Source organism: Idiomarina loihiensis L2TR, from assembly GCF_000008465.1.
GTDB classification, from domain to species: Bacteria; Pseudomonadota; Gammaproteobacteria; order Enterobacterales; family Alteromonadaceae; genus Idiomarina; species Idiomarina loihiensis.
In genome coordinates, this window is sequence record NC_006512.1 from 57,672 (window position 1) to 288,357 (window position 230,686).

At 47.9% G+C, this 230,686-nt stretch carries 223 protein-coding genes (2 of these 223 only partly in view); 124 read left to right on the plus strand and 99 right to left on the minus strand.

Annotated elements, in window-relative coordinates; all coding sequences use genetic code 11:
• A protein-coding gene (locus IL_RS00285; protein WP_011233319.1) for a LolA family protein crosses the window boundary here: on the plus strand, window positions 1–643 show its 3' portion. The gene continues 212 nt to the left of window position 1, outside the view; 643 of the gene's 855 nt are visible here — the last part of the coding sequence; the start codon falls outside the window, past its left edge; it ends in the stop codon at window positions 641–643.
• 394 nt (window positions 644–1,037) lie between these two features.
• Here IL_RS00285 and IL_RS00290 read toward each other — a convergent pair whose 3' ends face one another.
• Window positions 1,038–1,448: a helix-turn-helix domain-containing protein gene (locus tag IL_RS00290; protein ID WP_011233320.1), complete on the minus strand. Its 411-nt coding sequence runs from the start codon at window positions 1,446–1,448 to the stop codon at window positions 1,038–1,040.
• Window positions 1,449–1,616: 168 nt separating this feature from the next.
• Here IL_RS00290 and IL_RS00295 point away from each other — a divergent pair, with 168 nt between their 5' ends.
• From IL_RS00295 to IL_RS00305, 3 genes are all read left to right on the plus strand, one after another.
• Window positions 1,617–1,931, plus strand: a complete 315-nt coding sequence (locus IL_RS00295) for a type IV toxin-antitoxin system AbiEi family antitoxin domain-containing protein (protein ID WP_272940786.1) — start codon at window positions 1,617–1,619, stop codon at window positions 1,929–1,931.
• A gap of 389 nt (window positions 1,932–2,320) precedes the next feature.
• Window positions 2,321–2,593 carry a helix-turn-helix domain-containing protein gene (locus tag IL_RS00300; protein ID WP_011233321.1) on the plus strand — a complete coding sequence of 91 codons (273 nt, stop codon included), beginning with the start codon at window positions 2,321–2,323 and terminating at the stop codon, window positions 2,591–2,593.
• Window positions 2,593–3,906 carry a type II toxin-antitoxin system HipA family toxin gene (locus tag IL_RS00305; RefSeq protein WP_011233322.1) on the plus strand — a complete coding sequence of 438 codons (1,314 nt, stop codon included), beginning with the start codon at window positions 2,593–2,595 and terminating at the stop codon, window positions 3,904–3,906. Before IL_RS00300 ends, IL_RS00305 begins: the two co-directional genes overlap by 1 nt.
• Window positions 3,907–4,124: 218 nt before the next feature.
• Here IL_RS00305 and IL_RS00310 read toward each other — a convergent pair whose 3' ends face one another.
• Entirely contained in the window at window positions 4,125–4,634 is a 510-nt protein-coding gene (locus IL_RS00310) for a helix-turn-helix transcriptional regulator (protein ID WP_011233323.1), read from the minus strand.
• A gap of 98 nt (window positions 4,635–4,732) precedes the next feature.
• On the opposite strand from IL_RS00310, the gene IL_RS00315 reads away from it, so the two are divergent.
• Genes IL_RS00315 through IL_RS00330 form a run of 4 tightly spaced genes read left to right on the plus strand, consistent with a single transcriptional unit; the run spans window position 4,733 to window position 10,332 of the window.
• Entirely contained in the window at window positions 4,733–5,929 is a 1,197-nt protein-coding gene (locus IL_RS00315; protein WP_011233324.1) for a TolC family protein, read from the plus strand.
• On the plus strand, window positions 5,926–6,966 hold the full coding sequence (locus tag IL_RS00320; RefSeq protein ID WP_011233325.1) for a membrane fusion-like protein: 1,041 nt from the start codon (window positions 5,926–5,928) through the stop codon (window positions 6,964–6,966). The genes IL_RS00315 and IL_RS00320 overlap by 4 nt, the downstream gene beginning before the upstream one ends.
• Complete coding sequence (locus IL_RS00325; RefSeq protein ID WP_011233326.1) at window positions 6,966–10,034, plus strand: efflux RND transporter permease subunit; 3,069 nt, start codon at window positions 6,966–6,968, stop codon at window positions 10,032–10,034. Before IL_RS00320 ends, IL_RS00325 begins: the two co-directional genes overlap by 1 nt.
• Window positions 10,024–10,332: a DUF3240 family protein gene (locus IL_RS00330; protein ID WP_011233327.1), complete on the plus strand. Its 309-nt coding sequence runs from the start codon at window positions 10,024–10,026 to the stop codon at window positions 10,330–10,332. The genes IL_RS00325 and IL_RS00330 overlap by 11 nt, the downstream gene beginning before the upstream one ends.
• Window positions 10,333–10,463: 131 nt before the next feature.
• Here IL_RS00330 and IL_RS00335 read toward each other — a convergent pair whose 3' ends face one another.
• On the minus strand, window positions 10,464–11,111 hold the full coding sequence (locus IL_RS00335) for a cupin domain-containing protein (RefSeq protein WP_011233328.1): 648 nt from the start codon (window positions 11,109–11,111) through the stop codon (window positions 10,464–10,466).
• Window positions 11,112–11,208: 97 nt separating this feature from the next.
• Here IL_RS00335 and trxC point away from each other — a divergent pair, with 97 nt between their 5' ends.
• A complete protein-coding gene (gene trxC, locus IL_RS00340; RefSeq protein ID WP_011233329.1) occupies window positions 11,209–11,637 on the plus strand; it encodes a thioredoxin TrxC in 429 nt (142 codons plus the stop codon).
• A gap of 67 nt (window positions 11,638–11,704) precedes the next feature.
• Here the strand turns inward: trxC and IL_RS00345 are convergent, their stop codons facing one another.
• Window positions 11,705–12,121 (minus strand): YqaA family protein, encoded by a 417-nt coding sequence (locus tag IL_RS00345; protein WP_011233330.1) that lies wholly within the window; start codon window positions 12,119–12,121, stop codon window positions 11,705–11,707.
• Window positions 12,122–12,243: 122 nt separating this feature from the next.
• Between IL_RS00345 and IL_RS00350 the strand changes: the two genes are divergently transcribed.
• Complete coding sequence (locus tag IL_RS00350; protein WP_011233331.1) at window positions 12,244–12,579, plus strand: zinc ribbon domain-containing protein; 336 nt, start codon at window positions 12,244–12,246, stop codon at window positions 12,577–12,579.
• A 120-nt stretch (window positions 12,580–12,699) separates the two neighbouring features.
• On the opposite strand, the gene IL_RS00355 is transcribed toward IL_RS00350, so the two are convergent.
• Window positions 12,700–14,751, minus strand: coding sequence for a TonB-dependent receptor (locus IL_RS00355; RefSeq protein ID WP_011233332.1), 2,052 nt, complete (start codon window positions 14,749–14,751; stop codon window positions 12,700–12,702).
• Window positions 14,752–15,028: 277 nt separating this feature from the next.
• Between IL_RS00355 and IL_RS13810 the strand changes: the two genes are divergently transcribed.
• Window positions 15,029–15,151, plus strand: a complete 123-nt coding sequence (locus IL_RS13810) for a hypothetical protein (RefSeq protein ID WP_255801540.1) — start codon at window positions 15,029–15,031, stop codon at window positions 15,149–15,151.
• 72 nt (window positions 15,152–15,223) lie between these two features.
• Here IL_RS13810 and IL_RS00360 read toward each other — a convergent pair whose 3' ends face one another.
• Window positions 15,224–16,066 carry a bifunctional transcriptional activator/DNA repair enzyme AdaA gene (locus IL_RS00360; protein ID WP_011233333.1) on the minus strand — a complete coding sequence of 281 codons (843 nt, stop codon included), beginning with the start codon at window positions 16,064–16,066 and terminating at the stop codon, window positions 15,224–15,226.
• A 283-nt stretch (window positions 16,067–16,349) separates the two neighbouring features.
• Between IL_RS00360 and IL_RS00365 the strand changes: the two genes are divergently transcribed.
• Both IL_RS00365 and IL_RS00370 read left to right on the plus strand, forming a co-directional pair.
• The gene (locus IL_RS00365) at window positions 16,350–16,961 is read left to right on the plus strand and encodes a TetR/AcrR family transcriptional regulator (protein ID WP_011233334.1); all 612 of its coding nucleotides are present in this window, start codon (window positions 16,350–16,352) and stop codon (window positions 16,959–16,961) included.
• Between the two features lie 194 nt (window positions 16,962–17,155).
• Window positions 17,156–18,538 carry an NAD-dependent succinate-semialdehyde dehydrogenase gene (locus IL_RS00370; RefSeq protein ID WP_011233335.1) on the plus strand — a complete coding sequence of 461 codons (1,383 nt, stop codon included), beginning with the start codon at window positions 17,156–17,158 and terminating at the stop codon, window positions 18,536–18,538.
• Window positions 18,539–18,628: 90 nt separating this feature from the next.
• On the opposite strand, the gene IL_RS00375 is transcribed toward IL_RS00370, so the two are convergent.
• From IL_RS00375 to IL_RS00395, 5 genes are all read right to left on the minus strand, one after another.
• A complete protein-coding gene (locus tag IL_RS00375; RefSeq protein ID WP_011233336.1) occupies window positions 18,629–19,714 on the minus strand; it encodes a DUF2891 domain-containing protein in 1,086 nt (361 codons plus the stop codon).
• A 37-nt stretch (window positions 19,715–19,751) separates the two neighbouring features.
• Window positions 19,752–21,914 (minus strand): S9 family peptidase, encoded by a 2,163-nt coding sequence (locus IL_RS00380; RefSeq protein ID WP_011233337.1) that lies wholly within the window; start codon window positions 21,912–21,914, stop codon window positions 19,752–19,754.
• A gap of 188 nt (window positions 21,915–22,102) precedes the next feature.
• On the minus strand, window positions 22,103–22,618 hold the full coding sequence (gene dps / locus IL_RS00385; protein ID WP_011233338.1) for a DNA starvation/stationary phase protection protein Dps: 516 nt from the start codon (window positions 22,616–22,618) through the stop codon (window positions 22,103–22,105).
• Window positions 22,619–22,749: 131 nt separating this feature from the next.
• A complete protein-coding gene (locus IL_RS00390; protein WP_011233339.1) occupies window positions 22,750–23,838 on the minus strand; it encodes an NADH:flavin oxidoreductase/NADH oxidase in 1,089 nt (362 codons plus the stop codon).
• Window positions 23,839–23,978: 140 nt separating this feature from the next.
• A complete protein-coding gene (locus tag IL_RS00395) occupies window positions 23,979–25,907 on the minus strand; it encodes a hypothetical protein (RefSeq protein ID WP_016341246.1) in 1,929 nt (642 codons plus the stop codon).
• A gap of 232 nt (window positions 25,908–26,139) precedes the next feature.
• Between IL_RS00395 and IL_RS00400 the strand changes: the two genes are divergently transcribed.
• Together IL_RS00400 and IL_RS00405 are read left to right on the plus strand one after the other, a co-directional pair.
• Window positions 26,140–26,988, plus strand: coding sequence for a TraB/GumN family protein (locus IL_RS00400; protein ID WP_011233341.1), 849 nt, complete (start codon window positions 26,140–26,142; stop codon window positions 26,986–26,988).
• A 126-nt stretch (window positions 26,989–27,114) separates the two neighbouring features.
• A complete protein-coding gene (locus tag IL_RS00405) occupies window positions 27,115–29,112 on the plus strand; it encodes a PhoX family protein (RefSeq protein WP_011233342.1) in 1,998 nt (665 codons plus the stop codon).
• A gap of 64 nt (window positions 29,113–29,176) precedes the next feature.
• On the opposite strand, the gene IL_RS00410 is transcribed toward IL_RS00405, so the two are convergent.
• Together IL_RS00410 and IL_RS00415 are read right to left on the minus strand one after the other, a co-directional pair.
• Window positions 29,177–29,596 carry an organic hydroperoxide resistance protein gene (locus tag IL_RS00410; protein WP_011233343.1) on the minus strand — a complete coding sequence of 140 codons (420 nt, stop codon included), beginning with the start codon at window positions 29,594–29,596 and terminating at the stop codon, window positions 29,177–29,179.
• 123 nt (window positions 29,597–29,719) lie between these two features.
• Window positions 29,720–30,175: a MarR family winged helix-turn-helix transcriptional regulator gene (locus IL_RS00415; RefSeq protein ID WP_011233344.1), complete on the minus strand. Its 456-nt coding sequence runs from the start codon at window positions 30,173–30,175 to the stop codon at window positions 29,720–29,722.
• 178 nt (window positions 30,176–30,353) lie between these two features.
• Here IL_RS00415 and IL_RS00420 point away from each other — a divergent pair, with 178 nt between their 5' ends.
• Both IL_RS00420 and IL_RS00425 read left to right on the plus strand, forming a co-directional pair.
• Window positions 30,354–31,739 (plus strand): family 43 glycosylhydrolase, encoded by a 1,386-nt coding sequence (locus IL_RS00420; protein WP_011233345.1) that lies wholly within the window; start codon window positions 30,354–30,356, stop codon window positions 31,737–31,739.
• A gap of 92 nt (window positions 31,740–31,831) precedes the next feature.
• Complete coding sequence (locus tag IL_RS00425; protein ID WP_011233346.1) at window positions 31,832–32,626, plus strand: SDR family NAD(P)-dependent oxidoreductase; 795 nt, start codon at window positions 31,832–31,834, stop codon at window positions 32,624–32,626.
• A 3-nt stretch (window positions 32,627–32,629) separates the two neighbouring features.
• Here IL_RS00425 and IL_RS00430 read toward each other — a convergent pair whose 3' ends face one another.
• Window positions 32,630–33,439, minus strand: a complete 810-nt coding sequence (locus IL_RS00430) for a UDP-2,3-diacylglucosamine diphosphatase (RefSeq protein ID WP_011233347.1) — start codon at window positions 33,437–33,439, stop codon at window positions 32,630–32,632.
• A 408-nt stretch (window positions 33,440–33,847) separates the two neighbouring features.
• On the opposite strand from IL_RS00430, the gene IL_RS00435 reads away from it, so the two are divergent.
• A complete protein-coding gene (locus IL_RS00435; RefSeq protein WP_011233348.1) occupies window positions 33,848–34,138 on the plus strand; it encodes a hypothetical protein in 291 nt (96 codons plus the stop codon).
• Between the two features lie 15 nt (window positions 34,139–34,153).
• Here the strand turns inward: IL_RS00435 and IL_RS00440 are convergent, their stop codons facing one another.
• On the minus strand, window positions 34,154–34,393 hold the full coding sequence (locus tag IL_RS00440; RefSeq protein ID WP_011233349.1) for a hypothetical protein: 240 nt from the start codon (window positions 34,391–34,393) through the stop codon (window positions 34,154–34,156).
• Window positions 34,394–34,507: 114 nt separating this feature from the next.
• Here IL_RS00440 and IL_RS00445 point away from each other — a divergent pair, with 114 nt between their 5' ends.
• Entirely contained in the window at window positions 34,508–34,756 is a 249-nt protein-coding gene (locus IL_RS00445; protein WP_011233350.1) for a hypothetical protein, read from the plus strand.
• A 1-nt stretch (window position 34,757) separates the two neighbouring features.
• Here the strand turns inward: IL_RS00445 and IL_RS00450 are convergent, their stop codons facing one another.
• Complete coding sequence (locus IL_RS00450; protein WP_231378604.1) at window positions 34,758–36,770, minus strand: LTA synthase family protein; 2,013 nt, start codon at window positions 36,768–36,770, stop codon at window positions 34,758–34,760.
• Window positions 36,771–36,851: 81 nt separating this feature from the next.
• On the opposite strand from IL_RS00450, the gene IL_RS00455 reads away from it, so the two are divergent.
• From IL_RS00455 to IL_RS00495, 9 genes are all read left to right on the plus strand, one after another.
• The gene (locus tag IL_RS00455) at window positions 36,852–37,211 is read left to right on the plus strand and encodes a diacylglycerol kinase (protein ID WP_011233352.1); all 360 of its coding nucleotides are present in this window, start codon (window positions 36,852–36,854) and stop codon (window positions 37,209–37,211) included.
• A 144-nt stretch (window positions 37,212–37,355) separates the two neighbouring features.
• Window positions 37,356–37,958 carry a thermostable hemolysin gene (locus IL_RS00460; RefSeq protein ID WP_011233353.1) on the plus strand — a complete coding sequence of 201 codons (603 nt, stop codon included), beginning with the start codon at window positions 37,356–37,358 and terminating at the stop codon, window positions 37,956–37,958.
• The gene (locus tag IL_RS00465; protein ID WP_011233354.1) at window positions 37,949–39,298 is read left to right on the plus strand and encodes an AMP-binding protein; all 1,350 of its coding nucleotides are present in this window, start codon (window positions 37,949–37,951) and stop codon (window positions 39,296–39,298) included. Before IL_RS00460 ends, IL_RS00465 begins: the two co-directional genes overlap by 10 nt.
• A gap of 9 nt (window positions 39,299–39,307) precedes the next feature.
• Window positions 39,308–39,985 (plus strand): TenA family transcriptional regulator, encoded by a 678-nt coding sequence (locus tag IL_RS00470; RefSeq protein ID WP_011233355.1) that lies wholly within the window; start codon window positions 39,308–39,310, stop codon window positions 39,983–39,985.
• Entirely contained in the window at window positions 39,982–40,779 is a 798-nt protein-coding gene (locus IL_RS00475; RefSeq protein WP_011233356.1) for an SDR family oxidoreductase, read from the plus strand. Before IL_RS00470 ends, IL_RS00475 begins: the two co-directional genes overlap by 4 nt.
• Entirely contained in the window at window positions 40,776–41,429 is a 654-nt protein-coding gene (locus IL_RS00480; RefSeq protein ID WP_011233357.1) for a tetratricopeptide repeat protein, read from the plus strand. The genes IL_RS00475 and IL_RS00480 overlap by 4 nt, the downstream gene beginning before the upstream one ends.
• Before the next feature lie 8 nt (window positions 41,430–41,437).
• The gene (locus tag IL_RS00485; protein WP_011233358.1) at window positions 41,438–42,100 is read left to right on the plus strand and encodes a response regulator; all 663 of its coding nucleotides are present in this window, start codon (window positions 41,438–41,440) and stop codon (window positions 42,098–42,100) included.
• Window positions 42,091–43,434, plus strand: coding sequence for a histidine kinase dimerization/phospho-acceptor domain-containing protein (locus tag IL_RS00490; protein WP_231378605.1), 1,344 nt, complete (start codon window positions 42,091–42,093; stop codon window positions 43,432–43,434). The genes IL_RS00485 and IL_RS00490 overlap by 10 nt, the downstream gene beginning before the upstream one ends.
• Before the next feature lie 93 nt (window positions 43,435–43,527).
• Window positions 43,528–44,037 carry a cytochrome b gene (locus IL_RS00495; protein ID WP_011233360.1) on the plus strand — a complete coding sequence of 170 codons (510 nt, stop codon included), beginning with the start codon at window positions 43,528–43,530 and terminating at the stop codon, window positions 44,035–44,037.
• Here IL_RS00495 and IL_RS00500 read toward each other — a convergent pair.
• Genes IL_RS00500 through IL_RS00510 form a run of 3 tightly spaced genes read right to left on the minus strand, consistent with a single transcriptional unit; the run spans window position 44,032 to window position 45,965 of the window.
• Entirely contained in the window at window positions 44,032–44,664 is a 633-nt protein-coding gene (locus IL_RS00500) for a helix-turn-helix transcriptional regulator (protein WP_016341247.1), read from the minus strand. The genes IL_RS00495 and IL_RS00500 overlap by 6 nt on opposite strands.
• Window positions 44,665–44,680: 16 nt before the next feature.
• Window positions 44,681–45,079 (minus strand): AraC family transcriptional regulator ligand-binding domain-containing protein, encoded by a 399-nt coding sequence (locus tag IL_RS00505; protein WP_011233362.1) that lies wholly within the window; start codon window positions 45,077–45,079, stop codon window positions 44,681–44,683.
• Window positions 45,060–45,965, minus strand: a complete 906-nt coding sequence (locus IL_RS00510; protein ID WP_011233363.1) for a GGDEF domain-containing protein — start codon at window positions 45,963–45,965, stop codon at window positions 45,060–45,062. The genes IL_RS00505 and IL_RS00510 overlap by 20 nt, the downstream gene beginning before the upstream one ends.
• Window positions 45,966–46,167: 202 nt before the next feature.
• Between IL_RS00510 and IL_RS00515 the strand changes: the two genes are divergently transcribed.
• The 4 genes from IL_RS00515 to IL_RS00530 all read left to right on the plus strand — a co-directional run bounded on the left by IL_RS00515 (window position 46,168) and on the right by IL_RS00530 (window position 52,631).
• A complete protein-coding gene (locus tag IL_RS00515; RefSeq protein WP_231378606.1) occupies window positions 46,168–48,708 on the plus strand; it encodes a TonB-dependent receptor in 2,541 nt (846 codons plus the stop codon).
• Window positions 48,709–48,737: 29 nt separating this feature from the next.
• The gene (locus tag IL_RS00520) at window positions 48,738–50,546 is read left to right on the plus strand and encodes a phytase (RefSeq protein ID WP_016341248.1); all 1,809 of its coding nucleotides are present in this window, start codon (window positions 48,738–48,740) and stop codon (window positions 50,544–50,546) included.
• Window positions 50,547–50,701: 155 nt separating this feature from the next.
• The gene (locus IL_RS00525; RefSeq protein WP_011233366.1) at window positions 50,702–52,048 is read left to right on the plus strand and encodes a nicotinate phosphoribosyltransferase; all 1,347 of its coding nucleotides are present in this window, start codon (window positions 50,702–50,704) and stop codon (window positions 52,046–52,048) included.
• Between the two features lie 25 nt (window positions 52,049–52,073).
• Entirely contained in the window at window positions 52,074–52,631 is a 558-nt protein-coding gene (locus tag IL_RS00530) for a nicotinamidase (protein ID WP_011233367.1), read from the plus strand.
• 11 nt (window positions 52,632–52,642) lie between these two features.
• On the opposite strand, the gene IL_RS00535 is transcribed toward IL_RS00530, so the two are convergent.
• Both IL_RS00535 and IL_RS00540 read right to left on the minus strand, forming a co-directional pair.
• Complete coding sequence (locus tag IL_RS00535; protein WP_231378607.1) at window positions 52,643–53,149, minus strand: macro domain-containing protein; 507 nt, start codon at window positions 53,147–53,149, stop codon at window positions 52,643–52,645.
• 41 nt (window positions 53,150–53,190) lie between these two features.
• A complete protein-coding gene (locus IL_RS00540) occupies window positions 53,191–53,838 on the minus strand; it encodes a class I SAM-dependent methyltransferase (RefSeq protein ID WP_011233369.1) in 648 nt (215 codons plus the stop codon).
• Between the two features lie 67 nt (window positions 53,839–53,905).
• On the opposite strand from IL_RS00540, the gene IL_RS00545 reads away from it, so the two are divergent.
• Both IL_RS00545 and katG read left to right on the plus strand, forming a co-directional pair.
• A complete protein-coding gene (locus tag IL_RS00545; protein ID WP_011233370.1) occupies window positions 53,906–54,187 on the plus strand; it encodes a hypothetical protein in 282 nt (93 codons plus the stop codon).
• 240 nt (window positions 54,188–54,427) lie between these two features.
• The gene (gene katG, locus IL_RS00550) at window positions 54,428–56,605 is read left to right on the plus strand and encodes a catalase/peroxidase HPI (RefSeq protein WP_011233371.1); all 2,178 of its coding nucleotides are present in this window, start codon (window positions 54,428–54,430) and stop codon (window positions 56,603–56,605) included.
• Between the two features lie 84 nt (window positions 56,606–56,689).
• Here the strand turns inward: katG and IL_RS00555 are convergent, their stop codons facing one another.
• A complete protein-coding gene (locus IL_RS00555; RefSeq protein ID WP_011233372.1) occupies window positions 56,690–58,885 on the minus strand; it encodes a TonB-dependent receptor in 2,196 nt (731 codons plus the stop codon).
• 294 nt (window positions 58,886–59,179) lie between these two features.
• Here IL_RS00555 and IL_RS00560 point away from each other — a divergent pair, with 294 nt between their 5' ends.
• Together IL_RS00560 and IL_RS00565 are read left to right on the plus strand one after the other, a co-directional pair.
• Window positions 59,180–59,854 (plus strand): SDR family oxidoreductase, encoded by a 675-nt coding sequence (locus tag IL_RS00560; protein ID WP_011233373.1) that lies wholly within the window; start codon window positions 59,180–59,182, stop codon window positions 59,852–59,854.
• Window positions 59,855–59,968: 114 nt separating this feature from the next.
• Window positions 59,969–61,870: a cytochrome c/FTR1 family iron permease gene (locus IL_RS00565; RefSeq protein WP_011233374.1), complete on the plus strand. Its 1,902-nt coding sequence runs from the start codon at window positions 59,969–59,971 to the stop codon at window positions 61,868–61,870.
• Window positions 61,871–61,984: 114 nt separating this feature from the next.
• Here the strand turns inward: IL_RS00565 and IL_RS00570 are convergent, their stop codons facing one another.
• Window positions 61,985–64,102: a TonB-dependent hemoglobin/transferrin/lactoferrin family receptor gene (locus IL_RS00570; protein ID WP_011233375.1), complete on the minus strand. Its 2,118-nt coding sequence runs from the start codon at window positions 64,100–64,102 to the stop codon at window positions 61,985–61,987.
• Window positions 64,103–64,241: 139 nt separating this feature from the next.
• Between IL_RS00570 and IL_RS00575 the strand changes: the two genes are divergently transcribed.
• The 8 genes from IL_RS00575 (at window position 64,242) to IL_RS00610 (ending at window position 75,964) form a co-directional block, all read left to right on the plus strand.
• Complete coding sequence (locus IL_RS00575; RefSeq protein ID WP_011233376.1) at window positions 64,242–65,108, plus strand: heme/hemin ABC transporter substrate-binding protein; 867 nt, start codon at window positions 64,242–64,244, stop codon at window positions 65,106–65,108.
• A gap of 4 nt (window positions 65,109–65,112) precedes the next feature.
• Window positions 65,113–66,129 carry a FecCD family ABC transporter permease gene (locus IL_RS00580; protein WP_011233377.1) on the plus strand — a complete coding sequence of 339 codons (1,017 nt, stop codon included), beginning with the start codon at window positions 65,113–65,115 and terminating at the stop codon, window positions 66,127–66,129.
• Entirely contained in the window at window positions 66,122–66,898 is a 777-nt protein-coding gene (locus tag IL_RS00585) for a heme ABC transporter ATP-binding protein (protein ID WP_011233378.1), read from the plus strand. The genes IL_RS00580 and IL_RS00585 overlap by 8 nt, the downstream gene beginning before the upstream one ends.
• A gap of 13 nt (window positions 66,899–66,911) precedes the next feature.
• On the plus strand, window positions 66,912–67,646 hold the full coding sequence (locus IL_RS00590; protein WP_011233379.1) for a HugZ family protein: 735 nt from the start codon (window positions 66,912–66,914) through the stop codon (window positions 67,644–67,646).
• 143 nt (window positions 67,647–67,789) lie between these two features.
• A complete protein-coding gene (locus IL_RS00595) occupies window positions 67,790–70,612 on the plus strand; it encodes a TonB-dependent receptor (RefSeq protein WP_011233380.1) in 2,823 nt (940 codons plus the stop codon).
• A gap of 3 nt (window positions 70,613–70,615) precedes the next feature.
• Window positions 70,616–72,598 carry a metallophosphoesterase gene (locus IL_RS00600; protein ID WP_231378608.1) on the plus strand — a complete coding sequence of 661 codons (1,983 nt, stop codon included), beginning with the start codon at window positions 70,616–70,618 and terminating at the stop codon, window positions 72,596–72,598.
• Window positions 72,599–72,683: 85 nt separating this feature from the next.
• Window positions 72,684–73,748, plus strand: coding sequence for a lysylphosphatidylglycerol synthase transmembrane domain-containing protein (locus tag IL_RS00605; RefSeq protein WP_011233382.1), 1,065 nt, complete (start codon window positions 72,684–72,686; stop codon window positions 73,746–73,748).
• Window positions 73,745–75,964: a glycosyltransferase gene (locus tag IL_RS00610; RefSeq protein ID WP_011233383.1), complete on the plus strand. Its 2,220-nt coding sequence runs from the start codon at window positions 73,745–73,747 to the stop codon at window positions 75,962–75,964. Before IL_RS00605 ends, IL_RS00610 begins: the two co-directional genes overlap by 4 nt.
• Before the next feature lie 14 nt (window positions 75,965–75,978).
• On the opposite strand, the gene IL_RS00615 is transcribed toward IL_RS00610, so the two are convergent.
• Entirely contained in the window at window positions 75,979–76,434 is a 456-nt protein-coding gene (locus IL_RS00615; protein ID WP_011233384.1) for a DUF3429 domain-containing protein, read from the minus strand.
• Between the two features lie 87 nt (window positions 76,435–76,521).
• On the opposite strand from IL_RS00615, the gene IL_RS00620 reads away from it, so the two are divergent.
• Complete coding sequence (locus IL_RS00620) at window positions 76,522–77,871, plus strand: DASH family cryptochrome (protein WP_011233385.1); 1,350 nt, start codon at window positions 76,522–76,524, stop codon at window positions 77,869–77,871.
• A 118-nt stretch (window positions 77,872–77,989) separates the two neighbouring features.
• Entirely contained in the window at window positions 77,990–78,997 is a 1,008-nt protein-coding gene (gene galE, locus IL_RS00625) for a UDP-glucose 4-epimerase GalE (protein WP_011233386.1), read from the plus strand.
• Here the strand turns inward: galE and IL_RS00630 are convergent.
• A complete protein-coding gene (locus tag IL_RS00630; RefSeq protein WP_167518464.1) occupies window positions 78,967–79,713 on the minus strand; it encodes a 4'-phosphopantetheinyl transferase family protein in 747 nt (248 codons plus the stop codon). The genes galE and IL_RS00630 overlap by 31 nt on opposite strands.
• On the opposite strand from IL_RS00630, the gene IL_RS00635 reads away from it, so the two are divergent.
• From IL_RS00635 to IL_RS00745, 23 genes are all read left to right on the plus strand, one after another.
• On the plus strand, window positions 79,604–80,272 hold the full coding sequence (locus IL_RS00635; protein ID WP_011233388.1) for a beta-ketoacyl synthase chain length factor: 669 nt from the start codon (window positions 79,604–79,606) through the stop codon (window positions 80,270–80,272). The two genes, IL_RS00630 and IL_RS00635, sit on opposite strands and share 110 nt — an antisense overlap.
• Window positions 80,262–81,098, plus strand: coding sequence for a lysophospholipid acyltransferase family protein (locus IL_RS00640; protein ID WP_011233389.1), 837 nt, complete (start codon window positions 80,262–80,264; stop codon window positions 81,096–81,098). Before IL_RS00635 ends, IL_RS00640 begins: the two co-directional genes overlap by 11 nt.
• Window positions 81,040–81,312 carry a phosphopantetheine-binding protein gene (locus tag IL_RS00645; RefSeq protein ID WP_011233390.1) on the plus strand — a complete coding sequence of 91 codons (273 nt, stop codon included), beginning with the start codon at window positions 81,040–81,042 and terminating at the stop codon, window positions 81,310–81,312. Before IL_RS00640 ends, IL_RS00645 begins: the two co-directional genes overlap by 59 nt.
• Window positions 81,313–81,323: 11 nt before the next feature.
• Window positions 81,324–81,575, plus strand: coding sequence for an acyl carrier protein (locus tag IL_RS00650; RefSeq protein WP_011233391.1), 252 nt, complete (start codon window positions 81,324–81,326; stop codon window positions 81,573–81,575).
• Complete coding sequence (locus IL_RS00655) at window positions 81,575–82,123, plus strand: hypothetical protein (protein WP_011233392.1); 549 nt, start codon at window positions 81,575–81,577, stop codon at window positions 82,121–82,123. Before IL_RS00650 ends, IL_RS00655 begins: the two co-directional genes overlap by 1 nt.
• A complete protein-coding gene (locus IL_RS00660) occupies window positions 82,101–83,450 on the plus strand; it encodes an AMP-binding protein (protein WP_011233393.1) in 1,350 nt (449 codons plus the stop codon). Before IL_RS00655 ends, IL_RS00660 begins: the two co-directional genes overlap by 23 nt.
• 7 nt (window positions 83,451–83,457) lie before the next feature.
• The gene (locus IL_RS00665) at window positions 83,458–83,814 is read left to right on the plus strand and encodes a (3R)-hydroxymyristoyl-ACP dehydratase (RefSeq protein WP_011233394.1); all 357 of its coding nucleotides are present in this window, start codon (window positions 83,458–83,460) and stop codon (window positions 83,812–83,814) included.
• Window position 83,815: 1 nt separating this feature from the next.
• On the plus strand, window positions 83,816–84,556 hold the full coding sequence (locus IL_RS00670; protein WP_011233395.1) for a glycosyltransferase family 2 protein: 741 nt from the start codon (window positions 83,816–83,818) through the stop codon (window positions 84,554–84,556).
• A gap of 2 nt (window positions 84,557–84,558) precedes the next feature.
• Entirely contained in the window at window positions 84,559–85,503 is a 945-nt protein-coding gene (locus IL_RS00675; protein ID WP_011233396.1) for an acetyltransferase, read from the plus strand.
• 1 nt (window position 85,504) lies between these two features.
• Complete coding sequence (locus tag IL_RS00680) at window positions 85,505–87,052, plus strand: HAL/PAL/TAL family ammonia-lyase (RefSeq protein ID WP_011233397.1); 1,548 nt, start codon at window positions 85,505–85,507, stop codon at window positions 87,050–87,052.
• On the plus strand, window positions 87,049–87,459 hold the full coding sequence (locus IL_RS00685; protein ID WP_011233398.1) for an acyl-CoA thioesterase: 411 nt from the start codon (window positions 87,049–87,051) through the stop codon (window positions 87,457–87,459). Before IL_RS00680 ends, IL_RS00685 begins: the two co-directional genes overlap by 4 nt.
• Entirely contained in the window at window positions 87,456–87,986 is a 531-nt protein-coding gene (locus IL_RS00690) for a LolA family protein (protein WP_011233399.1), read from the plus strand. The genes IL_RS00685 and IL_RS00690 overlap by 4 nt, the downstream gene beginning before the upstream one ends.
• Before the next feature lie 6 nt (window positions 87,987–87,992).
• Window positions 87,993–90,221 carry an MMPL family transporter gene (locus IL_RS00695; protein ID WP_011233400.1) on the plus strand — a complete coding sequence of 743 codons (2,229 nt, stop codon included), beginning with the start codon at window positions 87,993–87,995 and terminating at the stop codon, window positions 90,219–90,221.
• Window positions 90,222–90,232: 11 nt separating this feature from the next.
• Complete coding sequence (locus IL_RS00700) at window positions 90,233–91,468, plus strand: NAD(P)/FAD-dependent oxidoreductase (RefSeq protein ID WP_011233401.1); 1,236 nt, start codon at window positions 90,233–90,235, stop codon at window positions 91,466–91,468.
• On the plus strand, window positions 91,459–92,052 hold the full coding sequence (locus IL_RS00705; RefSeq protein WP_231378609.1) for a DUF3261 domain-containing protein: 594 nt from the start codon (window positions 91,459–91,461) through the stop codon (window positions 92,050–92,052). Before IL_RS00700 ends, IL_RS00705 begins: the two co-directional genes overlap by 10 nt.
• Complete coding sequence (locus IL_RS00710) at window positions 92,033–93,226, plus strand: beta-ketoacyl-[acyl-carrier-protein] synthase family protein (protein WP_011233403.1); 1,194 nt, start codon at window positions 92,033–92,035, stop codon at window positions 93,224–93,226. The genes IL_RS00705 and IL_RS00710 overlap by 20 nt, the downstream gene beginning before the upstream one ends.
• Window positions 93,195–93,683 carry a hotdog family protein gene (locus IL_RS00715; RefSeq protein WP_231378610.1) on the plus strand — a complete coding sequence of 163 codons (489 nt, stop codon included), beginning with the start codon at window positions 93,195–93,197 and terminating at the stop codon, window positions 93,681–93,683. Before IL_RS00710 ends, IL_RS00715 begins: the two co-directional genes overlap by 32 nt.
• A 4-nt stretch (window positions 93,684–93,687) precedes the next feature.
• Window positions 93,688–94,416 (plus strand): 3-oxoacyl-ACP reductase FabG, encoded by a 729-nt coding sequence (fabG, locus tag IL_RS00720; RefSeq protein WP_011233405.1) that lies wholly within the window; start codon window positions 93,688–93,690, stop codon window positions 94,414–94,416.
• Window positions 94,416–95,654 (plus strand): beta-ketoacyl-ACP synthase, encoded by a 1,239-nt coding sequence (locus IL_RS00725; RefSeq protein WP_011233406.1) that lies wholly within the window; start codon window positions 94,416–94,418, stop codon window positions 95,652–95,654. Before fabG ends, IL_RS00725 begins: the two co-directional genes overlap by 1 nt.
• A 16-nt stretch (window positions 95,655–95,670) precedes the next feature.
• Entirely contained in the window at window positions 95,671–96,108 is a 438-nt protein-coding gene (locus IL_RS00730) for a hypothetical protein (RefSeq protein WP_011233407.1), read from the plus strand.
• Window positions 96,109–96,119: 11 nt separating this feature from the next.
• Window positions 96,120–98,258, plus strand: a complete 2,139-nt coding sequence (locus IL_RS00735) for a prolyl oligopeptidase family serine peptidase (RefSeq protein ID WP_011233408.1) — start codon at window positions 96,120–96,122, stop codon at window positions 98,256–98,258.
• Window positions 98,259–98,379: 121 nt separating this feature from the next.
• Complete coding sequence (locus IL_RS00740) at window positions 98,380–99,294, plus strand: SPFH domain-containing protein (RefSeq protein ID WP_011233409.1); 915 nt, start codon at window positions 98,380–98,382, stop codon at window positions 99,292–99,294.
• Entirely contained in the window at window positions 99,287–100,489 is a 1,203-nt protein-coding gene (locus IL_RS00745; protein ID WP_011233410.1) for an EAL and HDOD domain-containing protein, read from the plus strand. The genes IL_RS00740 and IL_RS00745 overlap by 8 nt, the downstream gene beginning before the upstream one ends.
• Here the strand turns inward: IL_RS00745 and IL_RS00750 are convergent.
• The 7 genes from IL_RS00750 to sufB are packed head-to-tail and all read right to left on the minus strand — an operon-like array spanning window position 100,486 to window position 106,527.
• Window positions 100,486–100,902, minus strand: coding sequence for a SufE family protein (locus IL_RS00750; RefSeq protein ID WP_011233411.1), 417 nt, complete (start codon window positions 100,900–100,902; stop codon window positions 100,486–100,488). The two genes, IL_RS00745 and IL_RS00750, sit on opposite strands and share 4 nt — an antisense overlap.
• A 44-nt stretch (window positions 100,903–100,946) precedes the next feature.
• On the minus strand, window positions 100,947–101,480 hold the full coding sequence (gene sufT, locus IL_RS00755) for a putative Fe-S cluster assembly protein SufT (protein WP_011233412.1): 534 nt from the start codon (window positions 101,478–101,480) through the stop codon (window positions 100,947–100,949).
• Window positions 101,481–101,494: 14 nt separating this feature from the next.
• Complete coding sequence (locus tag IL_RS00760; RefSeq protein WP_011233413.1) at window positions 101,495–101,851, minus strand: HesB/IscA family protein; 357 nt, start codon at window positions 101,849–101,851, stop codon at window positions 101,495–101,497.
• A 16-nt stretch (window positions 101,852–101,867) separates the two neighbouring features.
• Entirely contained in the window at window positions 101,868–103,085 is a 1,218-nt protein-coding gene (locus IL_RS00765) for an aminotransferase class V-fold PLP-dependent enzyme (protein WP_011233414.1), read from the minus strand.
• Window positions 103,082–104,332, minus strand: coding sequence for a Fe-S cluster assembly protein SufD (sufD, locus tag IL_RS00770; protein WP_011233415.1), 1,251 nt, complete (start codon window positions 104,330–104,332; stop codon window positions 103,082–103,084). The genes IL_RS00765 and sufD overlap by 4 nt, the downstream gene beginning before the upstream one ends.
• Window positions 104,329–105,087, minus strand: a complete 759-nt coding sequence (gene sufC / locus IL_RS00775) for a Fe-S cluster assembly ATPase SufC (RefSeq protein WP_011233416.1) — start codon at window positions 105,085–105,087, stop codon at window positions 104,329–104,331. The genes sufD and sufC overlap by 4 nt, the downstream gene beginning before the upstream one ends.
• Before the next feature lie 3 nt (window positions 105,088–105,090).
• Complete coding sequence (sufB, locus tag IL_RS00780) at window positions 105,091–106,527, minus strand: Fe-S cluster assembly protein SufB (protein ID WP_011233417.1); 1,437 nt, start codon at window positions 106,525–106,527, stop codon at window positions 105,091–105,093.
• Window positions 106,528–106,886: 359 nt separating this feature from the next.
• Here sufB and IL_RS00785 point away from each other — a divergent pair, with 359 nt between their 5' ends.
• Complete coding sequence (locus IL_RS00785; protein WP_011233418.1) at window positions 106,887–107,531, plus strand: response regulator transcription factor; 645 nt, start codon at window positions 106,887–106,889, stop codon at window positions 107,529–107,531.
• 6 nt (window positions 107,532–107,537) lie between these two features.
• On the opposite strand, the gene IL_RS00790 is transcribed toward IL_RS00785, so the two are convergent.
• The 5 genes from IL_RS00790 to IL_RS00810 are packed head-to-tail and all read right to left on the minus strand — an operon-like array spanning window position 107,538 to window position 111,053.
• A complete protein-coding gene (locus tag IL_RS00790) occupies window positions 107,538–108,296 on the minus strand; it encodes a CsgG/HfaB family protein (RefSeq protein WP_196803386.1) in 759 nt (252 codons plus the stop codon).
• 12 nt (window positions 108,297–108,308) lie between these two features.
• The gene (locus IL_RS00795; RefSeq protein WP_011233420.1) at window positions 108,309–108,692 is read right to left on the minus strand and encodes a curli assembly protein CsgF; all 384 of its coding nucleotides are present in this window, start codon (window positions 108,690–108,692) and stop codon (window positions 108,309–108,311) included.
• A gap of 11 nt (window positions 108,693–108,703) precedes the next feature.
• The gene (locus tag IL_RS00800; RefSeq protein ID WP_011233421.1) at window positions 108,704–109,081 is read right to left on the minus strand and encodes a curli production assembly/transport protein CsgE; all 378 of its coding nucleotides are present in this window, start codon (window positions 109,079–109,081) and stop codon (window positions 108,704–108,706) included.
• A 52-nt stretch (window positions 109,082–109,133) separates the two neighbouring features.
• Window positions 109,134–110,621, minus strand: coding sequence for a hypothetical protein (locus tag IL_RS00805; RefSeq protein WP_011233422.1), 1,488 nt, complete (start codon window positions 110,619–110,621; stop codon window positions 109,134–109,136).
• 24 nt (window positions 110,622–110,645) lie between these two features.
• A complete protein-coding gene (locus IL_RS00810; protein ID WP_011233423.1) occupies window positions 110,646–111,053 on the minus strand; it encodes a minor curlin subunit CsgB, nucleation component of curlin monomers in 408 nt (135 codons plus the stop codon).
• A 317-nt stretch (window positions 111,054–111,370) separates the two neighbouring features.
• On the opposite strand from IL_RS00810, the gene IL_RS00815 reads away from it, so the two are divergent.
• Window positions 111,371–113,905 (plus strand): S8 family serine peptidase, encoded by a 2,535-nt coding sequence (locus IL_RS00815; protein WP_011233424.1) that lies wholly within the window; start codon window positions 111,371–111,373, stop codon window positions 113,903–113,905.
• Between the two features lie 87 nt (window positions 113,906–113,992).
• Here the strand turns inward: IL_RS00815 and IL_RS00820 are convergent, their stop codons facing one another.
• Window positions 113,993–115,843, minus strand: a complete 1,851-nt coding sequence (locus IL_RS00820) for a S8 family peptidase (protein WP_011233425.1) — start codon at window positions 115,841–115,843, stop codon at window positions 113,993–113,995.
• A 286-nt stretch (window positions 115,844–116,129) separates the two neighbouring features.
• Window positions 116,130–117,140 carry an isopenicillin N synthase family dioxygenase gene (locus IL_RS00825; protein ID WP_011233426.1) on the minus strand — a complete coding sequence of 337 codons (1,011 nt, stop codon included), beginning with the start codon at window positions 117,138–117,140 and terminating at the stop codon, window positions 116,130–116,132.
• Window positions 117,141–117,342: 202 nt separating this feature from the next.
• Between IL_RS00825 and IL_RS00830 the strand changes: the two genes are divergently transcribed.
• Together IL_RS00830 and IL_RS00835 are read left to right on the plus strand one after the other, a co-directional pair.
• Window positions 117,343–118,059, plus strand: a complete 717-nt coding sequence (locus IL_RS00830; RefSeq protein WP_011233427.1) for a YebC/PmpR family DNA-binding transcriptional regulator — start codon at window positions 117,343–117,345, stop codon at window positions 118,057–118,059.
• Window positions 118,060–118,132: 73 nt separating this feature from the next.
• Window positions 118,133–118,831: an OmpW/AlkL family protein gene (locus IL_RS00835; protein WP_011233428.1), complete on the plus strand. Its 699-nt coding sequence runs from the start codon at window positions 118,133–118,135 to the stop codon at window positions 118,829–118,831.
• A gap of 35 nt (window positions 118,832–118,866) precedes the next feature.
• Here IL_RS00835 and IL_RS00840 read toward each other — a convergent pair whose 3' ends face one another.
• The 8 genes from IL_RS00840 to IL_RS00875 form a co-directional block, all read right to left on the minus strand.
• The gene (locus IL_RS00840) at window positions 118,867–119,388 is read right to left on the minus strand and encodes a response regulator transcription factor (RefSeq protein WP_011233429.1); all 522 of its coding nucleotides are present in this window, start codon (window positions 119,386–119,388) and stop codon (window positions 118,867–118,869) included.
• A complete protein-coding gene (locus tag IL_RS00845; protein ID WP_237699332.1) occupies window positions 119,381–120,478 on the minus strand; it encodes a sensor histidine kinase in 1,098 nt (365 codons plus the stop codon). Before IL_RS00845 ends, IL_RS00840 begins: the two co-directional genes overlap by 8 nt.
• A gap of 5 nt (window positions 120,479–120,483) precedes the next feature.
• A complete protein-coding gene (locus IL_RS00850) occupies window positions 120,484–122,502 on the minus strand; it encodes a TonB-dependent copper receptor (protein ID WP_011233431.1) in 2,019 nt (672 codons plus the stop codon).
• Window positions 122,503–122,598: 96 nt separating this feature from the next.
• Window positions 122,599–122,910, minus strand: a complete 312-nt coding sequence (locus tag IL_RS00855; protein ID WP_011233432.1) for an ArsR/SmtB family transcription factor — start codon at window positions 122,908–122,910, stop codon at window positions 122,599–122,601.
• 7 nt (window positions 122,911–122,917) lie between these two features.
• The gene (locus IL_RS00860) at window positions 122,918–123,136 is read right to left on the minus strand and encodes a YgaP family membrane protein (RefSeq protein ID WP_011233433.1); all 219 of its coding nucleotides are present in this window, start codon (window positions 123,134–123,136) and stop codon (window positions 122,918–122,920) included.
• Between the two features lie 23 nt (window positions 123,137–123,159).
• Window positions 123,160–124,365, minus strand: a complete 1,206-nt coding sequence (locus IL_RS00865; RefSeq protein ID WP_011233434.1) for a hypothetical protein — start codon at window positions 124,363–124,365, stop codon at window positions 123,160–123,162.
• Between the two features lie 2 nt (window positions 124,366–124,367).
• A complete protein-coding gene (locus IL_RS00870; protein WP_011233435.1) occupies window positions 124,368–125,168 on the minus strand; it encodes an outer membrane lipoprotein-sorting protein in 801 nt (266 codons plus the stop codon).
• Window positions 125,165–127,681, minus strand: coding sequence for an efflux RND transporter permease subunit (locus tag IL_RS00875; protein WP_011233436.1), 2,517 nt, complete (start codon window positions 127,679–127,681; stop codon window positions 125,165–125,167). Before IL_RS00875 ends, IL_RS00870 begins: the two co-directional genes overlap by 4 nt.
• Window positions 127,682–127,778: 97 nt before the next feature.
• Between IL_RS00875 and deoD the strand changes: the two genes are divergently transcribed.
• Complete coding sequence (deoD, locus tag IL_RS00880; protein WP_011233437.1) at window positions 127,779–128,489, plus strand: purine-nucleoside phosphorylase; 711 nt, start codon at window positions 127,779–127,781, stop codon at window positions 128,487–128,489.
• A gap of 118 nt (window positions 128,490–128,607) precedes the next feature.
• Complete coding sequence (locus IL_RS00885; protein ID WP_231378612.1) at window positions 128,608–131,043, plus strand: bacteriohemerythrin; 2,436 nt, start codon at window positions 128,608–128,610, stop codon at window positions 131,041–131,043.
• A gap of 5 nt (window positions 131,044–131,048) precedes the next feature.
• On the opposite strand, the gene IL_RS00890 is transcribed toward IL_RS00885, so the two are convergent.
• The 7 genes from IL_RS00890 to narL all read right to left on the minus strand — a co-directional run bounded on the left by IL_RS00890 (window position 131,049) and on the right by narL (window position 138,505).
• Window positions 131,049–132,050: a malonyl CoA-ACP transacylase gene (locus IL_RS00890; RefSeq protein ID WP_011233439.1), complete on the minus strand. Its 1,002-nt coding sequence runs from the start codon at window positions 132,048–132,050 to the stop codon at window positions 131,049–131,051.
• Window positions 132,047–134,233 (minus strand): thiamine pyrophosphate-dependent enzyme, encoded by a 2,187-nt coding sequence (locus IL_RS00895; protein ID WP_011233440.1) that lies wholly within the window; start codon window positions 134,231–134,233, stop codon window positions 132,047–132,049. The genes IL_RS00890 and IL_RS00895 overlap by 4 nt, the downstream gene beginning before the upstream one ends.
• A 14-nt stretch (window positions 134,234–134,247) precedes the next feature.
• On the minus strand, window positions 134,248–135,420 hold the full coding sequence (locus IL_RS00900; protein WP_011233441.1) for an acyl-CoA dehydrogenase: 1,173 nt from the start codon (window positions 135,418–135,420) through the stop codon (window positions 134,248–134,250).
• Window positions 135,421–135,440: 20 nt separating this feature from the next.
• Window positions 135,441–136,097 carry a helix-turn-helix domain-containing protein gene (locus IL_RS00905; RefSeq protein WP_016341254.1) on the minus strand — a complete coding sequence of 219 codons (657 nt, stop codon included), beginning with the start codon at window positions 136,095–136,097 and terminating at the stop codon, window positions 135,441–135,443.
• Between the two features lie 118 nt (window positions 136,098–136,215).
• The gene (locus tag IL_RS00910) at window positions 136,216–136,413 is read right to left on the minus strand and encodes a YfhL family 4Fe-4S dicluster ferredoxin (protein WP_011233443.1); all 198 of its coding nucleotides are present in this window, start codon (window positions 136,411–136,413) and stop codon (window positions 136,216–136,218) included.
• Window positions 136,410–137,708 (minus strand): tRNA 5-hydroxyuridine modification protein YegQ, encoded by a 1,299-nt coding sequence (yegQ, locus tag IL_RS00915; RefSeq protein WP_011233444.1) that lies wholly within the window; start codon window positions 137,706–137,708, stop codon window positions 136,410–136,412. Before yegQ ends, IL_RS00910 begins: the two co-directional genes overlap by 4 nt.
• Window positions 137,709–137,845: 137 nt before the next feature.
• Complete coding sequence (gene narL, locus IL_RS00920; protein ID WP_011233445.1) at window positions 137,846–138,505, minus strand: two-component system response regulator NarL; 660 nt, start codon at window positions 138,503–138,505, stop codon at window positions 137,846–137,848.
• Between the two features lie 248 nt (window positions 138,506–138,753).
• Here narL and IL_RS00925 point away from each other — a divergent pair, with 248 nt between their 5' ends.
• On the plus strand, window positions 138,754–140,058 hold the full coding sequence (locus IL_RS00925) for an MFS transporter (protein ID WP_231378613.1): 1,305 nt from the start codon (window positions 138,754–138,756) through the stop codon (window positions 140,056–140,058).
• 21 nt (window positions 140,059–140,079) lie between these two features.
• Here the strand turns inward: IL_RS00925 and IL_RS00930 are convergent, their stop codons facing one another.
• The 3 genes from IL_RS00930 to IL_RS00940 form a co-directional block, all read right to left on the minus strand.
• Complete coding sequence (locus tag IL_RS00930) at window positions 140,080–141,876, minus strand: ATP-binding protein (protein ID WP_011233447.1); 1,797 nt, start codon at window positions 141,874–141,876, stop codon at window positions 140,080–140,082.
• Between the two features lie 74 nt (window positions 141,877–141,950).
• Complete coding sequence (locus IL_RS00935; RefSeq protein ID WP_011233448.1) at window positions 141,951–142,226, minus strand: hypothetical protein; 276 nt, start codon at window positions 142,224–142,226, stop codon at window positions 141,951–141,953.
• 74 nt (window positions 142,227–142,300) lie between these two features.
• Window positions 142,301–144,541 (minus strand): nitric-oxide reductase large subunit, encoded by a 2,241-nt coding sequence (locus IL_RS00940; protein WP_011233449.1) that lies wholly within the window; start codon window positions 144,539–144,541, stop codon window positions 142,301–142,303.
• A gap of 371 nt (window positions 144,542–144,912) precedes the next feature.
• Between IL_RS00940 and nrdG the strand changes: the two genes are divergently transcribed.
• The 3 genes from nrdG to nhaD all read left to right on the plus strand — a co-directional run bounded on the left by nrdG (window position 144,913) and on the right by nhaD (window position 148,852).
• A complete protein-coding gene (gene nrdG / locus IL_RS00945; RefSeq protein ID WP_011233450.1) occupies window positions 144,913–145,386 on the plus strand; it encodes an anaerobic ribonucleoside-triphosphate reductase activating protein in 474 nt (157 codons plus the stop codon).
• A gap of 2 nt (window positions 145,387–145,388) precedes the next feature.
• The gene (gene nrdD, locus IL_RS00950) at window positions 145,389–147,227 is read left to right on the plus strand and encodes an anaerobic ribonucleoside-triphosphate reductase (RefSeq protein WP_011233451.1); all 1,839 of its coding nucleotides are present in this window, start codon (window positions 145,389–145,391) and stop codon (window positions 147,225–147,227) included.
• A gap of 191 nt (window positions 147,228–147,418) precedes the next feature.
• A complete protein-coding gene (gene nhaD / locus IL_RS00955; protein WP_011233452.1) occupies window positions 147,419–148,852 on the plus strand; it encodes a sodium:proton antiporter NhaD in 1,434 nt (477 codons plus the stop codon).
• Window positions 148,853–149,249: 397 nt separating this feature from the next.
• Here the strand turns inward: nhaD and hemN are convergent, their stop codons facing one another.
• Window positions 149,250–150,611, minus strand: coding sequence for an oxygen-independent coproporphyrinogen III oxidase (hemN, locus tag IL_RS00960; protein WP_011233453.1), 1,362 nt, complete (start codon window positions 150,609–150,611; stop codon window positions 149,250–149,252).
• A 34-nt stretch (window positions 150,612–150,645) separates the two neighbouring features.
• On the minus strand, window positions 150,646–151,143 hold the full coding sequence (gene ubiT, locus IL_RS00965; protein ID WP_011233454.1) for a ubiquinone anaerobic biosynthesis accessory factor UbiT: 498 nt from the start codon (window positions 151,141–151,143) through the stop codon (window positions 150,646–150,648).
• 93 nt (window positions 151,144–151,236) lie between these two features.
• On the opposite strand from ubiT, the gene ubiU reads away from it, so the two are divergent.
• From ubiU to IL_RS00980, 3 genes are all read left to right on the plus strand, one after another.
• On the plus strand, window positions 151,237–152,229 hold the full coding sequence (gene ubiU / locus IL_RS00970; RefSeq protein WP_011233455.1) for a ubiquinone anaerobic biosynthesis protein UbiU: 993 nt from the start codon (window positions 151,237–151,239) through the stop codon (window positions 152,227–152,229).
• A gap of 5 nt (window positions 152,230–152,234) precedes the next feature.
• Entirely contained in the window at window positions 152,235–153,107 is an 873-nt protein-coding gene (locus tag IL_RS00975; protein WP_011233456.1) for a U32 family peptidase, read from the plus strand.
• A gap of 105 nt (window positions 153,108–153,212) precedes the next feature.
• Window positions 153,213–154,415, plus strand: a complete 1,203-nt coding sequence (locus IL_RS00980) for an NnrS family protein (RefSeq protein ID WP_011233457.1) — start codon at window positions 153,213–153,215, stop codon at window positions 154,413–154,415.
• Here IL_RS00980 and IL_RS00985 read toward each other — a convergent pair.
• Window positions 154,412–154,804 carry a YbaN family protein gene (locus IL_RS00985; protein WP_011233458.1) on the minus strand — a complete coding sequence of 131 codons (393 nt, stop codon included), beginning with the start codon at window positions 154,802–154,804 and terminating at the stop codon, window positions 154,412–154,414. The genes IL_RS00980 and IL_RS00985 overlap by 4 nt on opposite strands.
• Complete coding sequence (gene norR, locus IL_RS00990; RefSeq protein ID WP_011233459.1) at window positions 154,801–156,345, minus strand: nitric oxide reductase transcriptional regulator NorR; 1,545 nt, start codon at window positions 156,343–156,345, stop codon at window positions 154,801–154,803. Before norR ends, IL_RS00985 begins: the two co-directional genes overlap by 4 nt.
• 158 nt (window positions 156,346–156,503) lie before the next feature.
• Here norR and IL_RS00995 point away from each other — a divergent pair, with 158 nt between their 5' ends.
• Window positions 156,504–157,043, plus strand: a complete 540-nt coding sequence (locus IL_RS00995) for a hemerythrin domain-containing protein (protein WP_011233460.1) — start codon at window positions 156,504–156,506, stop codon at window positions 157,041–157,043.
• On the opposite strand, the gene IL_RS01000 is transcribed toward IL_RS00995, so the two are convergent.
• On the minus strand, window positions 157,037–158,227 hold the full coding sequence (locus IL_RS01000; RefSeq protein ID WP_011233461.1) for a murein transglycosylase domain-containing protein: 1,191 nt from the start codon (window positions 158,225–158,227) through the stop codon (window positions 157,037–157,039). The two genes, IL_RS00995 and IL_RS01000, sit on opposite strands and share 7 nt — an antisense overlap.
• 107 nt (window positions 158,228–158,334) lie before the next feature.
• On the opposite strand from IL_RS01000, the gene IL_RS01005 reads away from it, so the two are divergent.
• From IL_RS01005 to IL_RS01025, 5 genes are read left to right on the plus strand one after another with little or no spacing between them, the layout of a single operon-like run.
• A complete protein-coding gene (locus tag IL_RS01005) occupies window positions 158,335–160,998 on the plus strand; it encodes a M14 family zinc carboxypeptidase (RefSeq protein WP_011233462.1) in 2,664 nt (887 codons plus the stop codon).
• A 9-nt stretch (window positions 160,999–161,007) separates the two neighbouring features.
• Window positions 161,008–161,670 carry a potassium channel family protein gene (locus IL_RS01010; protein ID WP_011233463.1) on the plus strand — a complete coding sequence of 221 codons (663 nt, stop codon included), beginning with the start codon at window positions 161,008–161,010 and terminating at the stop codon, window positions 161,668–161,670.
• Complete coding sequence (locus IL_RS01015) at window positions 161,667–163,037, plus strand: TrkH family potassium uptake protein (protein WP_011233464.1); 1,371 nt, start codon at window positions 161,667–161,669, stop codon at window positions 163,035–163,037. The genes IL_RS01010 and IL_RS01015 overlap by 4 nt, the downstream gene beginning before the upstream one ends.
• A 53-nt stretch (window positions 163,038–163,090) precedes the next feature.
• Window positions 163,091–164,983, plus strand: a complete 1,893-nt coding sequence (locus tag IL_RS01020; RefSeq protein ID WP_011233465.1) for a methyl-accepting chemotaxis protein — start codon at window positions 163,091–163,093, stop codon at window positions 164,981–164,983.
• Between the two features lie 26 nt (window positions 164,984–165,009).
• Entirely contained in the window at window positions 165,010–165,438 is a 429-nt protein-coding gene (locus IL_RS01025) for a DUF4399 domain-containing protein (protein WP_011233466.1), read from the plus strand.
• A gap of 2 nt (window positions 165,439–165,440) precedes the next feature.
• Here the strand turns inward: IL_RS01025 and dinB are convergent, their stop codons facing one another.
• Entirely contained in the window at window positions 165,441–166,511 is a 1,071-nt protein-coding gene (gene dinB / locus IL_RS01030; protein WP_011233467.1) for a DNA polymerase IV, read from the minus strand.
• Between the two features lie 84 nt (window positions 166,512–166,595).
• On the opposite strand from dinB, the gene IL_RS01035 reads away from it, so the two are divergent.
• Together IL_RS01035 and IL_RS01040 are read left to right on the plus strand one after the other, a co-directional pair.
• Window positions 166,596–167,021 (plus strand): c-type cytochrome, encoded by a 426-nt coding sequence (locus IL_RS01035; RefSeq protein WP_011233468.1) that lies wholly within the window; start codon window positions 166,596–166,598, stop codon window positions 167,019–167,021.
• Between the two features lie 221 nt (window positions 167,022–167,242).
• Entirely contained in the window at window positions 167,243–169,843 is a 2,601-nt protein-coding gene (locus tag IL_RS01040; RefSeq protein ID WP_011233469.1) for a sensor domain-containing phosphodiesterase, read from the plus strand.
• Between the two features lie 7 nt (window positions 169,844–169,850).
• On the opposite strand, the gene rep is transcribed toward IL_RS01040, so the two are convergent.
• On the minus strand, window positions 169,851–171,860 hold the full coding sequence (gene rep, locus IL_RS01045; protein WP_011233470.1) for a DNA helicase Rep: 2,010 nt from the start codon (window positions 171,858–171,860) through the stop codon (window positions 169,851–169,853).
• A gap of 110 nt (window positions 171,861–171,970) precedes the next feature.
• Here rep and IL_RS01050 point away from each other — a divergent pair, with 110 nt between their 5' ends.
• From IL_RS01050 to IL_RS01060, 3 genes are all read left to right on the plus strand, one after another.
• On the plus strand, window positions 171,971–172,216 hold the full coding sequence (locus tag IL_RS01050; RefSeq protein WP_011233471.1) for an accessory factor UbiK family protein: 246 nt from the start codon (window positions 171,971–171,973) through the stop codon (window positions 172,214–172,216).
• 9 nt (window positions 172,217–172,225) lie between these two features.
• Window positions 172,226–172,966: a ferredoxin--NADP reductase gene (locus IL_RS01055; RefSeq protein ID WP_011233472.1), complete on the plus strand. Its 741-nt coding sequence runs from the start codon at window positions 172,226–172,228 to the stop codon at window positions 172,964–172,966.
• Window positions 172,967–173,033: 67 nt separating this feature from the next.
• The gene (locus IL_RS01060) at window positions 173,034–173,600 is read left to right on the plus strand and encodes a hypothetical protein (RefSeq protein ID WP_011233473.1); all 567 of its coding nucleotides are present in this window, start codon (window positions 173,034–173,036) and stop codon (window positions 173,598–173,600) included.
• A 350-nt stretch (window positions 173,601–173,950) separates the two neighbouring features.
• Here IL_RS01060 and IL_RS01065 read toward each other — a convergent pair whose 3' ends face one another.
• From IL_RS01065 to IL_RS01080, 4 genes are read right to left on the minus strand one after another with little or no spacing between them, the layout of a single operon-like run.
• On the minus strand, window positions 173,951–174,682 hold the full coding sequence (locus IL_RS01065) for a DsbA family protein (RefSeq protein ID WP_011233474.1): 732 nt from the start codon (window positions 174,680–174,682) through the stop codon (window positions 173,951–173,953).
• A 29-nt stretch (window positions 174,683–174,711) separates the two neighbouring features.
• Complete coding sequence (locus IL_RS01070) at window positions 174,712–175,236, minus strand: protein disulfide oxidoreductase (protein WP_011233475.1); 525 nt, start codon at window positions 175,234–175,236, stop codon at window positions 174,712–174,714.
• The gene (locus IL_RS01075) at window positions 175,226–177,310 is read right to left on the minus strand and encodes a protein-disulfide reductase DsbD family protein (RefSeq protein WP_011233476.1); all 2,085 of its coding nucleotides are present in this window, start codon (window positions 177,308–177,310) and stop codon (window positions 175,226–175,228) included. The genes IL_RS01070 and IL_RS01075 overlap by 11 nt, the downstream gene beginning before the upstream one ends.
• Before the next feature lie 49 nt (window positions 177,311–177,359).
• On the minus strand, window positions 177,360–177,689 hold the full coding sequence (locus IL_RS01080; protein ID WP_237699333.1) for a hypothetical protein: 330 nt from the start codon (window positions 177,687–177,689) through the stop codon (window positions 177,360–177,362).
• Window positions 177,690–177,920: 231 nt separating this feature from the next.
• Between IL_RS01080 and IL_RS01085 the strand changes: the two genes are divergently transcribed.
• From IL_RS01085 to IL_RS01095, 3 genes are all read left to right on the plus strand, one after another.
• Complete coding sequence (locus tag IL_RS01085; RefSeq protein ID WP_011233478.1) at window positions 177,921–179,468, plus strand: YifB family Mg chelatase-like AAA ATPase; 1,548 nt, start codon at window positions 177,921–177,923, stop codon at window positions 179,466–179,468.
• Between the two features lie 85 nt (window positions 179,469–179,553).
• Window positions 179,554–179,835, plus strand: a complete 282-nt coding sequence (locus IL_RS01090) for a hypothetical protein (RefSeq protein WP_016341255.1) — start codon at window positions 179,554–179,556, stop codon at window positions 179,833–179,835.
• 29 nt (window positions 179,836–179,864) lie between these two features.
• The gene (locus IL_RS01095) at window positions 179,865–180,203 is read left to right on the plus strand and encodes a hypothetical protein (protein ID WP_011233479.1); all 339 of its coding nucleotides are present in this window, start codon (window positions 179,865–179,867) and stop codon (window positions 180,201–180,203) included.
• A gap of 116 nt (window positions 180,204–180,319) precedes the next feature.
• Here the strand turns inward: IL_RS01095 and ltaE are convergent, their stop codons facing one another.
• Window positions 180,320–181,342, minus strand: a complete 1,023-nt coding sequence (gene ltaE, locus IL_RS01100; RefSeq protein ID WP_011233480.1) for a low-specificity L-threonine aldolase — start codon at window positions 181,340–181,342, stop codon at window positions 180,320–180,322.
• A 128-nt stretch (window positions 181,343–181,470) separates the two neighbouring features.
• Here ltaE and IL_RS01105 point away from each other — a divergent pair, with 128 nt between their 5' ends.
• The 4 genes from IL_RS01105 (at window position 181,471) to IL_RS01120 (ending at window position 184,543) form a co-directional block, all read left to right on the plus strand.
• A complete protein-coding gene (locus IL_RS01105; protein ID WP_011233481.1) occupies window positions 181,471–182,436 on the plus strand; it encodes a PLP-dependent cysteine synthase family protein in 966 nt (321 codons plus the stop codon).
• A gap of 28 nt (window positions 182,437–182,464) precedes the next feature.
• Window positions 182,465–183,637: a cystathionine gamma-synthase gene (locus IL_RS01110; RefSeq protein ID WP_011233482.1), complete on the plus strand. Its 1,173-nt coding sequence runs from the start codon at window positions 182,465–182,467 to the stop codon at window positions 183,635–183,637.
• Window positions 183,638–183,851: 214 nt separating this feature from the next.
• Window positions 183,852–184,082: a hypothetical protein gene (locus IL_RS01115; RefSeq protein ID WP_050731324.1), complete on the plus strand. Its 231-nt coding sequence runs from the start codon at window positions 183,852–183,854 to the stop codon at window positions 184,080–184,082.
• A 29-nt stretch (window positions 184,083–184,111) separates the two neighbouring features.
• On the plus strand, window positions 184,112–184,543 hold the full coding sequence (locus IL_RS01120) for a VOC family protein (protein ID WP_011233484.1): 432 nt from the start codon (window positions 184,112–184,114) through the stop codon (window positions 184,541–184,543).
• Window positions 184,544–184,561: 18 nt separating this feature from the next.
• Here IL_RS01120 and IL_RS01125 read toward each other — a convergent pair whose 3' ends face one another.
• On the minus strand, window positions 184,562–185,521 hold the full coding sequence (locus IL_RS01125; protein ID WP_011233485.1) for a threonine ammonia-lyase: 960 nt from the start codon (window positions 185,519–185,521) through the stop codon (window positions 184,562–184,564).
• Window positions 185,522–185,583: 62 nt separating this feature from the next.
• On the opposite strand from IL_RS01125, the gene IL_RS01130 reads away from it, so the two are divergent.
• The gene (locus IL_RS01130; protein ID WP_011233486.1) at window positions 185,584–186,192 is read left to right on the plus strand and encodes a YjaG family protein; all 609 of its coding nucleotides are present in this window, start codon (window positions 185,584–185,586) and stop codon (window positions 186,190–186,192) included.
• On the opposite strand, the gene IL_RS01135 is transcribed toward IL_RS01130, so the two are convergent.
• Both IL_RS01135 and rsmD read right to left on the minus strand, forming a co-directional pair.
• Entirely contained in the window at window positions 186,140–186,442 is a 303-nt protein-coding gene (locus IL_RS01135; RefSeq protein WP_011233487.1) for a membrane protein, read from the minus strand. The genes IL_RS01130 and IL_RS01135 overlap by 53 nt on opposite strands.
• On the minus strand, window positions 186,439–187,020 hold the full coding sequence (gene rsmD / locus IL_RS01140) for a 16S rRNA (guanine(966)-N(2))-methyltransferase RsmD (RefSeq protein ID WP_011233488.1): 582 nt from the start codon (window positions 187,018–187,020) through the stop codon (window positions 186,439–186,441). Before rsmD ends, IL_RS01135 begins: the two co-directional genes overlap by 4 nt.
• A 103-nt stretch (window positions 187,021–187,123) precedes the next feature.
• On the opposite strand from rsmD, the gene ftsY reads away from it, so the two are divergent.
• From ftsY to IL_RS13585, 5 genes are all read left to right on the plus strand, one after another.
• On the plus strand, window positions 187,124–188,473 hold the full coding sequence (gene ftsY / locus IL_RS01145; RefSeq protein ID WP_011233489.1) for a signal recognition particle-docking protein FtsY: 1,350 nt from the start codon (window positions 187,124–187,126) through the stop codon (window positions 188,471–188,473).
• A gap of 2 nt (window positions 188,474–188,475) precedes the next feature.
• Window positions 188,476–189,153, plus strand: a complete 678-nt coding sequence (gene ftsE, locus IL_RS01150; RefSeq protein WP_011233490.1) for a cell division ATP-binding protein FtsE — start codon at window positions 188,476–188,478, stop codon at window positions 189,151–189,153.
• Window positions 189,150–190,139, plus strand: a complete 990-nt coding sequence (gene ftsX / locus IL_RS01155; RefSeq protein WP_011233491.1) for a permease-like cell division protein FtsX — start codon at window positions 189,150–189,152, stop codon at window positions 190,137–190,139. Before ftsE ends, ftsX begins: the two co-directional genes overlap by 4 nt.
• Window positions 190,140–190,284: 145 nt before the next feature.
• Window positions 190,285–191,145: an RNA polymerase sigma factor RpoH gene (gene rpoH, locus IL_RS01160; protein ID WP_011233492.1), complete on the plus strand. Its 861-nt coding sequence runs from the start codon at window positions 190,285–190,287 to the stop codon at window positions 191,143–191,145.
• Entirely contained in the window at window positions 191,146–191,403 is a 258-nt protein-coding gene (locus tag IL_RS13585) for a YkgJ family cysteine cluster protein (protein WP_011233493.1), read from the plus strand.
• On the opposite strand, the gene IL_RS01165 is transcribed toward IL_RS13585, so the two are convergent.
• Genes IL_RS01165 through gpmI form a run of 3 tightly spaced genes read right to left on the minus strand, consistent with a single transcriptional unit; the run spans window position 191,360 to window position 194,799 of the window.
• Window positions 191,360–192,115, minus strand: coding sequence for a divergent polysaccharide deacetylase family protein (locus IL_RS01165; protein WP_011233494.1), 756 nt, complete (start codon window positions 192,113–192,115; stop codon window positions 191,360–191,362). The genes IL_RS13585 and IL_RS01165 overlap by 44 nt on opposite strands.
• A complete protein-coding gene (locus IL_RS01170; RefSeq protein ID WP_011233495.1) occupies window positions 192,115–193,260 on the minus strand; it encodes a murein hydrolase activator EnvC family protein in 1,146 nt (381 codons plus the stop codon). Before IL_RS01170 ends, IL_RS01165 begins: the two co-directional genes overlap by 1 nt.
• A 3-nt stretch (window positions 193,261–193,263) precedes the next feature.
• Complete coding sequence (gene gpmI / locus IL_RS01175; protein WP_011233496.1) at window positions 193,264–194,799, minus strand: 2,3-bisphosphoglycerate-independent phosphoglycerate mutase; 1,536 nt, start codon at window positions 194,797–194,799, stop codon at window positions 193,264–193,266.
• A 165-nt stretch (window positions 194,800–194,964) separates the two neighbouring features.
• Between gpmI and IL_RS01180 the strand changes: the two genes are divergently transcribed.
• Genes IL_RS01180 through gpsA form a run of 3 tightly spaced genes read left to right on the plus strand, consistent with a single transcriptional unit; the run spans window position 194,965 to window position 196,956 of the window.
• Window positions 194,965–195,396 (plus strand): rhodanese-like domain-containing protein, encoded by a 432-nt coding sequence (locus IL_RS01180; RefSeq protein WP_011233497.1) that lies wholly within the window; start codon window positions 194,965–194,967, stop codon window positions 195,394–195,396.
• 42 nt (window positions 195,397–195,438) lie between these two features.
• Window positions 195,439–195,942: a protein-export chaperone SecB gene (gene secB, locus IL_RS01185; RefSeq protein ID WP_011233498.1), complete on the plus strand. Its 504-nt coding sequence runs from the start codon at window positions 195,439–195,441 to the stop codon at window positions 195,940–195,942.
• Between the two features lie 12 nt (window positions 195,943–195,954).
• Complete coding sequence (gpsA, locus tag IL_RS01190) at window positions 195,955–196,956, plus strand: NAD(P)H-dependent glycerol-3-phosphate dehydrogenase (protein WP_011233499.1); 1,002 nt, start codon at window positions 195,955–195,957, stop codon at window positions 196,954–196,956.
• Window positions 196,957–196,974: 18 nt separating this feature from the next.
• Here the strand turns inward: gpsA and slmA are convergent, their stop codons facing one another.
• Genes slmA through coaBC form a run of 3 tightly spaced genes read right to left on the minus strand, consistent with a single transcriptional unit; the run spans window position 196,975 to window position 199,308 of the window.
• Complete coding sequence (gene slmA, locus IL_RS01195; RefSeq protein WP_011233500.1) at window positions 196,975–197,565, minus strand: nucleoid occlusion factor SlmA; 591 nt, start codon at window positions 197,563–197,565, stop codon at window positions 196,975–196,977.
• A gap of 48 nt (window positions 197,566–197,613) precedes the next feature.
• Window positions 197,614–198,069 (minus strand): dUTP diphosphatase, encoded by a 456-nt coding sequence (dut, locus tag IL_RS01200; protein ID WP_011233501.1) that lies wholly within the window; start codon window positions 198,067–198,069, stop codon window positions 197,614–197,616.
• A gap of 18 nt (window positions 198,070–198,087) precedes the next feature.
• Window positions 198,088–199,308: a bifunctional phosphopantothenoylcysteine decarboxylase/phosphopantothenate--cysteine ligase CoaBC gene (gene coaBC / locus IL_RS01205; RefSeq protein ID WP_011233502.1), complete on the minus strand. Its 1,221-nt coding sequence runs from the start codon at window positions 199,306–199,308 to the stop codon at window positions 198,088–198,090.
• Between the two features lie 110 nt (window positions 199,309–199,418).
• On the opposite strand from coaBC, the gene radC reads away from it, so the two are divergent.
• The 3 genes from radC (at window position 199,419) to rpmG (ending at window position 200,679) form a co-directional block, all read left to right on the plus strand.
• On the plus strand, window positions 199,419–200,093 hold the full coding sequence (gene radC, locus IL_RS01210; RefSeq protein ID WP_011233503.1) for a RadC family protein: 675 nt from the start codon (window positions 199,419–199,421) through the stop codon (window positions 200,091–200,093).
• Window positions 200,094–200,275: 182 nt separating this feature from the next.
• Window positions 200,276–200,512, plus strand: a complete 237-nt coding sequence (gene rpmB, locus IL_RS01215) for a 50S ribosomal protein L28 (RefSeq protein WP_011233504.1) — start codon at window positions 200,276–200,278, stop codon at window positions 200,510–200,512.
• Between the two features lie 11 nt (window positions 200,513–200,523).
• The gene (rpmG, locus tag IL_RS01220; RefSeq protein ID WP_006953863.1) at window positions 200,524–200,679 is read left to right on the plus strand and encodes a 50S ribosomal protein L33; all 156 of its coding nucleotides are present in this window, start codon (window positions 200,524–200,526) and stop codon (window positions 200,677–200,679) included.
• Between the two features lie 63 nt (window positions 200,680–200,742).
• Here the strand turns inward: rpmG and IL_RS01225 are convergent, their stop codons facing one another.
• Window positions 200,743–201,360 (minus strand): 2OG-Fe(II) oxygenase, encoded by a 618-nt coding sequence (locus tag IL_RS01225; RefSeq protein WP_011233505.1) that lies wholly within the window; start codon window positions 201,358–201,360, stop codon window positions 200,743–200,745.
• Window positions 201,361–201,517: 157 nt separating this feature from the next.
• Here IL_RS01225 and IL_RS01230 point away from each other — a divergent pair, with 157 nt between their 5' ends.
• Both IL_RS01230 and mutM read left to right on the plus strand, forming a co-directional pair.
• The gene (locus IL_RS01230; RefSeq protein WP_231378614.1) at window positions 201,518–201,985 is read left to right on the plus strand and encodes a hypothetical protein; all 468 of its coding nucleotides are present in this window, start codon (window positions 201,518–201,520) and stop codon (window positions 201,983–201,985) included.
• A 15-nt stretch (window positions 201,986–202,000) separates the two neighbouring features.
• Window positions 202,001–202,813: a bifunctional DNA-formamidopyrimidine glycosylase/DNA-(apurinic or apyrimidinic site) lyase gene (gene mutM / locus IL_RS01235; protein ID WP_011233507.1), complete on the plus strand. Its 813-nt coding sequence runs from the start codon at window positions 202,001–202,003 to the stop codon at window positions 202,811–202,813.
• A 15-nt stretch (window positions 202,814–202,828) separates the two neighbouring features.
• On the opposite strand, the gene bioH is transcribed toward mutM, so the two are convergent.
• On the minus strand, window positions 202,829–203,596 hold the full coding sequence (bioH, locus tag IL_RS01240) for a pimeloyl-ACP methyl ester esterase BioH (protein ID WP_011233508.1): 768 nt from the start codon (window positions 203,594–203,596) through the stop codon (window positions 202,829–202,831).
• A gap of 36 nt (window positions 203,597–203,632) precedes the next feature.
• On the opposite strand from bioH, the gene IL_RS01245 reads away from it, so the two are divergent.
• The 3 genes from IL_RS01245 to IL_RS01255 all read left to right on the plus strand — a co-directional run bounded on the left by IL_RS01245 (window position 203,633) and on the right by IL_RS01255 (window position 206,472).
• Complete coding sequence (locus IL_RS01245) at window positions 203,633–204,322, plus strand: ComF family protein (protein WP_011233509.1); 690 nt, start codon at window positions 203,633–203,635, stop codon at window positions 204,320–204,322.
• A 71-nt stretch (window positions 204,323–204,393) separates the two neighbouring features.
• Window positions 204,394–204,972, plus strand: coding sequence for a Fe-S biogenesis protein NfuA (nfuA, locus tag IL_RS01250; protein WP_011233510.1), 579 nt, complete (start codon window positions 204,394–204,396; stop codon window positions 204,970–204,972).
• 114 nt (window positions 204,973–205,086) lie between these two features.
• The gene (locus IL_RS01255; RefSeq protein WP_011233511.1) at window positions 205,087–206,472 is read left to right on the plus strand and encodes a DUF4397 domain-containing protein; all 1,386 of its coding nucleotides are present in this window, start codon (window positions 205,087–205,089) and stop codon (window positions 206,470–206,472) included.
• Here the strand turns inward: IL_RS01255 and IL_RS01260 are convergent.
• The gene (locus IL_RS01260) at window positions 206,444–207,766 is read right to left on the minus strand and encodes an MATE family efflux transporter (RefSeq protein WP_011233512.1); all 1,323 of its coding nucleotides are present in this window, start codon (window positions 207,764–207,766) and stop codon (window positions 206,444–206,446) included. The genes IL_RS01255 and IL_RS01260 overlap by 29 nt on opposite strands.
• A 57-nt stretch (window positions 207,767–207,823) precedes the next feature.
• Between IL_RS01260 and IL_RS01265 the strand changes: the two genes are divergently transcribed.
• Window positions 207,824–208,909: a polysaccharide deacetylase family protein gene (locus IL_RS01265; RefSeq protein WP_011233513.1), complete on the plus strand. Its 1,086-nt coding sequence runs from the start codon at window positions 207,824–207,826 to the stop codon at window positions 208,907–208,909.
• Here the strand turns inward: IL_RS01265 and IL_RS01270 are convergent.
• The 5 genes from IL_RS01270 to IL_RS01290 are packed head-to-tail and all read right to left on the minus strand — an operon-like array spanning window position 208,906 to window position 212,739.
• The gene (locus tag IL_RS01270; RefSeq protein WP_011233514.1) at window positions 208,906–209,520 is read right to left on the minus strand and encodes an SCO family protein; all 615 of its coding nucleotides are present in this window, start codon (window positions 209,518–209,520) and stop codon (window positions 208,906–208,908) included. The two genes, IL_RS01265 and IL_RS01270, sit on opposite strands and share 4 nt — an antisense overlap.
• A 12-nt stretch (window positions 209,521–209,532) precedes the next feature.
• Window positions 209,533–210,429, minus strand: coding sequence for a heme o synthase (cyoE, locus tag IL_RS01275; RefSeq protein WP_011233515.1), 897 nt, complete (start codon window positions 210,427–210,429; stop codon window positions 209,533–209,535).
• Window positions 210,430–210,442: 13 nt separating this feature from the next.
• Window positions 210,443–211,432, minus strand: a complete 990-nt coding sequence (locus IL_RS01280) for a COX15/CtaA family protein (RefSeq protein ID WP_011233516.1) — start codon at window positions 211,430–211,432, stop codon at window positions 210,443–210,445.
• A 9-nt stretch (window positions 211,433–211,441) separates the two neighbouring features.
• Entirely contained in the window at window positions 211,442–211,987 is a 546-nt protein-coding gene (locus IL_RS01285; protein WP_011233517.1) for a hypothetical protein, read from the minus strand.
• Window positions 211,984–212,739: an SURF1 family protein gene (locus tag IL_RS01290; protein ID WP_011233518.1), complete on the minus strand. Its 756-nt coding sequence runs from the start codon at window positions 212,737–212,739 to the stop codon at window positions 211,984–211,986. Before IL_RS01290 ends, IL_RS01285 begins: the two co-directional genes overlap by 4 nt.
• Here IL_RS01290 and IL_RS01295 point away from each other — a divergent pair.
• Window positions 212,717–212,932: a DUF2909 domain-containing protein gene (locus IL_RS01295; RefSeq protein ID WP_016341259.1), complete on the plus strand. Its 216-nt coding sequence runs from the start codon at window positions 212,717–212,719 to the stop codon at window positions 212,930–212,932. The genes IL_RS01290 and IL_RS01295 overlap by 23 nt on opposite strands.
• Window positions 212,933–212,945: 13 nt before the next feature.
• On the opposite strand, the gene IL_RS01300 is transcribed toward IL_RS01295, so the two are convergent.
• The 6 genes from IL_RS01300 to lexA all read right to left on the minus strand — a co-directional run bounded on the left by IL_RS01300 (window position 212,946) and on the right by lexA (window position 218,485).
• Window positions 212,946–213,821, minus strand: coding sequence for a cytochrome c oxidase subunit 3 (locus IL_RS01300; protein WP_011233519.1), 876 nt, complete (start codon window positions 213,819–213,821; stop codon window positions 212,946–212,948).
• Window positions 213,822–213,833: 12 nt separating this feature from the next.
• The gene (locus tag IL_RS01305) at window positions 213,834–214,403 is read right to left on the minus strand and encodes a cytochrome c oxidase assembly protein (protein ID WP_011233520.1); all 570 of its coding nucleotides are present in this window, start codon (window positions 214,401–214,403) and stop codon (window positions 213,834–213,836) included.
• 6 nt (window positions 214,404–214,409) lie between these two features.
• Window positions 214,410–215,996 (minus strand): cytochrome c oxidase subunit I, encoded by a 1,587-nt coding sequence (gene ctaD / locus IL_RS01310; protein WP_011233521.1) that lies wholly within the window; start codon window positions 215,994–215,996, stop codon window positions 214,410–214,412.
• Window positions 215,997–216,006: 10 nt separating this feature from the next.
• Window positions 216,007–217,128, minus strand: coding sequence for a cytochrome c oxidase subunit II (gene coxB, locus IL_RS01315; RefSeq protein WP_011233522.1), 1,122 nt, complete (start codon window positions 217,126–217,128; stop codon window positions 216,007–216,009).
• 305 nt (window positions 217,129–217,433) lie between these two features.
• Entirely contained in the window at window positions 217,434–217,871 is a 438-nt protein-coding gene (locus tag IL_RS01320) for a hypothetical protein (protein ID WP_011233523.1), read from the minus strand.
• Entirely contained in the window at window positions 217,868–218,485 is a 618-nt protein-coding gene (gene lexA, locus IL_RS01325) for a transcriptional repressor LexA (RefSeq protein WP_011233524.1), read from the minus strand. Before lexA ends, IL_RS01320 begins: the two co-directional genes overlap by 4 nt.
• Before the next feature lie 131 nt (window positions 218,486–218,616).
• On the opposite strand from lexA, the gene plsB reads away from it, so the two are divergent.
• Window positions 218,617–221,139 carry a glycerol-3-phosphate 1-O-acyltransferase PlsB gene (plsB, locus tag IL_RS01330; protein WP_011233525.1) on the plus strand — a complete coding sequence of 841 codons (2,523 nt, stop codon included), beginning with the start codon at window positions 218,617–218,619 and terminating at the stop codon, window positions 221,137–221,139.
• Here the strand turns inward: plsB and ubiA are convergent.
• Both ubiA and IL_RS01340 read right to left on the minus strand, forming a co-directional pair.
• Window positions 221,127–221,978, minus strand: coding sequence for a 4-hydroxybenzoate octaprenyltransferase (ubiA, locus tag IL_RS01335; RefSeq protein WP_011233526.1), 852 nt, complete (start codon window positions 221,976–221,978; stop codon window positions 221,127–221,129). The genes plsB and ubiA overlap by 13 nt on opposite strands.
• 1 nt (window position 221,979) lies before the next feature.
• Window positions 221,980–222,561, minus strand: coding sequence for a chorismate--pyruvate lyase family protein (locus IL_RS01340; RefSeq protein WP_011233527.1), 582 nt, complete (start codon window positions 222,559–222,561; stop codon window positions 221,980–221,982).
• A gap of 78 nt (window positions 222,562–222,639) precedes the next feature.
• Between IL_RS01340 and IL_RS01345 the strand changes: the two genes are divergently transcribed.
• Window positions 222,640–223,038 carry a flagellar basal body-associated protein FliL gene (locus IL_RS01345; protein ID WP_011233528.1) on the plus strand — a complete coding sequence of 133 codons (399 nt, stop codon included), beginning with the start codon at window positions 222,640–222,642 and terminating at the stop codon, window positions 223,036–223,038.
• On the opposite strand, the gene IL_RS01350 is transcribed toward IL_RS01345, so the two are convergent.
• The 4 genes from IL_RS01350 to IL_RS01365 are packed head-to-tail and all read right to left on the minus strand — an operon-like array spanning window position 223,032 to window position 226,417.
• Window positions 223,032–223,856: a rhomboid family intramembrane serine protease gene (locus IL_RS01350; RefSeq protein WP_011233529.1), complete on the minus strand. Its 825-nt coding sequence runs from the start codon at window positions 223,854–223,856 to the stop codon at window positions 223,032–223,034. The two genes, IL_RS01345 and IL_RS01350, sit on opposite strands and share 7 nt — an antisense overlap.
• A 3-nt stretch (window positions 223,857–223,859) precedes the next feature.
• Entirely contained in the window at window positions 223,860–224,183 is a 324-nt protein-coding gene (gene glpE / locus IL_RS01355; protein ID WP_016341261.1) for a thiosulfate sulfurtransferase GlpE, read from the minus strand.
• Window positions 224,184–224,190: 7 nt separating this feature from the next.
• The gene (gene tdh / locus IL_RS01360) at window positions 224,191–225,216 is read right to left on the minus strand and encodes an L-threonine 3-dehydrogenase (RefSeq protein ID WP_011233531.1); all 1,026 of its coding nucleotides are present in this window, start codon (window positions 225,214–225,216) and stop codon (window positions 224,191–224,193) included.
• 10 nt (window positions 225,217–225,226) lie between these two features.
• Complete coding sequence (locus IL_RS01365; RefSeq protein WP_011233532.1) at window positions 225,227–226,417, minus strand: glycine C-acetyltransferase; 1,191 nt, start codon at window positions 226,415–226,417, stop codon at window positions 225,227–225,229.
• Window positions 226,418–226,594: 177 nt separating this feature from the next.
• On the opposite strand from IL_RS01365, the gene coaD reads away from it, so the two are divergent.
• Window positions 226,595–227,095: a pantetheine-phosphate adenylyltransferase gene (coaD, locus tag IL_RS01370; RefSeq protein ID WP_011233533.1), complete on the plus strand. Its 501-nt coding sequence runs from the start codon at window positions 226,595–226,597 to the stop codon at window positions 227,093–227,095.
• A 6-nt stretch (window positions 227,096–227,101) separates the two neighbouring features.
• Here coaD and IL_RS01375 read toward each other — a convergent pair whose 3' ends face one another.
• On the minus strand, window positions 227,102–228,421 hold the full coding sequence (locus IL_RS01375; RefSeq protein WP_011233534.1) for a sodium-dependent transporter: 1,320 nt from the start codon (window positions 228,419–228,421) through the stop codon (window positions 227,102–227,104).
• A 207-nt stretch (window positions 228,422–228,628) separates the two neighbouring features.
• Here IL_RS01375 and pckA point away from each other — a divergent pair, with 207 nt between their 5' ends.
• Together pckA and IL_RS01385 are read left to right on the plus strand one after the other, a co-directional pair.
• Entirely contained in the window at window positions 228,629–230,230 is a 1,602-nt protein-coding gene (gene pckA, locus IL_RS01380) for a phosphoenolpyruvate carboxykinase (ATP) (RefSeq protein ID WP_011233535.1), read from the plus strand.
• 99 nt (window positions 230,231–230,329) lie between these two features.
• Window positions 230,330–230,686, plus strand: the start of a protein-coding gene (locus IL_RS01385) for an ABC transporter ATP-binding protein (protein WP_011233536.1). The gene runs 588 nt beyond the window's last position; only the first 357 of its 945 coding nucleotides appear in the window; it begins with the start codon at window positions 230,330–230,332; its stop codon lies off the right edge, out of view.

Below are 230,686 nucleotides of genomic sequence, written 5' to 3' on the forward strand. Positions count from 1 at the left end.
TGGAACGGCTGCCGCTTTGGTGCTAACCGCTGTGTTGATTATCACCACGTCGGTGAGCAAACCTGCATTTGCATCGGTGGTCAAGAAGTTAAGCGAAATCACCAGTATGGTGTACACAGGACAAATGCAGTCGGATGACCAAGTTATTATGACAGTAGAGGTTTTTTACCAATCGCCCAGTAAAATTAGGGTGGTCAACACACCGCTTCCAGACATTGAAGGTGCACCTTCAGTAGTGAACGTGATGGATACTAAACTTGGTAAGGGGTTAATACTCTTCCCTGAACGCAAAGTTGCCATGCCTATTAATTTTACGCCTGGTCAAAACGCGAAAGAGGCGCTGGAAAATGAGTTACTTGATTGGCACACGAAAATTTTAAATTACGACGGTGAAGTGAAGAGTGAACCAGGTGTAGTTATCGATGGAATAGAAACGACTGTCTTTACAGTGGAGCCTGAAAACATGAGATTGACTTTATGGGTCGATCCTAAGACTGAATTACCTATTCGTATAAGAGTAGAGACAATGGATGGACCGTATTTTGTTTTTGAGGCAGATGTGGCATTTAATGAAGCGATAGACCCTGAAATGTTCGACTTAGCGCCATCTGGCTATGAAATTATGGGAGCGGATTCGGAGTAAGCCAGGCTGTTGCCGAGCTCGGGCACTTGCGAATCGGCCGTGGCGCTACGGGGTTATAAACCATCAGTAATGCCCGAGTCGGCAAAAGACGTTTAAAATGCATAAAAGTACACTGCAAAAAGTAACGGTAAATATAAAAGACAGCTTAAACCAGCGAGCAATCGCACTTTATTCTTACCCAATACATCCTAGCGCCAGGAACAGTGTATTAGCCATTTCTTCGACTTTTACAATGAGAGGGCTTTTGTCTCTTCCAGATATATATCCGAGCACTTTAAACGGAAAAGGCAGAGCGACTATTGCTACTAAAATCCAGAAAGATACTTGCCAAAACATGCTTAACTCCCTTTACGCACCACGACACTTTTCTAACCTGCCTTTGCCTATTATTCTTCTACCAAACTTTCCGGCTATCGGCCCTGTTTACTAATTTACTTATTAAGTAAGCCGCTAAGAAAAAAGCAGACGTCGCAAAAATGTCTGGATGTATAATCCAGGTTGCCAGTCCCAGCAACACGCTTAAGTACTCGACCCAAACGAGCTTATTTCTTCTATTGACGCCAAACAAACTTAATTTGAACCAAACCGGTTGTTGCTTCCAGTATTTAGATTCTTTATCAATCACAGTAATTTCCTCTGTTAGCTTCGACACATCGACTTCGAACACAGAGGCCAGTGATTTAAGAGACTCCATACTTGCTTTATTACCGCTTTCTATACGTTGAATTGTTCTTACACTCAAGCCTGACATTATCGCTAATTGTTCTTGAGACCAATTCTTACGCTCTCGCAATTTTTTAATCATTTAAATTCCCCTGGTATCTGTATTCAGGCTCAATGATGAAGCAACGACGTCGGTGTCGGTCACGAAATATACACGACAGGCGGACGACACTAACTGTAGTGGCCAAGAGAAGCAAACCACAGGTTTACGGTCTTCCTGTTCCTCTAGTTTGACTAATGTCTGCCAGAAATAACGTATTCGTGTGTTGAAAAATCCTATCTGGAAGTACTCAAAGAGGTGCCTAAGCACGTCAGTTTCGAGCATGCTGACGCGCTGCTTCAGGGGTTACATAACCTGTCTCCCCGTAAGTTGGATGCGCTTTTGAAGGGCTGTTTTAATGTAAAAGTGAAACGGTTATTTTTTTGGTTAGCGGAGCGTAATCAACAGCCTTGGTTTAAATACTTGAGGCCAGAGGAATACGACTTAGGGGCAGGTAAGAGAGTCGTAGCGGTAGATGGGCGCCTGGAAAGCAAATGGCAGATCACGGTACCCAAGGAGATGTAAATTATCATGGATACTGGAGCAAATAGGTAAAAAGCTCACAGCCGAAATTCAGAATGTGACTGTCATACGCTCATTTGAAGTTAAAGAGGAGAGGGCGTTTCTTTTGACGTTTAAATCACGCCAACCGGATTGGTCATTACTCGGGCTTGATGGTATTGATCGGCTACCGGCGGTTAGCTGAAAAAACTTGGAAAACTTTCGTTGACCTTAGATCCGATTTTGGACAGCTAAGTACGGGGAAGTTTTCATGTGTAAGATGAATAGAGTATCTATTTTATACGTGAGTGCGTATAGATATAAAGTTATACGCATTCGCGTGTATATCTTGACTTATACGGATTTGCGTATAATACTGGTTTCATACGAATTTGCGTATAAGAGAGGATGTAATGAAAATTACTGATCCCAAAGCATTATCGATCTACCTACGGGATGAACGAAGACGTCGCGGCCTGAGTCAAGCTAAGGTTGGTGATTTAGTCGGACTTAGGCAGGGGACGGTCTCTAAGTTTGAATCAATGCCAGAGAAAATGCAGCTCGATACGTTGTTTCGCTTGCTGTCCGCTTTAGAGCTCGAGCTGGAAGTGAAACCTAAAGGCACCGTTCTGAAGAAGAACGTTGATTCGTCAACGCCTGGTGATGAATGGACTGAGGAGTGGTAATGAATACGCTCGACGTCTATATGAACGGCTACCGCGTAGGTCACCTGAGTCGAAATGATTCCGGCGCTCACACATTTCGTTATGATGAGATGTGGATTGATAAAGAGGGTGCACGGCCAATCTCTTTGTCTATGCCCTTACGCCATGACGCTTATTCAGGGCGCGAGGTTATTAACTTTTTTGATAACCTGCTGCCTGACAATGAGGAAGTTAGAGACCGGATTGTTGCCCGTTATCAAGCCGACTCCGATCAAGCATTTGATCTACTGGCGGCTATTGGGAAAGATAGTGTTGGTGCATTGCAGTTCGTCCCGGCAGGAGAAAAACCAGGGAATATTCGTGAACTGCGTTATGAAAAACTCACCGAAGAGAAGTTAGAACGTGTTTTAAAAGGCTACCAGTCCAAGGCACCTTTGGGCATGCTTCGGGAGTTGGATGATTTTAGAATATCAATTGCTGGGGCTCAGGAAAAAACAGCCCTGTTAAAAATAGATGGTGCATGGTGTATTCCAAATGGAAACACGCCGACTACTCATATCATTAAACTTCCGATTGGTAAGATTCAAAGCCACGATCACACAATCGATTTAAGTGACAGCGTTGAAAATGAAATGCTCTGCTTAAAAATTGCACGAGCATTCGGTTTTGAAGCACCGGATTGTGAGGTAATTATCACACCAAATGTTAAAGCCCTCGCCATTGAGCGTTTTGATCGTACATATTCAAGTGATCATTCTTGGTTAATGCGGCTTCCTCAAGAAGATTATTGTCAGGTGCTTGGACTGCCATCTGCGCGAAAGTACGAATCGGATAACGGTCCGTCGATTGCCAGTATTATGAAGCATCTTCAAGGGTCTGCTGATTCCACAGGTGATCGTGAGGCTTTCATGGGCGCACAGGTGCTTTTCTTTCTATTAGGCGCCACTGATGGGCACGGAAAGAATTTCTCTGTGCATATTGAGCCTTATGGGGCTTTCCGTTTAACGCCTTTGTACGACATTATTTCTGCTTATACTGCTGTGGGTGGAACAGGCATCAATATTCGCGACTTGAGACTTGCGATGAGCTTGCGAGGGGCGGGGGGTAAAAAGCGGAACATCTATCAAATTTTTAAACGTCATTTTTTAAACGCAGCGAAAGAAGCTGAATTCAGTCCGACCAGAATGAGTGAAATTATCAACGCCCTGTGTGATCAGGTTGACGATGTTATTGAACGAGTAAAAGGCGATTTACCCAATGATTTCCCGACAAGGGTTTCGACACCAATCTTTGATGGTATGCAAGAGCGGAAACGCCGACTACTTATCGAATGAGCACTTCCTACTGACTAATGACCCATTTTGACTTAGTAATAACTTGTGGCAACTTTTGCAGTGGCTTGTTTTGTTCCGTTCTAATGTGCGGCTAAACGTCTTAGCCGCGCAACTCATTAAGTTATTGATATAACGATTAAACTCAGTTTCGCACGGTTAACGCGATACTACCCAGTTTCGTAGGTTTTTGCTCCGGAGGCGGGGGGGTAGAAACACTCTTAATATAGTAGCGCATCAATCAACCAAGCCGATAGTTGGTTGCGACCACTTAAACCAGACTTAGCATAGACTGACGATGCCTGCTGGCGGACAGTCTTTTCTTTGGTACTACGGACTTCGGCTATTTCGTTAAAGCTTAACCCTTTGATTAATAACACTGCAACCTCTTGCTCACTGGGAGACAGCTTCCATTGTTTGAACCAAGATTGTACAGCGGTGTAAGAATCCGGCGATTTATCACGTTCTTTTCCCGGCTCATGGTTCGCTGTACTTTCCTTTTCACGCTGCTGGTGTCGCGATAGCGCAACTTTTACCTGCTTCAGCTCTTGATTGCGCCGCAATACCCGCCACCACAGTACAATAAATGCCGCAATCGAAATGACCACGGTAATTCCCTCAATGGCCAAGTGCCAGGTTGCCACTTGCATATGGTAATCGGCTACCACGTCAGAGACGTTAGCAAACGCAATTAATAAAAATATCACCATTAATAGTCGGTCAATTGTCATAAATCCCCCATAAACTACTACGCTTAGGACATCCGCCCGATGCATTAACGCCTTAAAAACCTTAATGTCTACAACGATATTAACCGATGGAGGCTTTGATGTCTTTGCTCCGCGCTACCTCTGGTAAATTATTTTTCAGCCTATTGGCAAGTACATTTTTTTTGCTAAGCCCTTTGGCTAAGGGCGATAACCTATCGCAGCAAACATTGCTGGAATCCGTTGTTGAACGGCTCAAAACAGATGGTCTTCTTATCGATACCGATTTTAGCCAGCGCCAATGGTTGTCTGCGACGCCACGGTTATCCCTCATGCATTGGCAGACTAACGATGATGCTATTGGCTCAAACGAAACAGAGCTGGTATTAGAGCTGGAATTTTTATCCCCCGAGCAGCGCAAATTAATTAACAACTCTGAAAAACTAGTTGAACGCTACCAACAGCTTCAACAACGTCAGCTAGAGTTAACCGCCAGCGGCGTCATACGAGAGCTTTTCTGGCAAGCTAAGCGCCTGCAGGCTGAACTGGCTTATGCCGAAAAAGTTACCAATCAATTAAATCAGCTCCAGCGCCAGACTCAGTCGTTAGTGGCAGCCGGTGAACGCCCAGTTTATGCCGGTATTATAGTGAAGCAACAACACCAACGTTCGCTTAGCCAGGTTGCAGAAAAGCAAATAGCCTTGCAGCAGCTCGAGCGTGTATGGCAGCAACTGACCGGCGTTAATAACGTGCCACAGTCGCTACAGGAATCTGTTCGTCCACACGCCTCAACGGCAGCGCATCCAGCATTACAAACCCTTCAGTTGCAATGGCAATTAGCGCTAAATGCTACGCAACAGACCGTTGCTGTGCAAAAAAGCTGGGGCATTAACGCGGGCTATAAATACATTGACGCGCCCAACCAAAGTGAAAACCAATGGGGACTAGGCTTTAGTCTTCCGCTCGATTTTTCACAATCACTGAATGCTAGTGAACTTGTTGCGTTGCAACAGCAACAAAGCGAGCTTAACCAGTCACTCCGGCAGACTCAAATCCGCCTTGAACTCGACATGGCTAACGCGCAAAGCCAGTTAGAGCAATTGAAACAAAAGCACCAAACTGACCGTCAAAACGCCGAGTTAAGCCACAACGCCATCGAGCAGCTCGACAACCTATATGAACAAGGTCAAATTGACACTCGCTTGTATATCGAGAGATTACTTGAGCAGTTGTCCTATCAGCAAGCGGCGCAGCTAAGCCAGATAGAGCTACAGCTGGCAAATGCCTTATTAAACCAAGCACAGGGAATGACTTTATGAAACGCTGTAACCTATCTCGTCTAGCCGCTACTCTTAGTCCCATAGTTAGTGTCATCGCACTTGCTTTGTCAGGGCTTGCGACAACAACGACTGTGTTAGCGGCGCAATCAATTTCTGTCGAGCAGGTAAGTAACTACGATTTACGTCCGCAAGCGGCAGTGAATGTAGATAACGTAGCTTTTGCACCGGTCACAGGAAGTTACCAGACGACCCCAGGCAGTGTTTTAACTCTGCCCAACCCGTTTGAAAACGCAGCAGTAGACTATCAAGTTGTTGATGGGCAGGCAGTGGAATCCGGTACCCTTATTGCGCAACTACATGGCCCCTCGGTAGAACACTTTTTTCACCGTGTTGAAACACTACAAGAGCAGTACGATGTTGCCGCTAAGCAGTATCAGAGCAAAAAGAAGTTATACCAAAACAATGCCATTGCCGCCGATGAGTGGCAGCAGTTTCTAACGCAATACATTAGCCTGAATGACACCTTGCACGAAATTAACGTGGTCCTGCGGCGGGTAAAACAAACCGCTGAGCAGTCTGCACAACTCATCGCAACAGAGCCAGGAGTGTGGCGGACCAGCAGTAATGGGCAACAGCTGGGTACGCTAATCGCTCATGCGCGTTTAGCCATCGTTGCCGAGGTACCGATAGAACAGGCAAAACGTATCTCGAGTCTAAACATTAACGGCCAAAAGCTGCGGGTGAGCCAACGCGAACAAACCGTGCGTAATGGCTTTGTACGAATTTGGAGTGAGCCACCACAGGACATCAACTGGACCATCGGTCAACGCGTTAACGTTGTACCCCAGGCAGCAATAGAAAATGCTTATCTTCTGCCGGCCAGTGCCATTGCCACACTGCAGGATCAACCCATTATCTTTAGCATAGAAAATGCGACAATTAACGCTGTGCCTATCGAACTATTAAGCTTAAGCGGCGAGCATTACTTTGTGCAATCAACTACACCTCTGAACATCATTGCAACGCATTCTGTCGCAGCACTCAAGGTTATCGCAGAAGACGAGGAGGCGCAGTAATGATTAGCCGCATACTGAGCTTTTCGTTAAAAAATCGTCTGTTTGTTTTTATTACTTTTCTGCTGTTAATAGCGGCCGGTATCCAGTCGCTTCGCCAACTACCGGTGGATGCTTTCCCGGAGATTTCACCGACTCAGGTTAACGTCATCTTACGCGCCCCCGGTATGGCTGCCGAACGGGTAGAAAACCAGGTAACTCACCCGTTAGAAACCGAATTGTTGGGTATACCGAATCAAACCATTCTGCGCTCAACCACCAAGTACGGTATTACCTCGATAACCCTCGACTTTGACGAAGGCACCGATATTTATTGGGCGCGCCAACAAGTTGCGGAAAAACTCGCCGCCGTCAGTAAAGACCTGCCGGACGGTATTCAAGGCGGTATGGCACCGATGAGCACGCCATTAAGCGAAATGTTTATGTTTACGATAGAAAATCCCGGCATGAACCTGGAGCAAAAGCGTCACCTGCTAGATTGGGTGATTCGGCCGACACTACGCACGGTTGAAGGGGTAGCAGATGTCACTAATTTAGGCGGTAAAGTCAGAACCTTTCAGTTTACTCCGTCGGCGTCAAAATTAAGTGATGCTGGCATTTCGCTACAAACTATTAAGGATGCATTGGCTGATGCCAACCAAGTCGGTAATTTAGGTCGCATCACCCAAGGTACCGAAACTTTTAGCGCACGGGTTACCGGACGTATTGTCGCGCTTGACGACCTGGCGGCCATTAGCGTGACGAATCAATACCAGCAAGTGTATCGACTAGACCAACTGGGTGATGTTGCGCTCAGTTACCTGCCGCGCTTTGGCGCGATTACCAAGGATGGTGAAGAAGCCGTAGAAGGCCTGGTGGTTGGATTAAAAGGAGCTAATGCCGCTGCGGTGGTTGAAGCGGTAGAGCAAAAACTGGCACAAATAAAGCCTAGCCTGCCAAAAGACACTGACATTAACGTGTTCTATAATCGTAAAGGCCTTATTGACACGGCTATAGCTGGAATCTCTGATGCGCTGATGCAGTCCATCGTGTTAGTTATAGCGGTACTGGTTTTCTTTTTACGTAATGTTCGTGCGTCAATTTTGGTCTCGTTATCGATCCCCGTGGCGGCGCTGATCACCTTTATTTGCCTGCAATTACTCGGTTTATCGGCGAACTTGATGAGTTTAGGCGGGTTAGTTATTGCTATCGGTATGATTGTTGACTCGTCGGTAGTGATCACCGAAAAAATCGAGACCGAGTTAAACTCACAAAAACAGTTACCCTTGCTGCACAAAATTTACCGTGCCAGCCTGTCCGTGGCGCCCTCTGTAGTTAGCGGCACTGTGATCATTATTTTGGTGTTTTTACCTCTACTCACGCTGACTGGCCTGGAAGGTAAGTTATTTTCACCGGTCGCCTTGACCATTGTTATAGCAATCACCGCCGCTTTAGTGACTTCGCTGACGCTAATCCCTGCTTTAGGCTCTTTACTAATGCGACCCAAAGCTCGCCGCAATAAATCGCTTGAGCGTATGCAAGCGTGCTATCAGCGTATATTATCCGGCGCAATTAAACGTCGCAGTGCCACACTGATGGGCTTTGCGGGAGTGCTCGCCTTAAGCGTAGTCAGCTTTATCATGGTCGGTAAAATCTTTATGCCTACCATGGATGAAGGCGACATTATCGTGCAACTGGAAAAGTCACCGACCATTTCTTTACAAGAATCGATAGAACTGGATACACAGGTTGAGCGTGAACTACTCGCTAAGATCCCGGAGATCAAGCAAATCGTTGCCCGTACCGGCTCAGATGAACTCGGTTTAGACCCCATGGGTTTAAACGAAACCGATGTGTTCATGGAGCTTAACCCTAAAGACAGCTGGCGTTTTGATAGCAAACAAGAACTGATTGATGCCATTCGCGAAGTGGTTTCAGGCTATCCTGGCATGAACGTTAACGTTACCCAACCTATTCAAATGCGCATTTCTGAAATGCTAACCGGCAGTAGTGGCGACGTCTCGATTAAAGTGTTTGGTGATGACATGAATACCCTTGCCAATGTCACCGATAGGGTAGTTGAGCAAGCCAAACAAGTGCAAGGCGCGGTCGACGTTCAGGCAAGTGTTATTACTGGCGCACGCTTTTTAAGTATTGTCCCGAATATGCAGCAACTGCGCTTTTATGGCGTCACGAAACAAAACTTTAGTGAATTTATTCTTTCACAACTCAGCGGCTTTCCGGTCAGCGAAGCCGTGAATGGACGTATTCGCACACCGATTGTCATGGGTTCGCAAAAACCTGCGGGCAATTATCACTCTGTCAGCAACATCGAGTCCTTGCCAATTGTCACCGACAACGGCGAAACCGTCGCACTGCAGCAACTTGCCGAGATCACCTTCGAGCACGGTCCGGCGATTATCGAGCGTGAAAATTCTAACCGTTACGCGTTAATCACCAGCAATGTTGAAAACCGCGATGTCGTTGGTTTTGTTAATGAACTACAGCAACGTGTCAGCGCCAACGTAAACCTTGATCCGGGCTATTTTATTGAGTACGGAGGTGAGTTCGAAAACCAGGCGCGGGCCAGTGCTAATTTGTTAATGGTTATCCCTGTCGCTTTGCTGTTAATCGTTATCTTACTGTTTAGCTCGATGGGCTCGATTGGCCTGACAACGATTGTGCTGACGAATATTCCGTTTGCCCTGAGTGGCGGGGCAATTTCGCTCTGGCTAAGCGGTGAGTACATGTCTGTTCCGGCATCGGTCGGTTTTATTGCTTTGATGGGCGTTGCCATACTTAACGGTATCGTCATGGTAAGCCACTTCGAGCAGACTCGAGTTCATTTCTCCGACTTTAAAACCTTAGTAATTGAAGGAGCTAAAGACCGTCTGCGGCCGGTCTTAATTACAGCCATTACCGCTATTTTTGGCCTGATTCCGCTGTTAATGTCCAGTGGTCCCGGCTCAGAAGTGCAAAAGCCTCTGGCGGTTGTGGTTATAGGTGGGCTGATAACGGCAACGCTGGCCACCCTGCTGTTGCTGCCTATTTTATACTTACTCGTAAACAGGAAAGCTCGTGATGTCCAATAAGTTGTTAAAACTCTATTTTAGCCGCGAACAAAAAGCCGATTTGGTCGACTGCCTGATTCAACTCGACTATTTAAGCGGCTTTAGCCTTTATGACATTGACGGTTTTAGTCGCAATCACGAACGTTTTGATATCGGCGAGCAAATTCGTGGCGCACGCCGGATGATGATGGCTGAAGTAATTTGTGCTGCTGATGATGTAACCCGTATTCGTGAGGCTTTATCGCAGCTAAACTTCAAAGAGCCAGTCCGCTACGTGATGCAGTCAGTAGAGGATGTTGGACATAGTGATTATATCTAACCTATTTTGTTGGAACAGGGGGGGAGATCTCTCCCCTGATGTTTCTGCGATGCCTTTCAAATTAAGGGTAAGTTATCGCGCGATTTATGTTGGGCTTGTTAAGCCGCTACTAAAACTCATGAGTATCTTATTTACCCCAAATGTCCTGTCTTAACCCAAATTATGGTTTCTCTATCAACAAAGGGATGGTGCACGCTCGTGTGTGGACTGCGCATCCAGGTGCCTTCGGGATAGCGTCCGTGTTCATCACAGAACTCGCCGGATAACACCAGTATTTCTTCGCCGCCCAGGTGGCGGTGTGGTTTGAACACTTCATTTGCTGGCCACTTTACCAGTGCAACGTGCTCAGTGCCATGACTATGTAACGGCATAACTTCTAGCCCGCCTTGGCCGGGTAACCACTCAGCTTCATGGGTGTTAATGCGCACAACTTGAGTGTCGGTTGGTTGGAATTGATGCAGCTTAACCAGTAATTTGCAGCCATCTTTACTAAAGGGGGCATGTGAGCTTCCTGGTGGGTTACGAATATAAGTACCAGCTGGATAGTCACCGTTTTCATCAGAAAAAACACCTTCGAGAACTAATATTTCCTCACCCAGTGGATGCTCATGAGTGCTAAATGATGCACCTGGCTTATACTCAACGATGCTGGTCGCACGACCGCGCTCAGCCTCTTCACGCTCCAATAATTTACGACGCACACCAGAAGCCGGGCTGTCGACCCACTCCTGTTTCGCCGTTTCAATAATGACTCGTTTAGCAAAATCTAAATTTAACATTACCTAAGTCTTACATCCGTCAAAAACCGTATTACACTTACGTAAATTAACACCTTAATAGTTCACGCTGAGCGAAAGACAAAAGGAAAACAGCAGAATGGCTGAAAAAATGATTGTTGCATGTCCTTCATGCCACAAGAAAAACCGCATTGTGGTCGATAAGAGAAACGAGAACGCTGTTTGCGGTCATTGTCGGTCATTACTTTTTAGCGGGAAAATTATTGTCATAAATAGTGATGAATTTCGAGCTCATCAGAGTGCTGATATGCCTCTCATTGTAGACTTTTGGGCGAGTTGGTGTGGGCCTTGCCAGCAGTATGGTCCTCATTTCGAACAGGCGGCTACAAATATGCGATATGACGCTCAATTTTTAAAGATAAGTACGGAAAAAGAGCCCCATTTAGCGCAACAATATGCTGTGCGAAGTATTCCGACAACTCTGTTTGTTAAAAATGGTCAGGAAGTGGCTCGACAAGCTGGTGTCATGTCGGCGTCACAGATTCAGCAGTGGGTAGCTCGGTATTAATACGCTCAATTATCCTCTGGTACGGGGTTTGCTCACCTGAGCATCTGGCTTCTCCGGAAACTTATGTTTAAAACAACTGCGTAATACCCAGCAAAATAGCGTAGCGGCCAGCTTTACTAATGAAAACCAGAATCAAAAATTGCCAGAAGGTTAATCGCAGCATACCGGCTATAAACGTAAGAGGGTCACCAATGAAGGGAGCCCAGGCCATCAGCAGCGACCACTTACCAAAGCGTTCAAACCAGCGATGACCACGGGCAAGAGATTTAGGTTTGAACGGGAACCAGCGGCGATCCTGATACCGTACCAAAAAACGGCCCAGAACATAGTTGACTACTGACCCCAGCGTATTACCGATTGAGGCTAGCCACCAGATTATCCAGACATCGTAATCCATGCGCTGGGCTGCCACGACCACAAACTCAGACTGAGCAGGCAGTATTGTGGCGGCCAGAAAGGCTGTCAGAAATATACTTAAATACATAAAACCCTATTACGTGGCACAGCTTATAACGGATGTCATCAGTGTACTGGAAATGACAAACACAAAAGTTTTTGACTACACTCAACAATGAACACTCATCAATAAAGCAGAGAGGTACCTCAATGGCATTTGAAAAATGTCCAAAGTGTGAAGATCAGGTACTGGATAATAACTATAGCTGTCCTGCCTGTGGTTTTGTGAAGAGTGAAAAATCGGAACAAGAGAACCAACCGGGCGAAAACAGCGCTATTACGTCTGAGAACACATCGAAAAGTTTGCAGATACAAGGTGTGTTATCGCTCGTTATTCTTATCGTGGGTGTGCTTTGGTTCTTTTTAACCTCAGAAGAATCTCAACAAAGTAACGAAATCAATGTGATACCTCTGGTTATGTTTATCGGCGGTCTTATCTGGTACATAGTGACGCGCTTTCGAATCTGGCGTTCGCACTCTTCTTAAATGGACTTACGTAAAAGCACAAAAGCCCAACAACACCGTTGCTGGGCTTACGAGTCTTTTGTTCATCAGTCTTTTATACGCATCAACCGATGAATGGCTCTTTACGACGCACGCAATGCTTTAAAAATCATAGGTGGCAGAAAGGCGAATGTCACGACCGGCCTCATAAGGCCCCACCACGGTTGGGAACACTTCGCTGTAGTCACCGACACTTGAATGGTTTATGTATTGCTCGTCCAGCAGGTTAGTTACCGCTATGTTCACCGAAAAGTTGTTAGTAATATCCCACGCGCTATAGAGATCAACAACGGTATAACTTGGCTTGTTCAAAGTATACAGCGAGTCGGTCCAGCCATTCTCCAGCGCCTGATGCAGGGTTTTAATATGAATGTCATCTACTCGAGTCACATTAAAGCCAAAGCTCAGGTCGTTTGTAACAAAGTAGTCTGCACCCAAAACAATAGTGTTACCACGGCTGTTACCCAAACCATTAAACTCATAGGCGTTCAAATCGATTGAATCATAACTCTCAGTGTACAAGCCGTCGCGCGGAGAAAGCTCAGAGTCTGCGCTGGAAAAGCCGAAGTACATGTCCAGAGAGTTCCAACGATACGCAAGGTTAAATTCAACACCTGTCGACTCAACGTCACCAATGTTGTTGTAGACAGAGTTCCCTGCAAAACCACTGAAAATGACGTCATATATGGTTGACTGATAAACACTGAATTTTGCATTCAGATTATTAGCACTGTACTCAATCGAGGTTTCGATGTTCTCAACCGTTTCCGGTACGACATCACCGGCGACAACGGGAATATCGTTTCCGTCGTAAAGGTATTCGTCCAGAGTAAAGCCATCGCCAATTTCTTTACCTCTGGCGGCCTCGGCGTAACTTAATCCAAACTTCCATGCCTGCGACAACTGATACGACAAACCGGCGTTAAAGCTAAGCTCACTGTCATCGAGGCTCGCCGGCGTATCCGTTACAGGCTCGCCAGAATACTCATCAAGCAGAATTTGTTGCTGAAATTCATAGTCGTCATAGCGCACGCCGTAGCTAAACAAAAGATCGGCTGTAATATGACTATGCGCTTGCGCGTAAACGCCTAATACACTGCTTTCTTCTGAGTTTTCTTTCGGGCCGGCAGCAGGGCCACTTTCTACCTCATCACTGCGGTAATCGACGCCGTAAGTAAAGCTGTGGTTGAGAGTTTCGCTGGTATTGCGAATATCAAAACCCTGAGTGTCAATTTCAGCTAACCAATCAAAACGGCCACCGCGAAACGATGAGCTTGTCTGGTAAGCGGTTGCTTTAAGGTACACCGCGTCACTGTGGTCAAACCGGTAATTGGCGACATAGGTGTCACGTTTAGCCGCGCTTGGATAAAGCGGCGAACCTTCGGGTACAACCCAGTTCGGGCGAGCAGAGAATTCACCTTCTTCATCGCGCTGCTCAAAACTGAATGACACATAATGATTATTGGCAATGTCACCACTTGCTTTTAAAAAGGTGAGGTCCTGGTCTGCTGCTGTACCGTATATTTTATTATCGTCACCGTCTTCCATGGTGTTGCGGTCAACGGTACTGAAATAGCCTAAAAGACCAAATGAGTCATTAAGCTTCCCGTATAACGTGCCGCTGTAACGCGTGCCATCATTAGAGAAGTAGTTCGCTTTTAAACGACCGCCAAACTGCTCGTCATTGTGCAGTAAGTCCTGAGCATCTTTTGTCTTGAAGCGTATTGAGCCGCCAATAGCTCCAGGGCCACTGGTCGCCTCGCCAGCGCCGGCCTGTACGTCTATTTGTTTGAGTAAATCTGGGTCCAGGGTTACGCGACCAATATGGTGAAACAGGGTGGAAGTTTGCTGCGCACCATCTACCGTCACATTAAGGTATGCATCTTCAAGGCCGCGAATATAAATCTTTTGGGCTACACCAACAGAACCACCTACGCTTACCGAGGGAGATTCCCGGAAAATGTCAGCAAGGTCATTCGCCTGAAACTGCTCTATGTCGTCTGCAGTTACACTAAAGTTTGTGGCGGCGCCAACGACAGAAATTCGCTCTATTTGTTTCTCTTCTTTATCGCTATTTTCAACATCCGCTGTCTGCGCAAACAGGACTGGGCTAAATAGCGAAAACACCGCTCCAGTAAAGATAAACTTATTCAAAACAGTTCCCCCTTTAGATTTTATTAAATCTAAATGAGAATGATTATATTGTTCATTTGAAATAAAACAAGGCCTTCGGGATTGCCACAGAATAAGTTATTCAGAGGATTGCATGCGTGGGGCTGCTATCCGTCGAGATATCGTTAGATGCTTGCGAGGAAAAAGCAGAAATACGAAGTTATTTTCAGTAATGGACATACATATCTCTAAGAGCCGTCTATACTTTTAAATAGCGTCATAATTGAATGATGCTGACAAACTCTTTAAGGAGTTGACAATGGATACGCAAAAAAATAAAGGTTCACAAACGCCAAACAAACCAGGCGAACAGAAGCAGGCAGCACCCGGTCAGCAAAAAGACCAAAAGCAATCTGAGCATGCACCTGCTAAAAAAGCGTAATTAATTACGCAATCCCGAGCCCAGTGTAATTTGCTGGGCTTTTTTGTAGGGGCTAATAAAGTTTTTCAGCAACTATACTTCTATTGGCTTTTCGCACAGCAGCTCCCACGCCTGAAGCATCTCTTTCTTCGCAGAACCCCAGCGATACCGGCCTAAAGCGCCGCTTTTCTGAATAACACGGTGACACGGAATTAGCATTGCAACAGGATTAGCTCCAACAGCATTACCAACTGCACGAGATGCCCCTGGGCAATCGAGTACATTGGCAATTTGCGAATAGCTCGCCAGCTTTCCCGGTGGTATCCTCAATAACGCTCGCCATACGGCCACTTGGAAATTAGTACCCATAACGTGCAATGACAAGGGGTTAGACTGCCCGTCTTTTAACCGACTAAACAGTACGTTAGCCACATAGTTCGTCGCGTTTTCGTTGCTTACGAGCGCGGCTTTGGGCCAGTCTTTGCATAAATCAGTAAGTATCTCGTCAACAGCTCTGGAGCCCAAAAACTCAATGCGGCATACGCCCCGTGGAGTAATTGCGACAAATATCTTACCAAAAGGAGTTTCATTTACGCCGTATTGGATAGTAACTCCCTGGCCTTCGTTCTTGTATTCACCTGGCGTTACGGCTTCTAGCTTTACAAAGTGGTCATACAGTCGGGAGCCTCCGCTTAAACCCATGCTGAGGGAAACATCCATAAGAGAGCTTTCTCCCTTCAGCATTCGTTTGCTTCGCTCCAGCGTAAGGGCCTGCAGGAAGCGTTTCGGTGTGGTGCCTGCCCATTTACAAAACACCCGATGGAAGTGGAACGGACTGAGATGAACATGAGCAGCAACGTCTTCCAGGGTCGGCTGGCTCGATACATGCCCTGACATATAGGTCATGGCTTTTTCAATGCGAGTGTAGTCAGACATAATCAATACCTTTAAACGTAACGAATTGATACACCACCATCCACTAATAAGGTGGAACTGCAGGTAAGATTAGAAGTATCACACGCTTACTATAATGCCGACCCGAAGCTTGCTATCTGGAGACAAGTGACCTCGAATTCAGACTGAATCGATTTTTTCATAAACGGGTGTCACTTGTTACACCCTATTGCTAATAAGCACTTCTATTTTAAGTTATATTGTAGCGCTTAAAACCATTTAGAAAATTAGGAACGTTCAGGCGACGTAATTAGAGGTTCTATTAATGCAACGAACAAAAAAAGCGGCAACCAAACGCCAGCATATTCTTGAGACGGGGTACCGGTTGGTACTTAAAAAAGGCTTTGCTGCGGTGGGGTTGCAGGAAATTCTTAAGAGTTGTGGTATCCCAAAAGGTTCCTTCTATCATTATTTTCCATCGAAGGAAGCCTTTGGTTGCGAGTTGTTGAAAGAGTACACCAATGATTACGGATGTAAGTTTGAGCAGCTGCTTACGGCATCGGGTAGTGGCCGAGACAATTTAATGCGTTACTGGGATGCCTGGATAGCTGACCCTGATGACCCGACACGTGGTTGGGCGGAAGAGTGTCTGGTGGTGAAGCTTGCGGCTGAGGTTGCAGACATGTCTGAGACTATGCGGCAGATCCTGGATGATGGCGTGCAGCAGCTCATAGTAAAGATTGCGACTTTGATTGAGAATGGTCGTAGTGATGGCTCGCTAGCTGATGGAGCTCCTCCCCTTCAATTGGCTCGGATGCTTTACCAGATGTGGATGGGTGCGGCATTGCTCGCTAAATTAAGCCAGGACAAGGAACCTCTACATGAAGCGCGGAATTCAACTCTTCTAATGCTGGATTGCAGCGATACTAAGGCTTAAAAGGCCGTTATCCGCTATACCCGAGTTCACCGGCTCATCACTCTGAGTCGATTTGACAGAATTGCTCATTGTCCGCTACAGTTAAGAATAGACCGGTCGTCTATAGCGCAAGGCGTTAAAACACGTCGATCTAAAACCTGATTGGTTTAGAGAATTTACCAATGTTTACTTATAGACAATGAACGGGAGATAGAATGAGTAACCAAATTACTACGATCAATCCCTCTAACGGCGAACAGCTGAAAAGCTATACGAAAATGGATCTTGCCGAGGTCACTCAGATAATCGAGGAGAGCCACGCTGCATTTTTACAATGGCGTCTTGAGTCGCTGGAGCAGCGTGCTAAGAGCGTGAAAGCTATCGGTAAGGCGCTGCAAGAACACAAGGAAGAGTTTGCCGACCTCATGGTTAAAGAAATGGGGAAACTGCCCGAACAGGCTCGTCAGGAAATCGACTTATGCGTGGGTATATGCGACTACACCGCTGAGCATGGCCCGGAAGAGTTGGCTGATGAAGAACGCAAGCCAGGCAACGGTCAGCGAGGTATTGTCACTTACTCGCCAATTGGTATCGTCTACGGTATCCAGCCATGGAACTTTCCCGCTTATCAAGTCGTACGCTATTCGATAGCTAACATCATGGCCGGCAACACTGTGCTGCTGAAACATGCTGAGAACGTTACCGGTAGCGGCTTGTTGCTGGAAAAAATTTATCGCGAAGCAGGACTGCCTGAAAACGTGTTCCGCACCTTGGTTATTTCCCACGAGACTTCGGATGAAGTCATTGCTCACTCACTGGTACGTGGTGTGACTCTCACCGGGAGCGACGGCGCAGGACGTAAAGTGGCGACTCAGGCTGCTAAGCATCTCAAAAAGACGGTGCTGGAACTTGGCTCTAACGACGCGTACCTGGTGCTCGACGATGCCGACCTCGATGTTGCGGTGGATACCTGCGTTATGGGACGGGTATTCAACACCGGACAGACTTGTGTGGCTGCCAAGCGGTTCGTGGTGACCGAGGCTAACTACGAGGCATTCAAAGAGCGCTATGTTGAGAAGATGAAAGCTCTGAAAGTTGGTGACCCTACGCAAAGCGATACGGATGTAGGCCCTATGGCCCGTGTTGATCTGCGAGACCAATTGCATAAACAGGTTGAAGAAAGCGTGAGTAAAGGCGCCCGCATACTTTGTGGCGGGGAGAAACCTGAGGGCAAAGGTGCCTTTTATCCGGTAACCGTGCTGGAAAATGTCGAACCGGGTCAGCCGGCTTACGATGACGAGCTGTTCGGCCCAGTTGCCGCATTGATTCGTGCTAAGGATGACGAAGACGCTATGCGCATAGCTAACGACAGCCGCTACGGCCTTGGTGGTGGTATTATCTCAAAAGATGTGCAGCGTGCCACGGAGTTGGCGAGCAAATACTTCGATACCGGTATGGTTTTCATCAACGGCTTCGGCGTTGCAACACCAGAGATGCCCTTTGGTGGTGTTAAGGACTCAGGCTACGGCCGCGAACATGGCGGTTTTGGCATGCATGAGTTTGTTAATGTTAAGGCAATCAACGTGGTTAAGGAGTAATTCCTCGCAGGGTTAGCTTTTAACTTACCGGCCACTCCTCAATGAGTGGCCGTTTATAAACTCTTTTGTCCCCGTCTTTTCTGTCAGCAACTACTGCTGGGTCTGATTTAACGCCTGAATAGCAAAGCTGCCAAGCCAGTGACCACCTTCGTAGCTATCGCCGATTAGATTAGGGTATGAGTGCGCCATATGCTTATCGGCTATTTTGCGTAAATGCCTGTACTGCGGGTATTGGTTAGCCAGCGCATAGAGGTTCCAGGCGCGGCTGAAATTTAAACCGTCCAGATGAACCAGTTTGCCATCGGTTCTGTCGCCAACTTCACCTACCGCCAGACTGAATTCTGGGTCAGCGAGTTGTGGCATAAAATCATCCAGCCAGGTTAAAAACTGCTGCTTCGGTAGAACGCGCTGCATTAAGCCAATTTCTTCCAGGCAGGGCGAAAGAAAGTCGTAGCCGCTGGGCTCCCAGCCTATGGGGCAGTTTTTATCTTCCAGAAAATAGTCTTTCGCGCGTTTGGCAATTAACTGCTGTAGTCCGGTGTGCTGCTGGTTAACGGCATAGTCGTAGGCGAAACTTAAGCCAAAGGCTGTGTTGGTATGCTCGCCCACACGCACTGGGTAAACTAATCGAGGTAAGAAGTTGATATAGCGCTCAACAATTAAATCGGCTAATGGTTGTAAGTTAGCGGCTAGGTCTTTGGCCATAGGGTCTTCCCATGAATGGAGCTCGTCAGACAGCTTTAACAGCCAGGCCCAGCCGTAAGTGCGCTCAAACGAGTCATTAATATCTTTACTGAAAAAGTCGACTTCGCGCGCCACTTTCTCGGCGGTTAAATTACGTTTAAGTATGGCTTTGACTTCGTCGGCCTGTTCTAAGTCCGGAAACTGACGCAGCAACGTCACCATTGACCAATAACCATGAGCGGCGCTGTGCCAGTCAAAACAGCCGTAAAAAACCGGGTGCAGAACCGACGGTTCCTTTAAATCATCGGCACTGCCTAATATTATTCCTGTTTTGTATGGATAAGGTGTCTCGACACAATGCAGTGGTAGCTCCACCAGCTTATTGGCTTCCGAGAGGCTGAGCTCGTGTGACGATGCGTTATTATCGGCCGCCTGAGTGAACAGGCTAACCGACATGAGTAGGGCACTGCTTATAATGCCGCGAATATTCATAATGTTGCCTTATATGCTGGAGACTGTGTTAACTGGCTCATTGGTTTTTCAGTAAATCGAGAAAGAAAGCGTATTCCAGCGCCGTGTTTTGCAAGCGCTTAAAGCGCCCGGAAACACCACCGTGACCCGCTTCCATTTCGGTTTTAAACAGCAGCAGATTATCATCGGTTTTATAATCCCTGAGCTTAGCGACCCACTTGGCTGGTTCGAAATACTGCACTTGTGAGTCAAAGAGTCCGGTGGTTACCAGCAGGTTAGGGTAGTCCTGTGCGCTGATTTGATCATAAGGTGAATACGACAACATATAGTCGTAATAGACTTTCTCTTTCGGGTTACCCCACTCGTCAAACTCGTTGGTAGTGAGAGGAATACTCTCATCCAGCATGGTCGTCACAACATCGACAAAAGGTACATGTGCCGCTACGCCAAGGTAAAGCTCCGGTGCCTGATTGATCACTGCGCCCATTAACAGGCCACCAGCACTACCACCCATGGCAAAGACTTTATCCTCTGCGCCATAGCCTTGCTCAACCAATGACTTAGTCACATCAACAAAGTCATTAAAGGTATTTTTCTTGCTCAGTTTTTTGCCGTCTTCGTACCAGGTGCGACCGAGCATTTGTGAGCCGCGAATATGGGCGATAGCAAAAACAAAGCCGCGATCCAGTAAGCTTAGACGGTTGCTGCTAAAGCTGGGTTCTGAAGTAGAACCGTAAGAGCCATAACCGTATTGATAAAGTGGGTTGGCGCCATCTTTTTTAAATTTGTCCTTACGGTAAACCAGTGTTACCGGTACCTCAGCACCGTCCCGGGCGGTGACAAATAACCGTTCGGAAGCGTAGTTTTCAGGTTTAAAATCGCCAAGTACAGGCTGTTGCTTTAACAGCGTTTTATCCAGACTGTTCAGGTCTACATTATAATGGCTACCCGGAGTGGTCATACTGGTGTAGTAAAGGCGCAGCTCAGGGTTATCGGCTTCTTTGTTACCGTAAAAATACAGCGTGTAAGCTTTGTCGCGGAATGAAAGCTCTTGTTCATCACCGGTATTTAGGTTTCGTACGAACACCTCTGTTAGTCCGCGCTGGCGCTGTTTATAAACCAAATGCTGGTCAAACAGCTCAATGTCTTCCAGTCGAGTGTCTTCTTTATGTGGAATAACTTCCTGCCAGTGCTGCTTGTCGCCAAGCTTATCTGCGCTTACCCGCATCAGGCGAAAGTTCACGGCATCCAGATTGGTCAACACATAATAATCATCACCGTGTTTAGCTATGCTGTATTCCAGGCCGTCTTCCCGTGGCACAAACTCAACCGGCTTGGCGTTGGGGTCATTGGCATCAATTAGCGAGACGCCTTTAGATTCGGTCGCATCATGGATAATATAAATTTTTGAGTCGTCTTTGCTTTTGCGAATGCCGGTGTAAAAGGTTGTGTCCTGCTCTTCATAGACCAGTTCATCTTGTTGCTGTTCGGTACCCACTTTATGACGATATACTTGATAACCCAGCAGGGTTTCCGGGTCTTTCTTTATGTAGTAAAAATGCTGTCCGTCGTTACCCCAGACAATATCGCCAGACGTATTTTTGATTTGATCCGGGAGTAACTCACCGGTTTTCATATTCTTAAGTTTAATTTCATACATACGGCGGCTAACGGTATCTTCACTATAGGCAAGAATCGCATCGTCCGGGCTAACTTCAAGACTGCCTACGGAGTAATAATCTTTACCTTCAGCAAGCTCATTAACATTTAACAAAATTTGCTTGTTGGTACCGGAAAAATCTGTACTGCGAACGTAAATCGGGTATTCGTTATCGCCGCGCATTTCTGTTGAGTAATAGTAGTCGCCGTCACGTACTGGTACGGAGTTATCATCTTTGGCAATGCGGCTTTTCATTTCTTCAAACAGCTTTTGCTGCAAATCTTCCGTGTGAGCCAGCATCTCATCCGTATAAGCGTTCTCTGCCTCAAGATAAGCCAGTACTTTAGGGTCTTTACGTTCATCGTCCCGCATCCAGTAATAATTATCGATGCGGGTATCACCATGAATGGTCATTTCATGAGGGACTTTTTCTGCTACCGGAGCTTCAACGCCTTGTTTAGAGGTCGATGAGCTGGTATCGGTGTTTTGATTCGCGGGAGAGCAGGCCTGCAATAATGCAGCACTTAATAGAGCAATATAAAGGGGGCGAAGTTTTTGCATGTGGAGATCTCGTTATGATTATTATTTTAATTCAAATGATATTAACAAAGTTATAATTTGTTAGCTATATCGGGGGAAGCCAGGTATTTATAGGCTTTTCTTAATTTCAGTAGTCTGGTCTTAAAAGCAAAAAGCCCAGCAACATCCTTGCTGGGCTTCCGGATTGGTTTACTAATTGTACAAATTAATTAGCTTTTGAGTTCACCCGATGCTGACTCGATATGAGCACGGACAAACCACTGGAATTGCTCAAGCTCAGCGAGTTGGCCAGTGAGCATGTCTTCCGAAACAGGGTCTAGTTCAGCGAGTTTATTGAGCGCGTCTCTGTGGTCTTTATTAACACCGTTGTACACTTTATCAAGCGCAACCAGATGTTCAGTGACCAGACCCCTGCCTATCGAATAGTCTTTCCATGAACGGCGGTCCACAATTGACTGCGGGGTACCGGCGGGAACGCCGCCCATAGTGGCGATGCGCTCTGCGATGGTATCGGTCATTTCACGAATGCTATCAACCTGCGGGTCCAGCATTTCGTGTACGCCAATAAAGTTTGGACCAACCACGTTCCAGTGAACATGTTTAAGCGTCAGTTGAAGGTCAAGCAGTGCAACCAGACGGTCGTCGAGCAGCGCTATAGCGTCTTGGGCAGATTCGTTTTTAATCCCAGGGGCGGTGAATTCAGCTGTTTTATCACTTGTATTCATTATTCCTCCTGTTATTTGTTCATCACTCCTTTATACGCGTAAATCGATGCAATGGATCTTTACGCTTAGCAAGCAACGACGGCCACCCTATATGGTGGCCGTCGTTGCCGAAAGCGCGAAAAACTTATTGCCTAGTAGCGTTCAAGCCAGTGTGCATAAGGTGCAGGTAATACCCAGGAAGGCTTCTCGACACGCAGTACTTTGGCGGCGTCGTAAGGCCAGTGAGGATTCTCCAGATGAGCACGACCAACCATGACCAAATCCAGTTGCCCTTGTGCAATGGTGTGTTCTGCCAGTTGAGGTAAATCAATGCCCCAGGCGGAAGCCACTGGAATATCTACTTCTTTACGAATGCGCTCCGCAATAGGTGCCATAAAGCCTGGGCCCCAGGGAATGTTGGCGTTTGGTGTTGAGAAACTGATACTGACATTTAAAAAGTCCAGTCCCTCTGCTTTTAGCAACTGAGTCAGCTTAACGGATTCCTGCATTTGCTGTTCGTCATTGCCATCAAATTCAATCACGCCGAAGCGCGCGGTTAGCGGGAAGTTATCTGGCCATACTTGTTTTACCGCACGAACTGTCTCTACCAGGAACCGGGCACGGTTCTCAAACGAACCACCATATTCGTCAGTACGCTGGTTAGCATGAGCTGAAAAGAAGCTCTGGCCTAAGTAGCCGTGAGCAAAGTGCAGTTCAAGCCATTCAAATCCTAAGTCACGAGCTCGTTCGGCAGCGGCGACAAAGTCGATTTGCACGCGTTTTATGTCATCCAGCGACATTTCTTCAGGTTCGCGAGGCAGGTTTGCACCAAAAGCGATAGGAGAAGGCGATATTGGCTGCCAGCCTCTAGTATCATTTTCAGCTATGTGGTCGTCACCGTCCCAAGGGCGGTTTGCGCTGGCTTTGCGGCCGGCGTGGCCAATTTGAATGCCGGCAACGGCGCCTGCTTTTTTTATATTCTCCACAACAGGCGCAAAAGCTTGTGCCTGTTCGTCGTTCCAGAGGCCTGTGCAGTTAGGGGTAATGCGCCCTTCAGGGGAAACTGCGGTGGCTTCGACAATGACTAAGCCAGCACCGCCACGCGCCAGGCTGGTGTAATGGCTTAAATGCCAGTCGTTAACGACACCGTCTTCAGCCATATATTGGCACATTGGGGGAACGGCAATGCGGTTACGCAAACGGACGTCTTTTAACTCGAACGGTTGAAATAGTGCGGACACCTTAAGTACTCCTGTTAATTACTGCGCTTGCTGTAAAAGCAATTTTGAAGCACCTATACTAGCTCGGGCACTGGTTTGAGATAATTAGAAATAATCTATCTCAACCATCGAAAAAATGAATCAAACGAACGCCGCCCTGACTAACCTTTCTGCTCCCGCGTCTCGACATCCAGTTTGAAGTCGACGACTTTCGTTTCGCCGCGATACCAGAGCTCAATACTTTCAGGCTGCCCGTAATAATAGAACACATGCACCGGTTCGCCGTCTTCGCGCTCAAGTAGAATAACGTTGTCAAAGGGCTGCAGGTATTTTTGCTCTGCGTTCTTCGCGAAAATTCGGTTGCGAAGCTTTGTGTTTAACCGCGTGCCGTCAAGGGTTTCTTCGGGAGTAAACACGCTGTAGTCAACAACAAGTCGGTTGTCGTCTAAGCGCATACCGTCGGGTAAATTGTCGGCGCTGTAGCTTTTTTTGACAATATCCGGTGCCGTTAATAGCGGAATGCGGACTTCGATACGAGCTGGCGACTCCGGCATATACTCAGGGGTATACGCAAAGCCATATGTGGTGAAACTGAATACCTCATCTTTGTCGCGTGTTAACTCAATGGTTTCGTCTGCGTCATCGAAAAATTTCACCATTTCGGTCAGTATCACTCGCTTAAATTTTGGCTCTAAGTTGAAGTGGTAGCGGTCTGAACTGCTGATAAAAAGCTGGCTTTGTACCGGCGGGTATTTCAGATAGATCCGTTCTGTGTGTTGATATTCCGGAAGGTGCCGACTTTTTTCATAGCGAATATCAATAAGCTGTTTCATTTCTTCTTCGGTTAAATCGACTCGTCGTTTTGGCCTTTCATCATAAACCGGGCCTGCCAGGTCGATATCAGGCAAAGTGCTTAAATCAATCTCATCACTATTGTCTTGTTGGCCAAGGAAGTGAATTGGAATTTCAATTTTGTGAGTTACTTTATCGCGGGTTTTCTTGCGGGGCAGCAAAGTCACTCGTGCGGTAGCTACAGGCCCCATAAAGGCAAAGGCTTTATGCAGAACGCGGCCTTCGCCTACGGAAAGTTTGTCATGTAAGTTATTGCCTTCGGTGCGTACGGTTTCTGCATCAACTTCACCCCGCATGGCTCGTTCTATGATTTCGTCAAGCCATTCACTCATTCGTTCGTGATAATCAGACTGCAGTGTCGTATCCATTCGCAGTTGAAGTTCCCGCTCGGTTGGCGAGAGGGCTTCACCAATAATGTCTTCGTCTCGCAGCGGCATTGCCTGGTCATCCGGTACTTCAATTTTTATGTCGTAGTTAAAATCACCGGCCTTAACCAGAGTGACAGAATATCCGCGCTGCTCTTGAGTTTTGCCCACATCGCTTGCTTTAAACTCGAACTGAAGCACATCTTTGGGTAACTCAGTTTCAACGTCGCCGAGCAGTTTAACGGGTTGTAGGTCGTCTTCGGTACGCGGCTCTTTGAAATAAAAGCGTTCTGGGTCGTAACGAATTTCATCGGTTTGGGCAACCCAGTCTAATAGGTCAGGTAGGGCTTTGACGTCGCCGTTATCCATCACTACCTGGGTAAACTGCAGCTGACTTTTAAAGGGAAAAGCAAAAGGTTCACGAACCTGAAACCACTGACCCTCGCGTGAAGCGGTGGAAGCCACAAAGTTGTTACGGTAAATATCCAGAAGCTTTTGTGGGCTTTCGTAGTCTTTTAGTCGTTTAAATCGGTCGGCGGTGTAGGGGCGACCTAAGGGGCCTATGTAAGAAGCCTTGAAAGGCTCAACATAAAAGTACTGCGCAGGTTTTTCATCGAATTTTATCGTTCTGTAAATGTTCCGGTGGGCTATAAACTCCTCGCCCTCCAGAGCTTCAAACAAAGCTTTATCTTCAATGGTTTGGATTTTTTTCTTACGCTCTTTTCTCTTTTGCTGTAATTCAGCTAAAGCCGCTTCTTTTTGCTCCACACTCAGTACCTCTCTTGCTGAATAACTGTCGTTACTGTTGCAACCCAGCGTAATAGCGCCCGCTGAAAGTGCGCCAATAAGCAACAAAATTCCTTTTTTATTCATGACAGTACCTAATCTGTTTTACTGATAGCTGTACCAGCTAGCGCTAAAAATTCTGTTCGTTTAAAGCATGACCGCTAAGAGTACCTGTTAAAGCGCACAATTTTAAGTTAAGGCTTTGTAAAAACACAGGCTAGCGGCGGGTTTTACTCGCTAGCCGGCTGATGAGCGCTATAGAGTTGTCGTATACTGGCAAATATGAGACTACTGCTACAAAAATAGACCGGAAATAACCATGTTGAAGCTGAAAACCTTAATTGCCGGCTTAGTGTTGTGCTTATTGAGTGCCTCCGCGCAGGCCGAAATTCTCTACAAGGTGACAAAAGAAGACCAGACTATTTGGGTATACGGCACGCTGCACGCCGCCAAAAAAGACTTAATTAAGCTGTCTGAAACGGCAGAAAATGCATTGAAAAACAGTGAAACCGTGTGGTTTGAGGTACATCCGGAGAAAATTCAAAGTGCTCAAGCGTTGTTTATGCAGCATGCCCGGCGCTCCGAGGGTAAGTTATCTGACACGGTCGATAGTGAAACCTGGCAGCAGCTCACTACGCAGGTTGAAAAGTATGGTATGAACGCCAGTGCGCTGGAACAGCTCAATGCCTGGTTCGCACAAATTGTCATTGTTTCGCAAGCCATTGCGCAATCCGGTTACACCGCCGAAGGTGGCTCTGAAGGAAAGCTATTTGAATTGGCAAGAAACTCGGACATACCAGTTAAAGGGCTAGAAACCGTCGAGCGACAAATAGATGCATTACGGGCGGCTCAAAGCGAATCTGGTGAGGGTGAATTGCTGGAGCAGACGCTTGCGGAAGTAGAAAAAATTGAAGAAGTTTTTGCCGATATCCAGAAGACCTGGCTAGAGGGCGATCTTGATAAACTCACCCACTACTTAAACCAGAACCTACCTCCTAAGGCGTTAGACGAGCTGATCACGAAACGCAACAATGAATGGATAACAAAACTCGCTAAGGTAAATGAAGCTGATACTGTATTCGTGGCCGTTGGGGCGGGGCACCTTGGTGGTCAGCAAGGCGTGCTTGAGCAATTTGAAAAGCAGGGCGCCGATATTCAAAAAATGTAGGAGATAGTCGCCATTACAGCTGGTTAACGACGTAATCAAACTGTCATTTAAAGTCAGTACTATTGCCTGTTCGAAAATATAACGCTGAGCTTGTTAAGCCAGAGGTTTCAGAACGGGGAAGACGGCATGACCATGAAAGAGAAAAAGCTGAAGATTGATATTTCAGGCGTTGATCCAATTTGTAATAAGTCAAAAGGTGATGACTTTTACGATGTGGTGAATCGTCAGTTAAGCCGCCGCTCTTTCCTTAAAGGTGGTCTTGGCGTTGCTGTCAGCTCCTTTATGTTATCGCCTTTAATGGCGGGTTGTACGTCCTCTAAAGGCACTGCCCGTTCATCTGCGGGGCTTGGTTTTCAGGCCATTGCCGGCAACCGAACCGATGTTGTTGATGTACCCGTTGGGTATCGTGCTCAGCCTTTTCTGCCCTGGGGTACGCCACTTGTGCCTGGTGCCGGTGAGTTTAAAACTGACGCAAGCAATTCGGCATTAGATCAGGCGCGGCAGGTTGGCTCGCATCACGACGGTATGCATTTCTTTCCCATAGACGTGAAAGAAGGTGGCGCTTCCTCGAAAGAAGGGCTGCTGGTGATGAACCATGAATACGTCGATCCGCAAATTCTGCACGCCAGTTTTTCTCCTAATGCACCACGCCCGCAGCAGGAAGTGCTGAAAGAGATGATGGCACATGGTGTATCGGTAGCTCATATTATTCGTAAACCCGATGGCGAATGGCAGCTTGTTGAGGGCAGCCCATACAACCGTCGAATTACCGCAAGTACCCCAATGCAAATGAGCGGGCCTGTTGCCGGTCATGACAAGCTGGTAACCCGCTTTAGCCCTGACGGCACCAAGACTCGCGGAACCATTAATAACTGTTCGCATGGCCATACGCCCTGGGGCACTTATTTAACCTGCGAAGAAAACTGGGCGGGCTGTTTCATGAACGATGACGATACTCATCCTCGTGAGCATGAACGGTACGGTGTGAACCGCGAGAACAGTCGTTATTACTGGGAAACAGCAACGCCGGGTCTTGACGAAACCCTGCGCTTTAATGCCTCTTCTACCGGTTCTACGGCCGCGGATGATTACCGGAATGAACCGAACCACTTTGGCTGGATTGTTGAAATAGACCCTTTCAATGCTAAAAGTACACCGGTTAAACGAAGCATGCTGGGTCGCTTTGCTCATGAAGGTATTGTGTTTGCTCCGGCAGTGGAAGGAGAGCCGCTGGTGGCTTATTCCGGCGATGATTCGCGCTTTGAGTATATTTATAAGTTTGTTTCGGCGAAGCCTTATTATAAAGCGACTGCCTCAGGCGAGCTGTTGAATGAAGGTACGCTGTACGTTGCGCAATTTAATGATGACGGAACGGGTCGCTGGCTGCCGTTAGATATTGAAAACTCAGAGTTCCAGGCAAAGGCCAGCGAAGCGGGCGTCGGGTTCCATTCTCAGGCCGATGTGCTGTTAAATACCCGGCTTGCGGCCGATGTTATGGGGGCGACGAAAATGGACCGTCCGGAATGGGGCGCTGTTCACCCAACGACCAAAGAAGTCTACTTCAGTTTAACCAATAACACCCGGCGTACTGAAGTGCAGACTAATGCTGTGAACCCGCGTGCAGAGAACGCTTACGGTCATATTGTGCGCTGGAGCGAAGACAACCAGCAAAGCGCTGAATCCTTTCACTGGGATATTTTCTTAATGGGCGGAGAAGCGGGTACCCGCACTCCAAATGCCGAAGGGAAAGACCTGACTCTAACGTCTAACAACCAGTTCGCCTGCCCGGATGGCTTGTGGTTTGATCATAGAGGCACGCTCTGGATCCAAACGGACATGAGTGGTGAGCTGTTAAGTGAGGGCAGTTTTGGTAATAACGGTATGTACGCTGCGAACCCTGAGTCTGGCGAGTTGAAGCGCTTTTTGGTGGGGCCTGTGGATTGCGAAATTACCGGGGTGGTTACAACGCCCGACGGGAAAACCATGTTCGTGAATGTTCAGCACCCTGGTGACCGACTGGCGCCTGGTAAGTTTAGCAGTAGCTGGCCTGCCGGTAACGGTGCGCGTCCGCGTTCAGCAACGGTTATTATTACTCGTGAAGACGGCGGAGTCGTTGGAGCCTGAAATAGCCAGCCGATCAGTTAATCTGATCGGCTGAAACTCTGAATACCACGGGTGTTAGTCGCAGCTACACCGTAACGTTCAGGCGTACGTCGATGTTATTACGAGTCGCGTTTGAGTACGGACAAACCTGGTGTGCTTTTTCAGCAAGAGATTCCGCTTCGTCCTGGCTCATGCCCGGTAAATGAATGTTCAGCGTGGCATCAATACCAAACCCGCCTTCAATCTGACCAATACCTATTTCGGCTTTAACTTCAGTGTCTTTGGGCAGTTTAACTTTTTCCTGACCCGCAGCGAACTTCAGTGCGCCGATAAAACAGGCTGAATAACCCGCCGCAAATAATTGCTCAGGGTTTGTACCATCACCGCCTGCGCCACCGAGTTCTTTAGGTGTTGTCAGTTTTACTTTCAGTTTGCCGTCGTCAGACTCTGACTGACCATCGCGTCCGCCGGTTGATGTTGCTACAGCTTTGTACAGAATATCCATAACGATTACCTCACTATTTGGTGTGTTGGGAACTAATACGCATAATGTTAGTGCAATAACAGTTATCGCGATAACAGTATTTTCCGAACGAAGTTATCGATATTTTCGATACATCGGACTTGGCTAGTGGTCGGGCTTGTCTTGTAACTGCGCCCGCAGTGATTCAAGGGTGTGTTTTAAGGCAAGGGCCTCATCAGGCTCCAGTTGAGTGGCGCAGAAAACCTGCTCCGGAACATCGCAGGCAGACTGTTCCAGTTGCCGACCTTGTTCGGTGAGGTATAAATGCAGTTGTCGCTCATCGTCGATATTGCGCTTTCGGGTTATTAGCCCGCGCTGCTCCAGCCGCTTAATAACCGGACTTAACGCGCCTTTTTCCTGAAACAACTTGCGGCTTATTTCCGTAATGGTCACGCCATCGCGCTCCCATAAAAGCAATAAAATAAGGTATTGCGGATAGGTCAAATCAAGCTTCGAGAGCAGCGGCTTGTAGAGCTTATTCATTGCTAGTGAGGTTGAGTACAACGCAAAGCAAAGCTGGTTATCCAGCCTGAGCGCTTTATTACTGTTATTGTCTGCCATGCGTTGCTCCTGTGTCGTTTGTCTCAATGATACGCAAAGTCAGCTTACAAACAAAGTTTAGGGTTTATAGTTAAATAAGTTAATGTCTTATAGTAATACAAATTAACTTTGTGCGAATTAGGTTCGGGGTAGTCTCTAAAACTATTTCCCGGATACCTTAAACCAGGAATCATGTTATATGCCGAATAAATTAATGACTATGCTCGGGGGCTTTGTGCTGGCGGCTTCAGCTATTGGCTCTGCTGTGGCCGGAAATCCTATTATTAAAGAACGCTTTACCGCCGACCCGGCAACCTTAGTGCATGACGGTGTGGTCTATCTGTATGTAGGCCATGACGAAGCTAAAGAAGACGGCGACTTTTTTGTCCTTCGCGAGTGGTCTATCTATTCGTCAGAAAACTTAAAGGACTGGACGCTGGAAGGCGCTTTTCCCCGCACGGAATTTGAGTGGGCAAAAGGCGATACCGCCTGGGCTGCCCAGGCGACTGAACGAGACGGTAAGTTTTACTGGTATGTAACCGTACTAAACGACGACCCCGCTCCGGAAAAACAAGGTTTTGCGATAGGAGTGGCGGTGTCGGATGACCCGGTTAATGGTTGGAAAGACGCAATAGGCGGGCCATTGATAACCGCTGATATGACAGAATCGCCTGAATTTATGAAGGATGAGCCGTGGGACAATATCGACCCAACTGTATTTATTGATGATGACGGACAAGCGTATTTGTATTGGGGGAACACGCACCTCTACTACGCACGTCTGAAAGACAATATGACCGAACTGGACAGCGAAATTCATAAAGTTGATATCAATAACATGCCAGGTACCTTCACTGAGGCGCCGTGGCTGCATAAATACCAGGATAAATATTACCTGACATTTGCGATGAATTATCCTGAAGAGCTGGCGTATGCGGTAAGTGACTCGCCTGAAGGGCCGTGGGAATATCAGGGGCTGATAATGGATGTGTTACCTGATAGCGGAACTAGCCATCAGGCTGTTCTTGAGTTCGAAGAGCAGTGGTATTTGGTTTATCACACCGCCGCGCTGCCAACGGGTGGGAATTATCGTCGTTCGGTTTCGATAGAACATCTTGAGTACAATGAGGACGGCAGCATCCAGAAAATTACCCCAACGGCGTCGGGTATTCACTACAATGCGAAACAGTTGCAGGCCTTTTCAAATAAAGAGTTTCTGACTTATCAGGGTGACGGTGCCGCTGTTGCTGCAGGTGAGAAAGAAAACTATAGCCAGCTGTGGCATCTGCAGTCGTTACGCGGTGAGAAGAATACGGTTTCGTTTCAGCCTGAAGCATCACCTGGTTTCTACCTTGTTTCGGAAAACGGTAAGTTAACCGTAAGCAAGCATGATGGCTCAGACAGTTTTATCGCCAACGCGACCTTTAAGCAAGTTGAAGGCCTGTCCAATAGTGAGTGGTCTTCTTATCATTTGGCAGATAAGCCAGAGGTCTATCTGGTATTACATGAAGGCAGTCTGAAGCTGAGTAAACCTTCGTCTAATGAAGAGAAAGAGGCGGCGACTTTCCGGCCTTCTGCACCTTGAATATAATAAAAAGAGTCCCATGTTTTCCTTAACAAGCCGTGCGTTCATCGTTTTTCTATGTAGCACGGGTATTCAGAAAAAAGGAGCAGCTTATGCACATTGATCTGAACGGAAAACACGCCATTATTACTGGCTCTACAGCCGGTATTGGCTTTGCAATTGCCGAAGGGCTCGCCAAGGCTGGTGCTAATGTTGTGATCACCGGGCGTACTCAACAGCGGGTTGATGAAGCCATCGCCAAGATTAAAAAAGCGGCTCCTGATGCTGGCATTGAAGGTGTCGCAGCCGATCTTGGAACCGCGGAAGGTTGTAAAACTCTGACTGAACAGCAACCAGACACTGATATTTTGGTTAATAATGTCGGTATTTTCGGACCTGAGGACTTCTTTGAGGTGGATGATGATACCTGGCAGCAATTTTTCGATGTGAACGTGATGAGTGCGGTGAGACTCTCGCGCCATTATGCGAAAGGCATGAAGGAGCGTGACTGGGGGCGTATTCAGTTTATATCCAGTGAATCGGGCATTAATATTCCTAGTGAAATGGTGCATTACGGCATGACAAAATCAGCGCTGTTGTCCATTTCCCGGGGGTTGGCGAAAGTACTTAGCGGCACTCAAGTGACAGTTAACGCCATACTGCCCGGACCCACACGCTCAGAAGGCGTGCTTAATATGCTTAAAGACATGGCTGAGGAAGAGGGCGTTTCACAGGAAACAATAGAGTCCCGCTTTGTTCAGGAGAACCGGCCTTCGTCCATTATTCAGCGCTTAGCAACGCCTGAAGAGGTTGCTAATATGAGTGTTTACGTGGCATCGCCGCAGGCCAGCGCCACTACCGGCGCAGCGCTGCGAGTCGAAGGCGGTATTGTCGATACCTTAACTTAGCCTTTAGGCCGCGTTGTTATAGGCGCGACGGCGCCGACGAAAGCGACTTAAGCGAGCTGGCTGAGCATCCGAGAATGTGTATTTCATCAGCGACAGCTCGCCGTCATGGTTTTCAAACAGAGCCGTGCAATTTTCCACCCAGTCACCGGTATTGGCGTACAGTAAGCCGTCAGACTCAACCAATTCTGGGTGATGAATGTGTCCGCATACAATACCGTCTAAACCACGCTTTTTAGTTTCGCGGAATGAGGCCGCCCGATAGCGGCCAATGACTTCTTCGGCTTTACCAATTTGGCTTTTCACGTAGGCCGACAATGACCAGTAATTGTGGCCAAACAGGTTGCGAATGCGGTTTGTTGTTCGGTTAAGCCACAGTAAGAAGTCATAAAGATGGTCGCCAACAAACGACAGCCAGCGGCTATGGCAGGTTTCGGCATCAAACGCGTCGCCGTGCATTACCAGCAAACGTTTGTTGTCAGCGGTAGTATGAATAGCCTGACGTTGAATGCGAATACTGGCCACATCTGGATGGCGATATTTACGCATAACTTCGTCATGGTTGCCGGGAATGTAGATAACCTCGACACCGTTACGTGCCATTGCCAGTATTTGCTGAAGTACCTTATGATGCTGATCCGGCCAAAATATCTGCCGTTTCATTGCCCAAAAGTCGACAATGTCGCCAACCAGATACAACCGCTCAATATCAACGCGTTTGAGCAGGTGAAGCAGAAATTCGGCTTTGCAATCTTTAGAGCCAAGGTGTACGTCGGAAATAAACAAAGTTCGGGCGTTCAAGCGAGCCTGAGGCATAACGATCTCCCACTGTGGGTTTCGTCCATACTCCTCTGCTTAAATGAACCGCCGTTGACAGTTCATTTAAGCTTTTGTGACATCGGCAGACTATTTGCGACAAGATCAGCTTTATTATGAATGGCATAAAGTCAGGAAGCATTGTGCACCGGCTCAGGCATTAACCAGGCATAATCTTTAAAACGCTCATAGAGCCTGATACTCCGATCTAGCGTGCTTGTTCTACTTTTTGCCATGACGTCCCTGTCTATTGGGTAATGCGAATATGAAACCCGAAAACCATAAACCGGACAAGCATCTTTACAGTAATCATACATGAGAACCAAGGGGCGCTTGATTCCCCGACGACTTTTGACCATGCTTATTTTAATTAAGTTACTGAGTAACGGTAAAAACTTGGAGGTTTAAATGGATAACAAAGACGCATTTGAGAAAAAGCACGAAGCAAAAATAGAAGAAATGAAAGCTGAGATTGACCGCTTAAAAGCGAAAGCAAAGCAGTCGGAAGCGGAGTCTGAAATTAAGTATGAAGAAAAAATTAGTGAACTTGAAGCGTTAAGAAATGATGCAGAAACTAAGCTGGAAGAAGTTAAGAAATCCAGCAAAGACGCATGGTCTGACGTTAGTAAGGGACTTGAGTCGGCAACAGAGTCTTTATCAACGGCGCTGAAATCGGCCAGTCAGCAATTTAAAAAATAAAGGGTTTAGGGGTGGCTACTTGCTGGCTGTTAGCCACCCTGCAAAAAATGCTGCGGCAAGTGCCCCGGCAATAATAGCGATAAACCATGCAGCTCCAGCCCGCTTTCCTAAATTAATTGTCCAGCCAAGCATTGGATAAAATTTCGGCACCCAGCTGCGCGTATCTTTCTTGCTAAAGTATATGCCGAGCCACAAAGGCCGTGACCAGTTGCTTTCGTCATGCCATTCCTGAGAATTGATTTCTTCTTGAGTCATAAAGGCCTCCTAAGAACAAATAGTAGTCGATTTTTCCGGGAAATCACGGGGTGAGTTGATATCTCCCGCAACTCAATGTAATTTTCAGTCCATTCTCACTAATCTGAAGCCATTATGTCCTCTTTGTTAAACTGGATGAAAACTCTGGGCACGATACCTCTAGCCCTTTGCGTTCTTTTCGTTGTATTTCTGCCTTCAATTTTATTCGCGGCATTTATTGTCTGGATTTTCGACTTGCTGTTTTTAGACCTGGCATGGATGTCCTGGTCAACTTTTTGGTGGATACTGGGCGTTTGGGTTGTGACCATGATCATTGCGTTAGCTGGTCAAGCCGACAAGATTCTGTTTGGTACGCCGAAGTAGTCTAATCTTTAGGAACATAATATTCTCGCGATTGATACAAAATAGACGGCAACATAGCGAATGCTCTTATTTTTTTTAACTGCTCGGGGCTTAGCGGATCCTCTATCGGCTCTTGCTTATCGACTTCCGGGATATAGCGATAATGCTCAGTTGGCTTATTTACCCTAAGAACGGTTAAAGTCTCACCTTCCAACCATCCGTAGTTGTCGCCAAACTGCATCATTGCCCGGTTTCCGGGAGCTTTATCTGTGCGGCTTAAATCCTGCCCTACTGTTGGCAAATAGGCGGAAACACCTGCTAAAGAGAGTAATGTGGGAGCTAAATCAATTTGGCTTGCTGTCGACTTAATGGTTCGGGGTTCAAGATCTGCACCTAAAATCAGTCCTGGTATGTGGAATTTATTGACAGGGATTAAGTCGTCACCGTAAACCCGGGTATCATGATCGGCCACGACCAAAAATAAGGTGTTATCCCAGTAGTTACTTTGTCTGGCTTTTCTAAAGAACTCTCCGAGTGCGTAATCCGCATATTTAACCGCATTATTCACGGTATTTTTAGGCTCCTCATGAAGCTTTATAGTGTTATCGGGGAACTTAAACGGTTCGTGATTAGAGGAGCTAAAAGCCAGGGTGAAGGTGGGGTGTTTAGCTGTGTTGACTACTAATCGCTGATGTAGTTTATTAAATAAATCTTCATCGCTAACACCCCAGCTCCCAGTAAAATTCGGTGTTTTGTAATCATCTTGATCGATAATCGATTGAAAGCCATTACCGACAAAAAAGTTGGCCATATTGTCAAAGTGAGCCTGGCCGCCGTAGATAAACTCGGTGAAATAACCCTGCCGGGATAAAACATCGGCAAGTGTAAAAAACTGACGCTGTGAGTTTGAAAGTTTCACGGTGCTTCGTGCTCTAGTCGGTAAAAAACCTGAAACAACAGCCTCTATACCGCGTACTGAACGGGTTCCTGTTGCGTAAAGCCGCTCAAACCACCAGCCATCTGATTTCAGTCGCTCCAGATTAGGTGTTACCGGTACGCCACCAAGTGATTCGACAAATGTCGCACCCAGGCTTTCTTCTAAAATAATGACAATATTAAGAGGTTTTTCTCTTTTCCGTGTCGCAGGCTGAAAGTGTACTGTGGGGTAATCTTTGTAAGGAAACTCATATTCTTTAAGGTGAGTGTTCTGCTTAACTGTTGTTAAAACTTCATCGGTTTTCATATCACCGTATATAAGATTTGCTTTTGATTCGTGTTTTAAATTGTAAAGTGCATACTCTAAGGTATAAGTGGAATTCAGAATCAATGAATTGACCATGGCATCAGAGGTAACCGCGAAAAATGCTGGGTTAGCCGGGCGATGCGCTAGTGTTGAACGGATGCCGAGTACTACCATCACTAGAAGAAGAGGGTAAACACCCAACAAATACCGACGGCGCATTGGTTCTGGTTGAAATCGTTGAGCAATAATACGGGCTATGCGCTTTAAAATGTATATGGTTAGTAAAGTAGAAGCCGCACCTATCATTAACCAAGTTTTGAATCCGTTCCATAGTGTGGAAAATACTTCGGCGGGATACTCTAGGTATTCAAAGAATAAGCGGTTGGGTCTAGTGTCGTACTGAGCCAAAAAAGCCGGTGTTGAAATCTCCATGAACCATAAAATGATGAAGCATAATGTAAACCACAGTAAAGCAGCACGATACCAGAGACTCTGGACTCGATATCGGTTCATAAAAGGAATAAAAAGTGGGAACGCAAGAAATGGGATGATAATAAAATAGCTTACTTGCATAAGATCGGCTCGTAAGCCCAGAATGAAAAACTCTCCTAACCCTATAGCTTCGCTGACACGGTTGCTGTACAGAGAGAAGTGAAGAAAGCGGAATCCACTAAGCAGAGCGAGCGCAGAAACAAAGAAAAGAAATATTGGCCGCAATAATTCTGCAATTGGTAAAATTGGTTTGATCATAAATATTGTACTAGTTCTTTGTTGCTGCTTAATAAAAGGCAAACTAGCAGCGCATTCTTAAGTAAGCCTTAAGAAACATTTAATAAGTTATTTAAAGATGTTGATGGCTAAGAGGGCGATAGAATGAAACCGGGAAAGAAAGGCTTAGAACGAATTTGGTACGCAACTTTCAATTCGCTGCGAGGCCTGAAAAGTGCGTGGCAGTACGAGGCGGCCTTTCGACAGGAAGCACTAATGTGTTTGATTTTGGTACCTGTCGCTTTTTACGTTGAAGCATCGTTGGCTGAGCGGCTGCTATTGCTTGCAAGTCTTTTTATTCTGCTCATTACTGAGCTTCTTAATTCGGCGGTAGAAGCCGTTGTTGACCGTGTTGGGGCAGAGTTCCACGAGCTTAGTGGAAGGTCGAAAGACTTAGCCTCTGCAGCGGTATTTTTTGCCCTACTGTTTATGCTCGTGGTCTGGGTTAGCATTCTGTTTTTTTGATTTATTGGGTATGTTCAGGAACTTTCTACAAACTAACGCTCCACTATTCCTTAATAGCCCTTAAGGTTCTCTTAAGTAAACGCTCATACAGTAGCAGCATGAATGATTCTGTCAGCGATGTCCGCTGGAAAAGGAGTAATCGTCATGCGCTACCAATGGGTTACAACAACACAGGCTAACCGGTCGTCGGTTGAGGCTTTTATCTGTGAACGCTACTGGCTCAATTTTAATGCCTGCCTTAGTCAACTGCCCGAGGTGCTGCTAGCCCTGTACGAAAACGACACTCTGGTTGCGGCATGTGGTATTCAGTTTGCCGAACAAAAGCCGTTGTTTTCAGAGTTCTATCTCGATAAGCCATTGCAACAATACTCTGTTGGCAACAAGCCGATGCCAGCGCTTGAAAATATAGCTGAAGTCGGTTCAATGGCCGCTCTGGCACCGCCTTATTTACCTTTGCTGTTTCAGGCGGTTATCGATTCTCTCTTGTCGAGAGGAATAACCGCTGTTGTCTTCACTGCAACCCGGGCTCTGCAAAAGTATTTCGCGAGACAAGGCATAGAATTAACCCTTCTAGCCGAAGCTAAGAAAAACGCTTTGCCCGAGTCTGTCCGCGATATATGGGGCAATTACTATGAGCACACACCGCTTGTGCTGGGTGGTTGGCTGAGCCAGGGGCATGCGTTATTCACTAAGCAACGCCCTGCGTCTGTTTTCAGGTCGACAGTAGGGGCTGCGTCATGCCTGTAACTGAGTTTTTTGACCAACTGCAAGCGCACGCAAAAAGTAATCCAAATCAGCTCTCTGTAAGTGACGAGCAAACGGCTATTACTTACCACACGTTACTTAGTCGGGTGGCCGCCCGACGCGACTATTACCTGCAACAGCCAGACCCTGTTGTTCTTATCGACAAACCCAACTCCATTGATTGGGTTATAGATGACCTGGCGCTGCTGTGGGCGGGCAAAGTCAGTGTCCCGGTACCACCATTTTTTACTGAACAGCAGAAGCAGCATTTGGTTCAGCAAACCTTGTCGTCGCCGCAATTGCCGTCGATGACAGCTAAAATCACCTATACTTCAGGAACAACCGGTGAACCTAAAGGAGTTTGTCTTGCTGCCGCGTCTCAGATGGAAACAGTGAAAGCACTGGCGGAGCGTCTGGGAGCGGTGAAGGTTAAGCGGCATATGGTACTGATGCCGCTTGCTGTATTGCTGGAAAATATTGCCGGGGTGTATCTATCGCTTTGGCTAGGTAATGAAGTGGTTCTGGTTGGTTCAGAAACTCTGGGGCTGAAAGGATCATCATCACTCTGTGCAGAGTCTTTTTTTGCTGCGCTACGGCTCTACCAACCGGATAGCCTAATTCTAACGCCTGCACTGTTGGCGGCTATTGTATCGGGTGTTGAGCAAGGTTTGTTAGATAGTCAGCAGTTCAAGTTGTTAGCGATAGGAGGCGCAAAATTACCCCTGCCGTTGGAGTCAAAAGCATTGGCATTAGGCCTGCCGCTGGTTCACGGCTATGGATTGTCAGAGTTTTGTTCTGTTGTCGCATTGAACTCACCCGACCGTCCGGTTGTCGCTTCGGTTGGCAAACCGCTACCTCATGCACAGGTGACTATTGATGAGGGCGAAGTTGTGGTCTCCGGCAACTGCATGCTGGGTTACCTGGGTGAGCCAGACTCCTGGTATCCGAAAAGGATAAGAACTGGCGACCTTGGCTCATGGGATGCTGAGGGCAACCTGCGCATTGGCGGGCGTATTAAGAATATTATTATTACGGCGTTTGGGCGCAATGTTGACCCTGAGTGGCCAGAAGCCCTGTTGAGCCTGCAGCCCAACATCCGACAAGCGGCCATTTGGGGCTCGGAAGAGTTACCCATTACCGCGCTGCTATATTCTCCTGAAAACATCGACTCTGTTGCCGCTCGTGTTAAAGCGGTTAATCAGCAGCTTCCTGACTACGCGCAAATCGAGCGGTATTTTCTTATCACTGAACCTTTTTCTCAGGCCAACCAACAGTTGACCGGAACCGGACGTCTTCGTCGTCAGCAAATTGCTAACGACTATTCCGAGCTATTAACGCTATAGAGGTATTTTATGTCCTTTTTTAACACTTTATGTGAGCAGACCCAGACAGAACAGCAGTATTTGCTGAGCGCAAGACCTATTCAACAGGCATTGCAGGGCGATATTTCATTGCCTCGTTATCAGGCTTTTTTAAGTCAGGCTTACCATCATGTAAAGCATACGGTTCCATTGCTGATGCGCTGTGGCAGCCGCCTGTCGCTAAACGATGAGTGGTTACGCAAAGCGGTTATTGAATACATTGGCGAAGAATATGGTCATGAGCGCTGGATACTCAACGACCTCGATGCCGCTGGCGGCGATGTGGATATGGTGCAGAACTCAGAGCCACATACACCGACACAGGCCATGGTGTCTTTGGTTTATAACGCGATAGACAATGTGCATCCTACGGCGTTCTTTGGCATGGCACACGTACTGGAAGGAACCAGCGTGAAGCTGGCAACGGCCGCCGCACATAAAATCCAGAGCACACTTGGCTTGCCGGAGTCAGCTTTTAGTTATTTGCTGTCCCACGGAGACCTGGATCAGGATCACGTTCAGTTTTTTGAGCAACTGATGAACCGAGTTGAAGACGCCGACGCGCAGCGCGCCATTATTCAAACCGCTAAACACGTTTATCGCTTGTATGGTGATATGTTCAGAGCTTTGCCGGAGCTTGCGGGTGAACAACCGGAAGCGAGTGTATGAGCAAAATAAACTGGAAATCACAAAGCATAGTACTGACGGGCGCATGCGGAGGGCTAGGTATTCAACTTGCCGAGCTGCTTAGTGCTAAAGGAGCAAAACTTTTATTATTAGGACGCTCAGAGCCCGAGCTAACTGCACTTGCCGCGCATTTGCAGCAGGACTGTTTTGTGTTGGATCTCTGTGCGTCCGATGCAATAAGCCATTTGCACCAGTTTATTGAGCAGAAAAACCTGCGCATTACCGGTCTTATCAATAATGCAGCAACCACACATGAAGGACTGCTTGAAGACGCAACCTCTGAGGACATTCAGCGTGTTATCGACACCAACCTAACCGTGCCCGTGGCTCTTATTCATAGGCTACTGCCTCGACTAAGAGCAAATCATGGCTGGGTCATGAATATTGGCTCTGTATTTGGCGCCATTGGTTTTCCGGGGCAGGCACTTTATTGCGCCAGCAAGTTTGGCCTACGAGGGTTTAGTGAGGCGCTGCAGCGAGAGTTGCAACCAGAGGACGTACGAGTGCTTTACTGCGCCCCCAGAGCAATACAGACGCAACTCAATAACGGCGTTATCAGTCGTTTAAACCAGCAGTTGAAAACCTCGGCTGATGCGCCGGAATGGGTTGCGCAACAAATCGTTCATCAAATTGAGCAACAACAACCACTGAAAACCCTGGGCTGGCCGGAAAAGTTATTTGCCCGGCTTAACGGGCTGTTACCGGAACTGGTTAACCGCAGTATGAAAAAGCCACGAATTTTATTACACCAATTGATCAAGGAAAAATCGCTATGAAACCAATAACTGTATTAGTTACCTCAATGGCGTTAGCTGTAACGCTTTACCTGTCGCCGGTTGCTGCAGAAGAAGTCAGCCAGTTGCTGAGCGTTCAGCAACGCTGGGCTGAAGTGAATTATAAGATCGAGGGCGACGAGCAGCTAAAAGCGTTTGAAGAACTGTCGGCGCAAGCTGAAAAATGGGTTGAGCAAGAGCCCGATAACGCCGAAGCGCATATTTGGCTGGGTATTATTAAAAGTACTCAGGCAGGTGCTGAAGGTGGATTGAGTGCGCTGGGTTTGGCAAAAGACGCGAGAAAATCTCTGCAAAGAGCATTGCAGCTTGACCCTCAAGCTTTGCAGGGTTCTGCTTATGCAAGTCTCGGTACGCTATATTACAAAGTTCCCGGCTGGCCGTTTGGTTTTGGTGACGACGACAAAGCCAGTGAATTATTGCAACGCGCATTGGAAATAAACCCCAACGGTATTGACCCTAACTACTTTTACGCCGACTATCTGTATGAACAGGGCAAGTACTCAGATGCAAGAAAATACGCAGAGCACGCGCTGAGCGCTGAAGTGCGGGAACAAAGACCATTAGCTGATGCGGAGCGACGCAAAGAGGTTCAGGCGTTACTGAAAAAGATTCATCACGAGCTGAAGAGGTAATTGGCCGCATGGAGTTGTTACTGGTTGAAGATGATGCGATGTTAGGACAGGCTGTGGAACTCGGCTTGTCCGAGCGTCAGTTCCTGGTTCAGCGGGTACGCACGGGAGCGGCGGCTATTAGCGAGTTAAACCGAACTCACTACGATGCTGTTGTTCTGGATTTGGGGTTGCCGGATTTAGACGGAACCCGCGTTTTGGCCAGCCTCAGAAAAAAGGGTATGACGTTGCCTGTATTGGTTCTGACAGCGCGAGATCAATCCAGTGAAATTGTAAAGCAGCTGGATAACGGCGCTGACGACTATATGATCAAACCGTTCGATATGAACGAACTGGCTGCCCGTCTGCGCGCGCTGGTTCGTCGCCAGCGCGGCTATGCTTCCCCGGAGTTAAAAGTGGGTGATATTGTTTTGGACGACGCTAACCATAGCGTTGTTGTTGAAGGGCTGGCTGTTAACCTCTCCCGACGCGAATTTGAGCTACTGAAAGCATTAATGTCCGCACCGGAACGTGTGCACAGCCGTGACAAGCTCGAGCAGGTTGTGTTTCAGAATGAAGCTCAGGTAGAGAGTAACGCGCTGGAGGTTCATGTGCATAATTTACGTAAAAAGCTGGGCCATAAAGAGTGGATTCAGACTATTCGCGGTATTGGTTACCGACTGCAATGCAATTAGTTAAGCGTGTAAGGCACAAGCTAAACTCTATTCGTAGGCGTATTCTTGTCGCTGTATCTCTTTTGTACCTTGTCAGTTCAACCTTGTCAGCAGTATGGATTTACTTTGAAGTGAGCCATGAGGTTGATGAACTCTTTGATGCGGAAATGCTGCAGCAGGCAAAAACCTTATCTGCATTTATGTCCGTGAATTCCGAGCGCTTGCCTGAAGCCGGGGTGATCATTGAATCAATCGGTGCGCACAACTATGAAGATAAGCTGTCTTATAGGATAGAAAACACTGAAGAGCTGCTTCTTATGCAAACTGAAGGCGCCCCGGATGCCAGTGCTTTTGAGTTTATCCCGGGTTTTTCAGTTAAGAGAGTGAAAGACGAACTTTGGCATGCATTTGGCTTAGAGAACGCAACTGGACAGCGAATACTAATGTTGCAGGAAGACGGCTTTCGTTCTGAACTTAGAATGGATTTAACCGTCGATACAGTTATTCCGATATTACTGATTTTACCTTTTATGCTTTGGTTGGGATGGTGGACCATCAACCGGAACTTCTCCAGCTTTAATCGCTTGGCTGGTGAGTTAAGGCGTAAACGTGCTGACGACTACACCAACTTTGTTGAAGATAACGACAGAGAGGAAGTTGCATTAGTAAAACGTTCTTTAAATCACTACATAAATCGTATAGAGCAAACGTTTTTACGTGAGAAGCGTTTTTCCGCAGATGCAGCTCATGAGCTTAGAACTCCTTTGGCCAGTTTGAAGGCTCAGATTCAGAGTCGACTTGGGAGCGCTACCTCAGAGCAGCAGAATGAGCTTCAGCCTCTGCTAGACAGTACCGAACGGTTGGTTAAATTGGTTGAAAGCTTATTGCAGTTGTCTAAAGCTGAGCTGCCACCTGAACAGCTAAAGCAAGTGAATGTTGCCAGTGTTCTCAGGCAGGTACTTGCCGACCAGTACGTCGCTGCGGAATCGAAGGGGCTGAGCTACCATGCACAACTTCCTACTGTGTTTCAGCAAACAAGTGATGAAAGTTACCTCTATCTTTTGTTTGCTAACGCACTGGATAACGCAATTAAGTATGCGGTTCCGGGCTCTCATATCGGAATCGAAGTCACCGAAAACCAGATATTTGTTTGTAACCGCGTCGCTGCAGACCATGTTATTGATATTGACCGAATTACCGAGCGGTTTTATCGCGGAAAACAGCTAGATGTTGAGGGCTCCGGACTGGGTCTGAGTATTGTGAGGAATTTGGCCGAGCAACTCGGCGTTCAGATTAACTTTCGACATATCGATGATGAGTTCTGTTTTATTGTAACTTTTGATACGGATCAATAAGCGGCTGTATTCCCGGCGTTGAGCGCATAAGCTTAATATTTCCTTAAGGTAGTGTGCCTATACTCAAGTCATTAAACACCTTTTGGAGTTGTTATGGATATTCGATATTCGGGTTTGTCGCGAATAAACCACTGGTTCAGCGTGATCTTTGTGGTTGTCATGCTGACTCTGGGTTATATGATGTTTTTTGCAAATGACAGAGCCTCTGGCTCATACGCCGAAGCCGCCCATATTGGCGTTGGATTTTTTGCCTTCTGGTTTTTGCTCTGGCGCACAATCTACCGTTTAAAAATGGGTTTCCCTGCGCACAAAAAACAAGATAGGCGCCACGAATTTGCCCGAGTTGTTCACTATTTGATTCTACTCGGGCTGACACTATTGATTATTACCGGTCCCTTGTATTTGTTTACCGAAAATGAAGGACTGGCGGTGTTTGACTGGTTTACCGTTAATCTTGATCTCACTGCTCTCAGTATTGTTCACGAACCGGCGGAAGAAGTGCATAAAATTACCGGCCTTTACGTACTGCCGGTTTTGCTTGTTGTGCATATTGCGGGTGCTGTTGTTACCTACTTGTCAGATGAGGGAGCAGCCCGATCATAAAGCTGAATTGGAAATAAATAGCGCAGATTGCTGCTGGCGCAGCTCTTCCGGGACAATACCCAGCCAGCGTTTGCAGGCGCGTCGAAAGTTGTTGGGGTTACTGTACCCCAGCTTCTGCGCAAGCTCGACATTGCTGTAGGGGTGTTTTTGCAGCAGGTTCAGCAGTTTGTGTAGACGCACCAGGTCATATATTTGCTGAAAGCTGTAGCCATGACTGGCCAGCAGACGTTTGCACGAGGAAAGGCTAATGCCAATTTCAGCCGCCAACTCGGTTAGCGAGGCGTCATGGCCCGTTTCGAGCTGATAATCCAGCCACTTAAAAACGCTTAGCATGACAGAAGCTCGCGCCTGTGTCTGATGCTGCATCTGACAAAAGCTAAGTGCCTGATGATATTGGGCTAAGTTGCGCTCAGGCGAATGTTCCTGAAGCTGTTCCGCCGGAATAGAGAGTCCACAAATAGGGCGTGAACTCACCTTTTTTACCCATTTTTTCCAGGTGGGTAAGGGCGAAATATCATCAGGCAGAGCAACATGCCACTGGTTAATAGCTAAGCCTCGAGCTCTGCCCAGCATTAAAAGTATTGCTACACCAATTTTGCAATTGGCAGAATAGCAGAGTTGATTCATTTTCCCTGACAGCCCCTCAACCGGAATAAAGTCCAGTTGTAAGTCGTTGGGTAGGGGTAAATAAAAAGGGCTGTAGCAGGCTTTGAAAGCGCGACAAATGAATAAGCGCCTGCTTTAGTGTTTTTGCGTGAACGGTCAGGTCAATCAGTGGGTTAAGTCTGTCACTGAACAGTGTTTCTACAACCAATTGCCATAAGTGCGGGTCGTTAATTTTTTCTTCAGCAGACGCCAGTAACAACAGCATTTCATGATCGGTGAGCCGAAAGTTGTTTATCTGCAGTTTTTGTTCAGATAATGAGGTGCCCCTGAAAAGCTCCGAAGAGGAAATGCCGCGCCTCTCGGCAAGCGGCAGCAGCGCTCGTATAAAGGGTTTACCAAGCAAACGGCGTTGGTCGTTAGTTGGCCAGAGGCGCATAGTGAGTCATCTCCTCAACTTGCGTGTGTAATGCGGTGATTGCATCAACAGCCGAGAGTTCTTCAACGCGGTGAGTATGCACTTCCACACTCATGTAATTGGGTAACTCAAGTTCGGAGTTTAGGTTCTGAGCTATAACCTTCATTAACCTGTCCGCCTGAGACAAGCGAGTTTGCGGAAGCAGTATTAAGAAATGGTCACTGTGTTCCCGACACAGACAGTCCTGAGGCCTTAGCAGTAACACCATTAACTCGCTGGCCTGATGCAGGAGTTCGTCTCCGGCTTTTGTACCCATTTCATGATTATACTGGGCGAAGTTTTTGAAATTAACGCTAACCAATACAGTCGACTCTGCATCAGTACTGTTTTGTAACGCTATTTCCCGTTCAACCAGCTTGATAAAATAAGGGGTGGTGTATAGCGAGGTTAAAGGGTCGACCCACTGGTGAGACCGAAGGTTCTTTTCGCGTACCATAAGTTGTCGCGACAGCATTTTGTTTTCACGCCGCCATTCAGCTGCGGCAAAACTAATGATAATAAGCCCCACCGGAAGCGGAAAGGACTCCAGCCAGCTTAATAACCGCAGGGCATCGGGATAGCGAAAAAATTCATCTAGTACGTCCAGCGTCATGGAAAAAATAAGTAATAGACCACCGCTGTAAAAGAGGTTGGTTACATTACCCCGAGGCCGGTCAGTAACCATAAATATGACAATTAAAATGGTCAGGAACAGGGTCGAGCCCTCACCAAGAATGTCCAGCGGATCAACGATTTCATAGGGTTTAACGACACCCAGTTGACTGCTAAGCAGCAAACAAAGCAGAACCACTACGGCAATGAGCAGAACTCGCCAGTTGCTGATATAGCGTAAATTAATCAATTGCATTGAAGTCTCCGCATATCTCGGCATTAGAACAAAGACACTTTAACCTCCGGTTGTGACAGTTTGGTGACGCCGGTTTCGCTTTCTGAGCTTAACTGACCCGCATCAAAAGAGCTCATAAGCGGGCGATATGCATCCTCATATTGTCACTTTTTGCTTTTAAGGTATGTCGCATCAATCAAAAAACGACAGGGTTTGAATGATTATGAAAAAGACATATTTAGCTTGGCTTATTGCCGTTTCATGTGGTGCTACATCCCCACTTATGGCTCAGGAAACGCAGGACCAGAGCGCAGATAAAACAGCCGAAGAAAAGCGCATTGAAGAAGTGCTTACTATTGGCTACAGCGACTCAATAAAACGTGCAGTGCAAGAGCAGCGAGAGTCCAGCGGTATTATCAATGTTCTGAAGAAAGATGACATGGGTAAGCTGCAGGACGACAGCGTTAGTGATGCGTTGCAGCGCATTCCTGGTCTATCTGTAGAACGCGACCAGGGTGAAGGACGCTTTATTCGCATTCGTGGTTTAGCCCCCGATTTAAACTCGGTTTCATACAATGGCACCTCGCTGGCCGCTCCTGAAGCCGGACGCCGAGCCGTGGCGCTAGATGTTATTCCGGCGGATTTGCTGGAATCGGTTGTGGTTAATAAAACCCTGACGCCGGATATCTCAGCAGGCAGCCTTGGCGGTAATATTGAACTGCAAAGCATGACGGCCTTTGACCGTGAGGGCTCGTTCTACTCTTTTACTGCTGATGTTGGTTATAACGAGCAGGCCAGCGAAACGAACCCAAAAGTTTCGGGTGTTGTCAGCAACACCTTTGATGTCGGCGATAAAGCGGACAGTTTTGGTATCGCCTTTGCCGGTAGTTATCAGGATCGCTCATTTACTACCGACAACGTTGAAACCGGCGGAAACTGGGACTTGGATGAACCGGGCCTGGAAGAGTTTGAGCAACGCGCCTATTCGGTTACCCGTGAGCGAACCGGCTTAGCCTTAAACCTGGACTATCGTCCTTCCGATGATTCTGAATTCTACCTGCGCTCGCTGTACAGTGAGTTTGCGGATACCGAAATTCGTCAGGGTATTGTGACTGAATTTTCTGATCCAATTGGCGCAGAAGCTAGTGCTGGCGGCGAAATTGTTCGTGAGCTTAAAGACCGTAAAGAAACCCAGGAAATTACAGCGATTGTGCTGGGCACTAAGCAGAAATTTGATGACTGGCATGTCACTTTGGAGGCAGGTACCAGTAAAGCCAGCGAAGATCAGCCTTTTGCTATTGGTGGAGCCAAGTTTACGCAGGAATTTGACGAAGGCCTGGGCTACTCAGGTCTGAAACGCTTGCAACTGAACGCGCCAGATACTGCATATCAGGCGTCAGAATATGAAATTGATGAAGTGGAAGTGAGTGACGCCTACACCGAAGAGACTGAAAAGAACGTTAAGCTGGATGTGGCTTATGACTGGTTACAACCCAGCTATCAGGTTACTTTTAAAGGCGGTGTTAAGTTAAGCCAACGCGAAAATTCCGCAGAAGAAAACATCTTTATTATGAAAGACTTTGCTGACTTGGGTGTTACCGGATTAACGCTTGCTGACTACGAAACGTCGTCAAATGTTGAGTATGGCCTGGACAGATTTGGCCCCGGCGCTTCCGCCGGCAAACTTTGGGACATGATTAATACCTTCGAGTTACAAAACTTCCGGGATGAAGTTGAATCGAGAATCGCCTCTTACGAAATTGATGAAGACATCAGTGCCGGTTACCTGATGGCCGACATGGGCTTCGGTAAGTGGCAGGTTATTGCTGGCGCGCGGTATGAACATGAGGAGCGCGAAGGACGCGGTAACCGTTATGACGACGAACTGGAAACCTTTACACCAGTTTCGGATAAATTCAGCGATGCAAACTGGCTTCCTAGTGTGGTGACGCGCTACGACTTAAGTAATGACACTATTATTCGTGCGGCATACAGCACCGGCCTTGTCAGACCTAACTTTGAACAGGTTAGATCCAGCTATTACCTGGAAAATGACGATGGCGACCTGAAAGCTGAATTCGGTAACCCGGATCTTGAACCATTAACCACGCAGAACCTCGATTTTGGTATTGAGCATTACGATGAAACCTTGGGTGTTATTTCCGCCATGGCCTTTTACAAAGACATTAAAAACTTTGTCTATGAAGCCGATGTTGCCGGTCGCCCGGGTTACGAAAACTTCGATGAAGCCGTCACTTATATCAACGGTGATGACGCTTACGTCTACGGTTTAGAAGTCAACTTTGTGCATCAGGTGTCTGGTTTTAATAACTGGCTGGATAACTTCTTAATCAATACCAACCTGACTTTCACTGACTCGGAAGCAACGGTTGACTGGATTGACGATGGTCAGCTTGTGTCACGCGACATTACGCTGCCGAGCCAGTCTGATACCACAGCAAACTTTGCGCTTGGCTACGAAGTTTATGATGTCAGCTTACGTTTGGCAGCGAACTATAAGTCAAAGTATCTGGCTGAGCTTGGTGACGTTGAAGACAGCCGTTATGACATTTATGAAGACGACAATCTGACTCTGGACTTTTCCGCGAAATGGCTCATTAACGACCATGTCAGCCTGAGCTTTGCGGCCAACAACATTACCGATGAACCCTACTATGTTTACACCGGCCAGAAGCGATACAACGCGCAGTACGAAAGCTATGGCCGCAGCTTCACTCTGGGTGTGCAGCTAATTAACTGGTAACACGGAATAACGGTATTTAAAGGATAACCATGAGAAATAAAATGATTTTAAGCGCGGTAGCATCAAGTTTGATGCTACTTGCCGCTTGCGGTACGTCAGCGACAGAGACCAATGTTCGTCATAAAGTCGCACTGAATAATGACTACCTGAAAGTCACTGCTGACGGACTCAGTCTGGGTGATAAACGCGTTGCCGAAGGCGATTTTTTCCACCTGCGAACTCTGCCGTTAAGTAATGGTGAAACCCTGATTGGCGCAATGGAAGGCAACACTCAGGAGCTTGTTCTCTGGCGTGCCAGCGGCAAAGCTATACAGCCGGTGTGGAAGGGCGAAATTACCAGCCGCGTGGTAGAGGATATCTGCTTTTACGAGAGCTACGAAAACCAGCAGCTGTCTGTATTCCTGCTTGGCGGCCGTGGCGGTGCAGAACAGCGATTGTTAAAGCAGGACGAAAAGTGGCTAAAAGAGCCGCTGGTTATCCGTAATATGAACGTACCTTTTGACAGCACGGCTTGTGTTGTATCGAATGCGGAACAAAAGCTGTATGTTGCCGAAGCGGATCAGGCTGTGTGGGCGTATAACGCAGAGCCGGAAGTTGATCAGGGGCGCGACTTAATTGCGGCAGCCAAACCTTTTGGTGTTATTGAAGGCGAAGTGAAAGCGCTGGAGCTGCTTGATGACGGCAGTTTGCTGGTGCTTGAAGAAGAACCGCCGCGGTTGCTGGTGTATCGTCAGAATGAGCAGGGTTTTAAGTTTGATAAAGCCTTTGCAATTGACGACGCTGAAGCTTTAACCGATGTGTCTGATTTAGGAAATGGCGAGCTATTGCTGACAGAAGAAGACATGACCGCAACGAGCAAGCTGACAATTGATACTCTGGAGTCAAAACAGCGTTCGGTTAAAAAGCCGGTGTCTCAGGTTGAGGCAACACTGCAGACTGAACCCTCACCGTTACGCGGAGATGCAATTGATGATCCTGCTGTTTGGGTACATCCGGAAGCCCCTGAGAAAAGCCGCATTATGGCTACGGACAAGCGCACGGGTCTCTATGTTTATGACATGTCCGGTAACATTGTTCAGGAATTCCCAGTGGGCCGCCTGAATAATGTCGATGTTCGGGGCTCCTGGGCAGTCGCTTCTTTGCGTGACAACAACAGCCTGCAATTGTTTGATATTAGCGCAGACGGAGAGCTTTCGGTTGGTACCAATGCGCTTACCGATATTGACGAAATTTACGGTCTTTGCATGGGCTACAATGAGTCGACAGAACAGACCTCCGTTTATGTAAACGGCAAATCCGGCGTTATTCAGCAGTTTGTTATAAGCAACGACGGCAAGATGGAAAAAGTTAGAGAGTTAAGCGTTCCTTCTCAGCCTGAAGGTTGTGTTGTCGATGATAAAACGCAACGTTTATTCGTTGGTGAAGAGGACGTTGCAGTATGGTTATTTGATGCTGCAGCGGATGGTTCAACCTCCGGTGAAGCCATTATTAATGTTGACCAACATGAAGAGCTGGTTGACGACATTGAAGGCGTGACTTTCGCCCGGGTCAATGGCAGAGACTTATTGTTTGTGTCCAGTCAGGGCAACGACAGTTACATTGTGTTTGAAGGGCAGGCGCCCTGGTCGTTGCTTTCGCATTTTCGTATTCGCACCAATACCGAGTTAGCTATTGATGGCGCATCAGAAACCGATGGCATTGACGTAACAACTCGGTCTCTGGGTAAAGGGTTTGAGCAAGGCGCGTTTATGGTTCAGGACGGACGTAACCGCATGCCGGAAGCGGGTCAGAACCTTAAACTGGTGCCGTTAGAGAATATTCTTAAAACCATTAAGTAAGTAGTTACTTCTTACACACTTACTGACAAAGCCGTCCGGTAGTTAACGCTGCCGGGCGGCTTTTGTTCTTACGGCCTGAAGTTGCAGCTTTCTGGCTACATAAAAGCGAGTGCATTGTCTAGACTTAGTGCAAAGACACCAAATAGAGGAAAGCTATGACAGGTACTGAGCGACAAGATCTTGGACTGTTCACAGATTTGTATCAGCTCACAATGCTCGATGCGTATTTGCAGGAAGGCATGCAAGACGACGCCGTTTTTACGTTGTTCGTCCGGCGGCTTCCGAATGAGCGGAAATTTCTGTTGGCTGCGGGGTTAGATCCCTTGCTTGAAACCATTGAAAACCTGTCGTTCAGCGATGACGATTTGCGCTACCTAAAAGAGCAAAACTTCTCTCAACAGCTTATCGATTATCTTCGTGATTTTGAGTTTACCGGGCAGGTCAGAGCGCTTCCTGAAGGTACGGTATTCTTTGAAAATGAACCCATTGTCGAGATTAAAGCGCCGCTGCCACAGGCACAGCTTATTGAAACTCTGGTGATGAATCAGATACACCTGCAAACCTTATTGGCCTCAAAGGGGGCGCGAGTTGCCCATGCGGCAGAAAAGCGGCCGGTTCTGGATTTTGGTGCACGCAGGGTGCATGGCATTGATGCGGGCAAAAAAGGCAGCCGGGCACTGTATTTAAGCGGTATTGCTGCCACTTCAAATATGCTGGCTGCGCGAACTTACGGTTTACCTGTAGCTGGCACTATGGCGCACAGCTATATTCAGGCTCACGATTCGGAATATCAGGCGTTAAAGAATTTTACCCAGGTTTTTCCGGAAACCGTCCTACTGGTAGACACCATCGATACCTTAAAAGGTGTAGAAAAAGTCATTCAGTTGGCCAATGAGCTGGGCGATGACTTTAAAGTAAAAGGCATTCGGCTTGACTCCGGTGATTTAGGTGATCTTGCTGTTAAAGCCAGAAAGCTGCTGGACGAACATAACCTTCACCATTTAGAGATTATTGCCAGCGGCGGTCTGGACGAACATAAAATTGCGCAGTTAATAGCTGATAGAGCACCTATCGATGGTTTTGGTGTCGGCACCGGCATGGGGGTCTCCGACGATGCAGCGGCACTTGATATGGCCTACAAACTGGTTGAATACGCGGGCAAGGGGCGTTTGAAGCTTTCCAGTGGCAAGCCTGTTTTGCCGGGCGAAAAGCAAGTTTTTCGCGAGTCTGGAGACAACTTCCGTCGCGACACTATTGCTCGTGCAGAAGAGCAGTTACCCGGCGAACCATTGCTGAAAAAAGTGATGCAAAGCGGCAAAAGGTTGCCTTCTCACCAGCGCGACATTGAAGAAATTCGACAGTACGCGCAGCAACAGTTAAATAAATTACCCGAGTACGTCTCCTCGATAAGCAGCAAGGAGAAGTCTTATCCGATCGAGATAAGCGATAAACTAGCGAGCTACCAGAAAGAAATAACCGAACACCTTAAACAAGAGGGTTAGCCCAGGTTTTCAGCGGAGGGTATTCATGAAAGCGACTTTTGAACAAAACGATGCACTTATCATTGTGGATGTACAAAACGATTTTTGTCCGGGCGGCAAGCTGGCGCTGGATGAAGGTGACGAGGTTGTGCCCGTTATTAATGCACTGAGCGCACAGGCTCAGGAGGCTGGCATTCCGGTCTTTGTTTCAAGAGACTGGCATCCGCGACATCATGTGAGTTTTGACGAGCGCGGCGGGCCATGGCCCGAGCATTGTGTACAGGATACCAAGGGCGCTGAGTTTCATCCTGATCTTATTTTGCCCGAGAACGCCCGTTTAGTCTCTAAAGGGGCTCGTTTCGATATTGATCAATATTCTGCGTTCGATAAAACGGGGTTGGTTTCGGAACTTGTGCACCTTAATATCAAACGCGTATGGGTTGTCGGCCTGGCGCTGGAAGTGTGTGTAAAAGCCACGGCACTAGACGCCACAAAAAATGACTATGAAACTTTTTTAGTGGAAGAGGGCACCCGCTTTATCGATAGAGCTGACGCTGAGAAAGCCAGAGAAGAGCTCAGAGAGGCAGGTGTTATCTTTAAATAATCATCCAGGAATCAATTATTAAGCGCTTGTTGATAATAGGCGAAGTCACTGTCACTGAATAAAACAAAGCGTATCATTTTGAGGTGGCTGAGCTTTTCAACATGCGCTTTTACGGTTTTTATTGCTAAATCTGTTGCTTCCTCGAAAGGGTAACCAAAAGCGCCGGTTGATATGGCCGGAAAAGCAATAGACTCGACTTTGTGCTTTTCGGTTAAATCCAGAGCATTTTTATAGCAGTCTGCCAGCAACTTATCGCTGGGTTCATCCGAGCCGTATACCGGACCTAAGCAATGAATAACGTACTTATTGGGCAGATCGAACGCCTCAGTTATTACGGCTTCACCGGGTTTAATCGGCGCTAGCGAGCGTGTAGCTTTCTCAAGTTCAGGGCCAGCTGCTCGGTGAATAGCTCCGGCGACACCACCACCCGTTTGCAGTTTGGCGTTCGCAGCGTTAACAATGGCTTCTATTTCAGTTTGTTGGTTAATATCACCGTGTACACATTCGTATTTCATCATCGTCCTCCGTGCCGTCCTTTTTATAAGGTAGTACATTAGATTCAAAGAGCGACTTTGTTTTTCCTAAACAAAATGACACGATCATTGACTATTTCAAGTTCTAACCGGAAATGCCGGGCTATCCACTGTATGGTTTTTGGTGTGTAAAAGCTGATATGGGTGGGATCCCCTTTGTAGCTCCACAGGTTAAAGTCGTCAGCCGTTTCTTTTGTGAACATGCAGGTCATTACTCCCAGCCAGCCGCCGGGTTTGACCAGGCCAATTAACTGCGCCCAGCTTTTATCGGGCTCCCGAAAGTGTTCTGCTACTTCGGTGCAGGTGACAAAGTCATACTGACGACTCAACTGGCCGGTATCCGGCGCGTAATAGATGTCATAAACAGACATCTTCATCCCCTGTTCTTCAAGCATCAGGTTCAATGTTGGACCGGGACCGGAACCAAAATCAAGACCTTTCATACCCGGAGACAGTTTATCTAGTAAGGGGGTTGTCAGGTGGTTTAAAAACTCACAGTAGCCAATATCGTTTGGACCATTTTCATGATAGTCGTAAATGAGCTTCTCTTCGGTTTGAGACAGCAGAGTGTCGGGGTCTGCGAAAATAAGGTCGCACTCTGTGCAGCGAAAATACTGACGCTTTTTATCTGCACAAAAAGGCTGGGATATTGAGGAACATAGAGTACATTGCATGGGGGTATGCTACCTGACAGATTTAGAGTAAGCTAGTTTTTGAGCACATGGAAAAGGAGAATGGACATTGTATAAACATATATTTTTTATTGCATCGGTTTTGTTGCTATCAGCGTGCGGTGCGACTAAGCCTGAACCTTACGAAAAAGATGTCAGCCCTGAAAATAGAGAGAAATACAGCGGTGCTGAAGGTATGGAGCAATATCAGAAAGATCAAAGCTATATCATGAATAAGGAACTCGCTGACAAGTGCGCGTCGGCGAAGATGGAGCTCCTTATTGCAGAGTCGGAAGAGAACATCAAAGAAATGGAAAAGCAAAAAGAGATAATAGAAGATACCTGTGTGTAAAAAGCCAGAAGAAAGCTGCTGCGTCTGAAACCTCAAATGCAGCGGCTTGTATCAATGTTCATTCCAAATTATTAAACACTTGCCTTAAAGTAACCGGCATTCCGATCTTTCCCTCTATTTCTCCTGTATCTATAAAACCTATCAAAGCAAACGAAATCTTGCCTTTGAGTAAGTAGCCGGGCGTTGCTATAACTTACATAACAAATATTCAAATTGAGCACAGAAAATAAGGAAGGCTAAATGACTAAATCAAGTGGTGGCGGTAAATGCCCTATCATGCACGGCAGCATGACCTCTGAGAAAAAGACGAACACCCATTGGTGGCCAAACTCGCTGAAGTTGGAAATTCTGCGTCAGCACGACACCAAAGCGAATCCGCTGGATGAAGATTTTAACTATGCAGAAGAATTTAAAAAAATTAATTTAGAAGAGTTAAAGCAAGATCTGAAAAACTTTATGACCGACAGCCAGGAGTGGTGGCCGGCAGACTGGGGTCACTATGGCGGTCTAATGATTCGTATGGCCTGGCACTCGGCCGGTTCTTATCGTTTAGCCGATGGTCGCGGTGGCGGTGGCACCGGTAACCAACGCTTCGCGCCGTTAAACAGCTGGCCGGATAACGTAAGCTTAGACAAAGCACGTCGCTTATTGTGGCCAATTAAGAAAAAGTACGGCAACAAATTGTCTTGGGCCGATCTATTCATTCTGGCTGGTAATATGGCTTATGAATCCATGGGTCTTAAAACCTTTGGTTTTGCCGGCGGCCGTGAGGATATCTGGCACCCTGAAGAAGACACTTACTGGGGCAGCGAGAAGGAATGGCTGGCGGAAACTAAAAACCGCTACAGTTCAGATGAAGAGCGCGATTCACTGGAGAACCCACTGGCTGCAGTACAAATGGGCTTAATTTACGTGAACCCGGAAGGCGTTGACGGTAACCCCGACCCACTTCGTACCGCAAAGGACGTACGCGAAACCTTTAAGCGCATGGCAATGAACGATGAAGAAACCTGTGCGTTAACTGCGGGCGGTCATACTGTGGGTAAGTGTCACGGTAATGGCAAAGAAGAAAACTTAGGCCCAGAACCTGAAGCGGCAGATGTTGAAGAGCAGGGCATGGGCTGGCGCAACAGTGGCGGCAAAGGCGTGGGTCGCGACACCATGAGCAGTGGTATTGAAGGTGCCTGGACGACCAACCCGACCCAATGGGATAACGGTTACTTCTACCTGCTGTTTAATTACGAGTGGGAGCTGAAGAAAAGCCCGGCCGGTGCGTGGCAGTGGGAGCCTATCGACATTAAAGAGGAAGATAAACCGGTCGATGTGGAAGATCCGTCCATTCGTCATAACCCAATTATGACTGACGCTGATATGGCGATGAAAATGGATCCGGACTATCGCAAAATTGCGGAGAAGTTCTACAAAGACCCAGAGTACTTTGCTGACGTATTCGCCCGTGCCTGGTTTAAACTGACGCACCGCGATTTAGGTCCCAAAGACCGCTACTTAGGTGCCGATGTGCCGGAAGAAGACCTGATTTGGCAGGATCCTATTCCGAAAGTGGACTACTCCTTAAGCGAACAAGAAATTGCTGATTTAAAAGAGAAGTTATTAAACACAGAGTTAACGTCTTACGAACTGATTTCTACCGCATGGGACAGCGCACGTAACTTCCGTTGCTCAGATTTCCGTGGCGGCGCCAATGGTGCTCGTATTCGTTTAGCGCCGCAAAAAGACTGGCACGGTAACGAGCCGGAAAAACTGCACAAAGTCCTTCGTGTACTGGAAGACCTGCAGTCTACGCTGGACAAGAAAGTGAGTTTAGCGGACCTGATTGTTTTAGGTGGTACGGCTGCCGTTGAAAAAGCCGCAAAAGATGCCGGTTATAACGTAACGGTTCCATTTGCGCCGGGCCGTGGTGATGCGACAGACGAACAGACCGATGTAGAAAGCTTCGAGCCTTTAGAGCCATTGCATGACGGTTACCGTAACTATCTGAAAAAAGATTACGCGGTACCGGCGGAAGAGCTGATGCTGGATCGCACCCATTTGATGGGATTAACGGCGCCAGAAATGACAGTTCTTGTCGGTGGTATGCGCGCTTTAGGCGCTAACTACGGTGAGTCTGAGCACGGTGTATTCACTGACCGTGTCGGTACGTTAACCAACGACTTTTTCGTTAACCTGACCGACATGAACAATGTCTGGAAGAAAGCGGATGACCACTACGAAGTTCGTGACCGCAAAACTGACGAACTGAAGTGGACAGCAAGCCGCATTGACTTAGTCTTCGGTTCAAACTCTATACTGCGCTCGTATTCAGAGCTGTACGCTCAGGACGACAATCAGGAGAAGTTTGTTAAAGACTTTGTGAAGGCCTGGACGAAAGTGATGAACGCAGATCGGTTTGATTTATAGTCTGACATCAGGTTAGTGGGCAATTACAAAGGGCGCTTGATATCGAGCGCCCTTTTTCTTTGAACCGTTTAAGCTTTTAAATGCTTAAAACTCTGCCTCAAAACCAACACCAATTACCCTTGGTGCGCCGAATATCGCTAGTGGAACGTCAGTTCGTGCGTATTCAATGTATCCTTTATCGAAAATATTGTTGGCGAAAATATAGGCCGACCAGTCGAATTTATCATAGCTGATTTTTGCGTTAAATAAGGTTCGTGATGACACTCTACTATCTGTCTCGCGAGTGGACATCAATACTGAGTCGCGGTAATTCGCATTAACGTTCACCGTCCAGTCTCGGGCAGGGTATAAATTTACGCCTAAAGCGGCCGTATGTTTGGGGGCATAGATAAATTCTGTTCCTGAAAAGTTTCGGACCTGAGCCCCGGCAATAGCCTCAAACTGGTCATACTGGGTTCTGGAATAAGAATACGAGCCGTACCAATCCATGTAGCTATTAACGTATTGACGTGCTTCCAGCTCCATGCCATATAAATGGGCTTTGCCGGCATTCACTGTGTGGCTATCAAAACTGTTTAGGCCAAAATTAGCGCTAACCTGTTTATCTTCCCAGTCAATGTAATAAAGGTTGCTGCTGACAAATAGACTGTTATCTAACAGATGACTGCGCCACGCCAGTTCGTAGTTTGTGGTGAATTCAGGGTCATAAGCAAAAACTTCTGCACGGGCAATATTGTAGGAGCTGCCACCGGAGCGGTAAGCACGCTGTACCGTTAAAGCCAGCGAATCGTTGTTATCGTAGTCCCAGCGCACCGCCAGCTTCGGCAAAAAGGCATTAAAGTCGCGGGTACTTTCGGGAATGCTGTTACCTGCGCGATCAACCAGGTTCAGTACTTCCTGATTGATGCCGCTGATAATGCTATGAGGGGCGGTGCCGGGCTCGCCGTAATTTGTTGGGTCGGGTAAGGTTCCGGCAAAGGCTGTTTCGGTGAGTGACTCGTAGGTATAACGTTCCGTGTCGTAACGAAAGCCGGCAATTAAAGCGATATTCTCCGCTAAAGCGTATTCAACGTCAGCAAATATGGCACGGTTGGTCGAGCGATCATAGACATCACTTTCATAATCAACAGGAATTAGAGGTAACTCCTGAGAGTAGCTGTTGGCAAATTGAGTGGCAGTGGTTTCATCCAGCCCCATATTTTGTAGTACGTCGACAATAGTGGTTACCGGAGTCGCAACGCCAGCCAATTGGTTATCCATTGCGTCTTTCTCACGGTTAGACCAGTAGCCGCCGAACAAACCATGAAAGTCAGGGTAATCAAAACTCAGCCGTATTTCTTGTGACTGGTTTTTATAATCGTGGTTCATCTCGCCGTAGCGTTCGTCTTTTTCTGTTAAATCAATATCATACAAGCGCAGGGAGTCGGAATCTGACTGAGAGGTGACAGACGCCAGCGACCAATGTTCACTTAGCTCGTAACTTAAATCTAATGACACAATGTCCGTTGTAATATCGGTCACATTTTCGTGATCGGAAGTGGCTACCCGGTTGTCATAATAATTCTCTACATCGTAGCGGGTATAAGAAAATCGGTAAGGGTCTTCGCGGTCGTCACGCATAAAGTTTAATTTAGCAGTGAAGTCTCTTAGCCCGGCTGGATTCCAGAGCACTTTAAGGCGAGTCACTAAAGAGTCGACGGAGTCTTCCATCTCGTTGCGTGTTATGTTTTTTGTATAGCCGTCAAAATCCCGTTTTTCGACAGCAACCCGGAAGGCGAGTTCGTCATCTATGATTGGACCGCCACCGGCAAACGCCAGGCGCCTGTCATTTGGGTCTGACCAAATAGCCCGGGTTTTCCAGGTCCAGTCCATGGTCGGATCCTGAGTACTGATAATAATCGCGCCAGCTAAGGAGTTTTCACCCTGAACCGTCGACTGCGAGCCGCGCAGAATCTCCACTTGAGCGATATCCCATAAGTCGGTTGGGCCAGCATCATTCACCTGGCTGGGTATGGCAACACCATCAACATAAACTGTCGCTAACGGGTTAGCTGAGCTACCTTCGTCACTAATACCGCGAATAGTAAAACCAGAGCCGCCGTAAGTCTCCGAAACGTTTGCGGTGCGGGTAATAATGTCACTGAGGTCGAGTAAGTTTTCCTGATCAATTTTTTGTGCCGTTGTTACGGCGACACTACTGGTTGTTTCTGACAGTGAACGCTCGCGTTTTTCACCCTGAACTTTAATAATTTCCAGGCCGTCCTTTTGCGATTGATCCATAGCGTCTTCTGCTGAAACAAGGGGAGGGGTAAAAGCAGCTCCAACAAAAATGAATGCACATAAACCTGTTATTATTCTTTCATTTTTTCTGGTCACTTTGTTGTTCTCCATGGTTTCGCTTGTGAGTCAGCCTTAATAAGAATGCTACTTTAATGTAAATGAGAATCAGTATCAATATCATGTTGGTTTTTTCTTCGAAAGGGTATAAAGCGCAGTGCGTTATTATCCGTTGTTGATCGCTAAGCAAACTAGAAGAGTACAATAGAGCTAGAAACACGAATTTAAGGAGGAAGTATGTCCAAAGTATTATTGATAACAGGTGCCTCAAGCGGCATTGGTGAAGCCAGTGCCCGAAAAGCGGCGAAAGAAGGATTAAAGCTGATATTAACGGCGCGCCGGAAAGAAAAACTGGATGCGCTGGTTAAGGAGTTTGGTGCGGATAATGCTATTGGTGTGGCTGCCGATGCCGGAAATTATGACCAGTTAGCCGAGGCTGTAAAGCAGGGCGTTGATAAGTTTGGTCAGCTGGATGCGGTATTCGCTAACGCCGGAACCGGGGTTTCGACCGCCGGAACAGAAGAAGGCGACCCAGACGAGTGGAAGTCTATGGTGGATGTGAATATCAATGGTCTTCTGTACACGGCGAAACTGACCTTACCGCATTTACGTAAAACTACCGGTCACTTTTTAATGACAGGCTCTGCCGCCGGGCGAATTACGCTAAAAGGTTCGGTTTATGGTGCGACTAAGTGGTTCGTTCATGGCTTTGCCCAGAACCTGGCCGAAGAAATGAAAGAGTGGAACGGCCGCTGCACAACCATAGCACCGGGTATGGTCAATACGCCGTTCTTCGATGAACCTAAGCCGGACAAACTGGCTCCTGAAGACGTTGCCGATGCGGTATTGTATTCAATCAATGCGAATCCGCGTAATTGTGTGCGCGAAGTGTTCTTAATGCCGGCGTATTGATTTAGCTCATATTAAGAGACTTTAAAGACAAACAACAATAGTTATCATTTAATACTTCTCAAGGTTCCTGTATAATTTTAAGCCTGATTATGACATGAGCCTTGAGGAGTACTCGTGTTTTCCCGATTCTTTTTCCCTATTGCCTTAATAGGCACATTACTTTTCTCCGGTCAGGCTTTGGCCAGTTCTTCAGCGGATACTCAAAGTTCTGACATGCGTCAGTTATTGCAGCTGGCGGAATACGTTGGCGTAGATTATTCCGAAGCGGTAGCCAATGGTGAAGTCATTAATCCCGATGAATACAGCGAAATGACTGAGTTCGCCGGCCTTATTGGTGAAAAAACTGAACAGGCGCCGCAGGCGGTGCAAGCCGAAATGCGTCAGTTGGTGAACAAGCTCAAGCAGCTGATTCATGATAAAGCTGACCCGGAAGCGGTGGTTACGCTAACCAGTGAGCTAAGAAACACTCTGCTGTCGGCTTTGCCAAAGCTAAGCCTCCCGTCAAAGCTGGCAAGTGAAAAGCACGTTGAGCAGTTATTTCAACAAAACTGCTCCGCCTGTCATGGTGCTGCCGGTCAGGGTGATGGCCCTGGTGCTACCGGGCTGGAGCCTGCCCCCACTAACTTTACCGACCGTGAACGCGCCAATAACCGCTCATTACTTGGGTTGTTTGACGCTGTTTCCGATGGCATCGACGGCACGGCAATGGCGTCTTTTAGCCATTTAAGTGAAGAAGAGCGGTGGGCGTTAACTTTCTACGTGGGCAGTCTGGCGTTTAATGACAGTGCTGACTCTGAGCAAAAGGTGGCGCTGAGCGAGTTGATTAATTACAGCCCGAATACCTTACTGCAGCGCGGCATTTCGTCTAACGCTATTGATTACTCGCGCACTCACGCTCGTGATTACTTTTCTGAAAGCTCAGTAAACAGTCCTATTGCAATTGCCCGCACAACCCTTGGCCAAGCTTTAAAGGCGTACCAACAAGACAATTATAGCGAAGCTAAGCGGTTGGCTATTTCGGCGTATCTCGATGGTTTCGAGTTAGCTGAAAACTCCCTTAATGCCAAAGCTCCGGAGCTAATGCGAACCATAGAACGTGACATGATGGCGTTGCGTGGAGTTATCAGTAAACCCGGCAAGCTGCAGCAGGTCGAACAAATGACTGCGAAGTTGCAACAGGAACTGGATGTCGCGGCGAATACGTTGTCGGAAGATAAGCTGTCAGAATCCGCATTGTTTGCGGCAAGTGCCGTTATTCTGTTACGCGAAGGGCTTGAAGCCTTACTCATTGTTCTGGCAATTGGCACAGTACTGGCGCGCTCCGGACGCAAAGACGGACTGCGCTATGTGCACGCGGGATGGATCACGGCGCTGATTGCGGGTGTCGGCACTTGGCTGGTGGCGGAATACTTCATCAGCATTAGTGGTGCCAGCCGCGAGATTATTGAAGGTGGAGCCGCGCTGCTGGCCGCCGTCATACTGTTCTATGTGGGTTACTGGATGCACAGCAAAACCCAGTCGCAGCAGTGGCAACGCTTTATTCAGGAAAAAGTGCAGACTCAGCTAAAGCAGGGCGCTTTATGGGGTCTTGCCGGCCTTGCCTTTTTAGCTGTGTATCGAGAAGTGTTTGAAACCGTATTGTTCTATCAGTCTTTATTGTTGCAGGCGCAGGACAATGGCAGCAGTGTCGCCTACGGTTTTGTCTTTGGCCTGGTGGTTCTGGCGGTAGTGGCCTGGGCTGTCATTAAATACTCAGTCAAACTGCCAATGAATACGTTTTTCAAGTTCACAACGTACATTATTCTGGCTCTGGTCTTTGTTTTGCTGGGCAAAGGCGTTAGCGCCCTGCAGGAAGCTGCCTGGTTTAGTCATACGGCGTTTCCAGTGGATGTAACCTTCGACTGGCTGGGTATTTACGCCAGCTGGGAGACCTTAGGTGCGCAATTGGTGTATTTGATTCTTGTGATGGCTTTATTTAAACGGCAGGTTTCATCAAAATTGAATAAAGTCGTCTAAAAACTGTCATATTTAATCTTTAACATGCACCACAACTTAACATTGTTTGGTTATACTCCCTGGTTAAGTTTTTATGCCCCCAATATTTGGGGGCTTTTTTTTGGCTGTTTTAGACTAAAAAGTGTATTTCACCTGCACCCCAAACGAACGTCCGGGCTGACTGTACTGTTCCGTAGAGGCTTCGCTCTGAAGTCCTGCCACGCTCTGGTAGGGCACATAATATTTATCTGTTAAGTTACGCGCCGCAAGGTTAACTTGCCAGTTTGTCAGTGAGATACCGACCAGTATATCAACGGTTGCGTAGCCCGGTGTTTGAATAGATTCATCGGTTGGAACGCGACTCATGCTATTTACCGCAGTAACAACGCCGCGTACATACCAGTCATTGCCGTGGTAACCCACTGAAGCATTACCGGAAAGCGGTGACAGAGTGGTCAGGTAGTCGTCTGTTGTTTCATCCTTGCCGGTTGTGTAGGCCACTGACGAAGCCAATTGAATATTGTCATTCAGCCAGTGAGTCACTGAGGCTTCAACGCCTTTTATCGTCACTTCGTCCTTATTAACATACTGGTACTCGACGCGATCCACACCCGGAATGTAGGTGGGACTGGTTCCGACGACCTGAGTATCGATAAAGTCGTCAAACTTGCTGTAAAAGGCTGACAGATTCCAGCGAGTGTTGTTGTCCGCAAATTTCAGGCCGGTTTCCAGCGATCGGCTGCTCTCAGGATCTAAGTCGGGATTAGGCAATATGGCATAAAAAGGTTCGATACCATGGTTCTGGTAAGCCTGATCATGAGGTGGAATTTTAAAGCCTTCGGCGTATTGAACGTATCCTCGAATATCATTTGAGAAAGTGTATATAGCCGCCAGTTTAGGTGACAGAGCCGTTTCACGTACATCACTTAATAGCGACATATCGTAGAGTGCATTGTCTTGAGGCGTCATGCGGTAATGGTCGATACGGACACCGGCAATGAATTTAATTGGGCTATCTTTCAGTTGAATGTTGTCCTGCAGGAAGAGCCCGGCTAACCATGTTTCTGCACCAGGAAAAGCTTTTTGCGGTTCGTTGTCCTGCAGTAAGGTGCCGTCTGCTGCGGTGCGAGTTTTAAAGCGTGGTCGCTCAGTGTCGTAGTAGTCAACATCGAACCCAAATACCAGGTCTTGTTCCACTTGGTTGCCGGACAACAAGGTTTCGCCCTGCCAGCGGGCACCAATAATACGTTGTTCAAAGCCGTAATCGTTATTGTCGATATAAGGACCGCCCTGGTCCGCACCTTGCACTATCTGGTCACTGTTTTGCTCGTAATGACTCAAATACAATTGCCAGTTTTGGGTATCGGTCAGCCAGTTGCTGCTATTATTGAGATAGTCGATGGAAAAGGCGGTTTGTTTGTCTTCATCTTCGGTTTGCTCCGGCGGCTCCTGCAACTGCTCATTGTTTTGCTGGTAATGGTCCAGAGTAAACTTAAGTTCATTGTTATTCTCAAGCGCGATAGCCCACTTAGCCAGGACACCAACACTGTCGTAATCAAACTCCGGTAACGACTCCTCGTAGTTCTGGGTTTCGTTTCCTTTGCGGGCGGTGAGCTGAATGGATGCCTGTGATCCGGAAAACTGTTTTGCCGCCTGCACACCTAAACTGCGTTCGTCTGCAATGCTATCAAAACCCGCCTGCAGGGAGAGTGCGTTCGATTCACCTTGTAGCAAATCGTCAGGGTCAGGCGTAGTCAGAACAATAACCCCACCTAACCCGTCGGAGCCGTAAAGTGGCGATGCAGCGGCCTTAGCAACTTCCACCTGACTCAATTGTGAGACATCCAGGTAACCCCGGCCAACCAGATAGCCGCCACCGCCGGCATAGGCGTCGTTTAAGCGTCGGCCGTCTTTAATGTAGACCACCCGGTTACCGCCAATGCCACGTATTGACAGGGTTTGTGCCTGACCCTGACTGCCGGTTGAACTAATGCTGGGGTCATAACGAAAAATATCCGACAGACTGTTACTAACCTGAATATCAATTTCTTCGGCTGTCACCACGCTAACTGCACCGGCAACATCTTCCAGTTTTTCTTTACTGCGGGAGCCGGTTACTACCAGTATTTCATCGGTTTCCAGCGTGGGTTTTGCCAAGTCAGCTGCGTAAACAGTGGCTTGTAAGGTAGCGAAAATGGCTGTCGCCAATAAGCTTTTTGCAAAGCCTCGAGTTGTCTTATGTCTTTTATTCACTTTTCATCTCCAATCCTGATTAACACGTCGTATGAAAAAATCAATAAGATCTAAACGAAAATGATTTGCATTTGCAAGTGAAAGTTACTATTTTTGATTTAGGACAAAAAAGAAAATCTAATTCAGGAGTTTGATTGTGATGACAGGACGACAGTTTCTGGTTCATGCCGGAGCCGCTTTTCTATTGTTGTTTTCGTGGTTCGGCCAGGCTGAAGATACGCTGGATACGGACGTTAACCAGTTAATAACCGCAGGCGGAACCTTAACCGATATCGTGTTTGCGCTGCATAAAGACGACAGCCTGATTGGCGTAGATACTTCCAGCACTTCGCCTGCGGCTGTTAACCGGTTACCGAAAGTCGGTTACTACCGTAATTTATCCGCTGAGGGCGTTCTGAGTTTTGAGCCTGAACACCTGTGGGTGCTGGAAGGCGGCGGTAGCGATAAAGTTTTGCAGCAAATTGAGCGGGCCGGAGTTTCTGTGGTTGTATTTGATAAGCCGACGTCGCTTCAGGAGCTGTACGAGCTAATTGAAAACATGGCGGATCGCTTCGGTGCGCAAGCCGAAGGAAAGCAGGTGATTGCCGGTATCAAGTCGGATTTGACGACGACTAGCTCGCGTAAAGAGCCTTTGAAGGCTCTGTTCGTTCTGCAGGCGTCAGAGCGAGGCGTGGTGGCAGCCGGGACGGATACAGTACCGGATTTGCTTTTCAGTTACTCCGATATTAACAACGTGTTTTCTCACGTCGGATTCAAGACCGTTTCTACTGAATATTTACTGGCAGAACAGCCTGATTTTTTAGTTGCTCCTGAGCACGTGGTTAAAAGCCACGGCAGTAAAGAAGCGTTTTGTCAGGCGCAGGCACTTAAGCTACTGGAAGCCGGAAAAAACTGCCGGGTTTTGGTTATGGATTCGTTGCTGGCGCTGGGTATGACAACCCGCATTGCAGAGGCGCAACGAGTGGTTGCTGAGTTTGCCAATGAATTAGCGGCGGGCCGGGAGTAAGACTATGCCGCTTGAACGTCGCTATTGGTTACTCGTCGGTGTTATGGGTATTGCTGTCAGCAGCGTTCTGTTGCTTTCCAGCGGACCGGTGATGTCGGACTGGCGGTTGCCCTTTATCTGGTTACCGGGAGTCTTGTCTGAAGCTACTGATATCCAAAAGACGGTATTAATCGATATTCGGTTACCCCGGTTGGTTTTAGGACTAATGGTGGGCGCGGTGTTGGCGCAGAGTGGTACTGCAATGCAAACCTTGTGTCGTAATCCGCTGGCTGATCCCGGGCTCATTGGTATTTCGGGGGGAGCGGCTGTATTCGCACTGGCAGTTATTGCCTTAGGTCCCGAGTTCGGGTTACAGGGACAGCTTTGGGTTTCCGGCGCGGCTTTTACCGGCGCTCTGCTGACCACCTTTGTGGTTTACCATTTGGCTGGTGGGCGTTCCGGAGTTCATGTTGCCACCTTACTGCTGGCAGGTGTTGCCATCAATGCGCTGGCCGGTTCCATTCTCGGGTTGCTCAGCTACTACGCTAACGATGACGCCCTGAGGCTTATGAGTTTCTGGCAGATGGGCTCTCTGGCCGGAGCCGACTGGCAACAGTTACCACTTGGCTTTTTGTTTATGGGCGTTAGCTGCGTTGCACTCTTTATTCACCGCCGGGCAATTAACACTCTGCTTTTAGGTGAACGACAAGCGCGTTACCTGGGCGTTAATGTCGGCACTCTGAAGCGTCGGATAATTTTTTTCGTTGCACTTGGTGTAGGCGGAGCTGTTGCCTTAACCGGCATGATTGGCTTTATCGGACTGATTATTCCCCACATTGCACGAATGCTGGTTGGCGCTAATGTGCGCTGGTTAATGCCGGTATCCATGTTGTTTGGCGCAGCCATTTTAGTGCTTACTGACTGGTTGGCAAAAACTCTGGTTGCTCCGGCGGAATTACCTATTGGCATTATTACAGCGGCTATCGGCGCGCCATTTTTTATTTATTTGCTTATGAAGCAACGACGGAGGTTTTATGCTTGATATCGATGTGTCGAATCTATCTATTGGTCGGCAGCAAGTGTTAACGTCACTGAACCTAAGTTTAGAAGCCCACCAATTTGTTGCCATTGTCGGCGAAAACGGTGCGGGTAAGTCCACCTTTTTAAATATGTTAGCAGGGGAGCTTCCTTATAACGGTTCTATTTACTTAAATGGAAGAGAACTGAACTCGTGGGATGCTTTGAAACTGGCGCCGATAAGGGCGGTTATGGAGCAGCACCAGGCCGCGCCTGAAGGGTTATCGGTTAAGGAACTGGTGGCCATGGGACGATACTGGTCACAGGAGTCTGATGCCGATGCGGAGCAACGCGCAACCCAATGGTTAAGCCGCTTTGATTTAACTCCAATGGGGGAGCGTGGCATTGAAACCTTGTCTGGTGGTGAACAACAGCGGGCACATTTAGCCCGGTGTTTATGTCAGTTAGATAAAGATTTGCCTGGCGAACAATTGTTGCTATTGGATGAGCCGACCTCCGCACTGGATGTGTATCATCAACATGCGGTGTTGCATGAAATTAAGTCGTTCAGCCAAAAAGGCAACCTGGTTCTGTCGGTTATGCACGATTTAAACCTGGCCTCGTTGTATGCCGACCAGGTCATAGTTTTAGGCAATAACTGTATTCAGCATGTTGACAGTCCCGAGAGTGTTTTTCGGGAAGATATTCTGGAAAGAACCTATCGTACACCGGTGCACGTCAGCTCGCATCCAAGCTTTTTAAAGCCAATGATTTTCACCGAGCCAAGACATTAGGGAGTATTTTATAATGAATGAACGAATAAAAGCGGCGCGGGAAGCGCGAGTACTAGCACAAAATAGCGATACTGCAGTGCTGTCCACTATCTCGAAGAAGTTAATGGGATATCCGTTCGGCTCGGTATCACCGTTTATGCTTTCTGCAGAAGGTCAGGTCATATTTTATGTGTCTGATATTGCCCAGCATGCCCGTAATTTATCAGTAGATAACCGTTTAAGTATTACCGTGTTCGATGCGGCTGAAAGCGGTGACCAGAATACTCACGGGCGACTGACGTTAACAGGAAATGCCCGGTTTTTAGTGGATGAGTCTTTAGGGGAATTGTACTTCCAGCGTTTCCCCGACGCTTTAAGTTATCGCAATGCTCATGACTTTAAATTCTGGCAAATGGACGTTGAGCACATTCGTTATATTGGTGGCTTCGGCAAAATTTTCTGGATAAACCCTGCTGAATGGCTGCTACCTGAACCCCAATGGAATTCAACAGACGCATTGCAGATGATCCAGCATATGAATGATGACCATGCTGACGCTTGTGGCCTTATTTTGCGCCACCAGAAAGTGGAGTTCAGGAACTATGCAGGTAGCGTCAAAATGAGCAGTATTTATCCGGACGGGTTCCATCTAATTGCCGATGAACGCAGTGTTTTCATTCCTTTTGAAACGGACTGTGTGACCTCTGGTGAGGTCAGAAAGCAATTAGTGAAAATGACCAATGCGGCCCGAAATGTTATTGCAGCCTGACTTTTGAATTAATACCTTAATACAATAAGCTTAATAAAACTGTAAGTTAAACGAAATCCTATTGAAACACTACCACATCTATCATACGTGCTTTCGTTTGGTAGCAACCCTGGCAGTCACTCACTATTAATAGGATTTTGTTAATGAAAGCACGAAAATATCGTAATAAAAACTCAGTCAGTAAAAAAACAAAACTGAGTCAGGCAGTACAACAGGTTTTACTGGGTATGGCATTAAGTTCATCGGCCTATGCGCTTCAGGCTCAGGAGTTGAACGAAAATGATAGTGCTGAAAAAGACGATATTGAAGTGATTGCAGTTAGCGGGAGCTACGTTAAAAGTCTGGAAAAAGCGGTTGATATCAAACGCTCCAACATCAGCTTTTCTGATTCGATAGTCGCGACAGATATTGCTGACTTCCCTGAACAAAACCTGGCAGAAGCTTTACAGCGCATGCCAGGGGTGACGATTGAGCGTAACAAAGGGCTGGGTTCAAGAGTCAACGTTCGCAGTTTGCCGACAGAGTTTACCCATGTATCCATTAACGGCCTGGCTACGGCCTCGGGTAGTGGCGGGCGTGATGTTGAATTCGATATTTTCGCATCCGAAATTATCCAGTCAGTAACCGTGAAAAAGTCGCCAACGGCGGCTGATGAAGAAGGCGGTATTGCAGGCTCTGTGCTTATCTCCACTGCCAGACCGTTTGATTACGATGAAACACAGCTTGTGGCTTCGGTAGAAGCGGCTCACAACTCTATTTCAGAAGAGGTTGACCCGAAGTTCTCTTTCCTTGCCAGTGACACCTTCGGCGACTGGGGCGCGTTGGTATCGTTTTCACGTAGCGAACGCACCAACCGAACCGATTCTAACTCCGGCATCGATTTCCGACCACTGTCACGCTGGACTGAAAAGTCCGGTGATTCACAGTGGCAATCCGACCAAACCATTGCCGTGCTGGAACGAGACACTGGCGTTGTTATTGATGATCCGTTAGATAGTGACGAAACCGGCCGTGCGGTTTTTATGAACAAGGTCGGTGACCGTGCTTATTTAAACGAGCAGGAAAAGTGGGGTGCCACAGCGTCTATCCAATACAAGCCCAGTAATGACTTCAGCCTAACGCTTGATGCCATGTTAGGCGGTTATGACAATACCGAGGACGAATACGATGCAGCCGCTTATTCAGCCTCAAGCGTCAGTGCGTTAGAACGCATTCACGAATACGATGACACGACCTTCTCTGAGTACGGCATGGTGGTGCTTTCAGATGTGTCTTATGCTGCAACGCAGCACGAGTTTTTAAGCAAAGAAAACGTACACGAAACGGACTTTAGTCAGTTAAGTTTGTCGCTAGACTGGCAGCTTGGCGAATGGACGGTTACCGGGTTGATGGGGTATTCTGGGGCTGAGAAAACGTCGGACCGCACTAACCTAAAACATACGGCTTATGCGCCATCCAGAACGCGTTACACCAGCACTGGCGGTGAAACTATTCCGAGCGATAATCCTGACACTATCGATATGTATAATTCGCCCGGTTCGTACTTGTTTGATTTCTACGATGTTGACCTTGAAGAGATTACCGACGATAAATACGCCGCACAATTTGACTTCAGCCGCGGTATTTTCTGGGATGCCTTTCCTGCATTAGCTAAGGTCCAGTTCGGCGCGCGTTACACAGACAAGTCTAAAGAGCGGAACCTGGGCAATGTTCAGGTAAAAGGACCAACTGCGGGAGACAGCTCCTGGAGTGGTGAGCGAACGTTAGAGGACAGCGAGTTGACGCTGATTTCAGACTTAGTACCAGGCGGCGCTTACTTGCCGGAAGTTGAAGGGAAAGGTGGCTGGAGTCAGGTCTCTAATGGCTATGCGCGTAATGAATTTCGTTACGACGGCTTTAATGTGCCGTTCCAGGACAACCAGTTTTACCGCGTGGACGAGGAAGTGCTGAGCATTTACGCAATGGCAGATTTTGAATTTAATATCGGCCAGTTCCCAGTGTCTCTGAACACAGGCGTGCGCGCTGTTGATACCTCTGTTTTGTCTTTTGGTTACCATCAGGTTCAGATGCCTGACGGCAGCACGGGTTACACAGATGAGCCCGTGTCTAAAAAAGGGAGCTATACAGAGGTTTTACCCAGCCTGAATATGGTGGTTGAACTAAGTGACAGCGTTTTGCTGCGAGCTGCTGCTTCCGAAACCTTTATTCGTCCTGCATTAGGCGACATTGCCTATAAACGGACAGTCAGTGTCAACGAGTTCAAATACTTCGATGGTAACCCTGATTTGAAACCGACTTACGCCGACCAATGGGAGCTTGGTGTTGAGTGGTACTTAGATAACGGTGGTATTCTGGCTGCTTCCTATTTTGACAAAACCGTTGAAGGCGTCGTCCGTGAGTCTTTAACCGGGGTTGTAAAAGACGTGACCAAATACAATGATAACGGCACTCTGGATGGCGTTTATGACTTTGACGTGTATCAGAAGGTGAACGATGAAGGTTCTTACGATGTATCGGGAATTGAATTAATTGCTCAGTTCCCGCTTAAAGCGCTGCATTCGTCGTTAGAAGGTTTTGGCATTAACTCTAACTACACCAAGCTGGACAATTCGTTAACGGGGTCGTCTGATTTGGGTATTCCAACACCACCGCCGGGGTTGGCTGAAACCACCTATAACTTTACCGCTTATTATGAGAACAATAGCTTTGATGCACGGGTTTCATACAATTACAAAGACGACTACGTGGAGCGTATCGAACGTAGTATGTACCCAGTGTACCGCGACGCCTACGGTCAGGTTGATGTCTCTTTAGGTTACAAAATTAACGACTCAATTAAAGTGGTGGTTGAAGGAATTAACGTAACCGACGAAGCGACTAAAGGCTATACGATGGACCCTAAATTCCCGACCATGTATGAGTTTTCGGGACGTCGGATAAGCCTGGGCATTCGCGGCAGTATCTAAGCTATGAAGTGTTTATTAAGTACGATGTTACTTGCGCTGCTGTTTATGGCAGCGCAAGTCAAAGCTGACAATAAAGAGGTTCCGGCAGTTGCTTTTATGCCGGACATTCACTTTCACGATGTTTATGCCGACTTTAACGACGGTTCGTTCAAAGGCTTGCCGAACTCTCGTAGTAAGGATCACGCGACTATCCGCACTATGCAGGCTCAACTGCATTCTACCCGTCTGTTTAACGAAAACTACTTCGCACTGCTTGCCGCGCTAGATGATGCGGCAGCCAGAGGGATTAAACTCATTGCGCTTCCCGGCGACTTCAGCGATGACGGACAACAGGTGCACTTGCGCGGGCTGCAGAAAATACTCAAGCATTATCAGCAGAAGTACGATATGCGATTTTTTGCGGCACCGGGAAACCATGACCCGGTTCGTCCTTTCAGTCGTCCCGCCGGTAAACCGGATTATTTGGGCACAGACGGCCACCGACAGCGAATATTCAGCAAAGGTGCCGCAGAATGTACCGGGTATAAAGGCAAGCAGGCGGTTATTAAAACCGAAAACCCGCTGCCGACCATTTGCACAGAAGAAGTGCAGGAACTCGGGTATAAAGGTGTTTTATCGATATTGGGCGAGCACGGATTTTCGCCGCAGCCGGAATATATCTACTGGGAAACGCCGTTTAGCGGTTACAGCTACGAAGATTATGACTTAGCTAAGGGAAAAGCCAGCGCTGAACTCACTGCAAGACAATACGAAATTTGCAGCAACGGCAGCGGTGGCGAATTTAAGGCTGAAAACGCGGTTAACTGCGGGGAAATTACCGATGCCAGTTATCTGGTGGAGCCGGTTGAGGGTTTGTGGTTACTGGCCATAGACGCCAATGTTTATATTCCTAAAGCGCAGACAGGCAAGAAGTCGTTATCGGCTAATGACTTTCATGGCTCCGGTAACGCTGGCTATAACAAAGTGTTGACGCATAAAAAGCATTTAATGGGCTGGATAAAGGATATTGTAAAGCAAGCCGACGAGCGGGGAAAAACGCTGTTAGCTTTTAGCCATTTTCCTATGACAGAGTTTTATGACGGACAGTCTGACACGATATCTGAATTATTCGGTGAGGCGACGTTTCAACTGGCGAGGCGGCCAGATGACTCTGTTAGTAAACTGCTAGCCGAAACCGGGCTCAAAGTACACGTGGGCGGTCATATGCATATGAACGACACCGGCGTTACCCGCAGCGGCGAACAGTTTTTAGTGAATATACAAGCACCGTCACTTGCGGCTTATGTGCCTGCGTATAAAGTTTTAAGGCCTGGTAAGTCGGGCTCGCTAGCAGTTGAAACCATTGTTATTAAAGAGGTTCCGCGTTTTAACGAACTGTTTGAGCACTATAGAGAAGAGTACCAGCAGCTGCTGTCGACAGAGGCGGATAAACTCTGGGACAAAGAGGTTTTAACGGCAAAAAATTATCAGGAATTTACCAGTTGGCATATTCGCGAATTGACCCGCCAGCGTTTTCTTCCTGACGACTGGCCGGCTGATTTACGTGACTGGGTGTTTTCTCTAAACGGCGAGCAACTGTTGTCATTATCGCAGCTGACAGAGCAGAGATCCTGGCCGGAGGCTAAAGCAGCAGGCGAGTCTTTAGCTCGCTCTAAAGGCTTCAAACCGTCAGACTTTTCGCAGTGGACGGGCTTTGAATTTGCGGTCGATTTCTACCGCATTCGTAATGCTGGCCGGTTAGCACTCAAGGATATTTCGAAGTCCCGTTTGCGTCAGTATCAGTTACTTGCCGTTAGCCTAAGCGAGCTCGCGAAAAAGGTTAAGGCGCCTGAACAAGTGGTTCAGGAAACCGAGAGTAAACACCAGTTGGCGGCTGCTCTGGCGCATCGTTTCGGACCGGTGCTGGATATTTTCCTTGCGCTGCAAGAAGGTGAGCCTGACGATAATTTCATTATAGACTGGCAATCGGGTGAGCTTAGCCGTTAAGTTAATGTAAGGGTTTTTGACATCCCCTCCCCACAACTCCATAATCCTTAATCTTTAGGCTTTGTGGGGAGTAAACGGCAGCAAGATGGCAGCTTCAGCGGAAGAAGAAAAACAATACAAAGCCTCGTGGAAACGCTTAACGCTATTTAGTGTGTTATTTGTTTTACTCACGGCTGCCGGGTTTTACGCCATTTATGACCACTTTTCCGGTCGCAGCCTAACCTTCGATTTTCGTTTGTTTGCCCCTGAAGTTTTAAGTGCCGCAGTCTTGCTGTTACTGGTTTACTTCGCCGCCGACGGTTTGCGGCTTTACTACACTTTGCGCGCTCTGGGTTACCGTATTCCTAAAAAAGCCATGGCTAAACTGGTATTTATTAATATCTTTTTCTCCAATATTACCCCTATGGCCACTGGTGGCGGTTTCGCGCAGGTTTGGTTCTTACACGAGCACGGCGTGCCTATTGGGCGGGCGACCGCTGCCACTACTATTCGTACGGTGTTGGCTATTTTCTTTATTTTTTCGCTGACGCCGGTGTTCTTGCTGGTGCTGGAGCCACTGCAGAACAAAGCTATTATTGGTGAAATTGGTACGGCTCTTGCCGTTTTCATTGTGCTTTATCTGCTCTTCTTCGCGGTGGTTTTGTTGCGGGCACATTGGTTAATTGGGCCGCTAAGCTATTTATGTAAAGCGGTGCATAAGCTGCAACTGATTAGTCCTGAGCGTCATCTGCGCTGGCAATACAAAACTCGCCGCGAAATGCTGCGTTTCTCCCGGAGTTTTTCGGAGTATTGTCGCGGCTCTAAAGTGGCTATTGCGCTGTCGGTATTGTCCACCGTCGTTTTTCTGCTCAGCTTATTCAGTTTTCCCGCGCTGCTAATGTGGGGTTTAGGATACGACGTTGATTACCTCGTCAGCCTGGGACTGCTGGTGGTTACCACCTTTATCATGTATTTCGCGCCAACGCCCGGTGCTTCTGGAATTTCCGAAGGTGTGTTTGGTAGCTTTTTTAATGACATTTTAGCCAATAACCATTTACTGTTAGTCACCTTTAGCTGGCGCTTTTTAACCATTTATCTTGGTATGTTATTGGGACTCTTTATTTTACAGCGCTACTTAGTTCAGTCGGCTAAAGTGCAGGGCATACAATGAATAAAACCAAGTTACTGAAAGTCCTGTTTTACCTCAACATTGCGGTTGTGGTTGGGCTTATTGGCTATAAAATTTATTTGAACCTGGTGACTTCTGAATTTGAGGCGGAGCATACCGAACAGCTCTCAGACATTAGTGCCCGGCTGGAAGGACAGGACAGTTACAGCTTTGCTGTCGTGGGTAATATCAATAATTCGGTTGGTATTTTCGAGCGTCGCATTATTCCTATGTTGAACGACACCGACATTGATTTTTTAGTGTCTGCGGGGAATGCTGTGAGCAGTGGAGGAGAAGACAAATACCGGGCAATAAAAGGTACTCTGTCGCGGCTGGATATGCCGTATTTACTGACCTTCGGTAACAATGAGTATGAAGAGTTTGGCAGCTTCCGCTTTTATGACCATTACGGTCCGCATTTTTTCAGTTTTACTGCCGATGACAGCCGCTTTATTTTCTTAGACAGCACGGGAAAAACGCCATGGCAATGGCAGCTTCGCTGGTTAACCGATATTCTTAAAGCCGACGATTCAAAGCATCGCTTTGTTTTTATTGGTCACCCACCTTTAGAGCCTGAAGAAGAGTTTTTTTTAGCCCAGGAGGACGATTTCCTGCAACCCATGGAGTTCCGTCATGCGTTACTGCAGACAATAAGCAACTTCGGTGTTGATCGCGTCTTTTCATCCAATATCTCTATTTACTCAGAGCGTGAGCACAACGGTATTCCCTATATCACTACCGGTGGTGCGGGTGGTCTGGTACTGAATCAGGATGAAAGCTTTTATCATTATGTGAAAGTAACAGTGAATGCCGATGGCTCGGTTGAGCACTCTGTTGAAGAGCTGGAAATTGGTCAGCACCCCATTCTGAAACAGCTGGAAAGCCTGTGGTTCTTTATTCATTCGTTATTTTACGTGGGCTACCTGAATTTTATTCTGCTGGTGAGCCTGTTTTTGGTTATTAGTACCAAATTGTACAACGCGGTATTCGTCGGTAAAGATTACTACCCGGACTACGATATTGACCCGCAGCCCTGGTTCAAAAAGCCGTTGCGCGTGGCCATGTTCACGAATAACTATCTGCCTTTTATCGGTGGTGTGCCAATTTCTATCGAGCGCCTGCGTCTGGGATTAGTTAAGCTCAAAGATAAGGTATTGGTTGTTGCGCCGCGCTATCAGCAAAGTAGTGAAAAAGAAGAGCATGTGGTGCGTATGCCGTCGCTGTTTTCTTTTGGTGAAAAGAGTGAGTTTCAGTTTGCCAATATTTTCTCCGGTGCCGTGCGTAAAAAGGTTAAAGCCTTTAAACCGGATATTATTCACGTTCACCATCCGTTCTGGATAGGTTCGCTTGGGGTCTTTATTGCGCGTCGCCTGAAAGTGCCAGTGGTTTATACTTATCACACGCGGCTAGAACATTATGCGCACTTTGTGTTTTTACCCGGTTCGTTGTTCCGCAATATTATTGCGCACTTTTTGGTGCGTCGCTTTGCCAACAAATGCGATGGCGTAATTGTGCCGACGCAATCGACGGAAGAATACCTGCGTATGATAGGGGTTAAGAAGCCGACCTTTGTACAGCCAACAGGTATTGAGTTTGAGCGTTTCCAGCAAGTTGACGACAAGCAAATAGAGGAGCTGCGCCAGCAACAAAAGCTAGGGGATGAAACGGTATTTGTTAGTGTGTCCCGGTTGTCGAATGAGAAAAATATCGACTTTATGATAGAGGCGGTGGCGCAACTGAAAGATCAAACCGATAAGCCGTTCCGCTTGCTGATTGTGGGCGACGGTCATCAACGCCACCGGTTACAGGAACGCATCGATAACATGAAACTGCAGCAGTACATTACTCTGGTAGGCTCAGTTCCGCCTGAGCAAATGGCCGCCTGGTATCAGCTAGGAGACGCTTTCCTATTTGCCTCGCAGTCAGAAACTCAGGGCATGGTCATTCTGGAAGCTATGGCTGCGGGCTTACCCGTGGTTGCGGTGCGCTCTAGCGGTATCGACGATGTTGTTGAAGACGGGCATAACGGTTTTAAGACACCGGCTAAGCAGGCTTTATGGTGTGAGCGGGTGAAACAGTTACTGGATGACGAGGCGTTACGCCAGAGCCTGGCAGAAAATGCTCTGGCTTTTGCCCGTGATTATTCGGTGGAAAAATTCAGTGATGACGTACGCCATATTTACGCGGAAACTCTGGCTCGGTATCACGAGAAAAAATAGCGCTGCAGCTAGCGCTACAAAATGTGGTTACCAAAGACCAGTAATTGGCAGACGATGACAATGGTCGTTAATAACACCCGTATACGGTAGTAGCCCATATAAGCTGTCATAGCCGAACTGCGAGCCAGCTTTTGTTCAAAGTACAGAACCAAGGCAAAGCCCACCATCTGCATACCTAATGACCAGGCCGGTGCGTTAATTAAAATTGTGAACCAGGCCGCTAAAGCGAAAACATTGCTTAATAACAGTAAACCTGTGGTTTTTTCGCTTTCCGCGCGGTGCAGTGCCCGGCCCCATAGAGTACCGCCCAGAAAACTGAGAATAACAGCGCCGTAAGTAATTAAAAACTCTAAAGGTGAAATTCCCCACCAGGTTCCGGTATGCATTAAAGCCGCAAGCGACGATGCCAGAAAGGGAATAAGCCCTAAAAAGCCCAGAGTATAAATTAGCCAGTTTTTACCTTTGTTCATAAAAAATGAGTCCACCAGAAGTCAGTTATTATTATTTTACGGTCATTGTTCAATTTACGTTTAGTCCAATTCTAAATGACTTATGTAATGAATACTAAACAACAACTCGTATTCATTATGGCAGATTATCGGTTAGGCCTATTTGTATTTCGGAATGATCTCAGGGTTGAAGACAACCTGGCGCTTTATGAGGCCGCGCAGCGCAGTGAAACACTTATCTGCTGCTTTTGTTTTAATCCGACACAGAATAAGTACGGTCATTATGGTATTCCGGCAATGGGTAAACATCGTTTTACCTTTTTGCAGCAGAGCTTAAAGCAACTGCGAACCGAGCTGGAAATGCGTGGACAAAAACTTATTGTTTTGACTGGGACATTTGACCGAATTTTAACCGAACTCATTTCCGAACGTCAGGTGGATGCGATATTCCTGAGCCAGCATCAGGGTTACTATGAACGGCTTCAACTGGGTTTGCTGCAGCAACGGTTTCCGTTTCTGCCTTTTCATGAAACACCAAACAACACCTTGTTTTCAGAGCAGGAACTGCCGTTTGAGCTAGCGGACTTGCCGGAAACCTTTTCTCAGTTTCGGAAAAAAGTAGAGCCGTTGAGCCGTAACTTTTCGGTGCAGCCGGTAAACGCTTTGCCTTCATTACCGAAGAACATCAGTTATCCGGGGTTCAAGGCTGAAACTCTGAATGAATTGGCGTCAGATGACTTTGAAGGTGGAGAAAGAGCCGCCTTAACGCATTTAACAAGCTACTTCTCCGGTGAGTCAGCAGGCACTTATAAACAAACACGAAATGCCTTAGACGACTTTTCGAGTTCGACTAAGTTTTCGCCCTGGCTTGCGCAGGGTTGTCTTTCTGTCCGGCAAATAATGGCGGCGTTAAGGGCGTATGAAACAGAGTTTGGTGAGAATGAATCCAGCTACTGGATAAGTTTTGAATTATTGTGGCGCGAGTACTTCTTCTGGTACGCACTGAAGCACGGGAAACGCCTGTTCGCTTTTTCCGGCCTCTCCGGTAAGTCACCCAAAACCAGCTTTTATTCTGAAAGGTTTCAGAAATGGTGCTCTGGCAATACGCCGTATCCTATAGTTAACGCCTGCATGAAGCAGTTGAATGCCACCGGTTATATGTCGAACCGGGGGCGCCAACTGGTTGCCAGTTGTTTTGTGCACGAGCTGAGTCTGGACTGGCGCTACGGCGCTGCCTATTTTGAACAGCAGCTGATTGATTACGATGTTTCCTCCAACTGGGGAAACTGGCAGTATCTTGCGGGTGTGGGAGCCGACCCCAGAGGGCATCGTCAGTTTAACCTGGAAAAGCAGACCGAACGCTACGACCCGGATAATGAGTTTATTGAGCGCTGGGCCGGCGACTTGTCCGGGCAGCCCATAGACAGCGTTGATGCCGCAGACTGGCCGGTGCGGTGAAAATAACTAAAAGCCGTTGAGGCTGGCGCATGAGTTTAAGTTGCCTTAGGGAAAGTCAGCCGATACTATTTCGCCCCTTTGATTTATAACGGCGCTACGGTTTTTGGGCACACCACCTATGAAGAAACAGATATTGGTTACCGGAGGCTGCGGATTCATTGGTTCGCACACGGTTGTTGAGTTGATACTTAGCGGCTACCAGGTGATTGTGATTGATGACCTGAGTAACAGCAACGCCTCGGTAATTGATAAGATTCAGTGTATTACGGGTGAGCGACCAGAATTTCATCAGGTTGATATCTGCAATCGGGATGCGCTGACCAAACTATTTAAACAATACGCTTTCGATGCCGTTATGCATTTTGCGGCACTTAAAAATCCTCAGGAAAGTTACCACTTAAAAGAGAAATATTTTCTGACCAATGTGGAAGGAACACGGAGACTGCTAGCGGTAATGGAAGACTGTTCAGTTAACCATTTAATTTTTTCCTCTTCAGCCGTTGTTTACGGCAACCCGTCGTGCGTCCCTGTTGCTGAATCGGCTCCGGCCGGAGCGACAACCAATCCCTATGGCGAGAACAAATATCGATCCGAGTGTGATTTGGCTGAGTTTTGTGAGAAAAACCTCGCTTTCTCGGCTATAAGTTTGCGTTATTTTAATCCGGCAGGAGCTCATCCGTCGGGAGTTATTGGTGAGCAACCCATTAAACCTGCAGCTAATTTGATCCCGGCCATAGGCAATGTAATAACCCGAAAAGTTGACTCTGTTCAGGTTTATGGTGGTGACTATTCGACCTGTGATGGCACAGCAATACGTGACTACATTCATGTTTGTGACGTAGCAAAAGGTCATGTTGCGGCATTGGAAGCGGGGTTTGCCCGCACCGGACACCATATCTTTAACTTGGGAACCGGCAAGGGCGAGTCGGTACTGGGCGTGATCCATGCATTCGAACAAGCAAGTGGGCAAATTATTCCGGTTAACTTTTCAGAACGTCGCCAGGGCGATGTGGCAAGCTGTTACGCTCAGGCTGATAAAGCACTTCAGGAATTAAATTGGAGGGCCGAACATGATCTGCAGACGATAGCCCGGGATTACTGCCATTGGTTATCGTTATCTAATTGATACAGCAATACAGCGTCTTCTCTCTCAGATGAATCGCTCTGATAAGCACAGAGTAAAAAAGGCTCTATCTGAAAGTATTTTGCTGAGTGCTTTTGTCTGTGAAGAGGCCTCTCTAGTACGCTAAGTAAAGGTACACCCGAGGCTTTCGCGAAAGCTTCAGCCAGAGTCCAGTGATGAAAAAAATCACTTTTAGTTAAGGTACTGCCAGCCAGAAAACCGTCCTTATAATAGTCGCGAATACGGTGGTAGTCTTTTCGTGTATGCACATTCTCCAGGTCAATGCCTATAGTACTTGTCGTCGAGTAAGCCGCTGCGATACACCCTGATTTATGAGAAAGAGAACAGTAAACAGGGCATCCATCCACATTTAACAGCGGCGCACCGGAATCGCTGTTTTCAATAGAAATTCGCTGAGGTTCAGTAGCAGGCCAATATTTTTTGACAAGCCGCAGCAGCAGATCTTTAGCGGCTGCCGAGACCTGTTTCTTTGATGCTGCTTCGTTGTAGAGTCTATATCCGATAACCATATGCGATGTTATATTTTTGAAATGTCCGCTGAGATTCTGTACTATTCCGCTTCTTTTTTGAGTATCTGCCCAGAATCCTATGCGAGCTTTTGTTGCTGATAGTACATTAGTCGAAACCGAATGTCGTGAGCGGCTGAAGCAAATACCAGCTTCTACCCGGCGGCGACTGAGTTCGTATGCAAAAGTCATAATGACAGCCATACTGGAGCTAAGCGAACGACATCCGCAGTTAAAAGAGACGCCAGTGGTTTTGGCAACGCGGCATGGCGACTTGCACCGTACTGAAAAATTACTACGGGAGTTGGTTCGTGGCGAGGTCTTATCGCCAACGCAGTTTGTGTTGTCGGTGAATAATGCTGTACTGGGGCAATACAGTATGGCGGCAGACAATCGACAGGCTATGACCACTTTGTCTGCCGGTGAGCAAACTTACCCCCTGGGGTGGCTGGAAGCTGTAAGCCAGGTACAAAGCGAAACCAGGCAGGTACTGTTGGTTTATGCTGATGAGGTACCACCGGCTGTCTATTCTGGTCAGGTTCACTCGCCAGTGAGAAGCTTTGCGCATGCGGTTTTGCTCGATAGAGAAAACGGACAGAAACTGATTTTGGATCGCCTTGTTGAAAAAGAAAGTCAGTTACAGGAGGACGTCTGGTTAGTTGCCAACGGCGTTCAACAGATGCTGGACTCCTGTAGCGGCAAGGTGGTTAAGGACTATAACGGAGTACGGTGGAGCTGGCATGTTGCTTAGTCTCTGGCAGATAATAAATCGTACCTGGCGGCGTTTCGCTACCGGGCTATGCTTTGCCGTCTTTGGGCTAGGCGGTTTATTGCTGTCTATTACTGCACTGCCGGCGCTGGCGTTATTATCCAATGGTAATGAGAGACAGCGCGAAGCACGAGCCAGGCGCTTGGTGCAAATGACGTTCCGCTGGTTTATCGGAATAATGAAGTGGACTGGTGTGTTCAACTTCGACTTTCAAGCGATTGAACAACTTAAAGGAACCCGGGGTCACGTTATTATTGCAAACCATCCGTGTTTGATTGACGTGGTAGCATTAATTTCTTTTGTGCCGAACCCGGATTGCGTTGTTAAGTCCCATCTATGGAAAAACCCCTTTATGCGCGGTGTCATCCGCTCAACAGGTTATATCAGCAATGATGACCCTGAAGGTTTGGTTACGGATTGTGAACGCTCTTTAGCGCGTGGTAATAACCTAATAATTTTTCCTGAGGGCACACGAACCACTCCGGGAAAAAGAATAAAGTTCCAGCGTGGCGCGGCGCATCTGGCATTACGTACCAGGGCAAAAATTACGGCATTGCGAGTGGATTGTTTGCCGGTGACATTGATTAAAAATGAAGCCTGGTATTGCGCGCCTGAACGGAAACCGACTTTATCGGTGCGTTATCTTGGTGAAATCGACTCAGCTTCTTATTGCGATGCTGAAAAACTCAGTATTGCTGCGCGTCAACTGACTCGCGATTTACAGAATTACTATGAAAAGGTGTTAGAAGATGACGGAAAACCTGAAGCAAGAGATCAAAGCCTTGATTATCGAGTCGCTGGATCTTGAAGACGTAGAGATAGCAGATATTAATGATTCGGCGGCGTTGTTCGGAGACGATGACGATGGCTTGAATCTTGATTCTATTGATGCGCTGGAGTTAGGTCTGGCGATAAAGAAAAAATATGACGTGAAGCTGGACGCTAATTCAGCAGAAACAAAAAAGCATTTTTATAGTGTCGATACGTTAGCGGAATTTGTCGCTAATAACCGTGGTGAGTAAACGAGGGAACGATGAAGACAAGAGACGAAGTATATGCGCGGTTGACTCAAATTCTGGAAGAAGATTTTGAAATCGATTCTGGCGACATTTCTCTGGACGCTAACTTGTATCAGGATCTTGACCTTGATTCGATTGATGCGGTGGATTTAGTCGTGAAATTACGCGAAATTACCGGCAAGAAAATCAGTCCGGACGCGTTTAAAGCTGTGCGCACAGTCGAAGATGTTGTCGAAGAAGTTTATAAACTCGTTCACAGCGACTAATGAAAAACGGTCTGCGCTTATTAATCAGTGGTTTACTGATTGCCTACCCGCTACTTGTCTGGTGGCTGGCGCAGAACGGGCTAACTAACTGGTTATTGCTGGTTCTGCTGGCATTACTGAGTTTAAGTATTGTTTCCCAGGGCATTCGTCACCCCAGAAGCTGGCTTACGCTGGCAGTACTTCTGGTTGTTTCAGTGACAGCTATTTTCGCAGACCAGTTGACTGGCGTGCTGTTTTATCCCGTTTGGATGAACAGCGCCTTGTTGCTGGTTTTCCTTGCATCATTATGGCGCAAACCAGCGGTGATAACTCGCCTTGCCATGCTTATGGAAGGTTCCTTGTCAGATAAAGCGGTTGCTTACACTGAAAAAGTGACGCTGGTCTGGGCGATATTTTTCCTCGTGAATGGCGCTATTTCGCTGGTAACTGCGGTGCATGGCGACCTCAAACTCTGGACGCTATACAACGGTTTTATCTCCTATGTTCTGATTGGGTTACTCTTTGTGATTGAGTGGAGTGTGCGACGTGTTGTTAAACATAAACACTGAGCAATGGCAGCTGCAATGGCAGCAAGCAGATGCTGAGCTGGCCGTAGTGAAAGGACAGTCTATCAGCGCATCGGTGTGGCGAAAGGATATTGCGGCGGCAACCCACTGGCTAAGTGAACAAGACGGCGATGCGCTGCTTTATCATCGCGACTGGTATCATTTTAGTGTCTGGCTGTTCGCTTTACTCAATAGTAAAAAGAGAATTGTTCTGCCAGCAAATGATAAGCCGGCAACTTTATCAGAGCTGTCGTTGCACTATTCGTTCAGAGTCCCTTCTGAATTACCTCAACACGCCAGCTCTGAAGCGCCGCCTTTAACGCTAAATGGCAGCTTAAATTCTCAACTGACCTTTTTCACCTCGGGCAGCAGTGGCAAACCCAAAGCCGTCAGAAAAACGCTCAGGCAGTTATGGTTAGAAGTGATTACGCTGGAACAAACCTTTGCGGAGCAATTAGGGCCGGCCAATATACTGTCAACGGTCACACATCAGCACATTTACGGATTGTTATTCACGGTACTCTGGCCTCTTGCTGCGCGCCGCCCGGTGACTTTGCCTTTGGTCGACTACCCTGAGCAGTTGCAGCAAATATTGGCGAAAGCTAACCGCCAGCGTTACGCTTTAATAAGCAGCCCTGCGCATTTGCAGCGGCTGGATAATTTACCTCAGCTTGCTAAGTACAGCCATTCTTTGGCCACGGTCTTCTCATCAGGCGGTCCGCTATCCAATTCTGTTCCTGAAGATTTTGCTGAACATGAGTTAAACGCGCCAATTGAAGTGTATGGTAGTACGGAGACAGGGGGTATAGGCTGGCGTCGGCGCAACCCGGGCTCTAATGAAAACTTTCAGACTCTGGCGGGAGTGGATGCGAGCTGCAATCACAACGGTTTACTGGTTATTCAGTCACCGTATCTGAATAATCCGCAAAAGCCTTACACAACAGAAGATAAAGCCCGGCTTCAGGGGCAGGGAGATTTTCAGTTGTTGGGGCGGCAGGACCGAATTGTAAAAATTGCCGAAAAACGAGTGGCTCTTAACGAAGTAGAACAGTTCATTCAGCGCCATGACTGGGTCGAGTCAGCTAAAGCTTGTGTGTTACATAGCCCGCGTGTTGAACTGGGCTTAGTTTTAATATTAACGCCTGAAGGCGTTAATCAGCTTAGCACTCAGGGGCGATTTAAAGCGCGACAAGAGTTGCGACACCACTTACTGCAGAGATTTGAAAAAGTGGTTGTACCTAAACGTTTCCGTTATGTGCAGCAGTTGCCATATAACGGTGCCGGTAAAGTGACACAAACCGATCTACAGGCTTTGTTCGAAGAGGAATAGCAATAACATGCAGACTCAATTACCTGATTTTATAAGTTTCTCCGAAGGGCTCAGTGACAAAGAAAAGCCTCTACTTTGCGGTCGGTTTAAGCTGGCAGCGGACTGTATTTATTTGCAAGGGCATTTTCCTTCAACCCCGATTCTTCCCGGGGTTGCTCAAATGGACTGGGTCATTCAGCTAGCGGGGCAACATTGGTCGACACCAACATCCATTCAGCGTATTGAAGTGCTAAAGTTTAACGACATGATTTTGCCTGGTGCGACAGTCGATTTGCTGATTGAAAGAAAGCGCGATGACTGCATCACGTTTAAATACTCTGACGGTGATAAAGCGCTGTCTTCCGGACGCCTGGTGTTTAATTAATATGTCTCAGTATTGCTTTCTTATTCCTATTTATAATCACGATAAGACCATCACTGCGACGGTTGAGCGACTGCTGCCTTATGAGTTGCCAATTATTATTGTTGATGATGGCTCAAATGATCACACCAAGGAAGTTTTGGCGACTTTGGCGGAAGAGCATAAGTCGCTTGTATTACTGCACACGCTTCCCGAAAATAGCGGCAAAGGCGGAGCGGTTATGGCTGGCTTTCATGTAGCCGCTGAAGAGGGCTTTACTCACGCGCTGCAAATAGATTCAGACGGCCAGCATGATAGTAACGATATTCCTGAATTTTTAGCCTTATCAAAGCAAAACCCCGGTGCGCTGATAAGTGGATACCCTCAATACGATGAGAGCATGCCGACCAGCCGACGCATTGGGCGCAAGATCACCCACTTTTGGGTGCATATCGAAACCTTATCGATGCAGATAAAGGATACTATGTGTGGTTTTCGGGTATATCCCTTGTACCAGACGGTCGGCTTGATAAAGCGTCGTCATATCGGCACACGCATGGATTTCGATATTGAAATTATGGTGCGTCTATACTGGGCAGGTACACCGGTTTTGTTTATTCCAACCAAAGTGATTTATCCACAAGGCGGACAGTCACATTTTCGCGCACTGCAGGACAACCTGAAAATTTCCTGGCTGCATACGCGCCTGTTTTTCGGCATGTTGCCGCGCATACCACTTATATTACTGCGCAGGTTTAAAAGCTAATTATGGTGGAGAAGCACTGGGCGAAAAAGAAAGAGCGCGGCAGCTACTGGGGCATCGTTATTGTTCTTCGAGCCTATCAGTATGGCGGCCATTGGCTAATGCGGCTGATTCTAGCGCCAGTGATCACTTACTTCTTTTTGACCGGGGGGGATCCTCGTAGGGCCTCTCTCGACTTCCTTCGTCGCGTGCATTCATATGCTGCTGAACGGTCTCCTTTTACTGCTGAGCCGGGTTGGCGCCAAAGTTGGTACCATTTCTGGCAGTTTGGTTTGCACGCTCTGGCAAAAATTGATGCCTGGGTCGGTAAGGTGTCTAAAAACCAGGTGCGTAACTGTGGTGATACCCACTTTGATGATTTAGAGAAACAGCCCCAGGGCGGCATTCTTATTGGTAGCCATCTGGGTAATCTGGAAGTTGCGCGAGCGCTGGCTTCAAAAAAGTATACCCGGCGCATGAATGTACTGGTGTTCACTCAGCATGCGCAGTCGTTTAACCGTGCATTGAAAGACGTAAACCCGAAAGTCGATATCGACCTGATTCAGGTGACCGACATTGATATGGGGCTGACTATACTGCTGAAAGAGCGCATTGAACAAGGCGAGTTTGTGGTTATTGTCGGTGATCGCACTTCGGTGACTCAGCCCGGACAAACCATAGAGCAGGACTTTTTAGGTAAGCCAGTCTCATTTGCCTTAGGACCGTGGATATTAGCCAGTGTGTTAGAATGCCCGGTGTATTTTTTGTTCTGCTTAAAGAACCCCAACGACGGGCATTACGATTTATATCTGAACCACGCGTGTGACCAACTCAAACTCCCCCGGAAAAGCAGGCGGGAAGCTTTGCAGCCAGTGCTGAAAGCTTATAGTGAAACGCTGGAGAAGCTGGCGATGCGCTACCCTTATCAGTGGTTTAATTTTTTTGATTTCTGGAAGAAGGACAGTCAGTAGTATGACGACATCGATTATAGCCTTTGGTGGCCGCCCGTTGACCATTAAAGACGTGGTAGAAATAGCCAATGGCAAAGCGCAGATCGCGTTAAGCGACGCGCCGGAGTTTGTCGAAAAAGTCGATGCCGGGGTTCGTTTTCTGGATGAGCTGTTAGAGCAGGACGGCGTGATTTATGGCGTGACAACGGGGTACGGAGACAGCTGCACAGTATCGGTACCGGAGAACCTGGTTAACGAGTTGCCCATTCATCTTACGCGTTTTCATGGTTGTGGCCTGGGTGACACCTTTGATGAACAGGAAACCCGCGCTATTCTGGCAACCCGCTTAAGCTCGTTGGCACAAGGTTATTCCGGTGTCAGCTGGGAGCTGTTGGAACGCCTGGTGGTGATGTTGAATGAAAACATGCTGCCGCTTATTCCAAAAGAGGGCAGTGTTGGTGCCAGTGGTGATCTTACGCCTTTGTCGTACATTGCCGGCGCGCTTATTGGTGAGCGTGACGTGCGCTTCCGGAATAAAGTGATGAACAGCGCAGAAGCCTTTGAGCTGCTTGGTATGTCGGTTCACAAACTGCGGCCAAAAGAAGGCCTGGCCATTATGAACGGTACCGCCGTGATGACGGCTTTGGCTTGCCTTGCCTGGGACCGGGCGGAGTACTTAACCCGGTTATCCAGCCGCATTACCTCCTTGGCGAGCATAGCTCTGGAAGGCAACAGTAACCATTTTGATGACCTGCTGTTTGCCGTGAAACCCCATAAAGGGCAGCAACAGGTCGCCAGCTGGATCCAACAAGATCTGAACCATGTGGAGCATCCGAGGAATTCATCGCGTCTGCAGGACCGGTACTCCATCCGCTGCGCGCCTCATGTTATCGGCGTACTTAAAGACAGTTTACCGTGGTTTAAAGAAACCATAGAAAATGAATTAAACAGCGCCAATGACAACCCCATTATTGATGGCTTAGGTGAGCATGTTCTGCACGGCGGGCACTTCTACGGCGGCCACATTGCTATGGTGATGGACTCGATGAAAACTGCTGTGGCGAACCTGGCGGATTTACACGACCGGCAAATGGCGTTGTTGATGGACACAAAGATGAACCACGGTTTGCCCTCGAACTTGTCTGCGGCAGAAGGTGAGCGTAAGTCTATTAACCACGGCTTTAAAGCGGTGCAGATTGGTTGCTCAGCCTGGACTGCGGAAGCATTAAAACTGACTATGCCAGCCAGTGTCTTTTCGCGCTCAACCGAGTGTCATAACCAGGACAAAGTGAGCATGGGTACTATTGCTGCCCGTGACTGTATTCGTATTCTGGAACTGACCGAACAGGTGGTTGTTGCCACTTTGCTGGCAGCTTATCAAGGTGTTGAACTGCGTAAGCGTATTACAGACAAACCGGTGAACCCATCGGCCGGTGTCTTAGAAATGCTTCGAAGTCTGGCTGATCAGTTTGAACTGCTGACAGAAGACCGCCAGTTGGAGCCGGAATTACGTTATTGGCTTACCCAGTTGCGGTTAAAAGTATGGAATTTGTATCAGGAGCCAGCATGAAACAAGCCAGTTTAATTATTGATGTTCCCTTTTTTGATGTCGACGCTATGCATGTTGTCTGGCACGGTCATTACATAAAATATATTGAAATGGCGCGTAGCGAGTTACTGCGTACTTTCAATTATGATTACCCCGACATGGAAGCCAATGGCCATTTATGGCCTATTGTCGATTTGCGCTTAAAGTACGTTGCGTCGGCTACATACGGACAACACATTCGGGTGACTGCTACTTTGGTGGAGTGGGAACATCGGCTGAAAATGAACTATGAAATTCGCTGTGTTGAAAGTAACGAGCTATTAACCAAAGCCACCAGTGTTCAGGTAGCCGTGTGCAAAGAAACGCGGGAAATGCTGTTTGAATCTCCTGACATTGTGTTTGAAAAGCTGGGAGTTGAGCGCTCATGATCCGCTTACTTGTAACGACGATTCTATTGATGCTATCAGTAATAGCCGTTGCAAACGACGATGCGACAGCAGAGGCGCTGTCGGCACTTGAAAAGCAATCAGAACCTTTGCCGCTGTCGCTGGAGTTCAGTCAGAAAAAACAGTTATCGGGTCTGCCGAGACCTTTGGTGAGTGCAGGCCAGTTGGATATTAGAAAAGACGAAATAGTCTGGACAACAGAGCACCCACAGCAGCAACAGTTAACCATTAACCGTCAGGGTATTTTTGAGCAAGGTAATGAAGACTCGGTAAGTGGCAGTGACACCATTGCGCAATTGTTACTGGCGATTCTGCAGCAGGATGAAGCCGTATTGAAGCAGCAGTTCAGGCTTTCGCTAGAGCAGAATTGTGTGGTGATGGTTCCGGAAGCTGACGCTTTAGCCAGTGTGATTGAAAAAATACACAGTTGCGGTACTGACCGTGTTGAGCTTGTGGAGCTGTTTGAGCAAAACGGTAACACCACCCGTATAGAACTGAGCAAAAGGTAAGATGGCATGAAGGGTGTACGCGCAGCTTTGGCGACTCGATTACTGCTGTTATTTGTTGTCATTGTTGGCGTTGTAGCGGCGTTGTCGGCGCAACTCTCTAATACTCAGTGGAGCAGCAGTCTGGCCGATGCTCTGCCAAATGAAGTCTCTGAATTACAGCGCAGTTACTTAGCAAGTCAGCAACCTAATGCGCAGCAATTGCTGTTGGGTTTTGAGTCACAGCAGTATTCCGGCAGCGAAATACTGCCTATTGTGCAAGAACAATTGAAATTACTGACTGAAGCTGAGCCGACTATTAAACTGGCGGAAATGACAAATCCGAAAGCGGTGTTGTCATTTTACCAGAATCAGGCCGGTCGTTTAGCAACACCGAACGACATGCAAGCGCTTGCGAGCGGCGACTACGGAACACTAATAAGTGAAGCACAAAAAGCCTTACAAAGCCCAGCGCCTGTTCTAGTGCCTTTGAAGCAGGACCCACTATTGCTGACAAAACGTTTTGTACAGCAATTACCGGACTTAATGCCAGGATATAAGAGTCATAATGGGCTGTATACCCGCACTTCGGAGTCTATTCATCAGGTATTAGTGCCGCTGCGTATTGCGGGTGATGCGTTAAGCGTGACTCAGTCAGGGCAGTCAGTTCTGGTTATAAATGACTTTATTGCCAAAGTAACTGAGCAACTACCCGGTATTAATGTTTATCGAAGCGGCTTGCTATTCCATTCCGATGCGGCGGCAAAGCAGGCGAAGCAGGAAATGACCTGGTTTGGCGGGCTGTCTCTTCTGCTGGTGTTAGCTTTATTACTCTGGGTATTCCGCTCTGGTCAGCAATTGTTTTATACGTTGCTACTACTAAGTGTGTCGGCAGCGACAGGGCTATTGGCCACTTTGTTATTAAGCTCCCGGCCGCATGTGCTGATGTTGGTGTTTGCCACCAGCTTTATCGGACTGTGCATTGACTATGTTATTCATGGCTTTATCGCCCGCAGTCATGGCGCTAAGGCCTGGTCGGCACTGAAGCCGGCTTTGTGGCTTAGCGGGCTAACCACCATTTTCGGTTATATTTTGCTTCTGTTGCTACCACTACCGCTGTTACAGCAATTAGGTATTTTTATGGCAGTGGCTTTATTCACTGCCATTGTTCTGGTGGTTGTTACGTTACCTTGGTTGCCGCAGCCAGGGGCTTCGCGCCCCGGCTGGCAGCGATTTTGCCATAGCATGGCGCAGCTTTACCGACAGATGCGCCAGCCAGACACTACTGCATGGTTGAGTGTTATGGCGTTAGCAACACTGGGCCTGTTGCTTTGGTCTTTTACCGCCAATGACAATGTTCGTTTGCTGGCCAGCTCACCCGAGTCGTTACTGCAACAGGAAAACCACCTGCGAAAAACTACGGACTTTTATTTTCAGCCAGATGTATTGTTAGTGTCGGGAGAAACCCAGCAGCAAGCATTGGAACGGACAGGTGGCCTTGGTGACATTAATGGCAGTGTTAGCTTGTACGATTATATGTTGCCAGCGTCAGAGCAGCAGCAACTGCTGCAACAGCAGCAAGAACTATTTAAAAGCCCGGAAGGGAAGACTTATATGCAATGGTTAGGCCTTGGACAGCTGGTACTCGCCAGTGATCAGCAAGAGCACCCATTACAGAATCAATTTTTATATCCGACGGAAGAAGGCTGGATGAGTGTTGTGCGGCTAAAGCAGCCCTTTAACCATGGTGATATCACCGAGAGCCCCGGGAAACTGGAGCATTTTAACCCCATTGAGCATGCATCAGATGCACTGGCCGAGTACCGACATTCTATGCAGTTGTGGCTTATCGCTTTGCTGCTTGTGTCGTTGCCTATACTGGCAATGTTTTTGCGCAATCAGCAAGCCAACAAACGGCGGATTCAAGCTGCATGGCAGGTTACCTGTGTGATGACATTGTCCGTGTCGACGGCGTTGCTGTTGGCACAGCTGATACAACCACTGAACTTGTTTCATTGCATTGGTGCGATGTTCGTACTGGTGCTCAGCATTGATTACGGCGTTTTTTGCGCCGGACGGTTGAAGCGCGAACATGCGCTGCAAGCCATTTATCTGTCAGCTTTCACGACCATGGTGGCTTTTGGTGCCTTAAGCTTCAGCTCGACGCCAGCCATTGCGGCTTTTGGAATTATTGTTTTAATTGGGGTTTTTATGAGTGCCCTGTTCAGTCCGTTGATAATAGAGTCACCTGATAACTAAGGAAAAGAATCATGGAAGAGTCGATTTATGATGTGGTGATCATTGGTGCCGGCCCGGCAGGTTCGACTGCAGCAGCGATGTTGGCGAATGTCGGAAAAAGCGTGTTGGTAGTTGAGAAACAAGAGTTTCCAAGGTTTTCTATTGGCGAAAGCTTACTGCCTCAATGTATGACCTTTATTGAAGAAGCCGGGCTATTAGATGCGGTACTGGATAATGCAGAGCGTCTTGGGTTTCAGTACAAAGAAGGCGCTGCTTTTTATCATCAGGGTAAGAAGGTTAACTTTGATTTTCGCAAAAAGTCGAGTGAAGGTCCGGGCACAACTTATCAGGTGAAACGCGAACATTTTGATCAGCTATTGGCGCAGGGTGCGGCAGAGAAAGGCGCTGAAATCAGACATGGTGTTGCGCTAGAAGCTATTGATTTTAATGACCGGAATACGGTCAAATTGAGCTTAACCGGCGCCGCAGGAACAAGTGAAGCAAAGGCACGTTTTGTGCTCGACGCCAGCGGTTTCGGTAGAGTGCTGCCACGCTTGCTGTCGTTAGAATCGCCGTCGGACTTTCCTGTGCGTCAGGCCGTTTTTTGTCATGTAAAATCTGAGCTGGCGGGCGGGAACTTTGACCGCAGCAAAATTCTTATCACTGTGCATCCACAGAACCCTGAAATTTGGTACTGGTTAATTCCTTTTGCCGATGGTACTGCCAGTATTGGTGTGGTTGGTGCGACTGAGTATTTTGCAGAAAGCGACAGCGAGAAAGAAGCATTGTGGAAACTGGTGGCAGATGAGCCTTACCTGCTTGAAGTGTTAGGTGAATACCAGGTCAGTCGTGCTGAGCAACGTATTACCGGCTACTCAGCTAATGTAAATTGCTTGTTTGGTGACCGCTTTGCTTTACTAGGGAATGCTGGTGAATTTTTAGATCCGGTTTTCTCATCAGGTGTGACCATTGCAATGCAGTCTTCATCGCTGGCGGTGCCGTTAGTCTTGAAAGAGCTGAATGATGAGCCTCAGAACTGGCAGAAGCTTTACAGTGACCCTTTACGTGTGGGTATTACCACCTTTCGCACTTTTGTTAAGGGTTGGTATGATACCCGCTTTCAGGATGTGATTTTTTATCCACACCAGCAGCAACAGGTTAAAGAAATGATTTGTTCCATTTTGGCAGGTTATGCGTGGGATACAGGCAACCCTTATGTCCGCGAAAGCGAACGCCGCTTGAACGTATTGGCAGAATTATGTGGATAAAGTCGCTAAGAGTCGTGAGTGGCTTAATGCTGGTGTTAATGGTTGCCGGTTGCCAGTCTTTAGGCGGACAGCCAGCTCAGGTTCCTATCGCGGATGGTAGTTACCAGTTGCAGCATAGCTGGCCGCGAGAGCCGGTGCAGCTATGGCAAAAAGTTGAATGGAAAAAAGGCGAGCAACAGCGCATTTTCATGGTGTCGGCAGCTTTTGATAATGAACGATTACTGCTGGTGGCATTATCTCCCTTTGGCAATGAGCTGTTTCGGAGCGAACTCAGTCGTGCAAACGGAGTCACCTTTAAAGGCAGCGAAGCTTTTGACGACTCGCGGCTGGCTATGCAGGTCTGGTCAGATTTACAAATGGCGTTGTGGCCACTTGACAGTATCAATGCCAATTTGAGTGGTGTGAGTTTGCAAGCTACTCAAACCGGACGCGAGTTATGGCGTAATGGGGAATTGCTGTGGTCATCGGTTAGTGAAGATAAGAACCAGCAGCGAGTGATTCAGAACAAACCTATGGGTTATCAATTGACGATAACCACTCTCGAGTACGAGCTATTAGAAACTGATGAAAATCACCTTAAGTGAACCGGGCGCAATTTGCGCGCTGGGTCATAATTGCGAAAGCCTATGGCAGGCTGCACTGGCAGGCGATCAAGCCGGGCTGAAGCCTGCAGCATTCAATACCAACGATGGTACGTCTTTGTTTGCCGGTTCAGTTGCAGATAATAAGTTGCCCGACATTGGTAGTCTGCCGGCAGCCATGCGCACCCGTAATAACCAACTGGTTGCGGCTGCCTTACAACAAATTGAAGAACCCTTGCTGGCGCTGATAGATAGGTTGGGCTCTGATCGAGTAGCGGTAGTATTGGGGACTAGTACGTCCGGTATTGCCTCTGGTGAATCGGCGTTAGCATACGACGAGTCTGAAGGCGGTTTACCCGATACATTTTACTATGCCATGCAGGAAATGCTTGCTCCGGCAGAGTGTATAGCGGCGCTAACAGGTATTACCGGTCCGGTTTACAGTATTTCAACGGCTTGTTCGTCCAGTGCCCGAGTTTTTATGAGTGCTCGCTCTTTATTGCGTTTAGGCGTCGTCGACGCGGTGGTTGTCGGCGGTGTTGATTCTCTTTGTCGGCTAACATTAAACGGTTTTAAAGCGCTGGAATCGACCTCGGAAGGGCGCTGCAATCCGTTCAGTGCGAATCGCGACGGCATTACCATTGGGGAAGCTGCTGGGCTTTTTATTGCTACCCGCGAAGAGGACAACCTACAGCCGTCGGAAGTGACTTTAACCGGTGCCTGTGCAACTTCAGACGCTCATCATATGTCGGCTCCTCATCCACAGGGACGAGGGGCGTTGGCGGCAATCCAGGGGGCGCTGACCGATGCTGGTATTACTGCACAGCAACTCGGTTACATTAATTTGCATGGCACTGCTACGCCGTTAAACGATTTGATGGAAGCTTATGCGGTCAATGCATTGGGTGCTGGAAACGTGCCCGCGAGTTCAACAAAAGCGCTGACCGGTCATACCCTGGGAGCGGCAGGGGCAATTGAAGCGGTGTTCTGCTGGCTGGCGTTGGCGAAACAGGACGGCTTACCAAAGCACGCATGGGATGGCGTTAAAGATTCTGATTTGGCAGATATCCATTTGTATCAAGGTGGGTCACTGCAATATCCAATAGAGCATTGTCTGAGTAATTCTTTTGCGTTTGGCGGCAACAATGTCTCTCTCGTTTTTAGTAGAGGAAAATAATATGGGGCATGATTTGGCTGAGCTTATCAAGCACGAACCGCCGATGCGGTTGATTGATAAGCTGTGCTCGGCTGAACAGGGGAAAGGGCAGTGTTGTCTTACTGTGACCAGTGACAACCTGTTTTACAGTGAGCAGCATAAGGGCCTGCCGGTGCATGTCGGAATTGAGCTAATGGCGCAGACTATCGCTGCTGTTGCCGGTTATCAAAGCAAAACCGACGGTGGGGAGATAAAGCTGGGCTTCTTGCTGGGCAGCCGGAAATATCAATGTGATATTGACAGTTTTAAGCTGGGAGAAAGATACGATATTTTTGTTGAAGAACTGCATGTTGAGTCTTCGGGTCTGAGTGTTTTTGAATGCGATATTCGCCACAACGACAAGGTCGTTGCGCAGGCTCGGCTAAATGTGTATCAACCGCCCGACGAAACAGCATTTATAGAGGAAAATTATGGTTGAAGGTATGGCTGAACGAGTTCTTGTCACGGGTTCCGGTAAGGGAATAGGACGTGCAATTGCCTTGCAGCTGGCAAAAGATGGTTTTGATTTGGCCATCCATTGTCGCTCAGACAAAGCTTCAGCAGAGCAAGTTGTGGATGAAGTGAAATCACTGGGTCGACAAGCGTCTTTGCTGGTTTTTGATGTCAGTGACCGCGAGGCTGCACGCAACGCAATTGAGCAGGATATTGCTGATAATGGCGCTTATTATGGTGCGGTTTGTAATGCAGGCATTACCCGTGACGGTGCCTTTCCATCGTTAACCGAAGATGACTGGGACAGCGTTTTGCAAACGAATCTGGGTGGCTTCTATAACGTGCTGCATCCGTTAATTATGCCGATGATTCAGCAACGCCGGGGTGGCCGTGTGGTGACTATTGCTTCAGTTTCCGGTATCGCCGGTAATCGCGGGCAGGTGAATTACAGTGCGTCTAAAGGCGGTGTGATTGCTGCTACTAAAGCTTTATCTCTGGAGTTGGCTAAGCGCAAAATTACTGTCAATTGCGTAGCGCCGGGGCTCATTGAAACGGACATGACTGAAGAGCTGGAACACGGTAAGGAAATTTTGTCGATGATACCCATGCGCCGTGCAGGTAAGCCGGAAGAAGTGGCTGGTTTGGTCGGTTACTTGTTTCAGCCTTCGGCCGCATACATTACGCGCCAGGTTTTCTCGGTTAATGGTGGGTTAGTTTAATGAAACGTGTGGTCGTAACCGGTATGGGCTGTCTGACGGCTTTTGGTGACAACTGGCAGAGCTTCCGCAGTCAGTTGGAAAGTGGCAAGAACGCCGTGGTTAGTATGCCAGAGTGGGAGCGCTTTGATGGCCTGAACACACGCCTGGCGGCACCCATTCGACCGGCGTTTAAAAAGCCTTCGCACTACTCCCGCAAAGCGGTACGCTCAATGAGCACGGTAAGCTTAATGGCAACACGAGCAACCGAGTTAGCATTAACCGATGCGGGGCTGCTAGAGCACCCTTGTATTAGCGACGGGAGCTGTGGCGTTGCTTATGGCTCTTCGACCGGCGATACCGAGCAAATGAAAATTTTCGGCAATATGCTGGAAAGCGGTGATATGACCGGCCTGAACGCCACCACTTACATAAAGAGTATGGGTCATACAACCGCTGTGAATTTGGGCGTCTTTTATAATGTGAAAGGACGGGTTCATACCACCAGCTCGGCCTGTACATCCGCATCTCAAGGGCTGGGGTATGCGTACGAAGCTATTCGTTATGGTCATCAGAAAGTGATGATTGCTGGTGGTGCAGAGGCGTTGTGTCCGTCCGAAGCGGTAGTATTTGATACCTTATTTGCCACCAGTACTCGTAATGACGAGCCACAGCTGACGCCAAGGCCCTTTGATAAAAATCGCGACGGACTGGTTATTGGCGAAGGGGCTGGCACCTTTATTCTGGAAGAGTTGGATCATGCTCTGGAACGTGGCGCGCACATTTATGCTGAACTGGTCGGTTTTGGTACGAACTCTGATGGCGCCCATGTGACTCAACCTACGGCCGATACCATGGCCATTGCTATGAAGCTTGCGTTGCAGCAGGCGCAACTTGAACCGGAGCAAGTAGGCTATGTGAACGCGCATGGCACAGCCACAGACCGGGGCGATGTTGCGGAGTCTCTGGCCACAGCAAGCGTATTTAAACGCTCGGTACCCATCAGTTCATTAAAGAGCTACCTGGGGCATACGCTGGGCGGCTGCGGTACAATTGAAGCCTGGGCCAGCATTAATATGATGCGGGAAAGCTGGTTTGCGCCCACACTTAACCTAACCGATATTGACCCGGAGTGTGGTGATTTGGATTATATAACCGAACAGGCACGTGAGCTTGATACGGACTATGTCATGACAAATAATTTTGCTTTTGGTGGCATTAATACTTCATTGATTTTTAAACGATGGAATAACTCTAATTAATATAAGGAAATAGAAAATGAAAAAACTCTTTGTTGCTACTGTGGTTTTATTGAGTTCGTTATTGTCGCTGCAAGCCGAAGCGCGTGATGACCTGGTAACTCTGGAGCTCAAGCCTGTTATGGAAAGTAATAAGGCGAAAGAGGCTCTGCTTGATGTTCCGGTTTATTTTGCTGGTCAATCGCATCCTGAAGTTGCGCAGTCGAAGGGCGTTATTACCACCAGCCGTAAAACTAATGCAGTGAATAAGTCCGACCGCGAAGCTTGTGAATGGGTATTGCTCTCGGCACTTAAAGTGCTGCAAGACAATGCGCGCGAGAACGGTTACGATGCAGTAATTAACATTAAATCAAATTATGATCATAATGAGTTCAGCAGTGCCGAGGAATTTCAGTGTGGTGCTGGCTTTTTAATGGCAGGTGTTGCCTTGAAGGGTGAAGTGGTTAAATTCAAATAAGGATAATAACAATGAAATATCTACTGGGAGCAGTTGCAGTCAGTTTGCTGACAGCCTGTTCACAAAATGCTGAAACAGAACAAGAGGCGAATACGCAATCTATGTCGTATCCGGAAACGCGTAAAGGCGATGTGGTTGATACCTACTTTGGTACCGAAGTAGCGGATCCATATCGCTGGTTAGAAGATGACCGTAGCGAAGAGACCGAAAACTGGGTGAAAGCTCAGAATGAAGTGACGTTCGCACACTTAGAGTCTATTCCATATCGCGAGACGATAGAAAAGCGTCTGACGGAGTTGTGGAACTACGAGAAAATCAGCGCGCCGTTTAAAGAAGGTGATTACACTTATTTCTACAAAAACGACGGCTTGCAAAACCAGTATGTGGTGTACCGCCAGAAAGGTGACGAAGATCCGGAAGTATTCCTGGATCCGAACACCTTTAGTGAAGACGGAACAACCTCGCTGGCGCAGTTAACCTTTTCTGACGACGGTTCGTTAGCGGCATATTCAATTTCTGAGGGCGGCAGTGACTGGCGTAAAATTCGGGTTATTGACGCCGAAACCAAAGAACAGCTGGAAGAGCCGTTAGTGGATGTGAAGTTCAGCGGTATTTCCTGGGTAGGCAATGAAGGTTTCTACTACTCCAGTTATGATAAGCCAGAAGGCAGTGAGCTTTCTGCAAAGACCGACCAGCACAAGCTGTATTACCACGAGCTGGGTACAGACCAGTCTGATGACAAACTGGTGTTTGGTGGAACGGGTGCTGAGAAGCACCGTTACGTTGGCGGCTACGTTACCGATGACGACCGTTACCTGATGATTTCGGCGGCAAACTCCACCTCTGGCAATAAGCTCTTTATTAAAGATCTTACAGAAGAAGACAGTAAGCTGGTCACCGTTCTGGATCATACCGATTCGGATACTCGTGTATTAGATAACGACGGCTCAAAGCTCTATCTAGTGACGAACTTAGATGCGCCAAACCAGCGTGTTGCGACCGTTGATGCCAGTAATCCAACGCCTGAAAACTGGGAAGACTTTATTCCAGAAACAGAAAATGTGTTGAGCGTATCAACCGGTGCGGGTTATATCTTTGCCGAGTACATGGTCGATGCCGTAGCTAAGGTGAAACAATACGCTTATAACGGCGATATGGTTCGTGAAGTGCAGTTGCCGGGCGTAGGCAGCATAGGTGGCTTCTCAGGTAAAAAAGAAGCGGACGAATTGTACTATACCTTTACTAATTACAGCACACCGTCAACGATTTATAAGTTCGACCCGGATCAGGGCGGTTCTGAAGTTTACGCCGAGTCTGGCGCTGATTTTGATTCTGCCAACTACGAATCAAAGCAGGTGTTTTATACCTCGAAAGACGGTACTGAAGTGCCTATGATCATTACCTACAAAAAGGGCACCAAGCTGGATGGCTCAAACCCGACAATTTTGTACGGTTATGGTGGCTTTAATATCAGTCTGACACCGTCGTTTAGCATTGCTAATGCAGCCTGGTTGGAAATGGGCGGGGTTTACGCCGTTGCTAACTTGCGCGGTGGCGGTGAGTACGGCAAAGACTGGCATAAAGCTGGTACCAAAATGCAGAAGCAGAATGTGTTTGACGATTTTATCGCGGCGGCCGAGTATTTAATTGAGAAAGACTATACCTCACCGGAACGTTTAGCCATTCGCGGTGGCTCTAATGGTGGCTTGCTAGTCGGTGCGGTAATGACACAGCGGCCAGAGCTATTTGCAGTCGCTTTACCTGCTGTCGGTGTTCTGGATATGCTTCGTTATCACACCTTCACCGCTGGCGCAGGTTGGGCATACGATTATGGTACAGCCAATGACAGTAAAGAAATGTTCGAGTACTTGTTAGGGTATTCGCCTGTTCACAACGTGGAAGAAGGCGTGGCTTATCCGGCGACGTTGATTACTACCGGTGACCATGATGACCGTGTCGTTCCTGCGCACTCATTTAAGTTTGCGGCGGAGCTTCAGGACAAAGCGGGCGGTGAAAATCCTCAGCTTATCCGTATTGAAACCAATGCCGGTCACGGTGCTGGCACACCGGTTTCAAAAACCATTGAGCAGTACTCCGATATTTTCGGTTTTACTTTGTATCACATGGGGTTTGAAGAGCTTCCTGAGTAACGACTGAACAGTAAAGGCTTCGCTACAGACGGCGAAGCCTTTGCATATCATCCTTTCGATATTTTTCTCATTTCCCGTTAATCTCTTTTCACTCCCACTCTCGTATTATAAGGATTCAATAATGAACAATGATTTTAATATTATGTGGGTAGTTGCCGCTGTAGTTGTTTTACTTTTACTGATAGCGTCGGTGCGCATTGTGCCGCAGCAAAGCGTGTATTTGGTTGAGTTGTTCGGGCGTTATCGCCGCATGCTGACGCCGGGGCTTAACTTTATTATCCCGCTTATTGAGCAGGTCGCTCATAAACAGTCGATGAGAACGCGGCAGCTGGATGTCGATGTTGAGACCAAAACAAACGATAATGTTTTTGTCATTGTCCGGGTGTCAGTGCAGTATCGCGTGAGCAATGAAACCGCAGTTTATAATGCATTTTATCAGTTGGAAAACCCCGAGTGGCAAATGCAGTCCTATGTGTTTGATACGGTGCGCGCACAAATTCCTAAGCAGAACCTGGACGCGGTGTTCGACAATAAAGACTCTATTTCTAAAGATGTAAAAGAGCAGTTGCGCGATACCATGGAAGAATATGGTTTTGAGATTATTGCGTCGCTGGTGACAGACATTGATCCGGACCAGTCCGTTAAAGATTCAATGAACCAAATTAACGCCGCAGAAAGAGAGCGCCGTGCGGCAGAACATAAGGCAGAAGCTGAAAAAATCATGCTGGTGAAGCAGGCTGAAGCCGACAAAGAATCGAAAATTTTGCAAGGACAGGGCATTGCAGGCCAGCGCTTAGCAATAGCAGAAGGTTTGCGGGACTCTATTGCCATGGTTACCGATCAGGCTAATGACATAACGTCTAAAGATGTCATCGATTTGCTGAAATTTACGAATTATGTCGACGTATTGGGTTCTTTCGATACCGCCGCCAGTAAAGTGATTATGCTGCCACAACCAACGGGTCAGCTTGACTCCTTATCATCGGATATTTTAAGCGCAATGGAAGCGGCTAAAGACAGTAAAAAAGATGGCTGAAACCTTTCCGCTGTTGGCGGCTCAACCCATCTACGATAATAAAAATCGGTTTTATGCGGTTGAGCTGCTTTACCGCAGTGCTTTGAATTTAACAGCGGAAACAGTTGGAGACACAGCGGCAACCAGCGAAGTGGTGTTTAACCTTTGCGCCGGAATAACTAGTCAAACCGAGCACTATGACGCAACCGCGTTTATCAATGTTTCCAGCGAATTTTTAGTGTCACAAAGCTTTTTACCTCTCGAACCGGATAAAGTGGTTATTGAGTTGGTGGAACGAATTAAGCCGACCAGGGCAGTAGTCAATGCGGTTGCGCGTTGGTATGAGAAAGGTTTTCGTTTTGCACTGGATGACTTCGAGTTTGACCCCGCTTGGGAGCCGCTGCTGCAGTATGCGTCGTATATAAAAGTGGATGTATCGACCCTAACTTTGGCGCAAGCCCGGGTATTTAAGCAAAAGCTGAGTGGTTTCAAAGGGAAGTGGCTGGCGGAGCGAGTCGAAGACGAAGCCACTAAGCAGGCTTATGAAGAGTTAGGCTTTGAGTTGTTCCAGGGATATTACTTTGCGAAACCGGCGATTGTTTACGGAACCAGGCTGGAACCCTCATCATTGCAACTGGCAAAAGTATTGTCGCTTTGTTTTGAGGAAGAGCCTGACTTGACCGAGCTTTCCCGGGTCATTTCTGAAGACCCTCAGTTGTCAGTTTGTTTACTGAAAATTGTAAATAGTCCCCTATACCCGACAGCCAGTCCGATAACCCGGGTGAAAGACGTTATTATGCGTTTGGGTATTGAGAAGCTACGGCGCTGGATAGCCTTAATTGGCGCAGTAACAGCTAGTAGCCCTGAAGCTTCGCGAATGGTCCTGGTGAGAGCACAAATGTGTTATGAACTGGCTAAATGGAAAAGCTCGCCGGGTTTAGATGCCGATCAGTGCTATTTCGTGGGTTTACTCTCGGGTGTTGATATTATGCTGGGCGTGGATAAAGCCAGCTTTTTCGAAAAACTGCCGTTATCTGAACAAACTAGAAAAGCGGTTGAGGATTGTGACGGACCTATGGGGCAATGCTTACGCATTGCACTTAAACTGGAACGTTTAGTTCGAATGAAAGAAGGGCTGGATAAAGTCGACTCGCGTCTGTTAACGACTTATCAGAGCGTGTCGACTAAAGTACAGGAACTGTTTAATACCATTTAAGCCTGGCTGTTGTGTTTTGCCAGTTGCTGAATTCTTCCAACAATAGCACGTAAGCCGTTTCCGCGAGTCGGTGTAATGTGGTTTTCTAAGTCCAGCTGAGCAAAGTAGTTGTCGATATCAAAAGCAAGAATTTGTTCCGGAGTTTTGTCGTGGTAAGCCGCCATCACTAAGGTCAGTAGCCCCTGAACAATGACAGCGTCGCTATCAACGTGCAACAACAGTTTGCCGTCCTTTTCTTCACTAATAAGCCAGACATTACTTTGGCAGCCGCGCACCAGATACTCATCTTTATGCTGGCTTTCCGGTAGACCGGGCAATGCTTTACCTAAATCAATGATGTACTGGTAACGTTGCTCCCAGTCATCTAAAAACTCTAAGTCATCAATGATTTCATCTGTACTGGGTAAATTCATGCTGACCAATAACCTTCACTTATAAGTTAAAAGAACGACTCATGTTAAAAGAAAACACCGGCTTCAAGCTGAGCTTCTTCGCTCATCATGTCGCGTGACCAGGGTGGGTCAAAAACGAGTTCAACATTCACATTTTTAACGTGCGGTACCAGAGAAACCCGATACTCAACATCACCCACTAATACCGGACCCATACCACAGCCTGGTGCGGTTAAGGTCATATCAATAGTAACGGTGCCGGAATCTTTATCAACCGCGACTTTGTAGATAAGCCCCAGCGAAACTAAGTTAATCGGAATTTCCGGGTCATAAATGGTCTCTAACGCTTCCCAGACCTGATCTTCTGAAACTTTTCCGTTTGCTGGTGGTTCAAAGTCGAGCTTTTCTGGCTTACGGCCAATCGCATCCGCATCCGTGCCGTCTATGCGCAGCATGTTACCCTGAAAGGTAACCGTATAGTTACCGCCTAAATCCTGAGTAATAGTAACAAACTCACCTTTAGGAATAACTTTAGGCTCACCCGTTGGCACGCGACGCGCTTTAACTTCACGGGTGGTGGACACCATTTTCTGCTGCATAATTTAAACTTCCGTTACTGCACGTTGAAGCTTTCGCCGCAACCGCACTCATTAACAACATTCGGGTTGTTGAATTTAACCACGCCGTTAATGCCTTCTTTTACGTAATCAATTTCGGTATTACGCACCAGTTCCAACGCATTAGAGGCAATAGCGACTTTGATGTTATCGTTAATATCGACCACTTCATCGCCGTCTTCCATCGCATCGACAGAATCAAGCACATAGGCATAACCCGTACAGCCACTTTGCTTAGTAGAAAGGCGAATTAGCTTGCCCGGTTCATCTTTTAAGCGTGACTCAAAGTAACGTACAGCGTTTTCTGTCATCGAAATTAACGAAGACGATGGTACAAATGTTTCTACAGACATGAGTCTCCTCCTGCCATTAGGCTAGCATTAAACGAGCTTTGTTGATGCCTTCGAACAGCTTATCAACCTCGTCTAGCGTATTATAAATGGTAAATGACGCGCGCGCAGTACCTGGTACCTTCAGGCGTTTCATAAGCGGTTGAGCGCAGTGGTCACCAGTACGAATGGCTATGCCTTGCTTGTCCAGCAAAAAGCCAATATCAGCAGGGTGTGCGCCCTCTAAAATAAAGCTTAGCACGCCAATTTTATTGTCGGCGTGACCAACAATGGTTAAGCCATCGGTTTGCTCTGCTAGTTGTGTTGCGCGTGCCAGTAAAGCGGTTTCGTGAGCTAAAATATCGGCCTTATTAAATTGCTGTAACCAGTTTATCGCTGCCGCCAGACCAATGGCTCCCGCGATATTTGGTGTACCAGCTTCCAGTCGGTTGGGTAATTCACCCCAGGTGGCGTCCTGGTAACTGACTGTGGCTATCATTTCGCCGCCGACTAACCATATAGGCCAGTCTTTTAAAACCTCGTAACAACCCCATAGCACGCCAATGCCGGTTGGCCCGAATAGCTTATGACCGGAAAACGCATAAAAATCACAGCCAATGTCCTGCACATCGATAGCGCCATGTGCAACACCCTGAGCACCGTCTATCATGACCAGTGCGTCTTTGGCTTTAGCGGCAGCGGTGAGTTCTTTAATTGGGTTAATGGTACCCAGCGCATTGGAAATGTGCGGCATTGAAACGAAAGCCGTGTTCTCACTCAACAGAGCGTGAAACTGCTCGGTATTCAGTGAACCGTCTTCGTTAATGGGTACGACTTTCAATGTGGCGCCAGAACGCTTACACGCCTGTTGCCAGGTTACTAGGTTCGCATGGTGCTCCATTTCGGTCACCAGCACTTCTTCACCGGGTTTTAAGCGCTGAGCAACACCATTAGCGACCAGGTTAATACCCTCGGTTGTGCCGCTGGTCCAGATAACCTCTTCTTGACGATTAGCATGTATGTAATCAGCGACGGTTTTACGTGCCGCTTCGTAGCGACGGGTGGCTTCATCAGAAAGATAATGAGCTCCGCGATGAACATTAGCGTTGCACTGAGTATAGTAATCCGTCAGCGCATCGATGACCGCTTGTGGCTTTTGCGTGGTGGCAGCGTTATCCAGATAAACCAGTGGTTTACCGTTTACCTGCCGTTGCAGTATCGGAAACTGCTCACGAATTTGTGCAACGTTCAGGCTCATTGCTTCTCCATCATACTTTCAAAGCGGGTTTTCAAAATCGGCTGCAACCAGTCGGCCAGGGCTTTATTTGGCATCTGGAAAACCATTTCCTGTACGAAACCAAAGTTGAGCATAACCAGCGCTTGTTGCCTGTCGATGCCACGCGTCAGCATGTAATACAATGCTTCTTCGTCAATTTCAGCAACCGTTGCACCGTGCGCACACTGTACATCGTCTGCGTAAATTTCCAGCTCGGGCTTAGTATTAATTTGCGCACCACGAGTCAGCAGCAGGTTACGATTATTCAGTTCGGCCAGGGTTTTTTGCGCATGGCGGTGAATATGAATGCGGCCATTAAATACTGCTTTTGCCCTGTCACCGATAATGCCGCGGGCGTTCTCTTCGGTCGTGCCGTTAGGTGAGGCATGTTCGATGGTGCTGTGCAGATCGAAGTGCTGGCGTGGAGCCAGTAAATACACGTTATTAAACTTGGCGAACGCATGCTCACCAGCGTGTTCAATGTCTACGTCCAGACGCGTTAACTGACTGCCGTAGCCAATTAGGGTGCTGTTCAGTCTGGCGTGATCGTGCAGTTTAAAGTGACTGCCGCCAATATGAATCGCTTCGCCTTCGTGCAGGGCAAAACGGTAATGCTCTAAACGCGCTTTTTCGGCTATGTCATATTCAGCAAAGACCGTATTCAGGCTGTTACCTGAGCCGCTGCCGTGCTCAATAATGGTTGCCTGCGCATTTTCACCAACACGTACCAGCGTGCGCTGATGAGACTCGATACCGGCAGACGCAAAGTTAACAATGCGAATGGGTTGTTCAACTTTAGCGCCAGCCGCAATGTCGATAACGACACCTTGCTGCGCCAATACGTCGTTTACCAGGCCAAACAAATGACGGCTGGGTTTTACTTGCGCAAAAATAGCTTCAGCGGGTTCGCTGGGCGCTGACAGCTCACTAATAGTGATGCCTTCAGGTAACTTAAGCTTGCTGATGTCGGTACTAAGCTGGCCGTCCACAAACACCAAATCCAGACTGTTTAAGCCTTCAATGACTGGTGCTTCGGCGGTCGCGTTACCGGTGCTGGATTTCAGCTCTAAATCAGCAACCGGATGCAACGAGGTATAACGCCATGCTTCGGTGCGGCGTGTCGGCCATTGCTGTTGCTTTAACGTGTCCAAGGCTTGGGCCCGGACCGGAGATAGCCAATCGTCAACGGTCGAGGCACGCTCTAAAACGTGGTTTAACCATTGACTCATGCATCTGCTCCTTCTGCTTCAGCTAACCAGGCATAACCTGAGGCTTCGACTTCTTTCGCCAGTTCAGGACCGCCACTTTTCACAATTTTGCCTTTGGACAGAATGTGCACATAGTCAGGCTCAATGTAATCGAGCAAACGTTGGTAGTGCGTAACCACGATAAAACTGCGTTTGCCGTCGCGCTGGCTGTTCACACCCTTAGCTACAACTTGTAGAGCATCGACGTCAAGCCCGGAATCAGACTCATCCAGAATTGCAATTTTTGGCTCAAGCATAATCATCTGCATAATTTCGTTACGCTTTTTCTCACCACCTGAAAAGCCTTCATTGACGCCGCGCTTTAAGAAGTCGAGCGGTAACTCAACTTGCTTGCAGGCTTCTTTGGCTTTTTTCAGAAACTCAGCTGAGCTCAAAGCGCTTTCGCCGTGAGCTTCACGCATGGCATTCACGGATTCTTTCATGAATTCCATGTTGCTTACGCCTGGAATTTCAACAGGGTATTGGAAAGCCAGAAATATACCGGCCTGGGCGCGCTCTTCTACTTCCATGTCCAGTAAGTCTTTACCGTCCATTTCAACGCTGCCGCTTTCAACTTCGTAGCCATCGCGGCCAGATAAAACGTAACCTAAAGTACTTTTTCCGGCACCGTTAGGACCCATAATGGCGTGTACTTCGCCGGGTTTTATTTCCAGATTCAGGCCTTTTAAAATTGTTGTTTCTTCCACACGTGCGTGCAGGTCTTTAATCGATAGCATGTTTTACCCCACTGAACCTTCAAGACTGATTTCAAGCAACTTACCGGCTTCCACCGCAAACTCCATTGGTAGTTCGCGGAATACCTCTTTACAGAAGCCATTTACAATCATTGAGACTGCTTTTTCAGGGTCCAGGCCTCGTTGCCGACATAAGAATAATTGATCGTCACTCACCTTAGAGGTGGTGGCTTCGTGTTCAACAATCGCAGTTGGATTGCTGCTTTCAATATATGGGAATGTGTGTGCGCCGCACTGGTCGCCAATAAGCAGCGAATCACATTCGGTAAAGTTACGCGCGCCCTCGGCACCCGGGCCCATACGAACCAGACCTCGGTAAGCGTTATTACTGCGGCCGGCGGAAATACCTTTGGAAATGATGGTGGACTTAGTGTTCTTACCTAAGTGGATCATTTTGGTGCCGGTATCGGCTTGTTGTCTGCCGCGGGTTAACGCAACTGAGTAGAATTCCCCAACGCTGTTATCGCCTTTAAGAATACAGCTTGGATACTTCCAGGTAACGGCAGAGCCTGTCTCTACCTGAGTCCAGGAGATCTTCGCGTTTTTCTCGCACAGGCCGCGTTTAGTGACAAAGTTATAGATACCGCCTTTGCCGTTTTCATCACCCGGATACCAGTTTTGCACCGTAGAGTATTTGATCTCCGCGTCATCCAGTGCAACCAGCTCAACTACGGCCGCGTGTAATTGGTTTTCGTCACGCTGTGGTGCGGTACAACCTTCCAGATAACTAACGTGACTGCCTTCTTCGGCGACAATTAAGGTACGCTCAAACTGACCGGTATTCTGTTCGTTTATGCGGAAGTAAGTTGATAGTTCCATAGGGCAGCGAACGCCTTTTGGAATATAAACAAACGAGCCATCGGTGAATACGGCGCTGTTCAGTGCGGCAAAGAAGTTATCGCCACGTGGAACTACGGTACCTAAGTATTTTTTAACCAGATCCGGGTACTTATGAAGGGCTTCGGAGATAGGGCAGAAGATAACTCCTGCTTCTTCCAGCTTCTCGCGGAATGTTGTGACCACGGATACTGAGTCGAAGACTGCATCAACAGCTACACCCGCGAGCATTTCCTGCTCATGCAGAGGAATACCCAGCTTTTCGTATGTGCGTAGCAGTTCCGGATCAACCTCGTCTAACGACTTAGGCTTGTCTTTCATACTCTTAGGTGCGGAGTAGTATGAAATTGACTGGTAATCTACCTTAGGATAATCGACGTGTGCCCAGTCAGGCTCTTCCATTTTTAACCAGGTGCGATAAGCCTTCAGACGCCACTCCAGCATCCATTCAGGCTCACCCTTAATGGCAGACAGACGGGCAATGACGTCTTCGTCCAAACCAATTGGGAAAGTTTCTGACTCTATTTCTGAAATGAAGCCTGCGTCGTATTTACGCGCAAGCGCCTGATCAATCTGTTCACTCATGATTTACCCACTCTAAAAGCTGCGGATGGGAGTTTCGCCCGTTACTGGCCGACAGTATAAAATACCTGACTAAAACACTCAACTTTATCTGCTGACCAACATTATACGGGATCACAGCCTTTTTGTCGCTTATTTCGCCGGGTAAGGTAAGCCTGTTGCTCTTTATTTTAAATGCCATAAGGTAAATTAGAATGGTTGTTACATTTTGTTACATGTTCTAAGGTGCTATGTCTTTTAGTACAAAATTTAATCATATATTGTAAAGAGCTACATCAATCGTTGTAAAAATGTAATATAAGAAGAATATAAGAAGAAAAGTACAGTAATAAAATAAGCTTTTAGGTTTAGGGAGGGCTGTTATGGGACGTTATACGCGGTTAGCTTTAATCGAACACCAAAAACGTACGCAGAACTTAGGGTTGCTTGCAGAATCCTTAGAAATATCAGTCGTCCATCGTGCATTTTCTGAACTGGTTGATCATTCACCAGAGCCCGAGACCATGGTGGCTTATTCTCTTGGATCGGAGCAGTTATCTCGTTCCCACATTACCAGTGAAATTGCTGCATTAACTAAAACCTACCCTTTATTTCTAGTTAATGCGAGAAAAGATGATGTTCGTCCTATTCAAGCCCTGAACCTTGGTGCTCGCGGTATTATTTACGAAAACGACCATTTAGACCGAGTACTGACCGCGATAAAAGTTATTAGCCAGGGAGAACTCTATTATCCGCGCTCATTGCTTTCAGATAAAATTGAAGAAATGATGCTGCGGCGGCAAGCGGATGACTCTTTTACTACCGTGTCTCAAATTAACTCCCTTACACCACAAGAGTTAAAAGTTATAGAGCTGGTTGCTACTGGTGCCCGCAATAAGGAAATTGCTGAGCACTTAAATATCAGTGCTCATACTGTGAAAACACACTTATCCTCTATTTTTCGAAAGACTGGCGCGCGTAACCGGGTAGAGTTACTAAAGTGGTCCAGTTACGCGACATCAGTTTAACGCTGGTTAACTCTCTGCACGCCAATAACCCATTTCCAGGCCTTTTTCTATTAACTCCACCAGCGCTCTTTCCATCGCTTGCTTTACCGACAATTGAACCGGTTCGTTGGTTGAATAACCGCCCTCGAATTCAGCCAGCCGGTTGAGAGATACGTAGCGAAACAGGCCTGCCCGTAGTTCTTGAGAGAACACTTTCTTATTTGCTGATACCGACACCAGCACCTGCCCACTATAAACGTCTACCGCTCGTAGGTAGACGGATACCTGATCTTCCCGGTAGAGTTCAGATGCACCAATACCAAAATACTCTGCGCCGATACCTCCGGTACTAACATTGGTGTCGTAGCTTATAATTCCGCCCTCCAGCAACAGTCTGGCCTCACTCAATGGAGGAAGTTCTTTATTGTCGCCTGAGTTATAAATTTTTCGCTCAGTTAACAGATTTTGCAGGTTTTCACGCTCCATAGGTAAGAACCAACCTGATTCCAGTAACATTTGAGTGAGCATAGAGGTTGCACCCTGAGTTACTGCGGTAGAAAAGCTGGAAACATTAGCTTGCGGTTTATACTGCCCGGTTTGATCTCTAAAGGCATAAACCGATACCGGAATACGGGTTTGGGGTAATTGTCTTTGTTTCAAAGCCGTCATTGTAGAGCTGGGCGCGTCAATTTCAGCGGGCTGTATATTGATGTCCGTCGGTTTGGGCATTAACGCGCAGCCGCTCATAACAAGTGAAGCTAGAATGAGGAAAACTTTACGCATGATTATTCTCCTCACTTATATTGAAGGCATGGTGATAACTGTCTGTTCACCACTGCCGTTATGAGTGATGTAGACAATAACGCTACCGTCTGGCTGACCAACAACTTCAACCGTGTACTCACCTGTGTCGTACAGGCCTTCAACAATTTCGCCATCTGCAATGCGGCGGGTAAGTGAATTGATGATATTACGCTCTAACGCTTCGCGGAAACGGTCAACAAAAGAGCGGTCGGAATCAGGTGCTGAATGAGCATTCTGAGTTTGTGCTTTTTGTAATAAAAAGTTCCCATTCAATGGGTTTCCACCAAAGCTCGGGTTAATAGGTTGATAGACAATTTCTGTTGCTGCGGCATTCACTGCCGTAAACAAAAAACCAATGAAGAGCCAACGTAATTTCATAATCTGCGCCTTTAAAAATTATTATCTTGTGGCGTATCAAATACAGAGTCCGCTTTTACTCGCGCGACTTCGTTAATACTGATCAAAATGGCTTTCTCGGCCATTTTTTTGACATCGTTTTGCCGTCTTCCAAAGTAGGTCTGGAATATCTTGGTTTGCTCCATCTCAACCCACAAATAGGTGCCAGCCTGAGGATAGACCTGCTCGTGAATAACAACGGTAATACCATTGGTTGAAGGGATGTCACGCCAATAGCTGGTGTAGTAAAAGAAGAAGTCTTTACCGAAACGTGAAATGGTTCGGTCCAGCACCATGCCGCCAAGCTCTATTTCGTCAGCCTGACTAACCGGAGTAAACAACAGAACGAGTAGAATGAGTTTCTTTAGCATAAAGACTAAGAAAGCGGCTGCACCTAAATGACGCAGCCGCTAACCTTACTTCTTAGTATTGAACAACAGTAGCGACGTTATAGTCGCCTTGCTGATATACGCTCATAGTGTTGCCGTCACTGGCTTGACCGCCGGTAACAACGTTGTAGTCACCTACTTGCTGAATATCAACGCTGCCATTACTACCGCCAACAATGAACGAGCCGCCATCTCCGGCGATAACGTTGCTGTTACCTTCCTGGTAGAAGCTAATAAGGTTCTCATTGCCACCGATAATGGTGTCTATTAAGTTGATATCACCTTGCTGTTCGGAATCTAACGTGTTGCCTGAGGTTGTGCCTGCATCGTAAGAGTAAGCAAGAGTGACGTTGCCATCACCAACCTGGCTAGACATGACATCGTTGTCGTCACCAACAAACACAACTTCGGCTGTGTTTGCATCACCGCGCTGACGGCTTTGGATATCGTTAGAAACGCCCTGTACAGCCACTCCGTTAAAGTTGTCATCACCACGGCTGCTGACCATAATGTCATTTTGCTCACCGTAAGATTCACCTACGGCAGTGTTGTTATCGCCAGCCTGCTCAAGTTCAACATTATGCATGTCGCCCTCGGTTGCGAACACTGCGTAGTTATTGTCTCCGCGTTGGTATGCATCAATTAGGTTGTCATTACCAATCATGCCATTCGCGGCTTCAACAACGTTTGAGTTACCTTGCTGCTGAACAACAATAAAGTTAGCTTCGCCCTGAATAGGCTGGATCAGGAATTCGTTTGCTGAACCGTCCTGAAATACATCGACAAAGTTTTCGTTACCCTCTAAATCACGAGCTATAAAAATGTTCGATGAACCATATTGTTGAGCATAAACTTCGTTGTCGTCGCCGTCCGCGCCAACAACACCTGCAACGTTACCATCACCTTCTTGTGATGCTTCGAAGGTATTGCGGTCGCCCGACGCATTGAAATAGCCTGATTCATTAAGTGAGCCAGACTGTTCACTTAAGAACAGGTTGTCACTGCCTGAAATCTGGAAGTTGCTCCAGTTGGAATCGCCTGACTGGTAAATTTCTGCTGTATTGTAGTCGCCACTGAGGTCAATGGCGGCCTCGTTTGCATCACCGGACTGCTCAGCAACTGCAGTGTTACCGTCACCCTGCAGGAAAATACTGGCCGAGTTCAAGCTGCCTTCCTGGTAAGCTGATAACCAGTTGTCATCACCGACGGCGTCGGCATTGAAAACGTTCCAGAGTCCAGACTGCTCACCTTCGACCAAGTTGAAGTCGCCGGTAACGTAAGCATAAGCTTCGTGCCAGTCGTCAAACTGCAACAGTGATGTAACGTTATCGTCACCGTACTGGTCAGCATACGCCCAGTGTGCAGCTCCGGCTTGTTCAACATACACTTCGTTACCAATTTCAACGGCGCCAGCCGATTCTTGATTAATAACAGCGATGTGGTTTTCCGCAACGGCACTACCTGCAAAGGCAATGCCTAAAGCAAGAGCGATGGCACTTTTCTTTATTAGTATTTTCGACATGATTGTTCTCCGTAATTGTTGTAATCAAAACTGCGTGATGGACATTTCAGCGGCAGAGCCGGATTGTTGGATAGTGATAGCATTGTCGTTACCCAGCTGTTGTAGCTGAATAAGATTGCTATTACCCAACTGCAGGATGATTGCTGAATTACCGCGTCCTGATTGTTCTGCAGTGACAGAATTATTGAACCCTTGCTGTTCCAGGCTAAGAGTGTTCTCAAAACCCGACTGAACCAAATACGCGTAATTTTGCTCGCCTGACTGGATAACAGAAGTGAGGTTATAAGATCCGAGTTGAGCAATTTCTGCATGGTTTGCAAGGGCCTGCCGCTCCAGTAACCCTGCTAGCGCAACAGGAATGTCTTTTGCGACTCCGGGGAGTGAGACAAAAAGCAAAACCAGTGCTGCTAAAAGTTGTTTTTTGTAAGTCAAAGCGGAACACCTTTTGTTAATAATTCCGCTAACAAGAATAGGTGGTTCAGAGAGCTGAACAATCGTATGAAAGGGGTATTTTATGTGACTTATTGATGATGTTTTTGAATTGAAATATCTTTAATTTTCATTGCCTTGATTTTTTTTAATCGCTTCCCTGCACCAAACGTCCTAGTCCTTTATTCGTATTTATGATCAGATTTCGTAAAGCTATATCTTTCGAGATATCTTTACGTCAAAAATATGCTAGTTATTTTCTAGTGCTTAAGTTTTAGGCACGACGATAACTCATAAAACAACAAGACAGAGGAAGCAAAATGGCTAATATTAAAAAGTTAGTCGTTGGTATTTCTATAGCGTTGGCCGCAGGTTCAGCTGTAGCGGCAACCGATAAGAAAGCTGATGATGATTCATTGCTGGTGATGTTTAAGCAGTCAGTGACGAAAGAACAACGTCAAGACTTAATCAAAAATGCGGGCGGCAGTTTACGCGCACTCGATGACAGTGGTCGTGATATAGCAATGCGTCATATTGCTGATGGCCGAATTGCTAAAGTTAACGTACGCAATGCAAAACAGCGTGATGCGTTAATCAAGCGTCTGTCTCAGCATCCGCTGGTTGAGGTTGCTGAGCCTAATTACGTTATTAGTATTAACGATTCAAAAGATCCCAAGTTCAATATTCTTGCTACCCCGGATGATCCTGGCTTCGGTGATATGTGGGCACTGGAAAATACGGGGCAGAGCGGAGGTACGCCGGGCGCGGACATTGATGCCCGGCCAGCCTGGGATATTACGACCGGCGACAGTAATATTGTTATTGGCGTAATCGATAGTGGTGTTGATTACACCCACCCTGATTTAGCCGGAAATATGTGGGTTAACCCGGGTGAAATCTGCGACAACGGCGAAGATGACGATGGCAACGGTGTTGTCGATGATTGCTATGGTTACTCGGCTATAACATCCAGCGGTGATCCAATGGATGAAAACGGCCATGGCACGCACGTTGCCGGAACCATTGGTGCAACATCAAACAATGGCGTGGGCGTTACCGGGGTTAACTGGGATGTGCAAATTATAGGTTGTCAGTTCCTCGATGCCGATGGTTATGGTAGTACAGCTGGCGCTATCGAGTGTATTGATTATATGGCCAATTTAAAGGTTAACCATGGGGTAAATTTGGTTGCGACTAATAACTCCTGGGGTGGCGGTGCTTATTCAGAGTCGTTAAAAACAGCCATCAGCGACAGTATTGATCAGGGTATTATGTTTGTTTCAGCGGCAGGGAACGATGGTATCGATGCAGACGTTACGGCAAGTTACCCTGGTGGGTACGATCTTGACGGTATTGTGAATGTTGCTAATACAACGCGTACCGACAGTATGTCCGGAACGTCAACCTATGGTCTGGAGTCTGTTGATTTAGGTGCTCCGGGTACTGAAATTCTTTCCACTTACTTAAATGATGGCTATGCAACGGCGAGCGGAACATCAATGGCCAGTCCACATGTTGCAGGTGTTGCTGCATTAGTCTGGTCAATTGACCCAAGCCTGACAATTGCCGAAGTGAAGCAAATTCTTATGGATTCCGGTGAGAGTATTCCTGCGTTATCGGGTAAAACGGTCTCCGGAAAGCGCCTGAATGCATTAAGTGCTTTAGAGGCTGCCGACCCTGATCCTGCTTACCGGTTAACTTTGTCTCCGGGCAGACAGGAAATTGTCGCTGGTGACAGCACAACCTTTACTCTGGATGTTGGCAGTATTGCAGATTGGTCGGGTACCGTTGATTTAAGTGTTGCGGCTGAGCCTGAACTGGATGTTTCGCTGTCCTCAAGTCAGGCTGACGAAGGAGACAGTGTCGATGTACAGGTGAATACAACCGATGAGACACAATGGGGTGAGTACAGCATCACTGTCAGTGGCTCAGATGTTGAAACGGGCGAAATTACCCGTGAAGTGAGCTCGGCTGTGTATGTTCTGCCGCAAGGTTTGTCAGACTTCTATTATGAAGACGCAGCAAATACGGATATTCCGGATGATGACAATGAGGGTATTTCGCGAGTCATTAATGTGCCTGAAACGGGTGTTGTTTTTGGTGCGGATGTGAGTGTTGATATTACTCATACCTGGCAGGGCGACCTGATTGTCAGCTTAACCTCGCCTGAAGGTACTGAGCATGTATTGCACGACCGTGCTGGTGGTAGTACTGAAGATTTAGTGCGCAGCTGGTCTGTTGATACCTTTAATGGTGAAGATATGACGGGTGACTGGACACTGACCGTTTCAGATAATGCCGGCGCTGATACAGGCACATTAAATCATTGGTCATTAACGTTAACGGCGGTGGAAGAAGATGATGGTTTGCCGGATGCGCCGGTTGCCAGCTTCGAAGCCAGTGTTGATGATTTAACCGTAACCTTTAGCAATACTTCGTCAGACAGTGACGGCGATATTGCCAGCTATTTCTGGGAGTTTGGTGACGGTAGCACATCGACTGAAGCTAACCCGGTTTACGCTTACTCTGAAGCCGGAATTTACGATGTAACATTAACGGTTACAGATGCAACTGAGCTGTCTGATAGCGTAACGCAGTCGGTTAATGTCAGCATAACGGACATTGAACTGAGTGTTTATCGTGCAACTCATTTGCGTAACGATACAACCTTAGTTGATTTACGCTGGAGCGGTGCTGCCGGAGATGTTGATCTTTACCGTGACGGTGAGTTTATCGAAACCCTGGATAATTCAGGTCGATACCGCGATCGCTTTAAGTCAGATGGTAGTGACGTAGTTTATGAACTGTGTGAAACCGGAACAGAAGCTTGTCAGTCAGCTACAGCCAGCTTCTAATGCTGAGTTGAGTTAGGCCAACAGTTGTAACGTATAAAGGGCACCAGTCGGTGCCCTTTTCTATGCTCAATTATACCTGGCGGTTAATTAAGGTTCATAGCGCGCTTCAAGATCGACGCCTGAGTATGCGCTGTAGGCAAAGACACCAATGTGCCAGCGACCTTCCTGAGGGTTGTCGATAGTGCAGACTTCTTCGTTTCCTGCATTATAAGGACGGCAGTCCCAGTTTGACTGAGTCGGCTGGCTGCCCTGACGCAGGTATAGATCCGCATCGCCGCTGCCACCAGTGATGGTTACTGTCAATGTAGACATGCCAGCCGGAACGTCCAGATAGAAGCGGTTCCACTCATTAGTGGACGCTGATAAGTCATCGACAGTGCCACCACCGCCAGATGAGCCGTCATCGCCACCATCATCGCCTCCATTATCACCGCCGTTTCCGCCGCCGGAAGCCAGTGCTACTGCCGCAGCGGCATCAACGATACCAGTACCGCAACCGTTGCAACTACCCGGGAAAGAGCGGGCTGAGTTACGCAGAATCTGCTCGATATCATCTGGTGTCGCTGCAGGATCAGCGGCTTTAATTAAAGCGGCCGCGCCTGCTACGTGAGGTGCTGCCATTGACGTGCCCTGGCTGTAGCCGTAGCTATCAGAGCCTGGTGTTGAAGTACCTGTGTTGTAAGTGGACAGCACACCGTTAGGGTCGTTAGCGCTTTGCATTGCACCGCCAGGTGCTGCAACGTCAACATTCGAACCATAATTTGAATAGTAAGCGCGATCGCCATTGCGGTCAGTAGAGGCTACGTTAACAACACCGTTACAGTTACCCGGATTGTAGTTGGTTGAGTTGTCGTTGCTGTTACCAGAAGCCACGACTACTGTAGCGCCGTTATTACGAGCGGTGTTGATTGCATTCTGGGTTGTGGTGGAGCAGGTACCGCTGCCGCCCAGACTCATGTTTAAGACATCGGCCGGGTTAGCATTAGGGCTTGTTCCCGGAACCGAACCGCCTGAGGCCCAGACAATACCGTCGGCAATATCGGCTGTGGTTCCGCCACAGCGACCAAGAACACGTACGGGTACAATTTTAGCGCCATAGGCAACGCCGGCGACACCGGTGGAGTTATTTGTTTCAGCGGCAATGGTTCCTGCAACGTGAGTACCATGCCAGCTAGAGTCTTGATCCTGAGCCGGGTAACCATTACCACAGGCTCCGGCACTGACCCAGTCGCCCGGATCTTGTGCGTCGCTGTCGCGACCGTCGCCGTCATTAGCGATAAAGCTGTCTGAAATCATGTCGTAGCCGGGTAAAATATTACCGGCCAAATCAGAGTGTGGGCGATAACCGGTATCGAGTACGGCTACAACAACGCCGCTGCCGTCTACTGAATCCCAGGCAGTTGGGGCATTCAGTCCACCAACGCTCTCATAATAATGCCACTGGTCGTCATAGTTAGGGTCGTTTGGTGTGGCAAAGTGACGGAGAATTTTATTTTCCTCTACGAATTCAACGTCGCTGTCTGCTTTAAGTGACTGAAGGTATTCTTTTGTTTCTTCCGGGCTTAAGCGGCCTTGTGCTTTTACGACGAAGTGTTGTTGTAAAGCCATGGAACGCTCAAAGGCGACACTTTTGCCGGTGCGTTTAGAAAGCACTGAGGTAAAGCCACGCATTTGTTGGGCGACAGCCGCCGCATTTGATGAAGGGTGTTCTGCCGATTGTTGTTGCATTTGCTGCACAACTTGAGAGCCATCTTTAAGCTTAACAATAAAGCTGGTTGCAGGTCCGTTTGACCGCTCTTTCAGTGATGGCTTTGCGCCATTATTGCCGTTATCAGATCCGTTCTGCGATAAGGTTTCAGCTGCTACGCTGGTGCCAGCTAATAAGCCTGACAGTGCGATAGCAATTAACGTCTTATGCTGTTTATTTTTTGTCATCATAAGATTCTCTTTGTTGTTTTTCTGTGAATTTAAATTTAGTGATAAACAGCATCACTAGATACGTAACGTTATGTTACATAAGTAGATTCTGTAGAGAATGCTTAAAAAGTAAACCTTGCTAACAGTATGGAAATATAACTAATATTATGTTTTATGGGTTTTTGTTACCCCATGTTAACGTCTTGAAAGTCAACGTTCACGTAAGTTGACGTCATTTTTAAAAATGACGAATGATTTACACAACTTTACTTATATCGTTTTGTTATATTTTTATAGCAAGACTTGATTAACAGGAGCTGCATTTTTCTTCTGACGCGTAAAAACGCGCTGATACGTCCGGGTGGGAGCGCTTTCTGCCTTTCATCACGTTTTCGCCAACGTTATGCAGCAAGGGGTTGCCCGGATCACTGGTTGGCCCCTTCGCGTGTTTTGCTAAATGGGAAGGGAGTTTTAACACCGGTACCGAAGCATTCAGCTGAGCGGCCATGAAGAATGCCGACGAATAACGAGTAACCCCAGTTTTAGGGCTGCTAACACGATGGTTAGTCGCTTTTAAATAGCCATTAGACGCCAGCTCCAGTAATTCGCCGATATTTACCACAAAAGCGCCGGGGCGCGGAGCCACCTTGTACCATTGTTGCTCGTACTCCACTTCCAGTCCGCTGTTTTCGTCTTGCAGAACTAAGGTGAGGTAGCCCGGATCCTTATGCGCACCAACACCCTGACCAGAGGCTTCTGGGCTGCCGGGGTATTTAATAAGCTTAGTATGACGGTAAGGACCGTTGCTGATGGTTTCAGCCAATGCGTCAGCCGGTTGCTCCAGGCTTTCGCATAACGCCGCCAAAAGCTGCAGAGACACTTCGGTTAGCTTGTCCTGCCAGGACAACAACTGGCTTTTTATGGCAGGCAATTGCCGAGGCCACTGGTTAGGGCCTATGAGTTTTTGCCACTCATGGTGTATAGCGGATGCAGACAGAGCAGGCAATTCGTCCATTATATCAAATTGTTCACGACGATCCGGCCGGCCTGCCGTTAACTCCGAGTAGTTTGCTGAATAGCCACGAAAGTGCGGTGAATGAATCATCTGGACCTGTTTCTTTTCTGCATCACTGAGTGCAAAAAAGCTTTTAGCGGTGTCCAGCACCTTAACTTGTTCTGCCAGTGAAATACCGTGGTCTTCCAGGTAGAAGAAGCCAACATCACGCGCCGCTCTACCAAGGTCAGCAATGAATTGCTGGCGGTCAGAGGCTCCGAGATAAAGTTTTCGCATGGATAATACAGGTATCGGGCTTTGCATAATTTACTCAACAGGTTGTTTCTGGGGCTGAGTTTACGTTGCTATGCAGCGTTAACTGAAGAATCAAAATCTTCTATGGTAGACAGCTTGGCTATATCAATAATCTGCAATTAAGCCGGTACTTATTTCTGCTAGTACTCGACCCGTAACAGCTGCCTGTGTAAAATCTTTGGGTCTTTAATTAACCAGTGAGAAATTCAGAATGGGTCGCGCCTATCAAAACCGAAAAGATTCAATTGCTAAAACGGCGAATGCAAAGAGCAAAGTCTATAGCCGTTATGGCCGTGAAATTTACGTTTGCGCCAAGCAAGGTGGTGGAGATCCTGATGGCAACCTCGCGCTTCGAGGCTTAATAGATCGGGCGAAAAAAGATCAGGTTCCTGCTCACGTTATTGAAAAAGCAATAGACAAGGCGCAGGGCGGAGCAGGAGAGGACTTTTCTCCGGCGCGTTACGAAGGTTACGGACCCAGCAACTGTATGGTTATCGTCGAGTGTTTAACCGATAACCCGAACCGTACCTTTGGCGATGTCCGGAACTGCTTTACCAAAAGTAAATCAAAAATTGGCGCTCAGGGCAGTGTTGCGCATTCGTTTGATCACTGTGCGATTTTTGCCTTCCGGCATGACAATGAAGACGAAGTGCTGGAAGCCATGATGGAAGCTGATGTTGATGTTACCGACGTCGAATTCGAAGATGGTCTGGTTACCGTATTTGCGCCAAATACCGAGTACGCGGCAGCCCGTCAGGCCTTAACTCATGCGTTTCCTGATATTGATTTTGAAGCCGACGAAATTCAGTTTTTACCTCAGGTAACGACCAGTATAGCTGAAGATGATTTACCAATGTTTGAACGTTTGATGGATATGCTGAACGATTTGGATGACGTTCAAAACATTTACCATAATGCCGAACACTAGGTTGATGCAGATCAACTCGGTTATTCAGTAAACCTTATAAACTTCAGGGGTCTTCATTAACAAGGAGTTCCCCATGAAGCTTAAAGCATTATCGTGCGGTGTATTGTTAGGCTTGCTAAGCACTTCTGCATTAGCAAATGATTTTTCTATCAACGTTGGTGCCATCTCTGTCATGCCTGATGACAGCAGTAGTCACTTGAACGTTGTTGAGTCAGTAGCTGGTTTACCAGAGAACAGTACTGGCGTTGGTGTAAACACGAATACTCAGTTAGGTTTAACTTTTGATTATAAGTTAACTGAAAACTGGACGCTTGAACTGGTTGCAGCAACACCGTTCAGCCATGATATTACGGCAACAGGTTCGTTGGCTGGGCTGAAAATAGGTAAAACCAAGCATTTGCCACCAACCTTGCTGGCGCAATATCATTTTGATATCGACAGTGAAATGTTTAAACCTTTCGTCGGTATTGGTGTTAACTACACAGCTTTCTTTGATGAGCAAGTCGACCCGCAGTTGCGCTCAACGTTAGGCGACCTGGGTGTTGTTACCGACAATGACGATGTCTCTTTAGCGCTGAAAAACAGCTGGGGCTATGCTCTGCAAGCTGGTGTAAATGTCGATTTGAGTGAAAACTGGGGTCTTCACTTCATGGTCAGCCGCATGGATATCGATACCACGGGTGATGTTCGTGTGAACGGTAATACCATTGAAAGTGTTGATGTTGATATCGACCCTTACGTTGCTATGGCCGGTGTTCGCTATAACTTCTAAAGCCTTTGCGCCGCTCGCCCCCGGGCGGCGCATTTTTAATGTGGTGAGCGTTTCGACAATTTGCGCTGTAACGTACGCCGATGCATTCCCAGTTCTCGTGCTGTCTTAGAAACATTTCCCTGATTATCCGTGAGCACTCTTTGAATATGCTCCCACTCAATTTGAGTTGGCGTTAAACGGTTTACCGAAGCGTCTTCTAACTCCAGTTTCTCATTAGTAAAGCGACGTAGTAATTCATTGGTACCCACGGGTTTCGTTAGGTAGTCCGTTGCGCCGCGCTTCATCGCCTCTACGGTTGTTGCAATACTGGCGTAGCCGGTTAGTACCACTAAGTGACAGGGGGAGTAGCGTTCTTTGAGTGGTTGAATAAGTGCCAGTCCATTGTCGTCGCCCAGCATCATATCCAGCAGAATACCGTCAAAATGACCTTCTAGCGCTAGTGCCTGATGACCCGAGTGTGCCATTTGCACCAAAACACCATGATGCCCCAGACGCCGTTGCAAAATGCCGCAGAAACCCTCATCGTCATCAATAATAAGCAGCCGGAATTTATTCATAGGCTGTTACCGGTAAAAGAACCAACGTGAGCGTGCCCTCGGAAGTGGATTGCCAGCTGACCTGACCACCAAGCCGTTCAAGTGTGGCATGGCTGATAACCGCGCCAATACCCATACCATTTTCACTTAAGGCCATTGATTTGCCTATTTTTCGTTGTTGCGCCTGGCTTAACCCATCACCATTATCGAGAATGTGGATGGTGAGCTGAGGATTCGCATCAACTAACGTCAGGTTGAGTTGCACGGATACGACCAACTGATGACTGCGCTCGCCAGCGCTAATAGCATTAATGACCAGGTTAGCGATAGCCGGGAACAGGGTGCGGTCGGCGCTAATAATGGTGGTTTTAAAGCGTTCGGGGCATTGCCAGTTGACCTGAGCATCGGGTCGGGCAATTCGCAGAAGCTGACGTAACTGAGTAATAATTTCCCCGACAGTGTAATTGTGCTGGCGCCTGGTGCGCACGTCTTCAGCAGCGTCCCGCCATTGTTCAAGGCTTGCTTCAACTTTGCCCAGGTGCTCACTAAACTCTTGTTTTAGTGACAGCTCAATATCGCATTCCTGAAGTTCTTCGTTGAGTAACCGTAACGACTGCACAGGAGTAGCAACGTCATGAGTTAACTGAGCTGCGGCTGCACCTATGGTCAAAAGCTGTTCGTCGCGCAGCTGGCGCTCACGTGCATTCTGTAATGCTTTTTCTGACTGAAACCATTGCCGCTTTAGGTAGTACATTGATAAAGCAATAATAGCCGCTGCAATCACAAAGCCGCTGACCATACCCATGGCGTGTTTCAGCATCTCGTCGCTTAAGGCATGGGCGGTGTGACTTTGCTGCCCGGGCAAAAGTGAAGGCAATCCTATTTGGGCAACTTGCCCCAGAATGCTTATCAACACAACAATCAAAGCAAAAGTTGGTGGTAACAATAAAAACGCGATGACGATAAATATCAGTAATAACGAAGTGAACGGATTACTGATACCACCATTAAAGGCAACCAAGAGGTTGCCCAGTACTATGTCCAGACATAAGGCTAAGCACAATGGCCAGGCTCTATGAGTAATAAATTTATAGGTCAGTAATGTCAGCATCGGGCTTAAAAGTGGTAGTTGGTCTGCAGCCAGACAGTACGACCCGGCTCATTAACTTTGTCAATTTGCTGGTATCCGGAAATGCTGGCGGCGGAGCGACTCAAGTGCTCTGCATAGGTTTTATCCAGTATATTATCGACTCCTAAACTTAGCTGCCACTTTGGATCAATTTTCCAGTCGATATTTGCCGATAAAACACCATAACCCGGGCTATTACCGATATCATAGCCAATGACATTGCCCTGATTCACTGCTGTGCGCTCTTGTTTATCCACCAGGCGCCAGAGCAAAGAGTAAGTCAGTGCGTTGTGGCGGTAATCAGTGCCAATACGCAGTTCATCAGCAGGTTGCTGCGGCAGATAGTTATCATCGGTTTTATTACTTCCGCGGGTTATGGCCAGTGCTGATGACACCGACCAGGCTTGGGTCAGTTGGTAACTTAAGGTTGTTTCCCCGCCCCAGGTTCGGGCATTAATATTACGGACGGTATCCGGCTGCATCATCATGCCTTTTTGCAAAAGAATAAAGTCATCGACCCGACTGTAGAAAATGGACGCGTCCAGTCGCCATTTATCGGTGTTTATATCGAGACCAATATCCCATTGTTGGTTGGTCTCTGCGTCGGTGTAAAAAGCCGATTCTGACGTTGGTGACTGGCGGCTGTTACCAATGGCCTCCCAGTAGTCCGGGAACCGCTCCGCCTGACCCCAACCCGCATACCAATAACCATTTTTAAGCTGTTTTTCTATACGAAGAAACCCGCTATGAAGGTTCTCACTGCGTGTTTCATTCGCCGTGGGGTTGGATTGAGCCGGAGCTGACATAGGTTGAATGTCGGTGCGCTTGTCTGTCATTTTCCAGTGATCAAGCCGATAACCGCTGACTAACTGCCATTCTTGATCTATAGAGTGGCGGTATTCTGCATAAATGCCATCTTGCTCAATAAAAGCGTCATCAACTCGGTTAAGGCTTTCAAATGGTTGGTTAAACTGATCTTTGCTGGAACGGTTACGGTGAGCCGACTCATTATGTTCAAGCCCAGTTTTGAGTTGCCCGGAAGGGGGTAACTGCCATTCGGAGGCAATTTTAAAACCACGGGAATATCTATCCGGGTTACTGGCGGTTGGGCTGGGCATCATCATCGACGGGGTAAACTCGCGCAAAGAATAGTTGTCCATAACGTGGTCAATGGTATTGAAATAGGTATTAACAGAAAGTTCTTCGAGCGAACGGTTGTCAGGTTGCCATTGGTAATTCAGTGCGACGCTTTCACGGTCAAAGAGCACCCCATCCATACTGCGATCGGCGTAGGCTGCCTCGCCATCGCTGACGCCAAGCTTGAGCATCAGACGATGCTGCCGTGAGGGTGTCCAGGCAAGGTCAATATCGCCACTCCAGCGTTCATACTGGCTGTTAATGCTATTACCCGAGCCATCTTCGTAGTCATCGGCGGTTGCGGCAGATGCGTTCACGCGTACATAGCCTGGTTGCGCTCCCCAGGTTAAATCAGCGGTGGTATTCAGGCGGCCGTACTGCGCTGTGGTGGCATTTAAGTAACCGGTAAACTCGGGTACTTCAAAGAATGTTGCTTCGCGCTCAAAATGAATAGATGCCGCTGAACCGGCGAACAATACGGTTTGTGGGCCCTTAACAATCGTCACGCTGTCATAACTTTGTGGGGTTATGTACGCCGTTGGCGGATCCATGCGGCTGCTACACCCACCCTGCAGCATTTGCCCGTCATTAACTATGGTCAGTCTGCCTGCTCCCATGCCGCGGAATAAAGGGTCAGCAGAGGCTCCACCTTTGCGGGTTGCACTAAATCCAGCAAGGCTTTTTAAAAAATCACCAGCATCGTGAGCAGGCAGCGGTTGTCTGGGTTGTTTCGAATCGACCACCCATTCACTGGGCGACTGCATCGATTCGCCAATAATGACAATTCTTTCCTGAATATCGGTGGTTTCGTTAGCGTAACTGACAATTGGCAAGAGTAAGCAAGTTGCCAGAGGATAAATAGCTTTCATACGACATTGTCCTTTAATAAGGTAATGTCGCTATTATTCTCTATTTTTTAGGTGGTTAGGATGCGACAAAAGGTAGCATCCCTTTAGTAGTACCACTTAAAGCGAAGGGCAGAATTTATCTTTCAATAACGTCATAAAAGCTTCGGTATCCGGGTCTTTTATGGAGTAGTACACGGTTTGCGACTCTTTACGAATGCTGACCAATTGCTGCTGACGCAATACCGCAAGATGTTGTGAAAAAGCTGACGGGCTTAAGTCAAAAAACTGATGAAGCTGACCCACACTTTGTTCACCTAAAGCCAGTCGGCATAAAATTTGTAAACGGTGGGGGTTACCTAAAGAGCGCAGAAAGCTTGCTGCATTCTGCGCCTCTTCCTGATGCATCTCTTGTGATTCAGTTGCACTCATGGTGTCGTTATTTTCCTGATTTTTCTAACTCACGCTCTGTTTTTAATCCTAAGACTTTTCTCATAAAAATGCCTGCAGGACAAAAACCCGTGAAAGATTGTTGAAATAGATTGGCGCCAATAAATACGGTCAGCCATACCCAGTTGGGGTGAACCCAATAAGTCAAAGCTACCGATAACAATACCATAAAGCCTGCAAATGCGGTTATAGCTCTTTCTACACTCATTATCGAACTCCTTAGTTTTTCTATTAAAACGCATACCGCATACGCAGATACGCGTTGTTGTTTTCGGTGAACTGGCCAAAAAAGGTCTCTGGACGTTCGCGGAAAAATAGGTTGAAGCCGCCGCTTAATGACCAGTTATCGTCAATGCGGTAGTCAAAAGTCGGCCGTAAATAGCCGTCGCTTTGATTCGGTGATACAAAAGCAAACAACGACAGATTCAGATCATCACGCTCGTCGCGCCAGGTTAGACGGGTGGTGAATACGGTGCGTGTTTGGTTGTCGCCTTTCTCTACGTAAGCCTGAAAGCCGCCGGTAAAGCGCGTCCATAATTCTTGCTCGTAGCCAACCAGTGCGCGCCAATGATCTTCTGCATCATGACGGTTGTAATTGGCGACTTCAGTATTCACCAGTCCTGGTCCCAGAGGCATCCTAACGGAGGCGCCAACCACGGTTAAGCGGCCGAAGGTGGGTTGGAAGTTGTCAGTCACTGCCTCCGGGCTTTTGGTAAAGCCGTCGTAACCATAGACGGCGTATTCCACACCTTCGTGATTACGGAACAAGCGCAAAGCGTACTCATCGCGCGTGGGCTCAACAAACTGAATGGACGGATCGTCGCCTGTCAGCTGCTGGGTTAGCGGATTAAAATAAGAAATGCGTTCACCGCGAATGTAATTGTCGGGGTCAAACTCAGGAGACCAGACAAAGTCGAGATTGAACCAGTCGAAGTAGCTGGTGATACGCAGTGCGTCAGATGGCGCCTTCAAGTATTCCTGGTCACGTCCGACAAAGAAGGACTGCCAGTCTTTAGGGAACAGATCGTTAAGGAATAAGTAGTCGCCAGTGCCCCAGGTGAGTACCTGACGGCCAATTTTTATATCGGTGTTATCGAAAACCGTAAACTGAGCATTAAGTTCGCGAATTTGACCGTGCCAGGTTTCATCAAAGCCGTCGTACCAGCCGTCGGCTTTTGCTGTCCAGGCAATATCTTGCCAGCGTTCGTCAAAACCCAACTGTAGTCGAGGCTCAGCAATAGACAGACGCTTGTGATAGGGGGAGGATTCAAATCGTCCGCCTATTGCCGCCTCAACATAACCATAGACATCAATACCCTGGTCTTGTTCCGTTCCCCAGTCACTTTCCCATTCGTCATCCCCCCAGGAGTCCTGTGCCGATGCGGCCTGAGCCAAAGTGAAAAGAACAGTAAACGCTAAAATTTTCCGGTATGGCATAATTAGTCTCTCAGTTGTAACCATTCTGCCGGAGGGTTACGTAAGCTGCGCTCACTGAAAATACTGTCCGGTAAGCCAATGTCGTATTGCATAAAGCGGAATTGCATGTCGGTTTTACCGCCATTTTCAAGATCCGATATTCGTGAATGAGTCACAGTTGGGTAGCCTTGAACCGTTTCAATTTCTAGTACTTCCATTTTGCGATAAGCTTCGCCGCTGTCGTTATAGAAGGTGCTTTCTACTGGCAGCATGTGCTCTTTATCAATGACCACTTCGTAGTAGCTAAACTCAACCTTGTCAGAGTCTTTAGGTGTGCCTTTTAGCACGTACTTTGCATCGTCCTCCGACAGAACTTCATAGCTGTCTAAAGCGGTATCGCGACCGGAAACGTCTTCATAGAAAAAGTGTGAACCGACAAAAGACGTACGCTTGTCGCCTGCTGATATGCGTTTAACCAAATCCAGATCGGGTAAATAAAGCCAGCGGTCATCGTCGTCGTTGACTCGTTTTACCACGCGAAACACAGTGTCACGCACATCGGCAGGGCGTGAGAAGAATATCATCATGTCCTGAACTCCACCGTCTTCCTGGTCTTTGCGCAAAATGGTGAATTGACGCATTTGTTCGCGGCCCTGATTATCAGTGATGATCATTCGCGCTGCGCTGCGGCCGTCATCACCAGAGTAATAGGCGTTTAACTCGGCTTGCTCGACAATTTCACGCGCGCTTTTTTCGGCACTAATAGCCTGGCCGCTAACGAATAAAACGGCGGCGGATAAAGCGGTTAAAAATAGGTGTTTCATGATTGGTCTCCACGGAATATAAGGCGGCTAAATACGGTCATTACCGCCGGGAGCATAATAAGTGTCACTATGGCGGATATGGCCATAATGCTGGCTAAGAATACGCCTACGGTAATGTAGGGCACTAACGGTGCGAACAGCAGTGGCGTAAAGCCAATGGCAATGACAATGGCATTGCGGGAAATGGCCCGCGCGGGCTCATCAAACATAACTACCAGAGTGTCTTTCCAGTTACCGGTTTGCTTGAATGTAGCGCGGGTGCGTTCAATGAAGTGAATAGCAAAGTCCACCGACAGCCCAAGCGTCAGCGATGACAGCACGGCAATGGGCATGTCGTAGTCTTTACCGACCCAGCCGATAAGTCCGTAAATAAAGGCAATGGTCAGACTCAGCGGTAACATGGCCAGTACACCGAAGACCACTGAGCGGAACAGCAGCACCATCATAATAAACACCACCACAAAAGCACTGATTAAGCTGTCGAGCATGCCTTCGACCATGGCTTCCTGCCACACGACGTTCAGGTAAGCTTTGCCGGCCCAGTCCATTTCAGTGTTTGCAGGCAGAGGATTATCCTGAATATAGCTATCAACAGCTTTGACGACCTGGGTTACGTGTTGGTTGTCACCGCTGGTTAACTGCAACCACATTAAACTGCGTTTGTAGTCCGGCGTAACAAAGTGCCAGAGGTCCTGCGGACGGTGCGATGACTGATACTGCAACAGGGTTTGCGCAACGCCGTTGGCATTGTCCGGCAATTCGTAGTCTTTTTCTTCGCCCGAGCGTAATTCACGGTTAACCGTCTTGACCACGTCGGACAGGCTGTTGGATTTGCCCACCAAGCCTGTCGTTTGCAAGTACGCTTGCATCTCGCTTATGTAAGCTAGTAATTCCGGGCTTTGGAATGCTTTGCTGGCGCTATTCAGCTGTTCGAGCTCTGTCATTAAGCGCTCTAACGGCTCTAATTGGTCGGAACCAACGCTGAAGAGCAGATCATCAATAGCGATAATCCACTGGTTAAAGTTCACTTGTTCTTGCTCAAGCAGAGCGCTTATAGCATCGCGGGATTCTTCAGACAGCGCGTCGTTATTCAGGGCGTCACGAACCGCTGAGCGAGCCTTTTCGGTCGTATCTAAGGTATTTTCAAATACTACATACGCGTTGTACGTCCCGGCAAAGTGGTCGTTTAATACTTCGTCAGCAATACGAACCTCGTGGTCAGGTTTAAACCAACGCACCGGGTTGTCGTTAATGTTTATTTGCTGAATACCGAACCAGGCAAAAGCCAGAACGGCCAGGAAAAAGGCTATCCACAATTTGGCGTGGCTAGCCGCGGTAGCCCCCATTTTTTGCAGCCAACCTTGTTTATGCTCGTCATGAGTCACTTGAGTAAAGCTTTCCAGCGTTGATGGTTTCAGTGCGCAAATATAGGCAGGCACGAAAAGCACCGTAATTAAGAAGGCCAAAAGAATTCCGGAGCCAACGAAAGCGCCGAACACCTGCACCGGTGGAATTGGCGTTAGCATCAGCGAGTAAAAGCCAATAGACGAGGTTATTGAGGTAAATAGCATGGGTGTAAACAGGTGCCTCAGCACGTCTTTTATGGTGTCTTTTGCATTACCTTTTTCACGGTATCGGTCCGAAAACTCGGACATAATGTGCACTGAGTCGACTACCGCAATAGGCATCAGGAAAATAGCGATCATCGACGACATAATGTGTACGGTAAACCCCAGAGCAATGAGTGTTCCCATGGTAATAAGCACTGTCGACATGGCGACTATCATTGCTGCACTTATGAAACGCACATTGCGGAAGAAAAACCAAAGCAGAGCGAAAATTACCGCTGCTGCTAGCGGCGCTGAAATGCCCATTTGTACAAACATTTCATAGCCAAACTGGTCTTCAGCAACGGGTAAACCGGTAATGTGCCAGTCATCATTGGTTTCCAAAGTGGCAATTTTTTCACGCAGTTGCTCCGCCAGAGCATAGCTCTGGTCTTTGCTCTCAATGGGTACATAAATAGCGGCAGACTTGTCGTCGCCGGACACAATGGTGTTATAAAGCAATGGCAGGTCTTTTACTTGTTTCTGGATGTATTGCGCTTCCGCGTTACTTTCTGGCGGTTGTTTCATCATCCATTCAAAACGAATGGTGCCGGGCTCTTCCTGAGTAATATTATCGACATTCGCCAGTGACATCAGGTCGTCACTGATAACTCCGTCCAGTGACTCCGCGTAATTCGACATGGTATGCAGGTCGGTTAAAGTCTTTTGGTTGTAGACGGTGTTCTTATTCACTACGCCAACGACAATCATGTCATGCATAGCGAAGGTTTCTTTTACCTCATTATGGAAAACTCGCTGCGGGTTGTCATCCGGCAGCATGTTCTCCGGATCGGTATCAATGGTAATAGACGGGATGAACGCAGCGGCAGCAATAGTGATCAGCGTCAACGTCCAAACGACGCTTCTGCGATAGCCTGTTGCTAATTTCATAATAACATCGATCATATTATTTCTTGATAATCTAATTTAGAATAATTCGAAATATAGTCGATTATTTCTGAGTTGTCATCTATCTTGATGAAAAAATAACAAGGCGACTTCTATGACCACACCACACATTTCGGCAAAAGCCGGTGATTTTGCTGAACTTTGCTTGTTTCCTGGTGACCCGTTAAGGGCAAGACATATTGCTGAAACACATCTGGACAGTGCAGAACTCATAAGTGATACCCGAAATATGCTGGCATTTACCGGGCAATTTCGCGGTACACCCGTGTCGGTGATGGGATCCGGGATGGGGATGCCGTCTTGTGCACTCTACGCGCAAGAGTTGTTTCAGCATTTCGGTGTTGAGCGCTTAGTGCGGGTAGGCACTTGCGGTGCCGTATCAGCAAACCTTAATTTGCGTGATCTGGTCGTTGCCCAGGGAGCCTGTACTGACTCTTCAATGAACCAAAAGCTGTTTGGCGGTTATGACTTTGCAGCAATTGCAGATTACAAATTGTTAAGTGAGTTCGTCGGTTATTGTCAGAAGAAGAACCAGCGTGTAGCTGTTGGCAATGTATTTTCTACTGACAGTTTCTACCATCCGGACAAAAAACTGGAGTCTCGGCTGGAAGCCATGAATGTTCTGGCGCTAGATATGGAGGCAGCGGCTCTTTATGCGGTAGCCGCGATTCATAAGAAACAGGCTTTAGCCGTTATGACAGTTTCTGATGAAATAAGAACGGGCAATGGCTTGTCGGCTAATGAAAGACAGACCGCTTTTAACGAAATGACCAAGATGACTTTAGAAAGTTTACTAGTTTATTGATCACGATCAAGCAAAAGCCACTTGGCAACCAACAACACTGTATTATGTGTGACTAATGTCGATGAATGAGCAGAATAAGCCGTTTGTGGTTGTAGATTCTGCCTGTAGTGGAGTGGTTATGAAGTGGCTCGATTGGTTAACTCGCCCTGTCCAAAAGTTATTTAATTTACTGAGTTTTAGACGAAAATTTAGCTTGATTGGTTTTTTACTTTTTATTCCGGTTATTGTACTGAGTTCGTTGATGGTTAATGACTCACTGGAAAAAAGCCATCAGGTTGAACAAAAGCATGAAGCCGCTCAATACTGGCCAGAATTAAGAGGGCTTTTAGAGCATATCGCCATGCACCGGGGAATGACTGGGAGTGAAGCTCAAAAACGAGAGTTTTCCAGTGAAATAAACCGTTCAGTGCAAGCCATTAATCGTCATTTTAGTGCTCTGGATGACCTCCAAAGTAAACCAGGCCAAAGTCATTTGCTGCCAGAATCATTATTGCTGGAGCTGCGCCGTAAATGGCAGGGCTTAAGCGGTTCAACGGACACTTTTCATCAGCATACTGAGCTTTTGGAAAAGGTCCAAAGTGCGTTAAAGCTGCTTGGCAAAAACTCCCAACAACTGTTGGAAAATGATTTACCAAGCCTGTTCTTAGCACGTCTTTCGGTTGAAGAGCTGCCGCAGTTAGTTGAGCAGGGAGGTCGCTTAAGGGGGTTGGGAGCTCAATGGTTAAGCGGAAAGGAAAGCCCCGAACTACAGCAGGATGTCACCATTTTAAGCTACGTGCTGGAAAACCAGGTTTCCGACTTTGTGGACGTTGTCGAGAGTTTATCCGAAGAAGTTAACGACCAGGGCTTGTTGATGCAGGCTAAGGCAGCCGAACAGCAGTTAAGATTATTTAGCGAAACTGCTTCTAGCAAACTAATGGAACGCAATATGTCGGCCAGTGACTTCTTCCGTGAAGGAACTGCCGCGACAGGGGCGTTATTTGCTTTTTACGACAGCGTTATTCCGGCTTATCACTCGAGACTTGAACAGCGCCTGACAAAATTAGATACGGTGATTTGGACCAACGCGGCTTTGATTGTCGGGGTGTTGTTATTGCAGTTACTGTTATTTACCAGCTTATATTTAGGAATTTACCGGGCGGTGTCTGCCAATATTAAAATGGCCAAACAGCTGGCAAATGGCGACCTAAATAGTTTGAGCTCGACAGAGGGGCATGATGAGCTGTCGAAAATAACTCATTACCTGAACTCGGTCGCTATTGAGACCAGTTACTCAGTGGATGCCATACGTAAGTCGAGCGACGGTATGGACAGGCTGGGTAACGGTAATTATCAGGCAATTAAAGAGCTGGCCGAACGGGCAAGAGCTCAGGCTTCGCAAATGCAAAGCGCAGCTGCGGCAGTCGAGCAAATGACCTCGGCGATAAGTGAAGTGTCAGAGTCAACTCAGAAAGCCGCAACAGAAGCTGATAACACCTTGATATCCGCCAAAAATGGGCAGCAGGTTGTTCATACCATGGTGACTGCCATTCAGAGACTTGAGCAAGAAGTGTCCGAATCTCAGCGTGTTATAAAAACATTATCTGAAGATAGCCAGTCTATCTCGAAGATATTACTGACCATTAATGACATTGCCGACCAGACTAATTTGCTGGCGCTGAATGCTGCTATTGAAGCCGCCAGAGCCGGTGAGTCCGGTCGGGGCTTTGCGGTTGTAGCTGATGAAGTCAGACAGTTAGCACAACGGGTACAGGCTTCCACTGGCGAAATACAAAGTGTCATTGGTCGGCTGGAGACCAACACAAACAATGCAGTGCAAACCATGGAGCGCAATAAAACCCTGGCGGGCGAAAATGTTGAACAAGCGAACCGGGCTGCAAGTTCATTATCTGACATTGTCGAAAATGTTGGTGTCATTAACGACCTGAATATTCAGATAGCCTCCACAACGGAAGAGCAGTCTGCGGTAACCATAAATATTCAGGAAAACATTAATTCACTTTCTGAAAGTGCACGAATTGTTGATGAACGCTCGCAAGAAGCGTTAGAAAGCTCAGCTCAATTAACGACTTTAGGCGGCGAAATTAAGTCTCTTGGCGACCGCTATTACATTGAAAAAGACGTGATAGAGCGACGTCTTTCAGAACAAGACGTACTCATTGAATGGTCGCCGAAGCTGGATGTGGGCATTGAAGAAATTAACCGTCAGCACCAGCGCCTAATTTACATTGCTAATGAGCTGTATCGCCTGAAGCTTCGCGATGGTGATCAGCATGCGTTACAGCGTCTGGTGGACTCGTTAATTAACTACACGGCTACGCACTTTAACTACGAAGAGTTGCTAATGGAGCGTAACGGCTATCCTGACTTAGAAAACCACAAGCTTAAGCACCGCGACTTAGTGCAGGATGTGATGCGCTTCAAACACCGGGTTGATAGCCACGAAGACGTGATTGATGAGCTATTGGAGTTCGTAAAAGCCTGGCTCATGAACCACATTATGAAAAGCGATATGGCTTATAAAGGGCATCTCAACAGCAAAGGTATTCACTAGGGAATTTATAGCCCCAGGCTAATCACCGGGGCTTCTTCACTTTCTTGTCGCTGGGTAAAGTCATCTTTACTGGAAAGGTTTCGCCAGTTGGCTGCCACCAGGCTCTGTCCGGTGGCGCCACCCAGGCTGTTGCCAGGCCCCAGCAGTAATAATTTATCCGGTGCGAACTCTCTTAAGGCAACTGTAATGGCTTTGGTGTAGTCGTAATACTCGGTCACCTGGTGCCCAAAAGTATAGCGTTGCAGGGCATCCAAATGGCAGCCGGGCGGCTCCCAAATAACACCTCGGCCGTCTATGAGTGGCAGTTCGGGTTGTCTGAAATGGCTGCTGTCCCACACGGAAAGAGCCTGATCTGACGCCTCTTTCATTAACGGTGAATGGAATGCCGCATGGCCGGGTAAGATCATAGGAAAGCGGTTATCAACAGGCTCTAGTGCTTTACTGGCAGTGGTTACCGCATTCTGTGTACCCGCCAGCAGAACATAGCCGCCGTAACGAATGGATAAAAACAGCTCCCCGGCGTGTTGTTCTAACATCTGACTGACGGCTTTTTCACGGGTTTTGTCCGGTTGCCACTGCTCGTTCATAATTGGGTAAATAAGCTGCGCACCGTCGGCTGCGGCAGTTCGCTTTGCCATGTCGGTGACAATAGACATTGCGTTTTCCGGCTGCCATACACCGGCACAGGCCAGAGCGGTATACCAGCCCATGGAGTTTCCGGTCACTGCCACTATGTCATACTGCTCGGGGTCAACGGCTTTAAAGTCGGCGTAACCGGCCGCAAAAATTAAGGCTGCAGAGTTCTCCGGCTTTAAATGCAAACGGTGATCGAACTTACTTTTCTGGTCGAGTTCCGAAACGCTAATAAAACCTTCGTTTTCGCGGACTTTGTCTAACTGGTTAATGAGATCGCTTTGCTTTGGCAAATGGCGTTCAGTAATAGAGCCTAATTCAGGTTTGTTGTAACCACCACGACCGGGGCAGACGATAACGGCAGTTTGTTTCATTGGCCTAAATGCTCCTGTAAATAGTGGATAATGTCTTCTTTTCCAGGCAGAACTTTATAAGCGGCAGAGCCCAGAGGAATAAAACTGTCTTTGGCGGTAATACGGTCAACACGCTGCCAGTCACGCCGATGTTCGTACAGAGCGGTTACCAGCTCTTCACTTAACGAACCGCGGTTACGGCATTCGTCGACAACCAGAATGTGTTTCGCAGAGCCAACGGCCGCCACAATTTTCTCAATATCCAGTGGGACTAAATAGCGCAAATCAAGAATGCGGATTCGCTTTTCAAGCGCGAGTTCGCTGCACGCCTGCCGACTTAAGTAATAACCGTTGCCATAGGTGATGATAACCAGCTCATCGCCTTCGCCATAACGGGAAGGCTCGCCGAGAGCCGGTAACGGCGCGGTAGCTGACGGAAACTCATGCAGCCAGCCTTTGTCGCCCTCTGCGAGCAAGTCGCGGGTCATATAAAGCGCAATAGGCTCCAGAAAAATCACTAAGCGTTTTTGGCAGTGAGCAAGCTGAACCGCTTGTCTCATCATGAGCACGGCGTCGTGTCCGTTTGATGGACACATCACAATAACGCCCGGAATATCGCGAAATACGGCGAAGGAATTGTCATTGTGAAAATGTCCGCCAAAGCCTTTCTGGTAGGCCAGACCGGCAATACGAATGACCATACCGTTGTGGTACTGACCATTAGAGAAAAAGGGTAGAGTGGCGGCTTCGCCCCGAATTTGGTCTTCGGCATTATGTACGTAAGCCAGGAACTGTATTTCTGGTATGGGCAGAAAGCCTTGCTGCGCCATGCCCATGGCTAAGCCAAGAATGCTTTGCTCGTCTAGTAAGGTATTCACCACACGATTTGCGCCAAAGTGATCGAACAAGTGGTGAGTCACGTGGTATACCCCACCTTTTTTGCCAACATCTTCACCAAATACCACGGTGTTCTGGTATCGCGCCAATATTTCGTGCAATGCCCAGTTAATCATTTTGCCTAAGGGTTGAGGCTTCTTAAAGTTGCGCTTATCAAACGCAAATACCGCCTGTTGCTGGGTGCTGGTTAGCGGCTGAGTATCGTCGGCCAGAGTTTTTGGCACAATGGAAGCCATGACCGACTCTGCGCATTCGAGCCTGGGTCGGGCAGAGGCCTCAGTGCCCACCCGACGAATGCGCTGTAACCAGCATTGTGCTTTTTCCGAGAGTTGAATGCCGGTACAAAGTTCTCGCTCAATAACTTGCGCTGCACTTTGCAAAAGCACGTCAGTTTCAAAACTTTGTTCTATCGATTCATTGCTGCGATAGGCAACTTCTGCATCGGCACCGGCATGACCAAAGAAGCGCTGAGTCTTCAAATGTAAAATAGCGGGCTTTCGCGTACGCCTGATATACTCAGCTGCCTGACGGGCTACTGCGTAAGTTTCACTGACATTAGCGCCGTCTGCATAGTAGTAGCGTATTGCTGGGTAATTCTGAAGCTGATGAGCTGTCCATCCTCTGGGAGTCGAGGTAGAAATACCAATGCCGTTGTCTTCACACACATAGAGAATAGGCATCGGCATGCCCTGATAAGCGCTCCAGCCGGTGGCATTTAGAGCCCCTACGGCGGTGGAGTGGTTTGCTGAGGCGTCGCCAAAGTTACAAAGCACAATGGCATCATCCGGCCACTGGCCAGCTTGCTTTAAGCGTTTACTGAGTCCAATGGCGTAGGCGGTACCCATAGCTTTGGGTAAGTGCGAAGCAATGGTTGAAGTTTGCGGTGGTATATTCAGTGCCAGGCTGCCTAAAACCTTGTGGCGACCGCCTGAAATAGGGTCTTCACTGGAGGCACAAAACGACAGCATGAGGTCATATAGCGAGTTCGAGCCTTCTAACTGCTTGGCACGCTGTAGAAAGAATGCCCCGCTGCGATAGTGCAGAAAAGCCGGATCGGTTACCCGTAAAGCCGCTGCAACTGCAGCGTTGCCCTCATGTCCAGCGCTGCCAATGGTATAAAAGCTTTTGCCCTGGCGCTGCAGGCGACGCGATTCGATATCAATGAAGCGGCTCAGAACCTGGCTGTGAAAAAGTGCGAATAGATCTGAGTCGTTTAAATTTGAGTGCTGCGATTGAGGCGCAGGTAAATCTTCCTGCGCCAGTCGCTCAATAAAGTCCTGTTGCCAGCCCTCAATATCGCAACGCATGGTAAGCCTCGCTACTAAAACGCAGGAATGTCGGTCTGTGAACGACCCAGAATTAACGCGTGAATATCGTGTGTACCTTCGTAGGTATTAACCGCTTCTAAATTCATCACATGGCGAATAACGTGGTACTCATCGGCAATGCCGTTACCGCCGTGCATGTCGCGCGCCTGGCGGGCAATATCCAGCGCCTTGCCACAGCTGTTACGCTTAATGAGAGAAATCGCTATTGGGTTCAGTGTACCCTTATCCAGCTCGCGTCCAGCTTGCAGGCAGCCTAATAATCCCAAGCTAATTTCGGTCTGCATGTCCGCCAGTTTTTTCTGTATTAACTGGTTAGCCGCCAGCGGGCGACCAAATTGGCTGCGCTCCAGCGTATATTGGCGTGCGGCATGCCAACAGAACTCTGCTGCGCCGAGCGAGCCCCAGGCAATGCCATAGCGCGCTTTATTCAGGCAACTAAACGGGCCTTTTAAGCCTTTAACTTCCGGGAAAATGTGGTCTTCAGATACCTCAACGCCATCCATAACAATTTCGCCGGTAATAGACGCACGTAGCGAGAACTTACCGTCAATTTTGGGGGCGCTCAGGCCTTTCATGCCTTTTTCCAGTACAAAACCGCGAATTTCGCCGTCGAGTTTTGCCCAGACGACAAACACATCGGCGATAGGCGAGTTTGTTATCCACATTTTAGAGCCAGACAGCACATAACCTTTGTCAGTGCGCTTGGCGGTGGTGCGCATACTGGCCGGGTCTGAGCCGGAATCGGGTTCTGTTAAGCCGAAACACCCAACCCATTCACCGCTGGCTAATTTAGGTAAGTATTTCTTGCGCTGAGCCTCGGTACCAAAGGTGTAAATAGGGTGCATAACCAAAGAGGATTGCACACTCATCGCACTACGGTAGCCGCTGTCGACACGTTCAATTTCCCGCGCAATAAGTCCATAGCTAACATGGTTCACACCACTTCCGCCATATTCTTCCGGTAAGGTCGCGCCGAGTAGCCCCATCTCACCCAGTTCGTTCATAATCTGGCGATCAAAGTTCTCATTACGGTTGGCCTCCAGTACGCGAGGCATCAACTTTTCCTGAGCGTACTGATGAGCGCTTTCCTGAATCATTTTTTCTTCATCTGACAAGGTGTTTTGCCAGTTGAGCGGATCGGACCAATTAAAACCAGCGGATGACATGTAACCTCCTGAAAAAAGTACTAAGCGACCCGGCTTTCCAGAGCCGTAAAGTCATTAATAGTGAGAATGGATTGCTCGGTGTTAATCAGCTGCTGTTCTTTCAGGGCAGTGAAAATACGGCTGACAGTTTCAACAGCCAGGCCCAGATAATTAGCAATATCCGTGCGTGTCATTGGCAATCGGTACTCACTACGGGACAATCCATGTTGATGCATGTGCGTGCTTATTGAAAGTAAAAAGGCCACAACTTTCTGTTCAGCACTGGTATTAACAACGTTTAAGTAATGTTTGCTGCAATTTGCTAAGCGTCGACTCATAAGCTGCAGAAGGTTACTTTCAACTTTAGGAAGTTCCTGCGCAAATAATTTGCTCAGTCTAATTTCACACAGCATAGAGGTTTCCATGGTCTCACAATATGTAGCTGCTGAACCGCTGGCTAAGCTCTCAAGACCGACAATGTCGCCAACCATATGAAAGCTGGTAATTTGCTGCTTACCATTGCTGTCAATGGTGTAGCACTTCACCGAGCCGCTTTTTATTGCGAAAACTGAATTGAGTTTTTGCCCTTCACTAAAAACAACATTACGCTTGTTAAAAAGGTGCGGTTCGCGGCTGCATTTATCAAGAATTTCGACATCGGTTGGCACTAAACCGGCGGGAACGCAAATTGATTGCATGCTGCATTGGCTACATTGAATTGGGGTACGCATAGTCATCTCATCTGCTGAATTATTGATCTGGTTCACTATACAAAACCCTCCAGCAAATTTATCTACCTCTAAAGAGAGATGAGAGTTACCCCTTATCTTGTAGAATATCGACAGCCTCTACCGGACATACCGCGTAGCAGTTCGGTGTATCGTAATAGCCTTCACACTCTACGCACTTATCCTGATTTATCTCGTAAATGCTGTCGCCCATTGAAATCGCTTCGGTTGGGCATTCGGGTTCGCAAACATCGCAGTTAATACAGCCATCGTTAATGACAATCATGCTACTTTCCTCACGGTTGCTTCTTTTATCAGAAAACAAAAGAGAATATCGTTCTTCTCGATGCTAACCGGTGTCTGCAGTTTCACTTGATAACCGGAACCGGGCGCGCGGATCATGGCCTCGTTTTTAAGCGACTCCATGCGGGCCAATTGAAACGGATAATTACCTTTGGGTGTCATCAGCAGCAGTTCATCACCAATAGAAAAGCCATTTTTCACCTCAACCTCATATAAGGTGTTGTCGGCGGTTGCTGCTGCCAGTTGTCCGACTAGAATATGCTCGCCTTCGCTGTGCGAGCGTTCATAATTCTGCAAGTCTTGTGGCGTATGGCGTTGTAAGAAGCCCGCAGTAAACCCTCGATTTGCCATACCTTCCAGTTCGCTAAGCAGCTCGTTATTAAAAGGCTTACCGGCTACGGCGTCGTCAATTGCGCGCCGATAAACCTGAGCTGTTCTGGCAATGTAATAGTCTGACTTAGTGCGGCCTTCAATTTTTAAGGAATGCACACCCATCTCAACTAAGTCCTTTACATATTCAACCGCGCGTAAATCCTTCGAGTTCATGATGTAGGAGCCGTGTATGTCCTCATCCAGCAACATTAAATCCTGTGGACGCTTCGGATCACCAAGCAGTACCGGTTCATATTGACCCACAGCGTTTTCCTTTGCTTCATGCACCTCATACCCCCAGCGACAGGCATTGGTGCAGGCGCCTTGGTTTGGGTCGCGCTTGTTCATGTAACCAGACAGCAGGCAGCGCCCGGAGTAGGCCATGCAGAGTGCGCCGTGTACAAATACTTCAACTTCCATGTCAGGAACTTGCTTGCGCATTTCAGCAATTTCTTTGAGTCCCAGTTCGCGCGACAAAATAACGCGCTCAATGCCTTGTTGTTGCCAGAACTGAAGTGCAGCCCAGTTGACCGTGTTGGCCTGGACCGATAAGTGCAGAGGTTGGTCGGGAAAGTACTGTTGCAGCAACATAACCACGCCGGGGTCAGACACAATTAAGGCATCGGGCTTCATGTCGACAATGGTGCAAATGTGTTCAACAAAACGGGCCAGCTTGGCGTTGTGCGGCGCAATATTGACCACAACATAAAAACGCTTTCCCTGCTGATGAGCTTCGTTAATGCATTCGCCCAAGTTTTCCAGGGTAAAGCTGTTATTGCGTACCCGCAGGCTATAGCGAGGTTCGCCAGCATAAACGGCATCTGCACCGTAAGCAAAAGCCATACGCATAGCTTCAGGGCTACCGGCAGGACAAAGTAACTCAGGACGGAAATCTGCGGCTGACATAAAACACCTGTATCACCAAATTAACGGTGAAGAATAGCAGAATCAGGGAATTGGCAGCTTGACGCAAATCAAGGAGAGGTAGCGAGGGTAGGTGTTGGCAGATTACCCTCGCGATTACGGGCGATTATTATCGGTCCTTATTGAGGCGCTTTATTACCCTGTAGGTTGACCATCCATACGGCGGCCTCAACCCGGGAGCGTAGCCCCAGTTTCTTCAATAGGTGCTTTACGTGTACTTTAACTGTGCCATCTGAAATATCCAGTTCGCGGGCAATGACCTTATTACTCATGCCTTTGGCAATTAAGCTTAAAATCTCGTGCTCGCGATTGGTTAAGTTACTCAATTGAGAAGTGGTTGACTGCGTTGGTTGGCGCAGTGCGGTCGCCAGTATTTCGGTAATGGCTTCGCTTAAAACCATTTTGCCGGTAACAGCGCGATGAATCTGTTCCAACAGCAGTTCGGGTTCCATGTCTTTTAGCAGGTAACCGTCAGCACCATTGGTAATTGCCGCAACCACATCATCATCAGCATCACTCACTGTTAACATGATGATCCGCGAGGTGACTCCTGAGTCGCGGAGTCTCTTCAGAGTTTCTATGCCATCCATACCCTGCATGTTCAAATCCAGAACGATTAAGTCAGGGTCGTGCTCTACTGCTAGCAGCAAGGCGTCCGGGCCATTACTGGCCTCTGCGACAACGGTCATGTCATCTTCCATCGCAATCAACTGCTTTAATCCTTTGCGCAGTAGTGGATGATCATCCACGAGCATAATGCTGGCCGCTTCGGTTGTCATAGTGTTCTCCCTTATAAATTTAACCTGGTTAGTTTGACATAGCTTGTGCACAAATTCACCGCAGACAAGCATTACTTACACTTCTGAATAAAATTCTACTCCGAAAGAGGTAGCTGCTTACTCCATAATAAACCTAAAACTAACTCTTGATGTGAGTTGTATCCAAACCCTCATAGTTGCAAAGTCCTTACTCTGTGAATATGACAACGAATTGCAATGTTATGGGTAAAGTTTCGCAAGCGAATACAATGAGCGATGTTCGTGATTACCTCGGTTCTCGCGCGCTTTCCCGTGGGTTAACGCTGAGTGTGTTATTGCTTGGTGTCACATTTTGGGCAAGCTGGAGCGTTATCGTTGTATTACTGGCAAAATCAAACCTTAACTTAAGCCCGGTTCAGTTGCTGTCATTAGTCGCTATTGCTGGGGCAAGCGGTGCTGTGTCCAAGTTGTTAGGAACTTTGCTAGTCAATATCCTCGGACGATGGATGCCTACAGTTATTGCCACTCTTATGCTGTTAATGAGTATTATCAGTTATGTGCAATTTTCAGCTGTGCAGCTGAGCTATCCTATATTGGTTGCTTTAGCTGCGGGGTCAGGCATGGGCTGCATGATGTTTGCGCCTGCATTCGACTTAACCCGCCAGTCAAAGGTCATGATCCCCTTGCCGTTGTCCATGAGCCTGGTTATCGGCATGATGATATTCTCTCTGTTTTTAGCTCAGCTGGTTGTGCCTCTGCTGGCTACCTGGCAGTTAGCTGCGGTAGATTCCGCTCTCATACTCGAGCGCAGCAGTGGTCATTTTTTCGCTCGCATCGAGGCCGGCCAGACTATTTTGCTAAACAATTTCAGTTTTGTCTGGGCTATTCTTTTTGGCCTGACAGCCATTTTGAGCGCCGCGGCTGCTTTATTGTCAAACCACAAACAGTCATTACCCAAAGTCACTTTAAGAAAGCTGCTGGCTCACAATGGTCACGTCTGGTATTGCAGTATTCTGTACAACATGACGTTTGGTAGCTTTATTGGCTTTACTATGGCATTGCCACTGATGCTGGAATTTGTGTTTGGTTACAGCACCTTAATTCTGGTTTGGATGGGGCCTTTTATTGCTCTGTTAGCCAGGCCTTTCGGACGTTGGCTGGCGACTATTTTTGGTGGCGCTCTGATAACGCAAGTGAGTCTGTTACTGATGATGATATTTGGGGCTTTGGCTGGCCGCTACATGTATTTTGCTCAACATGGTGCCACTGAACTCTACTTTGAGCCTTTCTTCATCAGCATGCTGGGACTGATTTTTACCAGCGCCTTGGGGAACGGTTCAGTCGTTGTCAGTATGACCAAAGTCTTTCCCAGAACTTATACTCACAGAGTGTTAATTTGGGCGGGCACTATCGCTATGCTGGGCGCGGTTTATTTGCCCTTGCGCTTTGCCTGGGCTTTGCAGTCGCAAAACATGGACACCGTTTATATCGACTTCATTGTTTTCTATGTTATCGGGCTCTTGTTAAACGGTTTTGTCTATTTGCGCCGACGCGGCCAGTTCTATAACCCTTAAGAGTGTGGACGGTGTCTTTCACTATTGCAGCAAATAGTCCGGTGTAAAGGTGAAGCAAACTTCCGTGCCGCCGCTTTCCAGTCTTGAGATTTTTATTTCACCACCAAGATTACGACTGCGTTCCTGCATAATGGCTAACCCGTAATGATTAACCTTCTCCGCATTCTCAGGTAAACCGATGCCATCGTCAGTAATTTTAAGTTCCACGTCCTGTCCACTGGGCTGCGATAGGCTAATGTGTACTTCGCTTCCCTGACTGTGGTTTACCGCATTCTGACTGGCTTCACGAATAATTTGCAATAAATGGATTTCTTCGTGGGGCACCAGTGGAATATTATTAAGGCGATAATCCAGATGGACAACCATATTACTTTGTTCGGTTAACTGCTTAACCGTCGTCTGTAATGCGCTGTAAAGTCCTGAACCATCTACTTTTAAGCGGAAGGTCGTGAGCAACTCCCGCAACTGCCGGTAGGCTGAGTTTAGGCCCTCTCTCAGCTCGTTACTGACATCATCTATCGTGGCGCGATCGTTCTTCTCAATCCCCTTGTGTAGCCGCGTAACCTGAATTTTTAAGTAGGACAAAGCCTGTGCCAGTGAGTCGTGCAGTTCACGGGCTATAACGGTACGCTCGTGCATTAACGCCAGCCGCCGCACTTGCTCTTCCTCAGATTTCAGGCTTTGTGATAGAGCAAGCTGATCCGCTGTGGAACTCATCAATTGCTGTTGCCAGGTCGCCAGAGGCTGTCCTTGTTCGCAGCGAACAATTAATACACCGTAGTTTTGATCTTCTCGTTTTAGCACAAAGCGATAAACCAGTTTGTCTTCTATTACCGAAGCACCAGGGCCTGCTTTAAGGCAGGTAGCGCAGTCACCGGCCTCACAGGGTTCGTGTGAACTGGGACGCGGTTGCAGTTGCAAAAACGGGCGGTTGCCTTCTTCCGTTAGCAGGCATAACTCAATGTCATTTACTTCACCAATTTCGTAGAGCTTTTCAATAACTTGCTGGTAATTATTGTAGTCATAACTGTGCACGATAATGGAGCGGGCGGTATCGTACAGAAAGGACAACACCTTGTTTTTGCGCGACAGTTCCTGAGTTTGCTGCTCTACCCGGCGTTCAAGACCACCGTAAAAGTAGCTGACGGTTTCCGACATCTTGTTCATTGTGCGGGAGAGCTGGCCTATTTCATCTTCGTTATCGATTTTTGACTTAGCGGTAAAGTCGCCCTGACCCAAACGTTTGGAAACCGCCAGCAGGTGTCGAAGCGGTTGGTTGATTTTTCGTTTTAGCACGGTAAGTAAAAAGAAAAATATGGCAACGATAAAAAATGAGGCTAAAGCCAGCGAGCTACGAACCGTCTCCATTCGTCTTTCTGAATGCTCTTGCAGCTGGCCAACCAGAGTGTCGAGCTGATTCACATAGTTGTCTATGGCGTTACTTTGTTGCTGGGAAAAGCGAGCAAAATCCTGCTCTGCTATTTCCGAGTGCACCCGCTGCCATTCGGTTCTAGCGTCTTTAGCTAGCTGTTGAATACTACCGCCGGCTTTTACGAAGTGACGATGAAGTAGAGGTTGTTCCCAGAGTGTATCTATTTCCTGCGCCGTTTCGCTGGCCTGAACTTTCTTGCCGCTAGATAGCTGCAGCGCAAACTTATAGGCTTTCATTCGGTGTGAGCCCGCAACGTTAATCAACTCCGCGTCCTGCTCTGATTTTTCCAAAAGCCAGAATGCAGAGAGAGAAGAGGCGCTGGCAACAATTACGATAAGCGCAAGCGATACTCTGAAGACATTAATTATAGAAGCGTTGCGTATCATTCCGGGCGACGTCCTGAGTGAAAGTTCCGGTACATGATATAGCATTTCGAAAGAGGGGAACAAATAAGTGCGGATTAATTCATCAGTTTATTGCGGTGAAGAACTTTCTCGGTTCGGCGCGCTAACTTCTCCATAAAAACTAAGTCCGCTAAGGTTGGTTCTGCCAGTTCGTTGTCCAGGTCGGCCTGCCATTGGCTGACTTCAGCATCCAGCATTTCCATCATTTTTTTAGAGCAGCCACGACAAATACCCTGGCACATATCGGCTTCTTTTAAGCCAAAAGGGATGTGCTTACGAATGACATCGAGTAATTGATACATCGCGGTTTTGGTATCGGGTTTGCGGCTCATACGTCCTCCAGTAAACGCCTCACAAAAGAAAGCCAGGCTTCTGCAACGATTGCAGAAGCCTGGTTTATTAAGGGTTAATCAGACTTATGCTTTAAGCCTTTTACAACTTGCCAGCTAATACCTAACGCACCGACGATGAAGACCATGTCGCCAAGGGTACGGAACCAGCGTAGGTTCTGTAATAGAGGTTGCTGCATAAAGGCTTCACTGCGCGCATACCACAAGCCTTCGCTGGCAGCGGCGTAAAACTGAATGAAGCCGACAGGCAATAAGCTGGTGAAGAGCATTAGTGCTAAGCCAATGTTCATGGTCCAGAACGCCATTTTCATCAGTTTTTCGTCGAATTGCAGGTTCGGACGAATGTAGCGCAGAATCAACAGCACGAAACCAAGCGCCAGGAAACCGTACACACCAAACAAAGCTGCGTGTGCGTGAGTTGGCGTAGTGTTCAAGCCTTGCACATAGTACAGCGAAATAGGTGGGTTGATCATAAAACCGAGTACACCTGCGCCCAGCATGTTCCAGAAGGCAACTGCAACGAAGCATAGTAATGGCCACTTAATGCGTTGCATCCAGGTTGCGCGTTTTTGCAGGCTGTAGTTTTCCCAGGCTTCGTAGCCCAGTACGATAAGCGGTACCACTTCTAACGCTGAGAAAGTAGCGCCCACGGCCATAACTGGCGTGGTTGTGCCGGCAAAGTACAAGTGGTGGAAAGTACCTGGCACACCACCCAGCATGAACAGTGACGCAGATGCTAACGCAGCCACGGTTGCCATGCGGCGGGAAACTAAGCCCATGCTGTGGAAAATGAAGGCCAGTGACGCCGTTGCGAACACTTCGAAGAAACCTTCTACCCACAGGTGAACAATCCACCAGCGCCAATATTCCATGATAGAAATGTGAGTACGTTCGCCGTAGAAGAAGCCAGCGCCATAGAATAGGCCAATGGCAACAACTGAAGCGGTAAATAATGCCAGTAAGTTCTTATCGCCTTTGACTTTGAATGCACCGACAACACAACGCATCATCAGTACCAGCCAGAAAACGATACCGAGGAACTTACCAATTTGCCATAAGCGACCTAAGTCGACGTATTCGTAGCCCTGGTGACCTAACCAGAAGTTAAGGTGCTCCGGCATAATTTGCGCAATGGCTAACCAGTTACCGATAAAGGTACCAGCAACAACTAACACCAGTGCCCAGAACAGGATATCGACACCCAGTTTCTGATATTTAGGATCTTTACCGCCATTAATAATTGGGGCAAGGAATAAACCAGCAGCCAGGAACCCGGTGGCAATCCAGAACATAGCGGCCTGAATGTGCCAGGTACGGGTTAAAGAGTAGGGGAACCACTCTGAAATATTAATGCCGTAGAATTCCTGTCCTTCGACTGTGTAGTGTGCGGTTAAGCCACCCAGTAAAACTTGTAGCGAGAACAACGCAACCACAATAAACAGGTATTTACCTAAGGCTTTTTGTGACGGCGTGAGCTTAATTTTGGCTATGGGGTCATGCTCTGGAGCAACAGGGTCTTCTTCGTCGTGTTGACGTAAAAACGCCCATGCCCAGATTAAGAAGCCAACACCGGCAATTAAGAGAATAACACTGACAATTGACCAGATAATATTTTCCGCGCTAGGCACGTTATCTATCAAGGTTTCATGTGGCCAGTTGTTGGTATAAGTAATATCTGAGTCAAAACGTTCTGTCGACGCGGCCCATGCTGTCCAGAAGAAAAAGTCGTTCATTACCGCACGACGTGCTTCTGAAGGAAGCGTATTTTCTTTCATGGCGTAGTTAACGCGGGTAGGGCGTAGCTCCGGATCATCGCTGAACAGTTTTGAGTAATACTCGCCGGTTTGCTCAATGGCCTGAATGCGTCGTTCGCTTAGAATAACGGTATCTGAAGCTTTATCGTAAGTATTGGTCCGATACTCTTCTTTTAGCTCGTACTCTAGTTGGTTTTGCTGCGAGCCCGCTAGCTGTTCGTAGGGTTTACCAAAGACTTCGTTGGCGCGAATGTCCAGCCAGGCCAGAAGTTCGCGGTGTAGCCAGTCAGCTGTCCAGTCGGGCGCCTGATAAGCACCGTGCCCCCAAATTGACCCCAGTTGCATGCCACCAACAGACTGCCAGGCGGTTTGCCCGTCTAAAACAGACTCTTCGGTTGCAATGACTTTGCCATTGGTACTCATGAACTTATCCGGAATAGGCGGAGCTTCCCGGTAAACTTCCGTTCCAAAATACCCTAAAAGTCCAAAGGTAATTGCGAGAACCGCAATTAACGTCCACCAAAGCTTACGATAACCGGCCATAATTGACCTCCTTGATGCTGAACAGCTTCATATTGTTACTCCATAGATTTATGAGCAGAGAATTTTTATTAATTCGCTATGCATTTACCTAAGTGCAATATTGAGGCCATATTTTAATTTATTGATAAATAAGGAATTTAATTTTAAAAGGGTATTTATGACTTAAGTTTATTAGGTTGTTTTTACTTTTATGGTTAAAAGTACCCTAAAGGTTATTTCTACCCTTTAATGGGTATCTCTTTAAGGCTCCTGTCATTTCTTTCTTCTCGCTTAAATCTTGAGCGGGATCAATGCGCCCGAAACAGACTTAACTATGCTGAAGCACAATATGTAGTGATTATTTTTAAATTAATAACAATATATGGTGTTTTATGCCGGTTTCCCCTACAAGCCTACATTACAGTGCGGAGCAAGTTGTCTGGCAAGAAGTGCCGGGAGAAGTTGCCTTAGCCTACACCATTACCGGCTGTCCGGTTGGCTGTAAAGGCTGCCACAGTGTGGATAGCTGGCCGGTGGGAAGCGGGTCGCCTTTAACGCAGGAACATCTGGCACAGCAGCTGCAAAAATACCGTGGGTTAATAACCTGTGTTTTATTTCTGGGCGGTGAATGGCAGCCCACAGCACTACTGAAACTATTAAAGCAAGTACGAAACGAAGGGCTGGAGACCTGCCTGTATACAGGCTATGAAAGCGTCTCTATATCCCTTCGCGAACAACTGACTTACTTAAAAACCGGGCCGTGGATTGCTGCCCGGGGCGGGCTGGAAAGCCCAACCACCAACCAACGCTTTTATGATTTACGGACCCGGCAGTTATTGAACTGCAAGTTTCAAACAGGAGAATAATTATGTTGCGCTTAAACGAGGAACAAGTCACTGGCAAAGTCGATTTCATTCACGAGTATCTGCATGCTCAAAACGCGGCCGATGGCTCGAAAATGGATGCCAACGCCAATGTCACACAAAAGAATATAGCAACGCTTGAAGCCGAGTTAATGAAAGACTTTTTTGTGCAGGTTAACCGTAAGCAAGTCAGCAATAAAATCAGTGAGCTTTTTGGTAACGAGCTGGCAAAAGAATACGTTCGTCAAATTGAAGACCATGAAATTTACGTGCATGACGAAACCAGCCTTAAACCTTACTGTGTTTCGGTCACTATGTACCCGTTCTTACGTGATGGCTTAACCAAGCTGGGCGGTGAATCTCAGGCACCCAAGCACCTGGAATCGTTTTGCGGCACCTTTGTTAACTTTGTTTTTGCGGTGAGCTCGCAGTTTGCCGGAGCCGTTGCCACGGTCGAGTTCTTAACTTACTTTGATTACTTTGCCCGTAAAGACTACGGCGACGATTATTTAAATACCCATCGTCACCAGATTGAAAACCATCTGCAGCACGTGGTGTATGCGCTGAATCAGCCTGCGGCAGCACGCGGCTACCAGAGTGTGTTCTGGAATATCTCTATTTACGACCAGCATTACTTTGACAGTATGTTTGGTGAGTTTGTTTTCCCTGCGGACTTCACTAAACCAGAGTGGAACTCGGTGAGTGCACTACAGGACTTCTTCCTGGATTGGTTTAATAAGGAAAGGGAAAAAACGATATTGACCTTCCCGGTGGTGACGGTTGCTATGCTGACCAACGAGGGAGAATGCAAAGATCAGTTGTTTGCCGAAAAAATCGCCGGGGAAATGGCAAATGGCAATTCCTTTTTTGTTTATTTGTCTGACAATGCCGACTCGTTAGCCTCCTGTTGCCGACTACGCAGCGAAATTAGCGACAATACCTTTTCTTATACCCTGGGTGCGGGTGGTGTCGCTACAGGCTCTATTAATGTCATTACCATGAACATGAACCGTTTGGTGCAGGATGGCAGAGATTTAGAGGAAGAAGTCAGCAAAATTCACAAATATCAGGTGGCTTACAGAAAGTTGATGGAAGAATACAAGAAAGCGGGCTTATTAACCGTGTACGACGCGGGCTTTATTACCCTGGACAAGCAGTTTTTGACTATTGGTATTAACGGCATGGTTGAAGCGGCTGAATCTCAGGGCATTACTGCGGGAAACAACGAGGCCTATAAAGACTTTGTGCAAAGCCATCTAAAAGTGATTTATGACGCAAACAAGGCCGCTAAAAAAGAATACGGATATATGTTTAACACCGAGTTTGTGCCCGCAGAAAACCTGGGTGTGAAGAACGCCAAGTGGGACCGATCTGACGGTTATAAAGTGAGCCGTGACTGCTACAACTCCTACTTTTATGCCGTAGAAGACGAAGATGCCAATGCGCTGGATAAACTGGTTCTTCACGGAAAAGAATTGATTGAATACCTGGATGGCGGTTCGGCATTGCATTTGAACCTTGATGAAAAGCTCAACACCTCAGGCTATTTGTCGTTACTCAATATTGCCGCGAAAACGGGCTGTAATTACTTCTGCATTAACGTCAAAATTACCATTTGTAACGCCTGCGAGCAGATTGATAAACGCACCTTAAGCGAATGTTCCAGCTGTGGCTCTGAGGACATTGACTACGGAACCCGGGTTATTGGTTACTTAAAACGAGTGTCTGCTTTTAGTGCAGGCCGTCGAAAAGAGCACCATTTGCGTCATTATCATCGCAAGCAGCCAGCCGAGGTTGCTGTGGGTGCGGCACAATCCAATAGGGTATTTCGCCGAGCAAGCTAAAGTGGCACAAAATGATTACAGAGAGGGATGAGTTTTCCCTCTTTCTGTAGCTCTCAGAATTCGAGTTTTGTGGTAATCTCCGCGCGAAAATTCCTGCCGGAATAATCAACCACTTTCATTCTTAACCACCAACCAACAAGGAGAGTTGGTGCAGTTTATCTTTGGGTTCTGAACTGCACTGAAAAAACGCTATGAAAAGATTGCTGTTTACCGTCATTTCGCTGCTGTTTTCGGTATCAGTACTGGCTGCAGAATCCTCTGCTGACCGTATCGATCTCACCTCATCGACCGTTGGTTACGCCGCCATCGTCATTTTTATTCTTGCGTATATTTTGGTGATGGGTGAAGAGAAACTGCACATGAGAAAATCCAAGCCTGTGCTGGTTGCGGCAGGGGTTATCTGGATCCTCATAGGGTTTGTTTATACTGGCGACAATGCCGTTCTGGCGGAAGAGGCGTTCCGGGAAAACTTATTAAAGTTCGCAGAGCTGATGTTGTTTTTGCTGGTGGCAATGACCTACATCAATGCTCTTGAAGAGCGACGCTTGTTCGATGCGCTCAGCGCCTGGTTGATGAAAAAGGGCTTTACCTATAGAAAGCTCTTCTGGATAACCGGTTTTTTAGCGTTTTTCATTTCGCCTATTGCGGACAACCTGACTACCGCTCTGTTAATGTCGGCTGTGGTCATGAAAGTTGCCGAGGGCAATAAAAAGTTCGTCGCGCTTTGCTGTTCCAGTATTGTTATAGCGGTTAATGCCGCCGGTGCCTTCAGCCCGTTTGGGGACATAACCACGCTTATGGTGTGGCAGTCCGGCAAGGTAGAGTTTACCGAGTTCTTACAGCTGTTTGTGCCCGCGTTAGTGAACTACTTAATACCCGCAGTTATCATGAGCTTCTTTATTGAGAACAAAAGTCCGACAACATTGCATACCGAAGTCGAGCTTAAGCGCGGAGCCCTGCGCATTACGTTCTTATTCTTATTAACAGTCGCAACCGCCGTTGCATGCCACATTTGGCTGCATTTACCGCCGGTGCTCGGCATGATGATGGGGCTGGGCTACTTACAGTTCTTTGGTTACTTCCTGCGTATGACCCTGCCGGGATCACTGGCGCGCAAGCGAGCAATGGCAGCACGCGAGGGCGACCAAAAACGCCTGCAACAACTTGGTGGTGTCGTGCCATTCGACGTATTCAGCCGGGTTTCCCGTGCCGAATGGGACACCTTGCTGTTTTTCTACGGCATTGTGCTGTGCGTTGGCGGTTTAGGCTTTATGGGTTACTTAGGTTTACTGTCCGAGTCTCTTTACGGTGGTTTAGACCCAACCATAGCAAACAGTATTCTCGGCGTGGTCTCCGCTCTTGTGGATAACATCCCGGTGATGTTTGCAGTACTGTCCATGGACCCTGAAATGTCCACCGGACACTGGCTGCTAATAACCCTGGCCTGTTGTACCGGCGGCAGCCTGCTCTCTATCGGTTCCGCATCAGGCGTTGCCTTAATGGGACAAGCCAGAGGTTACTACACCTTTATGTCGCACCTGAAATGGACACCGGTAATAGCAATAGGCTACGCAGCCAGCATCCTGCTACACCTATGGCTAAACCAAGCCACCTTCCTCAGCTAGCGGGGAAGGGGAAAGGACTCTCTTGCGATTAAGGTTCCCGGCTCAGAGAGACGCCTGCAAGTACGTCCCTGTAAGGCTTGGGTGGCGCCATCCTTGGCGCCACACACTCTCTGAGCGCAACAGCCCTTTCCCTCAACACCTTCCCCTGTTGCTCTACCTCTATCTAGTTGGATGCTTCGTCGCACTCGCTTTTCGGAAGCTACCGTTGATCTGACTATTAAGGTTTGCTTTCCAAAGTCAGCTGATAGAGGTAACCCGGTCGCAATATGCGCCGGAGAGCTGGTAAGAAAGTGTGTGGCGCCAAGGATGGCGCCACCCAAGCCCCCAGGGATGGGTTTACGGCGTCTTTCTTACCAGCTCTCCAAGCGTAACCGAGGCCGGGTTACCGCCCCAGCCGCTAAACGACTTTGGAGTAGCGGTTCTGGCCGTGATCGAGGTATTCGTCGAAACAGGCGCAGATGCTGCGAACCCAGAGGCGACCTAAGTCAGTGACGCGGAGCTTTTTGTCGGAGACGTCGACTAGACCGTCTTCAATGAATGGTTTTAGTAGCGGTATGGCTTCGGCGAAATGAGCCCAAAAATCGTCGAGATCCCACTCTGCTTTAAAAGCTTCTATATCAAGCTCGAAATGGCAAATAACCTGAGAAATTAATGCGGCACGCAGCTTATCTTCGTCGTTTAACGCCATGCTTTTTATAATGGGTTTTTGTCCGTTATCTATCATTTTGTAGTAGGCAGGAAGCTCTTTTTCGTGTTGCCACAGTACACCGTTTACCTGGCTAATGGATGAAACACCTAAGCCCAGCAGTGCGTCCTGACCGTCGGTGGTGTAGCCCTGGAAGTTACGCTGCAGGCGGCCTTCGCGCTGAGCTATGGCAAGGCCATCGTCTTTTTTTGCAAAATGGTCCATGCCGATAAATTGGTAACCGGCGTCGTTCAGTTGTGTAATGGCTTGTTCCAGCAAACTCAGCTTAACCGACGGCTGCGGAATGGACTCTTCCGGTATTTTCTTCTGACCAGCGAAACGCTGGGGTAAATGGGCATAGCTAAATACCGAGATGCGGTCAGGATCCATTTCAATGACTTGCTCAATAGACTTTTTAAAGGTTTCCGGGCGCTGGTAAGGCAGGCCGTAAATAAGGTCTAAGTTAATTGACTCAAAGCCTAGCTCTTTACTGAGCTTTAGCTGATGCGCAATAAGCTCAATGTCCTGTACGCGATTGATAGCAATTTGCACTTTCTTGTCGAAGTCCTGCACCCCATAGCTGACACGGTTAAACCCCAGTTTACGTAAATGGCGAAGTTTTTCGTCGCTGCAGCTGCGTGGGTCAATCTCTATGCTGACTTCAGGGTTTTCCGCGAAGGTAAAATGCTGATGAACCAGTTCCATTAGGCGGGTCAGTTGCTGCTCAGTCAAAAAGGTTGGGGTGCCACCGCCTAAATGAATCTGACGGATCTTCTTGTCTCTTACCATAGGCTGGTACATCGCCATTTCGCCGGCGAGGTAATCCAGATACTTATCCGCTTTATGCTGGTGGCGGGTAATTACTTTATTGCAACCACAGTAATAACAAAGCTTGTGGCAGAAAGGTAAGTGCAAATACAGACACAGTCCGTCATTTGCATTTTTCAGCGCGGTTTCTATGCGGCTTTCTGAAAATTGTTCGGAAAGCATTAACGCTGTGGGATAAGACGTATAACGAGGTCCATTAATGTTGTATTTTTCTATTAACTCTTTATCCCAGGTAACTGTACTCATAACCACCTCTTGACCCCAGTCAAAAACTATTTAATTAACTTGTCTGTATTGTTTCACCTTTTTCTTTATAAATAAAATCACTAAACCGGTCTCCTATTAAATATAAGGTCCTTGGTAGCTTTTGATTTACCTCAATGGTGTCTAAGAAGTTTTTTAAATGTAACCCTAATTCGGTATTGCCTTTTACCATTAGTTTTCGATTAAAGAATAAAGTGTCGGGGTCAACCTTTCCGTAAATCAGTAAAAGCAGTGCGTCACCGTCTGCTGAGAGCTTTACGTCGGGTTCAACTGGGCTCTTAAGGGATTTTAGTTGGTTTACTTTTAACGTCAAAAATAGAGATAAATCAATGTCTTTAACCTTTATCTCTATTATGTTTCCAGAAATAAAATTAAGCTCTCCTGAAGAAATTTCTTCCTTGAATAAAAGGTTTAATAACTTTTCAGACCCGAAGTTAATAAATTTCGATGGAATTAATTTGTTTATTGGTCGAATTATATTAGGTATATAAGATACCCAGTTGGTGGTATTCATATTTTGCTCCGTTTACAACAACAAAATAAAAGTTGTGAGCACTATAATGAATTAATAATTAGGGTGCTACAAAATATTAAATAGAGGTTTTAAATGGAACTGCTTTGTCCGGCCGGAAGTATCCCTGCATTAAAAGCGGCTATAGAAAATGGTGCCGATGCGGTCTATGTGGGGTTAAAGGATGAAACCAATGCGCGTCATTTCGCTGGTCTGAATTTAAATCAGATGAAGCTAGCAGAAGCAGCGGACTATGTGCACAAGCATGGTCGTAAACTGCACGTTGCCATTAATACCTTTGCGCATGCCGACTGTTGGGAGAAATGGCGTCGGGCAGTTGATGATGCTGTTCTGGCCGGCGCTGATGTATTGATTATTGCAGACCTCGCGGTTCTGGCTTACGCCGCTGAAAGGTACCCCAAAGTTGAAAGGCACTTGTCGGTGCAGGCATCTGCAACCAACGCCGGAGCCATCCGTTTTTATCAGCAGTTTGGCGTGTCGCGGGTGGTCTTGCCGCGTGTGTTGTCTATGCAGCAAGTCAGAGCCCTGGCGCGCACTACTGACGTCGAGCTGGAAGTCTTTGCTTTTGGTAGCCTCTGCATTATGGCGGAGGGGCGTTGTTATCTTAGCTCCTATTTAACCGGCGAGTCTCCTAATACCGCTGGAGCCTGCTCACCTGCGGCTTTTGTGGAGTGGGACGAACAGGACAATAAACTGGAGTCACGGCTTAACGGCGTGCTTATCGATCGTTTTGATGAAAACGAAAAAGCGGGTTATCCCACTTTATGCAAAGGGCGTTTTTCGGTTGACGACGAAATTTACAATGTACTGGAAGAACCGACCAGCCTGAATACCTTAAGTTTGTTGCCGCAACTTTATAAAGAAGGCATTGCCTCGTTAAAAATTGAAGGGCGGCAGCGCAGCCCGGCTTATGTGTCGCAAATTACCAGAGTCTGGCGTCAGGCTATCGATGCCGTTATGACCGACCCGGACGCCTTTGAAGTTGAAGATAACTGGAATTCGGTTCTGGCCTCACTTTCTGAAGGCAGTCAAACGACGCTGGGCGCGTACCACCGGAAATGGAAGTAACCAATATGAAGTTTTCATTAGGACCTATTCTGTATTTTTGGCCGAAACAGCAGGTTTTTGATTTTTATCAGCAAGCTGCCGAGTCGGATGTTGAACACGTGTATCTGGGCGAAACCGTTTGCAGTAAGCGTCGTGAGTTAAAGCTGGATGACTATCTGGCGATAGCGCATATGCTAAGAGAAGCCGGGAAAAAAGTAACGCTCTCGACAATGACCTTGTTGGAAGCGCCTGCGGAGCTCCGGGAGCTGGGTAAATATTGCGATAATGGCGAGTTTGATGTTGAAGCCAATGATGTCAGTGCTATTGGGGTGCTGCAGGAGCAGGGGTTGAACTTTACCGCAGGGCCGGGCATTAATATTTATAATCACCAGAGTCTGCGCCGTTTAATTGATATGGGTATGACACGTTGGGTGGTTCCATTTGAACTTTCCCGCGACTGGCTGCAGGACGTCTTACAGCACAACCTTATCGACACCGTGAGGGACTGCTTTGACGTGGAAGTTTTTTCCTTTGGTCATATACCCTTGGCCTGGTCTGGTCGCTGCTTTACTGCCCGCTCGGAGAACCGCCCGAAAGATCAGTGCGAGCTGTGTTGCATAAAATACCCGGAAGGCCGGGAAGTGAAAAGCCAGGAAGGTCAGCAGGTGTTTGTACTTAATGGTATTCAGACGCAATCGGGTACACGCTATAACCTGATAAACCAGCTACCGGGTATGAATGGCCTGGTCGATATTGTGCGTATCAGTCCGCAACCCGAGGGAACTTTCGACTGGCTACAACGCTTCCGCAGCAATATCAATGGGGAACACCCCGTGACCCTGACGAGCAAAGAGAACAATGGCTATTGGTTGCAACTGGCGGGGTTAGCGACAGGCTAGAATCTCTAAATAGGTATTAACTGACTTTTAGTGGTAGAGCGTCGATCTTCGTCAAAATAAAAGGTATATTAAAAATGTACCTTTTATTAATAAGCGGTGACAGTGATGCAAATCACAGACAGACAAAAAGAAGAGCAGTTAACTCCTATTCTGCGGCAGGCATTTCGCCCACTGTTCCTTTTGGGGGCAGGGTTCAGTGCCGTAGCGATGCTGCTGTGGGGGTTAGCACTTGGTGGAAAGCTCAGTTTGCCTGTATACGGCAACATTATGTTCTGGCACAGCCATGAAATGCTATTTGGCTTTGTTGTTGCCATAGTTCTGGGTTTTTTATTAACGGCGGTGCAGAACTGGACCGGACTTAGGGCTCCGCATGGCAATACTCTGCTTATTCTGACCGTTTTATGGGCTGCCGCCAGGCTAATGTTGCTGTTGGGCGGTGACTTGCCGTGGTGGTTGGTTGCAGCCGTGGATGTCAGTCTCTTACCTGTTGCCGCGTTTCTGTTCGGGCGTATGGTGTTAAAAGTCAATCAGACCCGGAATTTATTCTTTGTGCCCATTTTGCTGTTGCTGACGGTCTGCAACCTGCTTATGCACTACGGCTTACACTTTGGTCACTATCATATTCAGGTGCTTGGCGCTTACAACGCAGTATTTCTGGTGACCTTGTTAATGGCCATTATTGGCGGACGAGTGCTGCCAATGTTTACTGCCAACGGGACTCAAACACCTAAAGTAACGCCAATAGTCTGGCTTGATCGCATAGCTTTAGGCAGCTTGTGGCTTATCTTCGCTGTGCACTTTCTGAATCTGCACACGCTGTTACCTAACCAGATGATGGTCGTTTTATTTGGTGTTTCAGCGGCGGCAACCGGGATAAGAGTTGCGCGCTGGAAAATCTGGATAACCTGGAGAGTACCGCTGCTTTGGTCACTGCATTTAGCTTATTGGTTTATCCCCATTGGTCTGGCGTTATTTGCATTGCGTTATGCGGGTTTCGACCTGACGCAGAGTCTGGCGCTGCACGCCTTAACCGCAGGAGCTATGGGAAATATGATCCTAAGTATGATAGCGCGCGTTTCGTTGGGTCATAGTGGGCGTCCGTTGCAACCAAAACTGATAATGACCGGCGCATTTTTACTGGTGTTAATAGCCGCTTTAACCCGGGTCTTCTTAATCTGGCTGGCTCCCGATTTAGCCAGCCACTGGTTAATGTGTAGTGCTTTAGCCTGGACTCTGGCTTATGGCATTTATGTTGTGGTTTATTTTAAGGTGCTGACAACACCCCGCGCCGACGGTAACCCGGGTTAAGTTTCTTCCGGAGAGTGGTCGGGGCGCGTAGCCAGCCAGCACCCGACCACAACCAGCACAACACCGACAATTGCTTTTAGCCACACCGGAACTTGCGGAACAAATAACCATAGTACCAGGTACCCTGTTGCCATCATAACTAAGGCTATTATCTTAGAACGGCGTTTAATGACCCGGTGGTCGCGCCAGGCTTTTATGTCCGGGCCGTATTTGGGGTGGTTAAGTAGCCAGGCTTCAAGCCGGGGCCAGCCTTTACTAGCAGCCCACAATGCAGCAATGAGAAAAGGTACTGTGGGCATTACCGGCAGGGCAATGCCGATAAGTCCAAGCAATACAAAAAATAGCGCCAGAGCGCGCCACAATAATCGAATTAACAGCTCCCGCGTCACGACTTCATTCCTAATCGACTGGCCATTTTGTGCAGGTTACTGGCATCCAGCTGCAGGTCTTTAGCGGCCTGACTCCAACTGTTGTTATGGCGGCCTAAAGCCGATTCTATCATCTTACGCTGAGTATAATTTACCGCTTCTTTCATCGACACGTTAGCCGGAGGTAAGCTGGCTCCTACGGAGTTTTTTCCAGAGTCGGTGGTGGCTGAAAAAGGCAGTTGCACATCCAGATCCAGCATGTCGGGTTCAATGGTGGCAATATCGGTTTTTTCCACACCGTGGCTAAGCAGCTTAATAGCGGCCCGGCTGATAACATGTTCCAGTTCACGCACATTACCCGGCCACTGGTACTGTTGTATAGCAAGCTCAGCCTCCGGCGATAAGCGTAAAGCCCGCAACCCCAGACGAGCCCGGTTTAGCTCGAGAAAATGCCCGGCCAGAATAGACACATCGTCACCGCGCTCGCGTAATGGCGGAATTGGCAAAGGATAAACCGAAAGGCGGTGGTATAAATCAGCACGGAATGTTTCATTACTGACTTGCTGGCGTAGGTTGCGGTTGGTGGCGGCAATAAGGCGAACATCTACTTTGCGGTATTTGTCAGAGCCTAAACGCTGAATTTCACCATTTTGCAGTACTCGCAGTAACTTGGCCTGTATGGATAAGGGCAGCTCGCCAACTTCATCCAGAAACAGCGTACCGCCGTGAGCGACTTCAAAGCGTCCTGAACGGTCGCTGGTTGCGCCGGAAAACGCCCCTTTTACATGACCAAAAAGCTCGCTTTCTGCAAGTGATTCGGGTAGAGCCGCGCAATTTACATAAATAAGGGGTTTGTCGCTGCGCTGTGAGAGTATGTGCAGTTCACGGGCAAACAGCTCTTTACCGACACCAGTCTCGCCCAGTAGCAGTACGGGCAAATCGGCACTGGCAACCACTCGTAGTTCTTTCAGCACACTTTCAATAGCTTTGCTGTGCCCGATAATTTCCGACTCGTTTCTTTCTGTGGTTCCGGATTTTGGCATGGTGCGCTGCTGGCCTTGTCGCAGAGCCCTGACGTTTTGCTCCAGCTGGCCAATGCGAACGGCGGTCTCAACGAACAAGCTAAACTTTTGCAGTTCAATCATTGAGTTGTCGGTAAATGTACCGGGTTGCAGTGCGTCTAAGGTCAGTACACCCCAACACTTATTCTCCAGGTACAAACTAATACCCATGCAGTCGTGAACGGGCAGCGCATTACCTGGCTGCTCAGCGAGCAGTCCGTCGTAGGGGTCTGGTAATGACGAATCGTGCTCAAAACGTACGGGGTTACGAGATGCCAGCAATGCCGCTAACCGGGGGTGCTGTGCTACAACAAACCGACGACCCAAGGCTTCGCGTACCAGCCCCTGAATAGCAACCGGTTGCAGCACTTCATTATCCAGCTTTAATAAAACCACTGCGCCGCAGTTGAAGTGACTGCGCAAGGTGTTGACCAGATTTTGTAAACGAACCGCTGCAGGCTGCTCGGTAAGCAGGTCTGCTAATAGACTTTCTTGCAACATGGTTAAATTGACTGCCCAGGTTAAAAATACCCTTATTGGTTGGGTTGATAGTACCGTGACACCCCGGAGAGTCAATAATCCTAACGGGGTAGGAGCTGGCCTGTTTGTTGCAGTCCTGACCGGAGTAAGAAACTTTATTTAGCAAACAGGAGTGACCCATGAGTACTTTCGATGACCGTTTACAGACTGCCGAGCAACAATGGCAGGACGCTTCACCCAAGCATTTGATAGAGCATATTTATCTGCGTTTTCATCAGCGCCATCGCGAACAGCTTCCTGAGTTAAAGCAATTGGCCATGCGCGTTGAAGCCGTTCATGGTGATCACCCCGAAGCCCCGGTTGGTCTGACTGAACACCTGGATAACCTGATGCAGGAGCTGGAAAGCCACATGACAAAAGAAGAACAAATTCTTTTTCCTTTGCTGTCTCGTGGTGTTTATCCCGGCGGGCCAATTTCAGTAATGGAAAGCGAACACGTTCAGCATGAAGGTGAACTTAATAGAATTGGCGAACTGACCAATAACTTAACGCTACCGGAAGGCGCCTGTGGTACCTGGACAGCTCTTTATAAAGGCTTAAAAGAGCTGCAGGATGATTTGCACGAGCATATTCACCTGGAAAACAATCTGCTTTTTGTCGAAAAGAAAGCATCGGCACCTGAGCACGGTAAAGATTTTTGTTGCGGTTCGTGTCAGTAACCCTGCTTAAAGTACATCACCTTTTCTAAATACCGACGGCTCTCCGCCAACGGATGCTTAGAAGTTAAGTCCCGGTAAACAATGCCGGGCTGACTTCGGTTTATAATTTGAACCGCGTTGCTGCGGTTGGAAGAAAAGGTTTTCAGCACGTTACCGGCGCCACCATTGTATGCTGAAACAATAGCGTATTCGCGACTGCGCGGATGTTGCACACCTTTTAAGTACTGGGTGTTCAAAATGTGCAAATAGGCACTGCCAATATCGATGTTCTGAGCCGGGTCAAACAATTGTTGAGACGTGGGCTGCCCGGGAATTTTACGAACGCGCTCAAACACGTCACGTCCGGCGGTCGATGCCACTACCTGCATTAAGCCGTAAGCGTTAGCGTGGCTCACCGCATAAGGGTTAAAACTGCTTTCGGTTTCAATAATGGCATAAATAAGCTCAGGCTCCAGGTTATAGCGTCGCGCTGCGGCTATCACGTAGTCGGCATACTGGTGTTTGCGCAGCTCCTGGTGTTCATCGACCAAAGCAATTTGAACCTCATACACCTTGTTGTTTTTGGCGCGCCGGGTGCGCAACTGGTTTTTCACCAAATACTCGGCAAAGCGATTGGCCCGCCATTCGTATTCGACTACCACATTGTCCTGGTCAACAACTTGTCCGCGCAAAAACGGTTTTCCTGTCCGTTCAGGCTCTTTATCGGTAAAAATATCAACGGCAGTGAGGTCGGTTGGCGTTAACAGCGTACGCACAATAGCGGCTTTGAGTTGTTCCCGGGTTTTGGCTGGATCATTGCTGTCATGCAATGTCGCAACGGTCAGCAGGCCCTGCTCAAAATCGACAACGGCTTTGGCATGAAAGTTATCACTGTATTTAACGTACTTTTTTGAGCTGGGAACCGTGTTTTCCTCGTCGCCCCAAATGGCTTCAGCAACGGCACGCAGGTCGCGCAAAGCCTCGCGTAAGTCCTCAATGTCGCTAATAAGCAGTTGTGGGTTGCTGCGGTAGCTATGCAAACGTTCACGTGCCATAGACTCCACCACGGCGCTTGGGTCGCTACCGCTAAGCACGCCGGAATTGACCACGCGTTTTACGTTATTAGGTGTTATTTGGCATCCTGCCAAAATTAGCGTTGTGGCTATAGCCGCCAGCAGAGTGGTTAATTGAGTCTTTTTATTCATAGCGCCTAAATTGAGCTTCACTTCCCTTGTTCAAGCTTTTACATTAGAGAGACATAAAAAGAAACCCCAAGCACAGTTTAAAAGTGCATAAAACAACAGGAATGAAGATGCGCAGTCTCAAATTTGCGGCGCTGATAGCCGCCTCATGGTTGGTCATGCCGACTCAAGCACAACAACTCTCGGGCGAGAGTTCGTTACTTCCCGAAGCGAACTACAGTAATTCAGAAGTGACTGTTGAGCAGGTCCTGGGTTATCCGCTTGGCACTAAAATTACCAGCCCGGCCGACATGAGCCGTTATTTTGAAGCTCTGCAGCAGGCTTATCCCAAACAAGTAAAATTGCTTGAGTACGGCAAAAGCTGGGAAAGGCGTACGCTTTATTACGCGGTTATTTCCAGTGAAGACAATATGGCTGACTTTGACGGTTTTATGAAGGGCATGCAGGCCTTAGCCGACCCGCGCAAAACCGACAGCGATAAGGCTGAGCAGTTAATTGACGAATTGCCCGGTAGTATCTGGCTGTCCTATGGCGTTCACGGCAATGAAATTTCGTCACCGGAAGCCGCTATGGTAACCGCCTATCATTTGCTGCATGACCAGCGTGAGCAGACCCAACGCTGGTTAGATAACACCATGGTATTCATTGATCCACTGCAAAACCCGGACGGGCGTGCCCGCTTTGTGGATCGTTATTACATGAGTGTTGGGCTTGAGCACTCAGGCGATCGCCGCAGTGCGGAGCACAACGAACCCTGGCCTAACGGACGCACGAACCACTACCTGTTTGATATGAACCGCGACTGGATAGCACTGACTCAGCCTGAAATTAGCGGGCAAATAGATGCTTTATTAAAATACTATCCGCTGGTGTTTGTTGATCTGCATGAGATGGGTGGCGATTCCACTTATTACTTCACCCCAGAGGCTCGGCCTTATAATCCACTGATTACCGAGTCACAACGCGAAACGCTGAACTGGATTGGTAAAAATAACGGCCAGTGGTTCGACGAAAAGGGCTTTGATTATTTTACCCGCGAAATTTTCGATGCGTTTTACCCGGGCTACGGTGCCAGTTGGCCGCTGTATCAGGGCTCAGTTGCAATGACCTACGAGATGGCTTCAGCGCGCGGGCATTTGTTTGACCGTACAGACGGTGACGTACTGACCTACGCCGATGGTGTTCAGCAGCATTTTATAGCGTCTATCTCGACGATTCAGACAGTTTCTGAGCGTCGCGAAGCCTTATTGCAGAAGTTCTGGGAATACCGCAAGTCAGCGGTTGAAGCCGGCGAAGACGGTGATGTCCGTTCTATTATTCTGCCCGCCAAGGACGACCCGGCTGCCGCACGTAAACTGGCTTCTTTACTGGTTGAACAGGGTGCAGAAGTGAAGCAGGCGGAAAAGGCGTTTGATGTGTGCGGTACTGATTATGAAGCTGGTGCTTATATCATTGATATGGCACAACCTGCACACCGCATGATACGCACCTTAATGGATAAGCAAGTGGATATGGCGGATGACTTCCTGGCAGAGCAGGAGCAGCGCCGTAACAATAACCTGCCGGACCAAATTTACGACGTAACCGGTTGGTCACTGCCGTTGATGTTCAATGTCGACAGCCACACCTGTGATGACTTACCTGACGTCGCCACAGCCTTTGTAGAAGAGGGGCGCATTGAGCCTGGCAAAGTGATTAACCCTGACGCCAAAGTGACCTTTTTGGTTCGTTGGGGGGATATGAATGCAGGACGTTTCCTCACTGCTGCATTGCGCGAAGGTCTGGAGGTTCGCCAAAGCGAATTAGCCTTCACCCACGAAAGTGCCGGTGAATTCCCCAGTGGCTCATTGATTTTAACCCGCGCTGACAACTCTGATGACTTGCAGACTAAATTACAAAAGCTCGCTGAGGCGTCAGGCGCAACCGTTGAAGGTGTTGATACAAGCTGGATGACAGAAGGACCTAATTTTGGTTCGCACAACGTAAGCAAACTGGAAGCACCGAACATTGCTATTGCCTGGGATGAGCCGGTTAGCCCTTACAGTGCAGGGCATACCCGCTTTGTGATTGAACGTCAGATGGGGTACCCGGTAACGGCTATTCGTACCATGCAGTTACTGCAAAATGACCTTGATGGCCTGGATGTTCTGATATTACCGGAAGGTGCTTATTCTGGCGTATTTAACGACAAAAGCGTTGAAAAGATTCAACGGTGGGTGTCGGATGGCGGTGTGTTGCTGACCTTAGGCAGCGCTTCTGCCTGGGCGGTTGAAACCGGTCTGCTTAATACCCAACTGGAACGCAAAGTGCCGGAAGAGGGCGTTACTGAGCCTGACGAAGAAATTAAAGTTGACGGTAAAGTGATTGAAAGCCGCGAGCAGCTCTTAACGGAGATAAAACCGCACGGCGCTGACCCCGACTGGGTGCCCGGTGCGTTATTAAATGCCAAAGTGGATACAAAACACTGGTTAAGCGCCGGCGTTAAACCGCAGGTTGTGAGTATTTATAACGGCAATGACGTATTTACCCCCATTGATATTGATCACGGTCGCAACATTGCGTGGTTTGCTGGCGCGGATAGCCTGTTAGCCAGTGGCTTTTTATGGGACGATATAGCGCAGCAATTACCTTATAAGCCACTGCTAATGTGGCAGCCAAGCGGTAAAGGCATGATTATCAGCTTTACTCAGGAACCCACGTACCGTGCCTATATGGACGGCTTAAATACCTTGCTGATGAACGCCTTGTTCCTGGCACCGGCAAAAGCACAATAGGAGTCTGACATGGCAGAATTTGGTGTCATAGGGTTGGGGCGTTTTGGTGCCCGAACTTCAAAAGAACTGCTCGATCTCGGACATCGTGTCATAGGCGTTGATTCAGACGAAAAAGCCGTTGAAGCAATGGCAGATGTGTTAACGCATTCTGCCATTGCCGATGTGACTGATGAAAAAGCATTGGAAGAACTCGACTTAACTAACTGCGAGGTAGTTCTGGTTGCTATTGGGGAAGATCTGCAAGCCAGTTTATTGTGTGTTCTACACCTTAAAACTATTGGTGTGAAAGAAATTTGGGCCAAAGCGACCTCTAAATCCCACCATCAAATTTTATCGAAACTGGGTGTAAAGCGTATTATTCACCCGGAAGAAGAAATGGGAATAAGGGTAGCGCAGTCGCTGAATTATCCTATGGTGAACGAGTATATGTCGTTGGGTCATAACTGGTTCTGTGTGGAAATTAGTATTGGTGAGTATTTAAAAGGAAAAACTCTCGACGACATTATGCCGGACGACAGTGAGTTTTTTCATGTATTGTTAATAAAGCGTCGCGATGAGGTGACTGTGACTCCCTCTTTATCAATGACGCTTGAGGGTAACGAAACCTTGGTGATGGCCGGCAGTTTGAAAGCATTAAAATCTGTTGCTCCTAAACTAAAAGAACCTTCATGAAACAGTGGGCTCCTTCAATAGCCTGGTTGTATCGTCGTCCCGGGCGTAAAAGGCGTAGAGCTTTTAAAGCCAGCCCTCCGGTTATTCTTTCCGGTGGCTTTGCCTGTCTGATTTTATTAGGTACTTTGTTACTAAAGTTACCCTTCTCAACTGAGCAACCAATAACCTGGCTGGAAAGCTTATTTACGGCGACCTCTGCCGTTACCGTGACTGGGCTGGTCGTTGTCGATACGGGGGCTACTTATACACCGTTTGGAATGAGCGTTTTGGCTCTGTTAATTCAGGCGGGCGGGTTAGGCTTCATGACATTTGCGGTATTGGCTGCTATTTCGATAGGCGGCCATGTCGGGATTCAGCATCAGGTACTGGCAAAAGAGGCTATGCAGCAAACCAGTCTTGCCAGCATTGGGCGTACGGCAAAAGCGGTGGTATCGTTGGCACTGATTGTTGAGGCTATAGCGGTGGTTGGTCTGACAATAACCTGGTGGCAGGAAAAAGGTTTCGTCGATGCCTTTGCTGAAAGTATATTTTACGCCATATCCGCTTTTAACAGCGCAGGCTTTGTGCTGTCGCCCAACGGAATTGTGGATTACGCCGACAGCATTCCGGTTAATCTTATTATCAGTATTTTATTTGTCATTGGCGGCTTGGGCTTTTCGGTTATTACCAACATATACGAAAAGCGCCGTTGGTATAAGTTCTCGGTTTATACCCGCGCTATTTTGTGGGCGACATTAATTATTAATGTTTTATCCGTTGCTATTATCTGGCTGCTGGAAATGAATAACCCGGCCACCTTTGCCAATTTAAGCTTTGGTGACCAGGCGATGGCAGCCTGGTTTCAGGCTACTACGCCTCGCTCCGCAGGTTTTAATACGGTTGATACCGGGGCAATGACAGAAGCCAGCGCAGTTTATACTATGTTGCTGATGCTAATTGGCGGCGGCTCAATGAGTACGGCCGGAGGCATCAAGCTGGGGACTTTTATTGTCTTACTGGTCGCCACTTATGCTTTTCTCCGCCGTCGAGAGTATGTCACTTTGTTGAACCGCACGGTACCTCAGGAGCTGGTTATGAAAGCTCTTGCGGTCACTTTGGTTACCCTTACTTTGATGTTCCTCGGAATCTTTATCCTAATGATTTTGAATCCGCTGCCGTTTATAGATATAACCTTTGAAGTTTTGTCGGCTTCGGCGACGGTCGGGTTATCGCGGGGAATTACTGCAGAAGTGACCGGGGCAAGTCAGTTAGTTCTGGTGTTTTTAATGTTCGCGGGGCGGGTTGGGCCATTAACGTTGGCCTATTTTTTGGCGACACCAAGAAAACGGCATATACGCTTTCCGGAAACCGATATTCAAGTGGGATAATCTGCTGACAAACGAATGAGCCTATAAGAACAATAACAAGAGAAACTCTCAAGATGCTGAAGAAATTAAAGTTCACGCAAAAGGTTATTATTGTTGCGTCGTTGATACTGGTGCTTGTGCTGGGTGTCTTCACGCTGACCAACTTTTTGCAGATGTCGAATCAAACCCGCAGTAATTTACAGCATCAAATGCAGGCGTTGTCTGACTCAGTATCAAACAATATTTCGCAGTGGTTTGATGATCGCATGAGCATTGTTCAGGCAACCGCCGATGCTTACCGTGTTGATGATTCCACAGACCGTGCTTTAGAGCGGGTTCAACAGTCCAAAGCCGCCGGTAAGTTCAAAAATGTGTATTACGGTTTGCTCGACGGTACTTTTCTGCTCGATGATCCCAGCATCGACCTGCCGGACGATTACGATGCCCGCAGCCGTCCCTGGTACCAGCTGGCGGTTGATGAGGGGCAGCCAACCTATACTGCGCCTTATATTGACGTTACCACCAATGAGTTGACCATTACTGCGGTGGTACCCATGCGTCGCGATGGCCGGCTGGTGGGAGTTGCCGGTGGCGATATGATGCTGGATGAGATTTCTAACATTGTTAACGACATCGATTTTATGGGTCTGGGTTATGCCTTCTTAGTTAGCGGTGATCGAAATATTCTGGCACACCCCAACAAAGACTGGATTGAAAAATCTGTGAACGATTACGCTGGTCAGTCAGTTGCTTTTAGCTCTGAATTTTCCGAATACCGTATTGATGGAGCAGACCGCCTCGTGTCATTCCATAAAATAAAGGGTATTCAGGGAGTTGAATGGTATTTGGGAGTCGTCATTGACCGTGAGAAGGCGTATAGCAACGTTTCATCCTTTGCCTGGACAGCCATAATCTATCTGGTAATCGGTATTGTCGCGGTTGTCGTTTCTTTGACCTGGTTACTGCGCTTATTACTCAAGCCTTTGCGTCGCTTAAATGAGGCGGTAACCGATATGGCCCGCGGCGAGGGCGATTTAACGCAGCGGCTGCCGGTTGAATCCGACGATGAATTTGGCCTTGTTTCACGCCGTATGAACGAGTTTATTGAGAAAATCCAGCAAGCCTTGCTGGAAGTGAATGCGGCCGCACAACAAGTGGAAGGCAACATTCGCAGCATGGTTAAAGCGAGTGACGATTCAATGGACATCGGCAGCGAACAGGCCGGAAAAGCCAGTTCTGTTGCAACGGCGGTGAATGAACTGGGCGCGAGTGCTCATGAAATTGCCGAGAATGCCGCAAAAGCCTCCGAACAGGCAAGCTCAGGTACCGAAAAAGCGTCATCTGCCAGAGACTCTTTGCAACATAATCGCCAGCAGATTCAGCACTTGTCGGAACGTATGGATGCCTCCAGCCAGGCAATTCATACCCTGGATGAAGACACCCAGAACATTGGCAAGATCATTGAAGTTATTAAAGGCATAACTGAGCAAACCAACTTGCTGGCTCTGAATGCGGCTATAGAAGCTGCACGCGCAGGGGAAGCTGGTCGTGGTTTTGCGGTAGTTGCGGATGAAGTGCGTAGCCTGGCTCAGCGGACTTCGTCGTCGGCAGGCGAAATTGAGACAATGATAGAGCGGGTCAGAGCCGGAACACGCAGTGTTGTTCAGGTTATTCAGGAAAGTCAGGAAATAAGCAGTGCCTGTGTGTTAAGCGCGGAAGAGTCAGCTGAGCACATGTCTGAAATTAACGCCATTATTGTTACCATCGACGATGTGAATCATTCAGTGGCGTCGGCAACCGAACAACAGACTTCAGTGATCCAAACGCTCGATCGTGACATTATGGATATAAGCAGTATGAACGATCAGAGCGTAGACAATCTAAATAATACTAAGCGAGCTTGCCGTGAGCTGAATACGGCATTTGAACGCTTGGAACAATTGGTAACACAGTTTAAACTGAATTGATCGAAATCAACTATTGGAGCAAACCTATGAACAAAGCATGGATGATTGGCGCCATAGCACTACTTGGTGGACCTGTTCTGGCAACAACAGCTCAGGCAGTAGAACGTACAGAATCATCAGAGCAAGCCCAGGCTTATATTATTTCTCCGCAAAACGGGGAAGTGGTTGGTAAAACCTTTAAAGTGAAGTTTGGCTTAAGCGGTATGGGCGTAGCGCCGGCCGGTGTCGATGTGAAGAATACCGGACATCACCATTTGCTGGTTGATAAAGACGAACTACCAGCCATGGACAAGCCTATGGGCGGTGATGTGACTCATTTTGGTGGTGGCCAGACGGAAACTACCGTGACTTTAGAGCCGGGTGAACATACGCTACAAATTATCTTAGGCGATAAGAACCACGTACCGCATAACCCGGCCGTGGTTTCAGAAAAAATCACTATTACAGTGAAATAAGACTAATCCAGCTCGAGTTCGAGTTGTAATTGCTCGTTGGGGTCAGGCAATGTTGCACTGATCCCCAACAGCCTTACCCCTTTCCCTTTTCCACGCTGCCAGGCTTCATCTAATAACTGATAAAACAGGCTGGGTGAAATAAACTGAGCACTACGTGAGACCGTTGTTTGTGTGAAGTCCGAGAATTTCAGCTTTAGTGTCTGGCTACGAATGGGCTGCTCGCGCCAGTGAGTAATTTTCATTCGTTGACGCAGTTTCGGTAATAAATTGTCCTGAACATAAGCCTGAGCTGTCGATTCCAGTCGCATATCCGTTGCCAGGGTTTGTTCAACCCCGACACTTTTGCGAATGCGCTCTGTAACAACTTCGCGGCGATCCCGCCCATGGCAGCGCTCAAATAGTACATACCCGGCTTTATCACCAAGAATGGCCTGTAATTGCTGCAGCTCTATATTCTGGATGTCTTTTCCTGTGGTGAGTCCATAGTTAGTGAGCACTTGCTGACTTTTAGGTCCAACACCGGGGATTTGTTTGAGGTTTAATGCCGCAATGTAGTCCATAACTTCCGCCGGACGAACCACAAACTGACCATCGGGTTTGCGCTCTTCGCTGGCAATTTTGGCTACCATTTTCTGGTTTGAAATGCCGGCAGAGCCGGTTATCCCCAGCGTCTTAATTTGTTCTCGAACAAAGTCCATGGCCAAAGTTGCGCTGCCTTTAAAGCCTTCCAAATGAGTTAAGTCCAGATAAAACTCGTCAATAGAAGCAGGTTCAATGCGAGGCGTTAATTCACGCAAAATATCCAGCACTTTGTCGGACAGTTCTCGGTAGTAGTTGCCGTCGGGTCTTATAAAGGTTAATTGCGGGCACAAACGGCGGGCATGACTACCCGGCATCGCGCTTTTAACGCCAAACTGACGAGCCAGATAATTTGCCGTTGCAACGACCCCTCGTTCACCACCGCCACCGACAGCAAAAGGGCGTGTTTTCAGGCTTGGATCGCGTAATTCTTCAGCCGAAGCAAAGAACGCATCCAAATCCAGCAAAGCTATTTTGCGAGCAATTTCAGCCAAGTGTTTATCCTTTGCACATTTGTGGTTATAATCGCATCCACTAACTGGGCGTGCAAGAACACCAGCCATTTGTAGGAGAAACCAGTGAAAGCTATGAATTCATTTTTCGTTAAGAGCGTTTTAGGCACTATTTCAATGCTGTTTGCGCTGAGTATTAGTGCGGCATCAGTGCAGGATGATATGTCACGTGAAGCGATTGCAGAGCGTATTAAGCCTTTGGGAAAACATTATGTGGCTGGTGAAAGCAGTGCTGCTGAAGAAAGCAGTGGACCGCGTTCAGGCCAGCAAGTTTATGATAAGTACTGCACAGCCTGCCATACCAGTGGTGTTATGGGAGCTCCAAAAAGAAACAACGCTGCCGACTGGCAACCACGTTTAGACCAGGGCATGGAAACGGTATTGAAGCACGCAGTTGAAGGTTTTAATGCCATGCCGCCTAAAGGAACCTGTAGCGACTGCTCAGAAGAAGAAATTCAAGCTGCAATAAATTACATGACTGAAGAAATTTAGTTTTATTTGCATCTTCAGTAACAAAAGGCCACCACCCGGTGGTCTTTTTTGTGTCAATCGACGTTAATTCGCTCTCTTAACTTCCTTCGCTAATTAATTTTTAACCAGATCTTTTCTATTTTTTGACACAGGTCTATACTGTACGACTGTTACTAAACGCAACAAGTGTTAACAAAATGTATTTCGCGGCAAGGAGTGTCAGTGTCTAAGGGTGAACCTGAATGACAGACCGTACGCATAGCGAGGAACAGCTTCAGAATATAAAAACTGAAAATGAACGCTTGCACAAAGTCATCGCCCGACTAAAGGGGTTGACCCAAAAGTATCGGTCTGCTGAAGTCGTACAAAAAGCGCTGTTCCGAATATCGGAACTGGCGGCTTCTGCGCGCGAAATGGACAACTTTTATCAGTCTCTGCACGAAATTATCGGCGAGCTGATGTACGCCCGTAATTTTTATATTTGCCTTTACGAACCTCAGGAAGAGCTGGTCGATTTTGTTTATTTTGTCGATGAAATTGATCAGGACACCTTATTTGAACGCATTCCTATAGAGCAATTGAAGAAAGGCTTAACGGGTTATGTTTTGCGAAAAGGCCAGTCTTTGCTTTGCCCGCCGGAAGTGTACCAACGCTTAATTGATAACGCCGAAATAGAAGGCTTAGGGGCAGAACATCAGGACTGGTTAGGTGTTCCGTTAAAACGTGGTGACGTGACCATAGGTGTTATGGTGGTGCAGAGCTACAGCGCTGACGTTCGTTATGACGCCTCAGATGAAGATTTGCTTACCTTTGTATCGCAACACGTGGTGAATGCCTTAGAGCGTTTAAAGCAGCGCGACTTAATGCAAAGCGAAATAGAGCACCAGACAGCTGAACTACGCCATGCGAATGAAAGCTTAATGAGCGAAATTACCATTCGTGAAAGGGCTGAGCAGCAAACCTCGGTGCTCTTTGCTATTTCCGAACTGACCAATACCTCTGACGATATGAACGCCTTTTATCGTCAGTTGCACAGGCAAATTGGCAAATTGATTCATGCCGACAACTTCTTTGTCGCGCTTTTATCAGACGATAAAAAGTTTATACATTTTCCCTACCATGTGGATGAAACAGGCGCTAAAGCTGAATGCCGACGAGCCGGCAAAGGTTTAACCGAATACGTTATTAAAATGCGTGAACCGGCCTTTATCGACGCTCCTGTACGTCAAAAACTGCTGAAGAAAAACGAGATTGAGCTGGGCTACGGTGGCATGAAACTGGCTAAGCAATGGCTAGGTAGCCCCTTAATGATGAACGGGCAGGTGTTTGGGGTTATTGCGGTCCAGACCTACGACGGTGACTTCTTATACCATAGTGATGATTTAGAACTACTGAATTTTGTTTCGCAACACGTTGCCGTGGCCATTGACAGAAAACGCTCAGCGGAAGAAATTCAGCGAGTAAACCAGTTCCTTGAAAAGAAAGTGGCGGAGCGTACCGAAGAGCTGGTGTCCGAAATAGAACGACGGAAAAAGACCGAATCCAGCTTATTCCACGCAGCGCACCACGATAACCTGACCGGCTTACCTAACCGCATATTGTTCAATGAACGTTTGCAGCAGGCCGTGGCGCATAAACGACGGCACCCTGAGCACCATTTTGCGGTGCTATTTGTTGACCTGGACCGCTTTAAAAATATAAACGACACGCTTGGACATTCTGCTGGCGATGAGTTCTTGCTGGAAGTCAGCAAGCGTATTGGTGACTGCGTACGTGACAACGATATGGTGGCGCGCTTAGGTGGCGATGAATTCGTTATTCTGCTGGATACCATTACCAGTATTGATGATGCCAAAGACGTTGCCAAGCGTATGATCCAGCAAATGAGTGAGCCTTTTCACCTGAACGGACAAGAGCATTACTCCGGCGCCAGTATCGGTATTGCCGAGTGTCTGGAAGAGACCGATTCGGCTGAACGGCTGTTACGCGACGCAGATGCCGCCATGTATCAGGCTAAAGGTATGGGGCGTGGACGCTATGTATTATTTGATGACAGCATGCATGAAAATTTGGTGGACAGTGTTCGTAAAGAAACGGCACTGCGCCATGCGAAAGTTGAGAAAGATTTCGCTGTCAGTTTTCAGCCAATAGTGAATTTAACAACAGGCGAGGTCAAAGCCGTAGAAGCTAAATTGGTGTGGGAAGACCCGCGCTACAGCTTTAAAAGTGAAGAGTTGTTACCTCTGGCCGAGCGCACCGGCCTTATTGTGAAGCTTGACCGCTTTGCTTTACGGGCAGCCAGCCAGTGGCTTGTTGAAAATAGTGTCAGTGCTGAAACTATGCTGCACCTGAATTTATCTGTGCGGCATTTATTGAAAACCAGTCACTTGAATGAGCTGGTGAATATCGTGACTGAAAGCGGTGTTAAACCAGAGAACATCGCACTGGAATTTGATGAAACTGATCTGGTCAGAGACGGCCGCCGGGTACTGGCCAGTTTAAGGCGGCTTTCCGAATTTGGCTTTAAGCTGGTTATAGACAACTTTGGCAGTGGCTCCGGGCCGCTTCAGTTCTTGTATAACTTTCCGTTTACCATACTTAAGCTGGACCACCATTATATTGCTCGTTTGAGCAGCAATAACAGGGCGCAGGCCATGTTAAAGCACATTGTGACCTTGTGTCATGAGCTCGATATTGCTGTTTATGCCGATGGACTGGAAACCGAAACGCAAAAAAATGATGTGGAAAAGCAAGGTGTTATGATGGGGCAGGGCAGCTTCATTGACGAAAACTATGAAGGCACTGTAGCCAAAGACGACGACACCTCTTTCGTATCCGCTTAGTTTGGCACTACTTTTTCAGTGCGTTTTTCAACATTTCCAAACCCTGACTTCGTTGCTCTTCACGTTCCTCGTCGGACTTTTGCTTGCGGTGTTCCCATTCTAAATCGTCCTGCGGTAACTCCAGCAAAAAGCGGCTGGGTTGTGGCTCCGTTTTTTCGCCAAACTGACGGCGCTCTTTAGCCATAGTAAAGACTAACTTATGTTGGGCGCGGGTAATGCCGACGTAAGCCAGGCGGCGTTCCTCTTCAATGTTATTTTCATCAATACTGCTTTGGTGAGGAAGCAGGCCTTCTTCCATACCCACTAAAAACACTTGTGGAAACTCCAGACCTTTGGAAGCATGCAAGGTCATTAGCTGCACCTGTTCAAACTGCTCGTCGTCTTCGTTACGGGACATCATATCGCGCAGTGACAAGCGGCTGACCACCTGATTCAATTCCATGGGTTCATGTTCGGCGTCGCCTTTTAGCATGTCCGATACCCAGCGGTGCAGTTCGTACACGTTTTTAATCCGCATTTCGGCGGCTTTCGCGCTGGGGCTTTGCTCAAACAACCAGTCTTCGTAGCCAATTTCGCTTAGCAGTTGTTTTACTGCGTCACTGGCGTCTTCCTGATGATCGGCTCGGCGGGCCAGGGTATCTATCATGTTGCGGAACACGTCCACATGCTGAAACACACCGGTGCTAAGCTGCGTTTTTAAATGGGGCGACTGACAGGCTTCAAATAAGCTGCAACCTAACTCCTGCGACAAGCGGCCAATACGCTCAACGGTCTGCGGGCCAATGCCGCGCCGCGGGGTATTAATAATGCGCAGAAAGGCGGTGTCGTCGGTAGGGTTCACCAGCAACCGCAGATACGCCATAATGTCTTTGACTTCCGCGCGGGCAAAGAACGACTGACCACCGGTAATTTTATAAGGGATGCGGTTGTTCATCAGCGCTTTTTCAAACAAGCGCGACTGGTGATTACCCCGGTATAAAATAGCAAAGTGATGATACGGCGTTTTGCGAAGGAACCGTTGTTTTACAATTTCGGCAACCACACGCTCTGCTTCATGCTCTTCGTTACGACCAAAAATAACGCTTATCGGCTCGCCGTACTGCATTTCTGAGAACAGCTTTTTCTCAAATACGTGTGGGTTGTTCTCAATGAGAATATTGGCGGCTTTCAGAATACGCCCGTGCGACCTGTAATTTTGCTCCAGCTTAACCACGTCCAGCTGTGGGAAGTCCTGCTTCAACAAGGCCAGGTTTTTAGGCTGCGCACCACGCCATGAATAAATGGACTGATCGTCGTCGCCCACCACGGTAAAGCGAGCGCGTTCGCCCACCAGTAACTTGACCAGTTGGTACTGGCTGGTGTTGGTGTCCTGATATTCGTCCACCAATAAATACTGAAACTTTTTCTGCCAGCGTGCGCGGGCGTTTTCGTTGGTCGCCAGTAACTGCGTCGGCAGGCGGATCAAGTCATCAAAGTCCACGGCATTACAGGCACTCAGGTTGTTTTGGTATTGCTGATAGACCTGCGCGAAGGCCTTTTCCTGATCGTTCGACGCCTTTTGTAGAGCCAGCTCCGGCGACAGCATGGCGTTTTTCCAGTGGCCTATCTGGTGCTGACAGGCTTGAATCAGCGCTTTGTCGCCCTCAAATACCTCTTCAGTCAGGGCGTTAAGCAGGGCGTAGGTGTCCTGGTCGTCAAATAATGAAAAGCCGGGCTTAAACCCCAGAGTGCTGAGTTCCCGACGAATAATATTCAAGCCCAAAGTATGAAAAGTGCACACGGTTAAACCGCGCAGCTGCGCTTTCGGTAAGGTTTGCGCAATACGCTCTTTCATCTCTTTGGCGGCTTTATTGGTAAAAGTTACTGCACCAATTTGCCGGGCGGTGTAAATTTGCTGGCGGATCAGGTAAGCAATTTTCTCCGTTATTACCCGGGTTTTGCCACTACCAGCGCCGGCAAGCACCAATAAAGGGCCCTGGATGTAATGTACAGCCTGGTTCTGGCGATCGTTCAGCATGGGCGCCGCGGAGTTCCTGATTCGTGAAAAAGCTGATAAGAAGCTCGGATTTTACCTGAATCTCCTGCTAAGCTAAACGCATAAGCAACGATTTACACAAAGAGAGACTTATGGACAACAAAACAATAGAGAATATTGCTCGCCAAATTAACGACAGCATGCCTGCCGGCGTGAAAGAACTGGCCGGAAACATGGAACAGCGGGTTAAGCAAACACTGCAATCACAGCTGTCAAAACTCGACTTAGTCACCCGCGAAGAACTGGACGTGCAGCAGCAAATGTTACTGCGTTTGCGCGAGCGCGTTGAACTGTTAGAAAAAGAGCTGGAAGCGACCAAGAACCAGAACAAGGACTAAGTCAGCCGTATGATCCAATGGATTAGTGGAAAAGTTGTCGAGAATTACCGTTGGAGTTCTGGCGTTTTCAGTTTAAGAGTTGTGGCTGAGCCGTTTGATTTTAAGGCTGGACAGTTTGTGCGTTTGGGTTTGAATATTGGTGGTGAACAGTTGTTGCGCGCCTATTCACTAGCCAGCGCTCCGGACGAAGCCATACTGGACTTTGTGATTGCTGAAGTGGAAGATGGCGAGGTCAGTACCAAGTTAGCTCAGTTACAGCCGGGTGACAGCGTGTACATAACTCAGCCCGCAGGTGGCTTTTTCACGCTGGATGAAGTGCCGGACGGCGACAGCTTGTGGATGCTTTCTACCGGAACCGGCATTGGTCCGTTCATTTCTATGCTAAGAACCGAAAAGCCGTGGGAACGATTTAAACGGATTAATCTGGTGCACGGTGTACGCGTGGCAGAAGACCTGGTTTATCAGGGGCAAATAGAGCAGTGGCAACAAGAATACCCCGGGCAGTTAGGCTATCAACCGGTGATTACCCGTGAAAACATTCCCGGAGCTCTCTCTGCGCGCATTCCTGAACTGATCAACTCAGGACAGTTAAGCAACGCACTTGAAACGCCGTTAGACACTAGCGCGCAAGTCATGCTTTGTGGTAACCCCGACATGATAAAAGAGTCACGCGCTGCGCTTGCGGAATTAGGGCTTGCCAAAAACACCCGCCGTAAGCCTGGTAATGTGACCTCTGAAAATTACTGGTAATTTTACTTTCGAATATTAAAGTTGCCCAATAATTCGCCGATATAAAGGGTTAACACAGGAGGTGTTTATGAAACCTTTAACCATCAGTGATTTCTCGTTCACCATAAAAAAACCATCATCGACAGTGGTAGCCGAGCCCACAGAAAAGCCGAAAGTAAACGAGACTAAGCCTCCGGAGCCTGCGATTGATACCTCAAAGCTTACCGATGAGCAGGCGGAGAAGTTCAAAGGACTGTTGTCGGTTGATCCCGAAAATGCCAAAGACATAACCGTTGAAGAATATATTGCTCTGGCTGAGAGCGTAATGACGTTTAAAGAAGAGACGATAGAAGGTTATTCTCGTGTTGATGATCCATTAAGCCTTTCTGCAGGTGTACTAAAAGTACGTTTACTGTTCCCTGAAAAGGGAGATATATCAGATAGAAAAGTAGCTAATGTGTTTGAAAATAGCCAAGAATGGGCAAATCGACAATATGCGGAACACTCAAGCTATTCAGACGCTGTAAGGATAGCGGATAAGAATTTAGATACGATGACTGAGTTTCTTATGGGGGAGAATATAAGGAATCTTCAGGCTCAGGCTTTAGAATTACTACCTGAAGAAGGAGGCTTTATTATTGACGAACATGCGTGAGTTTTATCAATCAATAGATAAAGAGGCTCTTTCTGAGCCCCTTGAAACGTGACCTGTCAATCTGATTAAGGATGAGTCAGGTTATTGTTTTTTTAAATGATGCTAACGAGTATAGCCGTATTCATATTCAAAGGAACCGGAGCCATCACCACCACCTAGATTTTCTACAGCCCAATAATAAGTCCCCGCCGGCGGATAACCGGTCGTTCCGTAAAGCCCGCTCGACTCTTCACTTCCATCAGAACCATTTATTAAATACACTCGGAAGTCTGCTCCGGCAACGTTAACTTCAGATGGTTAACCCTTTCTCCTTGAGGTTTCACACTAGGCTAGTGATAAAACGACACTGATTAATTCAGATTGAACTGTGTTGTCGCTATTTCTTCCAGCTTGTCATAAGGGATGTAACCAGGCATTACCTGCTGACCAATGATAATAGTCGGTGTGCCGCGAAAGCCTAAATCGCGAAACGCCGACATATTTTTGCGGATAACCGCCTCGCTCTCGCCGGACGGTGACAAAAAGGCCTCGGTACTCGTGACTTGCGCAACACTTTGCAGTGAATCAGCGGTGTGCATGCCCGACTTTTTCATCATTAAGTTGTGAGCTTCAAAGAATGCCTTAGGGTCATTGCGCCAAAGGTTTAGCCCATAAAGAGCTGAGTTGGTTTTGAGCCCATCAACCTGCTGTTGGCGCAATGGCACAAAAATGTTCACAACCTGAATAGACGGGTATTCCTCAATCAGTTTATGAAGGCCAGGCTCTAACTTCTTGCAAAACGGACAGTTGTAGTCGGTAAACACAATGATTTTATGTGGCGCGTCTTGGTCACCTAAAATTGGATGTGCCGCCGACTGATACAGCCATTCCTGATGGTTAGCAAAGGCGTTTTTCTGCTCACTTTGCTGTTCTAAAAAGCGCTGTAAGCCTCGGTGAATGTTTGGAATAAGCTCCGGATTTTCACGTAACAGCTGTTCTACTTTCTCTAAATCTTCTTCTTGTTGTGGGTTTAAATCTTGCGAAAATACGTTGCTGCTAAAGATAAAAGCAACAACGAAAAACGTTTTATAGATAAAATTCATACAACTTTCCTACTTAAAAATGAGTTACTTCAAAAAAACTGGTGAAACCAAAGACGAATAAACAAACCGGGAGGTGTTGTGACTCCGGTTGTCGCCGAAACAATGTCACCGTTTTCAATAATGATGATGGTTGGCGTGGCAGATACCTGCCAGCCATTTGAGACGCGGTTGAGGTTGTCGTTAACAATAGGGAACTCATACCCTTTCGCCTGCGCGTAGCGCGTCAGCTTGTGGTTGTCGCCAGAGCGCAGTGCCACGCTAATGGTCGGGTAGTGGTTGCCAACGTAATCAACCGTAGGCGATACCGCCGGGCAAACAGGGCACCAGGTTGCCCAGAAATACAGCACAACCGGGCTGACCTTACTCATCTCGCGTAAGTTATATTGCTCGCCGTTTATGTCCGTTAGTGACGACAGCTCCGGCGGAACAGACTCCGGCACGTCACTATTACGAAAGGCATCGACTACGAAAGCGACGACCGAGAACAGCACAATATAAAGCGCTGCGGTTCGTAGCCGCTTTGCCCATGACGGCTTCACTTTGCTATTGCTCACGAGCATCCTCCAGCGCGTCCATAACTTTATCTTTACTGAGTACTACGGGCAGGGTTATACCGTCCGGAGCGCCGGGTCCGTAAACTTTGTTAAAGGGCACACCAAAGGTATTGTTTGCCTTTAAGTATTGGGTAATGCTCTCGTTGGCTTTGGTCCAGTCGCCGCGCAGGCGGGTGACGTGCTCCTTACCTAAGGCTGTAAATACCGGGTCTTGCAGTAATACGCCGACTTTATTGGCCTGGCAGGTCACACACCAGTCTGCGGTCACATCCACAAACACGGTTTGGCCATTGGCAACGGCTTCATCAATACGTTGCTGGGTTAGTGGCTGCCATTGGTGGTCCTGCGGTAGTTTGTTGACCCAACGGTCTGCGGTAAGAATTAACGTCGTACCGACAACGGCAGCTAATACCAGAAAGCCACCAATGGATAAAAACAGCGCCTTACGGCCATGCACTTTACCAATAATCACCAATGTCAGAACCGATAAACCGACGGTTAGCGCCAGGAATAACTCGTTGCCGATAAAGTTTTTCAGCAAGGTTGTCAGCCAGACCGTGGTTGCCAGCATCATAATGGCGAAAACGGGTTTCACCCACTGCATCCAGCGACCGGGTTTGGGCAGTAATTTTGCGGTTCTCGGGAACACGGCTATAAGTAACCAGGGTAGCGCCATACCAACCCCAAGCGCGGCAAAAATCAGCAGAATAACCGATGACTCAGCAGCTAATGCAAAGGCCACTGCGGTGCCTAAAAAAGGCGCTGTACAAGGTGTTGCCAAAACGGTGGCCAGCATGCCTTGCAGGAAGTGCCCTTTGTAGCTGTCATCGCCGGCGGTTGCGGCACTGGTACTCAAAGAAGACGGCAATTTAAACTCAAAGGCGCCCATTAAGTTCAGTGCGAACAGCCAGGTAATAGCCACGAGTGCGGCAATAAAGTAAGGGTTCTGAAATTGAATACCCCAGCCGACAGAACCGCCTGACCAGCGAAGCGCCATAAGCCCCAGGGCAATGACCAGAAACGAGCTGATAATACCTAATGACGACGCGAAAAACTGCTTACGCACGACCTTCGGTTCTTGTACTCCTGACAGCATCAGGCTCTGAACTTTCAAACCCAGTACCGGCAACACGCAAGGCATAATGTTCAAAATAAGCCCACCAGCTAATGCCATAAGTAAAATGGCCCACAGCGGCGGTGCGTTATTAGCAATAGTGCCTGCGGTTAGCTGAATCTTATATTCAGCGGCAAACTTTTCATCACTGACTGTCGCTATAAGTTCAGCGCCGTTTAGGTCCGGCAGATCCAGCCAGTGACTAACGTCAACATTCGCCGTGAGCGAATTGCTTTCCACCTGAATATCTGGTGATGAAAACTCTGCGTCGGCCAAAGTCTCGTCGTTGCTGTGTATAAACAGCTGTGGGTTTTGCCAGCCACTGTCACGCTCTATGGTCAATTGAACGCGCTGGTTGGCGTCGGACCAAATAGCCTGCTTCACGTTATTGCTGTCGTATTCGCGAGGCACCTTGCCCGTGGCCTGATTAAAGGCAAACGCGCGATCACTGTCGACGGTCAGGGTGTCCAGATCAACGTGCAAGTCAATTGGGTAGTCCGTTAACACACAAACGGTGGTACAGGACGACATAGTCAGTGTACCGCTAATGTTTGCCTGCCGGGCATCGGGGCTTAGTTGTACCATTAACGGAAAGGTCAACGATCCCTGATACCCAACGGTATCAATACCCTGAATGCTGTAGCGCGAGGGCACCGGCCAGTGCCACTCAATATCGTTAATATTGGCTGATTTAGCCCAGTCAAAGGTTGGCGGTATGCCGCCTTCGCCGGGTGAACGCCAGTAGGTTTTCCAGCCTTCATCCAGCTCAACATGCAGCAGGGCGGGTAGTAGGTTGCGCTCAGCTTCATAGTGGCCGGTCAGTTCTAGCTTCACCGACACCGGTGGATGATCTTCATGACTCAGCCAACCGGTAGACGGCGTTTCTGCTAGGCTTTGCGCGCTGTAAATCAGCAGCGCAGCAATAAGCGATACGAGCCATAACGGTAAAATTTTATTCATACATTACTCCTGAAGTTAGTATTCCAAAGGTAAAAACCTGTTGGAAGCCTTACTCCAGAAAGCAACAAAATACGGCGTGGGGTCGCCTTTTACAGGAAAAGAAAAAGAGGGGAGGCGCTAATTGCTTGTTCACAGTGGCTTTCAGCGCCAAAGTCAGAAGAACAAAGAAAGACAGTGCCGCGTAGGTTATGTCTGACTTGAATTGTTGCAATAAGTGCGTTGTCTTGTCGCAGTCGGCTTCGGCGCCTTCGTGTTTTGCTTCCAGGTCCGCATGGCTTCCTACAAGCTGTTCAGCCGCGGGTGCAGCCTGATGCTTAGGACAGCCTTCCAGCCAACCAAAGTTTTGTCCCCAACACAGCATAAAAACCAGGAATAGCAATGGTGCTATATACCGACCTTTTCGACACTGTTGATTCAGTTGGTGGAACATGGCTTTTGGTGACCCTTGGTTATTCGGTTTACTCTTAATTAAGGCAAGATGATGACAGAAGTGGGTATAAAAGCAAGTGAGAGAAGGAATGATATCGGTCGTTGCTTGAAGTGTTTAGCTTACAGACAGGAATTTCCCCAAGGCTTATAGTTACGCCGTTGTTTAGTCACGGAGAGACAGATGGCGTTAGCGCGAGTTTATACCCGGGCATTGATAGGTATTCATGCGCCGGAAATTCGGGTTGAAGTGGATCTGGCAAGGGGAATGCCAGGCTTTACTATGGTCGGCATGCCGGCAACCACGGTTAAGGAGGCTCGTGATCGGGTCAAAACCGCCTTGATGAACGCGGGATTTGAATACCCGCCAGCCACGCGTATTACAGTGAATTTGGCGCCAGCGGATATCCCCAAAACCGGGGCGCGTTATGATTTGGCCATAGCGGTGGGGATATTGGCGGCTTCGGGACAAATACCGGACAGTATTTTAGAGCAAGCAGAATTCTATGGTGAGCTGGCGTTAACCGGCGAGTTGCGGGCTGTGAATGGTTTAATCCCAGCCTTATTGGCGTGTCGTAATAAAAAGCGGCAGGCGTTTGTGCCTATTGCTAACGAGCAGGAAGCCGGGTTAGTACGTGAACAAAAGAGCTGGTTGTCGGCCGATTTGGTCAGTGTTTATGAACATTTGCACGATCACCAGCCACTGAGGGAATCAAAGCCGATAAATTGGGCAAAGGAATCATCGAACCATGATGGCGACTTAGCCGACGTGGTTGGGCAGGAGCAGGCAAAACGAGCTTTGTTGTTGTCGGCGGCCGGTAAGCACCACTTGTTGTTCGTCGGGCCGCCAGGTACGGGAAAAACCATGCTTGCGCAACGGCTTAATGGCATATTACCTCCACTGACCGAGCAGGAAGCCATGGAAATTGCTGCGGTGAAGTCGGTGTCTTTTGATTACCATCATGCGGAGGCGTTAACACGGCGCGAGCTGCGAAATCCGCACCATACCTGTACAGCCGCTGCGCTTGTGGGAGGTGGAGCGGGTAATTCTGTTCGTCCGGGAGAAATATCCTTAGCAAACAACGGGTTATTGTTTTTAGATGAGATGCCCGAGTTCAGTCGACATGTATTGGACTGCTTACGTGAACCACTCGGAAGCGGTGAAATTACCATTAGTCGTGCAGGATACAACGTCAAATTCCCGGCTAACTTTCAGCTGGTTTGCGCGCTGAACCCTTCGCCCTGCGGTCAATTCGATGGCTCCTTAGCTAACTGCCGTTCTACCCCGGATCAAATCTTAAAATACTTAAGTAAACTCTCAGGACCGCTGTTAGATCGTATTGATATACAGGTGATGGTGCCCCGAGAGAGCGAGTCTATGAGTTTAAAGGGGGCAACTAAGCACAAGACTCAGCCCATGACCTCATTACAAGCAAAAAGCTTAGTCGAGAAAGCTCGGCATCGCCAACTAATGCGACAAGGTTGCTTAAACAGCGAGTTAAAACCAAAAGTGTTAAAGCAGATATGTTTTTTGTCTGAACAAAGCGAAGCTTTTTTGGCAAAAGCGGCCGAGAAAATGAAATTGTCGCATCGGGCCTATCACCGAACACTTCGTTTAGCCCGAACCATTGCCGATTTAGCCGACAGCAAAAAAATAGAACAACAGCATCTGGCAGAGGCATTGAATTATCGTGCGTTGGATCGGCTTATCGAGCAGGTGCAGAGCTTATGATGCTGCCGCATCAGGTTCGGTCCCAATTTATTTATGAGCCTTTTGTATATACAGATGTATTACGCTACAATTCAATGGAGGAGTTGTGCTGGAAATTAGCGATAAAGTTAGGGAAAAACTAAAGAACAAGCATAACGTCTCAGAAAGCATGATCAGAGAGGCTTTTGCAAATAGACAAGGTGGCTTCTTGAAAGATCAAAGAGAGAAGCATGGCACCATTCCACCTACTCAATGGTTTGTATCCGAGACAGATAACGGGGTAAAGCTAAAAGTTTGCTTCATTCATTCTAACGGAGTTATCTATATAAAGACTGCTTATGAAGCTAATTCGTTAGAGCAAAAAATCTATGAAAAGTATGGAAGCTAAAAATATCCCGGCATGAATTGGAGAGTCGTATGAAAAAAGAAGATATCAGAGAAGCGGTTGAGCAAGATGAAAAATGGGATAGTGGTGAATTAGGTCAAGAAGAAGCTTATGTAGAACGTGTGGGATTTGACCAGGCAATTGAAGATGCAATCAATCAGTCTGTGCGACTGCGGCCTATATCTATTCGTATGGAAGAAGAGCTCATCGACGATTTGAAGACCATCGCAGAGCATTATAACTTGGGATACCAACCGCTAATTAGGCAACTCCTGAAGCGATTTGTGGCATCGGAAAAGAAAGTTCTGAAGCAAAGAGCTCAGGTCATGGAAATCAAGGGCCCAGAAGATAAAGAAGCCGAAGAAGGGTAGCCTGACGCTATTGCGTCAGGTGCGATTTGCCTGTCTATGCCAAGAGGTAAAATAACTTTTGGTGGTTAGCTTGACCCCCCACCTGACGTGAACGTCAGGCTACGAAGCCAGCAACCTCAGTGCTCGCGAATAAGCCACTGTTTGAACAATTCGACAAAACGTTCCAGCTGTTCACGGCTGACATCCAGATGGCATACCAACCGCAGCTTTTGGCCGCTGGGCAGTTTAATATCATTCTCAGTCATCAGTTCCCGCAAGCTGTCCGCCGGTAAACTGTCCGATAGCTCGACAAAGGTCATGTTGGTACCGGAATAGCGGACTTTGGCTTCGGTACCTGCCAGCAACTCAGAAAGTTGTTCAAACAACCATTTCGCGTTGTCGTGGTCCTGCTGTATACGCTCAAACTGATGCGTTAACGCGTAATCAATGGCTACGGCAACAAACCCGGCCTGACGCATACCGCCGCCGACCATTTTGCGCCAACGTCGAGCGTGGGCAATTAATTCTTTTGAGCCTGCCAGCAGTGAACCAATAGGCGCACCAAGACCTTTTGAACAACATAGAGACACGCTGTCGAAAGGCGCGGCGAGTTCCGCCATGCTGCGGCCGCTGGCAACAACGGCGTTGGGCAAGCGCGCGCCGTCTAAATGCATCGACAAACCATTTTGATCGGCCAGAATACGGGCTTTATCAAAATAGGCCTGGTCTATTAACTGCCCGCCGTGGGTATTTTCAAAGGCCAGCAAGCGGGTAATGGGAAAGTGCGGGTCGTTGGGTTTTATACGCTTTTCAATAGTTTCAAGCGACAAGGTGCCATCGGCTTCTACTTCTACCGTCTGTGGCACTATGCTGCCTAAAACTGCAGCGCCTCCGGCTTCGTAGCGGTATGTGTGATACTCCTGACCGACAATGTACTCTTCGCCGTTACGACAGTGGCTCATTAACCCCAGCAAGTTACTTTGGGTACCCGAGCTGCACAGCAAAGCATCTTCTTTACCCAGCAACTCTGCCACCCGCTTTTCCAGTGCGTTAATTGACGGGTCTTCACCATAGACATCATCGCCGACGGTAGCCTCGGCGATTGCAGTGCGCATTGCAGCGCTGGGAAGGGTTACGGTATCACTGCGTAAATCCAGCATAACAGCCTCATTTTGGGGTTAGTTATAACAACTATCATCCGGTTCTAAGCGCAAGGTTGTTTAGCGAGCTCAGTCAAGGGATAATGGCCTAATATTGAACCAGACACTCGACAACAAAGCGAGCCAATATGAAAGTTTTTAATAATGTAATGGAAATGGTCGGCAACACGCCAATGGTGCGCGTTACCAATATGGACACCGGCCCGTGCGAGCTGTATTTAAAACTCGAGCTGCAGAACCCGGGCGGCTCAATTAAAGACCGTATTGCGGTGGAAATGGTTGAACAGGCTGAAAAGCAAGGCAAATTAAAGCCGGGCGATACCATTATTGAAGCGACTGCCGGTAATACCGGGCTGGGTCTGGCGTTAGTGGCGGCGAGCAAAGGTTATCCGCTGAAAATTGTTATGCCGGACAAAATGAGCCAGGAGAAAGTAAACAACCTGCGCGCTATGGGTGCCGAAGTGGTACAGACGCGCTCCGACGTACAAAAAGGCCACCCTGAGTATTATCAGGATATGGCAGCGCGCATGGCGGAAGAGAACGGTTATTACTATGTTAACCAGTTTGAGAATCCGGCAAACGTCGATGCTCACTACAAAACCACAGGTCCGGAAATTTGGGAACAAATGGAAGGTAAACTGGATGCGTTCGTTTGTGGTGTTGGCTCTGGCGGAACCTTAACCGGTGTTGGCCGTTATTTACGCGAACAAAAAAGCGATATCGACTTAGTATTGGCTGATCCGGCAGGCTCTATTTTAGAACCATTGGTTAACCGTAACGAAGAAGTGGAAGCTGGTAGCTGGTTGGCCGAAGGCATTGGTGAAGATTTTATCCCGACCATTTGTGATATTAAATTAGCCAATACTGCATTTGCCATTTCTGATAAGGAAGGCATGCAAACCGCGCGTAAAGTACTGGAAAAAGAAGGCGTTATGGTCGGTTCATCAAGCGGAACTTTAATTGCAGCGGCGCTGCGTTATTGCCAACAACAAACCGAGCCAAAACGCGTTGTGACGCTAGCTTGTGATACGGGTAACCGTTACTTGTCCAAGCTGTTCAACGACGACTGGATGCGTGAGCAAAACCTGCTGTAATACTTGTTGTAAATTAAGGAACCGAATCATGGCAAATGAAAAAACGATGAAATTCGCGACGCGCGCCATTCACGGCGGGCAGTCTCCGGAGCCTGTTACCGGTGCGGTAATGCCTCCTATTTTTACCAGCTCTACCTATGCTCAGGAAAGCCCGGGCCAACACAAAGGTTTTGAGTATTCACGCTCACACAACCCCACGCGTTTTGCCTGGGAACGTTCGGTTGCATCGCTGGAAGGTGGCAAGCAAGGGCTGGCTTTTGCGTCTGGCATGGCAGCAACCTCGACCATTCTTGAACTGCTGGACAGCGGCGATCACATCGTTGCTATGGACGATTTATACGGCGGTAGCTTCCGCTTATTCGATAAAGTGCGCGGACGCTCTGCTGGCCTGAAATTCTCTTATGTCGACTTAGCTGACTTAAGCGCAGTGGAAGCCAGCATTCAGGACAACACCCGCATGATTTGGGTCGAGACGCCAAGCAACCCGATGCTGAAACTGGTCGACATTGAAGCCATCGTTAAACTGGCGAAGAAAAAGAACCCGGACATTATTGTGGTGGTGGACAACACCTTCGCTACGCCGTTTAACCAGCGTCCGCTGGAGATGGGCGCAGACATGGTTATGCATTCGGCAACCAAATACCTCAATGGTCACTCTGATATGGTCGGCGGTATTGCTGTTGTGGGCGACAATGACGACCTGGTTGAGCGTATGCTGTTCTTACAGAACTCAGCAGGTGCTATTGCCGGTCCGTTTGACTCATACCTGGCACTGCGCGGCGTGAAGACGTTGGCATTGCGTATGCGTCATCACAACGAAGCGGCAATGGAATTAGCTAAGTGGCTTGAGCAACACCCGAAAGTGGAAAAAGTCATTTACCCGGGACTTGAAAGCCATCCTCAGCACGAGTTGGCTAAAAAGCAGATGCAGGGCTTTGGCGGCATGATTTCTATTTTACTGAAAGGTGATTTAGAAGCGGCGCGCAAATTCCTGGAGTCGGTAGAAGTGTTTGCTCTGGCGGAAAGCCTGGGCGGCGTTGAATCGCTGATTGAGCACCCGGCTATTATGACTCACGCATCGGTTCCAAAAGAGAATCGTGAGAAGTTAGGCATTCTGGATAACTTCGTGCGGGTGTCTGTTGGTATTGAAGATCTGGATGATCTTAAAGCCGACTTAGACAACGCGCTTAATGCATTTTAATCGCTATTAACGATTAAAAATTCAATATTTAATATGTAAAACCGGCCTTTGGGTCGGTTTTTTACTTTTAATTTCATAGACTTATACAAAGTTTTACAGTTTAGTCATAATTGAGTAGTCTTTATCTATCAGTAATTACTTGCGAGTAAAAGCTGATTTAGAACAAAAAACAGAAACGCAAAGACGTTTTTTAAATAACGAAAAGGAAAGACTTATGCTATTGAGCCTCATGGTACTCCAAGGACTCGTAGCCGCTCTATTGTTTTATACTTTAGTGGGCCAGCATCAGAAAAAACCACTATGGAATTTGTTAGCGGTATTAACCGCCGGTTTCATTCCACCGGTAAACTGGGCGCTTCTTGTGTTCGCTATTGGTGTCAGAATGTGGCGTCGTTCGCCGCAAACCAGTACACCACAAAACATAACGGCAAAGCTCAGCCATTAAGTGGCTAAAGAGCAAGGCAATTTAGCAGTATGTCAGACACAACTAATGTACGACCCTTTCATTTAGCCATTCCTGTCAGCTCACTCGATAATGCCCGTGCGTTTTATGGCGATGTGCTTGGGCTGTCACAGGGACGCAGCAGTGACGAATGGATAGACTGGAACTTCTTTGGTCACCAGTTTGTGACTCATGTAGCACCCAATGTTGCCGGTTTAAAAAATCACAGCGGCGTTGATGGTCATTCGGTTCCTGTTCCACATTTTGGCGTTGTCTTATTACGTGACGACTGGGAAGCGTTGGCAGAACGTGTGAAAGCTGCGGATATTGAGTTTGTCATAGAACCCTACATTCGCTTTAAAGGTAAGCCAGGCGAGCAGGGCACCATGTTTTTCTACGATTACTGCGGTAATGCGCTAGAATTCAAGACCTTCAACGACGACAGTCAAATCTTCGCAACCTAAGTTTTGATATAGGCTCGACTACTGGCGCAGCTTTATATCTTCCGGCTGCGCTGCAACATTACCACCGCTCAGCACCAACCCCACTCGTTTACCTTCAAATAGCGACTTATTTTGTATAACCGCAGCTAAAGCGATAGCAGACGACGGTTCCACAATAATTTTCAGATGATGCCAAATCAGCTTCATGGCGCTTAGGGTGTCTTCATCCTTCAAGACTAAGATACCGCAGATACGTTGCTGAATAATGGCAAACGGCAATTCACCGATTTGAGTCAGTAAGCCATCGCACAGGCTTTTCGCGGGTAACGCCGGTTGCCGCTCTCCGGCTTTTAATGACAAGAAAGCATCATTCGCTAATTCCGGCTCCGCACCGAACACTTGTATTTCGGTACCGTCGCAGGCAAGACAAGCTCCTGAAAGCAAGCCCCCACCACCCAGTGGCGTGATTACAGCATCCAGTGCGTCAGTTTGCTCCAGTAACTCAAGTGTTGCTGTGCCCTGACCGGCAATAATGTCGGCATGATCATAAGGCGGTATAAAGTGACTTTTACCTTCCTTTTGCCACTTGGCCACAATGGCTTCACGCGCTGCCATACCGGGTTCTATGTCGGTAGTTTCCGCACCACCGGCTTCAATATTTTGCCGTTTTATTGCGGGAGCATTAATGGGTACACCCACTTTTACTTTTACACCCAAAGCTTTACCTGCATGGGCTAATGCCGCACCATGATTGCCGGAAGACACGGTGATAACCCCTTGCTGGCGCTGCTCCGGGCTAAGCTTAAGTAGCGCGTTAGTGGCACCACGGAACTTAAAGGCCCCGGTACGTTGCAAATTCTCGCATTTGAAAAATAATTCGCAGCCCAATTGCTGATTTAACGCAGGGTTTGTCAGCACAGGGGTCTTGACGGTATAGCTATTAATTCTTTGCTGCGCTTGTACGACATCGGCATGGCAGGGGAGCGATAACTTCGGCATAATACGAGCCCTTAACGAATAAAACGACACAGTGATAAGCATACACTGTCTGGAGCCGGAACGTGAGTCAACTCGATACCTTTCAGCGCATACGCGAACTGCCGCGTGAACAGCAAATTGTTATAGCGTTATATTTGTGCGAACGCATGGTTCCTAATTACGACTTCTTCCATCAGTTAACCGGCTTTGGCGACAGTAAACCTTTGCACGGCACGCTAAATGCCTGCTGGGACTGGGTCGCGAACCCGAAGAAAACGAAGATTAACTTTGCCCGCTGGCAGGAAAAAGTCGACGAGCAAACGCCCAGTGAATACGGGCACGATATGCTGGGTGTCTACCCGGCAATGGATGCCTGCACGGCGTTGAGTACGTTGTTGCAGGGGCTGCTGGACGATAACGGATCTAACTTTCTGGATGTGGCAAAAATATCACAAGCCAGTGTGGCGAAATTTATTGAATTAAATGACGCCGAAGAAGTGGGTACCGAGCAGTTAAAAGAACACGTTCAGAACCATGAATTAATGGAATACGAAGTTGCGATTCAGCAGGCTATGATCAACTTTCTTGAACAACAGCCTGCGGTAAACAGAGCTTTGGTAAGCCAGTTAAAAATGATGCTTAACGACGAGGGGGTGTCGAACCTTGGTCTGGCTTTGGACGCTGAAGAATAGACAGCCAGGCGAAAATGCCAAAGGCCAGAATTTGCCAGCTGTCGCCTTTGCGCCAGGGAAAGGCTTCTTTCATAGTGGCAACAAAAATACCAAGCAGCAGCAAGTGAGTAATAACCATAATGGCTAATAATAAGCTCAGCAAACCAATGGACTGAGTGCTGAGCTCGCCGTTAGCTCCTGCAAGCAGAGCAAAAAGACCCAGCCAGATAACGGCAAAAACCACTTTGCCCGCAATAATAATAACTTTCATGCTATGTCCTTCGTCAGTAAGCGAAAGCAAACTTGTCCGTGAGTTTTCTCTTTGAACACACGCCAGTTTGCCGGTAATTTCAAAGGCCACTCTTTTTCTGTTTCCAGATACACCTGATTGTCGGCTGCCAGCCAGTTGCTTTCATCCAGTAGTTTTAATGTTTTATCAGCCAGACCTTCGCGAAACGGCGGGTCAATAAAAACCATGTCGTAGGCTTCAGCGGATTCAGTTTGCAGCCAGTCGAGTGCGTTATGAGTAATAACATCAATGTTTTCGCTGCTTAACAAGGTGACATTATTCTGTAACTGCAGGCTTACCGTTTTTACGGCCTCTATCAGGGTCACTTGAGCCGCTCCACGCGACGCAGCCTCGAAACCTAAGCTGCCACTGCCGGCAAATAAGTCCAGCACCCGGGCGTCAGTAATGTCCCACTGCAGCCAGTTAAACAGAGTTTCGCGTACGCGGTCCGTGGTGGGACGTAAACCCGGGCTGTCGGCAACGGGAAGGCGACGACCGCGCCATTTTCCGCCAATAATCCGATAGTCGCCGCTGGCGCTTGTCTGGCGTTTTTGTCTCACTCTGTGGCTTCCTTTATTCAGACCGTCGTCAGTTTGTTAACAGCATGGTAAACTAAAGCCTATAGTTTAACGATTCCTGCGTGTCAGTTCCAAGGAAACCAATATGTCGATGTTTTCGCTGTTTAAGAAAAAGCGTAATAAGAAAGCACCCGAGGCCGAAGAGAAAAAAGAAGATGCAGTAGTAGAAGAACAGGAGCAGCAAGAGCCTGAACCAGAAGCTGAGCCTGAATCTAAGCCTCAGGACGAGCCGAAACCAGAAAGAACCGAGACACGCGAAGAATTGCCCAGTGCAGTTGACGACTGTGCGCAAGTTACTGCTGAATCGCATGCTGCAAAAACTGCTCCGGAAGCGAAAGAAGCAGCTCAACCAGAAGTGGTTAACGAGCCTGAGCCCACAGCTGAACCAGAGCCAGAATCAGAAACTAAATCCGAAGCTAAACCTGAACATAAGCCAGAACATAAACCAGAACCAACCGAAGTCGCACCGAAAGAGAAGGGTGAGAAGAAAGGTTTCTGGGCACGTCTGACCCAAGGTTTACGCAGAACTTCCGGTTCTATCGGTTCAGGTCTTATTGGCGTATTCCGTGGTAAGAAAATTGATGACGACCTGTTTGAAGAACTCGAAACTCAGCTATTAATGGCAGATTTGGGTGTCGCGACCACCACCAAAATTATTGATAATCTGACAAAACAAGCTGACCGCAAGCAGTTAAAAGACGCGGAAGCTTTGTATGAGCTGTTACAAGAGCAGTTAGCCGAGATTTTAAAACCAGTCGATAAGCGTCTGGAGATACCGGAATCTGACTCGCCTTATGTGATTCTAATGACCGGCGTAAACGGTGTGGGCAAAACCACCACTATTGGCAAGCTGGCTAAGCAGTTTAAAGCTGAAGGTAAGTCGGTAATGCTGGCCGCCGGCGATACTTTCCGTGCGGCGGCGGTAGAACAGCTTCAGGTGTGGGGCGAGCGTAACGACATTCCGGTTATTGCTCAGCATACCGGAGCCGACAGCGCTTCTGTTCTGTATGACGCGCTGCAGGCTGCTAAAGCTCGAGACGTTGATGTGCTTATTGCGGACACCGCCGGACGCCTGCAAAATAAAGCCAACTTAATGGAAGAACTGAAAAAGCTGGTTCGGGTAATGAAAAAGCTGGATCCGGAAGCACCGCACGAAGTGATGCTGACGCTTGACGCTGGTACCGGACAGAATGCTATTAGTCAGGCAAAACTCTTTACCGAGGCTGTGGGCGTTTCGGGTATTGTGATGACTAAGCTTGACGGCACCGCAAAAGGCGGGGTGATTTTCGCGGTCGCAGACCAGTTCGCTATTCCTATTCGCTATATTGGTGTGGGCGAAAGCTTAGAAGATTTACGGCCTTTTGTGGCAAAGGACTTTATCGCGGCGCTATTTGACCGTAACGTAGATGAATCAGAACAGACAACAGCGAGTTAATCATGATCCGCTTTGAGCAAGTCAGTAAAACCTATCGTGGAGGCCATCAGGCGCTTAGCCATGTCGACTTTCACGTAGAGCCCGGTGAAATGGCTTTTTTAACGGGTCATTCCGGCGCGGGTAAAAGTACCTTGCTCAAACTCATCAGTTTAATGGAAAGACCAACCGCAGGCCGGGTGCTGATTAACGGGCACGATTTGCGAAAAATTAAGCCATCGCAAGTGCCTTATGTGCGCCGTGACATTGGCATGATTTTTCAGGATCACCGCTTGCTGATGGATAAAACTGTATTTGATAACGTTGCGCTGCCGTTGATTATTGAAGGCTACAGTGTTCAGGAGGCGCGCAAGCGTGTCGTGGCTGCGCTGGAGAAAGTGGGTATAGCCGACAAAGTAAAACATTATCCGAAAATGTTATCCGGTGGTGAGCAGCAACGAGTGGGTATTGCCCGCGCTATTGTGACCAAACCGCCTTTGCTACTGGCCGATGAGCCCACCGGTAACCTCGATCCTAAGCTGTCGATGGAAATTATCCGGCTGTTTGAGGAATTTAATAAAGTGGGTGTTGCTGTCCTCATTGCCACTCACGATTTAGGCCTTATTGCGCGCCTACGCTATCGCACGCTCACTTTAAAAGACGGACGTATGATTAACGATGGTCTGGAGGACAGTGAACTATGAGTTTATTGTTCCGCAACCGCAGCATTGAAAAAGGTGCCAGTAATCGCGGGCGCTTACCCTGGTGGCGCAGACTCGTTATGGTTCCTGTGCATCATGCCCAGCAGGCCATTGCGAGTTTAGGCGAGTTGTGGCGTAATCCTTTTGCTTCTCTTATGACCATGGCGGTACTGGGGCTGAGTCTGACGCTACCGTCGTCACTTTACGTGTTAGTCAAAAATACTACCAGTATTGCTGATAATTGGCAGGAAGCCTCTGAAGTTACCTTGTTTTTAAGGAAGGATCTGCAGCAATCTGAAGTCGATACATTAAAAACGCAAACGGAACTCTCCGAAGGTGTTGAGTCAGTGCGCCTTATTCCAAAAGAGCAGGGGTTGGAAGAGTTTAAGAAAGAGTCGGGCTTTGGTGAAACACTGGATTACCTGTCATCAAACCCGCTGCCGGACGTGTTGGTCGTTATTCCGGCTGAGTCGCATCGATCGCCCCAGCGGGCCGAGGAATTGCTCAACCGGCTGGAAAAACAACGCGAAGTCGCTTACGCGAAAATGGACCTGGAATGGCTTAACCGACTACAGGGAATTCTCAATTTAATTGAAGATATTCTTGGAGCGCTGGCTGTGGTGCTGTGTTTGTCGGTGGTGCTTATTGTAGGGAACACCATTCGGTTAAATATACTGTCCAAACGTGACGAAATTATGGTGATGAAACTGGTCGGCGCGACTAACGCTTTTATTCAGCGTCCTTTTTTATACACCGGTGTCTGGTACGGCATTATTGGCGGGCTGGTTGCCTGGTTGGCAACCGCGTTACTGATCTGGTGGGTCGAGAGCGCCGTAGTAGATTTAACTGAACTTTACGAAACGCCTTTCCAATTAAATGGTCTGACGTTAGGCGAGCTGTTGATTATATGGTTGGTCGCTGTGGGATTAGGTTTAGCAGGTTCTTACTTAGCTGTAAGACGTCATATACAAAGCATAGAACCAGAATAAAATGGGGTTGCGAAAGCCATAGGCTTAGTTATACTGAATTACCTGATCTGCAATGATCATAATGGAACTTTTAGACTCAAAAAGGGTCTTAAAAGCTGACTGAAAAAGCAGTAATTAAGTCGGTATTTTAAGTAGAGGTTGTTAAATGAGCACTGAATTAAACACTATGGCATTATCGGTTCCCCAAGGGGCAGGACTCGACGGCTATATTCAGTCAGTCAACCGTATTCCTATGCTCACCGCCGAAAAAGAAAAGGCGTTGGCAACAAGATTATACGAGAACAGTGACCTTGATGCAGCGAAAGAACTCATCATGTCGCATCTCCGTTTTGTGGTACATGTAGCTCGTAGTTATTCGGGTTATGGTCTGCCGCAAGCCGATTTAATTCAGGAAGGCAATATTGGCCTAATGAAGGCCGTGAAACGCTTTGACCCATCGGTTGGTGTGCGTCTGGTATCTTTTGCTGTTCACTGGATAAAAGCAGAAATTCATGAGTACGTGCTGCGTAACTGGCGCGTTGTTAAAGTGGCAACCACTAAAGCACAGCGTAAGTTGTTCTTTAACCTGCGTAAAATGAAAAAGCGTTTAGGTTGGTTTAGCCAGAAAGAAGTTGAAACGGTAGCTAACGAGTTGGGTGTCAGTACTAAAGAAGTGCTGGAAATGGAAACTCGCATGAGCGCTCACGATCAAGCGTTTGAACTGAGTTCAGACGACGATGACTCGAAAGAGGGCAGTGCCTACTCTCCGGCGATGTACCTGGAAGACAAGCGCTCCGACTTAGCTGCAGAAATTGAAGCGAAAGACTACGAAAACCACACACAGCAGAAACTGCTGGGTGCAATGAGTCACTTAGATGAGCGTAGTCAGGATATCGTCCAGTCTCGCTGGTTATCGGAAGACAAAACGACGCTGCATGACCTGGCAGAAAAATACGAAGTCTCGGCAGAGCGTGTTCGCCAGCTCGAACAAAACGCGATGAAAAAACTTCGTCTCGCAATGAGCTAAATGAAGTGCCGCATTGGCTGCGGCGCTTGCTGCATAGCCCCCTCAATTAGTTCTCCCATCCCCGGTATGCCTAACGGCAAACCGGCGGGTGTGCGTTGTGTTCAACTCGATGATGATAATTTGTGTCGTTTATTCGGGAAGCCAGAGCGGCCGAAAGTGTGTGGCGAGTTTTCTGCCGATGACTATGTTTGTGGTGAAACTCGCGACGAAGCGCTTATTTTGCTGACGTCACTGGAAGAAGATACCCATTGCGGTTAGCCACAGTGGTTAACTCAGATACGAATACCAACTCAATACCCTGTTCTTGTAATTGCGGTAGTTGCTTTTGCAAAAAGCTCAGGGTTTCCGGGTAAGGATGTCCAATACCTATGGCTTGTCCCTGACGTTTGGCTATACTCAGCAGTTGCTCAAATTGCTGCTGTAAATAGGGCTCATCAACCTGGTTATCAAGAAACACATGTCTGTGCGATGTCCGTACGCCAAATTCTCCCGCCATTTGTTCTGCAACGCTGAACTCAGATGTCCGGCTATCAATAAAAAAGAGTTTGCGGGAGGCTAATGTTTCCATCACTGCCTGCATTGGCATGTGTAGCTGAGTTAACTTGCTGCCCATATGATTATTGACACCAGTAACGTAAGGTATTGAGTCCAGGGCATCAACCAGTTGCAGTTTGATCTGTGCATTGTTCATATCTGCCGTAACCACACCGGGACCCGGGCGGTTATTTTCAACGGCTTCCATTGGCATATGCAGTAATATCTGTTTTTTCTGATGATGGCCGCGTAAGGCGAAGGCGCGGGCATAAGGGGTATAGGGCAGCACTGCGAAACTGATATTACCAGGTAGCAGAGCTGCTTTTAAATCGTTTTTATTATTGCCTATATCATCGATAACAATGGCTATCTTAGAGGCATAAGCTGGCGTCATCAGGCACACCAGTAAACCCAAAGAAAGTACAAGCTTCAACATCAGCGTATCCAGTTACTTGGGTTTTGTGGACGCCCCTGATGGCGAATTTCAAAGTAAAGTGCCGCACTATTACGTGAACCAGACTGACCCATCAGTGCAATTTCTTCGTCCTTACGGACTTTATCGCCAACCGCTTTTGTTAATGTCTGGTTGTGGCCATATAAGCTCATATAACTCTCACCGTGGTCAATAACGATGACTAAACCAAAGCCTCGCAGCCAGTCTGCATATACCACGCGGCCGTTAGCAATAGAGCGGACCGGTTGGCCGTTTTGTCCTTCAATGAGCACACCTTTCCATTCAAGCGGACCTTCGCGGCGTTGTCCAAACAAGCGTTTCACATCTCCGTCACTTGGCCAGCGAAGTTGATTCTTGACTGCCTGCAGGCCAACTAGACGAACGTCTTTTTGCTGAGCAAGCGCGGTTTCAATGGCACTTAATACCTGCTCTAATTGCTCCCGGCTTTGCTCCAGTTGATTCACCCGGGACCGGTCTTTACGTTGCAGTTGTTGCAGCTCTGCTAACTTCTCTTCCTGCCGGTGTTGCTGCTGCTCCAGTTGTGCGCGTTGTTCTTGTTGTTCGGCCTGTAAGCTCGCTAACTGGTTTTGTTGCTGCTTAAGTTGTTCTGTCAGCGTGGCAATTTCTTCCTGAGTGCGCCGAATAACTTCAATCTCTTCAACTCTGGCGGCATTCATGTATTGGTAATAGCTCAACATTCTTTCAAACTGGCCAGGGTCTTGCTGGTTTAACAGCATTTTCAGAAAGTCGTGTTTACCGTTCATATAAGCGGAAACCAGCTGATCTTCCAGTTGTGTCATCTGCTGCTTTTGTTTTTGCTTAAGCTCTTCGCGGCGTTGTTCTGAGTCAGCTATTTCTGCAGTAATTTCTTTAAGTTCGGTTTCGGTCTGGCGCAAAGAGCCGGCTATTTCTGAGGTTTTTATTTCCAGATCACGCAGTTGTCGTTCAGTTGAGTTTAGTGCACTGCTTCGCTCTTCTATAGCCTGCAAACGCTTAGCCAGTTCCTCTTTAACCGCTGCAATTTCGGCTTGAGTCGAGGCTTTATCATCCTCGCTATAGTCCTGCGCTAAACCGGGGCTGATAACAACCAGCCCCAGCGCCACTGCCCAAAACAGCCTTATTGGCATAAGTTAATCCTGTTCTAACGTCATTAGCGACGTACCGGTCATTTCGTCCGGCTGCTCCATGCCAATTAAATGCAGTATGGTCGGTGCAACGTCTGACAGGCGTCCATTTCGGGCTTTAGCCGGTCGGCCCACATAAATAAAAGGCACAAGTTCGTTCGTATGAGCGGTATGTGCCTGCCCGGTAGTGGCGTCACTCATTTGCTCTGCGTTGCCATGGTCTGCCGTTATCAGACATTCACCACCAACAGCTTCTAATGCCGAAACCACTCGTCCGACACTATGATCAACGGCTTCACAAGCTTTAACGGCGGCATCAAAATTACCAGTATGTCCAACCATGTCACCGTTCGGGTAGTTGCAAATCACAACATCAAAGGCCTGAGACTCAATGGCTGCAACCAACTCGTCGGTAAGTTGTTCTGAGCTCATTTCTGGCTGTAAGTCGTAGGTTTTAACTTTAGGTGAAGGAATAAGAACACGCTTTTCGCCTTCAAATTCCTGCTCGCGTCCGCCACTGAAAAAGAAAGTAACGTGTGCGTATTTTTCGGTCTCGGAAATGCGCAGCTGAGTTTTATCATGCTTAGCAAGCCATTCACCCAGAACATTATTCAAAGGCTCGGGTGGGAAGGCGCTGGGCGCTTCTAAGGTATCGGCATATTGGGTCAGCATAACGAATTCGCTAATGTCAGCGCGCGAGCCACGATCAAAACCGTCGAAGTCTTTGTCGACGAAGGCTTGAGTCATTTCACGGGCACGGTCAGCACGGAAGTTCATAAAAAATACGGAATCGCCATTAGCAATTGGAGCAGGCTGACCAATAACTACCGGAGTGACAAACTCATCGGTTTCCCCGCGTTCATAGGCGTTTTCTACTGCGTCTGTTGCGTTGGCAGATGTTACCCCTGAAAGACCGTGATAAACCGCTTTGTAAGACTGTTCAATGCGCTCCCAGCGCTTGTCTCTGTCCATGGCGAAGAAGCGGCCACTTAAGGTGGCGAAACGACCTTTGCCTAAACGTGCAAATAAAGCTTCAAAACGTTCAATGGAAGGCAGTGCCGATTTCGGTGGTGTATCACGACCATCTAAGAAAGCATGCAGGTAAACGTCTTCTGCGCCTTGCTCAACCGCCATTTCTATCATTGCGACCAGATGGTCTTCGTGGCTGTGAACACCGCCGGCAGAGAGCAACCCCATAATATGGACTGCACCCTTAGCAGCTTTGGCTTTTTTCAGGGCGTCGCAAAGTATCGTGTTACTGAAAAAACTGCGGTCAGAAATGGCTTTGCTAATGCGGGTAAAGTCCTGATAAACAATGCGGCCAGCGCCTAAATTAACGTGACCGACTTCGGAATTACCCATTTGGCCGTCAGGTAAACCAACTGCGCCACCGGAGCCATCGACCAAACAATGCGGGTATTTTTCCCATAAACGATCCATAACCGGAGTATTCGCTTTGGCTATCGCATTATCAGGTGCATCTTCACGGTAACCCCAGCCATCCAGAATCAACAATACCAAAGGTTTTATCGTAGGAGTCATAATGGGCCTCATTGCTCGGTGTTTTCACAGATGAAATTAGCCAACATTCTACTCGATTTCCAGAGCTTACGCATCCACCCAAGATTTTTCTGGAAACTGCGATTTGTACAGGTATACTCTTGACCCGCAACTCTTTTCTGTTACCGACGAATACTGGTAGGTCTTATGCAAGAAATTATGGAATTTGTCAAAAGCAACCCGATGATGAGTGGTATCTGGGTTGTGCTGCTAGTCGCACTGATTGTGACCACGATTCGCTCGGCTATGTCACCGACAAAAAATTTAGAACCGCAAGAGGCCACGGTATGGGTAAACCGCGGTGATGGCGTTTTTGTTGATATTCGTAGTCCGGATGAATTTAAGAAAGGACACATTCACGGATCGGTGTCATTACCGATGGAAAAAATTAAACAAAAAGAACTTTCCTCTATTGAAAAGTTCAAAGAAGCCCCCATTGTGATAGTCTGTGCAACAGGAATGACGGCAAAATCGGCAGTTAGCCAGCTAACGGCTGAAGGCTTTACTCAAGTTGCTGTGCTGCAAGGTGGTATGAACACATGGCGCAGCGCCAAATTGCCGGTTTCGCAGAAAAAATAATAAAATTCGTCTAATACTTAAAAAAGAATAGGAAGTAAAATCATGGCTGAAGAACAGCAAGCAAACGGCGCAGCAGCTGAAAACCAACAGCAGCAAGTACAATTCGCTATTCAGCGTATCTACGCTAAAGACATCTCTTTCGAAACTCCAAGCTCTCCGGCTATTTTCCGTAAAGAATGGAAGCCTGACCTTAAATTAGACCTGAACGTTAAACACGAAAAAATTGAAGACGGTGTTTACGAAGTGGTACTGACTCTGACGGCAACTAACAAAGTTGAAGACGACGTTGCTTTCCTTTGTGAAGTACATCAGGCGGGTATTTTCACTATTGGTGAAGAAGTTCAGGACGGCCAACTGGCACACATGCTGGGTTCTTTCTGCCCGAACATTTTGTTCCCTTACGCTCGTGAGTGCGTTTCAAACCTTGTTAACCGTGCGACTTTCCCACAGTTGAACCTGGCTCCTGTTAACTTTGATGCGATTTTCCAGCGTCACATGCAGCAGCAAGCTGAACAGGCTCAGGGTCAGCAAACTGCAGACGCGTAAGCAGATACAATAATGCAGACACCTCAGGTGACAGTATTAGGGGCGGGCTCTTACGGGACCGCCCTTGCTATTTGTTTTGCCCGTAAAGGTATTCCTACCACCTTGTGGGGGCGGGATGCCGATAAAGTTGCCGTTATGCAAACGGCTCATGAAAACGAAGAGTACCTGCCTGCGTGCCCGTTTCCGGAATCATTAAAGGTTACTGCCGACTTAGGCGAAGCCCTTAAAGACGTGAAAAACGTGGTGGTCGTAGTTCCCAGTCATTCGTTTTCGTCCATGCTGAAGCAGGCAAAACCTTTGTTAGCGGAACATGCCCGCGTTGCCTGGGCAACTAAAGGATTAGAGCCGGACAGTGGGCGTCTTTTGTACGAAGTCGCAGAAGAAACTCTGGGCGACGAGCATCCGCTAGCGGTGTTATCCGGCCCCACTTTTGCTATTGAAATGGCTAAAGGCTTACCTACTGCCATTTCGATGTCGTCAACTGATCAGGCCTTTGTCGAAGAGCTTTCCGGGCTTCTGCATTGTGACCGCTCTTTCCGGGTTTACACCAACAACGACTTTATTGGCGTGCAACTGGGTGGCGTGGTTAAAAATGTTATAGCCATTGGTGCTGGTATGGCCGACGGTATTGGCTTTGGTGCTAATGCCCGCACGGCGCTTATTACCCGCGGTTTGGCTGAACTTACCCGGTTAGGTCTGAAGTTAGGCGCAAAAAGCGAAACCTTTACTGGTATGGCAGGTTTGGGCGATTTAATTCTCACCTGTACCGACAATCAGTCGCGTAATCGCCGTTTTGGCATGGCTTTAGGTCAGGGCAAAGGAGTTGAAGAAGCGCTGAAGAGTATCGGGCAATCGGTTGAAGGCTACCGTAATACCCGTGAAGTGGTTGCTTTAGCAGCGCGCAACGAAGTGGAAATGCCCATCTGTGAGCAGATATATGCGGTCCTTTATGAAGGTAAAGAACCGCAACAGGCCGCTATTGATTTATTAAGCCGTGAGCGTAAAACGGAGTGATCTGTTTTACGCCTTTATTTACGCACTGATCAGCTGTTGTTCCATTACCTGCCACTGAGCCGAAAAATGCTCGGTCGGTAAACGCTTAAAGTTAGAGCGTACAAACTGACTGATTTTGCCATCGGCATAGCTTAGCAATAAGTTCGCTAATACCGCTTCGTCCACAATAAAGCGCTGCTGTTCGCGCATCGCTTTCTCGCGCAGTATTTGCTTAATTGAACTCTCTATACGGTTGAACAAATCTTCCATACGACCACGCAAACGGTCATGTTCACCCATTAATGCATCACCTGTCATAACACGGGTAATACCGGGGTTGCGCTCGGCAAACGTCAGCAATAGCTGCAATATTGCGTGACAGCGGGAGAGGGTGTTTTTCTCCTCGTCCATAATCATGTTAATACGGGTTAGCAGGGTGTCTTCAACAAACTCGATAAGCCCTTCAAACATCCGCGCTTTCGACGGAAAGTGACGATATAAAGCCGCCTCTGAAACGCCTAAATTAGCCGCCAGTTTTGCTGTAGTAATGCGCTGACCCGGACTGGTTTCCAGCATTGCCGCTAAAGCCTGTAAAATTTCTTCACGACGGTTACGTTTTTGTTCTGCCATGACAGTAACTTTCCTTATTTGAGAGGCCAGAATGATTAGTTGCTGTAACTACGAACGACCAGAATGACCAAAACCACCTTCACCACGATCCGTCTCGTGGAACTCTTCAACAATCGACATTTGCGCCTGCACAACCGGCAAAATCACCAGTTGCGCAATACGGTCGCCGGGCTCAATGGTGTAAGCCTGGTTACTGCGGTTCCAGCAGGACACTTTAAGCTCGCCCTGGTAGTCCGAATCGATAAGACCGACCAGGTTACCCAGCACCAGCCCGTGCTTATGACCCAGCCCTGAACGCGGCAAAATAGTGGCCGCATAATTTGGGTCGCCAATGTACATGGCAATACCGGTGCCTATTAACTGGGTTTGACCCGGTTCAATAGTCAGCGGCTGGTCCAGGCAGGCGCGCAGATCCATTCCGGCAGAGCCCTGTGTGGCGTATTCAGGAAGCGGGATAGACTGGCCAATGCGGTCATCTAAAATTTTTACTTCGACTTGCGTCATGGAGTTCTCACTTTCTTATTAATTGGCAGTGGTATTAAAATAACGTTTGGCTATCGCGTCGATAATTGCAATAGCCATATCATGCTTGCTCATTGTTGGAAGTGACTGCTCACTGTCCTTACTCAAAATAATGGCGTTATTGCTGTCGCTGTTAAAACCCAGCCCAACCTGACTGACGTCGTTAGCGACAATCATTTGCAGTTGTTTTCGTTCCAGTTTGCGCAACGCGTTAGCTTTTAGATTTTCAGTTTCGGCCGCAAACCCAACAGTAAAAGGTGGTTTTTCAGAGCTGGCGACCTGCTGCAGAATGTCCGGGTTTTGCACCAGTTTGAGTTGCGGTGGCTGGTTGTTTTGTTCTTTTTTAATTTTCTGCGAGGCAACTTCGGCAACCCGATAGTCTGACACAGCGGCACAACCAATAAACACATCGCAGTTTGGCAGTTGCTGCTGCACCGCGTTTAGCATTTGTTCTGTAGTCTCCACATCGACGCGTTGAACGCCGGTGGGCGTGGGCAGTTGCGTTGGCCCCGATACTAATATGACTTTAGCTCCTGCATGAGCGGCGGCTTCAGCCAGGGCATAGCCCATTTTACCGGAACTGTGGTTACTGATGTAGCGTACCGGGTCGATGGCTTCACGGGTTGGGCCTGCGGTAATAATAAAGGTTTTACCCTGCCAGTCTTGCTTGGCTTCAGGGGCTTTTTTTATTAACGCCTGCACAATCTCTGTAGGGTCACTCATGCGGCCGTAACCGACATCGCCACAGGCCTGTTCGCCACTTTCCGGGCCTATCATTTGCACACCACGGCTGAGTAGCGTTTCAATGTTTTCCTGCACCGCAGTAGCCGCCCACATTTGTTGATTCATTGCCGGAGCAATGGCGAGCGGCGCTTTACTGGCTAAAACCAGGGTACTCAACAGGTCATCGGCAAAGCCGTGAGCAATACGGGCAATGGTGTTAGCCGTGGCCGGAGCAATAAGAATAAGATCCGCCCAGCGAGCCAGTTCAATATGGCTCATAGCGGCTTCTGCTGTCGGATCCAGCAGGTCGTCGCTGACCGTAAAGCCGGACACAGCTTGTAAGCTAAGTGGGGTTACGAAGGCTTTGGCACCGGCAGTCAGCACCACACGAACTTCTGCGCCCTGCTCACGCAAACGGCGCACCAGGTCAGGCGCCTTATAGGCGGCAATGCCACCGGTAATACCTAAAAGTATGTGTTTGTTCTGCAGCTGTGCCATGCGAACCCCTTAGTGTTAAGTCGTGTAAAGATAACATGAGACCCCGTAACTGGGTAGATGGTCGTTATACTTCTCTCTTAAGAATTAAGGTAAGAATTAAGGAGAAAATAATGAGCGTCAAGGAATGGCCCGTTTCAGAACGACCCAGAGAAAAACTGCAGACTCAGGGAGCAGAATACCTGAGTGACGCAGAATTATTAGCCATTTTACTTGGTAGCGGCAGTGGCGGGCAGGACGTTGTCAGTTTTGCGCGTCGTTTACTAAGTGACTTCGGCGGTGTAGGCGCTTTGTTAACAGCCACTCCTGAGCAGCTATTGGCTTGCAACGGCATAGGCCCGGCCCGTGTGAATCAGTTGCGGGTTGTGCTGGAATTGTCACGACGCTACCTGAAATGGCAGCTGGAGCGTTCAGACGGCTTTACCGAACCTACCATGGTCAAAGACTATTTAACCTCACAGTTGCGTCATCAGGGCCGCGAAGTCTTTGCTATTTTACTGCTGGACAGCCAGCACCGGCTGTTACGTTACGAAGAGCTGTTTCAGGGCACCATTAATGCCGCGCCAGTGTATCCACGTGAGGTAATAAAGCTGGTTATGCAGTATAATGCGGCGGCGGTTATTCTGGCACATAATCATCCATCGGGCGTTGCAGAACCCAGCCAGGCTGACCAGAGAGTCACGGAGCGGGTCAAAAAAGCCCTGACTTTAATTGACGTGGCGCTGTTGGATCATTTCGTGGTGGGTGCCGGCGATCCAATTTCTTTTGCAGAGCGCGGATTGTTGTAGTTTTGTACTGGCGGTTTGGTTAAAAATCACGTAAAATCCGCACCGAACGATCGATGACGATCAAATTTCCGTCGTATAAGCTTGATTAGAAGGGCAGTTTGCTGTATAAAATGCGCCCTCGGATTTATAGGCAAGGTCACGTTGGGCGACAGGCGAGCTTGCAGCAATTTTGGAGTAAAGACATGTCACAAGTATGCCAAGTTACAGGTAAGCGTCCGGTAGTCGGTAACAACCGCTCGCACGCACGCAATGCGACTAGACGTCGCTTCCTGCCGAACCTTCAATCGCACCGCTTTTGGGTAGAAAGCGAGAAGCGTTGGGTTAAGTTACGCATTTCTACTAAAGGTATGCGTATCATTGATAAAAACGGTATCGATACGGTATTAGCGGATCTCCGCGGCCGTGGTGTTAAGGTTTAAGGAACTAAATTATGCGCGATAAGATTCGTTTAGTGTCATCTGCTGGTACAGGTTATTTCTATACCACAGACAAAAACAAACGCACCATGCCAGAAAAAATGGAGATCAAAAAATTCGATCCAGTGGTTCGTAAGCACGTGATCTTCAAAGAAGCTAAAATCAAGTAATTGGTTTCAAAGCTTACAAAAAACCCAGCTTCGGCTGGGTTTTTTATTGGGTGGCGTTTGAGTTTATCGTGGCGGGTCAATAATGCCCGAGATGCTGGCATTAATACGGAACCAGCCGGTAATGCTGAAGCGGTCACGTTCCGAGCGCTGTACTTCATGCACGAAGCGGTCGCTTAAAAACACCACTAAACGCCCTTGTTTAGGCAGTACGGTTTCCAGCACCTGTCCCTTGTCGCCATAAATAACCAATTGCCCGCCGTCGGTCTCCTGCCATTCAGGGTTCAGGTAAAACACCGTTGTGAGCACTCGGTTGCTTCTGCCTTTAAACGCATCCAGATGTTTTTTATAAAACGCGCCTTTAGGGTAATGCGCCAGGTGGCATTCGTAATCGAACAGGCCAAGAAAGAGCTCGCGGTTAAATTCGTGACGTAACTCATCCATAATGCTGAGGTAGTCTTTATGACGAGGCTCTTCGGACGTTAGCCAGTAAATGCGGTCGTTACGAACCATGGTATTAATGGTCTGGTTTTGCTGGCGGCCTATACCTGCCAGGTTCCAGTATTGCGCGGGTAATTGCTGAGCGTATTGATACAGAGCCTGCGAACGCCGCGGCTGCAGAAAATCATCGATAATGCAGTAGCCGTGGTCGGCAACTTTGTCGATAATATCAGATAGCACCATAATGCAATAAAGCTCCGTACTTTGTTGTCGCGCGAGAATATAGGGTATTCTGTCTCCAGTAACAAGGAGTACGGCAACAAGAAGATTATTCGAACCTTAGCACAAAGAGCGCAAGCCGATGAAAGTGAATGAGAAGCGAAAAATATTTGGATTGACCATGACCCGAAAAGCATGGAACAACGTTCTGGTTTACGTGATATTAATTATCATGGTGGTGTTCTGGTATGTCGCTCCGCCGGTTAAAGAAGAAGCGGATGATAGCATTGTGCAAGAGGCTGAATCGGGCGAGGTCATTGGCCTGATACCGAATGACGGAAACTTGAGAGCAATGCAAATTGACCAACTGAAGTTAGCGTTAAATGATGGACAATGGCAATGCCAGGCTCCATGTCGCTTATCGGAAAAAGCGGCCGCTAGCGTCGCTGAAAATTGGTTGGCATTAACCATGACACCAACTGAACAGCCAGCTGAAAATTTAATAACGGAAATTTATTTTGGTTTTGTCGGGGGCGAAGAAGCACGTGTTGAGTTATACGCAGACCCCGAGTTGATGATCCGCTTGCCGAATCAGCAGCAGAATTATCGCGTAATAGAATTTACTGCCAGTCAGTTACTGGGCCATTAAGGATGTTTTAGGTTTATGCCAGAGTTACCCGAAGTTGAAGTCAGCCGTTTAGGCATTTCTCCACACATTGAAGGCCGCACAATTAAGTCGGTTAAGGTTCACGATAAGCGCCTGCGCTGGCCAGTCCCTGAAACTGTGCACAAGGTTGAAGGGCATGTTTTGCGTTCGGTTAGCCGCCGTTCAAAATATTTGTTGTTGCAGACAGATAATGGCTGTCTGATATTGCATTTGGGTATGTCGGGTAAGCTGCGTGTGGTTCCAGCCGAAACGACTCACTACAAACATGACCATATTGATATTGAGTTCGATAACGGGCAAACCCTGCGTTTAAATGATCCGCGGCGTTTTGGTGCTTTGCTATATAGTGAGAGTGATGTAAGCGGGCATGAACTGCTAAGCCAGCTTGGCCCGGAACCGTTAACCGACGCGTTTAATATCGACTATTTATTTGAGCGCTCACGCGGGCGTTCGCAGTCGGTGAAAACCTTTCTTATGGATAATAAAGTGGTCGTGGGTGTTGGCAATATTTACGCGAACGAAGCCTTGTTTAAGGCGGGTATCAACCCGAAACGGGCGGCCGGGAAAATCAGTAAAGTGCGCTACCAGAAACTGGTGCCGATAATAAAAGAAACTCTGGCAAGTGCTATTGAACTGGGTGGTACTACCTTAAAAGATTTTACTCAGGTGGACGGTAACCCGGGCTATTTCGCTCAGAAACTTCAGGTTTACGGGCGTGGCGGTAAGCTTTGCATGGTGTGCAGTAACCGGTTGAAAGAAGTTCGTCTGGGTCAGCGCAGCACCGTGTACTGCACCCAGTGCCAGCGCTAGTTTGGTTTTTAACTCTTAGTTCTCAACAACCTTCAACAATTCACTAATAAAGCGCTCCGGTTCCGAAATAAACGGGGCGTGTGCGCTTTTGGTAAATACCACAGCTTTTGACTCCGGCGCCAGTGCGGAAATATCGTCGATAGCGCGCTCCGGAACCAGGCTGTCCAGGCGTCCGTAAAAACGGTTAAAGGGCACTTCAATGTTCGGTAGCTGCTGGCGCAAATCTGCAGTTTGCAAAATGGTTAAGGACTGTTTCAGCACACCCTGGTCAGGCATTGGCTTGGTAAATATCAGCTGTTTTACCTGCTTAACCTGTTCGCGTGCGTCCTCACTGCCCATGGCCTGAATCGCTAAAAAACGCTCAATGGTCTTTTTAAAGTTGCTGTCCAGTTGCTGTTGAAACTGCTCAAGAATGTCAGGTTTGATTCCAGCCCAGTCGTTGCTTTCCACAAAGTGCGGTGACGATGCAACGGTGGTTAGGGACATAACCCGGTCAGAATGCGTCAGCGCAATTTGTGTCGCAATTAACCCGCCTAAAGACCACCCCAGCAAGTGAAAGCGTGGCGGCAGGGCTGGCATAATTTGTTCAATAAAACTTTCCAGTGACACGTCATTCTCTGATGACCAGACAGAGTCGCCAAAACCGGGCAGGTCGACGCAATACAACTGAAAGTGCTCGCTTAATGCCGGTACCACGGGTTGCCAGATGTTCGAATTCATTCCCCAGCCATGGAGTACAACAATAGGGGTTCCTGTACCACAGCACGTTACCGAAATGCTCACTATACTACCTGTCCGAGTTATTAATTAAGGGGTGGTATGCTAGCGTTTTTACAGCGTTTCGCCAATGCTTTTGAGTTGGGCACATGCTGGAGTTGCGGTTATTCTAAGGTGGCCGCGGCAAGCCTTTGCCCTTATTGCGAAGAAGCACTGCCGCGTTGGTATCCGCGTTGTTGTCAGCATTTGTCCGATATTGAACAGCATTTAGTGGCGGAGCAGAAGCCGTGCCGCTACTGGTACGGTGCATTGCGCTGGGAGCCGCAGGTACAACAGCTTATTACTCAGTTTAAATTTCGCTATAAAGCCGAGCTGGCCCCTTTACTGGCAAACCAGTTAGCGGCTCATTTACGCCTTTGCTATCGCGAAGAGCCACTGCCAGACTGCGTTGTTGCGGTGCCTATGACGCAACAAGCCTGGCGTAAAAGAGGCTTCCACCAGACTGCGTTACTGGCGCGGCATGTGTCAGTGGCTCTTGAGTTACCTTACATTGCGGGCGGGTTACGTAAAATACGGGCCGTGCCCATGCAGCATATGGCATCAAAGGCATTACGCTGGGAGAACAGTCGGGGCAGCCAACTCGCTTTACAGGATTTTAGTGGCTGTACGGTAGCGGTTGTGGACGACGTGCTGAGTACTGGCGCCACTATGATGGCAGCAGCCGATGCGCTCTACAAAAAAGGGGCTAGAGCGGTGGATGCCTGGGCGGTTGTCTATAACCAGCACGACTAGAAACTGCAGGGCGTTTCGGTTACACTATACCCTAGTAATTTACTCAGGTATAAGCCGTGAGGTCAGTATTTATGATTCGTATTTCAGAAGCAGCGCAGTCCCACTTTAAGAAGCTATTAGCCGATCAGCCCGATGGCACGTGTATTCGTGTATTTGTGGTCAACCCCGGTATGGCAAACGCAGAGTGTGGTGTTTCTTATTGCCCGCCAGATTCGGTCGAGCCGGACGACGAGCGTCTGCCGTTTAATGGTTTTGACGCCGTAGTGGATTCAGGCAGTGCGCCTTTTTTAGAAGACGCCGCTATTGATTTTGAAGAGCAGGAAATGGGCTCTCAGTTAACCCTTAAAGCACCTAACGCCAAAGCGCGTAAAGTTGCCGATGACGCCCCATTAATTGAGCGGGTAGAGTACGTTATACAAGCTGAAATTAACCCGCAATTGGCCAGCCATGGCGGTCAGGTAATGATTTCGGAAATTACTGATGACGGCGTTGCTATTCTGCAATTCGGCGGTGGCTGTAATGGTTGCAGTATGATTGACGTAACGCTGAAAAACGGCATTGAAAAAGAGTTGCTTGAGCGTTTCCCGGAAGAAGTGAAAGGCGTGCGTGATATCACTGATCATGAGCCCGGAGAACACTCCTACTATTAGACCTTTCGACTATACAACTTTGTATCTTTCGATTTTTGATGTTATAAAAATGTGATCCCTTGCACAAATAATGCTCGTAACGATATTTGCCTAATCAATACGAGGATTTAAATTATGCAAGGGATCAAAAAACTGGGTGTCATAGCGACATCGCTTTTTCTCATCACAGGTTGTGACTGGTTCGACAGTGACAATGACGATACTAACACACCACCTCCTGAAGCTGAATCAAGCTTTGTACGGGTACACCACACCTCTGCCGATTCACCCAACGTTAATGTTTTAGCAGGTGAAACCGCATTATTAGAAAATGTGCCTTACCATACATCTTCCGGCGTTCTGGAAGTTGATGCCGGTGACTATGACATTACGGTTCAGGGTATTTTACCCGATGAAAGTACTGTTGATGCTATTGGTCCGGCGTCCTTAACTTTTGCTGCTGATACTCGCTACGAAGTTTTTGCTGCCGGTCAGCTGGGTGACGAGTCTTTAGAGCCATTGGTTCTTTCTAACCCTGTATCGGATGTTGCGGCAGGTGAAAGCCGTATTCAGGTGGTACATGTTGCGTATGGTGCGCCGACTGTTGATGTGTATTTGACAACTCCGGACGCTGAGTTAAGCAGTGCCTCAGCTACTTTAACGCTTGCTTACGGCGAAGACAGTGGTCAGGTTGATGTGGAAACCGGTGACTACCGCATTCGTTTAACCGGTGCGGGTGACGATGCAGTAATTTACGACTCAGGAACCGTGAGCCTGGCTGACGGTGGTGATTATATTATTGCCGCAACCAATAATGTTGCTGCTAATTCTGCGAATTCACCCGTTACTCTGCAAGTGAGCGACGGTGAAACAACCACCTTAATCAATGATGCAGACGCTGGTGCGGATGTTCGCGTCGTGCACGCCGTAGCTGATGCACCGAATGTTGATGTGACATTAAATGATGCTGCCGATCCTCAAATTGCTGACCTGGCATTTTTAAGTGCAACAGACTACTTAAATCTGGAAGCCGCTGAATACAGTGTTGATGTTGCCGCTGCCGGAGGTTCTCCCGTAGTGCTTGAGGACCTGCCTCTGGAAGTGGAAAACGCAATGAGTTATTCAGTTTATGCTGTCGGTGAACTGAGTACTATTGGTCTGCAAGTGTTGACTGAAGAGCGTCGCAGCGTGGCGACTGCAGCCAAAATACAGTTGGTTCACGCAGCGCCAAGTGCCGGTAATGTTGATATCTACGTTACAGAAACCGATGATATTAGCGGCGCAGACGCTGCTTTTACCGATATTGCGTTTGACGCAGAAGGCCTGGTGAGCACCGGCAACGTTTCGTTAACTCCGGGTGACTACGTGGTTACTGTAACCGCAACAGGCACGCAGGACATTGCTATCCAGACGCCGGTTCTGACTTTAGAGGGCGGTGGTATCTACACGGCAGTTGCCGTTGATGCAACCAGTGGCGGCTTACCTCCGCAGCTTATCCTGATGGATGACCTGGCGAACTAAAGTATTTAAGCCAAATTGCCTGGGTAATACCACGCATGAATAAAAAGCCGCTGAGAGCTAACCACAACCCGTGGTTCTCCAGCGGCAATCCCGCCCACCATAAAGGCAGAAAGCCAATTAAAGCGCTTAATATCATCGTATTACGCATACCACGGCTGAACGATAAACCAATGAAAACACCGTCAAACCAATAGCTCCAGTGAGCAATGAGTGGCAACACCACTATCCATGGCAGGTAGTTTTCGGCAACCCGGATGATTTCAGGAATATCGGTAATAAGGCGAATAATTGCACTGCCGGCCAGGGCAAAAACCAACGTATAAACCACAGCAAAGAGTGATGACCAGAGCAAAGTAATTTTGCACCAGTAACGGATTTTATCGTAGCGCTTCTGACCTTTAGCTTCGCCAGCTAAAGCTTCCACAGAATAAGCAATGCCGTCTAAGCCCAGCGATATCAACATAAGAAATTGCATTAGTACGGCGTTAACCGCCACCATGGTACTGCCGTAGCGAGTGGCGTAGCCGGTCATGGTTGCCATACAGAGCTGCAGTATCAGACTGCGTATAAAAATATTACCGTTAACGCCTAAAAACTGACGCAGCTGCTGAAACTTCAGCTGCCAGTGGCGTAAGTGCCAGCCCAGCGCGCGGGCGGTCCAGTAGAAGCCGACAATAGCGGTCACCCACTCAGCACTAAGCGACGCCCAGGCGGCACCTTTTACATTCAGTCCAAAGCCGAGGATTAGTATCACATCCATCACCACATTCACGGCGTTGGTGATTATCACCAGAAGCATGGCTTTGCGGCTGTTTTGTCGGCCTAATAATACCCCCAGAGCGACCAGCGTTATCAGCGAAGCCGGTGCAGACCATAGGCGTATTTCGATGTAATCGCGGGCGTAGCCTTCTAGCTCGGCAGAAGGGGCGATAACCCACATGGCTAAGTCATTAATTAAAGGGCTGGCAACCGCTATTAAAACACCTAAACCCAGCGCAATAATAATGCCGTTATTAAAGTGCTGGCGCTGAGCACGTATGTCATCGGCACCGTATGACTGAGCTATGTAACCGGTTGTGGCCATGCGCAGAAACACCGCCAGCAGATAGATAAAACTGACCACCATGGCACCAACGGCAACAGCCGACAAGTAGATAGCGTCCGGCAAATGACCTATGATGGCAGTATCGACCAGACCGAGAAGGGGCGCAGCAATATTGGAAATAATCATTGGCAGGGCAATCGCAAAAACGCGGCTGTGATCAGACAATGAGAATCCAAACAGCTTGTGCATAACTATCCTTAAGTAAACTCGGTTAAAAACGGCTTTTATACTTTATCAGGAGTCAGTATGAAGATGTTGAACAAAATGACGTTGAGTGCCGCGTCGGGGTTATTGCTGGGGTGCTCACCATTAGCTCAGGCAGGCAGCGCCGACAGTGTGGTGGTGCTGCAGTATCACCATGTGAGTGACTCAACTCCGGCTGTTACCTCTATTGACCCGGAGACTTTTCGTGAGCATCTGCAATACCTGCAGGAGCACAACTTTAACGTTATTGATATTACTGACGCTCGTGATGCCATTGAAAAAGGCGAAGAGCTTCCCGAAAAAGCCGTTGTTATAACCTTCGACGACGGCTACCAAAACGTCTATGAAAACGCTGTAAAGGTTCTGGAAGAGTTTGAAATGCCCTATACGGTGTTCGTTAACCCTGAGCTCTTGCGTAAGCACAGCGGCCATTACATGGGCTGGGAAGAGCTTAAAGAAATTCAGCAGAACGGGGCGACTATTGCCAACCACGGACAGACGCACGCGCATCTTATTCGCAAGCAGGAAGGTGAAAGCGATGAAGAGTGGCAGGAGCGCATGCGTTACGACGTTATTACCGCACAAGAAGCCATTGATGAGAACTTAGGCGAACAGCAGAAGTATTTTGCCTATCCTTACGGTGAGTACAACAACGAGTTGCGAGCTTTACTGGATGAATGGGGCTTTCTGGCCTTTGCTCAGCATTCAGGCCCATGGTCTAAGTGGAGTGAGGATACTGTTATTACGCGTTTTCCTGCGTCTGGTATCTACGCGAACTTAAATACGCTGAAAGCCAAGTTGAATTCGAAAGCCATGCCGGTAAGTGCTTACCAACCGGAAGAGCCTTTAGTCGCACATGAAAATAAGCGCCCAACGATTAGCGTAACGCTGGAAGCGGGCGATACACTAAACGATATGCGTACCGATGCGCTGCAATGCTTTGCCGGAGGTTCAGTCTTAAAACCTGAATGGGAAAGCGATACTCAGTTTAGAGTGACGCTTGAAAAGGACATTAACATTGGGCGCTCACGCGTCAATTGCACGGCACCCAGCGCATCAGAGTCTCGTTACTATTGGTATTCCGTAGCACTTATCCGTCCGAACGAGTCAGGCAGTTGGCCTGACTAATTGGCGATAATGGCAAAATCTTTTGCCAGTTGTTCCATGTCGACTACCGGTATTTCCCCACGTTGGTGGTCGGCATTAAATATCGCTTTACGGTGCCCGTTCGGGTTAACCAGAATAATAGCGGCGCTGTGGTTAACCAAGTAATTTTCCTCGCCTTCATCGGGAATGGAATACATTAGGCCTAAATCACGTACGAAAGGGAACAGCTCTTTGTGCTCGGCTCGCACACCAACAAAGTCGTCACCAAAATAGTTAACGTATTGAGTTAAACGTTCAATGTCATCACGCTGAGGGTCAACTGAAATCATCCAGACTTTCACCGGTTTAGACACTTCTTCCTGTAATGAAGGTAGCACTCCTTTTAAGTCTGACATGGTGGTTGGACAGATATCAGGACAGAAGGTATAACCGGTAAAGAGCAAGGTCCACTGACCTTTCAGTGCATCGTTTTCAATAGTGCCGTCGGCTGTGCTGTTTAACTTAAATGATTTTAACGCGCGGGGCGGCTCATATATTAAGGCTTCCGGTTTTTCTTCCGGCCAAAAATTGTAAACCGCGAACCCGGCTGCAAGGGCGATAAGCGCAGCCAGCAGCGTAACGATACGACTCATGTCTTACTCCAGTTATACGTAATGATCGACCAGTAAAATCACAAACAGCAGCATGAGGTGCCAGATAGAGAAGGCAAACATGTTAAAGGCTGTTTTCTTGCTGGGCGAGTATTTCAACTTCCAGGCGTAAGCCAGGAAAATAGCATTAAGCACACTGACGCCGACCAGATAAATCATTCCTGTCATGCCAATTAAAAACGGCATAAGGCAAACCACGGTCAGCAAAACGGTGTACAGAAAAATACAGGTTTTGGTGAACTCAATACCATGGGTTACCGGCAGCATTGGCACCTTGGCACGGGCATAATCTTTAGCGCGGTGTACCGCCAGAGCCCAGAAGTGGGGCGGGGTCCAGGTGAATATGATCATAACCAGCAGCACCGCCGGCGCGTTAATTTCGTTGGTCACCGAGGTCCAGCCCAGTAACGGTGGTGCCGCACCGGCTAAACCACCAATAACAATGTTCTGCGGCGTTGCGCGTTTTAAGAACATGGTATAAACCACAGCGTAACCCACCATACTGGCAAAGGTTAACCAGGCAGTTAATGGATTAACCCAGGCATACAGGGTCACAAAACCAATGACACCTATAGATGCAGCGAACGTGGTGACTTTTGCAGGTGACAAATTTCCCTGAGGCAGCGGACGCCGAAGTGTGCGCGCCATTTTTGCGTCAATATGGCGGTCAACTAGGTGATTAATGGCGGCCGCAGCGGCAGACATGAGTCCAATACCAGTCAGCGCCGGCACTAGTACTTTCAGCGACACCAGTTCTTCAGTGGCCAGACACATGCCAACCACGGCGGTGAGTAACAGCAAGGCGACGACACGGGGCTTGGTCAGTTCAAGGTAGTCCCGCCAATGAGCGTTGCGCGTCTTTGTTATATTATTTGTGGCAACGGATTGCATAGTTTCAACTCCTCTACGCTTTTCTGGACAAGTTGTAGTTCAACGCGACCAGCGACAGCAAAAATAAAGCCCCTACGGCATTATGTGCCACTGCATTCCAAAGCGGTAATTGAAAGACTACGTTACTAATACCCAGCAGAATTTGCAAAGATAATAACAAGCCAATAACAATTAATGAGCGCCGGAAAAAGTGTGACTTCGCTTTTCGCCAGCATTTAAAGAGTAGAGTACAAATCACTAAAAAAGTAATAATAGCGCCCACTCTGTGCATTACGTGCATAGTCATACGGTCGTTGTAGTCATGAGCACCGTATTGATAGGTGTCAGCCTCGGGTATGCTGAAGGCTCCGGCAAAGTCCAGCTGCGCCGTCCAGTTACCTTCGCAAAAAGGTAGCTCAGTGCAGGCTACGGCGGCATAGTTTGCAGCAACCCAACCACCTAAGGCTATTTGACCAATAACCACCAGTAGCGTAAAAAATGCCAGCCCTCGATAGCGCCTGAGTTCCGGGTCACCACCGGCCAGCCGAAATGATGACAGCCGCAGCGAGAGCAGATATAGCAGCGATATAACCGAAAAGCCGCCCAGCAAATGCCCCATGACTATGAGCGGTTGGAGGTTCATGGTAACTGTCCACATACCCAGAGCCGCCTGAAATATTACTAGCCCGAGAAGCAAAGTGGGCAATTTAACCGGAGTCGGGTAATGACTGTAGCGACGGCTTTTAACCCAGGAAATAATGGCAATGGTCAATATTAATAATCCCAGGGTGCCAGCAAAGTAGCGGTGCACCATTTCGTTCCAAGCTTTGGCGTGCTCCACAGGTGCATCCGGGAACCTAAGTTCCGCCTGCTGAATGTGCTCCTCCTGCGATGGTACCTTCAAAAAACCGTAGCAGCCGGGCCAGTCAGGACAACCCAGGCCTGCTTCAGTGAGCCGGGTAAAGGCGCCAAGAACAATAACGATAAAAGCAAAAAAAACACTAATTTTTACCAGTAAACGCATGTCATTTCCCTACCCAATTCTGGACAATTTAAGCAGTTTACGAAGATCCGCCAGCACGTTTTTACCTTCCGTTATCATTTGCTCTTTGTCCTCATGGGTGGGGTAATACAGCATGACGTTATGCATCGGGTCGATAATAAACAAGGTGTTTTCGGGCAGAGCTGAAAGTTGTTCGATCAGTTCAGGCGTTACCAGCTGGGTAATATGCGGGGCACTATGATTAAAGCCAGCCTGAAGGCTTTCGCTTTGGTGCAACACTACAGGGGTTAGCCTATCGGTGTCTTTGCCAATAGCGACATCGATTTGGTTCATAACGTATAAAGCATTTTCGCAGGTGATTGCACAGTTCTGCGGGGCGATATATCCCACTTGCCAACCTTCTGGTAGCTGTTCGGCTTGTTGTTCTAAGGTAATGGTGGGTTGCAATAAAATGCCTTTATTGGTTCCCGCCTCATACCAGTTTTGAGACAAAAAAAGCCACGCGGCCAAAACGGGGACTATAAAAGCAAGGAAAACAATAATCATGGAACGGCGAGAGCGATTCAGGGAGCTCATCGGGTCTCCTCTTTTTTTGGTTGTTTATTCAGTTTTATAACAGCAAATACAAAAATCACCAAGCACGCAATGGCCAGCGAAAACCACTGAACAGCGTAACCCTGATGTTTTTGCGGCGACATTACCTGGGGTTTCCAGTTACGTTGCCAACCCAGGGTGTCTGGTGATTTCAATAAAAAGGTGTAGTCGGTTAATGGAATGTCGAGTTCTTTACTAATGGCGTTAGGCTGAAACTCTTGTACTCGTATTCGGTCATCAGCTAACTCGGTTTCATAAGTATTACTGACAAATTTGTTGTTCGAGGGAAAGTACAGGTAGCCCGTAAGATTCTGTCTACTCTCGGGAACATTTATTTTGGGCAGTTCTTGCCGGGATGCAGGAGCAGGTACCCAGCCCATATTAACAGGAATGTAATTATTGGGTTTGGCGTCAGGGCGAAACAAGGCAATAACCTGATAGCCGACAATGCCATCGGTCATTTTATTATCGAGAAAAAAGACCGGTTGTTTAACAAATTCGCCTTCCATTTTGGCAAAAAGAAAGCGATCAGACTCAGAAGATATTGTTCCTAGCTGAGACAGTGCCGTTGCATCCCCTTTCGATTGTTGCTGTTCGTAATCGGAAAATAGCTTACGTTTTTCTTCTGCGCGCTCTAGTTGCCAAAAACCTAGCTTGACCAACACCGCAATTGCCAGCAGAGTAACTAACGTAGCGATAAGAGGAAAACGTATGTTGGTCTTTTTTAAAATCATTATTGTACTGCTGCTTGGTTATATGGTGGTGAATCTGTTCCGCGCATTATTCAGTATGCTGCGCAACGACCCGAATAAACCACCCATGTCCCATTATCTGGGGAAACGGGTGGGAGTGGCCGCCGTTATCCTTGTGATACTGATAGCGGCGACGGTTAGTGGCTTTTTACCTTTAAACCCGCGCCCCTATTAGACGGGGCGTTTTTTTAGAGTATGTAAACCACGACGAACAGGCATAACCAAACGACATCAACAAAGTGCCAGTACCAGCTGGTCGCCTGAAAAGCGAAGTGGTTATCTGGTGTAAAATGCCCCTTCAAAACCCTCAGGAACATGATGATAAGCATCACGGTTCCTAAGGTTACGTGCATACCGTGGAACCCGGTGAGCATATAAAAGGTGTTGCCATAAACACCGGAATCAAGCGTTAGATTTAAATCTTGGTAGGCATGCACATACTCAGCGCCTTGCAGATAGAGGAAAATGCAACCCAGAATAATGGTAACGCCCAGCATTGCGGTTAGCTGTTTACGTTTATTTTGTTCCAGGCCTGTGTGAGCAAAGTGACAGGTCACTGAACTGGCCAACAAAATAAGCGTGTTGATAGCCGGCAGACCATACCAACCCATAGCCTGGGTTTCAGTGCCGCCTGGTGTTTTTACCAACGGCCATTGCGCAACAAACTCTGGCCACAGAACCTCATTGGTCATAGCATTGTTACTGTCTCCTCCCAGCCACTGAACGGCAATAACGCGAGCGTAGAAAAGGGCACCAAAAAAAGCAGCAAAGAACATGACTTCGGAGAAAATAAACCAGCTCATACCTTGTTTGTAGGAGTCGCCGAGTTGGTTACTGTATTTACCGCTCATGGATTCGTTGATTTGGTCACGAAACCAACCAAAGAGCATGACGGCTATAACGACTAAGCCAATGGTCAATACAGTACTGCCATAACCATCCTGCTCTTTGCTCATATCAATAACAGTGTGTCCAGCGCCCCAGGCAATTAAGCCTAGCCCAACTGCACCAACAATTGGCCAGGGACTGGAAGCAGGAACATAATAACTTTGTTGTTCTGCCATAACGTCGTTTCCTTATTCTGTTTTTAACAGCTGAGCAATTGCTTCAGCCGACGTATTGGCTGTCATATCGTACAGCGTGTATGACAGGGTAAAGGTCGTAATATGATCGGGAATGTCCGGGTCCAGATAAAACTGCATTGGCATTTCTGTTTCAGCGCCAGCGGCCAGCGGTTGCTGGTTAAAGCAAAAGCATTCTACTTTGTTCAGGTAAAGAGAGGCTTCCGCAGGCGCTACAGATGGAATAGCCTGAGCGATCATGTTTGAGGAAGTCGGGTTTCCTGCTAAAAAATTAACTACTTTAACTTCACCGGGATGAATCTTGACTTGCTTGATCGATGGCTCAAACTTCCACGGAATACCTTTGGCATTGCGTGTCAGGAATTGCACCGTGACCGTGCGTGATTCATCCACTTCAACCTGTTGATAAACCGCTGCTTCGTTACTGGTACGACCGTTAAAGCCGGTCACTTCACAAAATACGTCGTAAAGTGGTACCAGGGCGAAGCCGAATGCGAACATTCCAGCGACTGTCAGTAACAGTCGCTTAACCAGAATGCTGTTGTCGGGACGCTGTTCAGACATGATTTATCACTCCACTTTGGGCGGTTTTTCAAAGGTGTGATAAGGCGCTGGTGACGGAACTGTCCACTCCAGTCCTTCCGCGCCTTCCCAGGGTTTAGCCGCTGCTTTTTCGCCGCCTTTAACGCACTTAATAGCCACCCAAAGGAAAATAAGCTGTGATAGCCCAAAGGCAAAACCACCGATACTTGCTATCTGGTTAATATCAGCAAACTGCGTGGCGTAATCCGGAATACGTCTTGGCATACCGGCAAGTCCTGCAAAGTGCATAGGGAAGAACAGCACGTTTACGGAAATAAGCGATGTCCAGAAGTGAGTTTTCGCCAGCGTACTGTCGTACATATGCCCGGTCCACTTAGGTAGCCAGTAATAAGCCGCTGCCATAATAGAGAAAATGGCACCTGTGACCAAAACATAGTGGAAGTGGGCGACGACGAAGTACGTGTCGTGATACTGGAAGTCAGCGGGAGTTATAGCCAGCATTAAGCCGGAGAAACCACCTATGGTAAACAGGATCACAAACGCCAGCGCAAACAGCATGGGTGTTTCAAAGGTCATGGAGCCGCGCCACATAGTGGCTACCCAGTTAAAGATCTTCACCCCGGTGGGAACCGCAATGAGCATGGTGCAGTACATAAAGAACAGCTCAGCAAACACTGGCATACCGGTGGTGAACATATGGTGAGCCCAGACCAGGAAGGACAGTAAGGCAATGGCCGCCGTGGCATATACCATGGAGGAGTAGCCGAACAATCGTTTGCGGGCAAAGGCCGGGATAATTGCTGAAATGATACCGAAGGACGGTAAAATCATGATGTAAACTTCCGGATGCCCAAAGAACCAGAATATATGCTGGTACATCACTGGGTCACCACCGCCAGCGGCGTCAAAGAAACTCGTACCGAAGTATTTGTCGGTAAGCAACATGGTAACGGCACCCGCCAGTACTGGCATTACGGCAATAAGCAGAAAAGCCGTAATAAACCAGGTCCAGACGAACAATGGCATTTTCATGTAATTCATGCCCGGTGCGCGCATGTTCATAATAGTAACGATGACGTTAATAGCGCTCATAATGGATGAAATACCCATAATGTGTACTGAAAATACGAACAATGCCGTTGAATCCGAGCTGTAAGTTGTTGAAAGCGGTGCGTAAGCTGTCCAGCCAAATGCCGGGCCTCCACCTTCCATAAACAAAGAACCCAATAAAATCATGAAAGCAAAAGGTAAAATCCAGAAACTCCAGTTATTCATCCGGGGCAGCGCCATATCTGGTGCGCCAATCATCATGGGGATCATCCAGTTAGCCAAACCCGTAAAAGCAGGCATAACTGCGCCGAAAATCATAACCAGACCATGTACTGTGGTCATTTGATTAAAGAATTGTGGCTCAACAAGCTGCAGCCCAGGTTGGAACAGCTCGGCGCGGATGACCATCGCCATAGCACCGCCCACCAAAAACATGGTGAAACTTAGCCATAGGTACATTGAACCAATATCTTTATGGTTAGTTGTAAATAGCCAGCGACCAATACCAGACGGCTTATGATCGTGGTGTGTATCGTGATGTGTTTCTTCCACTACAGTGCTCATCACCGTCTCCTTATTGATTCATGACTTCGTTAATATCGGCGGCCTGAATCAGGTCTCCGGTATCGTTACCCCAGGCATTACGCTCATAGGTGATAACCGCGGCTAATTCGCGCATGGAAAGCTGACTTCCAAAGGCTTGCATAGCCGTGCCGGTAACGCCGTTAACGACGGTGTCGATGTGTTTATCTTTGGCTTCAGGATCCACTGCGATACCGGAACCCGCAAGTGCAGGGAAGGTGCCGTCAACGCCTTGACCGTTAGCCTGGTGACAAGCAGAGCAGGTACTGTTGTAAATTTTTTCACCGAGATCCATGAGTTCGTCTTCTGACATTTCCATGGCAAGCAATTCTTGTTCACGTTCCCGTGCCTTGCGTTGCTCTTCCTCTTTCTCAGTAATCCACTTTTCGTATTCAGCTGGTTCTTTAGCTATAACAACGACGGGCATAAAACCATGATCTTTACCGCAAAGCTCTGCGCACTGACCCCGATAAATACCCGGTTCATCGACCCTGGTCCAGGTTTCGTTAATAAAGCCCGGGTTAGCGTCTTTTTTTACGGCAAAGTCAGGAACCCACCAGCTGTGAATAACATCGTCCGATGTAACCAAAAAACGTACCTTCCTGTCAGTCGGAATAACCAGGGGACGGTCCACCTCCAGCAAGTAGTTCTCGCCTTTTTCAAACTGATTATTAATTTGCTCCTGCTGAGTGGCTAAACGACTAAAGTATTCAACATCGTTTTCAAAGTATTTGTAATGCCATTTCCACTGCGACCCAGTTATCTGAACCGTCACGTCTGCATCTGCCGTGTCTTCCATGGCAATGAGTGTGGTTGTTGCCGGCACAGCCATGCCTGCGAGAATAAGTAGAGGCACTATAGTCCAGGCAATTTCTACTTTGACGTTTTCGTGGAAATTTGCAGGTTTAGGGTTTTTCGACTTCCGATGGCGGATTATCGAAATGAACATGAGACCAAATACAATCGCACCAATGACACAGCAGATGTAAAAGATAATCATATGGAGATCGTAAACTTGGTTACTCACTTCAGTGACACCTTGGGTCATATTGAGACGCGACTGAGCAACAGCCGGTAGACTCGTTAGCGCCAATAGTGCCCACAAAGGCTTCATTTTCACGTGGCTTCTCCTCTTATTCTTCAATGAGACAGCAAAGCAAGTTTTGCTAGCCTGAATTAGAAGAACAAAGAGGTAAGCAGAAAAAGGTACAGCTTCTCCCCAGAAATCGCTTTCTCTACTGACTCTTTGTTGTAGTTATCGTTATTATATTATTTTTATAATCGGGTACTGCATTTATTAACGAATTTACAACCAAAGATCCAGATCAAATCACGCGAACGAACAAAAAATAAGCGGATCTGTTAAAAAAAGGCTGCGAAAGCAGCCTTGGGGAAGAAAACACACTAACAAAGGTGGGGTTAGTGCAGGTGGGATGTCAGTGTGTTTTTATCAAACAGGAAATATTGTGTTTCACTTAATTTACTGGCCATTTTTGCACGCTGCCAGGTACGGCTGGAAACCGAATCGAGATAACCGATAACCATACTACTGGTACCTGCTAGTAAAGCCTGTTCCAGCGCCCATTCACAACGTTCGACAGAATGACTGCGTAACCAGCGGATTTGAGATTCAGCTACGCCACAGGCAATAAGTTGCTGAATGACGTTTTTATCGCCACCAATAACTGTTATCCACTGGCTCGGTTTTTGTTGCAAAGCCCGCTGTACAACCGGAGACAGGCTATCGACGTCAAATGAATCCTGACTGCGTTTCGCGTCTACAGGGAAAGGCGACACCGGCGCTTCGGCAGTCCACAAACCCGGGTGATGTAGTTTTTGCTGATATTGAGTTTTCATAAGGTCGCTCCGTTTCTGATCACACCCACCGCAAGCCCTTCAATGGCAAAAACTTGCTCGGCAAGGTTGACAGTAATGGTAGAGAAATCTTCATTTTCAGGATGAAGCAAAATAGTTTTTCCGCGCTGTTCAAAACGCTTTACAGTGACTTCGTCTTCAACTCGTGCAACGACTATTTGTCCGTTACGTGCTTGTTCGGTTTTATGTACAGCCAGTAAGTCACCGTCTAAAATGCCAATGTCTCTCATGCTCATACCGTTTACTTTAAGTAAGAAACTGGCGGCTGGATGAAACAGTGATTCGTCAATTTTGTAATGGCCTTCAACGTGTTGTTCAGCCAATAAAGGTTCACCTGCTGCAACCTGGCCGATTAACGGCAGGCCATCGGCGATATCGTAGTCATCGCCGACAAGGCGAATACCGCGCGACATGCCGGGGAGTATTTCGATAACGCCTTTACGGGCCAGCGCTTTCAGGTGCTCCTCCGCAGAGTTGGCAGAGCGGAAACCCAGCTTATGGGCAATTTCGGCACGGGTCGGCGGCATACCGGTTGCGTGCAGATTATCCTTAATAAGCTCAAGAATTTCAGATTGTCTTGGTGTTAACGGGCGCATAATGTACCTGTTTATTTGTACAGTGATACTGTGAGTATATACAGGTAAATTGATTTCGCAAGTAATTTCTTGAACGACATTTTTACACGAAGTTGGTATCCTGTATTTCTGTTTAAAACAGAGGTCTCTATATGAAAGGAATAAGCCGCTTTTTCCCAATTTTTAAATACCCGTTACGCTGGTTAACGCGCTTTCAGGAAATTTGGGATGGCACTGAAGAAGAGCATTCAGCAACTGTTGGCAAGCCAATTGTTTATGTAATGCGTTCAACCTCTAAAGCGGATCTATCAATTTTACAGCGGGCGGCGCACAAGCGTGGCTTGCCAGACCCTGTCGACCCTCTTGTGGTTAATGGTAAAACCTATAACCGAATCATGTATCTGGAAGAATTGGCGAATGAGGTCTCGGATCAAACGGTGTCCGAATTTCACCAGTTATTAACCCTGCACAAAGACCAGCCGGAGCTGGATGTTCAACTGATACCTGCGGGCGTATTCTGGGGCCGCCAGGCCGGAGAAGAAGCGCATGCCGGTAATACTATGACCGGTGACTTAGATAATCCGGGCCATTGGCGTAAATTCTGGCTGGTAATTTTTTCTGGTCGACAAGTGTTACTGCGTTTCTCTCGTTCGGTGAGCCTGGGCACTATGGCGCGTGACCACGGCACCGATATGCGTATTGCGCACAAATTGGCGCGGGTAGCGCGAGTTCACTTCGTCCGTATGCGCCATGCTGTTGCCGGCCCTAAACTAAGTCAGCGCAAAGAGCTGATGTCAGCACTCATTAATACCCCGGCGCTAAAAAAAGCGGTATCGGATGAAGCCAGAGGTAAGAAGATTAGTGAAGAAGCCGCCCGCAAGCGCGCTTTATCTTATATCGATGAAATAGCCGCCAACTATAATTCAACACTTATCCGGGTGTTAGATCGTTTTATGACCTGGATGTGGAACCGGATTTACAACGGCATTCATGTAAAAGGCGGGGATACGATTCGACGACTGGCGCAACAAGGACACGAAGTTATCTATGTGCCTTGTCATCGCAGCCATATGGACTACTTGCTGCTCAGCTATGTTATTTATAAAGAAGGCCTTGTGCCGCCGCATATCGCGGCTGGCGTGAACCTTAACTTTTTCCCTGTTGGTGGCATTTTCCGCCGTGGCGGCGCGTTCTTTATTCGCCGCAGCTTCCGGGGTAACAAACTGTATTCAGCGGTTTTTCGCGAATATTTGTGCTGGTTGTTCCAGAAGGGTTACCCGGTGGAATACTTCAGTGAAGGCGGCCGCTCCAGAACCGGCCGCTTATTACCGCCTAAAACCGGCATGCTGGCAATGACCGTGCAGGGCATGTTGCGGGACCAGCAACGCCCAGTATCGCTGGTGCCAGTGTACCTTGGTTACGAGCATATTATGGAAGTGGCTACTTACCTGAAAGAGCTTAAAGGTAAGGACAAAGAAAAAGAGTCGGTTTTTCAAATTCTGAAAACCGTGGCCAAGCTGCGCAATTTTGGCCAGGGCTTTGTGACTTTCGGTCAGCCTATTAATTTAAAACACCATTTGGACAAAGTGGCGCCTAACTGGCATGAGTCGGTCACGCGAGGGGCACAGGAACCGGAACGCCCGGGCTGGTTGAACCCGGTGGTAGGTGGTTTAGCCGAGCAAGTTATGCAGGGCATTAACGATTCAGCGGCGGCAAACAGCGTTAACCTTACCGCATTGGCGCTACTGAGTTCAGAGCACCACGCGCTGATGAAAGAAGAGTTGTTGGCTCAACTGGAGGTTTATCTGGGCGTGCTGCGCGAAGTGCCATACAGCAATATGATGAGCGTGCCGGAGGAGACACCGGAAGAGCTTTGGCAACAGGCACTGCGCACCGACAAATTTACGGTTGATAGCGACACCATGGGTGAAGTCGTGTCGCTGGAGCGCATGACAGCCATAGCAATGACGTATTACCGGAATAACATTCTTCATTTGATGGTCGTTCCCGGTATTGTTGCGTCAATTATCATGGCTAAGAAGAAAGTCAGCGTGGCCGAAATTGGGGCGCGGACGCAGGCAATTTATCCGTCGTTAAAAGCCGAGCTCTATTTGAGTCATAATGTTGAAGACTTACCGCTCTGGACGGAAGCTCTTGCTGAAGAGTTGGCGCGACAAAAGCTAATTACTCTGGAAGACGGTGTTTGCACCATAGCGCAACGGGAAAGTGCGCAGTGGTATCGGCTGAGGTTATTGGCCAACAGTGCCAGCGAAACCTTGCAGCGTTATTGTATTGTACTTGAGTTGCTGCAACAGGCGCAGCCTATTATGCGGGCAGATCTCGAAAAGCAATCTATTACCCTGGCCGAACGCTTAAGTTCAATTCACGGTATTGACGCCCCGGAATTTTACGATAAGAAAGTTATGTCGACGCTGATTGCCAGTTTAAAACAGCAAGGTCTGGTAGAAATTAATGACGACGGCCAGCAAATTGCTGCCGAGCCGGTGGGCGAGCTCAGCGATCAGGTCGATGAGCTCATTGACGGCCCTGTGCTACAAACCATTCGTCAGTCGGTTGAGCAGTTTGTTCAGCAGCTAAAAGAGCAGGCAGAACATGAACAAAAAGAAGCACCCAAAGAAGAGCAAAAGCCGACTGAGAGTAATCAGAACCAGTAATGCACGGCTAAGCCAATAGCGAATACCATGCCAATATAATGGTTATGCAGAAAAGCCTGGAAGCACTTTCCGGGCTCTCTGTGCCGTATTAACCAGTGCTGGTAAGCAAACAACAGAAAAATAGCCGCTAATGCCAGCCACACCCAAAGTTCAACGGTAATTAAGTGCAATATCCAGCCCAATAAGGCCAGAGTCGCGAGTTGCAACAGGCCAATAGCCAGACGGTCGAAGCGGCCAAACAAAATTGCCGTGCTCTGCAGGCCTATCTTTAAGTCGTCTTCGCGGTCCGCCATGGCGTATTCGGTATCGTAGGCGACCGTCCAGAGAATATTGGCAAGAAATAGTAAGCCAGCAATAAACCATTGGTCAGACTCTAGTGCGGTAAAGGCCATGGGAATGCCGAAACTAAAGGCGATGCCCAGCACTATTTGTGGCAAATGCGTCCAGCGTTTACAAAACGGGTAAAGTGCCGCTACGCCGGCAGCGAAAAAGCTGAGCATGACCGTTTCAGTGTTCAGCTGCATAACCAACCCGAAGGCAATGGCTAACAGCGCGATGAAGCCTATCATTGCTTCAGTTGCCGATATTCTTCCCGCCGGGATAGGACGCTGACGGGTGCGGCGTACGTGACCGTCATAATTGCGGTCGGCAAAGTCGTTAATAACACAACCGGCAGAGCGCATGACAAAAGTACCGAGCAAAAATATGACAACTATACGCAGGGGCGGCTCGCCGGCTCCGGCTATCATGAGTGCCCATATAGTTGGCCAGGCAAGTAGATAGGTACCAATGGGTCTGTCCGCACGCATTAACTGCCAAAAAGCGACTAACTTTTGCATACTAACTCCTGTTATTCGGCGAAGAGTACAGTGGCGAGGGCTGCAGAAATACTTCACTGACTAACAGTTGCTCACCGCCCGTTGAAAATATTCGGCGTCTGCTGAGCAGCCTCTGGTTTATCCCAAACCACTGCTGATTAAGCCGAGCAACCGGGTGTTCCAGAGCAACTTTTGCCACTTCTATGTCTCCGCAGTATAAATCGCTACGGGCAAATAAAGACTCGCCCAATGACTGATTCCCCAGTTGTTGTAAATTCAGTGTATTGGCGTTTTCGGCGCTGGGAGAAAATAGACTGCGCGCAAAAACCCAAGGCTTTTCATTACAGTATAGTAGAACTTCACGGATAACGGCTTGGTCTTTACCTTTTAACCTTTGCTTTTCTTCCGTGTTAGGGGCAAGTAACTGCTGACCGAGTAACTTAACGGAGAACTGCTGACCTATCTGCTTCAGGCGTTCTGTAAGTGAACCCTCGTATAGCAGCCAGTCGGCTTGTGTTGGGGTTAATTCAAGTTGTTCAGGCGGTGTCCATTGTAGCGCTTTGCTAACTGGAAAAGCCGGGGTGGCATAAAACTCTGTTGTCATATGTGTTGGCGTTATTAAGTTCTGTCGCTATGATAGCAGAGAGAACTTAATTGAACAGCAATCGGGCCGGGTAGGGCTATGAAACTTCTGATAACAGTATTCGCCAGTATTTTTCTTTGGTTCAGCAGTGTAACGGTAGCGTCGGCAGACGACGTTTCGTACTACGGTTTTGAGCCTGATATCACCACCAATTACCTGAAAGAAGGCAATGATTACCGCTTGGGCTTTATTCGGGTTGCTATTGAAGTGATGGTGCCGGATCCCAGTTACGTTAGTGTGGTAGAGCACCATGCGCCTTTGTTGCGTAATGCCTTTGTGACAATTTTAAGTACCGCGACCGAACGTCAGGTGCGAACCATGACGGGACGCGATCAACTTCGTTTAAAATGTATAGAAAGAGCAAAAGAACTGATGCAGCAGGAAACCGGCAATCCGGTTATCCGCGATGTTCTTTTCACCAAGTACATTTATCAGTGAAGCTGCCGCATTTTAGGGTTTAACCAACGCACTACCAAGCCTGCGAAACAGCCAGAAAGCAGCCCGGCCAGATGGGCTTCGTTAGCAACATTAACCCACAGCATGTCGGTGTAGCCAATTACTAACCACAGCAGCATAAAGATAATGAGCCCCGGTGGCAGATAAAGCGGCGTGGGGCGGTTGAAGCTGTATATCCAGCAGAAGCCAAGCAAGCCATAGACCACACCGGACAGCCCACCAAAGTTAGGGCCATTGAAAAGGTACTGAATAACGTTTGCAGTAATACCGCAGAATAACAGCAGAGCCAGTAACCAGGATATTCCCAGAGAACGTTCAATACGACCGCCCAGATACCACCACCAGAAAATATTAAATACCAGGTGAAGCAGCGTAAAGTGCATCAGCACCGGTGTAATAAAGCGCCAGGGTTGATCATAGGGAAGCGCCGAAAAATATTGGCTGATTCTCAGTGTTTCCAGCACCGCTTCGGGGTACATTTGCACCATCCCGAACACCAGCAACGCCATAGCCGCGACAATTCGGGTCAGCCAACCGCTTTGCTGTAGCAAACTAAAAGACAGTGATGATGAACCTCGTTCCGAAGTTCGCTGTTCCTTTACGGGCTCAGCGGCAAGTTCGGGGTTATCTTTAAACTGTTGAATCAGTGTTTTAGCGGCAGCCTCATAACTGCTCTGATGTAACCATAATTCCAATTGCTCACCGCGTTCAGTAACGCTGACTGGCATGCCTTGCTGACGTAAATACTGATACAGTTTGTGCATCCAGTCTGAGTCGCGGCTGCTGAGCAATCGTCGCATGGTTTAGTTCCTCTCAGTGTGTTCAGGAAAAGACATGGACCAGGCCGTGTAACCGCCATCCATGCTGTGTACATCAGTGAAGCCGTTACCTGCTATGTAATCAGCAGCACCCTGACTGCTAATGCCATGGTAGCAAACCACAATCACTTTTTGGTTTTTATCAACCGAACTCAGGAACTGCGGCAGGTTGCTGTTATCCAGGTGTTGAGAGCCCGAAATGTGGCCCGCAGCAAAGGACTGCGGATCACGGATATCAACAAAAATCGCATCGCCATTTTGCCAATGCTCGACGGCGATGGGTAATTCCATTAGCTGATAATTGCTCATTTACGCATTAATCCCAGTTCAGTATGACTTTGCCGGACTGGCCTGAAATCATGGTTTCAAAGCCTTTCTCAAAGTCATCAATAGGCATTTCGTGCGTTAAAATAGGCGAAATATCCAGCCCGGACTGCAGCAAGCTGGCCATTTTGTACCAGGTTTCAAACATCTCGCGGCCATAAATGCCTTTAATAACCAGACCTTTAAAAATAACCTGGTTCCAGTCTATAGCGATATTTTCAGGCGGAATGCCCAGCATGGCAATTTTGCCGCCATGGTTCATGGTTTCCAGCATTTGTGAGAAAGCTGATGGCACACCTGACATTTCCAGACCCACATCAAAACCTTCTTTCATGCCTAGTTCAGTCATTACGTCGGACAGCTTCTCTTTGCTAACGTCCACTGCGCGGGTAACGCCCATTTTACGAGCTAAGTCCAGGCGGTATTCGTTGACGTCGGTAATAACCACGTGGCGTGCGCCAACGTGACGGGCAACGGCTGCTGCCATAATACCAATAGGACCCGCACCGGTAATCAGCACGTCTTCACCCACCAGGTCAAAAGCCAGGGCGGTGTGAACCGCATTACCAAATGGGTCAAATACAGCTGCCATTTCATCAGTAACGTCATCTGGAAGTTTAAAAGCGTTTTCAGCTGGCAGTGCCAGGTATTCTGCAAAAGCACCCGGACGATTCACACCCACACCATAGGTATTGCGGCATAAGTGACGACGGCCGGCGCGACAGTTACGACAGTGACCACAGGTAATGTGACCTTCTCCGGAAACGCGGTCGCCAATTTCAAAGCCACGAACACCGTCGCCCATAGCGGCAACTTCACCCACGTACTCGTGGCCGACCACCATAGGCACCGGAATGGTTTTCTGCGACCAGTCGTCCCATTTATAAATGTGAACATCGGTACCGCAAATGGCGGTTTTCTTAATTTTAATCAGCAAATCGTTGTAACCGCATTCCGGCTTTTCCACGTCGGTCATCCAAATGCCGGGTTTTGCGTGCAGTTTTGATAAAGCTTTCATTCTTTACTCCTTAAATCACACCCAGCTCTTTACCAATACGGGTAAAGGCTTCAATGGTGCGATCCAGTTGTTCACGTGTGTGTGCCGCAGACATCTGCGTGCGGATACGAGCTTTGCCTTTAGGAACGACAGGGAAGGAAAAGCCGATCACATAAATATCTTCTTCCAACAGGCGATCTGACATTTCTGACGCGAGTTTGGCGTCGCCGACCATAACAGGAATAATGGCGTGGTCTGCGCCGCTCAAAGTAAAGCCTGCGTTCGTCATTTGCTCACGGAAGTAGCTGGCGTTTTCCCACAGTTGGCTGCGCAACTTGCCGCCTTCTGCCAGCATATCCAGTACACGAATAGATGCCTGCACAATGGCAGGTGCTACTGAGTTAGAGAACAGGTAAGGGCGTGAACGCTGGCGTAACCAGTCAATAACTTCTTTCTTACCTGAAGTGTAACCACCAGAAGCACCACCCAGCGCTTTACCTAAGGTACCGGTGATAATATCAACACGGCCAATAACGTCGCAGTATTCATGTGTGCCTTTACCATTTTCGCCTAAGAAACCGGTGGCATGGCAGTCATCCATCATGACCAGTGCGTCGTATTTGTCGGCCAGGTCGCAAATACCTTTTAAGTTGGCAATAACGCCGTCCATTGAGAACACACCGTCGGTAGCAATTAATTTATGGCGCGCACCGTCTGCGTCAGCTTGCTTAAGTTGAGCCTCTAAGTCTTCCAGATTGTTGTTTTTGTAGCGGAAGCGTTTCGCTTTACTCAAGCGAATACCGTCAATAATGCTGGCGTGGTTGAGCTCGTCACTAATAATAGCGTCTTCGGGGCCCATTAGGGTTTCGAACAAACCGCCGTTGGCGTCAAAACATGACGAATACAAAATGGTGTCTTCTGTTCCTAAAAACTCGCTCAGTTTTTGTTCCAGCGTTTTGTGAATATCCTGAGTACCACAAATAAAACGCACTGAAGCCGTACCAAAACCGTGTTCGTCCAGACCTTGCTTGGCGGCTTTTATTAAGTCCGGGTGGTTTGCCAGACCCAGATAGTTGTTAGCGCAGAAGTTAAGTACCTTGCGGTTATTCACAGTAATTTCAGAGCTTTGGTCCGAACTGATAATACGTTCTTTCTTGTACAAGCCTTCGGCTTTGGTTTCGGCCAGTTGGTCGGCCAGTTGCTGATAAAAGGCTGAGCTCATTTTTTACTCCACTATTTGAAAACGTAAGTTACCCTCTAGTTTACTGATGTTAGTCGCAACTCGCATCCTTAATTTGAATATCGGGCTTTTGTTTAGTGTGCACTTGCGTGTACTCTTTAGGGCAAATGAAAAGCGTGCAAATAAAGTGCTTGCACAAATAACGGTTTAGGAGACTCTATGCACCGCCGAGCAATTTATCCGGGAACCTTTGATCCTATTACAAATGGCCATGCCGACTTAATTGAACGAGCCGCCAACTTGTTCAGTGAAATTGTTGTGGGTATTGCAGAAAGCCCCAGTAAAAAGCCGCTGTTTAGTCTGGAAGAGCGGGTTTTGCTGGCGCAGCAAGTGACTGAAAACCTCGATAATGTCACTGTCGTTGGCTTTTCCGGGCTGTTAGTGAACTTTGCCAAAGAGTACGAAGCAACAGTGCTTATTCGCGGGTTACGCGCGGTGTCTGACTTTGAATACGAATTTCAGCTAGCCAATATGAACCGACGTTTGGCGCCGAATCTGGAAAGCGTGTTTTTGACGCCGGCAGAGGAAAACTCGTTTATTTCATCTTCTTTAGTAAAAGAGGTGGCGCTGCATGGCGGCGACGTATCCGGTTTTACTGACGCCCGGGTGGCGTCAGCACTGGAACAGAAGTTTTCCGGTAAGCGTCCGGGTAAAAGTTAACCCCGCTTAACCAAAGGCTACGTGATAAAACACGATGCTCATCAGTACCGGACATAAATAACGGATATGCCAGCGTAACAAGGTTAAGCCGACACTACCCGCAGCAATAGCTTTTAGGTGATTGCTGCGGTGCCATAACCAGCCTACCACCAGCAAGTAGAATAACCCTGACAGCGGCAGCTGGAACTGTGTGACCGCAGTAACAACCCAGCCAAACAGCGGCTCAAAGAACAGAATCAACAGCAATGAAAACATCGCGATAACGCTCAGTGACAGGGCGGTTGCCACTGGTCGTTTCAGTTTGCGTTCTTCTATGCAGTAAGACACCGGTACTTCGGCCTGAGCAATGGTCGAGGTTAGAGCGGCAATACTCAGCAACATAAAAAATGCAAAAGCCACAAAAGGTCCGGCAATGCCCATGCTATTAAATAGCTCTGGCAGTACCGCAAAAATGAGCTGGCCTTCGCCAATGAGTTTAGAGCCTTCGCCGACATTAACGCCCAGGTGAATGCCTGCATACAGAGCAGGAATAATTAACAACCCTGCCAGAAAAGCGATAAAAGTATCCAGTGCAGCCACTGACAAGCTTAAACGACCTAAGTTAGCACCGGGCTTTAGATAGGAGCCGTATATCATCATGCCGCCCAAACCAATGGAAAGCGAGAAGAACGCCTGGCCCATAGCCGCCACTAAAATGCTGGTGTCAGTCATGAGGCTGAAGTCGGGGACAAGGTATTTTTTCAGGCCTTCGTCGGCGCCGGGTAAGGTCAGCATGTAGGCAATAAGCGCTACCAGTAAAACGACTAAGGTAGGCATCAGACGCTTTGACCAGCGCTCTATACCCTTTTCCACGCCCTGAAACACTACGTAAGCGGTGGCGAGTAAAAATACAGCGGTGAAAATTAAGTCGCGGGTTAGTGAGCTGTTCAGCAAAAATTCGGCAGCAACTTCAATACCAAAGCCACGAGCCAGAAAGCCTAAAGCGTGAACTAGCATCCAGCCGGCCACCACATGATAAAAGCTGAGCATTAAGCAGGAGCCCAGCACATTAAGGTAACCCATTAAGCGGCCAATAGGGCGGGCGCGTCCTTCGGACAGCTGCGTTAAGGAGCGAACCGGGTTCGCCTGCGCACTATGGCCTATCAGCATTTCGCTGTATAAAGCGGGTATGGCAAGTATAAAGATTACGCAAAGATACACCAGCAGGAAGGCGCCGCCGCCGTGGTTCGCAACCTGAGTAGGGAAGCCCCAAATATTTCCCAGGCCAACGGCAGAGCCCGCGGCTGCTAATATAAAGCCAATTCGGCTGTGAAAGGAGTCACGCATAAATGATCAGAAACCCACTGCTGCATACAAAAGTCAGGCGGGCATTCTAACGAACTGGCAAAATTTTGCTCTATCTTTTTTTACACAATCAGGTTAATATTCGCGCCCTGAAAATTAGCCAGTAACCAAACTGTAAAACAGGATTTTTTACGCTGTGTTGCTGCTGTTAACGTTAACGAACGACCGTAATCTCAGGAGCCTTACGTCATGCCTAATCTGGATCTGAGCCGCTACGGCATCACAGATGTCGAAGAAATTGTCCATAATCCGTCCTACGACCTGCTATTCGAAGAGGAAACTCGCGACGACCTGCAAGGTTATGAAAAAGGAACGGTAACGGACCTGGGTGCGGTTGCTGTCGATACCGGAATTTTCACCGGACGTTCCCCTAAAGACAAATACATTGTCCGCGATGACACAACTCGCGATACCGTCTGGTGGGCTGACCAAGGCAAAAACGACAACAAACCACTATCGACCGAAACCTGGAATGAACTGAAAGGTTTGGTCACTGAGCAGTTGTCGCACAAACGTTTGTTTGTGGTTGATACCTATTGCGGTGCTAATGAAGACACTCGTCTTGCTGTTCGCTTCATTACCGAAGTGGCATGGCAGGCACATTTTGTAAAAAACATGTTCATTCGCCCAAGCGAAGAAGAGCTGGAAAACTTTGAGCCAGACTTCGTTGTCATGAACGGTGCTAAGTGCATTAATCCTAAGTGGCAGGAACAGGAACTGAATTCAGAAAACTTTGTGGCGTTTAACTTAACTGAAAAAATTCAGTTAATTGGCGGCACCTGGTACGGCGGCGAAATGAAAAAAGGTATGTTCTCAATGATGAACTACTTCCTGCCGCTAAAAGGCATTGCTTCTATGCATTGCTCTGCCAACGTTGGTCAAGAAGGCGACGTAGCTGTTTTCTTCGGCTTGTCAGGCACGGGTAAAACCACCCTGTCGACTGACCCGAAACGCGCACTCATTGGTGACGACGAACACGGTTGGGATGACGACGGCGTATTCAACTTTGAAGGCGGTTGTTATGCGAAAACCATTAACCTGTCGAAAGAAGCGGAACCGGACATATACAACGCGATTCGCCGTGACGCACTATTAGAAAACGTTGCTGTTGATGACAACGGTGTTGTCGACTTTGATGACAACTCGAAAACCGAGAACACTCGCGTGTCTTACCCTATTTACCACATTGACAACATTGTTAAGCCGGTGTCTAAAGCGGGTCACGCGAAGAAAGTTATTTTCCTGACGGCTGACGCGTTTGGCGTATTACCGCCGGTGTCTAAGCTGACTAAAGAACAGGCGCAGTATCATTTCTTGTCCGGCTTTACTGCTAAATTAGCCGGTACTGAGCGCGGTGTCACCGAGCCTACGCCAACCTTCTCAAGCTGTTTTGGCGCGGCGTTCTTAAGCCTGCACCCAACGCAGTACGCGGAAGTTTTAGTTAAGCGTATGGAAGCGGCTGGCGCAGAAGCTTACCTGGTTAACACCGGATGGAACGGCACTGGCAAGCGCATTTCTATTAAAGCGACGCGCGCTATTATTGATGCCATTTTAGATGGTTCAATTGAAGACGCTGAATTTGTGCAGTTGCCTCACTTTAACCTCGCTATGCCAACTGAGCTGGCCGGTGTTGAGGACAGTAGCATTCTGGACCCACGTAAAACATACGAAGATGACGGTGAGTGGGACGTTCGTGCGAAAGACTTAGCCGAACGTTTTGTCGCAAACTTTGAGAAATTTACTGATACTGATAACGGTAAAGCGCTGGTTGCCGCAGGCCCTCAGTTGTAAATTCATAGTTTGAAACAAATTAAAGGGCTCGTAACACTTGTTACGGGCCCTTTGTCTTTCTAAGATAGGCGCTTCTTAAGCAAATAACAGAAAAATAACATGCGCCTTTCAGTTAATAATGTCACTAAGCGTTACCGCACCGTAACGGCGGTAGACGCTATCTCCCTCGATATTCAGCCCGGCAAGATTCAGGCGTTACTCGGTCCTAACGGTGCCGGGAAGTCGTCCCTGGTTCGTATGCTGGTTGGCCTCACTCAGCCCGATGAGGGTGAGATCCTCGTTGAGAACAGTGGTGAGAGTATTGAGCTGACCTATCACGACTTTGCTTACCTGCCTGAAGACCGTGGTTTGTATCAGGACCGAACCATACTGGATAACTTGAATTACATTGCCAGTTTGCGCGGGTTGAAGCTAAGCGATATACGCAGCGATATTGATAGCTGGCTGGAGCGGTTT

Bases quoted from the DNA above. Each gene is read 5' to 3' on its own strand.
- IL_RS00290 (WP_011233320.1), bottom strand. From the start codon at position 1,448: ATGATTAAAAAATTGCGAGAGCGTAAGAATTGGTCTCAAGAACAATTA.
- IL_RS00300 (WP_011233321.1), top strand. From the start codon at position 2,321: ATGAAAATTACTGATCCCAAAGCATTATCGATCTACCTACGGGATGAA.
- IL_RS00305 (WP_011233322.1), top strand. From the start codon at position 2,593: ATGAATACGCTCGACGTCTATATGAACGGCTACCGCGTAGGTCACCTG.
- IL_RS00310 (WP_011233323.1), bottom strand. From the start codon at position 4,634: ATGACAATTGACCGACTATTAATGGTGATATTTTTATTAATTGCGTTT.
- IL_RS00315 (WP_011233324.1), top strand. From the start codon at position 4,733: ATGTCTTTGCTCCGCGCTACCTCTGGTAAATTATTTTTCAGCCTATTG.
- IL_RS00320 (WP_011233325.1), top strand. From the start codon at position 5,926: ATGAAACGCTGTAACCTATCTCGTCTAGCCGCTACTCTTAGTCCCATA.
- IL_RS00325 (WP_011233326.1), top strand. From the start codon at position 6,966: ATGATTAGCCGCATACTGAGCTTTTCGTTAAAAAATCGTCTGTTTGTT.
- IL_RS00330 (WP_011233327.1), top strand. From the start codon at position 10,024: ATGTCCAATAAGTTGTTAAAACTCTATTTTAGCCGCGAACAAAAAGCC.
- IL_RS00335 (WP_011233328.1), bottom strand. From the start codon at position 11,111: ATGTTAAATTTAGATTTTGCTAAACGAGTCATTATTGAAACGGCGAAA.
- trxC (WP_011233329.1), top strand. From the start codon at position 11,209: ATGGCTGAAAAAATGATTGTTGCATGTCCTTCATGCCACAAGAAAAAC.
- IL_RS00345 (WP_011233330.1), bottom strand. From the start codon at position 12,121: ATGTATTTAAGTATATTTCTGACAGCCTTTCTGGCCGCCACAATACTG.
- IL_RS00350 (WP_011233331.1), top strand. From the start codon at position 12,244: ATGGCATTTGAAAAATGTCCAAAGTGTGAAGATCAGGTACTGGATAAT.
- IL_RS13810 (WP_255801540.1), top strand. From the start codon at position 15,029: ATGGATACGCAAAAAAATAAAGGTTCACAAACGCCAAACAAACCAGGC.
- IL_RS00360 (WP_011233333.1), bottom strand. From the start codon at position 16,066: ATGTCTGACTACACTCGCATTGAAAAAGCCATGACCTATATGTCAGGG.
- IL_RS00365 (WP_011233334.1), top strand. From the start codon at position 16,350: ATGCAACGAACAAAAAAAGCGGCAACCAAACGCCAGCATATTCTTGAG.
- IL_RS00370 (WP_011233335.1), top strand. From the start codon at position 17,156: ATGAGTAACCAAATTACTACGATCAATCCCTCTAACGGCGAACAGCTG.
- IL_RS00375 (WP_011233336.1), bottom strand. From the start codon at position 19,714: ATGAATATTCGCGGCATTATAAGCAGTGCCCTACTCATGTCGGTTAGC.
- IL_RS00380 (WP_011233337.1), bottom strand. From the start codon at position 21,914: ATGCAAAAACTTCGCCCCCTTTATATTGCTCTATTAAGTGCTGCATTA.
- dps (WP_011233338.1), bottom strand. From the start codon at position 22,618: ATGAATACAAGTGATAAAACAGCTGAATTCACCGCCCCTGGGATTAAA.
- IL_RS00395 (WP_016341246.1), bottom strand. From the start codon at position 25,907: ATGAATAAAAAAGGAATTTTGTTGCTTATTGGCGCACTTTCAGCGGGC.
- IL_RS00400 (WP_011233341.1), top strand. From the start codon at position 26,140: ATGTTGAAGCTGAAAACCTTAATTGCCGGCTTAGTGTTGTGCTTATTG.
- IL_RS00405 (WP_011233342.1), top strand. From the start codon at position 27,115: ATGACCATGAAAGAGAAAAAGCTGAAGATTGATATTTCAGGCGTTGAT.
- IL_RS00410 (WP_011233343.1), bottom strand. From the start codon at position 29,596: ATGGATATTCTGTACAAAGCTGTAGCAACATCAACCGGCGGACGCGAT.
- IL_RS00415 (WP_011233344.1), bottom strand. From the start codon at position 30,175: ATGGCAGACAATAACAGTAATAAAGCGCTCAGGCTGGATAACCAGCTT.
- IL_RS00420 (WP_011233345.1), top strand. From the start codon at position 30,354: ATGCCGAATAAATTAATGACTATGCTCGGGGGCTTTGTGCTGGCGGCT.
- IL_RS00425 (WP_011233346.1), top strand. From the start codon at position 31,832: ATGCACATTGATCTGAACGGAAAACACGCCATTATTACTGGCTCTACA.
- IL_RS00430 (WP_011233347.1), bottom strand. From the start codon at position 33,439: ATGCCTCAGGCTCGCTTGAACGCCCGAACTTTGTTTATTTCCGACGTA.
- IL_RS00435 (WP_011233348.1), top strand. From the start codon at position 33,848: ATGGATAACAAAGACGCATTTGAGAAAAAGCACGAAGCAAAAATAGAA.
- IL_RS00440 (WP_011233349.1), bottom strand. From the start codon at position 34,393: ATGACTCAAGAAGAAATCAATTCTCAGGAATGGCATGACGAAAGCAAC.
- IL_RS00445 (WP_011233350.1), top strand. From the start codon at position 34,508: ATGTCCTCTTTGTTAAACTGGATGAAAACTCTGGGCACGATACCTCTA.
- IL_RS00455 (WP_011233352.1), top strand. From the start codon at position 36,852: ATGAAACCGGGAAAGAAAGGCTTAGAACGAATTTGGTACGCAACTTTC.
- IL_RS00460 (WP_011233353.1), top strand. From the start codon at position 37,356: ATGCGCTACCAATGGGTTACAACAACACAGGCTAACCGGTCGTCGGTT.
- IL_RS00465 (WP_011233354.1), top strand. From the start codon at position 37,949: ATGCCTGTAACTGAGTTTTTTGACCAACTGCAAGCGCACGCAAAAAGT.
- IL_RS00470 (WP_011233355.1), top strand. From the start codon at position 39,308: ATGTCCTTTTTTAACACTTTATGTGAGCAGACCCAGACAGAACAGCAG.
- IL_RS00475 (WP_011233356.1), top strand. From the start codon at position 39,982: ATGAGCAAAATAAACTGGAAATCACAAAGCATAGTACTGACGGGCGCA.
- IL_RS00480 (WP_011233357.1), top strand. From the start codon at position 40,776: ATGAAACCAATAACTGTATTAGTTACCTCAATGGCGTTAGCTGTAACG.
- IL_RS00485 (WP_011233358.1), top strand. From the start codon at position 41,438: ATGGAGTTGTTACTGGTTGAAGATGATGCGATGTTAGGACAGGCTGTG.
- IL_RS00490 (WP_231378605.1), top strand. From the start codon at position 42,091: ATGCAATTAGTTAAGCGTGTAAGGCACAAGCTAAACTCTATTCGTAGG.
- IL_RS00495 (WP_011233360.1), top strand. From the start codon at position 43,528: ATGGATATTCGATATTCGGGTTTGTCGCGAATAAACCACTGGTTCAGC.
- IL_RS00500 (WP_016341247.1), bottom strand. From the start codon at position 44,664: ATGAATCAACTCTGCTATTCTGCCAATTGCAAAATTGGTGTAGCAATA.
- IL_RS00505 (WP_011233362.1), bottom strand. From the start codon at position 45,079: ATGCGCCTCTGGCCAACTAACGACCAACGCCGTTTGCTTGGTAAACCC.
- IL_RS00510 (WP_011233363.1), bottom strand. From the start codon at position 45,965: ATGCAATTGATTAATTTACGCTATATCAGCAACTGGCGAGTTCTGCTC.
- IL_RS00515 (WP_231378606.1), top strand. From the start codon at position 46,168: ATGAAAAAGACATATTTAGCTTGGCTTATTGCCGTTTCATGTGGTGCT.
- IL_RS00520 (WP_016341248.1), top strand. From the start codon at position 48,738: ATGAGAAATAAAATGATTTTAAGCGCGGTAGCATCAAGTTTGATGCTA.
- IL_RS00525 (WP_011233366.1), top strand. From the start codon at position 50,702: ATGACAGGTACTGAGCGACAAGATCTTGGACTGTTCACAGATTTGTAT.
- IL_RS00530 (WP_011233367.1), top strand. From the start codon at position 52,074: ATGAAAGCGACTTTTGAACAAAACGATGCACTTATCATTGTGGATGTA.
- IL_RS00535 (WP_231378607.1), bottom strand. From the start codon at position 53,149: ATGATGAAATACGAATGTGTACACGGTGATATTAACCAACAAACTGAA.
- IL_RS00540 (WP_011233369.1), bottom strand. From the start codon at position 53,838: ATGCAATGTACTCTATGTTCCTCAATATCCCAGCCTTTTTGTGCAGAT.
- katG (WP_011233371.1), top strand. From the start codon at position 54,428: ATGACTAAATCAAGTGGTGGCGGTAAATGCCCTATCATGCACGGCAGC.
- IL_RS00555 (WP_011233372.1), bottom strand. From the start codon at position 58,885: ATGGATCAATCGCAAAAGGACGGCCTGGAAATTATTAAAGTTCAGGGT.
- IL_RS00560 (WP_011233373.1), top strand. From the start codon at position 59,180: ATGTCCAAAGTATTATTGATAACAGGTGCCTCAAGCGGCATTGGTGAA.
- IL_RS00575 (WP_011233376.1), top strand. From the start codon at position 64,242: ATGACAGGACGACAGTTTCTGGTTCATGCCGGAGCCGCTTTTCTATTG.
- IL_RS00580 (WP_011233377.1), top strand. From the start codon at position 65,113: ATGCCGCTTGAACGTCGCTATTGGTTACTCGTCGGTGTTATGGGTATT.
- IL_RS00585 (WP_011233378.1), top strand. From the start codon at position 66,122: ATGCTTGATATCGATGTGTCGAATCTATCTATTGGTCGGCAGCAAGTG.
- IL_RS00590 (WP_011233379.1), top strand. From the start codon at position 66,912: ATGAATGAACGAATAAAAGCGGCGCGGGAAGCGCGAGTACTAGCACAA.
- IL_RS00595 (WP_011233380.1), top strand. From the start codon at position 67,790: ATGAAAGCACGAAAATATCGTAATAAAAACTCAGTCAGTAAAAAAACA.
- IL_RS00600 (WP_231378608.1), top strand. From the start codon at position 70,616: ATGAAGTGTTTATTAAGTACGATGTTACTTGCGCTGCTGTTTATGGCA.
- IL_RS00605 (WP_011233382.1), top strand. From the start codon at position 72,684: ATGGCAGCTTCAGCGGAAGAAGAAAAACAATACAAAGCCTCGTGGAAA.
- IL_RS00610 (WP_011233383.1), top strand. From the start codon at position 73,745: ATGAATAAAACCAAGTTACTGAAAGTCCTGTTTTACCTCAACATTGCG.
- IL_RS00615 (WP_011233384.1), bottom strand. From the start codon at position 76,434: ATGAACAAAGGTAAAAACTGGCTAATTTATACTCTGGGCTTTTTAGGG.
- IL_RS00620 (WP_011233385.1), top strand. From the start codon at position 76,522: ATGAATACTAAACAACAACTCGTATTCATTATGGCAGATTATCGGTTA.
- galE (WP_011233386.1), top strand. From the start codon at position 77,990: ATGAAGAAACAGATATTGGTTACCGGAGGCTGCGGATTCATTGGTTCG.
- IL_RS00635 (WP_011233388.1), top strand. From the start codon at position 79,604: ATGCGAGCTTTTGTTGCTGATAGTACATTAGTCGAAACCGAATGTCGT.
- IL_RS00630 (WP_167518464.1), bottom strand. From the start codon at position 79,713: ATGACTTTTGCATACGAACTCAGTCGCCGCCGGGTAGAAGCTGGTATT.
- IL_RS00640 (WP_011233389.1), top strand. From the start codon at position 80,262: ATGTTGCTTAGTCTCTGGCAGATAATAAATCGTACCTGGCGGCGTTTC.
- IL_RS00645 (WP_011233390.1), top strand. From the start codon at position 81,040: ATGACGGAAAACCTGAAGCAAGAGATCAAAGCCTTGATTATCGAGTCG.
- IL_RS00650 (WP_011233391.1), top strand. From the start codon at position 81,324: ATGAAGACAAGAGACGAAGTATATGCGCGGTTGACTCAAATTCTGGAA.
- IL_RS00655 (WP_011233392.1), top strand. From the start codon at position 81,575: ATGAAAAACGGTCTGCGCTTATTAATCAGTGGTTTACTGATTGCCTAC.
- IL_RS00665 (WP_011233394.1), top strand. From the start codon at position 83,458: ATGCAGACTCAATTACCTGATTTTATAAGTTTCTCCGAAGGGCTCAGT.
- IL_RS00670 (WP_011233395.1), top strand. From the start codon at position 83,816: ATGTCTCAGTATTGCTTTCTTATTCCTATTTATAATCACGATAAGACC.
- IL_RS00675 (WP_011233396.1), top strand. From the start codon at position 84,559: ATGGTGGAGAAGCACTGGGCGAAAAAGAAAGAGCGCGGCAGCTACTGG.
- IL_RS00680 (WP_011233397.1), top strand. From the start codon at position 85,505: ATGACGACATCGATTATAGCCTTTGGTGGCCGCCCGTTGACCATTAAA.
- IL_RS00685 (WP_011233398.1), top strand. From the start codon at position 87,049: ATGAAACAAGCCAGTTTAATTATTGATGTTCCCTTTTTTGATGTCGAC.
- IL_RS00690 (WP_011233399.1), top strand. From the start codon at position 87,456: ATGATCCGCTTACTTGTAACGACGATTCTATTGATGCTATCAGTAATA.
- IL_RS00695 (WP_011233400.1), top strand. From the start codon at position 87,993: ATGAAGGGTGTACGCGCAGCTTTGGCGACTCGATTACTGCTGTTATTT.
- IL_RS00700 (WP_011233401.1), top strand. From the start codon at position 90,233: ATGGAAGAGTCGATTTATGATGTGGTGATCATTGGTGCCGGCCCGGCA.
- IL_RS00705 (WP_231378609.1), top strand. From the start codon at position 91,459: ATGTGGATAAAGTCGCTAAGAGTCGTGAGTGGCTTAATGCTGGTGTTA.
- IL_RS00710 (WP_011233403.1), top strand. From the start codon at position 92,033: ATGAAAATCACCTTAAGTGAACCGGGCGCAATTTGCGCGCTGGGTCAT.
- IL_RS00715 (WP_231378610.1), top strand. From the start codon at position 93,195: ATGTCTCTCTCGTTTTTAGTAGAGGAAAATAATATGGGGCATGATTTG.
- fabG (WP_011233405.1), top strand. From the start codon at position 93,688: ATGGCTGAACGAGTTCTTGTCACGGGTTCCGGTAAGGGAATAGGACGT.
- IL_RS00725 (WP_011233406.1), top strand. From the start codon at position 94,416: ATGAAACGTGTGGTCGTAACCGGTATGGGCTGTCTGACGGCTTTTGGT.
- IL_RS00730 (WP_011233407.1), top strand. From the start codon at position 95,671: ATGAAAAAACTCTTTGTTGCTACTGTGGTTTTATTGAGTTCGTTATTG.
- IL_RS00735 (WP_011233408.1), top strand. From the start codon at position 96,120: ATGAAATATCTACTGGGAGCAGTTGCAGTCAGTTTGCTGACAGCCTGT.
- IL_RS00740 (WP_011233409.1), top strand. From the start codon at position 98,380: ATGAACAATGATTTTAATATTATGTGGGTAGTTGCCGCTGTAGTTGTT.
- IL_RS00745 (WP_011233410.1), top strand. From the start codon at position 99,287: ATGGCTGAAACCTTTCCGCTGTTGGCGGCTCAACCCATCTACGATAAT.
- IL_RS00750 (WP_011233411.1), bottom strand. From the start codon at position 100,902: ATGAATTTACCCAGTACAGATGAAATCATTGATGACTTAGAGTTTTTA.
- sufT (WP_011233412.1), bottom strand. From the start codon at position 101,480: ATGCAGCAGAAAATGGTGTCCACCACCCGTGAAGTTAAAGCGCGTCGC.
- IL_RS00760 (WP_011233413.1), bottom strand. From the start codon at position 101,851: ATGTCTGTAGAAACATTTGTACCATCGTCTTCGTTAATTTCGATGACA.
- IL_RS00765 (WP_011233414.1), bottom strand. From the start codon at position 103,085: ATGAGCCTGAACGTTGCACAAATTCGTGAGCAGTTTCCGATACTGCAA.
- sufD (WP_011233415.1), bottom strand. From the start codon at position 104,332: ATGAGTCAATGGTTAAACCACGTTTTAGAGCGTGCCTCGACCGTTGAC.
- sufC (WP_011233416.1), bottom strand. From the start codon at position 105,087: ATGCTATCGATTAAAGACCTGCACGCACGTGTGGAAGAAACAACAATT.
- sufB (WP_011233417.1), bottom strand. From the start codon at position 106,527: ATGAGTGAACAGATTGATCAGGCGCTTGCGCGTAAATACGACGCAGGC.
- IL_RS00785 (WP_011233418.1), top strand. From the start codon at position 106,887: ATGGGACGTTATACGCGGTTAGCTTTAATCGAACACCAAAAACGTACG.
- IL_RS00795 (WP_011233420.1), bottom strand. From the start codon at position 108,692: ATGAAATTACGTTGGCTCTTCATTGGTTTTTTGTTTACGGCAGTGAAT.
- IL_RS00800 (WP_011233421.1), bottom strand. From the start codon at position 109,081: ATGCTAAAGAAACTCATTCTACTCGTTCTGTTGTTTACTCCGGTTAGT.
- IL_RS00805 (WP_011233422.1), bottom strand. From the start codon at position 110,621: ATGTCGAAAATACTAATAAAGAAAAGTGCCATCGCTCTTGCTTTAGGC.
- IL_RS00815 (WP_011233424.1), top strand. From the start codon at position 111,371: ATGGCTAATATTAAAAAGTTAGTCGTTGGTATTTCTATAGCGTTGGCC.
- IL_RS00820 (WP_011233425.1), bottom strand. From the start codon at position 115,843: ATGATGACAAAAAATAAACAGCATAAGACGTTAATTGCTATCGCACTG.
- IL_RS00825 (WP_011233426.1), bottom strand. From the start codon at position 117,140: ATGCAAAGCCCGATACCTGTATTATCCATGCGAAAACTTTATCTCGGA.
- IL_RS00830 (WP_011233427.1), top strand. From the start codon at position 117,343: ATGGGTCGCGCCTATCAAAACCGAAAAGATTCAATTGCTAAAACGGCG.
- IL_RS00835 (WP_011233428.1), top strand. From the start codon at position 118,133: ATGAAGCTTAAAGCATTATCGTGCGGTGTATTGTTAGGCTTGCTAAGC.
- IL_RS00840 (WP_011233429.1), bottom strand. From the start codon at position 119,388: ATGAATAAATTCCGGCTGCTTATTATTGATGACGATGAGGGTTTCTGC.
- IL_RS00845 (WP_237699332.1), bottom strand. From the start codon at position 120,478: ATGCTGACATTACTGACCTATAAATTTATTACTCATAGAGCCTGGCCA.
- IL_RS00850 (WP_011233431.1), bottom strand. From the start codon at position 122,502: ATGAAAGCTATTTATCCTCTGGCAACTTGCTTACTCTTGCCAATTGTC.
- IL_RS00855 (WP_011233432.1), bottom strand. From the start codon at position 122,910: ATGAGTGCAACTGAATCACAAGAGATGCATCAGGAAGAGGCGCAGAAT.
- IL_RS00860 (WP_011233433.1), bottom strand. From the start codon at position 123,136: ATGAGTGTAGAAAGAGCTATAACCGCATTTGCAGGCTTTATGGTATTG.
- IL_RS00865 (WP_011233434.1), bottom strand. From the start codon at position 124,365: ATGCCATACCGGAAAATTTTAGCGTTTACTGTTCTTTTCACTTTGGCT.
- IL_RS00870 (WP_011233435.1), bottom strand. From the start codon at position 125,168: ATGAAACACCTATTTTTAACCGCTTTATCCGCCGCCGTTTTATTCGTT.
- IL_RS00875 (WP_011233436.1), bottom strand. From the start codon at position 127,681: ATGATCGATGTTATTATGAAATTAGCAACAGGCTATCGCAGAAGCGTC.
- deoD (WP_011233437.1), top strand. From the start codon at position 127,779: ATGACCACACCACACATTTCGGCAAAAGCCGGTGATTTTGCTGAACTT.
- IL_RS00885 (WP_231378612.1), top strand. From the start codon at position 128,608: ATGAAGTGGCTCGATTGGTTAACTCGCCCTGTCCAAAAGTTATTTAAT.
- IL_RS00890 (WP_011233439.1), bottom strand. From the start codon at position 132,050: ATGAAACAAACTGCCGTTATCGTCTGCCCCGGTCGTGGTGGTTACAAC.
- IL_RS00895 (WP_011233440.1), bottom strand. From the start codon at position 134,233: ATGCGTTGCGATATTGAGGGCTGGCAACAGGACTTTATTGAGCGACTG.
- IL_RS00900 (WP_011233441.1), bottom strand. From the start codon at position 135,420: ATGTCATCCGCTGGTTTTAATTGGTCCGATCCGCTCAACTGGCAAAAC.
- IL_RS00905 (WP_016341254.1), bottom strand. From the start codon at position 136,097: ATGCAATCAATTTGCGTTCCCGCCGGTTTAGTGCCAACCGATGTCGAA.
- IL_RS00910 (WP_011233443.1), bottom strand. From the start codon at position 136,413: ATGATTGTCATTAACGATGGCTGTATTAACTGCGATGTTTGCGAACCC.
- yegQ (WP_011233444.1), bottom strand. From the start codon at position 137,708: ATGTCAGCCGCAGATTTCCGTCCTGAGTTACTTTGTCCTGCCGGTAGC.
- narL (WP_011233445.1), bottom strand. From the start codon at position 138,505: ATGACAACCGAAGCGGCCAGCATTATGCTCGTGGATGATCATCCACTA.
- IL_RS00925 (WP_231378613.1), top strand. From the start codon at position 138,754: ATGAGCGATGTTCGTGATTACCTCGGTTCTCGCGCGCTTTCCCGTGGG.
- IL_RS00930 (WP_011233447.1), bottom strand. From the start codon at position 141,876: ATGATACGCAACGCTTCTATAATTAATGTCTTCAGAGTATCGCTTGCG.
- IL_RS00935 (WP_011233448.1), bottom strand. From the start codon at position 142,226: ATGAGCCGCAAACCCGATACCAAAACCGCGATGTATCAATTACTCGAT.
- IL_RS00940 (WP_011233449.1), bottom strand. From the start codon at position 144,541: ATGGCCGGTTATCGTAAGCTTTGGTGGACGTTAATTGCGGTTCTCGCA.
- nrdG (WP_011233450.1), top strand. From the start codon at position 144,913: ATGCCGGTTTCCCCTACAAGCCTACATTACAGTGCGGAGCAAGTTGTC.
- nrdD (WP_011233451.1), top strand. From the start codon at position 145,389: ATGTTGCGCTTAAACGAGGAACAAGTCACTGGCAAAGTCGATTTCATT.
- nhaD (WP_011233452.1), top strand. From the start codon at position 147,419: ATGAAAAGATTGCTGTTTACCGTCATTTCGCTGCTGTTTTCGGTATCA.
- hemN (WP_011233453.1), bottom strand. From the start codon at position 150,611: ATGAGTACAGTTACCTGGGATAAAGAGTTAATAGAAAAATACAACATT.
- ubiT (WP_011233454.1), bottom strand. From the start codon at position 151,143: ATGAATACCACCAACTGGGTATCTTATATACCTAATATAATTCGACCA.
- ubiU (WP_011233455.1), top strand. From the start codon at position 151,237: ATGGAACTGCTTTGTCCGGCCGGAAGTATCCCTGCATTAAAAGCGGCT.
- IL_RS00975 (WP_011233456.1), top strand. From the start codon at position 152,235: ATGAAGTTTTCATTAGGACCTATTCTGTATTTTTGGCCGAAACAGCAG.
- IL_RS00980 (WP_011233457.1), top strand. From the start codon at position 153,213: ATGCAAATCACAGACAGACAAAAAGAAGAGCAGTTAACTCCTATTCTG.
- norR (WP_011233459.1), bottom strand. From the start codon at position 156,345: ATGTTGCAAGAAAGTCTATTAGCAGACCTGCTTACCGAGCAGCCTGCA.
- IL_RS00995 (WP_011233460.1), top strand. From the start codon at position 156,504: ATGAGTACTTTCGATGACCGTTTACAGACTGCCGAGCAACAATGGCAG.
- IL_RS01000 (WP_011233461.1), bottom strand. From the start codon at position 158,227: ATGAATAAAAAGACTCAATTAACCACTCTGCTGGCGGCTATAGCCACA.
- IL_RS01005 (WP_011233462.1), top strand. From the start codon at position 158,335: ATGCGCAGTCTCAAATTTGCGGCGCTGATAGCCGCCTCATGGTTGGTC.
- IL_RS01010 (WP_011233463.1), top strand. From the start codon at position 161,008: ATGGCAGAATTTGGTGTCATAGGGTTGGGGCGTTTTGGTGCCCGAACT.
- IL_RS01015 (WP_011233464.1), top strand. From the start codon at position 161,667: ATGAAACAGTGGGCTCCTTCAATAGCCTGGTTGTATCGTCGTCCCGGG.
- IL_RS01020 (WP_011233465.1), top strand. From the start codon at position 163,091: ATGCTGAAGAAATTAAAGTTCACGCAAAAGGTTATTATTGTTGCGTCG.
- IL_RS01025 (WP_011233466.1), top strand. From the start codon at position 165,010: ATGAACAAAGCATGGATGATTGGCGCCATAGCACTACTTGGTGGACCT.
- IL_RS01040 (WP_011233469.1), top strand. From the start codon at position 167,243: ATGACAGACCGTACGCATAGCGAGGAACAGCTTCAGAATATAAAAACT.
- rep (WP_011233470.1), bottom strand. From the start codon at position 171,860: ATGCTGAACGATCGCCAGAACCAGGCTGTACATTACATCCAGGGCCCT.
- IL_RS01050 (WP_011233471.1), top strand. From the start codon at position 171,971: ATGGACAACAAAACAATAGAGAATATTGCTCGCCAAATTAACGACAGC.
- IL_RS01055 (WP_011233472.1), top strand. From the start codon at position 172,226: ATGATCCAATGGATTAGTGGAAAAGTTGTCGAGAATTACCGTTGGAGT.
- IL_RS01060 (WP_011233473.1), top strand. From the start codon at position 173,034: ATGAAACCTTTAACCATCAGTGATTTCTCGTTCACCATAAAAAAACCA.
- IL_RS01065 (WP_011233474.1), bottom strand. From the start codon at position 174,682: ATGAATTTTATCTATAAAACGTTTTTCGTTGTTGCTTTTATCTTTAGC.
- IL_RS01075 (WP_011233476.1), bottom strand. From the start codon at position 177,310: ATGAATAAAATTTTACCGTTATGGCTCGTATCGCTTATTGCTGCGCTG.
- IL_RS01085 (WP_011233478.1), top strand. From the start codon at position 177,921: ATGGCGTTAGCGCGAGTTTATACCCGGGCATTGATAGGTATTCATGCG.
- IL_RS01095 (WP_011233479.1), top strand. From the start codon at position 179,865: ATGAAAAAAGAAGATATCAGAGAAGCGGTTGAGCAAGATGAAAAATGG.
- ltaE (WP_011233480.1), bottom strand. From the start codon at position 181,342: ATGCTGGATTTACGCAGTGATACCGTAACCCTTCCCAGCGCTGCAATG.
- IL_RS01105 (WP_011233481.1), top strand. From the start codon at position 181,471: ATGAAAGTTTTTAATAATGTAATGGAAATGGTCGGCAACACGCCAATG.
- IL_RS01110 (WP_011233482.1), top strand. From the start codon at position 182,465: ATGGCAAATGAAAAAACGATGAAATTCGCGACGCGCGCCATTCACGGC.
- IL_RS01115 (WP_050731324.1), top strand. From the start codon at position 183,852: ATGCTATTGAGCCTCATGGTACTCCAAGGACTCGTAGCCGCTCTATTG.
- IL_RS01120 (WP_011233484.1), top strand. From the start codon at position 184,112: ATGTCAGACACAACTAATGTACGACCCTTTCATTTAGCCATTCCTGTC.
- IL_RS01125 (WP_011233485.1), bottom strand. From the start codon at position 185,521: ATGCCGAAGTTATCGCTCCCCTGCCATGCCGATGTCGTACAAGCGCAG.
- IL_RS01135 (WP_011233487.1), bottom strand. From the start codon at position 186,442: ATGAAAGTTATTATTATTGCGGGCAAAGTGGTTTTTGCCGTTATCTGG.
- ftsY (WP_011233489.1), top strand. From the start codon at position 187,124: ATGTCGATGTTTTCGCTGTTTAAGAAAAAGCGTAATAAGAAAGCACCC.
- ftsE (WP_011233490.1), top strand. From the start codon at position 188,476: ATGATCCGCTTTGAGCAAGTCAGTAAAACCTATCGTGGAGGCCATCAG.
- ftsX (WP_011233491.1), top strand. From the start codon at position 189,150: ATGAGTTTATTGTTCCGCAACCGCAGCATTGAAAAAGGTGCCAGTAAT.
- rpoH (WP_011233492.1), top strand. From the start codon at position 190,285: ATGAGCACTGAATTAAACACTATGGCATTATCGGTTCCCCAAGGGGCA.
- IL_RS13585 (WP_011233493.1), top strand. From the start codon at position 191,146: ATGAAGTGCCGCATTGGCTGCGGCGCTTGCTGCATAGCCCCCTCAATT.
- IL_RS01165 (WP_011233494.1), bottom strand. From the start codon at position 192,115: ATGTTGAAGCTTGTACTTTCTTTGGGTTTACTGGTGTGCCTGATGACG.
- IL_RS01170 (WP_011233495.1), bottom strand. From the start codon at position 193,260: ATGCCAATAAGGCTGTTTTGGGCAGTGGCGCTGGGGCTGGTTGTTATC.
- gpmI (WP_011233496.1), bottom strand. From the start codon at position 194,799: ATGACTCCTACGATAAAACCTTTGGTATTGTTGATTCTGGATGGCTGG.
- IL_RS01180 (WP_011233497.1), top strand. From the start codon at position 194,965: ATGCAAGAAATTATGGAATTTGTCAAAAGCAACCCGATGATGAGTGGT.
- secB (WP_011233498.1), top strand. From the start codon at position 195,439: ATGGCTGAAGAACAGCAAGCAAACGGCGCAGCAGCTGAAAACCAACAG.
- gpsA (WP_011233499.1), top strand. From the start codon at position 195,955: ATGCAGACACCTCAGGTGACAGTATTAGGGGCGGGCTCTTACGGGACC.
- slmA (WP_011233500.1), bottom strand. From the start codon at position 197,565: ATGGCAGAACAAAAACGTAACCGTCGTGAAGAAATTTTACAGGCTTTA.
- dut (WP_011233501.1), bottom strand. From the start codon at position 198,069: ATGACGCAAGTCGAAGTAAAAATTTTAGATGACCGCATTGGCCAGTCT.
- coaBC (WP_011233502.1), bottom strand. From the start codon at position 199,308: ATGGCACAGCTGCAGAACAAACACATACTTTTAGGTATTACCGGTGGC.
- radC (WP_011233503.1), top strand. From the start codon at position 199,419: ATGAGCGTCAAGGAATGGCCCGTTTCAGAACGACCCAGAGAAAAACTG.
- rpmB (WP_011233504.1), top strand. From the start codon at position 200,276: ATGTCACAAGTATGCCAAGTTACAGGTAAGCGTCCGGTAGTCGGTAAC.
- rpmG (WP_006953863.1), top strand. From the start codon at position 200,524: ATGCGCGATAAGATTCGTTTAGTGTCATCTGCTGGTACAGGTTATTTC.
- IL_RS01225 (WP_011233505.1), bottom strand. From the start codon at position 201,360: ATGGTGCTATCTGATATTATCGACAAAGTTGCCGACCACGGCTACTGC.
- IL_RS01230 (WP_231378614.1), top strand. From the start codon at position 201,518: ATGACCCGAAAAGCATGGAACAACGTTCTGGTTTACGTGATATTAATT.
- mutM (WP_011233507.1), top strand. From the start codon at position 202,001: ATGCCAGAGTTACCCGAAGTTGAAGTCAGCCGTTTAGGCATTTCTCCA.
- IL_RS01245 (WP_011233509.1), top strand. From the start codon at position 203,633: ATGCTAGCGTTTTTACAGCGTTTCGCCAATGCTTTTGAGTTGGGCACA.
- nfuA (WP_011233510.1), top strand. From the start codon at position 204,394: ATGATTCGTATTTCAGAAGCAGCGCAGTCCCACTTTAAGAAGCTATTA.
- IL_RS01255 (WP_011233511.1), top strand. From the start codon at position 205,087: ATGCAAGGGATCAAAAAACTGGGTGTCATAGCGACATCGCTTTTTCTC.
- IL_RS01260 (WP_011233512.1), bottom strand. From the start codon at position 207,766: ATGCACAAGCTGTTTGGATTCTCATTGTCTGATCACAGCCGCGTTTTT.
- IL_RS01265 (WP_011233513.1), top strand. From the start codon at position 207,824: ATGAAGATGTTGAACAAAATGACGTTGAGTGCCGCGTCGGGGTTATTG.
- IL_RS01270 (WP_011233514.1), bottom strand. From the start codon at position 209,520: ATGAGTCGTATCGTTACGCTGCTGGCTGCGCTTATCGCCCTTGCAGCC.
- cyoE (WP_011233515.1), bottom strand. From the start codon at position 210,429: ATGCAATCCGTTGCCACAAATAATATAACAAAGACGCGCAACGCTCAT.
- IL_RS01280 (WP_011233516.1), bottom strand. From the start codon at position 211,432: ATGCGTTTACTGGTAAAAATTAGTGTTTTTTTTGCTTTTATCGTTATT.
- IL_RS01285 (WP_011233517.1), bottom strand. From the start codon at position 211,987: ATGAGCTCCCTGAATCGCTCTCGCCGTTCCATGATTATTGTTTTCCTT.
- IL_RS01295 (WP_016341259.1), top strand. From the start codon at position 212,717: ATGTTGGTCTTTTTTAAAATCATTATTGTACTGCTGCTTGGTTATATG.
- IL_RS01290 (WP_011233518.1), bottom strand. From the start codon at position 212,739: ATGATTTTAAAAAAGACCAACATACGTTTTCCTCTTATCGCTACGTTA.
- IL_RS01300 (WP_011233519.1), bottom strand. From the start codon at position 213,821: ATGGCAGAACAACAAAGTTATTATGTTCCTGCTTCCAGTCCCTGGCCA.
- IL_RS01305 (WP_011233520.1), bottom strand. From the start codon at position 214,403: ATGTCTGAACAGCGTCCCGACAACAGCATTCTGGTTAAGCGACTGTTA.
- ctaD (WP_011233521.1), bottom strand. From the start codon at position 215,996: ATGAGCACTGTAGTGGAAGAAACACATCACGATACACACCACGATCAT.
- coxB (WP_011233522.1), bottom strand. From the start codon at position 217,128: ATGAAGCCTTTGTGGGCACTATTGGCGCTAACGAGTCTACCGGCTGTT.
- IL_RS01320 (WP_011233523.1), bottom strand. From the start codon at position 217,871: ATGAAAACTCAATATCAGCAAAAACTACATCACCCGGGTTTGTGGACT.
- lexA (WP_011233524.1), bottom strand. From the start codon at position 218,485: ATGCGCCCGTTAACACCAAGACAATCTGAAATTCTTGAGCTTATTAAG.
- plsB (WP_011233525.1), top strand. From the start codon at position 218,617: ATGAAAGGAATAAGCCGCTTTTTCCCAATTTTTAAATACCCGTTACGC.
- ubiA (WP_011233526.1), bottom strand. From the start codon at position 221,978: ATGCAAAAGTTAGTCGCTTTTTGGCAGTTAATGCGTGCGGACAGACCC.
- IL_RS01340 (WP_011233527.1), bottom strand. From the start codon at position 222,561: ATGACAACAGAGTTTTATGCCACCCCGGCTTTTCCAGTTAGCAAAGCG.
- IL_RS01345 (WP_011233528.1), top strand. From the start codon at position 222,640: ATGAAACTTCTGATAACAGTATTCGCCAGTATTTTTCTTTGGTTCAGC.
- IL_RS01350 (WP_011233529.1), bottom strand. From the start codon at position 223,856: ATGCGACGATTGCTCAGCAGCCGCGACTCAGACTGGATGCACAAACTG.
- glpE (WP_016341261.1), bottom strand. From the start codon at position 224,183: ATGAGCAATTATCAGCTAATGGAATTACCCATCGCCGTCGAGCATTGG.
- tdh (WP_011233531.1), bottom strand. From the start codon at position 225,216: ATGAAAGCTTTATCAAAACTGCACGCAAAACCCGGCATTTGGATGACC.
- IL_RS01365 (WP_011233532.1), bottom strand. From the start codon at position 226,417: ATGAGCTCAGCCTTTTATCAGCAACTGGCCGACCAACTGGCCGAAACC.
- coaD (WP_011233533.1), top strand. From the start codon at position 226,595: ATGCACCGCCGAGCAATTTATCCGGGAACCTTTGATCCTATTACAAAT.
- IL_RS01375 (WP_011233534.1), bottom strand. From the start codon at position 228,421: ATGCGTGACTCCTTTCACAGCCGAATTGGCTTTATATTAGCAGCCGCG.
- pckA (WP_011233535.1), top strand. From the start codon at position 228,629: ATGCCTAATCTGGATCTGAGCCGCTACGGCATCACAGATGTCGAAGAA.